General features: G+C 41.1%; 211 protein-coding genes, 15 tRNA genes, 3 rRNA genes, 1 other RNA gene, 2 pseudogenes and 1 other annotated feature (2 of these 233 cut by a window edge). Of the genes and pseudogenes, 128 read left to right on the top strand and 104 right to left on the bottom strand.

Going from position 1 to position 230,686, the window contains the following annotated elements; translation table 11 throughout:
• The 4 genes in view from A6B40_RS05900 to A6B40_RS05890 are tightly spaced (at most 32 nt apart) and all read right to left on the bottom strand, a layout consistent with a single transcriptional unit that may run on beyond the window.
• On the bottom strand, nt 1-539 hold the start of the coding sequence (locus A6B40_RS05900) for an L-cysteine desulfidase family protein (protein WP_025248346.1). It extends 763 nt beyond the left edge of the window; 539 of the gene's 1,302 nt are visible here — the first part of the coding sequence; it begins with the start codon at nt 537-539; its stop codon lies off the left edge, out of view.
• 12 nt (nt 540-551) lie between these two features.
• Nucleotides 552-1,499 (bottom strand): SLC5/6 family protein, encoded by a 948-nt coding sequence (locus A6B40_RS05895; RefSeq protein WP_236966859.1) that lies wholly within the window; start codon nt 1,497-1,499, stop codon nt 552-554.
• 32 nt (nt 1,500-1,531) lie between these two features.
• Entirely contained in the window at nt 1,532-1,828 is a 297-nt protein-coding gene (locus A6B40_RS10155) for an amino acid permease (RefSeq protein ID WP_236966858.1), read from the bottom strand.
• 28 nt (nt 1,829-1,856) lie between these two features.
• Nucleotides 1,857-2,519 (bottom strand): helix-turn-helix transcriptional regulator, encoded by a 663-nt coding sequence (locus tag A6B40_RS05890; RefSeq protein ID WP_138317245.1) that lies wholly within the window; start codon nt 2,517-2,519, stop codon nt 1,857-1,859.
• A 239-nt stretch (nt 2,520-2,758) separates the two neighbouring features.
• Here A6B40_RS05890 and A6B40_RS05885 point away from each other — a divergent pair, with 239 nt between their 5' ends.
• Both A6B40_RS05885 and xerC read left to right on the top strand, forming a co-directional pair.
• Nucleotides 2,759-3,049: a DUF5377 family protein gene (locus tag A6B40_RS05885; RefSeq protein WP_025248343.1), complete on the top strand. Its 291-nt coding sequence runs from the start codon at nt 2,759-2,761 to the stop codon at nt 3,047-3,049.
• A gap of 73 nt (nt 3,050-3,122) precedes the next feature.
• Nucleotides 3,123-4,034, top strand: a complete 912-nt coding sequence (gene xerC / locus A6B40_RS05880) for a tyrosine recombinase XerC (RefSeq protein ID WP_176671828.1) — start codon at nt 3,123-3,125, stop codon at nt 4,032-4,034.
• On the opposite strand, the gene A6B40_RS05875 is transcribed toward xerC, so the two are convergent.
• The 5 genes from A6B40_RS05875 to A6B40_RS05855 form a co-directional block, all read right to left on the bottom strand.
• The gene (locus A6B40_RS05875; RefSeq protein WP_025218202.1) at nt 4,031-4,402 is read right to left on the bottom strand and encodes a YbaN family protein; all 372 of its coding nucleotides are present in this window, start codon (nt 4,400-4,402) and stop codon (nt 4,031-4,033) included. The two genes, xerC and A6B40_RS05875, sit on opposite strands and share 4 nt — an antisense overlap.
• Before the next feature lie 161 nt (nt 4,403-4,563).
• Nucleotides 4,564-4,653 (bottom strand) — tRNA-Ser (locus A6B40_RS05870).
• A gap of 79 nt (nt 4,654-4,732) precedes the next feature.
• A tRNA-Ser gene (locus tag A6B40_RS05865) sits at nt 4,733-4,822 on the bottom strand.
• A gap of 92 nt (nt 4,823-4,914) precedes the next feature.
• Nucleotides 4,915-6,006: a tRNA (uridine(54)-C5)-methyltransferase TrmA gene (gene trmA, locus A6B40_RS05860; RefSeq protein ID WP_025342076.1), complete on the bottom strand. Its 1,092-nt coding sequence runs from the start codon at nt 6,004-6,006 to the stop codon at nt 4,915-4,917.
• A 67-nt stretch (nt 6,007-6,073) separates the two neighbouring features.
• On the bottom strand, nt 6,074-6,406 hold the full coding sequence (locus A6B40_RS05855) for a MaoP family protein (RefSeq protein WP_025218200.1): 333 nt from the start codon (nt 6,404-6,406) through the stop codon (nt 6,074-6,076).
• A 153-nt stretch (nt 6,407-6,559) separates the two neighbouring features.
• Here A6B40_RS05855 and A6B40_RS05850 point away from each other — a divergent pair, with 153 nt between their 5' ends.
• A complete protein-coding gene (locus tag A6B40_RS05850; RefSeq protein WP_112110228.1) occupies nt 6,560-7,183 on the top strand; it encodes a class I SAM-dependent methyltransferase in 624 nt (207 codons plus the stop codon).
• A 51-nt stretch (nt 7,184-7,234) separates the two neighbouring features.
• Here the strand turns inward: A6B40_RS05850 and A6B40_RS05845 are convergent, their stop codons facing one another.
• The 9 genes from A6B40_RS05845 to coaA form a co-directional block, all read right to left on the bottom strand.
• Nucleotides 7,235-7,483 carry an FAD assembly factor SdhE gene (locus A6B40_RS05845; protein ID WP_025248339.1) on the bottom strand — a complete coding sequence of 83 codons (249 nt, stop codon included), beginning with the start codon at nt 7,481-7,483 and terminating at the stop codon, nt 7,235-7,237.
• Nucleotides 7,483-8,427, bottom strand: a complete 945-nt coding sequence (gene ispH / locus A6B40_RS05840) for a 4-hydroxy-3-methylbut-2-enyl diphosphate reductase (protein ID WP_176671827.1) — start codon at nt 8,425-8,427, stop codon at nt 7,483-7,485. Before ispH ends, A6B40_RS05845 begins: the two co-directional genes overlap by 1 nt.
• Before the next feature lie 10 nt (nt 8,428-8,437).
• On the bottom strand, nt 8,438-8,917 hold the full coding sequence (lspA, locus tag A6B40_RS05835) for a signal peptidase II (RefSeq protein ID WP_176671826.1): 480 nt from the start codon (nt 8,915-8,917) through the stop codon (nt 8,438-8,440).
• A 99-nt stretch (nt 8,918-9,016) separates the two neighbouring features.
• The gene (gene glnB / locus A6B40_RS05830) at nt 9,017-9,355 is read right to left on the bottom strand and encodes a nitrogen regulatory protein P-II (RefSeq protein WP_025236863.1); all 339 of its coding nucleotides are present in this window, start codon (nt 9,353-9,355) and stop codon (nt 9,017-9,019) included.
• Nucleotides 9,356-9,364: 9 nt separating this feature from the next.
• Entirely contained in the window at nt 9,365-9,964 is a 600-nt protein-coding gene (gene mog, locus A6B40_RS05825; protein ID WP_176671825.1) for a molybdopterin adenylyltransferase, read from the bottom strand.
• Nucleotides 9,961-10,872, bottom strand: a complete 912-nt coding sequence (gene ccmI, locus A6B40_RS05820) for a c-type cytochrome biogenesis protein CcmI (RefSeq protein ID WP_176671824.1) — start codon at nt 10,870-10,872, stop codon at nt 9,961-9,963. The genes mog and ccmI overlap by 4 nt, the downstream gene beginning before the upstream one ends.
• Nucleotides 10,869-11,351: a cytochrome c-type biogenesis protein gene (locus tag A6B40_RS05815; RefSeq protein WP_176672328.1), complete on the bottom strand. Its 483-nt coding sequence runs from the start codon at nt 11,349-11,351 to the stop codon at nt 10,869-10,871. The genes ccmI and A6B40_RS05815 overlap by 4 nt, the downstream gene beginning before the upstream one ends.
• Nucleotides 11,352-11,359: 8 nt before the next feature.
• Entirely contained in the window at nt 11,360-11,902 is a 543-nt protein-coding gene (locus tag A6B40_RS05810) for a DsbE family thiol:disulfide interchange protein (protein ID WP_176671823.1), read from the bottom strand.
• 138 nt (nt 11,903-12,040) lie between these two features.
• On the bottom strand, nt 12,041-12,991 hold the full coding sequence (gene coaA, locus A6B40_RS05805) for a type I pantothenate kinase (RefSeq protein ID WP_176671822.1): 951 nt from the start codon (nt 12,989-12,991) through the stop codon (nt 12,041-12,043).
• Between the two features lie 246 nt (nt 12,992-13,237).
• On the opposite strand from coaA, the gene A6B40_RS05800 reads away from it, so the two are divergent.
• The 5 genes from A6B40_RS05800 to tuf (A6B40_RS05780) all read left to right on the top strand — a co-directional run bounded on the left by A6B40_RS05800 (nt 13,238) and on the right by tuf (A6B40_RS05780) (nt 14,929).
• Nucleotides 13,238-13,313 (top strand) — tRNA-Thr (locus tag A6B40_RS05800).
• Between the two features lie 36 nt (nt 13,314-13,349).
• Nucleotides 13,350-13,434, top strand: a tRNA-Tyr gene (locus tag A6B40_RS05795).
• Nucleotides 13,435-13,476: 42 nt separating this feature from the next.
• Nucleotides 13,477-13,551: transfer RNA gene (locus A6B40_RS05790), tRNA-Gly, on the top strand.
• Nucleotides 13,552-13,554: 3 nt separating this feature from the next.
• A tRNA-Thr gene (locus A6B40_RS05785) sits at nt 13,555-13,630 on the top strand.
• A 114-nt stretch (nt 13,631-13,744) separates the two neighbouring features.
• The gene (gene tuf / locus A6B40_RS05780) at nt 13,745-14,929 is read left to right on the top strand and encodes an elongation factor Tu (protein WP_025218017.1); all 1,185 of its coding nucleotides are present in this window, start codon (nt 13,745-13,747) and stop codon (nt 14,927-14,929) included.
• Between the two features lie 225 nt (nt 14,930-15,154).
• Here the strand turns inward: tuf (A6B40_RS05780) and pdxY are convergent, their stop codons facing one another.
• On the bottom strand, nt 15,155-16,015 hold the full coding sequence (pdxY, locus tag A6B40_RS05775) for a pyridoxal kinase PdxY (protein ID WP_025218188.1): 861 nt from the start codon (nt 16,013-16,015) through the stop codon (nt 15,155-15,157).
• A 114-nt stretch (nt 16,016-16,129) separates the two neighbouring features.
• Here pdxY and A6B40_RS05770 point away from each other — a divergent pair.
• Nucleotides 16,130-16,205: transfer RNA gene (locus A6B40_RS05770), tRNA-Thr, on the top strand.
• 98 nt (nt 16,206-16,303) lie between these two features.
• On the opposite strand, the gene accA is transcribed toward A6B40_RS05770, so the two are convergent.
• Genes accA through A6B40_RS05755 form a run of 3 tightly spaced genes read right to left on the bottom strand, consistent with a single transcriptional unit; the run spans nt 16,304 to nt 19,468 of the window.
• Nucleotides 16,304-17,257 (bottom strand): acetyl-CoA carboxylase carboxyl transferase subunit alpha, encoded by a 954-nt coding sequence (gene accA, locus A6B40_RS05765; protein ID WP_025218187.1) that lies wholly within the window; start codon nt 17,255-17,257, stop codon nt 16,304-16,306.
• Nucleotides 17,258-17,310: 53 nt separating this feature from the next.
• Nucleotides 17,311-18,735: a multicopper oxidase domain-containing protein gene (locus A6B40_RS05760; protein WP_176671821.1), complete on the bottom strand. Its 1,425-nt coding sequence runs from the start codon at nt 18,733-18,735 to the stop codon at nt 17,311-17,313.
• A 1-nt stretch (nt 18,736) separates the two neighbouring features.
• Entirely contained in the window at nt 18,737-19,468 is a 732-nt protein-coding gene (locus A6B40_RS05755) for a 1-acylglycerol-3-phosphate O-acyltransferase (protein WP_176671820.1), read from the bottom strand.
• A 146-nt stretch (nt 19,469-19,614) separates the two neighbouring features.
• Between A6B40_RS05755 and tpx the strand changes: the two genes are divergently transcribed.
• Complete coding sequence (gene tpx, locus A6B40_RS05750; RefSeq protein ID WP_176671819.1) at nt 19,615-20,112, top strand: thiol peroxidase; 498 nt, start codon at nt 19,615-19,617, stop codon at nt 20,110-20,112.
• Nucleotides 20,113-20,203: 91 nt separating this feature from the next.
• Here tpx and yidC read toward each other — a convergent pair whose 3' ends face one another.
• From yidC to ydiJ, 3 genes are all read right to left on the bottom strand, one after another.
• Nucleotides 20,204-21,832 (bottom strand): membrane protein insertase YidC, encoded by a 1,629-nt coding sequence (gene yidC / locus A6B40_RS05745; protein WP_176671818.1) that lies wholly within the window; start codon nt 21,830-21,832, stop codon nt 20,204-20,206.
• 152 nt (nt 21,833-21,984) lie between these two features.
• Nucleotides 21,985-22,410, bottom strand: coding sequence for a hotdog fold thioesterase (locus A6B40_RS05740; protein ID WP_176671817.1), 426 nt, complete (start codon nt 22,408-22,410; stop codon nt 21,985-21,987).
• A gap of 33 nt (nt 22,411-22,443) precedes the next feature.
• Nucleotides 22,444-25,536 (bottom strand): D-2-hydroxyglutarate dehydrogenase YdiJ, encoded by a 3,093-nt coding sequence (gene ydiJ, locus A6B40_RS05735; protein ID WP_176671816.1) that lies wholly within the window; start codon nt 25,534-25,536, stop codon nt 22,444-22,446.
• A 411-nt stretch (nt 25,537-25,947) separates the two neighbouring features.
• Between ydiJ and ompA (A6B40_RS05730) the strand changes: the two genes are divergently transcribed.
• Both ompA (A6B40_RS05730) and ompA (A6B40_RS05725) read left to right on the top strand, forming a co-directional pair.
• Nucleotides 25,948-27,063 carry a porin OmpA gene (gene ompA / locus A6B40_RS05730; RefSeq protein WP_176671815.1) on the top strand — a complete coding sequence of 372 codons (1,116 nt, stop codon included), beginning with the start codon at nt 25,948-25,950 and terminating at the stop codon, nt 27,061-27,063.
• Between the two features lie 228 nt (nt 27,064-27,291).
• Nucleotides 27,292-28,377: a porin OmpA gene (gene ompA, locus A6B40_RS05725; protein ID WP_112110219.1), complete on the top strand. Its 1,086-nt coding sequence runs from the start codon at nt 27,292-27,294 to the stop codon at nt 28,375-28,377.
• 71 nt (nt 28,378-28,448) lie between these two features.
• Here the strand turns inward: ompA (A6B40_RS05725) and matP are convergent, their stop codons facing one another.
• Entirely contained in the window at nt 28,449-28,895 is a 447-nt protein-coding gene (matP, locus tag A6B40_RS05720) for a macrodomain Ter protein MatP (RefSeq protein WP_025218169.1), read from the bottom strand.
• A 94-nt stretch (nt 28,896-28,989) separates the two neighbouring features.
• On the opposite strand from matP, the gene A6B40_RS05715 reads away from it, so the two are divergent.
• Nucleotides 28,990-30,630 carry an AAA family ATPase gene (locus tag A6B40_RS05715; protein WP_176671814.1) on the top strand — a complete coding sequence of 547 codons (1,641 nt, stop codon included), beginning with the start codon at nt 28,990-28,992 and terminating at the stop codon, nt 30,628-30,630.
• 112 nt (nt 30,631-30,742) lie between these two features.
• Nucleotides 30,743-31,273, top strand: coding sequence for a bifunctional 3-hydroxydecanoyl-ACP dehydratase/trans-2-decenoyl-ACP isomerase (fabA, locus tag A6B40_RS05710; RefSeq protein WP_025248322.1), 531 nt, complete (start codon nt 30,743-30,745; stop codon nt 31,271-31,273).
• Between the two features lie 51 nt (nt 31,274-31,324).
• Here the strand turns inward: fabA and rfaD are convergent, their stop codons facing one another.
• Both rfaD and def read right to left on the bottom strand, forming a co-directional pair.
• A complete protein-coding gene (rfaD, locus tag A6B40_RS05705; RefSeq protein ID WP_176671813.1) occupies nt 31,325-32,254 on the bottom strand; it encodes an ADP-glyceromanno-heptose 6-epimerase in 930 nt (309 codons plus the stop codon).
• A gap of 94 nt (nt 32,255-32,348) precedes the next feature.
• Nucleotides 32,349-32,861, bottom strand: a complete 513-nt coding sequence (def, locus tag A6B40_RS05700; protein WP_025218165.1) for a peptide deformylase — start codon at nt 32,859-32,861, stop codon at nt 32,349-32,351.
• Between the two features lie 87 nt (nt 32,862-32,948).
• Here def and dprA point away from each other — a divergent pair, with 87 nt between their 5' ends.
• The 8 genes from dprA to rplL all read left to right on the top strand — a co-directional run bounded on the left by dprA (nt 32,949) and on the right by rplL (nt 39,283).
• Nucleotides 32,949-34,085 (top strand): DNA-processing protein DprA, encoded by a 1,137-nt coding sequence (gene dprA / locus A6B40_RS05695; protein WP_176671812.1) that lies wholly within the window; start codon nt 32,949-32,951, stop codon nt 34,083-34,085.
• A 125-nt stretch (nt 34,086-34,210) separates the two neighbouring features.
• Entirely contained in the window at nt 34,211-34,624 is a 414-nt protein-coding gene (gene secE, locus A6B40_RS05690) for a preprotein translocase subunit SecE (RefSeq protein WP_176671811.1), read from the top strand.
• Nucleotide 34,625: 1 nt separating this feature from the next.
• On the top strand, nt 34,626-35,189 hold the full coding sequence (nusG, locus tag A6B40_RS05685; protein ID WP_025218162.1) for a transcription termination/antitermination protein NusG: 564 nt from the start codon (nt 34,626-34,628) through the stop codon (nt 35,187-35,189).
• Between the two features lie 128 nt (nt 35,190-35,317).
• Nucleotides 35,318-36,787, top strand: coding sequence for an alkaline phosphatase (locus A6B40_RS05680; protein ID WP_176671810.1), 1,470 nt, complete (start codon nt 35,318-35,320; stop codon nt 36,785-36,787).
• Between the two features lie 174 nt (nt 36,788-36,961).
• On the top strand, nt 36,962-37,390 hold the full coding sequence (gene rplK / locus A6B40_RS05675; protein WP_006248758.1) for a 50S ribosomal protein L11: 429 nt from the start codon (nt 36,962-36,964) through the stop codon (nt 37,388-37,390).
• A 4-nt stretch (nt 37,391-37,394) separates the two neighbouring features.
• Nucleotides 37,395-38,084 carry a 50S ribosomal protein L1 gene (gene rplA, locus A6B40_RS05670; protein ID WP_025218160.1) on the top strand — a complete coding sequence of 230 codons (690 nt, stop codon included), beginning with the start codon at nt 37,395-37,397 and terminating at the stop codon, nt 38,082-38,084.
• Nucleotides 38,085-38,364: 280 nt separating this feature from the next.
• Nucleotides 38,365-38,856, top strand: a complete 492-nt coding sequence (rplJ, locus tag A6B40_RS05665) for a 50S ribosomal protein L10 (protein ID WP_025218159.1) — start codon at nt 38,365-38,367, stop codon at nt 38,854-38,856.
• Between the two features lie 58 nt (nt 38,857-38,914).
• Nucleotides 38,915-39,283: a 50S ribosomal protein L7/L12 gene (rplL, locus tag A6B40_RS05660; protein WP_006248748.1), complete on the top strand. Its 369-nt coding sequence runs from the start codon at nt 38,915-38,917 to the stop codon at nt 39,281-39,283.
• Between the two features lie 124 nt (nt 39,284-39,407).
• Here rplL and A6B40_RS05655 read toward each other — a convergent pair whose 3' ends face one another.
• Nucleotides 39,408-40,241 carry an alpha/beta hydrolase gene (locus tag A6B40_RS05655; RefSeq protein WP_176671809.1) on the bottom strand — a complete coding sequence of 278 codons (834 nt, stop codon included), beginning with the start codon at nt 40,239-40,241 and terminating at the stop codon, nt 39,408-39,410.
• Nucleotides 40,242-40,467: 226 nt separating this feature from the next.
• Here A6B40_RS05655 and A6B40_RS05650 point away from each other — a divergent pair, with 226 nt between their 5' ends.
• The 3 genes from A6B40_RS05650 to A6B40_RS05640 are packed head-to-tail and all read left to right on the top strand — an operon-like array spanning nt 40,468 to nt 44,070.
• Nucleotides 40,468-42,012 (top strand): YjjI family glycine radical enzyme, encoded by a 1,545-nt coding sequence (locus A6B40_RS05650; protein ID WP_176671808.1) that lies wholly within the window; start codon nt 40,468-40,470, stop codon nt 42,010-42,012.
• A gap of 1 nt (nt 42,013) precedes the next feature.
• Nucleotides 42,014-42,802 (top strand): 4Fe-4S cluster-binding domain-containing protein, encoded by a 789-nt coding sequence (locus A6B40_RS05645; RefSeq protein WP_176671807.1) that lies wholly within the window; start codon nt 42,014-42,016, stop codon nt 42,800-42,802.
• A gap of 11 nt (nt 42,803-42,813) precedes the next feature.
• Nucleotides 42,814-44,070 (top strand): NupC/NupG family nucleoside CNT transporter, encoded by a 1,257-nt coding sequence (locus tag A6B40_RS05640; RefSeq protein WP_025248314.1) that lies wholly within the window; start codon nt 42,814-42,816, stop codon nt 44,068-44,070.
• An 81-nt stretch (nt 44,071-44,151) separates the two neighbouring features.
• Here A6B40_RS05640 and A6B40_RS05635 read toward each other — a convergent pair whose 3' ends face one another.
• The 4 genes from A6B40_RS05635 to A6B40_RS05620 form a co-directional block, all read right to left on the bottom strand.
• Entirely contained in the window at nt 44,152-46,017 is a 1,866-nt protein-coding gene (locus tag A6B40_RS05635; RefSeq protein WP_176671806.1) for a UDP-glucose:protein N-beta-glucosyltransferase, read from the bottom strand.
• Nucleotides 46,018-46,026: 9 nt separating this feature from the next.
• Nucleotides 46,027-47,364 carry a 30S ribosomal protein S12 methylthiotransferase RimO gene (gene rimO, locus A6B40_RS05630; protein WP_176671805.1) on the bottom strand — a complete coding sequence of 446 codons (1,338 nt, stop codon included), beginning with the start codon at nt 47,362-47,364 and terminating at the stop codon, nt 46,027-46,029.
• Between the two features lie 133 nt (nt 47,365-47,497).
• Nucleotides 47,498-48,190 (bottom strand): 5'-methylthioadenosine/S-adenosylhomocysteine nucleosidase, encoded by a 693-nt coding sequence (mtnN, locus tag A6B40_RS05625; protein WP_176671804.1) that lies wholly within the window; start codon nt 48,188-48,190, stop codon nt 47,498-47,500.
• A 43-nt stretch (nt 48,191-48,233) separates the two neighbouring features.
• Complete coding sequence (locus A6B40_RS05620; RefSeq protein WP_025218152.1) at nt 48,234-48,455, bottom strand: SlyX family protein; 222 nt, start codon at nt 48,453-48,455, stop codon at nt 48,234-48,236.
• 86 nt (nt 48,456-48,541) lie between these two features.
• On the opposite strand from A6B40_RS05620, the gene fkpA reads away from it, so the two are divergent.
• From fkpA to A6B40_RS05575, 9 genes are all read left to right on the top strand, one after another.
• Entirely contained in the window at nt 48,542-49,267 is a 726-nt protein-coding gene (gene fkpA / locus A6B40_RS05615) for an FKBP-type peptidyl-prolyl cis-trans isomerase (protein WP_025248310.1), read from the top strand.
• Nucleotides 49,268-49,362: 95 nt separating this feature from the next.
• Complete coding sequence (locus A6B40_RS05610) at nt 49,363-50,019, top strand: helix-turn-helix transcriptional regulator (protein WP_025218150.1); 657 nt, start codon at nt 49,363-49,365, stop codon at nt 50,017-50,019.
• Nucleotides 50,019-50,396, top strand: a complete 378-nt coding sequence (gene tusD / locus A6B40_RS05605) for a sulfurtransferase complex subunit TusD (protein ID WP_176671803.1) — start codon at nt 50,019-50,021, stop codon at nt 50,394-50,396. Before A6B40_RS05610 ends, tusD begins: the two co-directional genes overlap by 1 nt.
• Nucleotide 50,397: 1 nt before the next feature.
• Nucleotides 50,398-50,769 (top strand): sulfurtransferase complex subunit TusC, encoded by a 372-nt coding sequence (gene tusC, locus A6B40_RS05600; RefSeq protein ID WP_025218148.1) that lies wholly within the window; start codon nt 50,398-50,400, stop codon nt 50,767-50,769.
• 9 nt (nt 50,770-50,778) lie between these two features.
• Nucleotides 50,779-51,051, top strand: coding sequence for a sulfurtransferase complex subunit TusB (gene tusB / locus A6B40_RS05595; RefSeq protein WP_025218147.1), 273 nt, complete (start codon nt 50,779-50,781; stop codon nt 51,049-51,051).
• Nucleotides 51,052-51,118: 67 nt separating this feature from the next.
• The gene (locus tag A6B40_RS05590) at nt 51,119-52,063 is read left to right on the top strand and encodes a hypothetical protein (protein WP_051410683.1); all 945 of its coding nucleotides are present in this window, start codon (nt 51,119-51,121) and stop codon (nt 52,061-52,063) included.
• Nucleotides 52,064-52,432: 369 nt separating this feature from the next.
• Entirely contained in the window at nt 52,433-56,458 is a 4,026-nt protein-coding gene (rpoB, locus tag A6B40_RS05585; RefSeq protein WP_176671802.1) for a DNA-directed RNA polymerase subunit beta, read from the top strand.
• 147 nt (nt 56,459-56,605) lie between these two features.
• Nucleotides 56,606-60,889, top strand: a complete 4,284-nt coding sequence (rpoC, locus tag A6B40_RS05580; RefSeq protein ID WP_025218144.1) for a DNA-directed RNA polymerase subunit beta' — start codon at nt 56,606-56,608, stop codon at nt 60,887-60,889.
• Between the two features lie 255 nt (nt 60,890-61,144).
• On the top strand, nt 61,145-66,142 hold the full coding sequence (locus tag A6B40_RS05575; protein ID WP_176671801.1) for an Ig-like domain-containing protein: 4,998 nt from the start codon (nt 61,145-61,147) through the stop codon (nt 66,140-66,142).
• A gap of 107 nt (nt 66,143-66,249) precedes the next feature.
• Here the strand turns inward: A6B40_RS05575 and hemL are convergent, their stop codons facing one another.
• Entirely contained in the window at nt 66,250-67,530 is a 1,281-nt protein-coding gene (hemL, locus tag A6B40_RS05570) for a glutamate-1-semialdehyde 2,1-aminomutase (protein ID WP_176671800.1), read from the bottom strand.
• 141 nt (nt 67,531-67,671) lie between these two features.
• On the opposite strand from hemL, the gene wecA reads away from it, so the two are divergent.
• Genes wecA through rffA form a run of 5 tightly spaced genes read left to right on the top strand, consistent with a single transcriptional unit; the run spans nt 67,672 to nt 72,668 of the window.
• The gene (wecA, locus tag A6B40_RS05565; protein WP_025218141.1) at nt 67,672-68,733 is read left to right on the top strand and encodes a UDP-N-acetylglucosamine--undecaprenyl-phosphate N-acetylglucosaminephosphotransferase; all 1,062 of its coding nucleotides are present in this window, start codon (nt 67,672-67,674) and stop codon (nt 68,731-68,733) included.
• Nucleotides 68,734-68,739: 6 nt separating this feature from the next.
• The gene (locus A6B40_RS05560) at nt 68,740-69,552 is read left to right on the top strand and encodes a Wzz/FepE/Etk N-terminal domain-containing protein (protein ID WP_025342105.1); all 813 of its coding nucleotides are present in this window, start codon (nt 68,740-68,742) and stop codon (nt 69,550-69,552) included.
• A 55-nt stretch (nt 69,553-69,607) separates the two neighbouring features.
• Complete coding sequence (gene wecC, locus A6B40_RS05555) at nt 69,608-70,846, top strand: UDP-N-acetyl-D-mannosamine dehydrogenase (RefSeq protein WP_336217241.1); 1,239 nt, start codon at nt 69,608-69,610, stop codon at nt 70,844-70,846.
• Complete coding sequence (gene rffC, locus A6B40_RS05550) at nt 70,843-71,526, top strand: dTDP-4-amino-4,6-dideoxy-D-galactose acyltransferase (protein ID WP_236966857.1); 684 nt, start codon at nt 70,843-70,845, stop codon at nt 71,524-71,526. The genes wecC and rffC overlap by 4 nt, the downstream gene beginning before the upstream one ends.
• Complete coding sequence (gene rffA / locus A6B40_RS05545) at nt 71,523-72,668, top strand: dTDP-4-amino-4,6-dideoxygalactose transaminase (RefSeq protein ID WP_176671798.1); 1,146 nt, start codon at nt 71,523-71,525, stop codon at nt 72,666-72,668. Before rffC ends, rffA begins: the two co-directional genes overlap by 4 nt.
• A 53-nt stretch (nt 72,669-72,721) precedes the next feature.
• On the opposite strand, the gene glnA is transcribed toward rffA, so the two are convergent.
• Nucleotides 72,722-74,143, bottom strand: coding sequence for a type I glutamate--ammonia ligase (gene glnA / locus A6B40_RS05540; protein ID WP_176671797.1), 1,422 nt, complete (start codon nt 74,141-74,143; stop codon nt 72,722-72,724).
• A gap of 159 nt (nt 74,144-74,302) precedes the next feature.
• On the opposite strand from glnA, the gene A6B40_RS05535 reads away from it, so the two are divergent.
• The 11 genes from A6B40_RS05535 (at nt 74,303) to rrf (ending at nt 83,214) form a co-directional block, all read left to right on the top strand.
• On the top strand, nt 74,303-75,373 hold the full coding sequence (locus A6B40_RS05535) for a TDP-N-acetylfucosamine:lipid II N-acetylfucosaminyltransferase family protein (RefSeq protein ID WP_176671796.1): 1,071 nt from the start codon (nt 74,303-74,305) through the stop codon (nt 75,371-75,373).
• A complete protein-coding gene (locus A6B40_RS05530; RefSeq protein WP_176671795.1) occupies nt 75,366-76,631 on the top strand; it encodes a WzyE family oligosaccharide polymerase in 1,266 nt (421 codons plus the stop codon). The genes A6B40_RS05535 and A6B40_RS05530 overlap by 8 nt, the downstream gene beginning before the upstream one ends.
• The gene (gene wecG, locus A6B40_RS05525; protein WP_176671794.1) at nt 76,621-77,343 is read left to right on the top strand and encodes a lipopolysaccharide N-acetylmannosaminouronosyltransferase; all 723 of its coding nucleotides are present in this window, start codon (nt 76,621-76,623) and stop codon (nt 77,341-77,343) included. The genes A6B40_RS05530 and wecG overlap by 11 nt, the downstream gene beginning before the upstream one ends.
• 157 nt (nt 77,344-77,500) lie before the next feature.
• Nucleotides 77,501-77,577: transfer RNA gene (locus A6B40_RS05520), tRNA-Arg, on the top strand.
• Nucleotides 77,578-77,606: 29 nt separating this feature from the next.
• Nucleotides 77,607-77,682 (top strand) — tRNA-His (locus A6B40_RS05515).
• Between the two features lie 27 nt (nt 77,683-77,709).
• Nucleotides 77,710-77,786 (top strand) — tRNA-Pro (locus A6B40_RS05510).
• 190 nt (nt 77,787-77,976) lie between these two features.
• Nucleotides 77,977-79,516, top strand: a 16S ribosomal RNA gene (locus tag A6B40_RS05505).
• A gap of 88 nt (nt 79,517-79,604) precedes the next feature.
• Nucleotides 79,605-79,681: transfer RNA gene (locus A6B40_RS05500), tRNA-Ile, on the top strand.
• A 72-nt stretch (nt 79,682-79,753) separates the two neighbouring features.
• Nucleotides 79,754-79,829, top strand: a tRNA-Ala gene (locus A6B40_RS05495).
• Nucleotides 79,830-80,082: 253 nt separating this feature from the next.
• Nucleotides 80,083-82,983, top strand: a 23S ribosomal RNA gene (locus A6B40_RS05490).
• 115 nt (nt 82,984-83,098) lie between these two features.
• Nucleotides 83,099-83,214 (top strand): 5S ribosomal RNA (gene rrf / locus A6B40_RS05485).
• The 16S, 23S and 5S rRNA genes sit together here with 5 tRNA genes alongside, the layout of an rRNA operon.
• Before the next feature lie 194 nt (nt 83,215-83,408).
• Here the strand turns inward: rrf and A6B40_RS05480 are convergent.
• The 10 genes from A6B40_RS05480 to A6B40_RS05435 all read right to left on the bottom strand — a co-directional run bounded on the left by A6B40_RS05480 (nt 83,409) and on the right by A6B40_RS05435 (nt 89,322).
• Nucleotides 83,409-84,200: a glycosyltransferase family 2 protein gene (locus A6B40_RS05480; protein ID WP_176671793.1), complete on the bottom strand. Its 792-nt coding sequence runs from the start codon at nt 84,198-84,200 to the stop codon at nt 83,409-83,411.
• Nucleotides 84,197-84,898, bottom strand: a complete 702-nt coding sequence (lpxH, locus tag A6B40_RS05475) for a UDP-2,3-diacylglucosamine diphosphatase (protein WP_176671792.1) — start codon at nt 84,896-84,898, stop codon at nt 84,197-84,199. Before lpxH ends, A6B40_RS05480 begins: the two co-directional genes overlap by 4 nt.
• Before the next feature lie 73 nt (nt 84,899-84,971).
• Entirely contained in the window at nt 84,972-85,493 is a 522-nt protein-coding gene (locus A6B40_RS05470; protein ID WP_025248293.1) for a DUF1523 family protein, read from the bottom strand.
• Nucleotides 85,494-85,503: 10 nt separating this feature from the next.
• On the bottom strand, nt 85,504-86,292 hold the full coding sequence (locus A6B40_RS05465; protein ID WP_176671791.1) for a TatD family hydrolase: 789 nt from the start codon (nt 86,290-86,292) through the stop codon (nt 85,504-85,506).
• Nucleotides 86,293-86,302: 10 nt separating this feature from the next.
• Nucleotides 86,303-87,280: a DNA polymerase III subunit delta' gene (locus tag A6B40_RS05460; RefSeq protein WP_176671790.1), complete on the bottom strand. Its 978-nt coding sequence runs from the start codon at nt 87,278-87,280 to the stop codon at nt 86,303-86,305.
• On the bottom strand, nt 87,280-87,900 hold the full coding sequence (tmk, locus tag A6B40_RS05455; protein ID WP_176671789.1) for a dTMP kinase: 621 nt from the start codon (nt 87,898-87,900) through the stop codon (nt 87,280-87,282). Before tmk ends, A6B40_RS05460 begins: the two co-directional genes overlap by 1 nt.
• Nucleotides 87,901-87,910: 10 nt before the next feature.
• On the bottom strand, nt 87,911-88,957 hold the full coding sequence (gene mltG / locus A6B40_RS05450; protein WP_025342117.1) for an endolytic transglycosylase MltG: 1,047 nt from the start codon (nt 88,955-88,957) through the stop codon (nt 87,911-87,913).
• Nucleotides 88,958-89,050: 93 nt separating this feature from the next.
• A tRNA-Lys gene (locus A6B40_RS05445) sits at nt 89,051-89,126 on the bottom strand.
• Between the two features lie 21 nt (nt 89,127-89,147).
• Nucleotides 89,148-89,223 (bottom strand) — tRNA-Lys (locus A6B40_RS05440).
• Nucleotides 89,224-89,246: 23 nt separating this feature from the next.
• Nucleotides 89,247-89,322, bottom strand: a tRNA-Lys gene (locus tag A6B40_RS05435).
• A gap of 210 nt (nt 89,323-89,532) precedes the next feature.
• Here A6B40_RS05435 and ppa point away from each other — a divergent pair.
• On the top strand, nt 89,533-90,060 hold the full coding sequence (gene ppa, locus A6B40_RS05430) for an inorganic diphosphatase (protein ID WP_006248512.1): 528 nt from the start codon (nt 89,533-89,535) through the stop codon (nt 90,058-90,060).
• Nucleotides 90,061-90,118: 58 nt separating this feature from the next.
• Nucleotides 90,119-90,874: a M48 family metallopeptidase gene (locus tag A6B40_RS05425; protein ID WP_025218124.1), complete on the top strand. Its 756-nt coding sequence runs from the start codon at nt 90,119-90,121 to the stop codon at nt 90,872-90,874.
• A gap of 253 nt (nt 90,875-91,127) precedes the next feature.
• Here the strand turns inward: A6B40_RS05425 and mpl are convergent, their stop codons facing one another.
• Nucleotides 91,128-92,495, bottom strand: a complete 1,368-nt coding sequence (gene mpl / locus A6B40_RS05420) for a UDP-N-acetylmuramate:L-alanyl-gamma-D-glutamyl-meso-diaminopimelate ligase (protein WP_176671788.1) — start codon at nt 92,493-92,495, stop codon at nt 91,128-91,130.
• 80 nt (nt 92,496-92,575) lie between these two features.
• Nucleotides 92,576-93,331 carry an MlaA family lipoprotein gene (locus A6B40_RS05415; protein WP_025218122.1) on the bottom strand — a complete coding sequence of 252 codons (756 nt, stop codon included), beginning with the start codon at nt 93,329-93,331 and terminating at the stop codon, nt 92,576-92,578.
• A 155-nt stretch (nt 93,332-93,486) separates the two neighbouring features.
• On the opposite strand from A6B40_RS05415, the gene metJ reads away from it, so the two are divergent.
• From metJ to fabR, 10 genes and pseudogenes are all read left to right on the top strand, one after another.
• Nucleotides 93,487-93,804: a met regulon transcriptional regulator MetJ gene (gene metJ / locus A6B40_RS05410; protein WP_025218121.1), complete on the top strand. Its 318-nt coding sequence runs from the start codon at nt 93,487-93,489 to the stop codon at nt 93,802-93,804.
• A gap of 45 nt (nt 93,805-93,849) precedes the next feature.
• On the top strand, nt 93,850-94,080 hold the full coding sequence (locus A6B40_RS05405; protein WP_025218120.1) for a YhdT family protein: 231 nt from the start codon (nt 93,850-93,852) through the stop codon (nt 94,078-94,080).
• Nucleotides 94,073-95,506, top strand: a complete 1,434-nt coding sequence (gene panF, locus A6B40_RS05400; RefSeq protein WP_176671787.1) for a sodium/pantothenate symporter — start codon at nt 94,073-94,075, stop codon at nt 95,504-95,506. The genes A6B40_RS05405 and panF overlap by 8 nt, the downstream gene beginning before the upstream one ends.
• Before the next feature lie 168 nt (nt 95,507-95,674).
• A pseudogene (gene rppH / locus A6B40_RS05395) lies at nt 95,675-96,146 on the top strand (RNA pyrophosphohydrolase); the annotation flags it as partial.
• Between the two features lie 175 nt (nt 96,147-96,321).
• Nucleotides 96,322-97,110: a sulfite exporter TauE/SafE family protein gene (locus A6B40_RS05390; protein WP_081733973.1), complete on the top strand. Its 789-nt coding sequence runs from the start codon at nt 96,322-96,324 to the stop codon at nt 97,108-97,110.
• 7 nt (nt 97,111-97,117) lie between these two features.
• Nucleotides 97,118-97,915, top strand: a complete 798-nt coding sequence (lgt, locus tag A6B40_RS05385) for a prolipoprotein diacylglyceryl transferase (protein ID WP_176671786.1) — start codon at nt 97,118-97,120, stop codon at nt 97,913-97,915.
• 67 nt (nt 97,916-97,982) lie between these two features.
• Nucleotides 97,983-98,648: a phosphoglycolate phosphatase gene (locus tag A6B40_RS05380; RefSeq protein WP_025342122.1), complete on the top strand. Its 666-nt coding sequence runs from the start codon at nt 97,983-97,985 to the stop codon at nt 98,646-98,648.
• A 54-nt stretch (nt 98,649-98,702) separates the two neighbouring features.
• Nucleotides 98,703-99,734: a tryptophan--tRNA ligase gene (trpS, locus tag A6B40_RS05375; protein WP_176671785.1), complete on the top strand. Its 1,032-nt coding sequence runs from the start codon at nt 98,703-98,705 to the stop codon at nt 99,732-99,734.
• Between the two features lie 275 nt (nt 99,735-100,009).
• Nucleotides 100,010-100,903 (top strand): DNA-binding transcriptional regulator OxyR, encoded by an 894-nt coding sequence (gene oxyR / locus A6B40_RS05370; RefSeq protein ID WP_176671784.1) that lies wholly within the window; start codon nt 100,010-100,012, stop codon nt 100,901-100,903.
• Nucleotides 100,896-101,531: an HTH-type transcriptional repressor FabR gene (gene fabR / locus A6B40_RS05365; RefSeq protein ID WP_025218112.1), complete on the top strand. Its 636-nt coding sequence runs from the start codon at nt 100,896-100,898 to the stop codon at nt 101,529-101,531. Before oxyR ends, fabR begins: the two co-directional genes overlap by 8 nt.
• Nucleotides 101,532-101,647: 116 nt before the next feature.
• Here the strand turns inward: fabR and A6B40_RS05360 are convergent, their stop codons facing one another.
• Complete coding sequence (locus tag A6B40_RS05360; protein ID WP_176671783.1) at nt 101,648-102,802, bottom strand: cytochrome-c peroxidase; 1,155 nt, start codon at nt 102,800-102,802, stop codon at nt 101,648-101,650.
• A gap of 769 nt (nt 102,803-103,571) precedes the next feature.
• Here A6B40_RS05360 and A6B40_RS10150 point away from each other — a divergent pair.
• Nucleotides 103,572-114,347: a YadA-like family protein gene (locus tag A6B40_RS10150; protein WP_236966855.1), complete on the top strand. Its 10,776-nt coding sequence runs from the start codon at nt 103,572-103,574 to the stop codon at nt 114,345-114,347.
• Between the two features lie 180 nt (nt 114,348-114,527).
• On the opposite strand, the gene hflX is transcribed toward A6B40_RS10150, so the two are convergent.
• The 4 genes from hflX to mutL all read right to left on the bottom strand — a co-directional run bounded on the left by hflX (nt 114,528) and on the right by mutL (nt 119,137).
• Entirely contained in the window at nt 114,528-115,925 is a 1,398-nt protein-coding gene (gene hflX, locus A6B40_RS05345; protein ID WP_025248279.1) for a ribosome rescue GTPase HflX, read from the bottom strand.
• An 18-nt stretch (nt 115,926-115,943) separates the two neighbouring features.
• The gene (gene hfq / locus A6B40_RS05340) at nt 115,944-116,219 is read right to left on the bottom strand and encodes an RNA chaperone Hfq (RefSeq protein ID WP_025218108.1); all 276 of its coding nucleotides are present in this window, start codon (nt 116,217-116,219) and stop codon (nt 115,944-115,946) included.
• A 69-nt stretch (nt 116,220-116,288) separates the two neighbouring features.
• Nucleotides 116,289-117,248, bottom strand: a complete 960-nt coding sequence (miaA, locus tag A6B40_RS05335) for a tRNA (adenosine(37)-N6)-dimethylallyltransferase MiaA (RefSeq protein ID WP_081732165.1) — start codon at nt 117,246-117,248, stop codon at nt 116,289-116,291.
• Nucleotides 117,249-117,250: 2 nt separating this feature from the next.
• Nucleotides 117,251-119,137, bottom strand: a complete 1,887-nt coding sequence (gene mutL / locus A6B40_RS05330; protein ID WP_176671782.1) for a DNA mismatch repair endonuclease MutL — start codon at nt 119,135-119,137, stop codon at nt 117,251-117,253.
• A 120-nt stretch (nt 119,138-119,257) separates the two neighbouring features.
• Here mutL and proA point away from each other — a divergent pair, with 120 nt between their 5' ends.
• Genes proA through dtd form a run of 3 tightly spaced genes read left to right on the top strand, consistent with a single transcriptional unit; the run spans nt 119,258 to nt 121,749 of the window.
• The gene (gene proA / locus A6B40_RS05325; RefSeq protein WP_176671781.1) at nt 119,258-120,496 is read left to right on the top strand and encodes a glutamate-5-semialdehyde dehydrogenase; all 1,239 of its coding nucleotides are present in this window, start codon (nt 119,258-119,260) and stop codon (nt 120,494-120,496) included.
• Between the two features lies 1 nt (nt 120,497).
• Nucleotides 120,498-121,340, top strand: a complete 843-nt coding sequence (locus tag A6B40_RS05320) for a virulence factor BrkB family protein (RefSeq protein WP_025342131.1) — start codon at nt 120,498-120,500, stop codon at nt 121,338-121,340.
• Entirely contained in the window at nt 121,315-121,749 is a 435-nt protein-coding gene (dtd, locus tag A6B40_RS05315; RefSeq protein WP_025248275.1) for a D-aminoacyl-tRNA deacylase, read from the top strand. Before A6B40_RS05320 ends, dtd begins: the two co-directional genes overlap by 26 nt.
• A 34-nt stretch (nt 121,750-121,783) precedes the next feature.
• On the opposite strand, the gene mutM is transcribed toward dtd, so the two are convergent.
• The 7 genes from mutM to ispB form a co-directional block, all read right to left on the bottom strand.
• The gene (gene mutM, locus A6B40_RS05310) at nt 121,784-122,608 is read right to left on the bottom strand and encodes a bifunctional DNA-formamidopyrimidine glycosylase/DNA-(apurinic or apyrimidinic site) lyase (RefSeq protein ID WP_176671780.1); all 825 of its coding nucleotides are present in this window, start codon (nt 122,606-122,608) and stop codon (nt 121,784-121,786) included.
• A 51-nt stretch (nt 122,609-122,659) separates the two neighbouring features.
• Nucleotides 122,660-123,952 carry a branched-chain amino acid transport system II carrier protein gene (gene brnQ / locus A6B40_RS05305; protein ID WP_025218101.1) on the bottom strand — a complete coding sequence of 431 codons (1,293 nt, stop codon included), beginning with the start codon at nt 123,950-123,952 and terminating at the stop codon, nt 122,660-122,662.
• 170 nt (nt 123,953-124,122) lie between these two features.
• Nucleotides 124,123-124,845 (bottom strand): 3-oxoacyl-ACP reductase FabG, encoded by a 723-nt coding sequence (fabG, locus tag A6B40_RS05300; protein WP_025342135.1) that lies wholly within the window; start codon nt 124,843-124,845, stop codon nt 124,123-124,125.
• A gap of 21 nt (nt 124,846-124,866) precedes the next feature.
• Nucleotides 124,867-125,343, bottom strand: coding sequence for a hypothetical protein (locus A6B40_RS05295; RefSeq protein WP_025342136.1), 477 nt, complete (start codon nt 125,341-125,343; stop codon nt 124,867-124,869).
• Nucleotides 125,344-125,360: 17 nt separating this feature from the next.
• Nucleotides 125,361-126,296: an ACP S-malonyltransferase gene (fabD, locus tag A6B40_RS05290; protein ID WP_025248270.1), complete on the bottom strand. Its 936-nt coding sequence runs from the start codon at nt 126,294-126,296 to the stop codon at nt 125,361-125,363.
• 104 nt (nt 126,297-126,400) lie between these two features.
• Nucleotides 126,401-127,147, bottom strand: a complete 747-nt coding sequence (locus A6B40_RS05285; RefSeq protein WP_025342138.1) for an epoxyqueuosine reductase QueH — start codon at nt 127,145-127,147, stop codon at nt 126,401-126,403.
• 102 nt (nt 127,148-127,249) lie between these two features.
• Nucleotides 127,250-128,245: an octaprenyl diphosphate synthase gene (ispB, locus tag A6B40_RS05280; RefSeq protein WP_176672325.1), complete on the bottom strand. Its 996-nt coding sequence runs from the start codon at nt 128,243-128,245 to the stop codon at nt 127,250-127,252.
• A 272-nt stretch (nt 128,246-128,517) separates the two neighbouring features.
• On the opposite strand from ispB, the gene rplU reads away from it, so the two are divergent.
• Together rplU and rpmA are read left to right on the top strand one after the other, a co-directional pair.
• Nucleotides 128,518-128,829, top strand: coding sequence for a 50S ribosomal protein L21 (gene rplU / locus A6B40_RS05275; RefSeq protein WP_025218095.1), 312 nt, complete (start codon nt 128,518-128,520; stop codon nt 128,827-128,829).
• Nucleotides 128,830-128,849: 20 nt separating this feature from the next.
• A complete protein-coding gene (gene rpmA / locus A6B40_RS05270; RefSeq protein ID WP_006249511.1) occupies nt 128,850-129,107 on the top strand; it encodes a 50S ribosomal protein L27 in 258 nt (85 codons plus the stop codon).
• 159 nt (nt 129,108-129,266) lie between these two features.
• On the opposite strand, the gene A6B40_RS05265 is transcribed toward rpmA, so the two are convergent.
• On the bottom strand, nt 129,267-130,079 hold the full coding sequence (locus A6B40_RS05265; RefSeq protein ID WP_176671779.1) for a Cof-type HAD-IIB family hydrolase: 813 nt from the start codon (nt 130,077-130,079) through the stop codon (nt 129,267-129,269).
• 116 nt (nt 130,080-130,195) lie between these two features.
• On the opposite strand from A6B40_RS05265, the gene A6B40_RS05260 reads away from it, so the two are divergent.
• The gene (locus A6B40_RS05260; protein ID WP_176671778.1) at nt 130,196-130,873 is read left to right on the top strand and encodes a phosphoribosyltransferase family protein; all 678 of its coding nucleotides are present in this window, start codon (nt 130,196-130,198) and stop codon (nt 130,871-130,873) included.
• Nucleotides 130,874-130,988: 115 nt separating this feature from the next.
• Entirely contained in the window at nt 130,989-131,399 is a 411-nt protein-coding gene (locus tag A6B40_RS05255) for a DoxX family protein (RefSeq protein ID WP_025248264.1), read from the top strand.
• Nucleotides 131,400-131,458: 59 nt separating this feature from the next.
• Here A6B40_RS05255 and A6B40_RS05250 read toward each other — a convergent pair whose 3' ends face one another.
• The 3 genes from A6B40_RS05250 to A6B40_RS05240 form a co-directional block, all read right to left on the bottom strand.
• Complete coding sequence (locus tag A6B40_RS05250; RefSeq protein WP_025248263.1) at nt 131,459-131,689, bottom strand: zinc ribbon domain-containing protein; 231 nt, start codon at nt 131,687-131,689, stop codon at nt 131,459-131,461.
• A 23-nt stretch (nt 131,690-131,712) separates the two neighbouring features.
• Nucleotides 131,713-132,432 carry a hypothetical protein gene (locus tag A6B40_RS05245; RefSeq protein ID WP_176671777.1) on the bottom strand — a complete coding sequence of 240 codons (720 nt, stop codon included), beginning with the start codon at nt 132,430-132,432 and terminating at the stop codon, nt 131,713-131,715.
• A 145-nt stretch (nt 132,433-132,577) separates the two neighbouring features.
• On the bottom strand, nt 132,578-132,916 hold the full coding sequence (locus A6B40_RS05240; protein WP_025218090.1) for a P-II family nitrogen regulator: 339 nt from the start codon (nt 132,914-132,916) through the stop codon (nt 132,578-132,580).
• 214 nt (nt 132,917-133,130) lie between these two features.
• Here A6B40_RS05240 and dnaK point away from each other — a divergent pair, with 214 nt between their 5' ends.
• The 4 genes from dnaK to A6B40_RS05220 all read left to right on the top strand — a co-directional run bounded on the left by dnaK (nt 133,131) and on the right by A6B40_RS05220 (nt 138,443).
• Nucleotides 133,131-135,029 (top strand): molecular chaperone DnaK, encoded by a 1,899-nt coding sequence (dnaK, locus tag A6B40_RS05235; protein WP_176671776.1) that lies wholly within the window; start codon nt 133,131-133,133, stop codon nt 135,027-135,029.
• A 115-nt stretch (nt 135,030-135,144) separates the two neighbouring features.
• A complete protein-coding gene (locus A6B40_RS05230; protein ID WP_418887707.1) occupies nt 135,145-135,453 on the top strand; it encodes a hypothetical protein in 309 nt (102 codons plus the stop codon).
• A 97-nt stretch (nt 135,454-135,550) separates the two neighbouring features.
• Nucleotides 135,551-136,690 (top strand): molecular chaperone DnaJ, encoded by a 1,140-nt coding sequence (gene dnaJ, locus A6B40_RS05225; RefSeq protein ID WP_176671774.1) that lies wholly within the window; start codon nt 135,551-135,553, stop codon nt 136,688-136,690.
• A gap of 244 nt (nt 136,691-136,934) precedes the next feature.
• Nucleotides 136,935-138,443: a catalase gene (locus A6B40_RS05220; RefSeq protein WP_025248258.1), complete on the top strand. Its 1,509-nt coding sequence runs from the start codon at nt 136,935-136,937 to the stop codon at nt 138,441-138,443.
• 70 nt (nt 138,444-138,513) lie between these two features.
• On the opposite strand, the gene A6B40_RS05215 is transcribed toward A6B40_RS05220, so the two are convergent.
• From A6B40_RS05215 to rluC, 8 genes are all read right to left on the bottom strand, one after another.
• Entirely contained in the window at nt 138,514-138,735 is a 222-nt protein-coding gene (locus A6B40_RS05215) for a sulfurtransferase TusA family protein (RefSeq protein WP_025218085.1), read from the bottom strand.
• 20 nt (nt 138,736-138,755) lie between these two features.
• Nucleotides 138,756-139,784, bottom strand: coding sequence for a YeeE/YedE family protein (locus tag A6B40_RS05210; RefSeq protein ID WP_025248257.1), 1,029 nt, complete (start codon nt 139,782-139,784; stop codon nt 138,756-138,758).
• Between the two features lie 98 nt (nt 139,785-139,882).
• Nucleotides 139,883-141,217, bottom strand: a complete 1,335-nt coding sequence (locus A6B40_RS05205) for a cation:proton antiporter (protein ID WP_176671773.1) — start codon at nt 141,215-141,217, stop codon at nt 139,883-139,885.
• 157 nt (nt 141,218-141,374) lie between these two features.
• Complete coding sequence (gene dapE, locus A6B40_RS05200) at nt 141,375-142,520, bottom strand: succinyl-diaminopimelate desuccinylase (RefSeq protein WP_176671772.1); 1,146 nt, start codon at nt 142,518-142,520, stop codon at nt 141,375-141,377.
• A 115-nt stretch (nt 142,521-142,635) separates the two neighbouring features.
• Entirely contained in the window at nt 142,636-142,986 is a 351-nt protein-coding gene (locus A6B40_RS05195) for an ArsC family reductase (protein ID WP_176671771.1), read from the bottom strand.
• Between the two features lie 14 nt (nt 142,987-143,000).
• On the bottom strand, nt 143,001-143,849 hold the full coding sequence (folP, locus tag A6B40_RS05190; protein ID WP_176671770.1) for a dihydropteroate synthase: 849 nt from the start codon (nt 143,847-143,849) through the stop codon (nt 143,001-143,003).
• Nucleotides 143,850-143,861: 12 nt separating this feature from the next.
• The gene (locus tag A6B40_RS05185; protein ID WP_176671769.1) at nt 143,862-144,221 is read right to left on the bottom strand and encodes a hypothetical protein; all 360 of its coding nucleotides are present in this window, start codon (nt 144,219-144,221) and stop codon (nt 143,862-143,864) included.
• A gap of 140 nt (nt 144,222-144,361) precedes the next feature.
• Entirely contained in the window at nt 144,362-145,324 is a 963-nt protein-coding gene (rluC, locus tag A6B40_RS05180) for a 23S rRNA pseudouridine(955/2504/2580) synthase RluC (RefSeq protein ID WP_176671768.1), read from the bottom strand.
• Nucleotides 145,325-145,423: 99 nt separating this feature from the next.
• Here rluC and A6B40_RS05175 point away from each other — a divergent pair, with 99 nt between their 5' ends.
• Together A6B40_RS05175 and rraA are read left to right on the top strand one after the other, a co-directional pair.
• Nucleotides 145,424-146,335 carry a mechanosensitive ion channel family protein gene (locus A6B40_RS05175; RefSeq protein WP_176671767.1) on the top strand — a complete coding sequence of 304 codons (912 nt, stop codon included), beginning with the start codon at nt 145,424-145,426 and terminating at the stop codon, nt 146,333-146,335.
• 86 nt (nt 146,336-146,421) lie between these two features.
• A complete protein-coding gene (gene rraA, locus A6B40_RS05170; protein ID WP_025218077.1) occupies nt 146,422-146,919 on the top strand; it encodes a ribonuclease E activity regulator RraA in 498 nt (165 codons plus the stop codon).
• Between the two features lie 46 nt (nt 146,920-146,965).
• On the opposite strand, the gene A6B40_RS05165 is transcribed toward rraA, so the two are convergent.
• From A6B40_RS05165 to menB, 4 genes are all read right to left on the bottom strand, one after another.
• Nucleotides 146,966-147,673, bottom strand: a complete 708-nt coding sequence (locus A6B40_RS05165; protein WP_176671766.1) for a tRNA1(Val) (adenine(37)-N6)-methyltransferase — start codon at nt 147,671-147,673, stop codon at nt 146,966-146,968.
• A 52-nt stretch (nt 147,674-147,725) separates the two neighbouring features.
• Nucleotides 147,726-148,235 (bottom strand): Dps family protein, encoded by a 510-nt coding sequence (locus tag A6B40_RS05160; RefSeq protein WP_025218075.1) that lies wholly within the window; start codon nt 148,233-148,235, stop codon nt 147,726-147,728.
• Nucleotides 148,236-148,412: 177 nt separating this feature from the next.
• On the bottom strand, nt 148,413-150,812 hold the full coding sequence (mrcB, locus tag A6B40_RS05155; protein WP_176671765.1) for a penicillin-binding protein 1B: 2,400 nt from the start codon (nt 150,810-150,812) through the stop codon (nt 148,413-148,415).
• Between the two features lie 74 nt (nt 150,813-150,886).
• Nucleotides 150,887-151,744 carry a 1,4-dihydroxy-2-naphthoyl-CoA synthase gene (menB, locus tag A6B40_RS05150; RefSeq protein ID WP_025218073.1) on the bottom strand — a complete coding sequence of 286 codons (858 nt, stop codon included), beginning with the start codon at nt 151,742-151,744 and terminating at the stop codon, nt 150,887-150,889.
• A 185-nt stretch (nt 151,745-151,929) separates the two neighbouring features.
• Between menB and A6B40_RS05145 the strand changes: the two genes are divergently transcribed.
• A complete protein-coding gene (locus tag A6B40_RS05145; protein WP_176671764.1) occupies nt 151,930-154,938 on the top strand; it encodes a glycoside hydrolase family 2 TIM barrel-domain containing protein in 3,009 nt (1,002 codons plus the stop codon).
• A gap of 59 nt (nt 154,939-154,997) precedes the next feature.
• Here A6B40_RS05145 and A6B40_RS05140 read toward each other — a convergent pair whose 3' ends face one another.
• Entirely contained in the window at nt 154,998-156,353 is a 1,356-nt protein-coding gene (locus A6B40_RS05140; RefSeq protein WP_176671763.1) for a patatin-like phospholipase family protein, read from the bottom strand.
• Between the two features lie 186 nt (nt 156,354-156,539).
• Here A6B40_RS05140 and A6B40_RS05135 point away from each other — a divergent pair, with 186 nt between their 5' ends.
• Complete coding sequence (locus A6B40_RS05135) at nt 156,540-157,091, top strand: NADPH-dependent FMN reductase (RefSeq protein ID WP_025218070.1); 552 nt, start codon at nt 156,540-156,542, stop codon at nt 157,089-157,091.
• A gap of 72 nt (nt 157,092-157,163) precedes the next feature.
• Here A6B40_RS05135 and A6B40_RS05130 read toward each other — a convergent pair whose 3' ends face one another.
• A complete protein-coding gene (locus A6B40_RS05130) occupies nt 157,164-158,057 on the bottom strand; it encodes a LysR family transcriptional regulator (protein WP_025218069.1) in 894 nt (297 codons plus the stop codon).
• 111 nt (nt 158,058-158,168) lie between these two features.
• Between A6B40_RS05130 and A6B40_RS05125 the strand changes: the two genes are divergently transcribed.
• The 7 genes from A6B40_RS05125 (at nt 158,169) to A6B40_RS05095 (ending at nt 165,355) form a co-directional block, all read left to right on the top strand.
• Nucleotides 158,169-159,230, top strand: coding sequence for an NADH:flavin oxidoreductase/NADH oxidase (locus A6B40_RS05125; protein WP_176671762.1), 1,062 nt, complete (start codon nt 158,169-158,171; stop codon nt 159,228-159,230).
• Between the two features lie 73 nt (nt 159,231-159,303).
• Complete coding sequence (locus tag A6B40_RS05120; RefSeq protein ID WP_176671761.1) at nt 159,304-159,963, top strand: NAD(P)H-dependent oxidoreductase; 660 nt, start codon at nt 159,304-159,306, stop codon at nt 159,961-159,963.
• A gap of 70 nt (nt 159,964-160,033) precedes the next feature.
• The gene (locus tag A6B40_RS05115) at nt 160,034-160,954 is read left to right on the top strand and encodes a DMT family transporter (protein WP_176671760.1); all 921 of its coding nucleotides are present in this window, start codon (nt 160,034-160,036) and stop codon (nt 160,952-160,954) included.
• Nucleotides 160,955-161,085: 131 nt separating this feature from the next.
• Nucleotides 161,086-162,195: an S-(hydroxymethyl)glutathione dehydrogenase/class III alcohol dehydrogenase gene (locus A6B40_RS05110; RefSeq protein WP_176672324.1), complete on the top strand. Its 1,110-nt coding sequence runs from the start codon at nt 161,086-161,088 to the stop codon at nt 162,193-162,195.
• Nucleotides 162,196-162,266: 71 nt separating this feature from the next.
• Nucleotides 162,267-163,100, top strand: coding sequence for an S-formylglutathione hydrolase (fghA, locus tag A6B40_RS05105; RefSeq protein WP_176671759.1), 834 nt, complete (start codon nt 162,267-162,269; stop codon nt 163,098-163,100).
• Between the two features lie 19 nt (nt 163,101-163,119).
• Nucleotides 163,120-164,178, top strand: coding sequence for an NAD(P)-dependent alcohol dehydrogenase (locus A6B40_RS05100; RefSeq protein WP_025248242.1), 1,059 nt, complete (start codon nt 163,120-163,122; stop codon nt 164,176-164,178).
• A gap of 61 nt (nt 164,179-164,239) precedes the next feature.
• The gene (locus A6B40_RS05095) at nt 164,240-165,355 is read left to right on the top strand and encodes an MBL fold metallo-hydrolase (protein WP_236966854.1); all 1,116 of its coding nucleotides are present in this window, start codon (nt 164,240-164,242) and stop codon (nt 165,353-165,355) included.
• A 65-nt stretch (nt 165,356-165,420) separates the two neighbouring features.
• Here the strand turns inward: A6B40_RS05095 and A6B40_RS05090 are convergent, their stop codons facing one another.
• Nucleotides 165,421-166,311 (bottom strand): LysR family transcriptional regulator, encoded by an 891-nt coding sequence (locus tag A6B40_RS05090; RefSeq protein ID WP_176671758.1) that lies wholly within the window; start codon nt 166,309-166,311, stop codon nt 165,421-165,423.
• Nucleotides 166,312-166,428: 117 nt separating this feature from the next.
• Between A6B40_RS05090 and A6B40_RS05085 the strand changes: the two genes are divergently transcribed.
• Nucleotides 166,429-167,088: an NAD(P)-dependent oxidoreductase gene (locus A6B40_RS05085; RefSeq protein ID WP_025248239.1), complete on the top strand. Its 660-nt coding sequence runs from the start codon at nt 166,429-166,431 to the stop codon at nt 167,086-167,088.
• Nucleotides 167,089-167,446: 358 nt separating this feature from the next.
• Here A6B40_RS05085 and A6B40_RS05080 read toward each other — a convergent pair whose 3' ends face one another.
• Nucleotides 167,447-168,781, bottom strand: a complete 1,335-nt coding sequence (locus A6B40_RS05080; RefSeq protein WP_025248238.1) for an anaerobic C4-dicarboxylate transporter — start codon at nt 168,779-168,781, stop codon at nt 167,447-167,449.
• Between the two features lie 247 nt (nt 168,782-169,028).
• Here A6B40_RS05080 and A6B40_RS05075 point away from each other — a divergent pair, with 247 nt between their 5' ends.
• Together A6B40_RS05075 and A6B40_RS05070 are read left to right on the top strand one after the other, a co-directional pair.
• A complete protein-coding gene (locus A6B40_RS05075; RefSeq protein ID WP_176671757.1) occupies nt 169,029-169,868 on the top strand; it encodes a PhzF family phenazine biosynthesis protein in 840 nt (279 codons plus the stop codon).
• Nucleotides 169,869-169,946: 78 nt separating this feature from the next.
• Nucleotides 169,947-170,951, top strand: a complete 1,005-nt coding sequence (locus tag A6B40_RS05070) for an ornithine carbamoyltransferase (RefSeq protein WP_138317347.1) — start codon at nt 169,947-169,949, stop codon at nt 170,949-170,951.
• Between the two features lie 43 nt (nt 170,952-170,994).
• Here A6B40_RS05070 and A6B40_RS05065 read toward each other — a convergent pair whose 3' ends face one another.
• Nucleotides 170,995-172,605: a DUF4153 domain-containing protein gene (locus A6B40_RS05065; protein ID WP_236966853.1), complete on the bottom strand. Its 1,611-nt coding sequence runs from the start codon at nt 172,603-172,605 to the stop codon at nt 170,995-170,997.
• Nucleotides 172,606-172,868: 263 nt separating this feature from the next.
• Nucleotides 172,869-173,822 carry a magnesium/cobalt transporter CorA gene (corA, locus tag A6B40_RS05060; RefSeq protein WP_176671755.1) on the bottom strand — a complete coding sequence of 318 codons (954 nt, stop codon included), beginning with the start codon at nt 173,820-173,822 and terminating at the stop codon, nt 172,869-172,871.
• A 329-nt stretch (nt 173,823-174,151) separates the two neighbouring features.
• On the opposite strand from corA, the gene ubiE reads away from it, so the two are divergent.
• From ubiE to A6B40_RS05005, 11 genes are all read left to right on the top strand, one after another.
• Nucleotides 174,152-174,940, top strand: a complete 789-nt coding sequence (gene ubiE, locus A6B40_RS05055) for a bifunctional demethylmenaquinone methyltransferase/2-methoxy-6-polyprenyl-1,4-benzoquinol methylase UbiE (protein WP_176671754.1) — start codon at nt 174,152-174,154, stop codon at nt 174,938-174,940.
• A gap of 2 nt (nt 174,941-174,942) precedes the next feature.
• Nucleotides 174,943-175,572: a ubiquinone biosynthesis accessory factor UbiJ gene (locus tag A6B40_RS05050; protein WP_176671753.1), complete on the top strand. Its 630-nt coding sequence runs from the start codon at nt 174,943-174,945 to the stop codon at nt 175,570-175,572.
• Nucleotides 175,572-177,209, top strand: a complete 1,638-nt coding sequence (gene ubiB, locus A6B40_RS05045) for a ubiquinone biosynthesis regulatory protein kinase UbiB (RefSeq protein WP_176671752.1) — start codon at nt 175,572-175,574, stop codon at nt 177,207-177,209. Before A6B40_RS05050 ends, ubiB begins: the two co-directional genes overlap by 1 nt.
• 104 nt (nt 177,210-177,313) lie before the next feature.
• Nucleotides 177,314-177,562, top strand: coding sequence for a Sec-independent protein translocase subunit TatA (gene tatA / locus A6B40_RS05040; protein ID WP_025218049.1), 249 nt, complete (start codon nt 177,314-177,316; stop codon nt 177,560-177,562).
• Nucleotides 177,563-177,565: 3 nt separating this feature from the next.
• Nucleotides 177,566-178,204: a Sec-independent protein translocase protein TatB gene (gene tatB, locus A6B40_RS05035; protein WP_025248232.1), complete on the top strand. Its 639-nt coding sequence runs from the start codon at nt 177,566-177,568 to the stop codon at nt 178,202-178,204.
• Nucleotides 178,191-178,946 (top strand): twin-arginine translocase subunit TatC, encoded by a 756-nt coding sequence (gene tatC, locus A6B40_RS05030; protein WP_025248231.1) that lies wholly within the window; start codon nt 178,191-178,193, stop codon nt 178,944-178,946. Before tatB ends, tatC begins: the two co-directional genes overlap by 14 nt.
• A 62-nt stretch (nt 178,947-179,008) precedes the next feature.
• Nucleotides 179,009-180,028, top strand: a complete 1,020-nt coding sequence (hemB, locus tag A6B40_RS05025; protein WP_025342166.1) for a porphobilinogen synthase — start codon at nt 179,009-179,011, stop codon at nt 180,026-180,028.
• A gap of 145 nt (nt 180,029-180,173) precedes the next feature.
• The gene (locus tag A6B40_RS05020; RefSeq protein ID WP_176671751.1) at nt 180,174-181,124 is read left to right on the top strand and encodes a beta-ketoacyl-ACP synthase III; all 951 of its coding nucleotides are present in this window, start codon (nt 180,174-180,176) and stop codon (nt 181,122-181,124) included.
• 9 nt (nt 181,125-181,133) lie between these two features.
• Nucleotides 181,134-181,883, top strand: a complete 750-nt coding sequence (gene trmB / locus A6B40_RS05015; RefSeq protein ID WP_176672322.1) for a tRNA (guanosine(46)-N7)-methyltransferase TrmB — start codon at nt 181,134-181,136, stop codon at nt 181,881-181,883.
• Between the two features lie 31 nt (nt 181,884-181,914).
• Nucleotides 181,915-182,256, top strand: coding sequence for a YggL family protein (locus tag A6B40_RS05010; RefSeq protein WP_025235250.1), 342 nt, complete (start codon nt 181,915-181,917; stop codon nt 182,254-182,256).
• A gap of 107 nt (nt 182,257-182,363) precedes the next feature.
• Nucleotides 182,364-182,897 carry a YggT family protein gene (locus A6B40_RS05005; protein ID WP_025248227.1) on the top strand — a complete coding sequence of 178 codons (534 nt, stop codon included), beginning with the start codon at nt 182,364-182,366 and terminating at the stop codon, nt 182,895-182,897.
• A gap of 59 nt (nt 182,898-182,956) precedes the next feature.
• Here A6B40_RS05005 and ykgO read toward each other — a convergent pair whose 3' ends face one another.
• Both ykgO and A6B40_RS04995 read right to left on the bottom strand, forming a co-directional pair.
• Nucleotides 182,957-183,082 carry a type B 50S ribosomal protein L36 gene (gene ykgO / locus A6B40_RS05000; protein ID WP_025218041.1) on the bottom strand — a complete coding sequence of 42 codons (126 nt, stop codon included), beginning with the start codon at nt 183,080-183,082 and terminating at the stop codon, nt 182,957-182,959.
• An 11-nt stretch (nt 183,083-183,093) separates the two neighbouring features.
• Complete coding sequence (locus A6B40_RS04995) at nt 183,094-183,366, bottom strand: type B 50S ribosomal protein L31 (RefSeq protein WP_025218040.1); 273 nt, start codon at nt 183,364-183,366, stop codon at nt 183,094-183,096.
• A 196-nt stretch (nt 183,367-183,562) separates the two neighbouring features.
• Between A6B40_RS04995 and rpe the strand changes: the two genes are divergently transcribed.
• Both rpe and acpP read left to right on the top strand, forming a co-directional pair.
• Nucleotides 183,563-184,240: a ribulose-phosphate 3-epimerase gene (gene rpe, locus A6B40_RS04990; RefSeq protein ID WP_176671750.1), complete on the top strand. Its 678-nt coding sequence runs from the start codon at nt 183,563-183,565 to the stop codon at nt 184,238-184,240.
• 196 nt (nt 184,241-184,436) lie between these two features.
• Nucleotides 184,437-184,667, top strand: a complete 231-nt coding sequence (gene acpP / locus A6B40_RS04985) for an acyl carrier protein (RefSeq protein WP_006249478.1) — start codon at nt 184,437-184,439, stop codon at nt 184,665-184,667.
• A 45-nt stretch (nt 184,668-184,712) separates the two neighbouring features.
• Here the strand turns inward: acpP and A6B40_RS04980 are convergent, their stop codons facing one another.
• The 7 genes from A6B40_RS04980 to truD form a co-directional block, all read right to left on the bottom strand.
• Nucleotides 184,713-185,276 carry a DNA-3-methyladenine glycosylase I gene (locus A6B40_RS04980; protein ID WP_176671749.1) on the bottom strand — a complete coding sequence of 188 codons (564 nt, stop codon included), beginning with the start codon at nt 185,274-185,276 and terminating at the stop codon, nt 184,713-184,715.
• A 78-nt stretch (nt 185,277-185,354) separates the two neighbouring features.
• Nucleotides 185,355-186,632: a peptidoglycan DD-metalloendopeptidase family protein gene (locus A6B40_RS04975; protein WP_176671748.1), complete on the bottom strand. Its 1,278-nt coding sequence runs from the start codon at nt 186,630-186,632 to the stop codon at nt 185,355-185,357.
• 18 nt (nt 186,633-186,650) lie between these two features.
• Nucleotides 186,651-186,854: a hypothetical protein gene (locus tag A6B40_RS04970; protein ID WP_025248224.1), complete on the bottom strand. Its 204-nt coding sequence runs from the start codon at nt 186,852-186,854 to the stop codon at nt 186,651-186,653.
• A 12-nt stretch (nt 186,855-186,866) separates the two neighbouring features.
• The gene (locus A6B40_RS04965) at nt 186,867-187,364 is read right to left on the bottom strand and encodes a LysM peptidoglycan-binding domain-containing protein (protein ID WP_176671747.1); all 498 of its coding nucleotides are present in this window, start codon (nt 187,362-187,364) and stop codon (nt 186,867-186,869) included.
• Between the two features lie 19 nt (nt 187,365-187,383).
• Nucleotides 187,384-187,968 (bottom strand): YqaA family protein, encoded by a 585-nt coding sequence (locus A6B40_RS04960; protein ID WP_176671746.1) that lies wholly within the window; start codon nt 187,966-187,968, stop codon nt 187,384-187,386.
• The gene (gene surE / locus A6B40_RS04955) at nt 187,955-188,743 is read right to left on the bottom strand and encodes a 5'/3'-nucleotidase SurE (RefSeq protein WP_025218033.1); all 789 of its coding nucleotides are present in this window, start codon (nt 188,741-188,743) and stop codon (nt 187,955-187,957) included. Before surE ends, A6B40_RS04960 begins: the two co-directional genes overlap by 14 nt.
• Nucleotides 188,744-188,870: 127 nt before the next feature.
• Entirely contained in the window at nt 188,871-189,890 is a 1,020-nt protein-coding gene (gene truD / locus A6B40_RS04950) for a tRNA pseudouridine(13) synthase TruD (RefSeq protein ID WP_176671745.1), read from the bottom strand.
• Nucleotides 189,891-190,041: 151 nt separating this feature from the next.
• Between truD and tpiA the strand changes: the two genes are divergently transcribed.
• On the top strand, nt 190,042-190,833 hold the full coding sequence (gene tpiA / locus A6B40_RS04945; protein ID WP_176671744.1) for a triose-phosphate isomerase: 792 nt from the start codon (nt 190,042-190,044) through the stop codon (nt 190,831-190,833).
• 74 nt (nt 190,834-190,907) lie between these two features.
• Here tpiA and A6B40_RS04940 read toward each other — a convergent pair whose 3' ends face one another.
• From A6B40_RS04940 to A6B40_RS04910, 7 genes and pseudogenes are all read right to left on the bottom strand, one after another.
• Complete coding sequence (locus tag A6B40_RS04940) at nt 190,908-191,378, bottom strand: DUF986 family protein (protein WP_176671743.1); 471 nt, start codon at nt 191,376-191,378, stop codon at nt 190,908-190,910.
• A gap of 98 nt (nt 191,379-191,476) precedes the next feature.
• Nucleotides 191,477-192,313, bottom strand: a complete 837-nt coding sequence (locus tag A6B40_RS04935) for a PTS mannose transporter subunit IID (protein ID WP_025218029.1) — start codon at nt 192,311-192,313, stop codon at nt 191,477-191,479.
• 13 nt (nt 192,314-192,326) lie between these two features.
• On the bottom strand, nt 192,327-193,127 hold the full coding sequence (locus A6B40_RS04930; RefSeq protein ID WP_025218028.1) for a PTS mannose/fructose/sorbose transporter subunit IIC: 801 nt from the start codon (nt 193,125-193,127) through the stop codon (nt 192,327-192,329).
• Between the two features lie 11 nt (nt 193,128-193,138).
• Nucleotides 193,139-194,115 (bottom strand): annotated as a pseudogene (manX, locus tag A6B40_RS04925) (PTS mannose transporter subunit IIAB).
• A gap of 321 nt (nt 194,116-194,436) precedes the next feature.
• Nucleotides 194,437-196,713, bottom strand: a complete 2,277-nt coding sequence (gshAB, locus tag A6B40_RS04920; protein WP_176671742.1) for a bifunctional glutamate--cysteine ligase GshA/glutathione synthetase GshB — start codon at nt 196,711-196,713, stop codon at nt 194,437-194,439.
• Between the two features lie 163 nt (nt 196,714-196,876).
• Nucleotides 196,877-197,767, bottom strand: a complete 891-nt coding sequence (gene asd / locus A6B40_RS04915; RefSeq protein ID WP_176671741.1) for an archaetidylserine decarboxylase — start codon at nt 197,765-197,767, stop codon at nt 196,877-196,879.
• Nucleotides 197,768-197,928: 161 nt separating this feature from the next.
• A complete protein-coding gene (locus A6B40_RS04910; RefSeq protein ID WP_112110132.1) occupies nt 197,929-198,258 on the bottom strand; it encodes a ComEA family DNA-binding protein in 330 nt (109 codons plus the stop codon).
• 288 nt (nt 198,259-198,546) lie between these two features.
• Here A6B40_RS04910 and A6B40_RS04905 point away from each other — a divergent pair, with 288 nt between their 5' ends.
• The 13 genes from A6B40_RS04905 to cysE all read left to right on the top strand — a co-directional run bounded on the left by A6B40_RS04905 (nt 198,547) and on the right by cysE (nt 211,577).
• On the top strand, nt 198,547-199,899 hold the full coding sequence (locus tag A6B40_RS04905; RefSeq protein ID WP_176671740.1) for a LysM-like peptidoglycan-binding domain-containing protein: 1,353 nt from the start codon (nt 198,547-198,549) through the stop codon (nt 199,897-199,899).
• 58 nt (nt 199,900-199,957) lie between these two features.
• Nucleotides 199,958-200,377: an MliC family protein gene (locus A6B40_RS04900; protein WP_176671739.1), complete on the top strand. Its 420-nt coding sequence runs from the start codon at nt 199,958-199,960 to the stop codon at nt 200,375-200,377.
• A gap of 34 nt (nt 200,378-200,411) precedes the next feature.
• Nucleotides 200,412-201,449 carry a lipopolysaccharide heptosyltransferase II gene (gene waaF / locus A6B40_RS04895; protein ID WP_176671738.1) on the top strand — a complete coding sequence of 346 codons (1,038 nt, stop codon included), beginning with the start codon at nt 200,412-200,414 and terminating at the stop codon, nt 201,447-201,449.
• Nucleotides 201,450-201,519: 70 nt separating this feature from the next.
• Nucleotides 201,520-202,479, top strand: coding sequence for a lipopolysaccharide heptosyltransferase RfaC (rfaC, locus tag A6B40_RS04890; protein ID WP_176671737.1), 960 nt, complete (start codon nt 201,520-201,522; stop codon nt 202,477-202,479).
• A gap of 119 nt (nt 202,480-202,598) precedes the next feature.
• Complete coding sequence (gene rpsL / locus A6B40_RS04885) at nt 202,599-202,973, top strand: 30S ribosomal protein S12 (RefSeq protein WP_005708967.1); 375 nt, start codon at nt 202,599-202,601, stop codon at nt 202,971-202,973.
• A 130-nt stretch (nt 202,974-203,103) separates the two neighbouring features.
• On the top strand, nt 203,104-203,574 hold the full coding sequence (gene rpsG, locus A6B40_RS04880; RefSeq protein WP_025218019.1) for a 30S ribosomal protein S7: 471 nt from the start codon (nt 203,104-203,106) through the stop codon (nt 203,572-203,574).
• A gap of 93 nt (nt 203,575-203,667) precedes the next feature.
• The gene (gene fusA / locus A6B40_RS04875; protein WP_025218018.1) at nt 203,668-205,770 is read left to right on the top strand and encodes an elongation factor G; all 2,103 of its coding nucleotides are present in this window, start codon (nt 203,668-203,670) and stop codon (nt 205,768-205,770) included.
• A gap of 58 nt (nt 205,771-205,828) precedes the next feature.
• On the top strand, nt 205,829-207,013 hold the full coding sequence (tuf, locus tag A6B40_RS04870; RefSeq protein WP_025218017.1) for an elongation factor Tu: 1,185 nt from the start codon (nt 205,829-205,831) through the stop codon (nt 207,011-207,013).
• A gap of 274 nt (nt 207,014-207,287) precedes the next feature.
• Nucleotides 207,288-208,586, top strand: a complete 1,299-nt coding sequence (gene tig, locus A6B40_RS04865) for a trigger factor (RefSeq protein ID WP_176671736.1) — start codon at nt 207,288-207,290, stop codon at nt 208,584-208,586.
• Nucleotides 208,587-208,676: 90 nt separating this feature from the next.
• Complete coding sequence (locus A6B40_RS04860; RefSeq protein ID WP_025218015.1) at nt 208,677-209,129, top strand: rhodanese-like domain-containing protein; 453 nt, start codon at nt 208,677-208,679, stop codon at nt 209,127-209,129.
• Between the two features lie 21 nt (nt 209,130-209,150).
• Entirely contained in the window at nt 209,151-209,654 is a 504-nt protein-coding gene (gene secB / locus A6B40_RS04855; RefSeq protein WP_176671735.1) for a protein-export chaperone SecB, read from the top strand.
• Nucleotides 209,655-209,749: 95 nt separating this feature from the next.
• Nucleotides 209,750-210,760, top strand: coding sequence for an NAD(P)H-dependent glycerol-3-phosphate dehydrogenase (gene gpsA / locus A6B40_RS04850; RefSeq protein WP_176671734.1), 1,011 nt, complete (start codon nt 209,750-209,752; stop codon nt 210,758-210,760).
• Between the two features lies 1 nt (nt 210,761).
• Complete coding sequence (gene cysE, locus A6B40_RS04845) at nt 210,762-211,577, top strand: serine O-acetyltransferase (RefSeq protein WP_025248209.1); 816 nt, start codon at nt 210,762-210,764, stop codon at nt 211,575-211,577.
• 74 nt (nt 211,578-211,651) lie between these two features.
• Here the strand turns inward: cysE and ssrA are convergent.
• Nucleotides 211,652-212,018, bottom strand: a transfer-messenger RNA (tmRNA) gene (gene ssrA / locus A6B40_RS04840).
• Between the two features lie 192 nt (nt 212,019-212,210).
• Between ssrA and rpoH the strand changes: the two genes are divergently transcribed.
• Together rpoH and A6B40_RS04830 are read left to right on the top strand one after the other, a co-directional pair.
• A complete protein-coding gene (gene rpoH, locus A6B40_RS04835; RefSeq protein ID WP_176671733.1) occupies nt 212,211-213,173 on the top strand; it encodes an RNA polymerase sigma factor RpoH in 963 nt (320 codons plus the stop codon).
• Between the two features lie 81 nt (nt 213,174-213,254).
• Complete coding sequence (locus A6B40_RS04830; protein WP_038643460.1) at nt 213,255-213,563, top strand: DUF3144 domain-containing protein; 309 nt, start codon at nt 213,255-213,257, stop codon at nt 213,561-213,563.
• A 20-nt stretch (nt 213,564-213,583) separates the two neighbouring features.
• Here A6B40_RS04830 and A6B40_RS04825 read toward each other — a convergent pair whose 3' ends face one another.
• Nucleotides 213,584-214,123 (bottom strand): KdsC family phosphatase, encoded by a 540-nt coding sequence (locus A6B40_RS04825; protein WP_176671732.1) that lies wholly within the window; start codon nt 214,121-214,123, stop codon nt 213,584-213,586.
• Nucleotides 214,124-214,192: 69 nt separating this feature from the next.
• Here A6B40_RS04825 and A6B40_RS04820 point away from each other — a divergent pair, with 69 nt between their 5' ends.
• Both A6B40_RS04820 and typA read left to right on the top strand, forming a co-directional pair.
• On the top strand, nt 214,193-214,870 hold the full coding sequence (locus A6B40_RS04820; protein ID WP_176671731.1) for a YggS family pyridoxal phosphate-dependent enzyme: 678 nt from the start codon (nt 214,193-214,195) through the stop codon (nt 214,868-214,870).
• Between the two features lie 163 nt (nt 214,871-215,033).
• Nucleotides 215,034-216,881, top strand: coding sequence for a translational GTPase TypA (gene typA, locus A6B40_RS04815; RefSeq protein ID WP_025248206.1), 1,848 nt, complete (start codon nt 215,034-215,036; stop codon nt 216,879-216,881).
• A gap of 44 nt (nt 216,882-216,925) precedes the next feature.
• Here typA and rimI read toward each other — a convergent pair whose 3' ends face one another.
• Together rimI and A6B40_RS04805 are read right to left on the bottom strand one after the other, a co-directional pair.
• Nucleotides 216,926-217,363 (bottom strand): ribosomal protein S18-alanine N-acetyltransferase, encoded by a 438-nt coding sequence (gene rimI / locus A6B40_RS04810; RefSeq protein ID WP_176671730.1) that lies wholly within the window; start codon nt 217,361-217,363, stop codon nt 216,926-216,928.
• Complete coding sequence (locus tag A6B40_RS04805; RefSeq protein WP_176671729.1) at nt 217,356-217,778, bottom strand: DNA polymerase III subunit psi; 423 nt, start codon at nt 217,776-217,778, stop codon at nt 217,356-217,358. Before A6B40_RS04805 ends, rimI begins: the two co-directional genes overlap by 8 nt.
• A 140-nt stretch (nt 217,779-217,918) precedes the next feature.
• Here A6B40_RS04805 and rsmC point away from each other — a divergent pair, with 140 nt between their 5' ends.
• On the top strand, nt 217,919-218,908 hold the full coding sequence (rsmC, locus tag A6B40_RS04800) for a 16S rRNA (guanine(1207)-N(2))-methyltransferase RsmC (protein ID WP_176671728.1): 990 nt from the start codon (nt 217,919-217,921) through the stop codon (nt 218,906-218,908).
• A 116-nt stretch (nt 218,909-219,024) separates the two neighbouring features.
• Nucleotides 219,025-219,146, top strand: a sequence feature (His leader region).
• Nucleotides 219,147-219,464: 318 nt separating this feature from the next.
• Here rsmC and hslO read toward each other — a convergent pair.
• Together hslO and hslR are read right to left on the bottom strand one after the other, a co-directional pair.
• Nucleotides 219,465-220,358: an Hsp33 family molecular chaperone HslO gene (hslO, locus tag A6B40_RS04795; protein WP_025248202.1), complete on the bottom strand. Its 894-nt coding sequence runs from the start codon at nt 220,356-220,358 to the stop codon at nt 219,465-219,467.
• A gap of 231 nt (nt 220,359-220,589) precedes the next feature.
• Complete coding sequence (gene hslR / locus A6B40_RS04790; protein ID WP_176671727.1) at nt 220,590-221,006, bottom strand: ribosome-associated heat shock protein Hsp15; 417 nt, start codon at nt 221,004-221,006, stop codon at nt 220,590-220,592.
• Between the two features lie 86 nt (nt 221,007-221,092).
• Between hslR and nudE the strand changes: the two genes are divergently transcribed.
• The 8 genes from nudE to A6B40_RS04750 all read left to right on the top strand — a co-directional run bounded on the left by nudE (nt 221,093) and on the right by A6B40_RS04750 (nt 228,165).
• Complete coding sequence (nudE, locus tag A6B40_RS04785; RefSeq protein ID WP_025217985.1) at nt 221,093-221,644, top strand: ADP compounds hydrolase NudE; 552 nt, start codon at nt 221,093-221,095, stop codon at nt 221,642-221,644.
• Nucleotides 221,645-221,668: 24 nt separating this feature from the next.
• On the top strand, nt 221,669-222,487 hold the full coding sequence (gene cysQ / locus A6B40_RS04780) for a 3'(2'),5'-bisphosphate nucleotidase CysQ (protein ID WP_176671726.1): 819 nt from the start codon (nt 221,669-221,671) through the stop codon (nt 222,485-222,487).
• Between the two features lie 77 nt (nt 222,488-222,564).
• The gene (zwf, locus tag A6B40_RS04775; RefSeq protein ID WP_138317372.1) at nt 222,565-224,052 is read left to right on the top strand and encodes a glucose-6-phosphate dehydrogenase; all 1,488 of its coding nucleotides are present in this window, start codon (nt 222,565-222,567) and stop codon (nt 224,050-224,052) included.
• Nucleotides 224,053-224,138: 86 nt separating this feature from the next.
• A complete protein-coding gene (gene pgl, locus A6B40_RS04770; RefSeq protein ID WP_176671725.1) occupies nt 224,139-224,837 on the top strand; it encodes a 6-phosphogluconolactonase in 699 nt (232 codons plus the stop codon).
• Between the two features lie 14 nt (nt 224,838-224,851).
• Nucleotides 224,852-225,190, top strand: coding sequence for an avidin-fold protein (locus A6B40_RS04765; protein WP_176672321.1), 339 nt, complete (start codon nt 224,852-224,854; stop codon nt 225,188-225,190).
• 5 nt (nt 225,191-225,195) lie between these two features.
• Nucleotides 225,196-225,888 (top strand): aspartate/glutamate racemase family protein, encoded by a 693-nt coding sequence (locus A6B40_RS04760; RefSeq protein WP_176671724.1) that lies wholly within the window; start codon nt 225,196-225,198, stop codon nt 225,886-225,888.
• Between the two features lie 90 nt (nt 225,889-225,978).
• Nucleotides 225,979-227,433 carry a decarboxylating NADP(+)-dependent phosphogluconate dehydrogenase gene (gnd, locus tag A6B40_RS04755; protein ID WP_025217979.1) on the top strand — a complete coding sequence of 485 codons (1,455 nt, stop codon included), beginning with the start codon at nt 225,979-225,981 and terminating at the stop codon, nt 227,431-227,433.
• Between the two features lie 135 nt (nt 227,434-227,568).
• A complete protein-coding gene (locus A6B40_RS04750) occupies nt 227,569-228,165 on the top strand; it encodes an SGNH/GDSL hydrolase family protein (RefSeq protein ID WP_176671723.1) in 597 nt (198 codons plus the stop codon).
• Between the two features lie 58 nt (nt 228,166-228,223).
• On the opposite strand, the gene A6B40_RS04745 is transcribed toward A6B40_RS04750, so the two are convergent.
• Nucleotides 228,224-230,686 carry the 3' portion of a valine--tRNA ligase gene (locus A6B40_RS04745; RefSeq protein WP_176671722.1) on the bottom strand. Its footprint extends 402 nt past the window's final position, so the window shows 2,463 of its 2,865 coding nt (coding positions 403-2,865); the start codon falls outside the window, past its right edge — the gene reads right to left on this strand; the stop codon is at nt 228,224-228,226.

Here is a 230,686-nt window from a genome sequence, read left to right as displayed (position 1 = left end):
GTGAGGCTGGTGAATACTTCGGTAATGTTGTCGTTATTGACGGCACAAGGCTTGCTTAATAGCGTTTGCCCGTTTTTCTCAATGTAGATCACATTGGTGTGGTGCTCTGCAATTCGTACGCAAACTCGCTCAGCTTGGTAAAACAGGGTGGCTTCGGAGTATAAAATATACTCGGTTTCTAAAATCGACACCGACACTTTATCCGCTTTCAGCATTGCTTTGGCTTGTTCCACTTGCTCCGGTGTGATGTTTTTCAGCACCTCTAAATCGCCGTTCGGATCACCACCAATTGCCCCAATCGCTGCTGCCATCGGCAAGCCTACCGTTCCCGTACCGGGAACGGTTACACCCATTCCATTTTTCATTAAATTCGGCGAAACCCTCGCTTCAATTTGCTCCGGCAAATGTTCTAAATATTGGCGGGCAATCGCAGAGGCAAGGGCAAGCGAGATTGGCTCGGTACAGCCCAATGCTGGCACAACTTCATGGCTAACCGCACTCAGAATGGATTGCTCTAGTTTTTCACAGTGAATGTTCATAGGTAACCTTATTTATTCTAAGAATGTGAGGAATGGGGAGATGCAGAGCAAAATCCCTGTAATGATAATAATATTGAGGGCTAACCCTTTATATTTGAATAATGCCGGTACTTTATAGACTAAGTAGGCAGGAATAAGGCAGCCGACTAAGCCGAAAATCGGGCTACAGATAGAGGTAAAGCTCAAGACAGGAGCATTTAGTACGATGGCACTCCACGCCAGTAGTACGGAGAAAATCATAATCCCTTTTTGTACATAATTCGGATTGATTTTTTCAGCCGGGAATTTTCTTAGCAGTAAGTTCATTACAATGCCTTGGGTTGCTTCTCTGAAGCCTAAGTAAACTCCGAAGAATGCAGTCATTACAGCAAAAATATTTAACGCTACGCCCACATAAGTTGCCCAGCTACCTGGGAAGAATTGTGCGGCAATTGCTAAAGCGGAAACGTTTTGTTCGTAGGCTTTGAGGGCCTCTTCTCTACCCATTGCGAGAGTGAAGGAAACAGCATAAAAGAAGACGGTAACGAAAAGAATAGCAAAGGCGATATTCATTGCTCGTAATGCTTTATATCGAGCAACTTCACGAGATAATTCTTTTGCCCGATAAGAGATCACCATTGGGCTAAGGGTTTGTAAAAAGAGAATGGAGGTCAGCGTAAATGGTAAGGTAATAATGGCATCTTTAATTAATTTGCCTACAGGTGGCATTGCTCCGATATTATGCAGCTGCCACATTCCAACCATTGCCACGCCAAGTGCTGCAACTACAAAGAGTTTAGCCAATACCATAAATGTTGAAATTTTGAATAGCAATTTTTCACCACGAGAAGAGATGGCAACTAAAATACATATCAGCACCAAGCCATAAAAAGGGTTATCAGAAAGTAGAGTGTCTGTGACACCGAAGGTGAATAAGTAAGAAGCACTGTCATTTGTGATCGCTGTAGAATACACAAACATCCAAATAACCAGCATCACGAAATAAAGTACACCTAAAAATACCCCCAGTTTTTACCTAGGTAGCCACTAATCACGGTTGGGTAATCTCGGCATTCAGGTGATTCCGCAAGGGTATTAATGAAAAGACGTTGGAAGAGATACATTGCGGGGTAGCCGATAATGGAAGAAAGTAGGAAAACCCACATTCCCATTAATCCAACTTGAACAGGCAAGAAGACGATACCTGCACCGATAGCCATTCCAATACTCATAATGACCCAACCGAAGTCGGTAGAATCAAATTTTGTGGCTTGCTTAAATTCAGCAGGCGAGAGTTTTTGAGTATCCATAGATTCTCCTTAATAGTTATAGTAGAAGTTATTTTTTAAATTCTCTTAAATGCTTATAAATTGCGTGACTGGTGAGGGAGAGTTTTTCGGCAACAATAGGTACAGCTTCTTTTAGTTCAAAAATACCATTCTCAAACAAATAGAAAATAATTGATTTTTTATAGAGTTTTGATTGTTTAGCAGTATGTTGCTCAATTTCACAGGTAGCTTTATGAAATGCCTCTTCGATCAATTCTTTAGGATGTGTAATGAAATTCTCGCTTTTATGGTGGAGAGGAACGGGATCGGTTGCCATAAAAGAGCTGACCGTTTTATCTAATGGAGTAGATAAATTAAGATTGATACAAAATAGCCCAATAGGTTTGCCTTGATGTCCAATGATAATATGTGTAGTTGATTTAATTAAGTTACCATTATTTAACCGTGAAAAATACACCTGCTGAGTAGATGATTTGTCTTTTTGGTAAAGTTTCAGTAACTGTAATCCTTTGTCTGTGATCGGTGAGCCAACTTCTCTGCTAGTATGATGCCCATTAATAATTTTGATAATTGATTTTTCATAAGCATTTAACGAGTGAATAACAACCTCACAAAATTCGCCTAAAAGGCTTGCGATTGATTCACTTAATGAAAAATAAGACAACATAATTTCTTTATCTAAATCATCAAGATAATCTAATTGATCGGACATATTTCCTCCTCAGTTTTGGCGGATTATAAAAATCCTCTATATTTAAAGTCAATTAAATTTGACTTTCATTTAGGGCTTAAGTAATGATTTTTTGACTATGATCATATTTTTGTGAGGAGTGTAATAGGAAGTGGAATGTATCCTGTTCCAGAAACGATAAATAATATGATGTGGAAAGTAGAAAATTCGTATGATCTTGATTAAAATACCCCACAATTTATAAAAAGAGGGAAAACACAATGTCAGTAAAAACCGAAGTTTTATTTAGTAATCATTGGAATGTGCGTGTAAGCGACCCAGGCTTTGAGGGTTCTCCAAGTCACTATTTTGAAAAGGTTTTTTTAACTCTTGAAGCCCATATTGATGGTAAAAATGCGAGTTATGAGTTTACCCGTAAAGTGGAAGAAGAGGTGAAAATTCACCGCACTTTCACCGATGTAAATGAACTTTTCGAGTTTCTCGGTGAGTACCTAAGCCCTGTGGCACTGGGTAATGTCGGTGTGCGTATTGGGCAGTTAGGTTTAGCATAATTCAATCTCGTAAAGGGCAAATGGTATTTGCCCTTGTAAAATTTTCTGAAAATCCAACCGCTTGCACCATTCTATGAACACATCGAACCCTCTCTTCCAACAAACTCAACCCTATTGGGATTTTCTGCGAATTGAAAAGCAGGTCAGCCCACATACGCTGAGCAATTATCAACGCCAACTAGTGGCGGCGAGTGAGCTGTTCTCGCAAGCCGGCATCGAGCGTTGGGAAGAGGTGGAAAGCAGCACGGTTCGTTGGATGCTCAGCCAAAGCCATAAACAGGGGCTGAGTGCAAAAAGTATTGGCTTGAGACTAGTGGCGTTGCGGCAGTGGTTTATCTATTTAATCAAAGTGGGGCGAATGACCGTAAACCCGACTTTAGGGGTGAAATCGCCAAAAGTAGGAAAGCACTTACCGAAAAATATTGATGCTGAACAGGTGGGGCAACTGCTCGCGATTGATAGCGATGAGCCGAGCGATCTGCGTGATATCGCAATGATGGAGTTGATGTATAGTTCTGGCTTGCGTTTGTCTGAATTGCAAGGACTAGATTTAGGCGATATGGATTTGTCTGCCCAAGAAGTAAAAGTACAGGGTAAGGGCAGTAAAGAGCGAATTGTGCCGATTGGCTCCCAAGCGTTGAAGGCGTTAAAACGTTGGTTGGAGGTGCGCTTGCAGTTCAGTCCGAAAGATAATGCGGTGTTTTTGAATAAACGTGGCGGGCGACTTTCGCACCGTTCTATTCAGCTGGCAATGCAGAAATGGGGAGAGCGGCAAGGGCTGGAGAGCCATCTGCATCCACATAAATTACGTCACTCATTTGCTACTCATATGTTAGAGGCGAGCGGAGATTTACGGGCGGTGCAGGAATTATTGGGGCATAGCAGCCTTTCGACTACACAGATTTATACCCATTTGGATTTCCAACATTTAGCAAAAATTTATGATTCTGCCCACCCAAGGGCAAGGCGAAAGAGTGAAAGTTAGGCTTTTTGGGGCTCAAGAGTTTTTATTTTGAAAAAGAAATACCAATATTGAATAACAACTAATGCTGCAACAGCGATTTTTCCACCAATATGAGGTAAAGTTAAAAGGGCAAATAGTGTAAACGGAAAGGAAATTGCTAAAATTGTGATTTTTTGCTTCATCGTCATTGCCCGTTTCTCGTCATATTCCTGCAAATATTTTTTATAGAGCTTGGTTTGAATAAACCACAAGTGCATTTTCTCTGAGCCTTTGGTAAAGCAGAATAAGGCTAAAAGTAAAAAAGGTGTGGTAGGCAACCCCGGTAAAATTGCACCAATAGCCCCTAGCCCGATGCAGATAAACCCGCAGATAATATAAAGTAATTTCATCGCAATTAATTGTAATTTGGTTTTTGAGAATAAATCGCAATTATACTAAAGGAAGCGAAAAAGGATTTCAAACTATTTCTATGATAACAAGCGGTTTCTTTTTTCAGATTTTTTGCAAATAGAAATAAAAAAACCTGTTGAATAATCAACAGGTTAAATAGTGGCGGAGGAAGTGAGATTCGAACTCACGGAGGGCGTTAACCCTCGCCGGTTTTCAAGACCGGTGCATTCAACCGCTCTGCCATTCCTCCGGGTTGAAGCTAATTCTAGATTTTTTTGTTCTCTTTAAAGAGAAAATCTGCTGACCAAAATCAGCAGACTTAAATTTGATGGCGGAGGAAGTGAGATTCGAACTCACGGAGGGCGTTAACCCTCGCCGGTTTTCAAGACCGGTGCATTCAACCGCTCTGCCATTCCTCCGTTGAAAACGTGTGCAATAATAGAGATTATTGCACTTATCGTCAAGCGATAAATCTCAAAATCCGCTTATTCGTTCTTTTTTTCAGCACAAACTATTTTTTTATCAGCCAAACACCACTTTCAATATGATGGGTGTAAGGGAATTGATCGAACAGAGCCGCTTTTTCAATACGGTGGGTTTGGCTTAATTGCTGTAAATTGTCTGCCAGCGTTTCTGGATTGCAAGAAATATATAAAATCCTCTCATACTCTTGCACCATATTCAGTGTGTCTTGATCTAGCCCTGCTCGTGGTGGATCGACAAAAATCGTATTGCAATCGTAGTCTTTCAAATCAATACCTTTCAAGCGATAAAATTCACGGACGCCATTCATCGCTTGGGTAAATTCCTCTGCCGACATTCGGATAATCTGCAAATTTTCCACGCCGTTTTTCTCAATATTGTATTGAGCTGATTGCACCGAAGATTTAGAAATTTCCGTTGCCAGCACCTTACGGAAATTTTCCGCCAACGCAATGGAGAAATTGCCGTTGCCGCAATAAAGTTCGAGCAAATCGCCCTCACTGTTTCGGGTGCAATCTCTCGCCCATTCCAGCATTTTAATGTTCATTTCGGCATTCGGCTGAGTGAAGCTGTTTTCTACTTGACGGTAAACGTAATTTTTTCCGTGAATCGGTAGCACTTCTTCAACATAATCGCAATCTAAGGCGATTTTCTGCTTATTCGCCCGCCCGATGATTTGTACTTTAAAGCCTTGAGTTTCTAAGCGAGTTTTTAACGCTTTAGCTTGTTCAATCCACTCTTCACCTAGCGTTTTATGGTAGAGCATTGAAACCGTAATTTCACCGCTCAAGGTGCTTAAATAATCCAGTTGAAAGAGCTTGCGAGTGAGGATTTCGTTGCCTTTGATTTCGGGCAGCAAGGCTTGCATCATTTGGTTAATCAGTTCGCTTGCAATTGGGAAGCTATCTACACGATAACGTTCTTTGGTTTCCGGGTTGAACATAATGTGATAAAGCTCGCCCTCATCGTGCCAAACTCGAAATTCCGCCCGCATACGAAAATGGCTCGGCTTGGAGGCAAACACTTGTAGCGGTGGAGGGTTAAATGGAGCAAGTAAAGCGGTCAGATTTTCGGTTTTTTTTGCAAGTAGATCGGAATAGTGTTCGATTGGAAGCGTCATTTTTTACCACAAATAGAAAAGAAAAAACAAACCACGAATGGCTTCGTGGTTTTTAGATTAGGATTTATTATTCAGCGGCACTAAAATCATCGCCTGCATCGCTGCCGGCATTGCCTGAAAGTGTATAAATACGTTTAGTTTTGTTAGTAAGCGTACGGTATTTTAACCATGCTTTTTCGATATCGCTTTGTGCAATTTCTTCACCTTTCATTACAGCAATGAAGCGTTTTTCTTCTGCGGTTTTAGGTTTACGTTCGCCCGTTTCTAAAGCCAAGCATGCTTGACCGAACTGCTCTAAAGTTTGTGATTCACGAATGGTGTAATCACCGTGACGAGAAAAGCCACGAGGGTAATTTTTATCATCGAAAAAACGGCGTGTAACGCTAAAACTATCTGCCATAATATGCCTCATTGTTTGAAATTAGGGAAAAGAAAATCGGCATACATTAAACAAAAATAGAAAATAAATCAATGATTTCATATAAAAAGCAGTAAAATTTCTGATAAGATTCGTAATTTGTAAGATATTATTACGATTTAATTGGAGGTAAATGTGTCTAACCAATATATTTTTAGCTCTGACTGGTTTACTCATAATACTCCTTCTCTCGTCTCTATTTTTGAATATGTTAAGCCGTTACGTATTTTAGAGATTGGTTCTTTTGAAGGACGTTCAACCATATTTTTTATGGAAGAGGCTTTAAAATATCAACCTCAGGTTGAGATTCATTGTATAGATAGCTGGGAAGGTGGTGCTGAGCATCAGGGGGTTTGGAATATGGGGGAAGTAGAGCGGCGTTTTGTGGATAATATTAGCTTAGCCCAACAGTTATCCCTAAGTGCAGTATTTTATAAACATCGTGGTCATTCCCATCAGAAAATGATTGAGTTATTGGCAAATGGCTATGCAGGTTATTTTGATTATATCTATGTAGATGGCTCTCATGAAGCTCCTGATGTGTTATTTGATGCGTTACTTGCTCATCGTTTGGTTAGGAAAGGGGGAGTAATTAGCTTTGATGATTATCTTTGGTCGCCTGATGAAGCAGGAAAGCAACGTCACTATATGTTGGTCAAGCCTGCGGTTGATCATTATGTGAATACATACCAGCAAAAAGTGCAGGTGATACAAAACGTACCTTCTTATCAACAGCATATTATTAAACTAGAAGATTAAACGTAAAAGAGGAATAAAAGTTGAGTTTATCCCTCTGTTTATTAGACTAATTTAACGTTCGATCTTCGCACGCATTAACTCAATTAACTCTGAAATTTCAGGCGTTGGGGCTGGCACTTGTAGCATCACCCAACGAAAGAGTTCAGGATCTGTGTAGCCGAGCATTTCAATGAAGGCTTGTTGCTGCGTTTCGTTAAGTCCATCAAAATGATTTTTGTAAAATGGCATAATCATTTTATCTAGCTCACGCATACCACGACGGCATTCCCATTCTAGTTTAAAGCGGTTAATTTCTGTCATTATTTTACCTCTTTAATACGGAGTTCTTTCGGTACTTCAAACACCACATCTTCTTCATTGCCCTCAAGGGTTTCCACTTCCGTAACGCCCAATGTTTTTAAGTGTGAAATAACCGATTGTACCAACACTTCAGGGGCAGACGCACCTGCGGTAATGCCGATGGTTTTCACGCCCTCTAGCCAAGCAGGGTCAATATCTTGCGGGCCATCAATCAGTTTTGACATCACGCCCATTCGAGAAGCGAGTTCCGCTAAACGGTTTGAGTTAGATGAATTTTTCGAGCCCACTACAAGCACTAGCTGAGATTGTTCCGCTAATTCACGCACCGCGTGTTGGCGGTTGGTGGTGGCATAGCAAATATCGTTTTTGCGAGGACCTTGAATCGCAGGGTATTTCTCTTTTAACACATCAATCACGCCGATAGTATCATCAATGGAAAGCGTAGTTTGGGTCATAAAAGTGAGTTCATCGTTGTTCGATACAGGCAGATTGGCAATATCTTCCACCGATTCCACCAAATAAATGCCGCCCTCTTCGTTGCTATATTGCCCCATCGTGCCGATCACCTCTGGGTGGCCTTCGTGACCGATCAAGATCGCTTTTGTCCCCTTTTTGCTGGCACGAGCCACTTGCATATGCACTTTGGTTACTAGCGGACAAGTCGCATCAAATACTTTTAAACCACGATTTTTCGCTTCTTGACGAACCGCTTGAGACACTCCGTGAGCGGAGAAAATCACAATCGCATCGTCCGGTACTTCGTCCAATTCTTCCACGAAAATCGCCCCTTTCGCTTTTAAACCGTCCACCACAAATTTGTTGTGAACCACTTCGTGGCGAACGTAAATCGGGGCTCCGTGAATTTCTAATGCGAGTTCCACAATCGAAATTGCTCTATCTACGCCGGCACAGAAACCACGAGGGTTTGCTAATAAAACTTTCATTTAATCACTCTTACTTTGTCTTTTCTTTTTTCGTTATAAAGGCTTCTAAAATCAGTAAGCCTGCCCCCACACAGATAGCAATATCCGCCACATTAAAGACAGGATAATGGTAAATATCCCAATAAAAATGGAGAAAATCCACTACATAGCCGTTATAAGCACGGTCAATCGCATTACCAATTGCACCGCCGATAATTAAGGCATACGCAGAATTTTCTAATTTTTTGACCGCTTGATTTTTCCATAATGCCACAACTAAGGCGAGGGAAATCACAATTGCCAGCCCTAAGAAGAAATATTTTTGCCAGCCGGAATGATCAGCGAGAAAACTAAAAGCTGCACCATAATTGCGTGCATAAGTTAAGTTAAAAATAGGCAAGATATTAATACTTTCGCCAAATTCAAAATGTTGTACCACGATATATTTTGACCAAAGATCAATAATAATGGTTACTACACTAATCCAAAGGAATTTTAATCCTGTTTTCATTTCATTTTCCAAATTTAGGGGCGTACGTTGTACGCCCATTTGATTATTCAGACATATTATGTCTATACAAGCGGTCAATTTTACAAGATTTTTTGCAAATTAGATCGCTTCTTCGTTTTCTTCACCGGTACGAATGCGAATAACACGCCCAACGTCATAAACAAAAATTTTGCCATCGCCAATTTTGCCGGTTTGGGCAGTTTCCATAATCGCTTCAATACACTGTTCTTCTAGTTCATCAGGGATCACAATTTCCACTTTCACTTTTGGCAGAAAATCAATCGCATATTCCGCACCACGATAAAGCTCGGTATGCCCTTTTTGTCTGCCAAAACCTTTGATTTCAGTAATGCTCATACCGCTAATGCCTACATCTGTTAAGGCTTCACGTACGTCATCCAGTTTGAATGGTTTGATAATTGCTTCAATTTTTTTCATTGTTTATTCCTATTTTTCTCTGCGAGCTGCTTTCGGGCGGAAACTTTCGCACACTTGAGGGTTAGTTTCTATATAAATCTCGCTTAACAGTTGCAAGCAGTACGGCACGGCACTAAAAATGCCTTTTACCAACACTTTGCCGTTTTCATCTTTCACGCCTTCGAGGGTTTCTTTGATCGCTTTAGGCTGTCCCGGCAAGTTGAGAATTAAACTCTCGTGGCGGATGACACCCACTTGGCGAGAGAGAATGGCAGTCGGCACGAAATGTAGGCTCACTTGTCGCATTTGCTCGCCAAAACCTGGCATTTCACGGTGGGCGATGGCAAGGGTAGCGTCTGGCGTTACATCTCGTTTTGCCGGGCCGGTGCCGCCGGTGGTGAGCACCAAATGGCAGGCGTGAACGTCCACTAACTCAATCAGCGTTTGTTCAATCTCTACCTGTTCATCGGGAATTAAGCGAGTTTCTACTTCAAATTCGCCAATAATAGCAGCACGCAGCCATGCTTCTAATTCGGGAATGCCCTGATCTTGATACACGCCCTGCGAGGCACGGTCGGAAACCGACACCAAGCCGATTTTCAACTTTTCTTTACTTAAACAAGCGGTCATTTTTGGCCACCTTTTTGCAATTCTTGTTTTTCGGCTTCGCTCAAATTTGATAATGCCATATTAAAACTACGCTCAACCGTAACTTTACGAGGATCTTCATCTGGCAAGAGCTTTAACATCATTCCCCACGTCATCGCCGCCATTTTAAAATCTTCTTTTTCAAACGAGTGGAAAGCAAGTAGGCTTAAGGCATCAAAATTGGTGTGATCTTGACGGATAATCTCTTTTAATACTGTTTCGCCCTGTGTTTTATCTTCCGGTGCTTCGGAGAAAAGTAGAAGCTGAGCGTGGCTTAATTTGTAAGCTAAATTATCAGGTTTTAGCTGAGCGGCTTTGCTAAACGCATCGTGAGCTAATTGACCGTCATCTAACGCCATACCGATTTGCCCGAGCATATACCATTTCTGATCATCGTTTGGATTTTTCTGCAAATCAACGCGCAATGCCATCGCAAATTGGTTCATCTCTTCGGTTGAAAGCGGATTTTTATCTTCCGATTTCAAGCGTTCATAAAAATAGTCTAATTTTTGGTGAGTAGTGTCTAGCATTGAGTTTGAAAGCCACGAACCGACATTGCTATAAATTGCAAAGCTAATGCCACCTACAAACAAAATCAACGAAACAAACCACGCCTTGCCGAGCTTTAATTTTTCGCCCTGCACTGGCTGTGCGGTTTCAGGAATGTCGTCTAATAAATTTTGTTGTAGCTCTAATTTTGTTCGTTCAGGATCGTCAATAACGCCTTCATTTGCTTCGTTTTCCACTTCTTTTAAGCGATCAAAATAGAAAGCTTTATTTAAGCGATCTCGTTTGGCAGCATCAATTTGTTTATTCCGTTTAAGTAAAGGATAAAACGCCACAACACAGACGATTAGAGTAATAAAAATAATGGCTATCCAGAAACTCATTTGTTGTCCTTATTTAAAATTTGGTTAAGACGATCTTGCTCATCTTGGTTTAATTGTTGAGTCGGTTTTGCAAAATTTTGTGAAGAATTGACCGCTTGCGGCTTCGCTTTTTTGCGGCGTAACACAATGCCAAGCCCTAGCGCAATCAAAATTAACGGCAGAATCCAAAGCATAATAGTCGCAGGGGTTATTGGCGGATTGTAGGTAACGAAATTGCCGTAGCGTTCAATCATATACTCCACCACTTCGTCTTTACTTTTGCCTTCTTTGAGCAATTCCAATGTTTTCGCTCTCATATCGGTGGAAATAGTCGCATTTGAATCTGCAATATTGTTGTTTTGACATTGCGGGCAGCGTAGTTCTTGAATTAACGCACGGTAATCTGCTTCTTGTTTTGGACTATCAAATTTGTGAAGCTCAACAGGAGCAGAAATAGCCACAGAGCTTGCAAAAATAAAGAATAGGCTAAATTTTTTCATTGTTTTCATCACTCTTTTAATTTGTCATAAATCGGTTTTAGTACGTTATTCCATACTTGGTCGTTTACATCGCCTGCGTGGCGGTATTTGATGACGCCATTGCCATCAATAATAAAGGTTTCTGGTGCACCGTAAACGCCTAAATCTAAGCCGAGTGAGCCTTTAGGATCAAAAATCACTGCTTTATATGGATTGCCATAGTTAGCCAAGAATTTTAAGGCTTTTTCACGCTCATCTTTATAATCAATGCCAACAATTTCCACGCCTTGTTTCGCTAAAACGGTAAGGTATTCGTGTTCGGCATAACAAGTTGGACACCACGTTGCCCATACATTTAATAGGCGAGGCTTGCCTATTTTTACCACATTTTGATTAATCTGCTCTTTTTCATCGAGTAAAGATTCTAGACTGAAATTAGGAATGGTTTTACCGATGAGGGCAGATTCTAATTTTTTCGGATCATCGCCTTGCGAGTTACGGGCGAGTTGAACCAAAAATGCCACAGATAACGCTGAAAAGAGAATTAAAGGAAGTAGAAATTTTTTGTTCATTATTTATGCCTAATATCAATCACTTTCAAAGTTCTTAGCTTACCAAAAAATAGCCGAATAAGCATTGATTTAAATAAAAAATCCGCTGAGTTGTATTCAACGGATTTTAAGGTATAACAAGCGGTCGAAAAAGTTAAATTATTTGCGTAATTTTACCGTTTCAATGGCGTGGTCTTGCCCTTTTATCAAAATGAGGTTAGCACGTTCACGGCTCGGTAAAATATTTTGGCGTAAATTCAAACCATTAATTTCTTCCCAGATGGTTGAGGCAGTCTCAATCGCTTCTTGTTCCGATAATTTTGAATAGTGGTGGAAATAAGAGTTCGGATCAGCAAAGGCACTGCGGCGGAATTTTAAGAAACGGTTGATATACCATTTCTTTAGGAGTGCTTCTTCAGCATCAACATAAATGGAGAAATCCACAAAATCAGATACAAATACATTATGTGGGCTGGAAGGGTAGTTCATTCCGCTTTGTAGCACGTTTAATCCTTCTAAAATCACAATATCAGGTTGATCAACTACATTAAATTGATCAGGAATAATGTCATAAGTTAAATGCGAATAGATGGGGGCTTTCACATTACGCTCGCCCGATTTAATATCAGATACAAAGCGAATGAGGCTATGAATATCATAAGATTCCGGAAAGCCTTTTTTCTTTAGTAAGTTCTTTTCAGTAAGCGTTGCAAGCGGATATAAAAAACCATCGGTAGTAATTAAATCGACTTTTCTCTCTTTAGGATAATGTGAGAGCAGAGCTTGCAAAATACGGGCAGAGGTACTTTTACCAACCGAAACACTGCCGGCAATACTAATAATATAAGGCACTTTCGGCGTTTCAATGCCAAGAAAACGGTGCAAAACGGTCTGACGTTTTAAATTCTCTTCTATATAGTATTGAATTAAACGGGCAAGCGGGAGGTAAATAGTACGTACTTCTTCTAAAGAAAGATCTTCATTAAAGCCTAATAATGGTTTTAAATCTTGCTCGGTGAGCTTTAATGGCACAGATTTGCGCAAATCTGCCCATTGTTGACGATCAAAAGTGAGAAAAGGAGTAATTTTTGTGTTTTTTTCAAGGCTCATAGCCAAAATCTCAATTTTTTGATAATGAATTAATCAGTTTAATGCTTAAATTAAGGGCGTAACTATACAATATATAAGCTACTTTTTCCGTATATATTGACATAAAATCGCCTGTTTTTTACAAAAAATAGCCATTTTGTATATTTAAAAGTCGAAAGATTGATTTTTTCAAATTTTTTTTAAAAAATACTTGCACAGCGTTAAAATTTCCCTATAATGCACATCACTTGCTTACGACACAGCAATGCCGACTTAGCTCAGTAGGTAGAGCAACTGACTTGTAATCAGTAGGTCACCAGTTCGATTCCGGTAGTCGGCACCATTATTGCTTAAATGTAAATAAGTATTCAAATATCGTGGAGGGGTTCCCGAGCGGCCAAAGGGGGCAGACTGTAAATCTGTTGGCTCAGCCTTCGAAGGTTCGAATCCTTCTCCCTCCACCATTTCTGATTTTTGAATCGTGCAGGACAGACGAATTTAGAACAGCGGGCATCGTATAATGGCTATTACCTTAGCCTTCCAAGCTAATGATGCGGGTTCGATTCCCGCTGCCCGCTCCAAGCGCTGATATAGCTCAGTTGGTAGAGCGCACCCTTGGTAAGGGTGAGGTCGGCGGTTCAAATCCGCCTATCAGCACCACGTCTTCTAACTTCACTCTTTCCTATAAGTTTCAATTAGTATTAATTTCTACATTATGGTTAATGGGTTCTTTTGTTCCATTGTAACCGTTTTTGTTTAAGAGGCTTTTAGAAAATGTCTAAAGAAAAATTTGAACGTACAAAACCGCACGTGAACGTGGGTACAATCGGCCACGTTGACCATGGTAAAACAACTTTAACAGCAGCAATTACTACCGTTTTAGCAAAACACTACGGTGGTGCAGCTCGTGCATTCGACCAAATCGATAACGCGCCAGAAGAAAAAGCGCGTGGTATCACCATCAACACTTCACACGTTGAGTACGATACTGCAACTCGTCACTACGCACACGTTGACTGCCCGGGACACGCGGACTATGTTAAAAACATGATTACCGGTGCGGCACAAATGGATGGTGCTATCTTAGTAGTAGCAGCGACAGACGGTCCAATGCCACAAACTCGTGAGCACATCTTATTAGGTCGCCAAGTAGGTGTTCCATACATCATCGTATTCTTAAACAAATGCGATATGGTTGATGATGAAGAGTTATTAGAATTAGTTGAAATGGAAGTTCGTGAACTTCTTTCTCAATACGATTTCCCAGGCGATGATACTCCAATCGTACGTGGTTCAGCATTACAAGCATTAAACGGCGTTGCTGAATGGGAAGAGAAAATCCTTGAGTTAGCAAACCACTTAGACACATACATCCCAGAGCCGGAGCGTGCGATTGATAAGCCATTCTTATTACCAATCGAAGACGTATTCTCAATTTCTGGTCGTGGTACAGTAGTAACTGGTCGTGTTGAGCGTGGTATTATCCGTACTGGTGATGAAGTTGAAATCGTTGGTATCAAAGATACAACAAAAACAACTGTAACTGGTGTTGAGATGTTCCGTAAATTATTAGACGAAGGTCGTGCGGGTGAAAACGTTGGTGCATTATTACGTGGTACTAAACGTGAAGAAATCGAACGTGGTCAAGTATTAGCGAAACCAGGTTCAATCACTCCACACACAGACTTCGAGTCAGAAGTTTACGTATTATCAAAAGAAGAAGGTGGTCGTCACACTCCATTCTTCAAAGGCTACCGTCCACAGTTCTACTTCCGTACAACTGACGTAACTGGTACTATTGAATTACCAGAAGGCGTAGAAATGGTAATGCCAGGTGATAACATCAAAATGACTGTAAGCTTAATTCACCCAATCGCGATGGACGAAGGTTTACGCTTCGCTATCCGTGAAGGTGGCCGTACAGTAGGTGCTGGTGTTGTTGCGAAAATTATCAAATAATATTTGATAGCAATAAACGAGAAGAGAGGCATATCGAAAGATATGCCTCTTTTTGTTATATAGACATTCTAATCGCTCTAACTGTGGGGGTATTGCATACGTCCCATTATCGTATGAATATACGTAATACCATTAACAAATCGCAAAAAACGAAATAAAAAAGACCGCTTGTGATGAGAAATTCATTACAAGCGGTCGATTTCTATTAATATTTTACAATTTCAATTAAGCAATTTTTACAGCTTTATAATTACATTGTGGATTAACGATTAAATCCCGTGAGCGAATAATTTGGAGTTCGTACAAGCCTGATTTTGAGGTTTGTTCCATTACTTCATTTACGGCATTGGCAGTATGCTCAAAGGCTTCCAGATCTGATTTCCCATTTAATAAGTTCGCTACAAATAAGCCGGCAGTTAAGTCGCCTACGCCCACTGGTTCTTTGTCGAAGTGATAAAGTGGGCGGCTGATGTGCCAAATGCCGTCTTGGTTTGCCAGTAACATTTCAAATTTATTGCTATCTTTACCTACACGGCTTAAATGTTTTACTAGCACTTTTTTCGGACCTTTAGTTAAAATCACTTTTACGGCTTCTAAGGCTTGTTCGAAATTTTCTACGGTTAAGCCTGTGAGCTCTCGTAATTCCACTAAATTTGGTGTGATGATATCAGCTTGTGCCATTGCTAGATTGATTAAGCCTTCTTTTACTCCATCTGCCACGATGCAACCTTTATCAGGGTGTCCCATTACAGGGTCGCAAATGTAGATCGCATTAGGATTTTCCGCTTTTACTTTATGGAATGCATTGATGATTTCTTCAACTTGTTCTGCAGAGCCAATGTAGCCTGATAATACCGCATCGCAGCGATGAAGTTCATCGATATTGTGAATTCCCTCTACAATGCTGCCAATCTGTTCTTTTGGCATTACCATTCCGCCCCATTTCCCATATTGAGTATGGTTAGAAAATTGCACTGTGTTTAATGCCCAAACATCAACCCCTAAAAGCTGCATTGGAAAGGTTGCCGCTTTGTTGCCAGCGTAGCCATAGACAACGTGAGATTGAATAGAAAGTATGTTTTTCATTTGCTTGCTCCTTTAAAAGCTCAATGTGTGCTATTTTTAGTCATTTGAATGGCGTGAGGGTTGAAGTCGGAAAAGAAATCGCTATAATTCCCCCTCGTTAGAACCTGTCTATATGCCGACTTAGCTCAGTAGGTAGAGCAACTGACTTGTAATCAGTAGGTCACCAGTTCGATTCCGGTAGTCGGCACCATTTTTCAAATCACTTTTATCTTTTTGTTTCCTTAATGCAAAACGGTAAGATTTTGCAAATTTTTACAAAAATCTTACCGCTTTGCTCTTAAAAATCGATTAAACGTAGCCGTAGTTCATTAAGCGTTGATAACGACGTTCTAATAAATCATCTTTATTAAGCTGGTCTAACTCTGCTAAATCTTCCAAAATGCGTTGTTTAAGATTTTGTCCAATTTCCTCAACATTGCGATGAGCTCCACCCAATGGTTCTGGAACGATATTATCAATCAATTCTAACTCTTTTAAGCGAGGTGCAGTTAAACCCATTACTTCTGCAGCGGTTGAGGCTTTATCCGCACTTTTCCACAGAATAGAGGCACAGCCTTCAGGGGAAATAACTGAGTAGGTTGAATATTGCAACATATTGACTTTATCGCCCACACCGATAGCTAAAGCACCGCCTGAGCCACCTTCGCCAATGACAGTACAAATTACAGGCACAGAAAGTTGCGACATTTCACGCAAGTTGCGAGCGATCGCTTCTGATTGACCGCGCTCTTCTGCCCCAATACCCGGATAAGCTCCAGGCGTATCAATAAAGGTAATAATCGGCATATTAAAACGCTCTGCCATTTCCATTAAGCGTAAGGCTTTACGATAACCTTCCGGTGCAGGCATACCGAAGTTACGTTTTACCTTCTCTTTTACCGTACGACCTTTCTGATGACCGATAATCATCACCGGGCGGCCGTCTAAGCGAGCAATACCGCCGACAATCGCCTTGTCATCCGCAAATGCACGATCGCCAGCCAGCTCATCAAATTCGGTGAAAATTTGCTCGATATAATCTAGCGTGTATGGACGATTTGGGTGGCGTGCCATACGGGAAATCTGCCACGCATCAAGGTTGGCAAAGGTTTTCTTGGTTAATTCTTCGCTTTTCTTTTGTAAACGCTTGATTTCATCATCAAGATCAATTTTATCATCTTGTTCGCTTACTGCTCGTAAAGATTCAATTTTAGCCTCAAGTTCGGCAATCGGCATTTCAAAATCTAAAAATTCTTGGCTCATTATTTTTTCCTTTTTATGGGCAAAATTATGGGGCATTATCGCTTATCAAGGGGTTATTGTCTATTTTCAATTACGTTAAATTGACCCATCGTACCTCTATCACGTAACATAAAATCGCTCACGCCAAAAGTAAAAGGCAATTGCTCAGAAGCAGTATTATCAAAACGAACGAGCAGTGTAACTTCTTGCTCAGCTTCTAGCCACACAGTATCTCGCCAAGCAAGTTGCTTAATTGGGAATGGTTTACGGTTTTGGGTTTCCACAATAAATTTTGCACCTTGCAGAGTAAATCCGACCGCTTGTGTGCTGTGTAAATACCAGCGTTCAACGCTGCCTTTTTGTGCAGTAAAATCAATCCGTTTCGGATCAAACCGCTTTTGGTTAATTAAATAATCAGATGGGCGAATCGTAAATCGGCGCTCTTGACTGATTTTCAAATTAAATTCATCTAATGAAAAGGCAGGTAAACTTGGTTTTGTATTCAGTACCGCCGCCATTCCTTCAGGTCTGAGTTCTAAAATCACATTGTCGATTAATTCATCATCGCTTGAGAAAACTTGCCCGATTTTGTAAAAAATATCTCTTTTTTGACCGCTTATCAGTGAAACTGTTTTACCGTCGCTTAAATCAACCAGAACTTCCACTCGCTCGCTTGGGGCGAGGCGGATAATGTCCATCTCCACAGGTTCGGCTAACATTCCTACACCTGTTGCAATAAGTCTAAGTGGTTGGTCATTATCTAGTCTTAAGTCATAAGCACGGGAGAGGGAAGCGTTGAGGACACGTAATCTTACCCAGCCGCGAGGCACATTGAAATAAGGCGATTCTTGTCCGTTTACAAACAGGCGTTTTCCTAAAAATTGTGGTATGTTTTTATCTAGAACTTGCACACCTTCTTTGTTGAGAAGTTGGTCTTGCAAAATCAACGGAATATCATTTACGCCATATTTATTTGGTAATGTTGTATTTTTACTCTGTTCATCTTCAATCAGCCATAGGCCAACCAAGCCTCGATAAATTTGGAACGCTGAATTGAGCATAGTGTCGGCATGATACCAACAAGTGCAAGCTGGCTGATTGATAGACACAATTGGCGACCAACTGCTTTTGGGTTCAAGAGAACGATGCACCGAGCCGATAATATCACTTGAGGCTTGTAACCCTTGAATGTTCATCGAGATTTTTTGCGGTAAATTATTAAGATAAGCTAATTTCACAAAATTACCTGATTTTACTCGCACCGTTGGGGCGAGGTATTGTCCATTCACGCCCCAGACATCGACTAGCTTACCTTTATCAAATTGAGTTTGAGCAGGACGTAAATCAAGCCGAACAGGTCTACCTCGCCCAATATCCATAAGAGGGGGGATATTAAGGGCAGGACGTTCAGCCGCTAATGTAGAGCGAGGGAATGTTGCTAATGCACCTACTAGGGCAGAGCCTTGTAAAAATTGACGTCGAGTTATCGCTTTTTTCATATTAGGCGTTTTTCGTTTTTTCTAATTGTTCAACTTCTTGATTCAGCTCTTCAAATTTAGCGAGCATAATTTGGTGGCATTTTTCCATTAGTTCTTTCACGTTTTCACGGCTGTAACCTGATGTATCAATAGGTTCAAGCATTTCACAAATCACAACGCCGTTATCCCAACGGTTCAAATCAATTTTATTGTGTAAGTTAGAACAAACAACAGGCACAATCGGCACACCTGCGGAAATTGCCAAATGGAAAGCTCCGGTTTTAAACGGCAGTAAACCACGTCCACGACTACGAGTGCCTTCAGGGAACATCCACACAGATACCTGACGCTCTTTGACGATTTGCCCTGCTTTATTCATTGTTTCAATGGCACTTGAACGTTTTTCACGATGAATAAAAATGTTACCAGTTGCCCAATAAACTAAGCCGAAAAACGGAATCCAAATCAAGCTTTTTTTGCCGATACTCACGGTGTTTTCTGCTACCATTGAAGAAATCGTTGCCATATCATAGTTATTTTGATGGTTGCCTATGTAGATAACCGGGTAGTTGATTTCAGGTTTTTTACGAGTAATCAGTTTTACCCCCATCAATTTATGTAATAAACCGAACCAACGTGCCACAACGCCCACACTGCTCGGGTGGCGTAAACGCACTAACGCATAAAGTGTACCGACAATAGAAATTAAAATAGCCGCTATTGCAACTAAAAAAACACGAAAAATTTTTAACATAATAATGATAACCTTAAAAATGAGATGTCTATGAGTATAGCAAAATCAGGTTAGTTTCTAAAGATTATCATAATTAAATTGATAGTTTCCTATTTTGCAAAAAATCGGTATATTTAGACCGCTTGTTTATTCATAAGGAGAAAAGAATGAGTAAAGTAACTTTAGCAGGAAACCCGATTGAGGTTGCAGGTGCATTTCCACAACAAGGCGATGTGGTTGCAGATTTTACGCTGGTAAACAGTGATTTAGAGGACGTTTCACTGTCTGATTTTGATGGTAAACGCAAAGTGTTAAACATTTTCCCAAGTATTGATACAGGTATTTGTGCGAAGTCTGTGCGTGTGTTTAACGAAAAAGCAACAAGTTTAGATAACACCGTTGTATTATGTATTTCAGCTGATTTACCTTTTGCTCAAGCACGTTTCTGCGGAGCAGAAGGCATTGAAAATGCGAAAGTATTATCGACATTCCGTAACCGCGAATTACATAACAAACTTGGTGTAGATATTACTTCTGGTCCATTGGCTAGCTTGGCATCTCGTTCTGTAATTGTGTTAGATGAGAACAACAAGGTATTACACAGCCAATTAGTGCCAGAAATCAAGGAAGAGCCAGATTACGACGCAGCGTTAGCGGTATTATAATGTGTAAAATTTGCAAAAAATGACCGCTTGTTAAAGCATAAAAAAGCCCGTTGAGTTAAATCAACGGGCTTTTTGCTTTATAGGTTATGGATTATTTCTTACGGGAATGTAAGCCTTTTTTCTCTAAGTTACGGTAAATTAACCATTGTTGGGCAATAGTGATTAAGTTTGATGTTAACCAGTAAAGTACTAAGCCTGATGGGAACCATAAGAAGAATACAGTAAAGATCACCGGCATAAAGTTCATTACTTTCTGTTGCATAGGATCAGCCACCGGCGTTGGCGACATTTTTTGTAACAAGAACATCGAAGCACCCATTAATAGAGGTAGGATGTAGTAAGGGTCTTGCGCTGACAAGTCTTGAATCCAACCGAAGAATGGTGCGTGGCGTAATTCTACCGCTTCCATAAATGTCCAATATAATGCAATAAAAATTGGCATTTGGATTAAAATTGGTAAACAGCCACCCATTGGGTTTACTTTTTCTTCTTTGTAGAGCTTCATCATCTCTTGGCTCATTCGTTGGCGGTCGTCACCAAAACGCTCACGCATTTCTTGGATTTTCGGCTGTAACATGCGCATTTTTGCCATTGAGGTATATTGTGCTTTGGTTAGTGGATAAAGCAAAGTTTTCACAACAATGGTTACACCAATAATTGCTAAGCCCCAGTTGGTAACAATTTTTTGAATCGCGGTTAATAACCAGAACAACGGCTTAGCAATAAACCATGCCCAACCGTAATCTACAGTTAAGTCTAAGTGATTTGCCGCTTCTTCCATCTCTTTTTGATCTTTAGAGCCTGTCCAAAGTTTACTGCTTAAATTTGCTTCAGAGTTTGGGGCAATTGTTGTTAATGGACCACGGTAACCAATGGTTGCAACACCATTATTGGTGCGAGAGTAAAGGTTATTATCTGCATCTTGATTTGGCACCCAAGCAGAAACGAAGTAGTGTTGTAACACCGCAATCCAACCTGCTTTGGTATCAACGCTTAAATTCGCTTTTTCCATATCTTGGAAGCTGTATTTTTTGTAGTTAGTTTCTGAAGAAGAGAAAGCACCACCTGTATAAGTTGGCATTGTTAAACTACCAGAACTTTCAACCATAGAATGTTTTAACTGACCATAAGGTTGAACCTCAATAGCTTCTGCAGTGTTATTTTTAATATTGAAGTTTACGCCAACATCATAGCTACCACGTTTTAATGTGAAGGTTTTGGTATAAACTACACCATCTTTCTCAAATGTTAATGGAACAGAAAGTTCATTTTGGCCATCTGCTAATTTGAAACTATCCGCTGTTACTGCATATTGTGGACGCCCTGCATTAGTATCAATCCCATTTTTACCTACTAAGCCACTTTGAGCTACATAGGTTTTAGTACCATCTTGCTGTAATAATTTGAATGGTGTGCTTGAGTTTAATTCTGCATTGTGTTTCAATAAATCTGAACCAACTACATCACCACCTAAGGTATCAATAGTTAGGCGTAACACATCGCTTTCTACCGTAATGGTTTTGCCTTGCGTGATGCTGTCTGCAATTGGATTATTGGCATTAGAAGCTGCTGGTACATCACCCGCCTGTTGCTGGGTTTGAGCTGCCGCTTGAGCCTGTTTTTGAGCTTGAATTTCAGGGTTAAAATCTTGCTGCCACTGTGTAAAAATAAGCACAGACACAAGAAGCAAACCCATTAGCAGTAAGCCACGATTATTCATTTTGAAGTTCTCTTGTTAGTAATGGATAAAAAGAAAGGTATTTTATAATAGGTTGGCGTGTTTTCCAAACGCCTTTTATAAACAAGCGGTCGGATTTAATCAAAGTTTTGCAAAATTCTCTGAAAATCCGACCGCTTGTTGCGAATAAGAAATTAACGTTTATCTAAGGTTTTGGTGGAAAGACGAGCCACCGCACACAGGTTGCCTTGTTCGTCTTTAATATCAATATTCCACACCTGCACTTCACGCCCTAATTTCAGCGGCGTTGCCCGTGCAATCGCTTTTGTTCCGGCAGGGATTGATTTTAAATGGCTGATATTCAGCTCCATTCCCACCGCAATTTGATGTGCCTCACACACCATTAACGCCCCTGCATTCGCCGTTGTTTCGGCTAAAGCGGCTGAAACGCCCCCGTGCAAGACGCCAAACGGTTGTTGGGTACGCTCATCTACTATCAGCTCAGCTTCAATCCAATCTTCGCCGATGGCGGTAAATTCGATCCCTAAATGTGCTACCGCCGATTTATGGCTAAGTGTGTTTAATTGTTCGCAAGTTGCAGTTTGTTTCCAAATGGTCATTACTATTTCCCTATTAATAAAAAAGCTGTCTATTTAAATCACTTCAAGTAATGCCTGAACAGGGTGCTTAATCCGTTGTTGTTCAAAGCGTTTGACTTGTGAGCGGCAGGAGTAACCGGTAGCTAAACAGCGTTCGAGCGGTTTGCCGTTGAGTTTGTTCTGCCAAGATTGTTCGTAAATCGCTTTGGACATCGCCAAATGTTTGGTTTCATGCCCGAATGTGCCTGCCATTCCACAGCAACCAACATTTTCCGCCACTAATGTTTCGCCAAAATGGGCGAAAATAGTTTTCCACTCGTTCATTGAGTTGGGAAGTGAAGTGGATTCGGTACAGTGAGCAAATAAATACCATTGCAAGCGGTCGGAATCAGCGGTTTTTTTGCAATTTTCCAACTCACCTTTTTGCATCACCTCTTTCAGCCATTCGTGAGCTAATAACACCTTGAAATCGCCCCGTTGTTCTTTGAGAATATCGTTATATTCTTGGCGGTAAATAAGGGTTAAGGCTGGATCAACCGACACCATTGGTACGCCGAGTTTTGCCACACGGTTTAAGAAATCAGCTTGGTTTTTAGCAGTTTTGGCAAATTTAGCCAAAAAGCCTTTGACGTGCTGAGCTTTTCCGCTTGGTTTGAACGGCAGCACAATCGGCTTAAAGCCGAGTTTTTGCGTGAGGGCGACAAAATCCGCCACCACTTTAGCATCGTAATAAGAGGTAAACGGATCTTGCACGATAAATAGCATTTTGCGATTTTCTGCAGAAAATTGACCGCTTGCAGCCTGCTGTTCAAGGCTTTCCAAACTCTCGCCTTGATAGCCGATTTCCACCAACTGATGTTGTAGATTTGGCACAGACAGTGCTGGCAGATAAGTCATTCCTAACGTTTTATTTGCCGCGGTTTCCGCTAGTTTTGATGTGCTGAAAAAGTTAAAAAACTGCGGTTTTTTCGCCATTATTGGGGCAATAAATTCCAAATTCGACACCACATAATCTTTCAGCGGACGCAAATAGCGGCTGTGGTAAAGCTCGTTAAATTGCGATCTAAAAGTCGGCACATCAATTTTGATCGGACACTGGCTGGCACAGGCTTTGCAAGCAAGGCAGGTATCCATTGCTGCTTTCACTTCGTGGGAGAAATCGTACTCTTTCTTTTTGTTGAGCGAGTTTCGCACTTTGGCGACAAAATCGGTAAGCGAGGCGGTTTTGTTGTTAGCGTTGAAGATCAAATCATTCGGATCAACTTTTTTCTCCGCTAACAAACGCAGCCATTCTCGCACTAAGGTCGCTCGCCCTTTCGGCGAATAGAGGCGGTTGCCCGACACTTTCATCGACGGACACATTGTGCTGTGAACATCAAAGTTAAAGCACAAGCCGTTGCCATTGCAATTCATCGCACCTTTAAATTCCTCACGCACTTGAATTGGAATTTGGCGGTCAAAATCGGCTCGCATTTGTGAATCAATCGGGTAGAGTTCAGCCTCGTTTTCTAGCGGCGTACAGATTTTGCCCGGATTTAAGCGGTTGTGCGGATCGAACAAGGTTTTGATGTAACGAAGCTCTTTCCACAAGGTTTCACCGAAGAAACGCTCGCCATAATAGGAACGCATTCCTTTACCGTGTTCGCCCCAAATCAAGCCGCCGTACTTGGCGGTGAGTTCGACCACTTGGTTGGAAATTTGCTTGAAGGTTTCTACTTGGGCTTTGTCGCAGAGATCTAACGCCGGGCGAACGTGTAACACGCCTGCATCCACGTGTCCGAACATTCCGTATGATAAATTGTGGCTATCTAATAATGCACGGAACTCTGCGATATAATCAGCTAAGTTTTCCGGCGGCACTGCGGTATCTTCCACAAAGGCAATCGGCTTTGCCCAACCTTTGGCGTTGCCAAGCAAGCCCACCGCTTTTTTCCGCATTGCGTAGATTTTTTCAATCGATCCCACATCGCTTGTGAGCTGATAGCCGATAATTCCCGCCTCGTGACTTGCTATTTTTTTATCCAAACTGTCGCATAAGGCTTTCACTTGAGCTTCAATTTGAGCCTGGCCGTTCGAGGCATATTCCACAATATTAATGCCTAAGATTGGGTTGTTTGGATCTTCGGTGAGCAAATCCGCTACCGAATGCCACACAATATCTTGCTTGGCAAGGTTCAGCACTTTGGAGTCCACAGTTTCCACCGACAGAGCATTCGCCTCCAACATAAACGGGGCGGAGCGAAGGGCGGCATCGAACGAGTTGTATTTTATATTGATGAGCGTGCGGTGTTTTGGAATCGGCAGTAGATTGAGTTTCGCCTCACAAATAAACGCAAGCGAGCCTTCCGAGCCGGTTAAGATTCGGGTGAGGTTAAATTCGCTTTCGTCATCATTAAAGACATTTTTCAGATCGTAGCCGGTAATAAAGCGGTTTAGTTGTGGCAATTCGCTCAACACGGTCGGGCGGAGGGTTTTGCAACGGCTGAACACCTCTCGGTGCAAGGTTTTGCCGAGTTCAGACAGGTTAAGTTTCTCAATATTTGCAAAAAAATCGTCTGATTTGACCGCTTGCGTTTCTAAAATCTCACCATTTATTAGCACCGATTTGATCGCCAAAATATGGGCGGAGGTTTTGCCGTATTGTAGCGAGCCTTGCCCGGAAGCATCGGTATTGATCATTCCGCCCAGCGTGGCACGGTTACTGGTAGAAAGCTCAGGCGAAAAGAATAAGCCGTGTGGTTTTAAAAATTGGTTGAGCTGATCTTTCACCACGCCCGCTTGCACACGCACCCAACGCTCTTCCACATTGAGCTCCAAAATCTGGTTCATGTGGCGGGAGAGATCCACAATAATATTGTTATTCAGCGATTGCCCGTTTGTACCCGTGCCACCACCGCGAGGGGTGAAAGTAAGTTGTTGGTATTCAGGTTTTTGGGCGAGTTTGGTAAGGATCACCACATCAGAGACAGATTTTGGGAATAGGATCGCTTGCGGAATTTGCTGATAAACGCTGTTATCGGTTGCAAGTGAAAGCCTATCAGCATAGTGGGAGGCTATATCGCCACTAAAATGCTGATTTATTAGTTCGTCTAGATAAGAGAGTATAATTTTATCTAATTGGGGGATGCTAGATAGTCTTGGAATCATAGTCGTGTTTGCTATTATAATGTGTTAGATAAGATGAAATGTTAGTTATATTAGCAAGATTTAGAACAATTTGAAATGGAAGTGGTGAGTTTAAAATTTGTTCAAAAATAGCTTAATTGATTAAAAAATAATCTAAACTGTACGTTTCTATATATTTATTTAGGAAAAAATAATTGATTTTTAGAAAATGAAGACAGATAATGAAACTATTCTTGCTCATTTTAGGAACAAGAATGGTACTCAGGTGTGAAAATTGTACAAAAATATTCTACTTTTAGGTAATTTTTTGTATAATAGCCCTGACATTAGCTATCTTGCTTCTTAATTGTTGAAGCATAAAGTTAAAGTTTTAGTACTTAAAGTATTAAGAGTTTATTTTAATCGATGACAATATTTAAGAGGATCATCAAAATGAAAAAAACATTAGTTGCATTAGCAGTATTATCTGCAGCGGCAGTAGCTCAAGCAGCTCCACAAGCTAACACTTTCTATGCAGGTGCTAAAGCAGGTTGGGCATCATTCCATCACGGTACTAAACAATTTGATAGTGCTCGTGCGGGTGAACGTTATTCTAACGATACAACTAATTACGGTATCAACCGTAACTCTGTAACTTACGGTGTGTTCGGTGGTTACCAAATCTTAAACCAAAACAATTTTGGTTTAGCTACAGAATTAGGCTATGACTATTTTGGTCGCGTACGTGGTAATAACGGTGATGAGCGTGCAGTTAAACACACTGCTCACGGTGCACACTTAAGCTTAAAACCAAGCTACGAAATTGCTCCTAACTTAGATGCATTCGGTCGTGTTGGCGTTGCTTTAGTTCGTAATGATTATAAAGCATATGGTGTAGCAGAAGATGAGAATGGTAACCCTGCAACAGCTAAAGCACATAACTTAAAACCTTCTTTAGTTTTAGGTGGTGGTTTAGAATACGCAATTACTCCAGAATTAGCAGCACGTGTTGAATATCAATGGTTAAGCAAAGCTGGTAACTATGCTAAAGCAACTCGTAAAGCTGGTAATGAGCAATTTGTTAAATATAGCCCAGATATTCACTCAGTATCTGCAGGTTTATCATACCGCTTCGGTCAAGGTGTAGCACCAGTTGAAGCACCAGAAGTTGTAACTAAGAACTTTGCATTCAGCTCAGATGTTTTATTTGATTTCGGTAAATCAAGCTTAAAACCAGCTGCAGCAACAGCTTTAGATGCAGCACATACAGAAATCAGTAACTTAGGTTTAGCTAACCCAGCAGTACAAGTTAATGGTTACACAGACCGTATTGGTAAAGAAGCAGCAAACTTAAAACTTTCTCAACGTCGTGCAGAAACAGTAGCTAACTACATCGTTTCTAAAGGCACTAACCCAGCTAACGTAACAGCTGTAGGTTACGGTGAAGCAAATCCAGTAACTGGCAACACTTGTGATGCAGTTAAAGGTCGTAAAGCATTAATCGCTTGCTTAGCACCAGACCGTCGTGTTGAGATCCAAGTTCAAGGTTCAAAAGAAGTAACTATGTAATATAGTTAATCTATAAGAATAAAAATACCCACCTAGTGTGGGTATTTTTATTTAATTTACATTTTGAAAATTGAGAGTTTATTGTCTTACTATATACTATTTGATAGAATAAAAAATGTCAGTTCTCCACTCAACTTTTTAACTTTAAGTGTAGATAATGGCTTATTTATTTTAAGATGTATGTTATAGAATATAATTAAATCAATTGTTATATTAAAGGACTATTAAATGAAAAAAACATTAGTTGCATTAGCAGTATTATCAACTGCAGCAGTAGTACAAGCTGCTCCACAAGCTAACACTTTCTACGCTGGTGCTAAAGCTGGTTGGGCATCATTTCACGATGGTTTAACTCAATTTGATCACAAAGATGGCGGTAAATTTGGTATCAACCGTAATTCAGTAACCTACGGTGTTTTTGGTGGTTACCAAATTTTAAACCAAAATAATGTTGGTTTAGCGGTTGAACTAGGTTATGACTACTTTGGTCGTGTACGTGGTAATGTAGGCGAAGACAAAGCAGTTAAACATGTTGCTCATGGTACTCACCTAAGTTTAAAACCAAGTTATGAAGTTGCTCCTAACTTAGATGTTTATGGTAAAGTAGGTGCTGCGTTAGTTCGTAATGATTATAAAGGCTATAATAACGGTTCTACAGTTAACTACGAAGGTCAGCGCGCTCATAATTTAAAAACCTCGTTATTATTAGGTGCTGGTTTAGAGTATGCAATTACTCCTGAGTTAGCGGCTCGTGTTGAATATCAATACTTAAATCGTGTTGGTAATTTAGATAAAGCTCGTGATAAAGCAAACTTAAACTGGATTAACTCACAATATAGCCCAGATATCCACTCAGTATCTGCTGGTTTAACATACCGTTTCGGTCAAGGTGCAGCACCAGTTGAGCCAACAGTTGAAACTAAAAACTTCTCTTTCAGCTCAGACGTCTTATTTGATTTTGCTAAATCAAGCTTAAAACCAGCTGCAGCAGCTTCTTTAGATGCAGCTCATACTGAAATTCAAAATTTAGGTTTAGCTAACCCAGCTATCCAAGTTAATGGTTATACAGACCGTATCGGTAAAGATGCAGCAAATTTAAAACTTTCTCAACGTCGTGCAGAAACAGTAGCTAACTATATCGTTTCTAAAGGTACTAATCCAGCGAATGTAACAGCGGTAGGTTATGGTGAAGCAAACCCGGTAACTGGTAACACGTGTGATGCAGTTAAAGGTCGTAAAGCATTAATCGCTTGTTTAGCACCAGATCGTCGTGTTGAAATCCAAGTTCAAGGTTCAAAAGAAGTAACTATGTAATAATATAGTGCTTTAATTGCAAAATTGAATGAAAAAATGCCCGCTTATTAGCGGGCATTTTGCTTTTATAATTATTTTAATAAATCTCGTAAACTTGACTTCATTTTCGCGACTTGTTCTAAATAAAGTTGCTTATTTTCTAGTTCGTCAGTAAGCTGCATAATTGCTTTAGATAACGTAAGTCCTTGGCTTTTGGCATATTTTGATAGTCTTAACCAACTTGAGTACTCTAAATCAATTGATTTTTTCTTAGTCGTCTGTTTTTCCGCGTTAAAGAAGCGTTTTCGTTTAGCTCGTACAGATTGGCGCATTTTTTTTCGTTGCTCGGGTGTCATTTCTGACTTAATCCATTTTTCGACTTCTTCTGGGGAATCCTGTAATGTGGAGAGAAGCTGAACTTTAAGATCGATTAAGCTTTGCTCTCTATGTTTAGTAATGTTTTCACCTTCTCTATGCTTTTTGAGGAGATATTTCCATTTCCAAGTAGTTTCTTGTGTAGTGAGTTTTTGATATCGCATAATCGTAAATAGTGGTAGGAATAAATAAGCTATATTTAGCAAGTATAGCGGAATTCGGTATAATAAACCAAATTTTCAATAACGAGGTAAATTTGTGACCATTTCTTTACTTAGTCATCAGCAATTAATTATACAGAATGATTTTTCCAACTTAGGTAATATAAACTCTTTTCTTGATTTCCAACCACGAGCAAAGCAAGCATTAATGCAGTTTTCACAAGCCGAGTCTGGTTCCTTGCTTGTGCTAAAATCTGAGCTTTTTCCTGAATTTATTAATGAAGTGAGTACCTACCTAAAGCAAAGTGATCCAAGTGTCTCTGTTATCAGTAAAATGGATTTTAATAAGAATAGTTTATTTGGGTACCATCTTTTTTTGGAAAGAGAACACAAAACTGAATATGTGCGAGGCGCTCTCCAAGAGGCAAATAATGGCATTTTAATTATTAATATAAACGCATTATTGTTAGATATTACGCAATGGGATAAATTAAAGCAGGCGTTACTTCTCGGCGAATATGAGCCGCACTCTGTGAATTATTCGCCTCATTTATTAGCGAAGGAAAAATCAAGTTTCAAATTAATTTTGGTTGGCGAGAGAGAGGATATTTCAACCTTATCAGCCTATGATGATAGTTTATATCAGGTTGCACAATATACAGAAGTGAAATCTTATTTATCATTAAATAATAATATTGAACAATGGGCGAGCTATGTACAAACTTATGCTAAGCAACTGCTCAATAAAAAATTAAGCCAAGAAGCGTTAAATCAGTTTCTCCAAGCTTACATTAGAGAGAGTGAAAGCCGAGAGCTTATCTCTATTTCCCCGACATTGTTAAAAAAGCATTTATTAGGGATTCAGAATTTTTATGCTGATTCTAGTAGCGATATTGTGGATGTGAAAAGCTATTTCGATTATTTAGAGCAACAATCTTCAATTTTAAATGAATATACGGTAGACGATATTCTGGGTAATCAGCTCTATATAGAAACAGAAGGTGAAGAAATCGGACAGATAAATGGTTTATCTGTGATTGAGTTTGAAGGCATTCCACATAGTTTTGGGGAGCCTCTGCGTATAAGTTGTAATGTGCAATATGGTGAAGGTGAGATACAGGACATTGAACGCAAGGTTGAACTAGGGGGTAATATTCACTCGAAAGGGATTATTCTTGCACAATCCTGCTTAGTAAACTTGTTAGAACTACCAACACAATTACCATTTTCAGCCTCAATTGCTTTTGAGCAGTCTTATGGCGAAGTTGATGGAGATAGTTCCTCTCTTGCTATTTTTAATGTGCTAGTGAGTGCGTTAGCTAAGATTGCTTTACCACAATCTGTTGCGGTAACTGGAGCTATTGATCAATTTGGGAATGTGTTAAGTGTTGGTGGTGTAAATCAGAAAATTGAAGGATTTTTTAAGATTTGTAAAGCCCGCCAATTGACTGGAAAACAAGGTGTAATTATCCCTGCCTCGTGCCTTAGCCATTTAAGTTTAAAAGAGGACGTGTTGGATGCGGTAGAGCTAGGTCGCTTCCACATTTGGACTGTAGAGAATGTGTTTGATGCAATCGAAATTTTATTTGGTCGTGATTTCTATAAGGATGAGAGCTCAACTAAATCAAATCAAACGGCTTTATTTACCTTGATCCATCAACAGTTAGAAGATAAAGATAATACAGAGACAAGCGGTTCATTTTTGAGAAGAATTTGCAAAAAGTTATGTTTTAACTGATCCGACAAGTCAGCTTACACCTGTTCACTGAAATAAAAGTCTGTTACTATCCAACTAAGTTATCAAGTATTGATATAACAGGCTTTTTTCTATTTACGGGATTTTAAAAATAATGAACAGTTGTACACCAATTATTAAACCAAGCTATTCTTATGAAGAACTTTTACTGTCAGGTAAAGGCGAATTATTTGGCGAGAAGGGGCCGCAACTACCTGCTCCGCCAATGTTAATGATGGATCGCATCATTGAAATGAATCAAGAAAAAGGCAATTTTGAAAAAGGCTATATTGAAGCAGAATTCGATATCAAGCCAGACTTGTGGTTCTTTAATTGCCATTTTATTAATGATCCTGTTATGCCTGGTTGCTTAGGTTTAGATGCGATGTGGCAATTAGTTGGCTTCTATCTTGGTTGGATTGGTGGTGAAGGTAAAGGCCGAGCATTAGGTGTGGGTGAGGTAAAGTTTACAGGTCAAATTTTACCAACAGCGAAGAAAGTAACTTACCGCATTCATATGAAACGTGTAGTAAACCGTAAATTGGTAATGGGTGTAGCTGATGGTGAAGTAGAAGTTGATGGCAGAGTCATCTACACAGCAACGGATTTAAAAGTAGGCTTATTCCAAGATACTACATCATTCTAATTAATAAAAAACGAGTTGCTCAATAGGCAGCTCGTTTTTTATCTTACTATATTATTGGCGATTCAACCAAGCCATATATTCTGCCGTGCCTTCTGCCACGGTCTTGAATGAGTCAGTGTAGCCTGCTGTACGCAGATTGGTTAAATCCGCTTGGGTAAAGGTTTGGTAGCGGGATTTTAGGTGATCCGGGAATGGGATCGTTTCAATTTCGCCTCTGCCGTGGTATTTGATTACCGCATTCGCCACTTCCTCAAAAGATTCTGCTTTGCCCGTTCCGAGGTTGAAAATGCCTGACACGTCATTTTGCCATGCCCATAAATTCACTTTTGCCACGTCTTCCACATACACGAAATCACGCAAGAATTGTTCAGAACCAGCAAATAATTTTGGGTTTTCGCCTTTGAGCATTTGGTTGTTGAGGTGGAACGCCACGCTCGCCATTGAGCCTTTGTGCTGTTCACGAGGTCCGTAAACGTTGAAGTATTTGAATCCACAAACCGGCGAATCGGCTTCCGGTAAGATGCGGCGGACATATTCGTCAAATAGGAATTTTGAGTATCCGTAGGCATTTAACGGACTTTCAAATTCACGTTTTTCGATGAAATTATCAGAGCGTCCGCCGTAAGTTGCAGCACTTGAGGCATAGAAAAACGGAATTTGGCGGTCTAAACAGAAATGCAATAACTCTTTTGAATATTCGTAGTTATTTTGCATTAAGTATTTGCCATCCCACTCGGTGGTTGCTGAGCAAGCACCTTGGTGGAAGATGGCATCAATCTCACCGAAGTCATCGCCAGCGATGATTGAAGCGATGAAATCTTCTTTATCGCAGTAGTCGGCAATGTCTAAATCTACTAAATTGATAAATTTTTCGCCATTTTTCAGGTTATCTACCACTAAAATATCTTTACGACCGATTTCATTTAACGCTTTGATAATATTGCTGCCGATCATTCCGGCACCACCGGTTACGATAATCATTTTTCTATCCTTTTTAACTGTTCAACTTTATTTATTATGGTTTTATTGCATTGAATTTGCAAATGTTTACGCTTTTTTAACCGCTTGTAGATACTTATTTTGCTCTCGCAATCTGCTTTTTCAGCTTCTGCATTTTTTCTTTAATGCGTTGGCGTTTTAGAGCAGAAATATGATCCACGAATAGCACACCGTTTAGGTGGTCGATCTCATGTTGAATGCAGATTGCAAGCAAACCATCAGCATCAAAAACGATCTCTTCACCTTTGCGGTTCAAGGCTTTGACTTTTAGCTTCTCTTTGCGTGGTACTAACGCTCGGTGACCGGGAATAGAGAGGCAGCCTTCTTCAATACCGGTTTCGCCACAGCTTTCTAAAATTTCAGGGTTAATTAGTACGACTTGATTGTTTTTGTCGCCTTCAATATCAATTGTAATCACACGTTTTAATACGCCCACTTGCGGTGCTGCTAAGCCAATGCCTTCGTGTTCATACATTGTTTCAAACATATCATCAATAAAACGATTTAATTCTTCATCAACCTGTTCTACAGGTTCGCACATTGTTGCAAGCCCTTCATCAGGGTAGAGTACAACCTCTAATACAGCCATTTTTGTGATCTCTCTCGAAAAGTTTAAAAAATTCGTTTGGCTATTTTAAACCTTTTCTTATTATTAGGGAAATGTTGAGGAATAAAAATGGCACATCAATACGATTTATTACGATTATTACAAGTTCCGCAATTTGGTGCACAACGAATTGGGCGATTATTAAGTGAGGTTGATTTTGCTCAATTTTGTGAGTATGACAAATCGCAACTCAAGCAAATGGGTTGGAACGAAAAGCAGATTCATCGTTGGTTCAACCCCGATAAAAACTGGATTGAGCAAGCCCTTACTTGGGCGGAACAGCCGAACAATCAAATCATTACGCTATTTGATGATAGCTATCCGTTTCTGCTTCGGCAAATTTCCACAGCACCACCGCTGCTTTATGTGAAAGGCTGTGTGAAAAGTTTGTCTTTGCCGCAAATTGCGATTGTTGGAAGCCGTGATTATTCCCCCTATGGCGAATATTGGGCAGGGCAGTTTGCTGCTGATTTGGCTCGCAATGATATGGTGGTCACCAGCGGTTTGGCGATTGGGATTGATGGCTTTGCTCATCAGCGAGTAGTAGCAGAAAAAGGGGTAACGATTGCGGTATTAGGCAGTGGGCTAAGCCAAGTTTATCCCGCTCGCCATAAAAAATTAGCCGAGCAGATTGTGGAGCTAGGCGGAGCTTTGGTATCGGAATTTGCTCCCAATCAGCCGCCAGTGGGGGAGAATTTCCCACGCCGAAATCGGATTATCAGCGGTTTGTCGCTCGGCACATTGGTGATCGAAGCCACGCTGAATAGCGGCTCGTTGATTACTGCTCGCTATGCGTTGGAGCAAGGACGAGAAGTGTTTGCTCTACCGAATGGGGTACAAAATCCTTACGCTCAAGGTTGCCATAAATTGATCAAAGACGGAGCCTTGTTAGTGGAGAGTGTGGCGGATATTTTGGAGGCAGTGGCGTATCAACATCAGCCTCAACAAATCAGACTGTTTGATGAAAAACTGCCTGTAAGCCACTCCTTACAAGCGGTGAAAAAACAGGAAAAAGTTGCAAAAAACCCACCAAATCTGACCACTTGCCAGCAGGAGATTTACCAACATATTAGCCTAGAGCCGATTTCGATTGATGATCTTGCCAAAGCCGCGGAAATCAGCGTGGAAAATCTGTTGGTAGAACTGCTTGGGTTGGAATTATCAGGGGCAATCAAGCAGGTGAGTGGCGGTTATGTGATTGCTTGAATCTGTTCCAAACAAAATAAATTCGGAGAAATGTATAAAAGATCGTGGAAAGTCTTGCAGAAAATGATAGAATTTAACGCTTTAAAAATAAATTCTCGATTTTTTATTCATTTTTTAGGTTATATATGGCTACTGAGATTAAAACAAAAAGCCCTGAGCAAGCAGAACAAAATAGGGCAAAAAGTAAAGGTGCAAATACGGCATTATGGGTTGTCGCAGTTGTATTATTAGTGGTGGCTGCAGTAGGTAACGCCTATTTTGCATCGCACTTTTCACTAATCGTTAGAGTTCTTCTATTAGTGGTGTTATTGGTTGGTGCAGTGGCACTGGCAGCAATCACAAATCAAGGCCAAAAAGCGATTCAATTTGCGAAAGAATCTCGCACCGAGCTTCGCAAAATCATTTGGCCAACTCGCCCTGAAGCGACACAAACCACGTTAATTGTATTGGCGGTCTGTGTTGTGGTTGCATTAGTGTTATGGGGCATTGACTCTATTATCGTGGCATTAATTACATTCTTAACAAATTTAAGGTTCTAAAATGAGTGAAGTAGAAGTAAAAGAAACAACCTCTAAACGTTGGTATGTATTACAAGCATTTTCGGGTTTTGAAAACCGTGTAGCGGTGACATTACGTGAATACATCAAACTTCACAAAATGGAAGACCAATTTGGTGAAGTGTTAGTGCCAACCGAAGAAGTGGTTGAAAATGTGGGCGGAAAACGCCGCAAAACCGAGCGTAAATTCTTCCCAGGTTATGTATTGGTTGAAATGGAAATGAACGATGACACGTGGCACTTAGTAAAAAGCGTTCCTCGTGTGATGGGCTTTATTGGTGGTACAGCAGATCGTCCTGCTCCGATTACCAAACGTGAAGCTGATCGTATTTTAAACCGTGTTCAAGAAACGGCAGATAAGCCTCGTCATAGAAAAGAGTTCCAACCAGGTGAAAGCATTCTTGTGACAGAAGGCCCATTTGCAGATTTTACTGGTACAGTTGAAGAAGTGGATTACGAAAAAGGCCGCTTGAAAGTGTCTGTCTCTATCTTTGGTCGTGCAACGCCTGTTGAGCTTGAATTTGGTCAGGTTGAGAAACAGTCTTAATTTAGACAACTTTATTGATAACCCCGCAAATGCGGGGTTTTGTTTTTTATAATTTGTTGTCATTAAAGTGTCATAAATATTGATTAGAATTTGCGGCGGTAACACACCACAACCTATGAGAGGACTTTATGAAAAAACTAACTCAATTGACTTTTTCCGCTATTGCTGTGTTCTGCTTTATGGCATCTGCCAATGCACAACAAGCGGTCGAAAATACGCAAAATTCTGCAAAAGCGAAAAATGTAATTTTATTGATTAGTGATGGTGCAGGAATGCAAACTTGGAATGCTGCCAGTTATTATCGACACGGCACATTAGGTAAGGAAGTTTATGATAAATTTGAGGTGAAACTATTCGCCTCAACTCATTCACTAAATACCTCAAAACAAGCGACCAAAACTGCTGATGGTACAATAAAATTTGATTCTGCAAAATTATGGGGAAATCAAAAATCAAGTAATATATTTAAAGGTGGTCTTGGCAATTATGACGGTTATTTTGACGGTTATGAGTATGCCAGATCTGATGCAACCGACAGTGCTGCAGCAGCAACTGCATTAGCGAGTGGTTATAAAACGTATAACAATGCAATTAACTGGTCGAATGATGATGAGCGATTAAAACATATTGGCGAATATGTAGTAGAAAGCGGTCGCTCGCTAGGAGTTGTGAGTTCAGTACAATGGAGCCACGCAACACCTGCGGGTTTCTTAGCTCATAACCCAAGTCGTAATAATTACGCAGAAATTGGTAAGGAAATTGTTGATTCAGGCTTAGCGACAGTCGTAATGGGAGCAGGGCACCCTTATTTTGATGAAAATGGAAAATCTATTGAGCCTAAAGATGACAAAGCATTCCGCTTTGTTGGCGGTAAAGACACTTGGGAAAAATTAACTTCAGGGCAGACAGACTATCACTTTATTGAAAAGAAAGATGATTTCATTGCTCTTGCCGAAAAACGCCTTGATTTAGGCTCAAAATCCAAAGTATTAGGCACAACTCAAACGGCTTCCACTACGCAATTTAGCCGTAAAGGTCAAACAAGCGGAAACTTGCTTGATAACCAACCAGACTTACCCACAATGACGAAGGGTGCATTGAACTTAGTGAGTCAAAATCCAAATGGCTTTTTCTTAATGGTAGAAGGTGGAGCAGTAGACTGGGCAGCTCACGCCAATAATCTACCCCGTATTATTGAAGAACAGATTGACTTTAACCTTGCCGTTGAAGCAGCGGTTGATTGGGTTGAGAAAAACAGTTCTTGGGAAGAAACCCTTGTAATAGTAACTACCGATCACGGCAACGGCTTACTGGCAGGGCCCGATTCTGATGTTAATCCATACTCGCCAATTATCAATCAAGGAGCTGGAGCGTTACCATTAGTTCGCTGGCATACGGACAACCACACTCGTGAGCTTGTGCCAGTTTATGCCAACGGTGTGGGGGCTGATTTTTTCCACAGCGTTGCTCGCAAAGAGCCGAATTTAGGACGAGTGTATAAGGCTGAGGAAAATAGCCGTAAATATATCGACAATACGCAGATCTTTGATGCCGCTACAAATGCACTAGGCATTGAAACGAGTAAATCAAAGCAGTAACAAGCGGTTCATTTTTAGCAATTTTTTGCAAAACAGAAAATCTGCTTGAAAAACGATCGCTAACTCATTATAATGTCGCCCTCATACGAGCCGTTTGGCTCGTATTTTTATGTAAAACAAACCACAGGGGAGCTGATTTTCAGCGTTATCACCCACAACAAAGGAAACTTTAAAATGGCAAAAAAAGTCCAAGCCTACGTTAAACTGCAAGTTGCAGCGGGTATGGCTAACCCATCACCACCAGTTGGTCCTGCATTAGGTCAACAAGGTGTTAACATTATGGAATTCTGTAAAGCATTCAACGCTCGTACTGAGAGCTTAGAAAAAGGTTTACCAATCCCAGTTGTTATCACTGTATATGCAGATAAATCTTTCACATTCGTTACCAAAACCCCTCCAGCGGCAGTATTACTGAAAAAAGCGGTAGGTATCAAATCAGGTTCTGGTAAACCGAACAAAGATAAAGTGGGTACAGTAACTCAAGAGCAAATCCGTCAAATCGCTGAAACTAAAGCAGCCGATATGACTGGTGCAACTATTGAAACCAAAATGAAATCAATCGCTGGTACAGCTCGCTCAATGGGCTTAATCGTAGAGGAATAATACAATGGCTAAATTGACTAAAAAAATGAAAGCAATTAAAGCTGGCGTAGATTCTACTAAAGCTTATGACATCAACGAAGCAGTTGAAGTGTTAAAAAAATTCGCAACAGCGAAATTTGTTGAAAGCGTAGATGTTGCAGTAAACTTAGGTATCGACCCTCGTAAATCAGACCAAAACGTGCGTGGTGCAACTGTACTTCCACACGGTACTGGTCGTACAGCTCGTGTTGCTGTGTTTACACAAGGTGCAAACGCAGAAGCAGCGAAAGCAGCGGGTGCTGACTTAGTGGGTATGGAAGACTTAGCAGAGCAAATCAAAAAAGGCGAAATGAACTTTGATGTTGTTATCGCTTCTCCAGATGCAATGCGTGTTGTTGGTCAATTAGGTCAAGTATTAGGTCCACGCGGCTTAATGCCAAACCCAAAAGTAGGTACTGTAACACCAAACGTTGCTGAAGCAGTTAAAAATGCAAAATCAGGTCAGATCCGTTACCGTAACGATAAAAATGGTATTATCCATACTACTATCGGTAAAGCAGATTTTTCAGCTGAACAATTAAAAGATAACTTAAACGCATTATTAGCGGCATTAACTAAAGCTAAGCCGACTACAGCGAAAGGTATCTTCATCAAGAAAGTAAGCATCTCTACAACTATGGGTGCTGGTGTTGCTGTTGATCAAGCTTCACTTTAATTTCTAGTTAGAAGTTAAAACTTTACAGGGTTGCAGATTATCTGTATAATTTGCGACCTTAACTTGCGAGAGCAAGCTGATGGTGCTTAGCCTATCTAAGCCCCGTCTAAGACTGTAGGGGTGAAAACTTAATAATCCTACATAGATGGTGAACAGACAGAATTATCTGCTTCTGTACACCTTAGGCTCAGAAGATTGCAGCTTATTACAAGCGGTAATATTTTTGGGATTTTTTGTAAATTCTGCTTGAAAAGGCAGAGTGTATCAGGAGCTAAAACCAATGGCATTAAATCTTCAAGACAAACAAGCGATTGTTGCTGAAGTAAACGAAGCTGCCAAAGGTGCACTTTCAGCTGTTGTTGCGGATTCTCGTGGCGTTACAGTTGAAAAAATGACTGAGTTACGTAAAGCAGCTCGTGAAGCTGGCGTTACAATGCAAGTAGTGCGTAATACTTTATTACGCCGTGCAGTGGAAGGCACAGATTTCGAATGCTTAAAAGATACGTTTACAGGTCCAACTCTTATCGCATTCTCGAATGAACACCCAGGTGCAGCAGCACGTTTATTCACTGAATTTGCGAAAACAAATAAAGAGTTTGAAGTTAAAGGTGCAGCCTTTGAAGGTAAAACACAAGATGTTGCATTCTTAGCAACCTTACCAACTTACGAAGAAGCAATTGCACGTTTAATGGGCACAATGAAAGAAGCTGCGGCAGGCAAACTTGTTCGCACTCTTGCAGCATTACGCGATCAAATGGAAGCAGCAGCTTAATTTTAAGCACTCTTCTTTATTCGTTTAACAACTTATTTTACTTTAGGAATCGATTGTTATGTCATTAACTAACGAACAAATCATTGAAGCGATTGCTTCTAAATCAGTATCAGAAATCGTTGAATTAATCACTGCGATGGAAGAAAAATTCGGTGTTTCAGCAGCGGCAGCAGTAGCAGCAGCTCCAGCAGCAGGTGCAGCGGCAGCAGAAGAGAAAACTGAATTTGACGTAGTATTAGCAGAAGCTGGTGCTAACAAAGTTGCAGTAATCAAAGCAGTACGTGGTGCAACAGGTTTAGGCTTAAAAGAAGCTAAAGACTTAGTTGAATCTGCTCCAGCTGCATTAAAAGAAGGCATTTCTAAAGCAGAAGCTGAAGCACTTAAGAAAGAATTAGAAGAAGCTGGTGCAAAAGTAGAAATCAAATAATTTTTGATTTAACTTACCAGAACTTTAAGTTCAACAAAAAGCCCGATGGAAACATTGGGCTTTTTGTTTTTTATAGTAGTAAAATTTATTAAAAATAACACCGCTTGTAATGATGTACTAAAGGTTATCTATTCATTAATGAAAAATGTAAAAATTCAATAAAATGATCTGCCCAGTGCATTTCGTGGTGGATTTCATTTGCCATAATACGAAGGCGAATGTTGTTCAACGGTACGCCGGTACGAATTAGCGACTGATAGTAATTGAGCGAGCAGTCGATGTAAGTTTGATTCATATTTGAGATAAAGTGCGAGTCGATTTCATCGCCCTCGTTCGTGCCGACCTGAATAAACACTTTGGTGTTTGGGCTGATTGGATAGTGATGAACAAAATGTAAGAAATCAGGCTCGCTGAACCACGAGGCAAGAGAGAATACGCCTAAATGCCCGAAAATATGTGGGTAGCGGCTACCCATATAAGCGGTGATAATGCCGCCCATTGAGCTGCCGGCAAGCAATGTGTATTCACGTTCGAGCTTGGTGCGGTAGTGAATGTCGATAAAAGGTTTCACTGTTTCTACTACCCAAGTGGCATATTCCGCTCCCAAACCACCGGCATTTCTAGTCTCAGGGGTTGATCCAGTGGTGGTTTTCCACGGACCGTATTCGTTTAAACGATCTTTACCGGCGTTATCAATGCCGACAATGATCATTTTCGGAAATTCTTGGTGCGATTTAATGGTTGGAATAATTTTCCACGAATGACCGGAGTAAGACTCTTTACTGTAAAACACATTCTGCCCATCGTGCATATAGAGCACAGGATAGCGCTCCCAACTTTCTTGGCGGTAATCTTTCGGCAATAGTACCCGAATGCGGCGGTGGTGGTGTAAATATGGCACATATAAAAAATGTTCTTGCATTTCTAGATAGTGCTGATTGAAATGTTTATGTGCCATTTTATTTATTCCTTTTCGATATAAAATGTAATTGTAACCTTATTTTACACCTTAATTTTATGGCAAGATACAAGCGGTCATAAAAAGAGAATTTTTTGCAAATTTAAGCAATCGTTTGCCTTATTCTTTTCGGGTATATTAAGACAAACTGTGATCTAAATCACAGTAATTTTCTCTAAGTTTAGTTAAAATTTCCCTCCAATAATTTTAAATGCAGGAGAACGCTATGCAGGCTTCATTACAAGATATCCTTGATGTGGTAAAAGCAAAAAATTTAACCTACCACCAAAAATTAATGAGCTTGGGCAACATTGCCGAGCGGTTATTCAGCCCGGTTGAACTGTTGGGCTATACCGAAGAAGAGTGGTCTTACATTAATAATCAGATGATTTGCGATTTATGCGAGGGTTATGCGATTTACCGACCACGCTATATTTTGCCGGATTACAATGTTTATATCGAAAAAGGCTGCAAATTCTTAGACTTACCGCCGCCAACCAATTTAGATGAAGCGTTAGACGGCTTGCTGATTATTTACTCCCATGTTCCGTCTATCACCACTTACCCTGTGTATATCGGGCGTTTAGATGCCTTGCTTGACCCATTCATTACGGATGAAGAGCAAGATTACATTAAGATCAAACGTTTCTTGAACCACATTGATAAAACTATTGCAGATTCGTTCTGCCATGCCAATATTGGTCCTTACGACACCAAGGCTGGTCGTTTGATTTTAAAAGCGGTAATTGAGTTAGAAAACACCACGCCAAATATGACCATTCGTTATGATAAAAACAAAACTTCGCGTGAATTTGCCGAATTAGCCGCGAAAGCGTGTTTGCTGGTTTCCAAACCTTCTTTTGCCAACGATGCCTACTACCGCCAAGATTTAGGCGATGAATACGGCATTGCGAGCTGCTACAACGCCTTGCCGGAGTGCGGAGGTGCTTACACCTTAACCCGCTTGCGTTTAGGTACAATCGGACGAGCTTGCTCCAGCGTTGATGAAATGGTGAACGAGTTATTGCCAAAAGTGGCAAATCTCGCCCTTTCCACAATGGACAAACGCCATAAATTCTTGGTAGAAGAAAGTAACTTCTTTGAGAGCAGTTTCTTGGTTCACGAAGGTTTTATTAAACGTACGAACTTTACTGGAATGTTTGCGATTGTAGGGCTTGCAGATGCAGTCAATCATTTATTAGAGCAAGAAGGATTAAAAGAAACCTTTGGGCAAAGCAAACGTGGTGATGAAATTGCGACTTTAATTATGGATAAACTCCAAGAAGTGAATAATGATCATCAAGGTGTATATGCAGAGCGTACTAACGATCACTATTTACTACACGCTCAAGTTGGGGCAAGTAACCACGAAGAAGATAAACTCAATACGCCAGCCCACCGTATTCGTGTCGGGCAAGAACCAACACTATTGGCTCATTTAAAACAATCTGCCCCTTTCCATAAATATTTCCCATCTGGTACGGGCGATCTGTTTGCGTTTGACCAAACCTACACCGACCATTTAGATGCCGTTGTGGATATTATTGATGGCTCATTTGAACAAGGCTATCGCTACATTACCACTTACTTGAAAAATACCGATTTAATTCGAGTAACGGGCTATCTAGTGAAGAAAAGCGAAGTGGAACGCTATCGTAAAGGCGAAGCTGTATTGCGTGATACTACTTGGTATGGTGCGGGTACGGATGATTGTGCCAAAGTATTCGACCGTCAGTTGCGTGATGAAGAAAATGTAACTGCGGCACAATAAAATGGTTGCGCTTTCTGATATTTTTGTACCGTTGCACCGCATTATTCCCTTTTCTAATGTGGAAGGGCTGGGCAACCGCACAAGTATTTTTCTACAAGGCTGTAAGCTAAATTGCCTGTATTGCCATAATCCGGAAACGATTCCTCGTTATACGGAAGAAGCAAAACAGGTCAGCTTACAATACTTATATGATCAGGCGATGGATGCTGTGCCTTTTATTCGAGGTGTTACAATCTCGGGGGGCGAACCAACGATTCATCACAAAAAATTAGTTCCGCTGTTTGAAGCATTTCGCCAAAAAGGCTTAACCTGTTATTTAGATAGCAGTGGCTTTTTTGATTTTGAGGCAACTAAGCCGTTAATTGAGGTTACTGATAAATTTCTGTTTGATCTCAAAGGCGATGGAGCAGGTTTACAAACGCTCTGTTTTGATCGAAAAAATCGGGCGGGCAAAGCGCCAGAACAAGTAATTCCAAGCATTAATCATATTAAGCTTGAAAACTTGGCTCGCAATTTGCAAAATTTAGCTAAATTATTACCGCTTGATAAGGTAGAAGAAGTGCGTTTAGTTTACCTTAACGAGTTTTATGATGCCTATCATTTACTCGAAAAAGTAGCTCAATTACTCAGCCCTTATCCAGACGTATTACTCAAAATTATTCGAATGCATACTAAAGGAGCGAGGGACGAAGAAGGTTTAGCCCGCTTTGTACCAAGCATTGAGCAAGCAGATAAACTGGCGGCATTTGCTAAACAGTGTGGAATAAACAAAATTATTACTATCTACTAACGGAGTTCTCTATGGATATATTTATTAGTATTATCGGCGTTTTTGTCCTATTAGGTATTGGGGCTTTGCTGTCTAATAATCGACGTGCAATTAATTTGCGAACCGTATTTGGTGCATTAGCCATTCAAATTGCTTTTGCCGCACTCATTCTTTATGTGCCAGCAGGGCGGGATGCGTTACTTGCCACCGCAAATGGTGTGAGTAAAGTGATTAGTTATGGAAACGAAGGTATTTCCTTTCTATTTGGTAACTTAGCTGATCCAAGTAATAGTAGCATTGGCTTTGTGTTCGCCATTAAAGTATTACCAATTATTATCTTCTTCTCTGCACTGATTTCATTACTCTACTACATTGGCGTAATGCAATGGGTGATTAAAATTATTGGTGGTGGATTACAAAAATTACTTGGTACTTCACAGGCGGAATCTATGTCGGCGGCGGCGAATATTTTCGTTGGACAAACTGAAGCTCCATTAGTGGTAAAACCTTATATCAGCCGAATGAGTGATTCAGAACTCTTTGCCGTAATGGTAGGTGGAACAGCTTCCATCGCAGGTTCTGTAATGGCTGGTTATGCGGGAATGGGCGTTCCTTTAACTTACTTAATTGCGGCGTCATTTATGGCTGCACCTGCAGGGTTGCTATTTGCGAAATTAATGTATCCACAAAATGAACGCATTTCAGATACGATTGATGAAAACGTTGAAATTGAAAAACCGAATAATGTGGTGGAAGCCTTAGCTAACGGTGCAAGTTCTGGGGTGTCTTTAGCAATTAATGTTGGGGCGATGTTGATTGCCTTTATTGCGGTGATTGCATTACTTAACGGAATTATCGGCGGAATTGGTGGCTGGTTTGGGCATGAAGATTTAACGCTTCAAATTCTATTAGGCTATTTATTCCAGCCTCTTGCCTTTATTATTGGTGTGCCTTGGGAAGATGCTGATATTGCAGGACAGATGATCGGTATGAAGCTAGCGGTAAATGAGTTTGTAGGTTACCTAGAATTTGCCAAGTATTTGCAACCTGATTCAGTCGTGCAACTAAGCGATAAAACCAAAGCAATTATTACCTTCGCATTATGTGGTTTCGCTAATATTAGCTCCATTGCAGTATTAATTGGTGGTATTGGTAGTATGGCTCCAACTCGCCGTTCAGACATCGCTCGCTTAGGCTTAAAAGCGGTTATTGGTGGTACATTAGCGAACTTAATGAGCGCAACTATTGCAGGCTTCTTTATCGGCTTAAGTGGTGCTGCTTTGGGTTAATACAAGCGGTTAGATTCGATAAATTTTTTGCAAAAAGCCTAAGTAATTAATGATTACTTAGGCTTTAACTTTATCGGAAATTTAATGTTGTGTTTCTAGCCATTCATTTACTTTGGCTAGGAATATTTTCCCCATTGGGCTCGGATCGCCAGAGAATAAAGTTTGCAGTTTATTATTCTCAATAATATCACGTCGGAGAGCTAAACGTTCTTTGTGATTTTCCGCTAAACGAATTGCTTGAGCAACATATTCATCCGCGGTTTGAGTAATAAGCCACTCGGGCAATCCAAGACGTTTAAATAACCCCTCATCAATATGTTCGTGAACCTCAGGACCAGTCTTACAAATACCCACTAATCCAAGAGTCACCATATCAATAATGCCGTTTGTATTACCAAATGGGAATGGGTTAAGCATCATATCGCAGTTGTGCAGAATTTGTAGATATTCATCATATGGTGAATGAGGATGTGCAGTTGCATCATTTCCCAAATAGCTTTTAATAAATCGCTCTACATAAGGGTGTGTAATACCACTTGATTGCCCTAATGCAAAGTGGAAATGCACTTTTACTTTTGCTCTATCACGAATAACTTTTAAGGCTTCTAAAAAGTATGGGTTTAGTTTCATTGTAGTAGATGCAATACCAATCTGGACCACTTCTGGGTTTTCACGCAAACGATACTCTACACTAGTTGGAGCTAATGCTGATGGCACATACGGTAAGGCATCTTTAGGTAATCGAAGTAATGTTTCGCTAAAACATTCCTCTGAACCAACATAATCATCTTCTACAATAACATATTCAATGAAATCAGAATGTGTTGTTGCAGGATGTCCTAATGCTACAGCTTGAATTGGCGCTAAGCGAGTATTACTCGCAAAAATAGTGGTTAAATCCATGCCGATACTTGGCATATAGAATACAGCAGGATTGTTTTGTTCGCATATATCTTTTACGAAGCTAAGACGTTCAAATAAAGAGCCATCATGTGGTAAAACATGAAACTCGTCAAATACCTGCTGACCAGCTTCATCAACAGCATCACTACCTAATCCAATCAGGTGGAATTGTTTACGCGCAGCAATCATTGAAGTTGAATGTGTTCGGTAAATAGAATGTGATGAGTGAAAATGTTCTAGTAACACTATCATCACTGGTTTATTATTTTTTCTGCCTAGCTGCTCAATTTTTCTATCTTCCCAACCAACCGAAAGCAAATGGTGACGAATAACTTCATTAAGTGAACGTTTTACATCATGCTTATTTGCCTCTATATCATAACTACAATGCATATAAACATCGTGTGAAATTGCATTTGGTAATTTATGTAAGTTCTCTATTTGCGCTAGTTTTTCTGGAAACCATTGCAAAATAGCAGAACGTTTTGAAAAAGCAGATGAAGTGCCAATAAATCTTGGCGACTGTAGTGCGAAACACAAGGATGCAGTAAGATCGGAAGAAGCTTCCCATGCAGTATCTAGATTTAATACAATATTAGATTCTGGAAAATATAAAATGCAGAATTTAATGAATGCCTGTAGTGTAGCATCCAATTCCACCATATTGTAGTCGGTAGATTCCTTATTCTTATTATAAGTACGCAAAATATGATCTGCATTTACATATGGGGAGCTTGCAAAAATCAATGCAATCCAGCGTTGTAACGTGAGAAAACGCATAGCGCCCTGCTCTGAGATAGCTAAATTAGGATCCTCAAATAGGCGGGTAATGGCTACTGCCATTCGAGTACAGAAATAGATAGTTTTATCCTTTTCTAAATTCTCAAGCTGCTTTGGCGTATCAAATTCAATATTAAATAACCCACCAAAATTACTATCTAGCTTAGAAAGAATAGATAATAGTTCGATACAAGCTACATCATAATCTTTGGTAGCTATTGCTTGTTCAAAACGAATAACGCTAGGCATTTTCTCTTGTGACATAAGTTGTCCTTAATTTGTTAAGCTACCCCACAGATCGTACTCATCTGCATGTGTAATGGTTACTGAAATAATTTGTCCTACAGAAACGTCTTTATTTTCAAGGTTATCCACATAAACCACACCATCAATCTCAGGTGCATCAGCCATTGAACGCCCAATAATACCTTCTTCGTCAATTTCATCAATGATTACAGGTAAGGTTTTACCGATTTTAGCCTGTAAACGCTCGGCTGAAATTTGTTGCTGTAACTGCATAAAGCGGTGGAAGCGTTCTTCTTTTACCTCTTCCGGCACTTGATCCGGCATATCGGTTGCAACTGCACCTTCCACCGGGCTGAATTTAAAGCAGCCGACACGGTCGAGCTGGGCTTCTTGTAAGAAGTCGAGCAGCAGCTGGAAATCTTCCTCGGTTTCGCCCGGGAAGCCGACAATAAAGGTCGAGCGTAGGGTCAATTCCGGGCAGATTTCACGCCATTTTTTAATGCGCTCAAGGGTTCTTTCAATGGAGCCCGGGCGTTTCATCGCTTTTAAGATTTTCGGGCTGGCGTGCTGGAGCGGAATATCCAAATACGGCAGAATTTTGCCTGCTGCCATCAGTGGAATTAAATCGTCCACGTGCGGATACGGATACACATAATGCAAACGCACCCAAACGCCCATTGAGCCTAATTGTTCACAAAGTGTGATTAGGTTACTTTTAATTGGCATACCGTTCCAGAAAACGGTTTTAGTAGTTTCTTCTTTTTTGCGATCTAATGAGTAAGCAGAGGTGTCTTGAGAGACAATTAATAACTCTTTTACACCTGCATCTACCAAGCGTTTTGCTTCGTCTAGCACTTGCACAATCGGGCGGCTTGCCAAATCTCCACGCATTGATGGAATAATGCAGAATGTACAACGATGATCACAGCCTTCTGAAATTTTTAAGTAAGCGTAATGCTTTGGTGTGAGTTTTACGCCTTGTTTTGGTACAAGGCTAGTGTAAGGATTGAACTCAGGTTTCGGCACATATTTGTGAACGTGGTTCATCACCGCTTCATAACTATGCGGACCTGTAATTTCCAATACTTTCGGGTGAACTTCACGAATTTGGTTTTCTTTTGCTCCTAAACAGCCTGTAACGATCACTTTACCGTTTGCTTCCAACGCCTCGCCAATGCTTTCTAATGATTCTTGCACTGCGGAATCAATAAAACCGCAGGTGTTTACAATCACTAAGTCAGCGTCTTCATAACTTGGGATAATATTATAACCATCTGCTCGTAGTTCAGTTAAAATACGTTCGGAATCAACTAAATTTTTTGGGCAGCCTAAGCTGATAAAACCAATATTCGGGGTAGCACTCATATAACTCTCAACAATTAAAAAAGAAAATGCCTACAACTTTTGTCTTGTAGGCAAAAAACTAGCGAGATTTTACAAAAAATTGCCGTAAATTGCGATAATAAGCGGTCAATTTTTAGTAAAGTTTTGCAAATAGTTAATCAATATCGTTTAGCATTGCTAACACAATAGCTGATGACTTTTCTGCTGCCAAAGGTAAAAACTCTTCAAATGATAGGTGTGATTCTTTATCCGCTACATCAGACACAGCTCTTACAATAACGAATGGAATCTTAAATCCATGGCAAACTTGCGCAATAGCAGCAGCTTCCATTTCCACGGCTACTACATTTGGGAAGTTCTGGCGAATTTCATCAATTTTCTCTTTGCCATTAATGAAGGCATCTCCACTACAAATTAGGCCTGAGATTACATTAAATCCTGCTTTTTTTGCTTCTTTTTGTGCCAGCTCAACTAATTGTTCATTAGGTAAAAATGCAACAGGATTTGCAGGAAGTTGCCCGATTTCGTAGCCAAAAGCGGTTACATCGACATCGTGATGACGTACTTCGGTGGAGACTAAAATATCTCCCACATTTAAGTTTGGATCTAAACCACCTGCAGAGCCGGTATTAATAATTATATCTGGTTGAGTAAGTTGAATCAGTAACACTGTGCCAATAGCTGCAGACACCTTCCCAATACCTGATTGTAATAACGCAATACGTGTATTATTAATTTTCCCTTCAAAAATTTTACAGCCTGCTAATTCTGTTATTTTTGGCTCAACCATTAACTTACGTAAAATTTCAACTTCCTGTGCCATCGCACCAATAATACCAATCTTCATTTTTTGCTTTCCTATTTATATTAAATACTAAAAATACACCACATTAATAATGTGGCGGTGGTGTTTCTTCTAAACGTGAGGCAACTTGACTAATTTGTGCCCCTTTTAATTTTTCGGCAATGTGGCGAATTTGCATCTGTAGCTTATCTATTGCGAATTGTTGGTCAATTAATGATTGATTTAATTCCTCAATAATCATCTCTTGAAAGGCTACTTTTGTTTCTAATTCGGTAATTCTTACTGATAATGTATAATTATTATCCATTTTTAACAAAAAAAGGTTGTGTGAAACGAAATTACACTTTACCCTATCTAGAATTTTCTTAACAGTTATTTTTATAAGGAAAAATTATGTTAAAAATGAAATTATCATTAGCTGCTATTATTGCAGGTGCTTTTTTCGCAACAAATGCAATCGCACAAGAAAAAGCAGATCCGAAATTTGTGGATGATTCTTCTTATGCAGTCGGTGTGTTAATGGGTAAAAACATTGAAGGTGTGATTGAATCACAAAAAGACATTTTTACTTATAACCAAGATAAAATCTTAGCAGGTGTACAAGACACGTTAAAGAAAACGGGTAAGTTAACTGATGAAGATTTACAAAAACAGTTAAAATCATTAGATGCTTACTTATCAGAGAAAGAGGCTAAAATCAGCGAAGAAAAAAATAAAGCAACTGTTGCAGCAGGTGATAAATTCCGTGCAGACTATAAGAAACAGGTTGGTGTGAAAGAAACTGCTTCAGGTTTATTATATAAAATCGAAAAAGCTGGCGAAGGCGCTTCTCCAAAAGCAGAAGATACAGTGAAAGTTCACTATAAAGGTACATTAGTAGACGGTACGGTATTTGATAGCTCATACGATCGTGGTGAGCCGATTGAATTCCAATTAAACCAACTTATTCCAGCTTGGATTGAGGCAATCCCAATGTTGAAAAAAGGTGGGAAAATGGAAATTGTCCTTCCACCAAAATTAGGCTATGGTGAGCGTGCAGCAGGCAAAATTCCTGCAAACTCAACCTTAAAATTTGAAATTGAATTATTAGATTTTAAAGCAACAGCAGCTAAGAAATAATTAATATTCTCTTATCATTGAACTTACACAAGCGGGTAGATTTATTATAATATTTGCAAAAAATGTGATAAAACTAACCGCTTGTAATTTCTATTATGACTCAAAAATTCACCCCTTTTTCTGATGAGGATCACGCAATTCTTGCCTCATATTTTCCGATTGTAGATGGCATTGCTGCACTTATCGGAGAGCATTGTGAAATCGTATTGCACTCTTTGGAATTTCTTGAACATTCTGCTATTTATATCGCAAATGGGCATAATACCAACCGAACTATCGGCTCACCCATTACCGATCGAGCGTTAAAATCTCTTCACCATATGGCAACCGATAGTGTGTCTAAGCCTTATTTCACCAAGGCAAAAGGTGGCGTATTGATGAAATCCATCACGGTAGCTATTCGTAATGGCAAGCAGCACGTTATTGGGTTACTCTGTATTAATATCAATTTAGAAGTGCCAACCTCGCAATTTCTTAGCTCTTTCATTGCCCCACAAGATGAAGCGGCAGATGTTACCTTTGCCAGCTCTGTAGAAGATTTAGTTGCTCAAACTATCCAAACAACTATTGATGATGTGATGGCAGATCGTACGATATCAAATAATAATAAAAATCGCCAAATTGTGATTTCACTGTTTGAAAAGGGAATTTTTGATATTAAAGATGCTATTAACCAAGTAGCCGAAAAGCTAGATATTTCTCGCCACACGGTTTATCTCTATATTCGCCAAATCAAACAGGATAATGAGTAATGGATTATGTACTTGCAATAAAATCCCCCGTTTATGGCTCACAAGGAGCATTTTTAGCCTATCAAGTGGCAGAAGAATTATTGAAAGCCAATCATAGAATTTGCCAAGTGTTTTTTTTCCAAGAAGGCGTAAGTAATGCTAATGTGCTTGTAAATCCCGCAAGTGATGAAGCTAATTTAGTCGAAAAGTGGAGAAATTTAGCAAAATCACACAGTTTGCAACTTCATTTATGTATTGCCGCGGCACAACGTAGAGGTATTGTAGATGAGCAAGCAGCTGGTTCTCGAATAACTAATTTAGCAGAAGGTTTTACACTCGCAGGGCTAGGAGAATTTAGTCAAGCGGTATTAAAAGCGAATAGACTTCTCACATTTTAAAATGAAAAAATATAAAATTGCTTTTCTTTTTACTCAACCACCATTTGGTTCTGCAATCAGTCGTGAGGGGTTAGATGCCTTACTTGCCGCGAGTGCTTTTTGTGATGAGCAGGAAATTTTGATCTGCTTTATCAATGATGGTGTATTTAACCTACTTGCTAATCAACAACCTGAGCAGCTTTTGCAAAAAGATCATATTTCTACGTTTAAGCTATTAGATCTTTACGATCTAACAGAATGTTTTATCTGCCAAGAGTCGGCTAAGTTAAGAAAGTTGGATGATGCAGAATGGGTGCTACCGCAGCTACAGTTTAGAACAAAAGCGGAAATTATTACGTTGCTCCATCAGTCTGAAAAAATAATGACATTCTAAGGAAAAACAATGCTTTATACTTTATCAAAAGCACAATATGATGAAGATACTTTAACTATCTTAAGTCATTTAACTGAAAATGATGTGGTTGTTTTATGGCAAGATGGTGTATTACAAGCGGTCAAAAATCCTCAATTTTTTGCAAATTTGCCTCGTTGCTATTTGCTAGAGCAAGATATTACAGCGAGAGGTTTAGAACAAATCCTTTCTTCATTTCAGCTTATTTCATTGACCGAATTAATTAAACTCACTGAAATTGATTTTCCTCAAGTCGCGCTATAATTTTTCTTTGTCACGCTAGAATATTTGGATTATGATGTAAGAAATACTAATATAAAGGAGATATAGTATGGATATCAAACCTCTAGTTGCGTTATTTGTTCTTACCCCTGTATTGGCGGTAGCAAATGAAAATACTACCTGGGTAGATAAGCAGCACGAAACGGCAAGTACGACGTTAGATCGTTGGGCAAATAATATTAATGATTGGCTAGGGGACGCAGATCCAGATAAACCTGGGACGGCTTCTTTACGTGTAATGTTAGACAGCCGTTGGGATAAACACGATAAATTTACAGTTAAACCTCGTGTTCGAGGTAAGATTAAATTACCTGTACTCAAAAAACACCTTAATGTTGTATTTGGTGATGATGAATTGGATAATGAGCTAACGGATAAAAACCATGTAGGAAAGCTCTATAAAGATGTTAAACCAAATAAACGTTATAACTCTCGTGAAGCACGTGATTCTAACTCATCTATTGGTTTACGTTGGTCAGATGGCATTAAAGCGCTTGGTATTGAAACGGATTTAGATGCAGGTATTCGTTCAGGTAGCGATATTTTTGGGCGTTTACGAATCAGCAAAAACTGGCAAATTACTAACCAATTCAGTACTCGTCTAGAGCAAATTTACCGTTATGGCACAGAAAGTAAGCACTATTTACGCACTAATTTTGAAAATAAATATAGTGAAACTGATACCACCTTTATTATGAACCACTCTCACTTTGAGTATCGCCATGATGTTGATGAAGAGAGAAGTTGGGGCAATAGTTTATATCGTCAGCATAACTTTAAACCATTAACGCATATCAGCTATGGCATTGGTATGGGAGGCCGTTTAGATAAAGATTTCTCAAGATTTAACTATTGGGGGCCATTTGTTACTTACCGTCAACCAATTTGGCGTAATTGGCTTTTTATCCAACCTGAAATCAGTTTCTATAATGATAAAGACAAAGACTACAAACACTATATTCACACCTTTGTGCGTTTAGAAGCGATTTTCTAATAGAGTTAACCCTAAGCAAAATGCTTGGGATTTTGTTTTTTATAAAAACAACTCAAACAAGCGGTCAATTTCTTGTCAAAATTCGCAAAATCCGCTATAATTCCTAACCATTTTTAGCAAAATTTGGCTGACGGCTTGACCGGTCAGCCTTTTGTGCTTGAACGCAATGGCTGATTTTGTCATTTTAATCAGCAAAAATTGCAAATTTCCTGCCCAATTTGCCCGCTTGCAGTAGTGATTTTTGACTGCTTGATTGGCGATTGGAAAATGACACCTCGTACAGTTTTTTATAATGCCACTTCCAACCGAGTCTTTCGTGTCGGATTGTGTAATCTCAACCAAAATATATTTCAGAGGCTATCTTAAAAAATGGCATATTCATATTCCGAGAAAAAGCGTATCCGTAAGAGCTTTGGTAAACGTCCACAAGTTCTGAACGTACCTTATCTATTAACAATTCAGCTTGATTCTTTTGCAAAATTTATCGAAAAAGATCCTGAAGGGCAGCAAGGTTTAGAAGCGGCATTCCGTTCAGTTTTCCCGATTGTGAGCAATAACGGTGCAACTGAATTACAATACGTTTCTTACGAATTAGGCGAGCCGGTATTTGATGTGCGTGAATGTCAAATCCGTGGCACAACCTATGCCGCTCCATTACGTGTGAAATTGCGTTTAGTGTCTTACGACCGTGAAGCTGCGGCCGGTACAATCAAAGATGTTAAAGAGCAAAACGTGTATATGGGCGAAATCCCATTAATGACCGACAACGGTACTTTCGTGATCAACGGTACTGAGCGTGTTATCGTTTCACAATTACACCGTAGCCCGGGCGTGTTCTTCGACTCTGACAAAGGTAAAACCCACTCTTCAGGTAAAGTGCTTTATAACGCACGTATTATTCCTTATCGTGGTTCTTGGTTAGATTTTGAGTTTGACCCGAAAGATAACTTATTCGCTCGTATCGACCGTCGCCGTAAGTTACCGGCAACCATCATCTTGCGTGCATTAGGCTACACTACCGAAGAAATCTTAAACTTATTCTTCGAGAAAGTTAAATTTGAAATTGCAGATAATAAATTATTAATGACCTTAGTGCCTGAGCGTTTAAGAGGTGAAACAGCGTCATTTGATATTGCAGCAAACGGCAAAGTGTATGTTGAAGTGGGTCGCCGTATCACCGCTCGTCACATTCGTGCGTTAGAAAAAGATAACGTGACACAAATCGAAGTGCCGGTTGAGTACATCGTTGGTAAAGTAGCAGCACAAGATTATGTTGATTTATCGTCAGGTGAAGTGATCTGCCCTGCGAATATGGAAATCTCAATGGAAATGTTAGCGAACCTTTCGGCAGCAGGCTATAAAGAGATCGAAGTACTATTTACCAACGATTTAGATCACGGTCCATACATTTCTGAAACATTACGTGTTGATCCAACTTACGACCGTTTAAGTGCGTTAGTGGAAATTTACCGTATGATGCGTCCGGGCGAGCCACCAACAAAAGAAGCGGCAGAAGCGTTATTTGATAATATGTTCTTCTCTGCAGAGCGTTACGATTTATCTGCAGTAGGTCGTATGAAATTTAATCGCTCTTTAGAGATTCCTGAAGGCGAAGGCACAGGCATTTTAAGCAACGATGACATCATCGGTGTGATGAAAAAATTAATTGAGATCCGTAACGGTCGTGGTGAGGTGGACGATATCGACCACTTAGGTAACCGTCGTATCCGTTCTGTAGGCGAGATGGCAGAAAACCAATTCCGTATTGGTTTAGTGCGTGTTGAGCGTGCAGTACGTGAGCGTTTATCTTTAGGTGATTTAGATGGCGTAACCCCACAAGATTTAATCAATGCAAAACCGATTTCTGCGGCAGTGAAAGAGTTCTTCGGCTCTTCACAACTTTCGCAATTTATGGACCAAAATAACCCGCTTTCAGAGGTTACGCACAAACGCCGTATTTCTGCATTAGGTCCGGGTGGTTTAACCCGTGAGCGTGCGGGCTTTGAGGTTCGAGATGTTCACCCGACTCACTACGGTCGTTTGTGTCCAATTGAAACCCCAGAGGGTCCAAACATCGGTTTGATCAACTCACTTTCTGTGTATGCTCGTACCAATAACTACGGTTTCTTAGAAACGCCATTCCGTAAAGTGGTTGATGGTCAAGTAACAGAAGAGATCGAGTACTTATCAGCGATTGAAGAGAGCAATAATATCATTGCTCAGGCGAACTCAAACTTAGATGAAAACTTCCGCTTTACTGATACTTATGTAACTTGCCGTCAGCAAGGTGAGTCAGGTTTATTCAAACCGGAAGAAGTTCAGTATATGGACATCTCAACTCAACAAGTGGTTTCTGTGGCGGCAGCGTTAATTCCGTTCTTAGAGCACGACGATGCGAACCGTGCGTTAATGGGTGCGAACATGCAACGTCAGGCAGTTCCAACATTGCGTGCGGACAAACCGTTAGTCGGTACCGGTATGGAAAAACCAATCGCTCTCGATTCAGGGGTTGCGATTGTGGCAAAACGTGGTGGTACAGTTCAATATGTTGATGCATCTCGTATCGTAGTTAAAGTGAATGAGGATGAAACGATTCCGGGCGAGGCAGGTATCGACATCTATAACTTAATTAAATACACCCGTTCAAACCAAAACACTTGTATCAACCAAGTGCCTTGTGTGAACTTAGGCGAGCCGGTTGCTCGTGGTGAGATTTTAGCAGATGGTCCTTCAACAGACTTAGGTGAGCTAGCGTTAGGTCAAAATATCCGTGTGGCATTTATGCCTTGGAACGGTTATAACTTTGAAGACTCAATGTTAGTGTCTGAGCGTGTGGTTCAAGAAGATCGCTTCACTACAATCCACATCCAAGAGTTATCTTGTGTGGCTCGTGATACCAAATTAGGTTCAGAAGAGATCACGGCAGATATTCCAAACGTAGGTGAATCTGCATTAAGCAAATTAGACGAATCCGGTATCGTTTACATCGGTGCGGAAGTGAAAGGTGGCGACATCTTAGTGGGTAAAGTAACCCCTAAAGGTGAAACCCAATTAACACCGGAAGAAAAACTATTACGTGCAATCTTTGGTGAAAAAGCTTCTGATGTGAAAGATTCTTCACTTCGTGTACCAAACGGTACTTCAGGTACGGTTATTGATGTTCAAGTCTTCACCCGTGATGGCGTAGAAAAAGATAAACGTGCGAAAGAGATCGAAGAGCTGCAACTTCGTGAAGCGAAAAAAGATTTATCTGAAGAGTTAGAGATCTTAGAAGCCGGCTTATTCACTCGTGTTCGCAACTTATTAATTGAAGGCGGCGTGAAAGAGTCTGTACTAGATGGCGTTGCTCGTGAAAAATGGTTAGAACAAACTTTAGAAGACGAAGCAAAACAAAATCAATTAGAGCAGTTAGCAGAGCAGCACGAAGAGTTACGCAAAGAGTTTGAACGTAAACTTGAAATCAAACGTAACAAGATCATTCAAGGTGACGATTTAGCACCGGGCGTGTTAAAAGTGGTTAAAGTTTACCTTGCGGTGAAACGCCAAATCCAACCGGGTGATAAGATGGCGGGTCGTCACGGTAACAAAGGTGTTATCTCGAAAATCAACCCAGTTGAAGATATGCCATACGATGAAAACGGTCAGCCGGTAGAAATCGTATTGAACCCGCTGGGCGTACCATCTCGTATGAACATTGGTCAGATCTTAGAAACCCACTTAGGCTTAGCGGCTCGTGGTATCGGTGATCAGATCAACAAGATGATCAAAGAGCAACAAGAAGTAGCGAAACTGCGTGAATATATGCAAAAAGCGTATGACTTAGGACACGGTTCACAGGTTGTTGATTTAAGCACCTTCACAGATGAAGAAGTAATGCGTTTAGCACAAAACTTACGTAAAGGTTTACCGCTTGCAACACCTGTATTCGATGGTGCTCACGAAACGGAGATCAAAGGCTTATTAGAATTAGGTGGCTTACCGACTTCAGGTCAGATTACCCTTTACGATGGTCGTACCGGTGAGAAATTCGAGCGTCCTGTAACTGTTGGTTATATGTATATGCTCAAATTGAACCACTTAGTTGATGACAAAATGCACGCACGTTCAACTGGTTCTTATAGTCTTGTTACTCAACAACCGTTGGGTGGTAAAGCACAGTTCGGTGGTCAGCGTTTCGGTGAGATGGAGGTTTGGGCATTAGAAGCATATGGTGCTGCTTACACCTTACAAGAAATGCTCACAGTGAAATCGGATGACGTGAACGGTCGTACGAAGATGTACAAAAACATCGTAGACGGCACACATTATATGGAACCGGGAATCCCAGAGTCATTTAATGTAATCACCAAAGAGATTCGTGCATTGGCGATCGATATGGAGTTGGATGAGGCATAGTTCGTTTATGTAGGTGTATGCCTATAAACGAAATAACAAGCGGTTAATTTTGCAAAATTTTTTACAAATTCGACCGCTTGTAGACAAAATTTACTCGCCTGGTTTAGTAACGGGGCGAACTTAAAAACCTACCCTAGGGGCAAAAAAGTGAAAGACTTAGTGAAGTTTTTAAAAGCACAAACAAAATCAAGCGATGATTTTGATGTGATTAAAATTGGTTTAGCATCACCAGACAAGATCCGTTCTTGGTCTTTTGGTGAGGTGAAAAAGCCTGAAACCATTAACTACCGTACCTTCAAACCGGAGCGTGACGGTTTATTCTGTGCTCGTATCTTCGGGCCGGTAAAAGATTACGAATGTTTATGCGGTAAATACAAACGTTTAAAACACCGTGGTGTAATCTGTGAAAAATGTGGTGTTGAAGTAACGCAAACTAAAGTACGCCGTGAGCGTATGGGGCATATTGAATTAGCTTGCCCGGTTGCACACATTTGGTTCTTAAAATCACTTCCGTCCCGTATCGGCTTAATTTTAGATATGCCGTTGCGTGATATTGAGCGTGTACTTTACTTTGAAAGCTATGTAGTAACTGAACCGGGTATGACTGATTTAGAAAAAAATCAGTTATTAACTGAAGAACAGTTTATGGATGCTGAGGAGCGTTGGGGCGATGAGTTTGAAGCGAAAATGGGTGCAGAAGGTATCCAAGCATTACTTCGTGATTTAGACCTAGAACACCAATGCGAAACGTTACGTGAAGAATTACAAGAAACAAATTCAGAAACGAAACGTAAAAAAATCACTAAGCGTTTAAAAACCTTAGAAGCGTTCTTACAATCTGGCAACAAACCAGAATGGATGGTAATGACCGTTCTTCCTGTGTTACCACCAGATTTACGTCCATTAGTACCGCTTGATGGTGGTCGTTTTGCAACTTCTGACTTAAACGACTTATACCGCCGTGTAATTAACCGTAACAACCGTTTAAAACGCTTGTTAGACTTAGTTGCACCGGACATTATCGTGCGTAACGAAAAACGTATGTTACAAGAGTCTGTTGATGCGTTATTAGACAACGGTCGCCGTGGTCGTGCAATCACCGGCTCTAACAAACGTCCGTTAAAATCATTAGCGGATATGATTAAAGGTAAACAAGGTCGTTTCCGTCAAAACCTATTAGGTAAACGTGTGGATTACTCAGGTCGTTCTGTAATCACCGTAGGTCCATACTTACGTTTACACCAATGTGGTTTGCCGAAGAAAATGGCGTTGGAATTATTCCGTCCGTTTATCTACTCTAAATTAGAGAGCCGTGGCATTGCATCAACCATCAAAGCGGCGAAGAAAATGGTTGAGCGTGAAGAGCCGATTGTATGGGATATCCTTGCAGAAGTGATTCGTGAGCACCCAATCCTACTTAACCGTGCGCCAACGCTTCACCGTTTAGGTATCCAAGCGTTCGAGCCGTTATTGATTGAAGGTAAAGCAATCCAGTTACACCCACTCGTGTGTGCGGCGTTCAACGCGGACTTCGACGGTGACCAAATGGCGGTTCACGTTCCATTAACTCTTGAAGCTCAGTTAGAAGCTCGAGCGTTAATGATGTCAACCAACAACGTACTTTCACCGGCGAGTGGTGATCCGATCATCGTTCCATCTCAGGACGTTGTATTAGGCTTGTACTATATGACTCGTGAGAAAGTAAACGGTAAAGGTGAAGGAATGTACTTCCTTGATCCTCGTGAAGCGGAAAAAGCATACCGTACAGGTCAAGCAGAATTACACTCTCGTGTGAAAGTGCGTGTGACTGAATACGAGAAAAATGAAGCAGGCGAATTTGTTGCTAAAACGGAATTAGTAGATACTACAATTGGTCGTTCAATCTTATGGATGATCGCACCAAAAGGTATGCCATTTAGTTTGTTCAACCAAACCTTAGGTAAAAAAGCGATCTCGAAATTAATCAACGAGAGCTACCGTCGTTTAGGCTTGAAAGAGTCTGTGGTTTTAGCTGACCAAATTATGTACACTGGTTTCGCTTACGCTGCTCGTTCAGGTGCGTCTGTTGGTATCGATGATATGGTTATCCCAGAGCAAAAATACGCGATTATTGAAGCCGCTGAAGCTGAAGTGGCAGAGATTCAAGAACAATTCAATGGCGGTTTAGTAACAGCTGGTGAGCGTTATAACAAAGTAATCGATATTTGGGCTGCAGCAAACGAACGTGTTGCTAAAGCGATGATGGAGAACCTTTCAACGGAAGAAGTGATCAACCGTGAAGGTAACCCGGAAAAACAAGCGTCATTCAACAGTATCTTTATGATGGCGGACTCTGGTGCTCGTGGTTCTGCAGCTCAGATTCGTCAGTTAGCGGGTATGCGTGGCTTGATGGCACGTCCGGATGGTTCGATTATTGAAACCCCAATCACGGCAAACTTCCGTGAAGGCTTGAACGTTCTTCAGTACTTTATTTCAACCCACGGTGCTCGTAAAGGTTTGGCGGATACGGCATTAAAAACAGCAAACTCCGGTTACTTAACCCGTCGTTTAGTTGACGTGGCACAAGACTTAGTCATTATCGAAGATGACTGCGGTACACACGAAGGTATCGTGATGACTCCGTTAATTGAGGGTGGTGATGTAAAAGAAGCTCTGCGTGATCGTGTGTTAGGTCGTGTAGTAGCAGAAGACGTATTAAAACCGGGTACAGATGAAGTATTAATTCCACGTAACACCTTATTAGATGAAAAATGGTGTGATGTAGTTGATCGTGAATCAGTTGATGTAATCAAAGTACGCTCTGTTGTAACCTGTAATACAGACTACGGTGTGTGTGCGAAATGTTACGGTCGTGATTTAGCACGCGGACACTTAATCAACCAAGGTGAAGCGGTTGGTGTTATTGCGGCACAATCAATCGGTGAGCCGGGTACACAGTTAACGATGCGTACGTTCCATATCGGTGGTGCGGCATCTGCGGCAGCGAAAGAATCTAGCATTCAAGTGAAAAATGCAGGTACGATTAAGTTAACTAACGCGAAATTTGTAACGAACAAAGATGGTAAAATCGTATTAACGTCTCGTAATACTGAATTAACAGTTATTGATACATTCGGTCGTACCAAAGAGAACTACAAGGTGCCTTACGGTGCAGTGTTATCGAAACATGATGGTGCAGAAGTTAATGCAGGCGAAGTAGTAGCGAACTGGGATCCGCATACAATGCCAGTTATCTCGGAGGTATCAGGTCGTATCCAATTTAGCGATATCGTTGATGGCTTAACTGTAACTCGTCAAACGGACGAATTAACAGGTTTATCATCAATCGTGGTGCAAGATGTGGGTGAACGTGCAACTGCAGGTAAAGATTTACGTCCAGCTCTACGTTTAGTAGATAGCAACGGTAACGATATCTTAATTCCGGGTACAGATGTTCCGGCACAATACTTCTTACCAGGTAAAGCTATCGTAACCCTAGATGACGGTGCGGAAATTGCAGTGGGTGAAGCATTAGCACGTATTCCACAAGAATCTGTTGGTACGAAAGATATTACTGGTGGTCTTCCACGCGTTGCAGACTTATTTGAAGCTCGTAAACCGAAAGAGCCGGCAATCTTGGCGGAAATTTCAGGTATTGTTTCATTTGGTAAAGAAACCAAAGGTAAACGCCGCTTGGTAATTACTCCAGCTGAAGGAGAAGCGTTTGAAGAAATGATTCCAAAATGGCGTCAATTAAACGTATTCGAAGGCGAAATGGTACAGCGTGGAGATGTAATTTCAGACGGTGCAGAAACGCCACACGACATCTTACGCTTACGTGGTGTACATGCTGTAACAGACTACATCGTAAACGAAGTACAAGAAGTTTACCGCTTACAAGGGGTAAAAATTAACGATAAACACATCGAGGTTATCGTTCGCCAAATGTTACGTAAAGCAACCATTACCAATGCTTACGACTCTGAATTCCTAGACGGAGAACAAGTCGAAGTGGCTCGTGTGAAAATTGCTAACCGCAAACGTGAAGCAGAAGGCAAACCACTTGTTGAGTTTGAACGTGAGTTGCTTGGTATTACCAAAGCATCTCTTGCAACTGAGTCATTTATCTCAGCCGCATCGTTCCAAGAAACTACTCGAGTGCTTACCGAAGCAGCAGTGGCAGGTAAACAAGATGAGTTACGAGGCTTAAAAGAAAACGTAATCGTTGGTCGTTTAATCCCTGCAGGTACTGGTTTTGCTTACCACCAAGCTCGTGCAAAAAAACGTGCACAACTTGAAGCAGGCATCGTGCTAGCCCCTGGGTACGAAGCACCAGCTGCAAAAGAAAACTCATTTGTTACTGATGCAGACATCGAAGCTGAATTTGAATTTGTGGCAGACGATGCAACTCAAAGTCTAGCGGCAATGTTAAATGCAGGTGATGAAGAGTAGTTCTAGCCTTTAAAAAATTGAAAGCCCTCAGAATGGAAGTTCTGAGGGCTTTTAGTTTTTAAATAATAGAGAAAAATAATGAGAAGGAATTTTTGAATTTTAGATACATAACGCTAAAATTGAAAATTTCCTTACTTATCAAGCGCCTAACTGCTCCTACCTCTGAATTACCAATCAATTAAATTGCTCAAAACTTAGATAAATAGTTTCTCAATCTGCTAATATGCTCAAAATTTATTATATTAGGATTTAAAAATGTCGAAATATACTCTTAAAATTGTTACTAAGGGCTCGGAAAAGACTATGCAGCTTAGCCGTGGTAATACGAAATACATTCAAGCAGAAGAGAGTACCCAATACCAAATTTTCAATGAGCAGGGTGAGCTAGTACTTAACCCAAAAGTAGAAAAAGTAAATAAAGATGATTTAGCCATTTATGTTGAAGGTGAAACCCAGCCATCATTAATTTTAGAAGATTATTACGACACTTACCCGATTGAGGACAGGGCTTACTTAGCAGAGCATTCTGCCAGTTTGGCGACTTCAAGCCGTGAGGCCGTGCTTGCAACAGAAGTTACATCAGGTGTATCCTCTAAAGTTGTTTATGGTTTAGGTGCTGCTGCCTTGATTGGTGGTTTATTTGCTTTAGGTGGCGGTAGTGGTGGTGCTAAATCGTCAAAACCGAACGATCCTGAAAAACCAGTCGATCCAACTACACCTGAAGAACCGACAACGCCAGTTCAGCCGACAACGCCAGTTCAGCCGACAACGCCAACTGAGCCAAAGCCTGTAGATAAAGAGATTGCTCATCCAATTATCACTTTGAATGATGTTACAGCGGACAATATCATTAATATCTCAGAAAGTGGTGAAGTGATAAAAGTAAATGGAAAGGTGGCAAATGTTACCAATTCAGAAGCCAAAGTTGGCGATAAAGTGACCGTTCAAATTGGTAACGAGAAATTTGAAACTACGCTGAAAGCTGATTTAAGTTTTGAAGTCAATGCAAGCGGTCAATTATTAGCAACAAATAGCAAAGTGACAGTAACGGTAGAAACTTCTGATGCTGCAGGCAATACGCTTAGTACACTGGAGGAAAAAGTCTACACTGTTGATACTGTGTTAGAGAACCCAATCATCACATTGAAAGATGTGACAATCGACAATATCGTCAACATTGCAGAAAGCAACGAGGCAGCAATCAAGGTTGGCGGAATAGTCGAAAATGTAGCAAATTCAAATGCCAAAGTTGGCGATAAAGTGACCGTTCAAATTGGTAATGAGAAATTTGAAACTACGTTGAAAGCTGATTTAAGTTTTGAGGTCAATGCAAGCGGTCAGTTATTGGCAGCAAATAGCACAGTGACGATAACGGTAGAAACTTCTGATGCTGCAGGCAATACGCTTAGTACACTGGAGGAAAAAGCCTACACTGTTGATACTGTGTTAGAGAACCCAATCATCACATTGAAAGATGTGACAATCGACAATATCGTCAACATTGCCGAAAGCAACGAGGCGGCAATCAAGGTTGGCGGAACAGTCGAAAATGTAGCAAATTCAAATGCCAAAGTTGGCGATAAAGTGACCGTTCAAATTGGTAACGAGAAATTTGAAACTACGCTGAAAGCTGATTTAAGTTTTGAAGTCAATGCAAGCGGTCAATTATTAGCAGGAAATCGCAAAATCACTGCAACTCTTGAAACCACTGATGCTACAGGCAATCGTTTAAGTACGGTGAAAAACCACGATTACAAAGTAGATACCGATATTGCAGCGCCAACGCTTGTGATTGATAAGATCGCCACAGACGATATTATCAATGCGGTGGAAAAACGTGCAGAAACCATTACTATTACAGGTTCTGCAGTAAACGGCACTTTTGCTGAAGCGAAAGCAGGCGACAAAGTTGTGTTGCAAGTCGGCGGCGTGCGTGTTGAAGGGCAATTAACGCCAGAACTGACGTTTAGTATTCCTGTTAGTACCATTGCGTTGGTGAACCACAAATCGGTAAATGCTACCTTAGTAACTAGCGATGCGGCGAATAACAGTATTACTGCAACGGCAAATCGTGCAGTGAGCGTGGATACCGAGTTAGCCTTATCGGTTAAAATTGATAATATTGCGATTGATGATGTGGTAAATCGTGTGGAATCTCAGGGCGATATCACCTTGAAAGGCAGCTACACCGTTGACAGAGATGTGAAAGCTGGTTCAGTGAAAATTGCTATATTAATTGGTAGCGAATCACGTCAGGCTGTGGTGAATGAGGCGGATAAAACGTGGTCATTAGTGGTAAGAGGGCAAGAGCTAGCCACAGGCGAAGGCAGTCACCCACTTACGGCAACTATTCAGGCGGAGGATAACGCAGGAAACCAAAATTCGGCCACAACGGGCCATCAGTACACAGTAGATACTCAAATTGCGAAGCCAGTAGTGACTATTACTAGCATTGCAGACGATGATGTGATTAATTCCGTTGAGGCTAGAGGTTCGATCACTATTAAAGGGATTGTTGAAAACGTAGAGGGCGATGGCCCGGTGACGATTCTCTGCCCTTGCGAAAGCTGTACAGGCGGCTGGAAGGAAGTTGAAGCTCAGGTGATAGACGGCAAGTTTGAAGTAAATGTAACCGTTAGCGAAACTAGTTTGGCAAATGCTAAGCGTCAATCGTCCGAACGTATCGTGAAAGCAAAATATACCGCAGAAGATCAGGCAGGTAACACTGCTGAGGCAGACGAAGCGAGCCGTCCGTATGAATTGGATTTATACAAAGAGATCAACATTACCAAAATTGGTAACAACTTTGATTTCACTCCGTCTGAGACGACCCGTATTTATGGTAAGATAACGGAGTTCGGTACGTTAAACAATGCGGTTGCTTACGCTTATAATCAAGGCTTGAATGCTCGTTTTATTCGTATGCTGAAAGTGAAAATTGGTGAGAAAACTTACCAAGTTGGCTTTAATAGCGTGGAAAAAACCTTCTATGTGGATATTCCAAACAGCGATCTGCCACAAATTTCAGGCAAAGCGATTTCGTTAGATTTTGATGCTCCGTTAACCAATAACCGTTCGGGCACGGCAAACTACTACAACGGTGATACCGTGCTGAATGTGTTGATTACCAATGCAGATGGCTCTAAACGAGTGGATTCTGCTAGCCGCCTCGTGCCAACGGCGAAGCAGTTCACATTGGAAGGCGATATTTTGGTGAAAAACGGGGATAACAGCTACAGCGTGAAAGATTTCACTGCGGAGAAAGCAGAAATCAGCGGTACGGTGAAAGGCGATATTGCGGTGGGTGCGGAGATCGAGGTAAAAGTCGGCAACCAAACTTTCACTACGCAAGTAGAAGAAGGCAAAACTTTCAAAGTGGAAGTAGATCGTGCCTTGTTGCAAGACAATACGGAAAAAACCGTGACTGCTACCTTGAAATCGGATGCCACGGTGAGAGATGTTGAGGCGTATACGTCTGAAAATACGGCTTCTGAAGCCTTTAAATCGAGCCATAGTTTAGTAGATAGAGCGAAGCGTAATATCGATCATACCAGCGATAACTACAACTTCTTCTATCCGATTCACTTAATTGAAGGAGCTAATAGTGTAAGACAGGGCTTCCTAAGTAAATACGAACCGCCTGCAACGCAATCCCCAATGGTGGTGAAATATCACTTTGTAACGGCAGATGAAATCAGCCAGTTACCAAGCACTACGCAAGGTTTTGTAGGGTTAAATAACTCACAACGAGCAGCTCCACAAGGTTTAGATGCGGTATTTAAACTGGCGTTTAAAGAGATCAGTAGCAAGTCTAACGTGGTGTTTGAAGAGGTGGCAACCTGGCAAGAAGCGGCTAATGGTCAAGGTACCTTAATTTACGGTGGTAATACAGGGACAGCCTATGCCTTCTCCGGTGGTAATATCGTTTGGGGCGGAGGCGGTGGTGACAGCGACTACAGCTTCCAGTTAGCGATTCACGAAATCTTGCACGTTTTAAATATGGGGCACTCCCATCAATTATTCCCGGCTTACAGCCGTGATCTTCTTGGTGAAGCCACATTAGAGCACTCGAACTTATCGTACTACCGCCCTCGTTTATTTATGGGAATGCGTGATCTGCGTATGTACGATATGGCGTACCTGCACTATCGCTTCGGTGTGAACAGCGAACATCGTAAAGGCAATGATGTTTATACCTTTAAAACTTACGATGCTCTGAAATCTGACGGTGACATCTACATCTGGGACGGTAATGGGGTCGATACCTTCGATGCTTCCTCAGAGAAAGAGGGCGTGACCGTGAACTTGACACCAGGCTCGTGGAACTACCGTGGTGATAAGAAAAAATTCTTCGTCAGTGAAGGCTTCACTAATTACGATGTGAAATCCTACTTTGGTTTAGACGCAAGCGAAACCGTAAGTGGTAACTTGAATAACCGTGGCTCAACTTACTACGGTGGTGATACCAATCCACCAGCAAACCACGCTCAGTTTGGTAACTACAACTTTGATGGTCAATCGTTCATTGGCTATGGTACGCAGATTGAAAATCTCATCGGCTCGGCTTACAAAGATACGCTCACCGGCAACAACGCTGATAACAACATCTTTGGTGGGGCTGGCGATGATACGATTGCAGGTGGCTTGGGTAACGATTTCATCAACGGCGGTCAGGGCATTGATCTGATGTTTGGCGGCAATGGCGATGATACCTATGTGGTAGATAACTCAGGTGATGTAGCCACTGAAAATGTCGGCGAAGGTACGGATCACGTTTACAGTATCATTGACTTCAGCGAAGCGAATAAATTATTCGATAACGTGGAAGACCTTACTTTGGTTGGAATGACTGCGAAAGAGGCGACAGGTAATGATCTGAATAATATCTTACGCGGCAATGATATCGGCAATACCTTACGTGGTTTGGAAGGTAATGACACCCTTATTGGTGGCTTAGATGTAGATACCTTAATCGGTGGTGCAGGAGATGACATCTTCGTGTTTGAAAGTATGCTAAACGGCAAAGCGGACATCATTACCGACTTTAACACAGGCGATAAAATCAAGCTTTCGAAAGATATCTTTGGCTCATTGGCTAACGATTTATCGAACTTGAACGACCACCTGTTCTACGATCAAGCAAGCGGTCAGTTAAGCTATAACAGCGATACAACCGGCGTTGCAAATTCGGTGAATTTTGCAGTAGTATCAGGTTTACAAAGTCTTGAAGCAGAGAAGTTTATCTTAGCTTAAGCGAACATAGTTTAGTGCAAAAAAGAAAAACCCGATGGAAACATCGGGTTTTTTATTATTTATTGGTGTATTTGCAAAATTTCTGCGAAATTTAACCGCTTGTACGTCTAAAGTTGGGCAAATGCCTTATCTGCCGCCTCTAACGTACGAGCAATATCTTCATCGGTGTGAGCCAGCGACATAAATCCAGCTTCGAATGCGGATGGAGCTAAATATACACCTTGTTCCAACATTAAGTGGAAGAAGCGGTTGAATTTTGCTGCATCGCATTTCATCACCTCTTGGAAGTTGTTGATGGCTTGCTGTTCTGTGAAGAATAGACCGAACATTCCGCCTACATATTGCACTGTAAGTGGCACGTTGTGTTTGTCGGCAAGGGCTTTGAATCCTTCAGCTAATGTTTTGGTTTTCGCTGCGAGCAGTTCCTCATTGCCTGCTTTTGAGAGTTCGGTTAAGCATGCCAAACCGGCTGCCATTGCGATCGGGTTGCCCGAAAGTGTCCCAGCTTGGTAAACTGGGCCGGTTGGGGCGATGTGCTCCATAATCTCTTTTTTGCCACCGAAGGCTCCCACCGGCATACCGCCGCCGATAATTTTACCTAGCGTGGTTAAATCCGGTGTCACACCATAGTAAGATTGGGCTCCACCCAATGCGACACGGAAGCCAGTCATCACTTCATCAATAATAAACACCGAACCATATTGCGTGCAAAGCTCACGCAAGCCTTGCAAAAAACCTTCTTGTGGCGGAATACAGTTCATATTACCGGCAACGGGCTCAACAATTAAACAAGCGATCTCATTTGGATATTGTTCAAATGCTGCTTTTACCGAATCCAAATCATTGTAAGTACAAGTAAGTGTGTGCTTGGCAAAATCAGCTGGCACGCCCGGGCCGCTTGGCTGACCGAGAGTTAAAGCGCCTGAGCCTGCTTTTACTAATAGCGAATCAGAATGCCCGTGGTAGCAACCCTCGAATTTGATGATTTTATCTCGTTTGGTGTAACCACGAGCCAAACGAATAGCGGACATAGTTGCTTCTGTACCACTACTTACCATTCTCACCATCTCGATAGACGGCACTAATTTGCAGACTAATTCTGCAAGGGTGATTTCAGCTGCGGTTGGAGCCCCGAAACTTAAGCCATTCGGTACGGCCTTTAACACCGCATCAATAATTGCAGGGTGATTATGCCCCAGCACCATCGGGCCCCAAGAGCCGACGTAGTCTATATACTGTTTGCCATCGCTATCGGTGATATAAGCCCCCAGCGCCTTTTCAATAAAAACTGGTGTACCGCCCACACCCTTAAAGGCTCGAACAGGTGAATTTACCCCACCTGGGATCACTTTTTGAGCTTGTTCAAATAGTTGTTTTGAAACAGACATATTAATTCCTTATTTTAATTGCAAAAATTCCCTACTATTGTAATGAAAATGCTCCTCTTTCGCTAAAAAATTTTACGATTTTGTTGCCTTATGCTATCCTGCATACCTATTTTTGGACTCATTTTTTGAGGCAATCCCTGTATGTGGCTTACTTTTCTAACGGTTTTTATTGTTTCTTTTTTAGCCTTAATTGTGATGCGACCAGTAGCGGAATTTGTCGGTTTGGTTGATAAGCCAAATTTCCGCAAACGCCATCAAGGTTTGATTCCACTGATTGGGGGGATTGCTCTGTTTATCGGCAATATCACCTTTTATTTTATGCAGTGGCAAGATATGCGGTTACCGGAGCTTTACCTCACCGCGGTCACGATTTTGCTGATTATCGGGGTGCTGGACGACCGTTTTGATATTAGCCCGTTGTTACGAGCTGGCATTCAAGCCGGACTTGCAGGAGCGATGATTTACAGTGGTTTGTCGCTGAGTAGTTTAGGGCAAATTATCGCCCCTTTTAGTATTGAACTCGGCTGGCTCGGCGTGGTGTTTACTGTTTTCATCACGATTGGCGTAATTAATGCGTTTAATATGGTGGATGGCATTGATGGCTTGCTGGCAGGGCTTTCCAGCGTGAGCTTCGCCGGACTTGGCACGTTGATGTTTATTAACGGTGAGCCATCACTCGGTTACTGGTGCTTTGCAATTATTTTGGTGTTGCTCCCTTATGCTATGTTCAATCTCAGCTTGTTTGGGGCGAAATGGAAAGTCTTTATGGGTGACTCGGGCAGTATGCTAATCGGCTTTACCATTATTTGGATTTTGCTGTTAAGTACCCAAGGGCAAGGCTCACCGATTAGCCCGATTACCGGCTTATGGCTGATTGCTGTTCCGCTGATTGATATGGTGGCGGTGATTATTCGCCGTTTGAAAAAAGGTAAAAGCCCGTTCAAACCTGACCGCTTGCACCTACACCATTTAATGATGCGAGCAGGTTTGACTTCTCGCCAAGCTTTATTGGTGATAGTGCTTTGGGCAGGTTTTTGTGCCACCATAGGGGTGTTGGGTGAAGTCTATTACTGGAACCAATGGGTGATGATGCTGATGTTTATCGGCTTATTCTTACTTTATGCCTATTCAGTAACTCATGCTTGGCGTGTAACCCGCTTTGTTCGTCGTTTAAAACGCCGTGCGAAACGTAAACAGATCTAAGGAAATATGGTGAAAACATTATTTTATCGACTTTTAGTTATTCTTTTATTTACAGCAGTTGGGGCTGGAGCCGGGTTCGGTTTGAGTTACTCTCAACCTGAAAAATGGAAAGTAACGGCTCAATTTGAACAACCAAATGTGCCTGATTTAGGTAATTACTATTCGCTACTTTCTACCTATAATTTTTTAAGTAGTAATACGAAGGAGCTCAATAGCTCGGTTTCACAAAAAGAGGCTGTAGAGCAATCCTATGAGGAATTTAAACGCAATTTGAATTCGGCTGATTTACTCCAAGCCTATTTAGTGCAAACTGAAGAGGTAAAGTTAAAAGCGCAAGTTGAGAAGAAATCTCCTGAGCGGGTTGCGGCGGAATTGGCTGAGCAGTTTAGTTTCCAAAAAGATGGCGCTAGTAATACAGATAATGTGAGTTTAATTTCAGAAAATGCGGAAGAGGCACAGAAATTATTAACAGATTTTATTCCGTTAGTGAATACTCAGGCTCGTGAAAAATTAAATGCCGATTTAATTACGAAATGGAAGGTATTATTTCAGCAAATTAAAACTGCCTCTGAGTTAAATGTAGGCGAGAGAGGTATTCAAGATTGGTCAGCGAAATTGCAAATGATGCGTTCGGTTCAGCCATTAGATAACCAATTAAAAGCCTACCGTTTAGTGAAATCGCCAACTATTCCGTTAAAAGCAGAATCCCCAGATCGCCTATTTTGGTTAATGGCTGGAGCATTAGGAGGATTGCTTATCGGCTTTATGTTAAGTTTTGCAGTAAGAGTAAAAACTAATTTAACATTAGAAAAAGTATAATTAAAATGGTACACGTGTAGTGTGCCATTTCTCTTTTTAATGGATAAAGATGCAAATAACTAAATTTAATCGAATTTGTATTGTTGGTTTAGGCTACATTGGCTTACCCACCGCTGCCGCTTTTGCCAATGTGGGACGAAAAGTGATTGGGAGCGATATTAACCCCCACACTGTTTCCACCATCAACCAAGGCAAAATCCATATTGTGGAGCCGAAGTTGGAAGAAGCGGTTGCACAAGCGGTCAAAAATGGTTGTTTTTTTGCAACTGACAAGCCGCAGCCTGCGGACGCTTTTATTATCGCCGTGCCTACGCCGCTCAATGCTCGCCAGCCTGATCTTTCCTATATTCGAAATGCGGCTCTCGCCATTGCTCCCCATCTACGCCAAAGCAATTTGGTGGCGTTGGAATCCACCTCGCCTGTCGGCACAACCGAGCAATTAGCCCAATGGCTGAGTGAGGCTCGCCCCGATTTACAATTTCCGGCTGACGTACATATTGCCTACTGCCCCGAGCGAGTGCTGCCCGGCAAAATAATGACCGAAATCATTGAAAATGACCGCATTATCGGCGGCTTAAGCGAAAAATGTAGCCAACAAGCGGTGGATTTATACCAACTTTTTGCAAAAGGCGAATGCGTGAAAACCACTGCACGCACGGCGGAAATGTGCAAGCTGGTGGAAAACAGCTTCCGTGATGTAAACATTGCCTTTGCCAACGAGCTTTCAATGCTTTGCGATGAGTTGAACATCAACGTTTGGGAATTGATTGAGCTTGCTAACCGCCACCCGAGAGTAAACATTCTTGAACCGGGGGCTGGCGTGGGCGGACATTGCATTGCGGTCGATCCGTGGTTTATTGTGAAAAAATCCCCAGAATTAGCTCGCTTGATTCGCACCGCCCGAGAGGTGAATGACAGTAAACCGAATTGGGTATTTGAGAAAATCAAAGCAACGGTTGCCGAGTGTGCGGCAGAGAAAGATTGCAAGCCGAGCGAGCTGACGATTGCTTGTTTGGGCTTGGCGTTCAAGCCCGATATTGATGATTTACGTGAAAGCCCAGCGTTGCAGATTACCCAAAAAGTCGCCGCGTGGCACAAAGGCAAAGTGCTGGCGGCAGAGCCAAATATCCAACATATCGAGCTTGAAAATGCGGAATTGGTCAAGCTGGATTTCGCCTTGAAACAGGCAGATATTTTGGTGCTGTTGGTGGATCATTCCCTATTTAAGCAAATCCCAGCGGAGCAGATTTCACAACGCTTTATGGTGGATTGCCGAGGCGTATGGAGAAAATGATGACGGAGCAGATAGCAGATAAATGGCTTTCCGATTTTTTCGGCAGGGAAATCATTCAGGCGAAAGTACCGGCGGAGGATGTTGCCCAAATCGAGCAGCTCCAACAGCAAGGTTTTCAATTTGTGGAGGGCGAAATCGAATTTGCTCTCGAACTTGCAAACTTTTCGCCAAAAATGACCGCTTGCACGCCAGCGGAATTAGCAGCTCTAACAGAGCTTAAAAGTTTATTTGGTTCGGCTTTTCCAAACAGTCGTTTCCGCCCGCCCTATTTTTCGCTGCAGGAAAATCAGCGTTTTTACCAAAAGTGGATTGAAGCAGCGGTGAAAGGCGAATTTGATGATATTTGCTTGGTGCAGAAAAATGCACAAGGGCAAATTCAAGGCGGTGTGACGGTGCGGCTCGAACAACATCAACACGCCAAAATCGGTTTGTTAACAATTGCCCCAAATTTCCAAAAGCAGGGAATCGGCTCGGCATTATTGAATGCCGCCGCCAGTTGGGCGAAACAGCAAAATGTCAAACAGTTGAACATTGCTACCCAAACCAACAACCTAGCCGCCATTCGGTTATATCAACGTGCTGGGGCAAGCATACAAGCGGTGAATTATTGGTTTTATTTTGCAAATGACAACACACAACAGGACGTATGTAATACGCCCCTGCATAGGGGAGAACGATGACCCTCAATTTTATCCCTTTCAACCGTCCTCCGATTGTAGGCTCGGAGCTGCATTTCATGCAAAAAGCAATGGCGACAGGCAAACTTTCCGGTGGTGGTGAATTTACTCAAGGTTGTGAGCGGTGGCTGGAGCAGCACTTAACCCATTCCAAAGTGCTACTCACGCCTTCTTGCACGGCGGCTTTAGAGATGGCAGCGATTTTGCTTGATATTCAGGCCGGTGATGAAGTGATTATGCCGAGTTACACTTTCGTTTCCTCCGCCAACGCTTTTGTGCTGCGTGGGGCGAAAATCGTGTTTGTGGATATTCGCCCCGATACGATGAATCTTGATGAGAATCTTATTGAGCAAGCGATCACGCCGAAAACCAAAGCGATTGTGGCGGTGCATTATGCCGGTGTGGCGTGCGAGATGGAGAAAATAATGGCGGTTGCCCAAAAACACCTTTTGTTTGTGGTGGAAGATGCCGCCCAAGGGGTAAATGCGTTTTATCAAGGCGGGGCATTAGGTTCAATCGGGCATATTGGTTGCTATAGTTTTCACGAAACCAAAAATTACTCGGCGGGTGGCGAGGGTGGTGCGATTGTGCTGAATGATCCTGCTTTGATCGCCAGAGCGGAGATCTTGCGAGAGAAAGGGACAGATCGCAGCCGCTTTTTCCGTGGCGAGGTGGACAAATACCACTGGCAAGATATTGGCTCAAGCTTTTTGATGTCGGAAATTCAAGCGGCGTATCTTTATGCTCAACTTGAAGTTGCGGAGCAAATTAACCAAAAGCGGCTGGCACTTTGGCAGCATTATCAGCAGGCCTTTTCGCCGTTAGAACAGACTGGAAAAGTAGCGTTACCGAAAATTCCTGAACATTGCCAACACAACGGGCATCTGTTTTATCTGAAATTAGACGATTTGAGCGAGCGTTCAGCATTTATTTCGTTTATGAAAGCTCGGGGGATTTTAGCGGTGTTCCACTATGTACCGCTGCACTCCAGCCCTGCAGGGCAGAAATTCGGGCGATTTTCGGGGGAGGATCGTTTCACCACGAAAGAGAGCGAAAGGTTGGTACGATTGCCGCTGTTCTACAATTTAAGCGAGCAAGAGCAAGATCGGGTCATCAAAGCTGTGATTGAATTTATGCAGAAATAACAAAAAACGGCTGAAATTATTTCAGCCGTTTGTTTTTGCTCTAGACTTATTTATTAAGCGTAGTAAAGTTCAAACTCCACAGGGTGTGGGGTCATATTCACACGCTCAACTTCTTTACGGCGAATGCCGATGTAAGCTTCGATGAAATCTTTAGTGAATACGCCGCCTTGGGTTAAGAACTCGAAATCGTTGCTTAATGCATCTAATGCAACTTCTAAAGAAGATGCCACGGTTGGAATATCTTTCAGCTCTTCCGGCGGTAAGTCGTAAAGGTTTTTATCCATTGCATCGCCCGGGTGGATTTTGTTGATCACACCGTCTAAACCAGCCATTAATAATGCGGCAAAGCAGAGGTATGGGTTCGCCATTGGATCTGGGAAGCGAGCTTCTACACGAGTTGCTTTCGGGCTAGTTACTGCCGGAATACGGATTGAAGCAGAACGGTTACTTGCCGAATATGCTAACAATACTGGAGCTTCAAAGCCCGGCACTAAGCGTTTGTATGAGTTTGTGGTTGGGTTGGTGAACGCATTTAACGCTTTAGCGTGTTTGATGATACCACCGATGTAGTAAAGGGCAGTTTCAGATAAACCTGCGTATTTGTCACCCATAAACACGTTTTTGCCGTCTTTGCTTAACGACATATTACAGTGCATTCCCGAGCCGTTGTCGCCGGCAAACGGTTTTGGCATAAAGCACGCTGTTTTGCCGTGTTCCACTGCTACGTTTTGCACGATGTATTTGTAGATTTGGGTTTCGTCTGCTTTTAACGTTAAGCTGTTAAAGCGGGTTGCGATTTCATTTTGTCCTGCTGTTGCCACTTCGTGGTGGTGAGCTTCAATCACTAAGCCCATCTCTTCCATTAACAAGCACATTTCTGAACGAATATCGTGAGCGGTGTCGATTGGAGCCACCGCACAATAGCCACCTTTTTTCAGCGGGCGATAGCCATTGTTACCATCTTCAAATTTACGGTTGGTATTCCAAGCTGCTTCTACATCATCAATTTTATACGACACATTATTCGCTTCGGTGCTGAAACGAACATCATCAAACAAGAAAAATTCAGGTTCAGGACCAAACATCACGCTATCTGCAATACCTGTTGATTTTAGGTAATTTTCAGCACGAGTTGCGATAGAGCGAGGGTCGCGGTCATAAGACTGCATTGTGTTAGGGTCGTAGATTGAACAGCGGATAGTGAGGGTAGGGATGCGAGCGAAAGGGTCAACCACAGCGGTTTCAGCGATTGGCATTAAAAGCATATCGGCTTTATTGATTGCCTTCCAACCTTCAACGGACGAGCCGTCGAACATTTTGCCTTCCTCAAATAAGTCTTCAAGATCGTTGGCGACTAAGCTGACAGGCAGAGAAACTCCGTGTTCTTTACCTTTAATATCGGTAAATTTTAATAAGACAAATTTAATATCATTGTCTTGGATCAGTTTAGACACATTAGCGATAGCGTTTGACATAGTAAAATAAGTCCTCGTTGGAAAAATAGGAGAAAAATGATAAGAAAAACTTTGCTATCATAGCACTTTTTAGTGTGGTTTACATAAAAGAAGTTTCAGAAAAAGCATAAATTTTTGTTAAAATTTATTTGACTCGAATGACTTGGAGAAAATGATGTTATGACACCGATTTATCATATTTTAGGCTCGGATATTCCGCACCATAATCAGCGTGTTTTAACGTTTTTTCAACAAGAGCTTTTACCTACTTTGCCGGCTTCTTCTCATTATTTTTATGTAGTGGGTGGGAAGACGATAAAATCTGCTTTTCCTAATTTAGAGATAACATTCTTTTCCTCCCAAAAAATGATAGTTAAAGCGATAATTGCAAAAAATCAGCAAAATCCGACCGCTTGTTTTATCTTACACGGGCAGTTTAATGTATGGATTTGGCTTGCTATTGCGTTAGGTAAGCTACCTGCAGAAAATATCATCTGGCATATTTGGGGAGCGGATTTATATGAGGTCTCTGCTTCTTGGAAATTTAGGTTATTCTATCCAATTAGGCGGTTTGCTCAACGTAAGTTAAAGCAGGTTTGGGCGACAAGAGGGGACCTGGATTATTTCTGGCGAAATATAAGATCAAGATCGGAACAAGATCGGTTAATCTATTTTGCAACGAAATTGCCAGATCGACGTAGCGTGCAGACAGTTAAAAATGGTCAATTAACTATTTTATTAGGCAATTCAGGCGATCCTTCTAATAATCATATTCAAGCAATAAAGGAAATCCAGCAGCGTTTGGGCAACAACGTACGAATTATTGTGCCAATGGGCTATCCGGCAAATAATGAATGCTATATTCAGCAAGTGGAAGCAGAGGGCAAGCGGTTATTTTCTGCTGAAAATTTGCAAATTCTGCGAGAGAAATTAGAGTTTGATGAATATCTTTTATTGCTTTCACAATGCGATCTCGGCTATTTTAACTTTGAACGCCAGCAAGGCATCGGAACGATTTGTTTGTTGATCCAACAGAATATCCCCTGCGTGCTGCACCCGAATAATCCGTTTGGTTTGGACATGCAAGCCGAGCAAGTGCCTTATCTGTTGGCGGAGAATATGACATTTTCAAAAATTCAAGCTGCCAAACAACAATTAGGTGATATGAATAAAAACAACATTGCGTTTTTTCCTCAAACTTATCTGAAATTATGGCAAACACAATTAACTGAATTGATACATAATGAATAATTTACTGTTTCTTGGCGGATTTTACCTCGTTTCCGTAGGGCTATTTTTAACCGTACTTTATCGGCTTTATCAGAAATCGGGCTTTACTTTCCATTTACTGTTCAGTTTGATCTATTTTATTACCTTTTATTCGGGTTTTCCGTTTTCGCTCGCAATGGTATTAGGTTTTGGTTACCCACTCCCAAACATTGAACATCAATGGTTGGTGTTTATGACAAGTGGAGTGGGCTATTTCATTTATTTTGTCGTTTATTCTTACTGCTGCCGTTTTCCACTGCCGTTTGAGCCAAAATCTGTAAATTTTCAGGCAAAAATAACCGCTTGTATGTTGGCGTTAGTTGCCATTTCAACGTTATTTTACTTCCTTTATTTAAACGGTTTTCTCTTCTTTAAACTAGAAAAATATAGCCAGCTGTTCGCCAAAGATTGGGTCGTGCTTTCAGCATTAAAACGTTTTTTCTACTTTTTATTGCCGTCTCTGCTGATTTTCTTCTTCTTATATAAGAACAAAAAAGCGTGGTGGGCGGTGTTGATTATCGGCGGATTATTTGGTTTGTTAACTTATTTCGCCGTAGGTGGTACAAGGGCAAATTTAGCATTAGCGGTGGCATTTTTCTTGCTGATTGGCTTGCAGCAAAAGTATCTTTCACTATCCACTGTAGTTTGGCTAGGGTTAAGCGGTGTAATCGCAATGTTTTTCCTCGCTCTCGCTCGCTATAAATTGAATCTTTCTGCCAGTGAAACCATCTACACCTTCTTATATTTAAGTCGAGATACATTTTCGCCTTGGGAAAATCTCGCTCGCTTATTATCTTCCGATGTGGAATATCAAGGCTTAATGCCGATTGTGCGGGATTTCTATGTCTATATTCCTCAATCTGTTTGGCAAGAACGCCCCGATATTGCGTGGAATACGGCAAATTATTTCACTAAAGTGATTTTGAGTAACCATTCAGGCTTAGCTATTTCGCCCACGTTATTAGGCTCTTTCTATATTATGGGCGGATTTGGAGCGATTGTAGTTGGAATGGTGATTGTGGCAATTTTGATTAAACTGCTCGATAATTTTTTTGCTTACGGAAAAGCAACCAATTCTGCATTAATTCAGGCTTACTGTTTCGGCAATCTGTTTAACTTGATTGTATTAGTACGAGAGGGAATAGACGCCTTTGTCTCCCGCTTCCTCTTTTTTACGATTGTTTCTGCCCTTTGTTGGCTATTAGCGAAGTTAATAGGTGGAAAACGCGATGGCAGATAAAGTGATTATTCGAGGCATTGAGCTACAAGCGGTCAAAAATCTGGAAATTTTTGCAAATTTCTTAATGGATGAGCAGGGCATTCAACAAGGGAGGCTGATTGCCATTAATGCGGAAAAAGTGATTAATGCAGAAAAAAATCCGAAGTTACGCCAAGTGATTGATGAGGCTGAATTTAACTATGCAGATGGGATCAGCATTGTTCAGTCGATAAAAAAGAAATATTCCAATATGGAAATAGAAAGAATTGCAGGAGCAGATTTATGGGAAGAACTAATGCAAAAAGCAGGGGAGTTGAATGTGCCTGTTTTTTTAGTGGGTAGCACTTCTGAGAATTTAAAGTTAGTTGAAACTAAGTTAGCGAAATGGAATGTTAATATTGTTGGCACGCATCACGGCTATTTTAATGCCGAAGATGAACACTCTCTTATTACCCAAATTGAGCAAAGTGGAGCGAAATTTATCAGTGTTGCAATGGGAACGCCAAAACAAGAGCTATTTATTCAAAGAGTCTATAATGAATATCCGCAGGCTCTATATATGGGGGTAGGAGGGACTTACGATGTTTTTACCGGAAAGCAAAAAAGGGCCCCTAAAATCTGGCAAAACTTAGGACTGGAATGGTTGTATCGCTTATTACGTGAGCCTACACGTTGGCAAAGACAACTTAATTTGCTTAGATATGCTTATTATTATGTAACGAATCAGCTCTAAAAATCAGCATGCTTGCTATTTATTACACGTTTTGAATAAAATAAAAACAAACAAGATGTTTTTTTTAATTTTTTTGAAAAAGTGCTAGACAAGGGAAATAGAAATCTATAATATACGCCTCCGTTGCGACGCACTAAGTAAAGCGATGTAAATCGAAGCGTTCGTAGCTCAGTTGGATAGAGCGTTGGCCTCCGGAGCCAAAGGTCGCAAGTTCGAATCTTGTCGAGCGCGCCAGTTGCTAACGCAGCACTATCAACCCTATGGTGGCTATAGCTCAGTTGGTAGAGCCCTGGATTGTGATTCCAGTTGTCGTGGGTTCGAATCCCATTAGCCACCCCATTTAAATATACTCTTATGAGTAACTGACGGCGAGTAGCGCAGCTTGGTAGCGCAACTGGTTTGGGACCAGTGGGTCGTAGGTTCAAATCCTATCTCGCCGACCAATTTTATTATTTTCGTTCTTTAACAATTTATCAGACAATCTGTGTGGGCACTTGTTGATTGACTTGATTTTAAAAATATTTTTAAAACTTGAAGTCTTAATAGGTGCTAACTAGAAATTCATTTAACTTTTTTAAGTTTTCTTATTAAAGTGTGATTTTATGTCAGCAGTATTGAGCGATTAAACTTTTTGAATTGAAGAGTTTGATCATGGCTCAGATTGAACGCTGGCGGCAGGCTTAACACATGCAAGTCGAACGGTAACAGGGAGAAGCTTGCTTCTTTGCTGACGAGTGGCGGACGGGTGAGTAATGCTTGGGAATCTGGCTTATGGAGGGGGATAACTACTGGAAACGGTAGCTAATACCGCGTAATGTCTTTGGACTAAAGGGTGGGACTTTCGGGCCACCTGCCATAAGATGAGCCCAAGTGGGATTAGCTAGTTGGTGAGGTAAAGGCTCACCAAGGCGACGATCTCTAGCTGGTCTGAGAGGATGACCAGCCACACTGGAACTGAGACACGGTCCAGACTCCTACGGGAGGCAGCAGTGGGGAATATTGCACAATGGGGGGAACCCTGATGCAGCCATGCCGCGTGAATGAAGAAGGCCTTCGGGTTGTAAAGTTCTTTCGGTAGCGAGGAAGGCAGACTTGTTAATAGCAAGTTTGATTGACGTTAACTACAGAAGAAGCACCGGCTAACTCCGTGCCAGCAGCCGCGGTAATACGGGGGGTGCAAGCGTTAATCGGAATAACTGGGCGTAAAGGGCACGCAGGCGGACTTTTAAGTGAGATGTGAAAGCCCCGGGCTTAACCTGGGAATTGCATTTCAGACTGGGAGTCTAGAGTACTTTAGGGAGGGGTAGAATTCCACGTGTAGCGGTGAAATGCGTAGAGATGTGGAGGAATACCGAAGGCGAAGGCAGCCCCTTGGGAATGTACTGACGCTCATGTGCGAAAGCGTGGGGAGCAAACAGGATTAGATACCCTGGTAGTCCACGCCGTAAACGCTGTCGATTTGGGGATTGGGCTTTAAGCTTGGTGCCCGTAGCTAACGTGATAAATCGACCGCCTGGGGAGTACGGCCGCAAGGTTAAAACTCAAATGAATTGACGGGGGCCCGCACAAGCGGTGGAGCATGTGGTTTAATTCGATGCAACGCGAAGAACCTTACCTACTCTTGACATCCAGAGAATCTTGTAGAGATACGAGAGTGCCTTCGGGAACTCTGAGACAGGTGCTGCATGGCTGTCGTCAGCTCGTGTTGTGAAATGTTGGGTTAAGTCCCGCAACGAGCGCAACCCTTATCCTTTGTTGCCAGCGATTAGGTCGGGAACTCAAAGGAGACTGCCGGTGATAAACCGGAGGAAGGTGGGGATGACGTCAAGTCATCATGGCCCTTACGAGTAGGGCTACACACGTGCTACAATGGCGTATACAGAGGGCAGCGACCCAGCGATGGTGAGCGAATCTCACAAAGTACGTCTAAGTCCGGATTGGAGTCTGCAACTCGACTCCATGAAGTCGGAATCGCTAGTAATCGCAAATCAGAATGTTGCGGTGAATACGTTCCCGGGCCTTGTACACACCGCCCGTCACACCATGGGAGTGGGTTGTACCAGAAGTAGATAGCTTAACCTTCGGGGGGGCGTTTACCACGGTATGATTCATGACTGGGGTGAAGTCGTAACAAGGTAACCGTAGGGGAACCTGCGGTTGGATCACCTCCTTACCAAAAATCAAGAAGCGAGAGCTTGAAATGACAGCAAGTGTTCACACAGATTGTTTGATAGAAAGTAGAATAACGGAAACATCCTTTTGGGTCTGTAGCTCAGGTGGTTAGAGCGCACCCCTGATAAGGGTGAGGTCGGTGGTTCAAGTCCACTCAGACCCACCACTCGATTGAGCAAGTGAGCGAAAGTGAACGAGCGAATGCTGAGTGAAAACTGAAAGGAAGGTTATGATGTACGGGGATATAGCTCAGCTGGGAGAGCGCCTGCCTTGCACGCAGGAGGTCAGCGGTTCGATCCCGCTTATCTCCACCAATCATCATACCTAAGATGACAAGCGGTTAAAAACAGTAACTTTTTTGCCATTTTAGGTATGATGATAGTCGAAAGATATCGTCTTTGTTCTTTAAAAATTTAGAAACAAGCTGAAAAACTGAGAGATTTTCGAAAGAAAGTCTGAGTAGTTAAAAAATCTTAGCTGAACAAAGGCAGCTAAGTGTTTAGTTGAATAATATCGCTTCAAATCAATTCGTTTGACTTGTTTAAATGAAAATATTTGAGGTTGTATAGTTAAGTGACTAAGCGCACAAGGTGGATGCCTTGGCAATCAGAGGCGATGAAGGACGTGCTAATCTGCGAAAAGCTTGGATGAGTCGATAAGAGGCGTTTAATCCAAGATGTCCGAATGGGGAAACCCAGTAGGTGAAGAACCTACTATCATTTACTGAATCCATAGGTAAATGAGGCAAACCGGGAGAACTGAAACATCTAAGTACCCCGAGGAAAAGAAATCAACCGAGATTTCGTTAGTAGCGGCGAGCGAACGCGAAAGAGCCAGTTAGTGATAGCGGATTTATTAGAGGAATGAGCTGGGAAGCTCAATCGTAGAGGGTGATAATCCCGTACTCGAAAATATTTCCGTGGTACTAGGCTAACAACAAGTAGGGCGGGACACGTGATATCCTGTTTGAAGATGGGGGGACCATCCTCCAAGGCTAAATACTCCTGATTGACCGATAGTGAACCAGTACTGTGAAGGAAAGGCGAAAAGAACCCCGGCGAGGGGAGTGAAATAGAACCTGAAACCTTGTGCGTACAAGCAGTGGGAGCAGATTTATTCTGTGACTGCGTACCTTTTGTATAATGGGTCAGCGACTTATATTTTGTAGCAAGGTTAACCGAATAGGGGAGCCGTAGGGAAACCGAGTCTTAACTGGGCGTGTAGTTGCAAGGTATAGACCCGAAACCCGGTGATCTAGCCATGGGCAGGTTGAAGATTGGGTAACACTAATTGGAGGACCGAACCGACTAATGTTGAAAAATTAGCGGATGACTTGTGGCTGGGGGTGAAAGGCCAATCAAACCGGGAGATAGCTGGTTCTCCCCGAAATCTATTTAGGTAGAGCCTTATGTGAATACCTTCGGGGGTAGAGCACTGTTTCGGCTAGGGGTCCATCCCGGATTACCAACCCGATGCAAACTGCGAATACCGAAGAGTAATGCATAGGAGACACACGGTGGGTGCTAACGTCCATCGTGGAGAGGGAAACAACCCAGACCGCCAGCTAAGGTCCCAAAGTACTAGTTAAGTGGGAAACGAAGTGGGAAGGCTTAGACAGCTAGGATGTTGGCTTAGAAGCAGCCATCATTTAAAGAAAGCGTAATAGCTCACTAGTCGAGTCGGCCTGCGCGGAAGATGTAACGGGGCTAAAACTAGTCACCGAAGCTGCGGCATCAGTGGTAACACTGTTGGGTAGGGGAGCGTTCTGTAAGCGGATGAAGGTGAGTCGAGAGGCTTGCTGGACGTATCAGAAGTGCGAATGCTGACATAAGTAACGATAAAACGAGTGAAAAACTCGTTCGCCGGAAGACCAAGGGTTCCTGTCCAACGTTAATCGGGGCAGGGTGAGTCGGCCCCTAAGGCGAGGCTGAAAAGCGTAGTCGATGGGAAACGGGTTAATATTCCCGTACTTGGTGTAATTGCGATGTGGGGACGGAGAAGGTTAGGTTATCAGGGTGTTGGATATCCCTGTTTAAGTTGGTAGGTGGAGTGTTTAGGCAAATCCGGACACTTATTAACACCGAGAGATGATGACGAGGCTCTACGGAGCTGAAGTAACCGATACCACGCTTCCAGGAAAAGCCACTAAGCTTCAGATTACACTAAACCGTACTATAAACCGACACAGGTGGTCAGGTAGAGAATACTCAGGCGCTTGAGAGAACTCGGGTGAAGGAACTAGGCAAAATAGCACCGTAACTTCGGGAGAAGGTGCGCCGGCGTAGATTGTAGTGACTTGCTCACGAAGGTTGAACCGGTCGAAGATACCAGCTGGCTGCAACTGTTTATTAAAAACACAGCACTCTGCAAACACGAAAGTGGACGTATAGGGTGTGATGCCTGCCCGGTGCTGGAAGGTTAATTGATGGTGTTATCGCAAGAGAAGCTCCTGATCGAAGCCCCAGTAAACGGCGGCCGTAACTATAACGGTCCTAAGGTAGCGAAATTCCTTGTCGGGTAAGTTCCGACCTGCACGAATGGCATAATGATGGCCAGGCTGTCTCCACCCGAGACTCAGTGAAATTGAAATCGCCGTGAAGATGCGGTGTACCCGCGGCTAGACGGAAAGACCCCGTGAACCTTTACTATAGCTTGACACTGAACATTGAATTTTGATGTGTAGGATAGGTGGGAGCCTTTGAAGATGACACGCCAGTGTTGTTGGAGGCGTCCTTGAAATACCACCCTTTAACGTTTGATGTTCTAACGAAGTACTCGGAACGAGTACTCGGACAGTGTCTGGTGGGTAGTTTGACTGGGGCGGTCTCCTCCCAAAGAGTAACGGAGGAGCACGAAGGTTTGCTAATGACGGTCGGACATCGTCAGGTTAGTGCAATGGTAGAAGCAAGCTTAACTGCGAGACAGACAAGTCGAGCAGGTGCGAAAGCAGGTCATAGTGATCCGGTGGTTCTGAATGGAAGGGCCATCGCTCAACGGATAAAAGGTACTCCGGGGATAACAGGCTGATACCGCCCAAGAGTTCATATCGACGGCGGTGTTTGGCACCTCGATGTCGGCTCATCACATCCTGGGGCTGAAGTAGGTCCCAAGGGTATGGCTGTTCGCCATTTAAAGTGGTACGCGAGCTGGGTTTAGAACGTCGTGAGACAGTTCGGTCCCTATCTGCCGTGGGCGTTGGAGAATTGGTTGGGGCTGCTCCTAGTACGAGAGGACCGGAGTGGACGCACCGCTGGTGTTTCGGTTGTGTCGCCAGACGCATTGCCGAGTAGCTATGTGCGGAAGAGATAAGTGCTGAAAGCATCTAAGCACGAAACTTGCCAAGAGATGAGTTCTCCCAGTCTATAAGACTGTAAGGGTTGTTGGAGACTACGACGTAGATAGGCGTGGTGTGTAAGCGTTGCGAGACGTTGAGCTAACACGTACTAATTGCCCGAGAGGCTTAACTATACAACGCTCAAGTGTTTTTATGAGAAAGAAGAAAACACAAGTGGAGAAACTAAACGCATAAAGAAAAAAATACACTCAGAATAATCAGCTTGTTTTTGAATTTTGACCCAATTATCCCGATGACCATAGTGCTGTGGTTCTACCTGATTCCATACCGAACTCAGAAGTAAAACGCAGTAACGTCGATGGTAGTGTGGTGATTCGCCATGTGAGAGTAGAGCATCATCGGGTTTTACTGAATAGATAGAAGAAAATAGATAACGAAGAATAGATACAGAAAGCGCCCCTAAGTAGAGATACTTAGGGGTTTTTTGTATTTATCATTTATCGAAAGATAAGATGCAAAAAATTGAAGTAATATGACCGCTTGTTAGCAGGAGAAAGTTGCACAAGCGGTCGATTTTCGGGGAAAGTTACAGCTCGTTTTAGCTCCATTCAAGTGTATAGGGCTTAATGCCAATCTCTTTACTATTAAGACAGTCCTGTAAATCTCTAACATTATTAACAATATTTTCAGTAATTAGGTTGGCTTGTTTAATTTTTTCTTCGGTAATATTAGGATCTTTTTCATTAAATAAAATTGCATTTAACAACCTTTCTGCGTGCATACCTTCTCGGCAGTAATGTAAAACACCAACATCATTAAATGCAGTAGCTACTGAGGCGATTTGTGTAGTGGCTATGCCTAATGCACCATCTTCTCCGCCTAATTCTCTAAAGATCTGATGATGTGGAAATCCACCGCAAGTTAAGAAAAATGAACGGCGAAACACTACATTTCCTCCACAGGTCATTCGCATATGTTGCCAAGCTAAATTAAAATTTGGGTGAGAGCTATAGCGTTCATCTAAGTTAATTGGTTTTAATGCAAGGCGAACTAAAGCTGTTTCAGGTTTGAATTCAAAAATCTTTTCGGCTACTTGTAATGCTCCATTTTCGTAAGCGTCATCTGCATCTAAAAAGGCAATTAAAGCCGCTTCACTTTGCAAGGCCCCCCAGTTGCGTGCTTTCGCCACACCGCTATTTTGAGGCATTTGTTCCACCCTAATTTTATCGGGTACTCGAGCTTGTAAGTGTTTAGCTAAAGCAAGCGTATTATCCGTTGAGCCATCATCAATAAGCCATAGTAGATTTAACTCTGGTTGATTCAATGCACTTTGAACGGCTCGAACAAGTGTGGTTTCAGCGTTATAGCAAGGAATAATGACATCAATCATATAAATTCTGCTCCTTGTTGGGTTACTCTTAAAATAGAAGCGTAATTTTCTTTCCAGTCGCCCAATACAATGCGTGTAAATCCATTATGCTGATGAATTGCTTGGCGATGCGTATGTCCGTGTATAAGTTGAGTTGTGTTGAATTTTTCGACAATTTGAGCGGTAAATTTGGCATTTACGTCCATAATTTCAGCGGATTTATCACGTTTTTCTTGTTTACTTTTGGAGCGAATCTTCTCTGCAATACGAATTCGCCAAGACAGTGGAAACATCAAGAAGATAGCTTGTCGCCATTTTTGGTGGACTTTTTTACGGAATTGCTGGTATTTCACATCGTCAGTACAAAGCGTATCGCCGTGACAAAGTAATGTAGATGTGCCAAATAAATTAATGACGTGATAATCAGGTAAAATAACCATACCTGTTTGTTCGCTGAAACGCTTTCCAATTAAAAAATCACGATTTCCGCAAATAAAATAGCATTTTGTACCGCTTGCAGTGAGCGTTTTAATTGCATTTTTGACGGTTGAAATAAGCTCAGACTCTTCATCATCACCAATCCAGAAATCAAACAGATCGCCTAATATATAAACCGCTTCTGCAAGCGGTGCTTTTTCTTGCATAAATTGCAAAAAGAGATGGGTTATTTCGGGTTGCTCTTCGTTTAAGTGCAGATCAGCAATAAAATAGTAAGTCATTTGATATGTGTAATAAAAAGAAAACGGTTCAATTTTTTACAAAATCGAACCGTTTGTCAAAGGTTTAATTGGCTTAATCTTTAAAGATACCGCGAATAAATTGTACCGAGAGGAAGAACAAGAATGCTAATACAGCATACAATACATAGCTCATAATTGGTTTGCTCACGGTTTCTGCTTCAGCTAATGGCTTGATAGAAACAATATTTCTGAACTCATTTAACCAGTTAATTCGCCAGCCGTAATATTTGATTTGCACGCGTTGTTTTTCATTTGCATAAGCTTGTGCTTTTGCTTGAATATCAGCTGAACCAAATTTGAAATAAGGTGGTAAGCCCCAACCTGTATCTTCATTACGGTAAACCATCACTTTTTTGGTTTCAGGATCTTCAGTAAAGAGGAAGTAAACATCACGCACTTGGCCATCAGCAGGGTTCGCTTTACTGATAACGCCATCTTTATCCATTCGGCGAACTTCCATTCCTGTTACTAGCGTTTCTTCATAGCTTGGCATTGCGTAATTAACTGCTCCGCCTAACACAATAAAAAAGGCAAGTGAGACTAAAATTAGAAAATATTTGAGCATAGTTCTCATATTTTGTTCCTTATAATTGAATTTTAAATAAGTTTTGCACATTTTCGGTTGTAATGCGAGCAAATTCTTCTGTTGAAACTCCTTTTAATGTCGCAACATATTCACAAGTTTCTCTCACATAAGCGGGCTGATTTGGCTTTCCTCGATAAGGAATTGGGGCTAAGTAAGGCGAATCAGTTTCTACCAATAAACGATCTAATGGGACTTTTCGCACCACATCTCGTAATTCTTCCGCATTGCGAAACGTGATAATGCCCGAAATTGAAATATAAAAGCCAATATCTAAGGCTCGTTTTGCCATTGTCCAATCTTCGGTAAAGCAGTGCAAAACACCGCCACATTTTTCTGCGTTGTTTTGTTCTAGCATATCCATAGTATCTTGGCGTGCCGAGCGAGAATGAATAATGAGGGGCTTATTCAGTTTATTTGCAATATCAATTTGTTGAACGAAAAGGGATTGCTGTAATGCTTTAGTTTCTGGTGTGTAGTGATAATCCAATCCTGTTTCGCCAATGGCAACCACTTTTGGGTCTTGAGCAAATTCAAAGAGTTTATCGTAATCAAAGGGTTCATCTTCCACATTTAATGGATGAACACCGCAAGAAAGTGAGACATCATTGCGATGAGAAGTTAAATTTTTCATTGCCTCAAAACGCCCAATAGTAGTACAAACAGAAATGAAGTGATGAACACCACGAGCTTTCGCATTTTCAATCACTTCATCGATATTTTTATGCTTGGTTTCGTAGTCTAAAGAGTCTAAATGACAGTGGGAATCTATAATAAATAAGTCTTTCATTTTTTTCCTTTTATTCAAAAATCAAAACCAACTTCGTTAAACAATCCAATAACATCAACTCCTGATTTACCGCATTTATTTGCACTAAATCTTGCTGGGTTTGTTGGAGGATTTGGTGTCCTTGCAGCAAGCCGTGAGCCGTAAGTTGTTGGCTAAATGGGATAATACCGTTTTGCAGATCTGGGTTGATCCAGCCTTGAGTGATGTTCATTTTAGCTTTGAGGGCATCATTAAAGAAACTTTCGAGCCATTCGAGTTGTTGCAAAACATCATCTTTTTCTTTGTCAAAGGCTTGGAAGAGCAGCACAACATCTCTGCTTTTATAGAAACGCCAGAAGGTTTGTAGGAATGTTTTACGCTTTAACAAGCGGTCATTTTCGAGAAAATTTTTGCAAATGAGCGGGCGAGAGCGGCAAATGCGGAGAGCAGTTTCTAGCTCGTTCATTGAGGTTGTAGGGAATTGCGATTGTAACCACTGCATTACTTCATCCGTTGGTGGAACATAAAGTACCCACGTTTGGCTGCGGCTTTGAATGGTGGCTAACACGCTAGATTGTAATGGAGCCTCCAGCAAGAAATAGACATTCTCACGCGGTTCTTCAAGAGTTTTGAGTAGAGCATTGCTGCTGGCTTCGGTTAAGCGATCTACTCCTCGGATATAAACAATGGTATTTCCACCCTGCTGTGAGAAATTTTGTAGATTACTGATCAGCTCTCGTACTTGATCAACACCAATATCTTTCCCTTCAATAGGCTCTAAAATATGGAAATCAGGGTGGTTTATGCTTTGTGTAAGTTGGCAACTTTTACATTGAGAGCAAGGCTCATTGCCCGTTTTTTCGGTGCAAAGTAACCACTTAGCTACTTTTTCAATTAAAGTATCTGTGCCAAGCCCGACATCGGTTTTAAACAGCAGGGCGTGGTGTCCGTATCCATTCAAAAACGAAGCGATGATTTGTTGATAAGTACTTTCAAGCCAAATGTACATTATTTCAGCCAATTTCTGATTGCTTGTTGAATATCTGTGGTAACTTTTTCAATGGGTTGCTCCGCATTGATAATAACCGCTTTATCATTATTTTGCGTAAGTTCTAAATAACGCTCACGGGTGCGATAGAAAAAATCTAAACTTTGTTGCTCAATTCTGTCTAGTTCGCCTCTGCCTCTAGCTCGTTCTAAGCCGATCACAGGATCAAGGTCGAGATAAATTGTTAAATCAGGCTCAAATGTGCCAAGCACCGATTCTTTTAAGGTTTCGAGTAATTTTCGATCCAGCTTACGTCCCCCACCTTGATAGGCTTGGGAAGACATATCGTGTCTGTCACCCAGCACCCATTTACCTTCAGTAAGTGCCGGCTTAATTACATTTTCCACTAGCTGAACACGGGCAGCGTAAAGCATTAATAATTCTGCTTTATCGGTTACAGGCTCTGCGCTTTCGTGTTTAATTAAATGACGAAGTTTTTCTGCAAGGGGAGTGCCGCCGGGTTCACGGGTCATTACAATATCTTTAATGCCAGCTTGTTCAAGTTCTCTTAGAATTACTTGATGAGCGGTGGTTTTACCCGCACCTTCTAAACCTTCAATTACAATAAATTTTCCACGCATAGATTTCTCGCTATTTCTGTTCGTTATTTTGATTATTTCTGCGTTTGCGTTCAATTTGAATCCACTCTTGCACGGCTTTATTATGCTCACTTAACGTTCGACTGAATTTGTGTCCGCCTGTGCCATCTGCTACAAAGTATAAGTATGGTGTGTTGTCAGGATTTGCCACTGCCTTGATAGAAGCCTCGCTTGGCATTGCAATTGGCGTTGGTGGTAAACCATCGATTTGATAAGTGTTATATGGCGTTACTTCTTCTAAATTTTTACGACGAATATTGCCATCGTAGCGGTCGCCCATCCCATAAATTACGGTTGGATCAGTCTGCAGACGCATTTTAATGCGTAGGCGGTTTATAAACACCGAAGCAATTTGAGGGCGTTCGCTTGCAATGCCAGTCTCTTTTTCAACAATAGAGGCGAGAATTAACATCTCATACGGATTTGCAAGCGGTAGATTTTCTGCTCTATTTTGCCAAGCCTGCTCTAATGCTGTTTTTTGTTTTTGATAAGCACGTTTGAGTAGGGCTAAATCAGTCGAGTTTGGTGTGTAGCTGTAAGTGTCCGGGGCAATCCAACCTTCCATTTTTTCGTGTGGAATGCCGAGTAATTCTGCGATCTCTTTTTCTGATTTATCTTTTAACGTTTGTTGCAAGTACTCCGCTTGAGAGAGCTGTTTACGCCAAACTTTGAATGTTTTACCTTCAATAAACTGCACATTCAGTTGAACTTCTTTCCCTGAACTTAAATGAGTGAATAAATCTTTTACTGTAGTTAAACCATTTAAGGAATAAGCTCCTGCTTTGAATTTGCTTAATTCTGGGTATAGTCGCATCAAATAAGGGAGGAGATCTGCATCATCGTGAGTAATAATGCCTTGTTCTTCTAATATTGTAGCTAATCTTGTGCTTGAAACGCCTCGCTCCAATACAAAAAGTTGGTCTGGTTGAGCGGTAATTTTATGCTCTGCTAAATTGTTCAGCTTCTGGTAGCCGTAAAATAATCCGCTACAGGCGATAACACCGGCTAAACCTAATGCAATAAGGATTTTTTTTAACATTGAAATTGAATAAATAGTTAAGGAAAAACGAGTTAAATTCTACTATAAAGCGGTCGTTTTTTCAGAAAAATTTGCAAATGTGATTTGAATAAATGGTGGGTCATGAAGGATTCGAACCTTCGACCAACGGATTAAAAGTCCGCTGCTCTACCGACTGAGCTAATGACCCAAGAGGGATTTTGAAATTTAATGGTGGGTCATGAAGGATTCGAACCTTCGACCAACGGATTAAAAGTCCGCTGCTCTACCGACTGAGCTAATGACCCAAAGAGGTGTTTTGAAGATTAAATGGTGGGTCATGAAGGATTCGAACCTTCGACCAACGGATTAAAAGTCCGCTGCTCTACCGACTGAGCTAATGACCCATAATCTTGCGTAACGAGGGCATATCATACGGATTTTTGAAAGTTTGGCAAGTTTTTTTTCTCTAAAAAATATTGAGTGTGTGGTTTATAAACAATTTTTCGGAAAATTAAGCAGTTTGATACAAAATACAAACGGGCTTTTATCTTTTTATGAAAATAAGCTATAATCACGCCGTTTATTTAACCATCAATTTTTAGAAGGAAACCAAAATGGGCTTAGAATTAGTTCCAGCTGGTAAAGAGTTACCAGATGATATTTATGTTGTTATTGAAATCCCAGCAAATTCAGATCCGATCAAATATGAAGTAGATAAGGAAACAGGTGCATTATTTGTTGACCGCTTTATGGCAACAGCAATGTTCTATCCAGCAAATTATGGTTATGTGAATAATACATTATCGTCTGATGGTGATCCGGTTGATGTATTAGTACCAACACCATACCCGCTACAACCAGGTTCAGTAATTCGTTGTCGCCCGGTGGGAGTGTTAAAAATGACCGATGAAGCAGGTGGTGATGCAAAAGTTGTTGCGGTTCCGCACACGAAGTTAAGCAAAGAATACGATCACATTAAAGATGTGGGCGATTTACCTGCGTTACTAAAAGCACAAATTCAACACTTCTTTGAAAGCTATAAAGCATTAGAAGCAGGTAAGTGGGTGAAGGTTGAAGGCTGGGGTGATGTAAACGAGGCCCGTCAAGAAATCTTAGAATCTTTTGAGCGTGCGAAGAAATAATTTCTTTATATTAAGAATGCCAAGCAACCTTGTTTGGCATTTTTTATAGGATATGAAAATGAAACTCATTAAAAAATTAGGTTATTCTGCATTTTTAGCAACAATGATTGTTGCTTGTGCTACAACGGAAAGCATTAATCAAGAAGCAGCTCAAAGCTATGCAAAAGTGAAAACTCAAGCTCGCCAACAAAATGCGATCGATACGTCATCGACTACGGCAAAACGTGTGCACGCAATATTTCATAAAATGAAATCTTACGCTGAACAAGAAAATGAAACGGGTGTGCCTTTCCATTGGGAAATTACCGTTTTAAGATCTGATGAACTCAATGCGTGGGCAATGCCGGGTGGTAAAATGGCATTTTACACAGGTTTAGTTGAAAGACTTGATTTATCTAATGATGAAATTGCAGTAGTGATGGGGCACGAGATGGCTCATGCTTTAAAAGAACATGGTAAGTCAGACCGTACTTTTAGTACTATTAGTGGTATTGTAGGAGTTATTGCCGATGCTGCAGTAACCGCTTCTACTGGTGTAAATACAGAAGGCTTATTAAGCACGGGTGTTGACTTAATTGCTACCAAGCCATTTTCTCGCAGCCAGGAGAATGAGGCAGATGAAGTGGGATTAATGTTGATGGCAAAATCAGGCTATAACCCATCTGCAGCACCAAATGTGTGGATTAAAATGAGTAAAGCGAATGGTGATTCAGGTTTATCTATTTTCTCTACACACCCTTCAAATGCAGATCGTCAAGAGAACTTAGCTCGGCTTGTTCCAGAAGCAATGAAGATTTATAAGGCTCGTAAGTAATTCACATTTTTATAATAGATGCAAGATAGATTGATAGAGGGCGTACCACTGTGTTCGCTCGTTTTATCTATAGGAAAGGCGAAAATAAATAGAAATATTATTTTATAGACAGAAAGATAAATTATGCTCATAAAGCGGGCGGCGAAAAGTATAGGTATCTCTTATAAAAGGATTAAATATTTTTAAAAAAGAGTTGGCAGGAATAAAAGATCTTCATTACCAACTATTTTTGCTCTCTATATGTCAATAAATTCTAACTTACTGAATCTAATAGTTTTTCTAGTAATTTACGATGAACCCCACCAAATGCTCCGTTGCTCATTATAAGAATATGATCGCCTGCTTTTGCCTCTTTAATGATTAAATCTACTAAATTATCAATATTATCTGAATAATAAGCCGGTTGTGATAACGCTTTTGTAATGATACTTACATTCCAAGGAATGGTATCTGGTTGGAAAACAAATACTGCTTGAGCATCGCACAAACTTGGGGCAATCTCATCTTTATGCACACCCATTTTCATTGTATTTGAGCGTGGTTCTAACACGGCTAAAATACGTTGATTACCCACTTTACCACGTAAAGCATCAATGGTGGCTTCAATTGCTGTTGGATGGTGGGCGAAATCATCATAAACAGTAATGCCGTTTACCTCACCTTTTACTTCTAAACGGCGGTTTGCATTTACAAATGATCCTAATGCTTCGCATGCACCCACAACATCTACTCCCGCGTGGTGAGCAGCAGCAATAGCCATTAATGCGTTGTACATATTATGTTTACCGATTACCGACCAGCGCACTTCACCTTTTTTAGCTCCTAAATGGTAAACCTCAAACTGTGAACAATCTGTTGTTAATGGCTTAGCAAACCATTCATTTTCTTCACCGATAAATTGCAACTCACTATAACTGCCCATTTTGATAGTTTGTTGTACATTTTCATCATCAAGAGCAGATAAAATACAACCGCTTTTGGGCATTGTGCGGATAAGATGGTGGAATTGGCGTTGAATGGCTTTTAAATCGTCAAAAATATCGGCGTGATCAAATTCCATATTATTGATGATTAACGTTTTTGGTGTGTAATGTACAAATTTAGAACGTTTGTCAAAGAAAGCTGAATCGTATTCGTCTGCTTCAATTACAAAGAATTTGCTATTGCCTGCACGGGCAGAAATACCGAAATTGCCCGCCACTCCGCCGATTAAAAAGCCGGTATCAATGCCGTTTTGGTCTAAAATCCACGCCAACATTCCTGTTGTAGTGGTTTTGCCGTGCGTGCCGGAAACAGCAAGTACCCATTTATCTTTTAATAAATGATCGTGTAGCCATTGCGGGCCAGATGTGTAATTAAGCTGATTATCTAGCACATATTCAACACAAGGATTACCACGGCTCATGGCATTGCCGATTACCACTAAATCTGGTGCAGGTTGAAGTTGAGAAACATCATAGTTCGGAATAATTTCAATACCGTGCGATTCTAAAAAAGTGCTCATTGGAGGGTAAACATTAGTGTCTGAACCTGTTACTTTGTAGCCAAGTTCACGGGCAATCATTGCAACACCACCCATAAAGGTGCCGCAAATGCCTAAGATGTGGATATGTTTTTTCATTACTTTTATTTTTTCAAAAATAAGCGGTCATATTCACATAATTTTTTGCAAATCGTTGATGAAATTTAACCGCTTGTAGATTAATCAATACCTTTTAGTTCTTCTTCAGAAAGCTGTTCTTGCTGACCAGCCTCTACCTTGCCATCTTTCACTTTGAATTCTAAGTTTTGGAAGTAAGCCTCACGGAAAGTAACATAAGGATCTTGTGCTTGTTCTAATAATGCATCTTGCTCTAACAATTTAGAACGGGTATCAATGCCTTGTACAACGTATTTCGCTACAGACCAAGGCGTACCCACATAAGTTAATACAGAATAGCCTGTTTCTACTGCACTACCAATACCCTGACGTGGTGTTGTTGCACCATAGGCGGGCATCATAATATAAGAACCTGAAGGAACACCATTTGCCCCTAAGCTTTCGCCTAAACTACGTTGTCCGTTTTCTAATCGTAAGCCATTGTCTAAGCTCGCCCAGTCAATTAAGCCCCCTAAACCGAATACGGTATTGATCCAGAAGCGGTTAAAGTGAACCATTGCTTTTTTGCCTTCACCTTCTAACAAACGGTTAATAAAACTCACTGGCTCATCAAGATTATTTACTACATTCACTAGACCTGTTTTGATTGGACTTGGAACGTACTCTTTCCAACCTGTTGCCACAGGTTTTAACACATAAGGATCTAAAAACTCGTAATTGACTTTCCACATCGCACGGTTAAAACCTTCTAGTGGATCATCACGCACACCAGTTTCTGGATTAATTTTTGAAGAGCAGGCAGTTAGAACTGCTACGCTTAGTACCACAAAAATCTGTTTAAATATTCTTAGTTTCATAAAATAAGCCTTTTAGAGATAAATTTTGCACATTGTAGCGAAGTTCGTTAAAAACACCAACAAAAAGCCGTTTTTGACTCTAGAAATCTAGACGTCTAGATTGTTATATGGTTCAGTTTTGATTACAATACAAACAAATTTTAAGGAGCAATAAAATGGCAGATTGGAACGGCGAATATATCAGTCCCTATGCAGAACATGGCAAAAAAAGCGAGCAAGTGAAAAAAGTCACAGTTTCAATTCCAATTAAAGTATTGGAAATTTTAACGAATGAGCGAACTCGTCGCCAAATCAAGAATCTTCGCCATGCAACAAATAGTGAGCTGTTATGTGAGGCATTTTTGCACGCATTCACAGGACAGCCTTTACCTAACGATGAAGATTTAATGAAAGATAGGGCAGATGAAATTCCTGAAGAAGCAAAACAAAAAATGCGAGAATTAGGCATTAATCCTGATGAATGGCAATACTAGAAAACCTCGCAGTTGCGAGGTTATTTTTTATGTTAAGGAGACAGAATGTATAAACAATTAGAAAAAGAGGCTCGTTGGGCAATATTGCTAACCTTACTTTATTTGCTTGGTTGGGTAGGATTTGCTTACTTTTCCCCTCAAGGCAGAGGGATTTTAGGTTTTCCGATTTGGTTTGAGCTTTCGTGTATTTTATTACCCGTGATTTTTACTTTAGTCGCTATTGTTGTAGTGAAAAAAGTCTATAAAAATATTGATTTAGAGGTGAATCATGAATAACGATATGCTCATTCCGCTGTTCGCCTACCTTCTTTTTGTGTTTGGCGTAGCATTCTATGCTTACAAGCAGAGGCAGGGAAGTAGCTTTATTTCAGAATACTACATTGGCGGGCGTTCAATGCCTGGGTTTGTATTAGCGATGACGACTGCAGCCACTTATGTTGGTGCAAGCTCCTTTATTGGTGGACCTGGTGCTGCTTATAAATATGGCTTAGGTTGGGTATTACTGGCGATGATTCAAGTACCAGCAGTGCTACTTTCTTTAGGAGCTTTAGGTAAAAAATTTGCTTTGCAAGCACGTAAACATAATAGTGTTACTGTAAATGATATGCTGTTAGCTCGTTATCAAAACAAATTTGTAGTCTGGATTTCGGGTTTTGCCTTACTTCTTTCTTTCTTTGCGATGATGTCTGTCCAATTTATTGGGGCAGGGCGTTTGCTTGAAACAACTTTAGGGATTTCTTATCAAACAGCAGTTATTATTTTTGCAATTACGGTTGGGCTTTATACCTTTGTTGGTGGTTTTAGAGCGGTAGTGCTTACTGACACTATTCAAGGTTTAGTAATGATAGTGGGGACCACAATTCTGCTCGGTGGTATTCTCTATGCTACTGACGGAGTAGAAAATGCAATGAATACGCTTGAAGAAATTAATCCTCAGCTTACAACTCCTTATGGCATTGATGAGCGTCCGCTTGATTTTACCTTTATGGCTTCATTCTGGGTATTAGTTTGTTTTGGTTTGATTGGCTTACCTCATATTGCGGTAAGAAGTATGGCGTATAAAGATAGCAAAGCATTACACAGGGCAATGATTATTGGCACAGTGGTTATCTCAATTTTGATGCTAGGAATGCACTTATCAGGTGTTTTAGGCAGAGCCATTGTGCCTGATTTAAATATACCGGATCAAGTGATTCCAACATTAATGATTCAAGTACTCTCTCCCGTAGTTGCAGGCATTTTCTTAGCGGCACCTATGGCGGCAATTATGTCATCTATTGATTCAATGTTAATTCAATCTTCCTCAACATTAATTAAAGATCTTTATTTAGCCATTAAGCCAAATGCTATTAATAATGAGAAAAAAATTAAATGTTTCTCAACTATTACTACATTGAGTTTTACCATCTTGCTTGTATTTGCAGCATTAAATCCTCCCGATATGTTGATTTGGCTAAATTTACTCTCACTAGGTGGCTTAGAGGCGACATTCCTTTGGGTAATAGTGCTAGGGCTATACTGGAAAAAAGCAAATGCCGCAGGGGCAATTTGCTCAATGCTTGCTGGCTTAATAAGTTATGTAATCATAACTACTTTTAAAATATCTATTTGGGGTTTCCATGCAATTGTGCCCTCACTGGTTATTGGCCTGATAGCTTTTATTATTGGCAATCAGTTTGGTAAGAAAACTCAAATTAGCTAAAAAGAGTCCTAAAAGCGTTTTATGAGCTATTTCATTAAATCATCTTTCTAGTAAAATATACCAAAATTTTGTATATCTTCTGAATTTTACTTTGGCTAAGGTTGTTCAATCGGCCAAAGTATGAAACAATTCTGAATATTCTAGAATTTCATGAAATTAGGTGGTCGAGTGATCGATTTCGATGGCTACCGCCCAAATGTTGGAATCGTAATCTGTAATAAGCACGGACAAGTTCTGTGGGCAAAACGGTTTGGTCAAAACTCTTGGCAATTTCCGCAAGGTGGCATTAACGAGGGGGAAAACATTGAAACAGCAATGTACCGTGAGCTTTATGAAGAAGTTGGCTTGAGCAAAAAAGATGTGCGATTGCTTTGGGCGTCTAAATATTGGCTGAAATATAAACTGCCAAAACGCTTGGTACGCAATGAGGGATCTGGTCCTGTTTGTATTGGGCAGAAACAGCGTTGGTTTTTATTACAACTTATTAGTGATGAAAATCTAATTAATCTAAAAACCACAAAAAATCCGGAATTTGACGGCTGGCGATGGGTGAGTTTTTGGTATCCTGTTCGTCAGGTCGTTTCTTTTAAACGAGATGTTTATCGCAAAGCAATGAAAGAGTTTGCACAGGTTCTACAGAATAATATGCAAAAAAATTCTGAAGATAGACCGATTGACAACTCTCGTACCGAGCGTACTGAAAATGTTTCTCACACGTCTAAAAAATCCTTTCAGGACTCAGCCAAATCTTATAAGAAAGAAAATCGTAAACCTTATCGAGGTTGGTATCAACATAACCAAAAAGGAAAATAATAATGACTATTTTATTAAGCTGTCTTTTTTTAGGGGTATTTGTTGGCTTTTTAGCAGGATTATTCGGCATTGGGGGCGGTTTAATTATCGTCCCAAGCTTGGTCTTTTTACTACCAATGGCGGGCATACCGCCTGAATATATAATGTCCACCGCATTAGGCACATCATTCTCCACTATCATTATTACCGCATTTTCATCCGCCCAACGCCATCATAAGTTAGGAAATGTTGATGTACAAACCAGTAAATCATTTATTCCAGCATTAATGATCTCGGTATTTCTATCAGGCTTAGTAGTAAGTAAACTCGATCCGCAAATTATGTCTAAAATCTTTGCAGTAATGGTGTTATATTTGGCTGGAAAAATGCTTTTTACCTTGAAAAGAGCCCCGAAAAATAAACCTCTTACCTTACATACTACACTTGTGGGTGGTGGTGTGATTGGAACATTATCTAGTATGGCAGGCATCGCAGGAGGGGCATTTATTGTGCCGTTTTTAAGCGATCGTGGTTTAGATATTAAAAGGGCCATCGGTACATCTTCATTTTGTGGGGCATTTTTAGGCTTATCTGGCACAATCAGCTTTATTGTGAGCGGTTGGGGCTTAGAAGGAATGCCTGATTACTCGTTAGGCTATGTTTACTTACCTGCACTCATCGGTATTACCGCTACTTCATTTTTTACCTCAAAAATGGGAGCAAGTGCCGCGAACGCATTACCAGTTCCGATGCTAAAAAAAGCCTTTGCCCTGCTGCTTGTGGCTATCGCCATTAATATGTTTTTAAAATAAGGAAGCTATGAACGAACAATTTATTCAATTTCCACAAATCAGCCCTATCGTCTTTGAAATTGGTCCGATTGCCTTACGTTGGTATGGTTTAATGTATTTAGCCGGTTTCGCCTTTGCTTACTGGTTAGGAATGAGAAGAGCCAAAAATTCTAACGGCGTATGGGCAACCGAACAAGTCGATAACTTAATCTACACCGGCTTTTGGGGAGTTGTATTAGGCGGTCGAATCGGTGATGTATTTTTTTACAGCTTCGATCGTTTTCTTGCCGATCCACTCTACCTTTTCCGCATTTGGGAAGGGGGAATGTCGTTTCACGGTGGCTTAATTGGGGTGATTGTAGCGATGATCTGGGTTTCCTATCGCCAAAAACGTAGTTTCTGGCAAACGGCTGATTTTATCGCACCGCTTGTACCATTCGGGCTAGGCATGGGGCGTATCGGCAATTTCATTAATGATGAACTTTGGGGCCGTGTAACAGATGTGCCTTGGGCGGTACTCTTCCCAAGTGGTGGTTACTTACCCCGCCACCCATCACAGCTCTACGAAGCCTTTTTAGAAGGTGTGGTGTTGCTGTTGATCCTCAACTGGTTTATCAAAAAGCCCCGTCCAACAGGCTCTGTGGCAGGATTATTTTTAATTGGCTATGGTACATTCCGCTTTATTGTAGAATACTTCCGAGAAATCGACCCTAACGTAAACACGACTGCTGATTTAATCACGCGTGGGCAACTGCTCTCTTTACCGATGATTATCGGCGGAATTTTGATTATGGTGTGGGCGTATAAAGTAAACAAAATGAAATAATGACAAGCGGTCGAAAATGGCAAAAAATTTGCATAAAACGACCGCTTATGTTTTTTAAGGAGATACAATGAAAAAATACAAAGTAATTGGTTTCGACTTAGACGGAACGCTAATTAACACCCTTCCTGACTTAACTCTAGTGGCAAATGCAATGTTTTTAGAAGCTGGTTTGCCAACGGTTACACAAGAAAAAGTGCTAACTTGGATCGGCAAAGGGGCGGACATTTTCTTCCAAAATGCCATTGCTCACACAGGTAAAATTTTCCAAGCCGATGAATTGGTCAAAATGCGAGTGAGCTTTGATAAATACTACGCCACCTATGTTTGCGAAGAAAGTTCGCTCTTCCCCAATGTAAAAGAAACTTTAGAAGCACTCAAAGCTAAAGGCTATCCACTTGTTGTGATTACAAACAAACCCACCAAGTTGGTTGAGCCGGTGCTTTCTGCTTTTGGTATTCGCCACCTCTTTGATGAAACCTTAGGTGGGCAATCGCTTCCTAAAATTAAACCACACCCAGATCCAATGTTCTTTATTTGCGAAAAATTCGATATTACCCCACAAGAGTTGCTTTTCGTGGGTGACTCTGAAAATGATATTATCGCTTCCAAAGCAGCGGGTTGTGATGTAGTCGGTTTAACTTATGGTTACAACTACAATGTGCCGATTGAACAATCAGAACCGACTTTTGTAACATCAGAATTTAAAGACGTGTTGAAAATTGTAGGCGAATAGGGTGACAAGCGGTATAATTTCCACAATTTTTTGCAATTAAAACGAGAAGATAAAATGACCAAACCTATTGTATTTAGTGGCGTACAGCCGTCTGGGGAATTAACCATTGGGAACTACCTTGGAGCGTTACGCAACTGGGTAAAAATGCAAGATGATTATGATTGCGTGTATTGTATTGTCGATCAACACGCTATTACTGTGCGACAAGATCCGGAAGCGTTACGTAAATCAACCTTAGATGTGTTAGCGTTATATTTAGCTTGTGGCATTGATCCGAATAAAAGCACAATTTTTATTCAATCACACGTCCCTGAACACGCTCAGCTAGCGTGGGTGCTGAACTGCTACACCTACTTCGGCGAAATGAACCGTATGACCCAATTCAAAGATAAATCCGCTCGTTACGAAGAAAACGTGAACGTGGGATTATTTACCTACCCAGTGCTAATGGCGGCGGATATTCTGCTTTATCAAGCCAACCAAGTGCCGGTGGGCGATGACCAAAAACAGCATTTAGAAATTACCCGTGATATTGCCAACCGTTTCAATGCCTTATATGGCAAAAAAGATGCTGAGGGCAATGTGATTGAACCGGTGTTTGCCGTACCGGAAGTCTTTATTGCGAAGTCTGGGGCGAGAGTAATGTCGCTCCTTGAGCCGACTAAAAAAATGTCAAAATCAGACGATAACCGCAACAACGTGATCGGCCTGTTGGAGGAACCGAAGGCGGTGGCGAAGAAAATCAAACGTGCGATGACCGATGGCGATGAACCGCCAGTGGTGCGTTATGATGTACAAAACAAAGCCGGCGTGTCGAACTTACTCGATATTCTGTCCGCCATCACCGGAAAAACCATTGCGGAGTTGGAAGTCGAATTTGAAGGCAAAATGTACGGGCACCTCAAAACCGAAGTGGCGGATAAGGTTTCCGAACTTTTAACTAATCTACAAGAACGCTACCACCACTACCGCCAAGACGAAGCCTTACTTGAAAAAATCTACCGTGAAGGGGCTGATAAAGCTCGTGCGAGAGCGAGAGCGACTTTAGATAAGGTATATGAATTAGTCGGTTTTGTGCGTTATTAATTGATATGATGAAGCTAATGTCTTCTGTAATTTAAATAGAAGCAAGTATTAAAGCAGGCACAATGTGCCTACTTTTTTACTCTCTTAGATATCAATGTAAGTTATTGATTTTTCATAAGATTATTCTTTAGAGTTTGTTAGTGTTCTACTGAGTATTACTAGAATAAACCGATTGATATAAACATATTAATTACGATAAAAAGCAAGACATTTTTAAACTAAGTATGGCATAATTCAAGCTATTCATAAAAAGTGAAGTCAAGGGAGGCATCTTTGTGAATATCCGAGATTTAGAATACCTCATTGCATTGGCAGATCATAAACACTTTCGCAGAGCAGCAGAATCTTGTAATGTGAGCCAGCCTACATTAAGTGGTCAAATCCGTAAACTAGAAGATGACTTAGGCACCATTTTACTTGAGCGAACAAGTCGTAAAGTGTTATTTACGCAAGCAGGTTTAACGCTAGTTGAGCAGGCAAAAGTGGTACTGCGCGAAGTAAAAATATTAAAAGAAATGGCAAGTAATCAAGGTAAAGAAATGTCTGGACCACTTCATGTTGGTATTATTCCAACCTTAGGCCCTTATATTTCACCTATTATCATTCCCGCATTAAAAGAAAAATTCAAACACTTAGAACTCTATATCTACGAATTACAGACTAGTCAGCTTTTAGATCAACTTGAGTCGGGGCAATTAGACTGCGGCATTATTTCATTTGTAAAAGAGAGCGAATCGTTCATCGAAGTGCCTATTTTTGATGAAGAGATGCACTTAGCTATCTCAGAACAACATGAATGGGCGTGCTTAGACAAAATAGGTATTTCACTACTAAGTGGTCGTGAGTTACTATTCCTTGATGGTGGCCACTGTTTAAGGACAAATACCTTAGATTACTGTTTATCTGTAGGAGCAAAAGAAAACCCACATTTTAAAGCAAGTAACCTTGAAACATTACGTAATATGGTTGCAGCAAATGTAGGAATGGCGCTCATTCCACAATTAGCAGCTAAAGAGACAATAGGTATTAAATATCTTCATTTTGAAGAGCCGAAACCATTCCGCGCTATCGGTATGGTTTACCGTCCTGGTTCACCTCTACGTGTACGCTATGAGCGTTTAGCTCAAGAGGTGACTAAGATTATGAAATCTGAGGTGAAAAATGGCTAATGGCGTAAGTGTTCGTGCCATTCAAAAAGAAAAAACACGCCGAGCGTTAGTGGAAGCAGCATTTAACCAGCTCAGCCCCGAAAAAAGCTTTTCTAATTTAAGTTTAAGAGAGGTTGCCAGGGAGGCGGGTGTTGCACCAACCTCTTTTTACCGACATTTCAAAGATATGGATGAATTAGGCTTAGCAATGGTTGATGAATCTGGCCTGCTACTTCGTCAGCTTATGCGACAAGCGCGTAAACGTATTGCTAATGGCGGAAGTGTTGTTGTTGTTTCAGTTGAAACCTTCTTTGAACTGATTACAGATCGCCCTAACGTATTTCGGCTGCTACTACGTGAAAGCTCAGGTACGTCATTGGCGTTCAGAACAGCAGCCTCAAGAGAAATTCAGCATTTCGTTGCAGAGTTAACTGACTACATTATGAGTAATGATGAACCATGCAACCGCAAAATTGCTTATATCCAAGCGGAAGGTCTGGTCACTCTTGTTTTTACCGCGGGTTCACATGCATTAGATATGAACAATCAAGAACGAGAGTTGCTCAAACAAAGAGTTATTATGCAACTTAGAATGTTAATTAGAGGCTCTGCGTATTACATGAAGCAGTCTACATGTGAAAGCTTATAGAGCAGGGCAGAAAGCTTGCCCTGTTCATAGTAAGTGAAATTGCAAATTTCATCAGAAAAATAACCGCTTGCAAAATACCAATAAAACAAATTCCCTTGTTTTTCTACTTTTGATACCTATTGTTGATATCTATTGTCCGTTAATGTTTTTAAAAATGCCTCTAATGCTAAAATATCTTCATCACTTAATGGTTTAGCTTTTAATTTATTATGTGCAATGGTGGGAGCAAATTCCGGTTTTTGCCAAGGTTTACCTGTTTCAGGGTTAATTATACGTGCGGGATTATTATAACTATCTAAAAATAACAGAACTGTTTTCAACTCTTTAAATACACCATTATGCATATAAGGTGCAGTCATCTCCACATTACGCAAAGTAGGCGTTTTAAATTTTCCTTTTTGGTTTTCATCTCTGTTTACATTAGGGTTTTCATATAAGCCTAAATCTATAAAATCCTCAGTAAATCCATTTACTTCTATTAATTTTGGATTACTTGGTACACCCAAATTATAATAGCGATAATTACTAAAAGTTTCTTCTTTATGCATAGAATGGTTTTGAAGTTGATGACAACTGCTGCAATTTGTCTGGCTTTTATCGAAAAACAGTATTCTACCTTTTTCTTCTAATTCGTTTAATTGTACTTTTTTATTCAGAAATAAATCATATTTTGAATCAAAAGGTGCAAGCAGTTTTTTCTTTGTTTGGAAGGTGGCGATCGCATCTTCCATTGCGGCATACACACCTTCATAACTATCCCAAACCGCCTCGCCGTAAAATTGGGTAAAAAATTGCTGATACATCGGCAGGCTATACAATCGCTTTGCCACTTCTAATTTGCTTGGCATTGCCATTTCATTTGGGTCTAGTGGTGGCATTCCAGCTTGTTCGGTAAGGTTTTTTGCTCGCCCATCCCAAAATTGTCCACCAACATATTCTTGGTTTTTTTCATCAAAATGGAAATCAGGGGCATATTTAGCGTAAAGCATGGTTGGGGAATTTCGTTTGCCATATTTGTTAGGGGTGTCACCTTGAGAAACCACTCCATTGGCTGGAGTGATCCTGTCATCAATAAAGGCTTTATCTGGGTTATGGCAGCTAGCGCAATTTAAACCACCGCCGTGAGAAAGCATTTTATCGAAAAACAGAATTTGCCCAAGTAGAGCTTTATCCATACCTCGGGTCGGCATTGTACGAGGTTCTTTCTCAAGAGAAAAACTGGTTTGAGCTATCAACAGTAACCCGAAAACAAGAGCGAAGGGTTTTAGCATAAGATTGTTCCATCAATGTACATATTGGTATTTTAAAATGTGATAGAAAATAAATCTTCCCTCGAAGTTGGTAGAGGGTTGATTGAAATCAATCTTGATGAAATTTGCAAATAGCACTAGAAAAATAACCGCTTATTGAAATATTAGTAAGAAGATTCATATCCAGCTCATTTGTAATATATATGGTTATAAAAAATAGAATGCCCCAGAAAAGTTAGGTTAATTTAATTCAAGGACTAAGTTCTGTATTCCGCAGAGCTTAGTCCTTTTAATTTTATTTGAATACGAACGGGATTTTTCTACTTACATTCTCTTTTTAACCCCAACTTTTGAGGTGTAGATCAAATTGCAGACCTATATTTTATGAATTGAGTAAAAATTAAATTACCTATTACGTATAAGTTTGTTACTACCTGTTTGTTATTTATTTGTTAACTTCTTGTTATTTCAAATATTTTCTTTGTTAATAATGTCTATCAAATTACTATTTTTTAAAATACAAGAAATAGATTTCTTACTTATTGATATATAAAGAGTTTTTTGTTTTTTTCTTTCTTGCTAGAGGAGATTTGTAAAGTTATTAAAAGCTTCTTGAGATTATAAAGTAAAAAATTTAGCATAATTAGGAGGTCAGTCCTCTTATGAAATAAGCGGTTGTTAAAGCGTTTATTCGAAGTGTTGTGTGTGATTTCCGAATTATTTACAAAATTGGCTTATTTCTTAAGTTAACAGAAATAAGCTATTTTTTATGTCTTAAAGGTATTAAATTATGAATAAAATATTTAAGGTTATTTTTAACCGAACGACGCAAAAAATGGAAGTTGTGTCTGAACTTGCTAAATCGCAAGGTAAGGCGGCATCTTCAACTGATGAGCGTGGTAGCATTAGTCTTTTAGTAGGGGGACTAAAAGGTTCTATTTTAGTGGGTGGGACCGCATTATTAATGATTTCAGCAATGCCGGCAGAGGCTGTGGTATCTATTACAGGTAATAATTATTATAGTAATGGAGACCCTACAGGTACCTATATCGACAAAATAGGGAATACATACGCTTATAACTATTATAACCCAGGTAGCCTTTCTTATAATAGCTCTACATCTGTTGATACCTCTGGTACAGGAAACAGATATAGTGGAACGCTATATATGGAAGGTATTGCTATTGGTAATAATACGACTATTAGAAGTCGTCAAGCTACTTCTGATTACAATAATGGTATTGCTATCGGTGACCATTCGCAATCAATAGGTGGTTTGTCTATTGCAATTGGTGGTTTATCTAAAGCGACAGACATTGGTGCAGTAGCATTAGGTACATCTTCTTATGCATCTGGATTTAACTCGTTTGCAGCAATGCGTCAGTCTGCAGCAAAGGCTGATTATGCAGCAGCAATTGGTTCTTCTTCTTGGGCAAATGCTACAGCAAGTTTTGCAATTGGTGCTTCGGCAACTGCATTAGGGGAACGTTCTTTTGCGATTGGTTCAGGCATACCTCAGACTCTAGATCAAACTACTGGTGAAGCAAGACGAAGTATTTATGATGGTCAGAATAATACCTATTCTTACGGTAATGATGCTTTTTCTATCGGTACTAAAGCAAAAACTAATGGTAATAATGCTTTTGCAATTGGTACAAATGCTAATGCAGGGGGATTCAAAACTGAAACAAGAACGGATTTGCCAACAGATGTTAATACTTTTGTTGTAGCGGATACGGCTAAATCTGCAGAAAACGCATTTGCTTTAGGTACAGATACCAATGCAAACTCAAAAGATTCTGTTGCATTTAGTACTAATGCAAGTGCAACCGGTAATGGTTCTATTTCATTTGGTGTGAACTCTGTCGCAAATGGTACAGGGGCAATAGCATTTGGTAACGTATCTAAAACAGAGGGTGAAAATGCAATCAGTATCGGTTGGAACTCAAGCTCAACAGAAGCTAACGTAACTACTATTGGTGCAAATGCAGTTACCACTAAGAAAGGTGGTACAGCTATTGGTGAATCTGCTAAATCAAAAGGAGTGGGCTCATCAACAATCGGCTTTAATTCAAGCGTATATAGCGACAACGCAACTGCAATTGGTACGAACTCAACAGTTACAGCGACAGGTACTGGTGGTACTACTGTTGGTTTCAATACATCTGTTTCTGGTCAATACGGTACAGCAATCGCTTATAAAGCAACAGCAAGCGGTCAAAACGCATTAGCCGTAGGTACACAAACTACAGTAAGCGGTAACAATTCTGGTGCATTTGGTCAAAGCAATACAGTAAGTGGTCAAAATACTTTCGTATTAGGTTCAAATGTGCAGGCTACAACAGATGGTTCCGTGATTTTAGGTAACAGCTCTACTATTGCGACAGCTGCTAGAATTGATTCTGCAACTGTTGGTAGCTTAACATATAGCGGTTTTGCTGGTGATGAAGATGTTGCGGCAGGCGACTATGTGAGTGTAGGTTCTGCTGACAACGAGCGTCAAATCAAGTTTGTTGCACCGGGTAAAATTGCTTCTGATTCAACAGATGCTATCAATGGCTCACAGCTTTATGCTACTAACAATGTGATGAACAATATCGCAAGTTCAGTAAATTCAACCTTTGGTGGTAATTCGCAATTAAATCCTAATGGTACTATTACCTACACTAATATTGGTGGAACAGGTAAAAATACAATTGAAGAAGCGATTAAAGCTGCGAAAACGGAAGTTAAACCTGGTAGTAATATCCATGTAGCCTCATCAAAAGGCGATAATGGGCAAGATATTTATACAGTAAATGCATATAACACAACTGTAAGTGCAGCTACTACTTCAACTAGTAAAAATTATATAAAAGTAGATAGTAAATTTGATTCTAATACCAATACGACAAATTATGCAGTAGGTTTAACAGACGATGCGATTCGTGATTTCACTAAAGATAATGATACTGTTACTGGTGTAGTTGATGATGGTAAAGATTATGTAAAAGTTGAAAAAATTCCATCTCCAGAAGATGAAAATCGCACTTACAAAGTAAGCTTAAGTGATAAGGCAATTAATGAGTTCACAAAAGATACTTCTGCAACTGTGAAAGCTGGTTCTAATAGAATTAATGTAAACGGGGCAGCTAATACAACTAATCCAGATATTATGGATTATACGGTTGATTTATCTGAGATAACTAAAACTCAGATTGACAATGCATTATCTGATTTCACGGTAGGTGCGGATAAAAATGGTCAAGCAGCAGGTATTACAGTCAATAAAGACAATAAGCGTTTTGATATTATTGGTAATAATGCTATTGAAACAAGAGTTGATGGAAATAAAATCAATGTTGATTTAAGTCAAACAACTAAAGATCAAATTGCAAAAGAGGAAAGCGTAACTGTAGGTGACAACTTAGCAGTTCAACAAGATAAAAATAATAATACGGGTGGTAAGAACTATCATGTAACGTTGAATAACACTTTGAACCTGGGTAATGATGGTTCTGTAACAATTGGTGATACAGTTATTAATCAAAATGGTTTAACTATTAATAATGGTGGACCGAGTATTACAACAATAGGTATTAATGCTGGTAACAAAGTAATTACTAACGTAGCAGATGGCCAGAATGACACAGATGCAGTAAATCTCCGCCAGTTAAAAGCTGTGCAAACTAAAGTAGAAAAAGGTACAAATGTTGCATCTGTCACTGCAAATAAAGATACAACAGGTGTAACAACTTATACAATTAATGCTGATGGTACAACTGCAAGTGCAGATGAAGCTTCTAAAGATTTCTTAACTGTTACTACGGGTGAGAAAAACCAAGATAATGTAACAGATTACAAAGTTGGCTTAACTAAGAAAGCAACGGATGCTTTAGCGAAGGCTGAAACTGCGATTCAAGAGTTTACTACTTCAGTAAATGGTCAAACTGTTGAAACAATTAACAAAGACAACAAAGATGTTGGTTTTGTAAATGGTAAGGGCACAATTGCTCGTAATGATAATAGTAACATTACCTTCGATGTAAATGTTGATGACGACACAATTAAGATTGGTGATGACGGTAAGGTAACTGTTAATAAAGATGCAGTTGATACAAATACTCATGTAACAGGTGGTTCAGCAGTTTATGCAGATAATGGTGATGCAACAACAACGTTAACCAAAAATGATGGTTCATCTGTTACTGTAACAGGCATTAAAAATAACTTTGTTAATAAAGCAGAAACCTCTACAGATGGTAAAACTGCAACTTTAACTCGTAATGATGGTGGTACAGTTAATATTGACCTAACTAATACGGTAAACACAGCTGTAAATGAAACAACAGAGAAAGGCTTTAAGATTTCAGCTGATAATGGCGGTGATGATCATGTTAGGTTAGGTGAAACGGTTACCTATGCTGGTAATGCTGATATTGTTACTACTGTAAGTAATAACAAGATTGACTTTAAATTAAGTGATGAAGCTGTCACTAAATTTACTAAAGATCATTCTGCCAAAGTTGAAGCAGCTGATAATACAATCACTGTAAATGCTACAGAAACTAAAACTATTGATGGTGTAATTACAACTATTTATAAAGTAGCTGTAAATGCTTCTGCATTACCTACACAAATTGAATACTTCTCTGTAAATTCAACTGTTCAAGAAAACAGATTAAATGATGGTGCAAAAGGCATTAACTCTATTGCAATTGGCCCTAATGCAACTTCTGCAGATCAAGGGGCAATTGCACTTGGTACAAACTCAAATGCTAATGGTAATGCTGCGGCAGCATTAGGTGTAAACTCAAAAGCGGCAGGTACCCAAGCAACAGCGGTAGGTTCTCAAGCAAATGCAACTGCAAATGGTGCAACAGCGATTGGTCGTGAAACAACAGCAAGTGCTGGTGAGGCAACAGCTGTGGGTTCTAATGCAAATGCAACATCAGAGAAAGCAACTGCTTTAGGTGTAGGATCAAAAGCGACAGATAAAGCAGCATTAGCTGTAGGTACAAATGCAACTGCAAGCGCACAATCTGCAGTAGCTGTAGGTACTCAATCGGTAGCTGATAAACAGTTCGCTGTTGCAGTAGGTATGGGGGCTCAAGCAACCTTAGAAAACTCTGTAGCATTAGGTAGCGAATCAACTGTAACTGCAGCAACGCCAACAAGTAACGCAACTGTAGGTGGTATTACTTACACTGGTTTTGCGGGAGCTAATGAAAACACAAACTATGTGGTATCAGTAGGCTCCGCAGGTAAAGAACGCCAAATTCAAAATGTAGCAGCAGGTCGAATCACTTCTGATTCAACAGACGCGATCAACGGTTCACAACTTTATGCGGTAGCTGATAAGTTAGTTAAAACTGGCTTTAACATTACAGCCGATAACTCTGGTTTAGATGCTGGTGCGAAAGAAGATAATGTTAAGTTAGGTGAAACGGTTAAGTACACTTCAACCGATACTAATGTTGTTACAACCGTAACGAACAATACAATCGACTTTGGCTTAGCAGATAACATCTCTGTTGGCGGTAAACCAGGTAAAGATGGTACCCCAGGTAAAGATGGTTCAATCGGTGTTAAAGGTGCTGATGGTAAAGATGGTGTAACAATTAAACCAGAAGCAATCGTGTTCCACGGCGTTGATGGCGTAAATGGAAAAGACGGTGCAGATGGTAAAGATGGTGCGGCATCAATCAAAGTTGAGAAAGGTGCTAAAGGTCTTGACGGCAACGACGGTAAAGACGGCGAAAGCAAAACTCGTATCGTTTACGAAAAACCAAACGGTGAGAAAGAAGAAGTTGCAACCCTTAACGATGGCTTAAAATTCGGTGCTAACAATGGCACAGTTCACAATGCAAAATTAAATACGCAAGTGGATGTTAAAGGTGCAGAAGGAAATACCGATTGGACTAAGTTTGATGCCGGTCAAAATGTAATGACACAAATTGTAGACAATACAATTACTGTGGCATTAGCAAAAGACCTAACGGGCTTAAATAGTGCAACATTTGGTACAGAAGGTGATTCTACAGTTATCAATAAAGATGGCGTAACGATTGCTAAGAAAGATCCTAACAAATCTAACGTTACCTTAACAGAGGATGGCTTAAGCAACGGTGGTAACCAAATCACCAATGTTGATAGCGGCTTAAAAGGTAAAGATGGTCAACCTGTTAAACTTACTGAGGCAGCAGGTGATGTTCTTAACAATGCGGTTAACGTCGGTGACTTGAAAAATACTGTTACTGAGGTGACAACAGATGCGTTTGGTCTAAAAGATGAGAACAACCAGGAGTTTAAGCAAAACTTAGGTACGACAGCTAAGATCATTGGTGATGGCAATGTTAAAACAAACGTTGTTGAGAAAGATGGTGGCCATGCATTAGAAGTTAGCCTAGCGAATAATATTACTGTTGGTAAAGATGGTGAACCAGGTAAAGTTGGTATTGCTGGTAAAGACGGTAAAGATGCTATTGCTTTAGATGGTAAAGATGGAGCTATCACTGTAGGTCGCCCTGGCAAAGATGGTATAGATGGCGATGATGGTATTGATGGTACTATCGGTGTAAACGGTAAAGACGGTTCTGCAGTTGTTCTTAACGGTAAAGATGGTTCAATCGGCTTGAACGGTACAAATGGTAAAGATGGTTTAACCATTAAAGGTACTGAGGGCAAACCAGGGCTTGTTGGTAAAGATGGTTTACCAGGTAAAGATGGTGTAACTCGTATCCAATATCAGCCAACAGATGGCAATGGTGATCCTATAGGTGAACCAGAGCAAGTAGCTACTTTAAATGATGGTTTACACTTTAAAGGTGATGATGCAACACTAGTATCTAAGAAATTGAATGAAACCTTAGAAATCATTGGTGGAGCTGATAAAGATAAGCTAACTGCAAATAACATCGGCGTAAACAGCAAAGATGGTAAGTTATCTGTTCAATTAGCTAAAGATCTTAAAGACTTGAACTCAGCTACATTCAAACCACAAGATGGAGAGAATGGTCAAGAAGGTGAAGGTCCAACAACTGTAGTAAATAATAATGGCGTAACTATCACGCCAAAAGATGGCACAGATGGTAAAGCAGTTAAGCTTACTGAAGACGGTCTAGACAATGGCGGCAACCAAATTGTTAACGTGAAGAGCGGTATCGATGGTGTTAACGGTCAAGATGGTCAGCCAGTTAAATCTGTAAATGATTTAACAGAAGAGCAGCTTAAAGAAGTTGGCACAAATGCTGCGAATATCAATGATGTACGTAATGCTACTGATGATCTAGTGAAAACGGGCTTCAAGATCACTGCTGATAACTCTAAACTTGCAGATGATGCAAAAGAAGATACTGTAGAGCTTGGTCAAACAGTAGAGTATCGTAGTGAAAGCGGTAACATCGTTACAACGGTACACGATAACAAGATCGACTTCGACTTAGCGAATAACCTCAATGTAGGTGGAAAAGACGGTAAAGCTGGCTCTATCGGCGTTAAAGGTCAAGATGGTAAAGACGGTGTTTCAATCAAGGGTGATAACGGTCAAGACGGTACACCAGGTGAAGCAACAATTACTGTAGGTCGTAACGGTAAAGACGGTGAGAACGGTCAAAACGGCGATAACGGCATTGACGGTAAAGTTGGTGTGAACGGTAAAGATGGTTCAGCAGTTGTACTTAACGGTAAAGATGGTTCAATCGGCTTGAATGGTAAAGACGGTAAAGACGGCTTAACATTTAAATCAGCAGATGGTGCTCAAGGTGTTGATGGTATAAACGGTAAAGATGGCTTACCAGGTGAAAATGGTAAAACTCGTATCGTTTACCAACCGACAGATAAAGACGGTAACCCTATCAAAGATGATGAAGGTAACCCGATTACAGAAGAAGTTGCAACACTTAACGATGGCTTAATCTTTGCAGGTAACAATGACAAGTTAAATCGTCACAAGCTAAATAGCGTGGTGAACATTGTTGGTGAAGTAGCACAAGGTATTAATGACAAATTATCATCTGAGAACTTCAAATCAGCAGCAGGCAATATCAATGTTGTTGCTAATGAGAAAGATCAGCTTGAAATCCAACTTAACCGTGAGCTTAAAGATTTAACAAGTGCGAAATTTGTTGAGTACAAGCCAGGCGAAAATGGAGGTAAAGATGTTGTTGACAACACTAAACCATCAACCGAGATTACCAATAACGGTATCACTATTACACCTGCAGAACCAGCGGACGGAAATAGTGAACCGAAAGATCCAGTTAAGTTAACCCAAGACGGTCTAGACAACGGTAACAACCAAATCGTTAACGTGAAGAGCGGTATTGACGGTTTAGCAGGTAAAGACGGCATTAACGGTAAAGATGGTAAGCCAATCACTTCAGTGAACGACTTAACCGACGATCAATTAAAAGAAGTTGGTACTAACGCTGCGAATATTAATGATGTTGTAAATGCAAGCAACGATATTATCGAGAAAGGCTTTAGCATTGCAGCGGATAATGGTGAAACTGATCACGTTAAACTAGGTGAAACTGTTAAGTATACCTCTAAAGACAAAAACATCATCACAACAGTAAGTGATAATGTGATTGACTTTACGTTAAATAACGATTTAACCATTGGCGGTCCAGGTAAAGATGGGCAACCAGGTAAAGATGGTTCAATCGGTGTTAAAGGTGCAGATGGTACAGCTGGTGTTACTTTAAATGGTAAAGATGGTTCTATCGGATTAACCGGTCCTAAAGGTGCTGATGGTAAAGATGGTGCAAGTGCAACTATCTCTGTAAAAGACGGTGCTAAAGGTCTTGACGGCAACGACGGTAAAGATGGCGAAAGCAAAACCCGTATCGTTTATGAGAAACCAGACGGTACAACTGAGGAAGTGGCAACACTAAACGATGGTTTAAGATTCATAGGTGATGATGGTAAAGTTATCGATAAGAAACTAAATGAAACCTTACAAATTTCAGGCGGCGATACAGATTTAGATGATTTATCTGATGATAATATCGGCGTAGTGAATAAAGATGGTAAGTTAGTGGTTAAATTAGCGAAAAACATTGACTTAACAGATGAAGGTTCAATTACAATCGGTGATACGTTTATTGATACGAATGTAGTTGGTGTAGGCGATTCTGCATTAACTGGCGATAGCCTAACGGTTGGTGGTGATAATGCAATTACTGTTGACGGTAATAAAGGCACCATTGGTGGCTTAACTAATAAGACATTTGATCCAAACAACTTCACTAGCGGTCAGGCAGCAACAGAAGACCAATTAAAACAGGTTTATGATGTAGCTAACTCTGGTTGGGATATTGCAGCGAATGGTAAAAATAGCACAAATGTTGGTCCGAAAGGTAAAGTTTCATTTAATAATGAAGATGGCAACATAATCATTACCAAAGAGACTACTGATAACAATGTGACCTTCGCATTAAATAATGATTTAACTATCGGTGGTCCAGGTAAAAATGGTCAACCAGGTAAAGATGGTGCAATCGGCGTGAAAGGCGCAGACGGTAAAACGGGTGTAGCCTTAAACGGTAAAGATGGCACAATCGGTATCAACGGTAAAGATGGTTCAAACGGTACAATGACCTTTGAACAAGGTAAACCAGGTGTTGATGGTAAAGATGGCGAAACGAAAACTCGTATCGTTTATGAAACCAAAGATAAAGATGGCAACCCTGTTAAAGAAGAAGTTGCAACCTTGAACGATGGCTTAAAATTCGTTGGTGACGATGGTAAAGTAATTACTAAGAAACTAAACGAAACTTTAAGCATCACCGGTGGTGAGAAAGATGCTACTAAACTATCTGATGCTAATAATATCGGTGTAGTAAATAACAACGGTACTTTAACAGTTAAATTAGCGAAAGACATTGATTTAACGAAAGATGGTTCTGTAACTATAGGTGACACTACGGTAAATAATGATGGTTTAACCATCAAAGATGGTCCAAGTGTGACTAAAAACGGTATCAATGCAGGCGATAAGAAAATCACTAATGTTAAAGACGGTGAACTTTCTTCAACTAGCAAAGATGCGGTAAACGGTAGCCAGTTATATCAAGTGCAACAAGTTGCTAACGCAGGTTGGAACTTAACAGCAAATGGTAAAGACAAAGGCAATGTTAAACCGGGTGCAACCGTTGATCTGAACAACAAAGACGGTAACATTGTTATTACTAAAGAAGGTAATAACGTGACCTTCGGCTTGAACAACAACTTAACAATTGGTGGTAAAGACGGTAAAGATGGTCAAATCGGTGTTGCTGGTAAAGACGGTAAAGACGGTGTAACTATTAAAGGCGACGGTACTATCCTTGCAGGTCGTGATGGTAAAGACGGTGTTGATGGTTCTATCGGCGCAACCGGTAAAGACGGAGCTTCTGCTGTGTTAAACGGTAAAGATGGTTCAATCGGCTTAACAGGTCCGAAAGGTGCTGATGGTAAACCAGGCGCAAGTGCGAACATTAAAGTTCAAGATGGTGCTGAAGGTGTTGATGGTACGAACGGTAAAGATGGATTACCGGGAGAAAACGGTAAAACACGTATCGTTTATGAAACCAAAGACAAAGACGGTAAACCTGTAACAGAACAAGTTGCAACCTTAAATGATGGTTTAATTTTCTCTGGTAACAATGAAGATGTGAAAAACCGTCAGAAACTGAATACTGAAGTTAAAGTGAAAGGTGAGGGTGTGGATAAAGCCGCTTCTGAAAACTTTAAGTCAGCATCAGGCAACATCAATGTTAAAGCAAATGGTACTGATACATTAGAAGTACAATTGGCGAAAGCAATTGATTTAACAGAAGATGGTTCTGTAACAACCGGTAACACAACCGTAAACAACAACGGTTTAACCATTAAAGACGGCCCAAGTGTAACTAAGAGCGGCATTGATGCGAAAGGCACGAAGATCACTAATGTTAAAGATGGTGATGTAACGGCAACAAGTAAAGATGCTGTGAATGGTAGCCAGTTATACAATGCAGTTCAAAACTTAAACTTAGGTTGGGAACTGACAGTTAATGGTGAGGCAGAATCTCAACGTATTAACAACAATGGTAAAGTTAATGTTGAAGGTGGCAAAAACATTGTAGTTTCACGTGAAGGTTCAACAGTTAAAGTTGCGACTTCAGACAATCCTGAATTTAATTCAGTGAAGGTTGGTGGTACAACTATCAGTTCAACTGTAGCTAAAGATGGTGTTAATGAACTTAATGTTGCAGGTAGCAATAATGCTCCAACACGTATCACAAATGTGGCAGAAGGTGTGAAAGGTACTGATGCTGTAAATGTAAATCAATTAAGAAGTGTTGCTAACCATGTTAACAATGTTGATAAAGATTTACGTGCAGGTATTGCTGGTGCATTAGCAGCAGGTAACTTATACCACGTAACACAACCTGGTAAATCTATGGTTTCAGCGGGTGTGAGTACTTACCGTGGTCAAGGCGCTCTTGCAGTTGGTTACTCTCGTTTATCTGATAACGGTAAAGTGGGTATTAAATTCAGCCTGAACTCAGATACTCGTGGTCATGCAGGTGCTGCAGCAAGCGTCGGTTACCAATGGTAATAGCGTGTAGCTAACTGATAACAAAGCCCTTCTCGAAAGAGAAGGGCTTTATTTTTTCGTATAGATAAGAAAACAAGCGGTTATTTTTTACTGTTGTTTTGCAAATGGATTTTGCAATTTCCCAGTAAAAAATAACCGCTTGTCGTTGTTTAGGAAGTTTAGGAATGGCGTTAAGAAGCGTTAATCATCCCACTTTGCCAATTCGGCATATTCTGCCAACATTGGAAACTGTTTTAGCCATTTGTGCCACTGCACTTCGTTCACTTCAATTTGCACTATTCGCTCACCGAAATCATTGAAATGTTCCGCTTTAATGCAATTTTCCGCTTTGAATTGGGCGTAAATTGCCCCTGCGGTGACGGGTAGTAGCACGGTTTCTCGTACTAAATTGCTACGTAGTCGCTCTTGAATCGCTTGGAATAGTAACTCAATGCCAAGATTTTCTTGGGCGGAAAGGTAAACCGCAATCGGTGTACCGTCATCGTTTCGCTCAATGTGAGGCTCTATACCTTCCAGTTTATCGACTTTGTTAAACACGAGAAGTGTTGGGATTTCCAACGCCTCAATTTCATCAAGCACCTGATTGACCGCATCAATATTCTCATTTTTGCGATCATCAGCGGCATCAATAACGTGCAGAAGCAGCGTTGCTTCAGTGGTTTCTTGCAGGGTAGATTTGAATGCAGACACCAAATCGTGCGGCAAAAAGCGGATAAAGCCAACCGTATCCGCCAGAATTGCTGTGCCGACATCTTGCACTTGAATACGTCTAAGGGTTGGATCAAGGGTAGCAAACAGCTGATCTGCCGCATACACTCCAGCTTGGGTAATCGCATTGAATAGAGTAGATTTCCCCGCATTGGTGTAGCCCACGAGCGATACCGTTGGAATATCCGCTTTTTGTCGGGTTTTACGGTTTTGATTTCGCTGTTTGTTCACCTTTTCCAAACGGCTTAACAGCTGTTGGATTCGCACTTTAATCAAACGGCGGTCGGTTTCGAGCTGCGTTTCCCCCGGCCCACGTAAACCAACAGAGCCGCCTTTTTGCTGATCTTGGTTTGTCACTCGGCGAACTAAACGAGTGGAGAGATGGCGAAGTTGAGCCAGCTCAACCTGCAATTTCCCCTCGTGGGATCTCGCTCGCTGGGCGAAAATATCAAGGATCAGCCCTGTTCTATCTACCACTCGGCAATCGCATAGTGATTGTAAATTCCTAGTTTGGGCGGGGCTGAGTTGGTGATTGACTAACACCACCGTTGCTCCTAATTGCTCTACGGCTTCAGCAATTTCCTCCGCTTTGCCTTGCCCCACATAATATTTGATATGTGGACTTGGGCGGCTAGTGGTGAGCGTTGCCAGCACTTCCACCCCGGCAGATTCAGCGAGGGTTTTAAATTCGAGTAGGTTTTCTACATCTTTTTGCTGACCGAGGTAGAGATGCACAAGAATGGCTTTATCTCTGCCGTCTTCTGTCGTTTCGTTGGTAGCTTCATTGATTTCTGAAATTTGGCTTGCTTCAGATAAAGCAAAGCCAAACGCAGAATCTTCTTCTGAGTTTGGCAATGATTCGTTTAACATTTTGTGGTTAATAGTTAATTATTCCGCTTGTTCAGCAACTTCAGCCGCTGGTTGAGCTTGTTGGCTGTGGTTGTTATTGTTGTTATGCGACAACGCACGCGCCGGCACAACTGTTGAAATAGCGTGTTTATACACCATTTGGCTCACCGTATTTTTTAACAAGATCACGAATTGGTCGAATGATTCGATCTGACCTTGTAATTTAATGCCGTTTACTAAATAAATTGAAACCGGAATACGCTCACGGCGAAGTGCATTCAAATATGGATCTTGTAAAGATTGACCTTTTGCCATTTTTCTTTCCTTTTTATAGTTGTGTGATGAATACTAGGACAACAAATATTGCGATAAGTGCTGAGGCGTTTAGATATTATCACAATTCTTTAAATAATGATCGATCTTTTCCATCATTTTTGCTTTGGAGCTGGTCGGATCTAAACTATCCAACCAAGTCAGTTCACCCTGCCAGCTGCGAAGCCAAGTGATTTGTCGTTTCGCCAGTTGGCGGGTAGCACAAATTCCCTTGAAAATGGCTTCATCGAGTGAGATTTCCCCTTGCAGATATTCCCACATTTGGCGATAACCCACGCAACGAATCGAAGGCAGATTAATATGCAAATCTTCACGCAAAAATAACCGCTTGACCTCGTCCTCAAAGCCCAAATCGATCATTTTGTGAAAACGCTGCTCAATGCGTTGGTGCAACACCGCTCGATCTTGTGGAGCAATCGCAAATTGCAGAATATTGTACGGCAATGCTTCGCCTTGTTGGGCGGTGAGTTCCGTCATCGTTTTGCCGGTGATATAAAACACTTCTAACGCACGGTTAATCCGCTGGCTGTCGTTTGAATTAATTCTTGCCCCGGCAACAGGGTCGATATTCGTTAATTCCTGATGCAACGCTGCCCAACCGTATTGCTCGGCTCTCGCTTCAATATCGGTACGAATGGCAGGATCGGCAGACGGCAACGGCGAAAGCCCTTCCAGCAACGCTTTGTAATAGAGCATTGTGCCGCCCACCAAGAGCGGAATTTTGCCCTGAGCGGTAATCTCTGCCATTTCACGCAACGCATCGGCGTGGAAATTCATCGCCGAATAACTTTCCGCTGGGTCTAAAATATCAATTAAGCGATGCGGAGCCAACTCCAATTCAGCTTTACTTGGCTTCGCTGTGCCGATGTCCATTCCCTTGTAAATCAAGGCGGAGTCCACACTAATCACCTCAACCGGTAATTCTTGTCTGAGTGCAATGGCTAAATCTGTTTTGCCCGAGGCGGTAGGCCCCATTAAAAAAAGGGCGAGGGGTTTATTTGGTTTTATCATTTTTATAAATAGCTAGAAAAATCAATATATGTTCGAATTTTTTCAATTTCTTTCTTCCCATTCGCATAGAGTTCAATTTCTGATAACAAAGCAATCACTTCACTTAAAGAGCAAGCGGTTGGAATTTCGCATTTTTTTGCAAAAAATTCGGCTAAATTGACCGCTTGTGCTTGGCTGAATAATGCAAAGAGTAGTTGCTGCAGATTTTGCTCTCTCACTGCTTGAGGTACGGAAAGAAGCGTTAGCCTTGTTTGTTCCTGCCAATGTTTTTCGGTAATCGAAAAACCAAGTTCGCTCAAGCTCTCTTTGTATTGTTGCCAACATGTCGTTTGTTGTTTATCTAAGGTGAGATTCAGCGGAATTAATAATGCTTGAGCTTGCCCTTTACTGAGTTGATAAGTAAATTTTAGCTCAGCAAGTTTTGCCAATGGAATGAGATAAAAATCTTCCCCTTCTTTCATTAATACCGCTTGGTTTTTCACAATAGCTAAAGCTTGAGAATGGTTGGTTGCAAGCGGTGTAATTTGCTCCATTTTTTGCAAAACAGGTTTGGGTTTTGTTTCCACTTTTGGTTCAAATGTTGGCATTTGAATAGCGGTTCTTTCTACTTTTTCCGCTCGAATATCTGAACCACTCAGGAGTTCGTTATACCATTTTTGAGCTGATTGAGAGCTACTACTTCGCTCAAATTTCGGCGTAAAAGGCGAGTGAGTAGAGCGATTTGCATTTTGTTGTGAAAATTCGCCCGCTTGTATTGGCTCTTTGGGCTGTGTAAATACATTTTGCCCTGCTGCTTGGCGGTTGGTGTCTTTCGCATAAGCCGGCATTGGTTCATTGAGTTCGTTCCGTAGTTCAAGTGTGGGCTGTGCTTGTTGTAGACTGTTGCTGACACCTTGTAAAATAAAATCGTGTACCAGTCTTCCTTGATGGAAACGTACTTCGTGTTTAGCCGGGTGGACGTTTACATCCACCATTGTAGGATCCAAATCTAAGAAAATCACAAACGCAGGGTAGTTTCCTGTTGCAATGCTCTCGCCATAGGCTTGGCGGATTGCGTGATTGATGGTTTTGTCTCGCATCATTCGCCCGTTTACATAGCTATAGCAAAGATCGTTTTGTGGACGAGCAAGCATCGGTGAGCCAACCCAGCCGTGTAAGTGCAAATCGCCGTGTTGCCAGTCAATATAATTGGCGTTTTGAATAAATTCCTCGCCACAAATCGCTGCCACCCGTTTTTGTTTTTGCTCTACTGATTGATCGGCAACTTTGCGATATTGGCGGACGATTTTGCCATTATGACTTAAGGTAAAACTTACGTTCGGTTTAGCTAGGGCAATGCGTCGGATAACTTCGTCAATATGGGTGAACTCGGTTTTATCGGTGCGTAAAAATTTACGGCGTGCCGGTGTGTTGAAAAACAGATTAGCGACTTCAATCGTTGTGCCGATAGGGTGCGAAGCCGGTTGGATTTCCACTGCCATTTCTCGCCCTTGTGCGTAAGCCTGCCACGCTTCACTTTGCTCTGCGGTGCGAGAGGTGAGAGTTAAACGTGAAACCGAGCTGATACTCGCCAATGCCTCACCCCTAAAGCCTAGACTTAAAATGGCTTCCAAATCTTCCAAACTGCTGATTTTGCTCGTGGCGTGGCGAGCGAGTGCAAGTGGCAGATCTTGCTTGCTGATGCCGCAGCCGTTGTCTCGAATGCGGATCAGCTGTGAGCCTCCTTTTTCAATATCAATTTGGATATTATTTGCCCCGGCATCAAGGCTGTTTTCAAGCAGTTCTTTCACCACAGACGCAGGGCGTTCTACCACCTCACCTGCGGCAATTTGGTTTGCCAGTTGTGGGGGAAGAATGTGGATTAGCTGTTTTGGAGATTGATTTGTCATTTTTGTGCCTAATCATTTGGAATTAGCCCATTTTATCTAATTTTCTTTACTTTTGCATATTTCTTCATATAAAAGAACGTGTTAGATTATGGCAAATATTAACAAAATGAGAACAAATTTATGCAGATAATAGAACTTGCTCAACAAGCCAAGCAAGCCAGCGTTGAATTGGCACAATTTGGTAACCGTCAGAAAAATGAAGCTTTACTTACCATTGCCGATAGCCTTGAGCAGCGTGCAACCGAAATTTTATATGCGAATGCAAAAGACATTGAATTTGCTCAATCACAAGGCATTTCATTGGCGATAATCGACCGTTTGTTACTCAATGAAGAGAGATTAAAAGGGATCGCCAACGATGTGCGAAATGTGGCGAAATTGGCAGATCCTGTCGGGCAAGTAATTGATGGCGGTGTGCTAGACAGCGGTTTGAAAATTGAACGCCAACGTGTGCCGTTAGGCGTGATTTTAACCATTTATGAAGCTCGCCCGAATGTAACCATAGATGTGGCTTCTCTCTGTTTAAAAACCGGCAATGCGGTTATTTTACGTGGCGGTAAAGAGACCAAATTTACCAATGCAGTGCTAGTTGATGTGGTGCAAGATGCGTTAGAAAAAGCAGGCTTACCGAAATTAGCGGTGCAAGCGGTAACCGATCCTGATCGTGGCTTATTGTTAGAGCTTTTGAAGTTAGATCGCTACATTGATATGGTCATTCCACGAGGCGGTGCGGGGTTACATCAATTCTGCAAAGAAAATTCAACCATTCCAGTAATTGTTGGTGGCATTGGTGTTTGCCATCTATTTGTGGAGAAAACAGCAGATCAAGAAAAATCATTAGAGGTGATTGCGAATGCGAAAACTCAACGTCCAAGCACTTGCAATACATTGGAAACCTTGTTGGTGGAAAAATCTATCGCTGTCGAATTTTTACCAAAATTAGTGGCGAAAATGCAGCAGCTAGGCGTAACGATTCACAGTAATGATTTGCAAAAAATTGACGGAATTGAACCGCTTGATCAGGAAAAACTCAGCCAAGAGTGGTTATCGCTTGATCTGAACGTGGTTGTTGTAAACGACTTACAACAAGCGGTGGAGCATATTCGCCATTATGGTTCGCAACATTCGGAAAGTATTTTAACTTCTGATTATCAAGCTGCTCGTCAATTCGTACAACAAGTTGATGCAGCAGCCGTTTATATTAACGCCAGCACACGTTTTACTGATGGCGGCGAGTTCGGCTTAGGGGCGGAAGTGGCGGTAAGTACGCAAAAACTCCACGCACGAGGCCCAATGGGGCTTGAGGCATTAACCACGTATAAATGGGTGTGTGAAGGCGATTATTTAGTTAGAGGATAATATGTTAAAACGGATTTTAGAATTTCTTAAACTGCTTGCGAAGCGTTATACGGAAAATAACATTGCGATTTCGGCGGGTTATCTTACTTACAGCACAATGCTTGCCATTGTGCCATCAATTATTGTGTTGTTTTCGATTTTTACGTTCTTCCCTGTGTTTTATGAAGCCAGCGAAATGTTAAAAGCCTTTATTTACGACAACTTTGCCCCAAGTGCGAGCGAAATGGTTTCAGAATATATTGAGCTGTTTGTCAGTAATGCGAAAAAAATGGGGATTGTCAGTATTATCGGTTTATTTGTGGTTTCTCTGATGCTGATTAAAAGCATTGATGAAGCCCTTAATACTATTTGGCATAACAATAAAAGCCGACCGATGTGGTTCTCTTTTTTGCTCTATTTCTTAATTTTAATATTCGGTCCACTACTTGCTGGAGCAAGTATTGCCATTACAACCTACATTACATCACTTGCGATTTTTAATGGCTCTGGGGCGTTGTCGTTAGGGCAACATTTATTAGAATTAATGCCGTTTTTCTTGATTTGGTTACTGTTTACATTGGTGTATAAATTTATCCCTGTTACCAAGGTAAAATTCAAGCACGCAGCAATTGGAGCGTTACTGGCGGCGGTTTTCTTTACCTTAGGTAAACAAGCCTTTATTTGGTATATCACGGCGTTTCCATCTTACCAAGCAATTTATGGGGCATTAGCGGTATTGCCGATTATGCTGTTGTGGATTCAATTAAGTTGGCAAGTGGTGTTATTAGGCGGGCAGTTCGCCGCAATCTTAAAAGAGATGGAAGAAGATAGGGAAGTTTATGATCGGATTAATTCAGCGGGTTAAATGGGCAAAAGTTGAGGTTGAAGGGCAAACCGTTGGCGAAATTCAGCACGGTTTATTGGTTCTGCTTGGCGTTGAAAAAGATGACGATGAAGCTAAAGCCGATAAACTATTAGAAAAAGTACTGAATTACCGAGTGTTTTCTGATGAGCAAGACAAAATGAATTTGAATGTTCAGCAAGCTGGCGGTAGCCTACTCGTGGTTTCGCAGTTCACCCTTGCGGCAGATACGAACAAAGGTTTACGTCCAAGTTTTTCAAAGGGAGCTGCCCCAATTGATGCTGAACGTTTATACGACTATTTTCATCAACAAGCAGCAACTAAAATCCATACCCAGACAGGGCAGTTTGCCGCAGATATGCAAGTTAGCTTACAAAATGACGGACCTGTTACGTTTTGGTTGCAGGTTTAGGCAAGAAAAAAGAGAGCTTTTGCTCTCTTTTTGGTTATTTAGGCAATTTCTGACATTTCGGACAGAAGTAAGTGTTACGTTGCCCAATCACTTTGGTTTCAATGGGTTTTCCACAATCATTACAGGCTTCCCCTTTTCGTCCGTATACTTGTAGCACTTGAGCAAAATAGCCGGGTTTGCCGTCAGGTTGGACAAAATCTTTGAGCGTTGTGCCACCTTGAATAATGGCTTTAGTTAGTACTTCTTTGATGGTTTTCACTAAACGCTCGCATTGCTTTTTAGTCAGATTTTGTGCCGCAAGCTCAGGGTGAATGCCAGCCATAAATAAACTTTCGCACGCATAGATATTTCCAACGCCCACAACTACTTCATTCGTCATAATAAAGGTTTTACAAGCGGTCGTTTTTTTACGACTTTTTGCAAATAAATAATCGGGTGTGAAATCGTCTGAAAGCGGTTCAGGTCCAAGTTTACGTAGTAGTTCGTGATTTTCAGCCTTTTCTGACCATAGCCAGCAGCCGAATTTGCGAGGGTCGTTATAGCGTAAGATTGTGCCGTTTTGGGAAATAAGATCGACGTGGTCGTGCTTGCCAATTTCTTTTTGTTGGCTTTCTTGCAAAATACCGAGTGAGCCGGACATTCCTAAATGCACCAAAATATCACCTTTATCGGTTCGGATAATCAGATATTTCGCCCGTCTTTCTACTGCTTCGATTTTTGCATTTTCCATTTGAGAAAGTTCCGGGCTAACTACCCAGCGTAGCTTGGGTTGACGGATAATTATTTGCTTAATCGTTTGCCCTTTTAAATAAGGCTCAACGCCTCGCACGCTGGTTTCAACTTCGGGTAATTCAGGCATTTTTATTCCTTATAGTAAAAAGGTGCGTTTATAAACGCACCCTAGATATTGTTAATTAGGCTTTTTACCAACTAGATAGCCAATTACTGTACCTGCAATGGCAAACGGAATCCACTCCATTGAAATATCTTTCATTGGTAGAGAGTTCATCATTTCCACTCCGGCAACTGATAATATAGACACTATGGTTACTAATGCTAATGGTAAGCGCTGAGCCATTAATGGCAATCTAATAAAGATGTTGATAAACATTAGGAAGATAACTGTCATTGCAATTGGATATAGCACTAACAACACAGGCACAGATTTTGAAATCACAAAATCTAAGCCTTGATTAGCAATCGCAAAGCTGATTAGACTGAAAATTAATACATAAATTTTATAGGAAATTTTCGGGAATACTTCATTGAAATATTCACTTGTAGTTACGATTAACCCAATCGAGGTAGTTAAGCAGGCAAGCGTAACAATCACGCCAAGTAGCGTGCGACCAAACTCACCGAAGGTATCAGTTGCAACACTATTAAGAATAAATGTGCCGATGTTTTGACCTTTTGTATTCAATTCTGCGAGAGTTTCTGCACTAATCGGGTAGTGGTTACCAATCCAAGCAAGCGAAATGTAAATTGCTGCTAATGCAATAGCTGCAATTATGCCTGCCATTGAAGTCTGCTTGATTAAGTCTTTACCACCGATGCCTTTCGCCTTAATTGCACTAATCACAATCACAGAGAAAGTAATTGAAGCTAGAGCATCCATCGTTAAATAACCTTCAACAATGCCTGTAAAGAGAGGGGTTTCGGGATCCGCCTTGGTTGCTACTGCAGGCAATTCATTTCCGCCTAATAAGATAACGGCTTTAACTACTAATGCTAAAATTGCAACCAATAATACAGGAGTTAAGATTGCACCTATTCTATCTACTACCGTTGATGGGTTTAAGCTGAACCATACCGCAATTAAGTAATAAGCTAGTGTAAATATCAATAAAGAAAGCGTGCTACTTTCACCAATAAACGGCACAACTGCCATTTGGTAAGCTGTTGCCCCTGTGCGAGGAATGGCAAAGAATGGTCCGATAGTTAAATAAATTGCCATTAAAAATAGCAGCGAAAAATAAGGATGAACATTTTTGCTCAACGCTTCTTTATAACCACCTTGATAGTAACCGCTCACGGCAATTCCAAGCAGTGGCAAACCAACACCGGTAAGCACGAAGCCAATAATAGAAGGCAGGAAATCAATGCCACTATCTAAACCGAGTTTTGGCGGAAAAATTAAGTTACCCGCCCCAAAGAAAATCGCAAAGAGCATAAAGCCCACGATGAAGGTATTTTTAGTCATAATAATTGCTACTTAAAAATTAAAAGGAAAGACATTAAAAAATAAGGGGAGAATTGTGCCATATTTGCCAACTTCTTGCAAAAAAAGACCGCTTGATATTGTGGAAAAATACATTTTTAGAAAAGAAAAGTCGGCAAATTGCCGACTTTTAACAAAATAGAAAGGAAATATTAACCCATATATAACCCACCATTCACATGAATGGTTTCACCGTTGATATAACGTGCGTCATCTGAGGCTAAGAATGCTACTGCTTTTGCAATATCTTGTGGAGAGCCAAGTTCGCCAGCCGGAATTTGACTTAAGATTGCATTGCGTTGATCTTCGTTTAGTTCATCTGTCATATCGGTTGCAATAAAGCCCGGAGCAACCACGTTTACTGTAATGCCACGACTTGCGACTTCTTTTGCGAGGGATTTAGAAAAACCGACTAAACCTGCTTTTGCCGCACAGTAGTTTGTTTGACCCGGGTTACCCATTGAACCAACAACGGAACCAATACTGATAATACGACCACCTTTTTTCATCATTGGGCGTAATACCGCTTTAGACAAGCGATAAACAGATGTAAGGTTAGTTTGAATGATGTCGAACCAATCATTATCTTTCATACGCATTAATAAACCATCACGGGTAATTCCTGCGTTATTCACTAGCACATCCACATCACCAAAGGTTTCTTTGATCTGTTTTAATACGGAATCAATAGATTCTGCGTCTGCCACGTTTAGTACTAGACCTTTGCCATTTTCGCCTAAGTAAGCAGAAATAGATTCTGCCCCTTTTTCAGAGGTCGCCGTGCCAACTACTGTGTAGCCTTTTGCCACCAATTCTTCGGCAATCGCTTTGCCGATACCACGAGTTGCACCTGTAACTAATGCGATTTTGCTCATACATTCTCCTATAAAAGACGATTAAAGCGTGAAAATATAAAAAATAAAAAGAATAATAAAGTAGTTTATCACAGTGGTTGAACCACCGAATAATGCATATTTAACGGCTGAACCTTGCTGTGGATAAATCCAACGAGGGCGAGCAAACACCCATATTGTTGAGACGAGCAATAATCCTAAACTACTTAATAAATAAATTTGAAATAAAACCACCGCACCTTTTGGATCACCTTTGCTTAACAGCACGCCATAAATAGCCCACGCTTGAATAACCGCGGTAGTAAGTGCTGCCCCGCCGATAAATGCTCGACGAATTTTCGGATTAATAGCCAAAAAGTAAGCTAAAAATGAGCAGGCAGAAGCAACCGAAAGCATACCAAATTGTTTAAATACGGAACTACTTTCAAGCGGATCGACATTACTAAACATATAGCTGGCAGGGATGATGACTAAGGCAATCAATACACTGAACAGCATAAATAAAGTTTCTTTGCTCATTTTATCGCTGATTGAAATTAGGCTTGAACTGCCTCAAGGCTGGCAACATCGTTTACTGCTTGTGCTGATAACTCTTTCACAATACGGCTTGTTAAACCGGTTAATACTTTGTTTGGACCGATTTCATAAAGCGTTGTGATGCCATCTTGTGCCATTTTTTCGACGGTTTCTGTCCAACGCACAGGGCTATAAAGCTGACGAACAAGAGCGTTACGAATAGCCTCAGCATCACTCTCAACCGCAACATCAACGTTATTAATAACAGGTACAAGCGGTTGATTTAGCTCAATATTTTGCAATGCTGTTGCTAATTTTTCCGCTGCTGGTTTCATTAATGCACAGTGTGAAGGTACGCTTACGGCTAATGGTAACGCACGTTTTGCCCCTGCCGCTTTACATAATTCACCTGCTTTTTCAGCTGCCGCTTTTGTACCGGCAATCACGACTTGACCTGGCGAGTTAAAGTTTACTGCTGAAACAATTTCGCCGGTTTCATTTGCAGCTTGTTCGCACGCTGTAATAATTGCCTCATTATCCAAGCCGATAATCGCATACATCGCCCCGCTGCCTGCCGGGACGGCTTCTTGCATTGCGTTACCACGCAGTTCAACTAATTTGATGGCATCTTGGAAGTTTAACACGCCGGCACAAACTAGGGCAGAGTACTCGCCTAAACTATGACCTGCCATTACAGACGGTTTTAATTCAGGGTATTTTTCTTGCCATACACGGAAAATTGCCACCGATGCCGCTAATAAAGCCGGTTGAGTACGTTGAGTTTGCCCTAGCTCTTCTGCTGTGCCGTTTTGTACTAAATCCCATAAATCATAGCCAAGCACATCGCTTGCTTGTTTGAAGGTTTCTTCCACAATTGGGTATTGTGGAGCAAGATCAGAAAGCATTCCAATAGCTTGTGAGCCTTGCCCAGGGAAAACCATAGCGAATTTTGACATTTTTTATTCCTCTTTTAAATTGTAGCTTGTAGGGGCAAATTGCAATTTGCCCCTACGATGTAATCTTTGCAAATTTGCCGTAAAAACTGACCGCTTGTAGCAGATTAATCTGGCGAATAATACAGTTTACCGATCTCAATCCGTTCACGCCCAGTTTCCAATCGCCATTTGTTGCTATCACGCAGGGAATAAACGCAACCGCAATATTCCTGCTGATAGAAGCGTTCACGCTTACTGATTTCGATCATACGCTGAGAACCACCGCCTTTACGCCAGTTGTAATCCCAGTAAACAACATCATCAAATTTAGCGGCGGCACGGTGTCCGCAGTCGTTGATTTGGTTCATATCTTTCCAGCGAGAAATACCTAAGCAACTGGTAAAGACCGGGAAGCCGTTGTTGTGAGCGTATTCTGCCGCTTTTTCAAAACGCATATCAAAGCACATTGTGCAGCGAATGCCTCGTTCAGGTTCCCATTCCATCCCTTTGGCTTTTTTGAACCACTCTTTGCGGTCGTTTTCGTAGTCGTCATCTAAATCGATAAACGGAATACCCCACTTTTCAGCAAAGCGGATATTCTCTTCCTTACGAATGAGATACTCTTTGAGTGGGTGAATGTTCGGGTTATAGAAATAGATGGTAAATTCAATGCCGGAGGCGTGAATTGCTTCCATCACTTCGCCCGAACACGGAGCACAGCAAGAGTGCAGCAGCAACTTATTGTGTCCGTTCGGAAGAGTTAATTTCTCACGCACAAAAGGGGCGTTTGGATCTTTTTTTTGATTTTGAGCACGGCGTCTAGCACGCACACTTTCAATGTGTTCTTGGGGTTGTTGGTTTTGTTCTGTCATTGTTATGTAGGGGCAAACAACATTTGCCCAAAAGAATTATAGGTTATGGGGCAAATATCATTTGCCCCTACAAGCGGTTAAATTTATCTGATTTTTTGCAAATTAATAGGATCTATCCACCGACAAATACGCCAGTGAAATCAATGCCTGTTTGTATTCACTTTCAGGCAATACCGCTAACGCATCGACCGCTTTTTGGGCTTCTTCACGGGCTTTTTGCATTGCGTAGTCGAGAGATTTGTGTTCCGTCATAATGGCTAAAACGTCTGGAATTTGCTCCAATTCACCACCGTTTTCAATTGCATTGCGGATCAGCTCCACTTGAGCGGTTTTGCTTGCTTTTTCCGCTGTGTGCATTGCGTGTAAGAGCGGAAGCGTTGGTTTGCCTTCTACAAAGTCATCGCCTACATTTTTACCTAAACTTTCACTTTGGGCGGAGTAGTCTAAAATATCATCAACAAGTTGGAATGCCGTGCCTAAATAACAACCGTACTCTTTTAAGCCATTTTCGACCTCTTCACTTGCTTCAGCAGCAATCGCCACGCATTGCGTAGCGGCTTCAAACAAACGTGCAGTTTTGTTGTAAATCACACGCATATAGTTTGCTTCTGTGGTGTTTGGGTCGTTCACATTCATTAATTGCTGAACTTCACCTTCCGCCAACGCATTGGTTGCCGAAGACATTACTTTTAATACACGAAGCGAGTCTAAATCCGTCATCATTTGAAAAGAACGAGTGTAGATATAATCACCCACTAACACGCTTGCTGCATTGCCAAACACCGCATTTGCAGTATCTCGCCCACGACGTTTGTCGGATTCATCCACCACATCATCGTGCAATAATGTTGCCGTATGTACAAACTCAATAAAGGCTGCCGCTGTAATATGTTTTTTACCTTGATAACCTAACGCGCGGGCTGCAAGCACTGAAATTAACGGGCGAATGCGTTTGCCACCGCCTGCGATAATGTAATGCCCAAGCTGGTTAATCAATAAGACTTCCGAATTAAGTTGAGCCAAAATTTCTGCATTTACCGCTTGCATATCTTCATTTGCAAGGGCTTGAATTTGTTCTAAAGAAAGTTGCACCGTCAGTAAGTCCATCAGTTAAAGTGAAAATTGACTTGATTTTACCTTAATTTGAGTGTTGTTCAAAAAAGAATTGCGATTTTGTGATAAAATCGGAGCAGTAGATCATTTCTAAGTATCAAACAAGCGGTTATTTTTTTATTATTTTTTGCAAATTTGAAAAATATCTCAAAATCACGCTTGCTCTTTTTAATCTTTTTCCGTAGAATTGCAACCCTATTTTTATGAATTAATTAAGTGCCTAAACGCAAAAGCAGATGGCACATAGCGGAGTAAATATGTACGCAGTTTTCCAAAGTGGCGGCAAACAACACCGTGTAAGCGAAGGTCAAGTAGTTCGTTTAGAAAAACTTGAAATCGCAACTGGTGAGAAAGTTGAATTCGATTCAGTTTTAATGGTCGTTAATGGCGAAGATGTTAAAATCGGTGCACCGGTAGTTGCTGGTGCAAAAGTAGTGGCTGAAGTTGTAGCACAAGGTCGTGGCGAGAAAGTTAAAATCGTTAAGTTCCGTCGTCGTAAACACAGCCGTAAACAACAAGGTCATCGTCAGTGGTTCACAGAAGTGAAAATCACTGGGATTCAAGCATAATTTCAGAGGAGATCTAGAAGATGGCAACTAAAAAAGCTGGTGGTTCAACTCGCAACGGTCGTGATTCTGAAGCTAAACGCCTTGGTGTTAAACGTTTCGGTGGTGAATCTGTATTAGCAGGTAGCATCATTGTTCGTCAACGTGGTACTAAATTCCACGCGGGTTCAAATGTAGGTATGGGTAAAGACCACACTTTATTTGCAACTGCAGACGGTAAAGTTAAATTTGAAGTGAAAGGCGAGAAAAGCCGTAAATATGTAAGCATCATTGCTGACTAATCATTTCAAAATGAAAATAAGAAAACCTCGCTTTAAGCGAGGTTTTTTCATATCTTCAATTGTGTATTTAGAGCAAAACTGCTCTGATATTTATTTATTGATGTGATTGTTTGATTACAAGCGGTTGTAAATTGATAAAAATTTACAACCGCTTTTTGTTTAAATGACGTGTAGTGTTTCTAATGCGTATAAAATACCGTCTTCTTCAATCGGTTTTGTAATGAAATCTGCCACAGCCTTCAGCTCAGGTTCGCCATTGCCCATAGCCACACCGAAGCCGACAGTCGGTAACATTTCCATATCATTAAAGCCATCTCCAAATGCCATTGAGCTTTCAATATCAATCCCCAATTTTGCCAGCACATCTTGAATACCACGAGCTTTGGAGTTCTCTTTTCTTAGAATATCCACCGCATTGGGGTGCCAGCGAGCCTCTTTTAAATCATTTGCAAAAATTCCGCTATTTTCTACCGCTTGTGTTTGCTCTTTGGTATAAAACAGCAGCATTTGCACAATATGCTCTTTTTCGTGGTAGTGCGGATCAATCAAATAATTCGGCGTAATCGGTAAAACCGCTTCGTGAACGATAGGATTAGTTTCAGAAACTGCAATCGTCATCGGTGTTACAAAGGCATAAATAATGCCTAATTCATTAGCTTTGCGAATAATTCGCTCAATTTGCTCACGGCTAAGGGAATAATCGCTAATAAGCTGATCTTTATAGAAATTATATTGCCCATTAATCGTAACGAATAATTCAAAGCCTGTTTCGGGATTTAAATAGGGTTTCAAGGCTTCAGGGAAACAACCGTGATTTCTGCCTGTGGCGATAGCAGGAATAATCCCTTTTGCTTTTAGGCGAGGTAAAACTTGCTCGGTAACAGAAGTAGGAATGTAGGCTTTATGCTTTACATACAAGGTTTCATCAATATCGAAAAAAACAATTTTAATTGGTTTTTGAGGTGTGTTCATCTGCTTTTCCTTTATGTTGCCAATAGTAAGATTTTACTCTTTTTTCGAGAAAGATCACAAAAATAGTCCGAAAAAAGCGACTTAAGTTTGATAATCTGCAAAGAAAAGGAGGAAAGATGAATGTATTTGGCTTTCGTTGTTTTCACTGTGATAAATCATTGGCAGTTGGTATTCACGGATTTTGCAGCATTTGCCAAAAGCAAATGAAAAAGCCACCTTACTGCACTCATTGTGGAATGAGTTCTTTAGCGTACCGTGATTATTGCGGTTATTGTTTAAAAAATGAACCTAAGTGGCAAAAATTAGTGCGAGTGGGAGAGTATAAACAGCCGCTTTCTCATTGGATACATCGCTTTAAATTTCAGCAACAATATTGGCTCGATCAAGCCCTTGCTCGACAATTGCTTTTAGCTATAAAACAAGCTCAACGGGAGCAAGGTTTGAGATTGCCGGAAGTGATTATGCCTGTGCCGTTATTTTGGCAGCGATATTGGCAGAGAGGTTTTAATCAAAGCGAATTGTTAAGCCGTTGGTTAGCTAAATGGCTAAATATTCCGTTGGATAATCAAAGTTTAATAAGGCAGCGGAAGACCATCTCGCAACGAGATCTTAGTGCAGCACAACGCCGTAAAAATTTAAAAAGAGCTTTTAGCTATCAACCTATCAGAGAGTATAAGCGAGTAGCGATTGTTGATGATGTACTTACAACAGGTTCAACGCTGAATGCAATTTGTACCGAGTTATTGAAATGGAATGTTGAAGAAATTCAAGTTTGGGTGTTAGCAAGGGCTTAATATTATTTCTTTATTTGAAATAATATATTTTAAAATTGATGGATTATCAAATAAATGTTTTCCTTTAAAATACGCCCTCAACTGTTTAGTTACTTTTATTTTTTAAGGAAAGCTTATGAACTCAACTTTAAACAACTTACAACCGCTTGCTCTTTTAATTACCCGTATCGTAGCAGGTTATATGTTCTTACTTCACGGCACGGCAAAATTCTTTGAATTCCCAATGTCGATGACCAACGGTAACGGCGGTGTACCATTCTTCTCAATTTACGGTGCGGCAGGTATTTTAGAAATTGTAGGCGGTATCTTCTTTATTTTAGGTTTATTTACACGCCAGACTGCATTTTTGCTTTCAGGTATGATGGCGTACGCATTTTTCATTGTTCACGGAGCTCAAGGAAATGTTTTATTACCATTATTAAATGGCGGAGAATTAGCAGGGCTTTACTCAGTTTTATTCTTAACCTTTATTTTTATTGGTGCAGGAAAATATTCTCTCGATGCAAAATTATTCAGTAAAGCTTAGTTTAGTTATTTAAAGGAATACTTGGGTGAATAATTATTTAATTTCACCCATTTTCTTTTTTAATTAGCTACTATTGTTGCTATTCCAATTACAGCTGCAAATATTCCCAACCATATCAGTTGTAATTTTATACTTTTGCGGTTCACTTCTTGGTTGTGTAATCGGCGCTGCTCTAATTTTTGGCGATAGATTTCTAAATCCGCCTCTTTGAAAGAAAAACCACAATGCGGACAGCTTTCTACGCTGTCGCTGATACGTTTTCTGCACTCCGGGCAGCGGTGTAATGCCATAGTTTCCCCTTACAAGCGGTTATTTATTTCGAAAAATTTTCAATATAGATACGATAATAACTTTGATCATTTCGATTAAAGAAAATAAAATTATCATTATCTTTTTGTTTCTCCCCCATAATATAACCATTATCACTATTGGTTGAGAGAATATAATATTTTTGGTTCTCTATTTCTATATAATCATAGGTAGTACGTAAGCCAGCTCTTAAATAACCAATGTGTAGAGCTAATAGCGAAAAATAGAGGAAGATAAAGAGATTAAAGATATGGAGATCTCCTTTTAATATCATCTTTCTGACATCAAGATCAAGTTTCGTATCATTCCACTTTTTCTGGAAAAATAAAACACTTAGTGCGGTAACTAAAACATAGGTAATTGAAATGGAAATAGGCACAATACCCGTAAACACATAGAAAGTGAGAATAACCGGTATGGTAAAAACAGAAACCAATACAATAACTCTTAACCAGCCTAAATGTTGAAAATAATGTAGTTTAAAAACTTTATTTATTAAAGCGTAGCCTAAAGCATAGCAGAAAAAGAGTAACACCGAAACAATGAATACATAAGCAAGACTTCTTGCCATACTGGCATTACCAACCTCAACGTGCCACCAAGGGTAGCCGTGAAAAAGTGCTTGTCTCCAGCCATAGCAATAAGCTGTAGCAAAACTAATCAGTGTAAAAAATGCAAGAGAAAATGAAGAATTGATGATTTTATTGATATGTTTATTAACCATAATCAGATATACCTCCTAATTTAAGGCTAATCTCTATAAATCTAATGATAATATTGATTCTTTAAGAAGAAAATATTTTCCCTCTCCTTTTTGCTTAAATAATAATCAAATTAGATCAATTCAAATCAAAATCACTCATTTATATTTAAAGTGCTTCATCATCTGTTTCACCGGTGCGAGTACGGATAACCTGTTCAATATTAGCAACATAAATTTTACCATCGCCTACTTGTCCTGAGTAAGAGGCGTTTAAAATTGCATCAATTACTGCATCGGTTTGGTAATTAGAAACTAATACTTCTACTTTAATTTTAGGACGAAAATCAATTGTCTTGATTTGCGAGAGTTCTTCTTCGCTATGCCCATATTGTCTGCCAAAGCCTTTTACTTCTGTGACTGTCATTCCTTGAATTCCAATTTCTGACAGTGCATCTCGCACTTGGTTTAGTCTTGAGGGTTGAATAATGGTAGTGATGAGTTTCATATTTTATTCCTTGCATTATTTATTTTACATAGTCATCTGTAGGGGCGAACTGATCGTTTTTTTGTTACATAATAGCGAAAAATTTATCATTTTTTTAAATTTTTTTCGTTTTGCCCTTGAACCCTCCATTTTTGCCCTTATTTATGGTTGCGTCTGAACGAGAAAATCATCTCGTTTCTTTTTAAAACTGAATTTATAACTAGAGGAATCGAAAATGGGTAAAATCATTGGTATTGACTTAGGTACAACAAACTCTTGTGTGGCAGTAATGGACGGTGACAAACCTCGTGTAATTGAGAACGCAGAAGGTGCACGCACAACGCCATCCATCATCGCTTACACTGACAAAGAAACCTTAGTCGGTCAGCCAGCAAAACGTCAGGCGATCACTAATCCGAAAAATACATTATTCGCTATTAAGCGTTTAATCGGTCGTCGTTTTGAAGATAAAGAAGTACAGCGTGATATTGAAATTATGCCGTTTGAAATCAGCAAAGCAGACAACGGCGATGCGTGGGTAACCGTAAAAGGCGAAAAATTAGCACCGCCACAAATCTCTGCTGAAATCTTGAAAAAAATGAAGAAAACCGCAGAAGATTTCTTAGGCGAGCCGGTCACCGAAGCGGTAATCACTGTGCCGGCGTACTTTAACGATGCACAACGTCAAGCAACTAAAGATGCGGGTCGTATCGCTGGTTTAGATGTAAAACGTATCATCAACGAACCAACAGCGGCGGCATTGGCATACGGTTTAGACTCTAAGAAAGAGAACCAAACTATCGCTGTTTACGACTTAGGTGGTGGTACATTCGATATTTCAATTATCGAAATCGACAACTTTGACGGCGAGCAAACCTTTGAAGTGCGTGCAACCAACGGTGATACTCACTTAGGTGGTGAAGACTTCGACAACCGTGTGATCAACTACTTAGTGGAAGAGTTCCAAAAAGAGCAAGGTGTTGATTTACGCAACGACCCAATGGCGATGCAACGTGTGAAAGAGGCGGCAGAAAAAGCGAAAATCGAGCTTTCTTCAGCACAAGAAACTGAAGTAAATCTTCCGTATATCACCGCTGATGCAACCGGTCCGAAACACTTAAACATCAAAGTAACTCGTGCGAAATTAGAAGCATTAGTTGAAGATTTAGTAAACCGTTCATTAGAGCCGTTAAAAACGGCATTAGCAGACGCTGGCTTATCGGTTGGCGAAATCAACGATGTGATTTTAGTGGGCGGTCAAACCCGTATGCCATTAGTGCAGAAAAAAGTGGCAGACTTCTTCGGTAAAGAGCCTCGTAAAGATGTGAACCCGGACGAAGCAGTGGCAATCGGTGCGGCAGTGCAAGGTGGTGTATTAAGCGGTTCTGTAACAGACGTATTGTTATTAGACGTAACTCCGCTTTCATTGGGTATCGAAACAATGGGTGGCGTAATGACGACCTTAATTGAGAAAAACACCACGATTCCAACCAAAAAATCGCAAGTGTTCTCAACGGCGGAAGATAACCAATCTGCGGTAACGATCCACGTGTTACAAGGTGAACGTAAACGTGCAGCAGATAACAAATCGTTAGGTCAATTCAACCTTGAAGGTATTAACCCAGCTCCACGTGGTATGCCACAAATTGAAGTAACTTTCGATATTGATGCGAACGGTATCATCAACGTGTCTGCGAAAGATAAAAACACAGGTAAAGAGCAACAAATCAAAATCCAAGCATCTTCAGGCTTAAGTGATGAAGAAGTAGAACAAATGGTACGTGATGCGGAAGCGAACGCTGAAGCAGACAAAAAATTTGAAGAGTTAGTTCAAACCCGTAACCAAGCAGACGGTATTGCTCACGCAACCCGTAAGCAAATCACTGAAGCAGGCGATGCGTTAAATGCAGACGACAAAGCGAAAATCGAAGCAGCCATTGCAGAGTTAGAAACTGCGGCAAAAGGCGAAGATAAAGCTGACATCGAAGCGAAAATCGAAGCATTAATCAAAGCCTCAGAACCGCTAATGCAAGCCGCTCAAGCAAAAGCCCAAGGCGGCGAGCAACCACAACAAACTCAAAAAGATGATGGCGTGGTAGATGCGGAATTTGAAGAGGTGAAAGACAACAAGTAATCTTTCCCAATAGATGTAGGGGCGTATTGCATACGCCCCTTTTGCGTAGGTTATTAATAGACCAGCTAGACCAGCCCCTCTGAGGCTGTGTAAGCGGTCAAATTCTAAGAAAATTTTGCAAATGCTCAAACTCTACTCCATAACCGAAACGGTACAGCCGCCGTTTTATAAAATCTACGACCGTAAAACAAACCAAACCGTGATCGCAACCGAAACAGAAAACGGGAACGACCCTATTTTGATCGACGATTTTATCTGGTTTGAGAAAATTCCAACTACGGAAAATTTGCTAGCGGAAACGTGGGCGAGCATTGAAAACCGTTCTAAGCAAGGCTTGTTAAAACGTGCTTATACACAGGATTTTGAAAAGCATTTACCTGACGGCAAAGTCGAAATTTATATTGCGCTAAATCCGCATTGTTAATATAACTGGAGATCTGACCCATTCTTTAGAAAAGAGGGGTTAGCGGAGTTAAACATGCGCTCAAAATTCTCAAAATTTTTACAAATACGGAAAAACTATGGCAAAAAGAGATTATTACGAAGTCCTTGGCTTGTCGAAAGGGGCGGATGAAAAAGAGATCAAACGTGCCTATAAACGTTTGGCAGCTAAATATCACCCAGACAAAAACCAAGGCAGTAAAGAGTCAGAAGAGAAATTTAAAGAGATTACCGAAGCCTATGAAGTCTTAACCGACAGTGAAAAAAAGGCGATGTACGACCAATACGGTCACGCTGCTTTTGAACAAGGCGGTGGCGGTTCAGGTGGATTTGGTGGCTTTGGTGGCGGTGGTTTCGGCGGCTTTGAAGACATCTTCAGCGAAATGTTCGGCGGAGGCTTTGGTGGCGGTGGTCGCCGCCAACGTGTGGTGCGTGGCGATGATTTACGTTACGACATCGAAATCACCCTTGAAGAAGCGGTGAGAGGCTGCAAAAAAGATATTCGCATTCAAACTTTAGCAGAATGTGATACCTGCCATGGCTCAGGTGCGGAAGCGGGCAGCAAAGTGGAAACTTGTTCCCACTGCCACGGCTCAGGGCGTGTTCGCCGTCAGCAAGGCTTCTTTGTAACCGAAGCGGTCTGCCCAAGCTGCCACGGCACCGGCAAACGTATTGAAAAACCGTGCCGCTCTTGCCACGGCGATGGACGTGTTCAAAAAGCGAAAAACTTATCTGTTACCATTCCAGCAGGTGTGGACACCGGCAACCAACTCCGCTTATCCGGCGAGGGGGCAGCTGGCGAAAATGGGGCACCGGCAGGCGATTTATATGTAGTGATTTACGTGCGTGATCACGATATTTTCGAGCGTGACGGTTCAAATCTCTACTGCGAAGTGCCAATCAGCTTCACCCTTGCGGCATTAGGTGGTGAAATTGAAGTGCCAACCTTAGACGGCAAGCTGAAACTCAAAATCCCGGCAGAAACCCAAACCGGCAAACTGTTCCGTGTGCGAGGCAAAGGGGTAGCAAACCCACGAGGCGGCTACGCAGGGGATTTAATCTGCAAAGTGGTTATCGAAACCCCAGTGAATTTAAGCGAAGAGCAAAAAGAGCTGTTACGTCAATTTGAAGTTAGCCTTGAGGGCAAAGGGCAGCACCGCCCGAAACACGAGGGGTTCTTTGACGGGGTGAAGAAATTCTTTGATAATTTAGGAAAATAATTCTCTCTTTTCATTCAAAAGTACATATCCTAGATATGTACTTTTCTTTTCCTATATGTAAAAAATTAGACAAAAAAGACCGCTTGTGGCTTACCAGTTTAATTCCTGACAATTATAATCAACTATTAAACAACATTTCTTCAATAGCTCTAAATTATCAAATTAATAGATTGCGAAAAAAACTACAGTCTTTATAATTTCCTTCGAATTGATTACCTATCTTATTTTTTATGAGGATTCTATTATGTCTAAATGTCCTGTTGTACATTTAACAAGAAACAACGGTGCTCCTGTTGTTGATAACCAAAATAGCTTAACTGCAGGTCCACGTGGTCCATTATTAGCTCAAGATTTATGGTTAAACGAAAAATTAGCTAACTTCGTACGTGAAGTGATTCCTGAGCGCCGTATGCACGCTAAAGGGTCTGGGGCGTTTGGTACTTTTACTGTCACTAACGACATCACTAAATACACTCGTGCGGCAATCTTCAGCCAAGTGGGTAAAAAAACCGAAATGTTTGCTCGTTTTACAACTGTTGCTGGTGAACGTGGTGCTGCTGATGCTGAGCGTGATATTCGTGGTTTCGCATTAAAATTCTACACAGAAGAAGGTAACTGGGATATGGTAGGTAACAATACACCAGTATTCTTCTTACGCGACCCACGTAAATTCCCGGATTTAAACAAAGCAGTTAAACGTGATCCACGCACCAATATGCGTTCTGCTACAAACAACTGGGATTTCTGGACATTATTACCAGAAGCATTCCACCAAGTGACTATCGTAATGAGTGAGCGTGGTATTCCAGCTTCTTACCGCCATATGCATGGTTTTGGTTCGCATACTTACAGCTTCATCAATGCTGAAAATGAGCGTTTTTGGGTGAAATTCCACTTCCGTACACAACAAGGTATCAAAAACTTAACAGACGCAGAAGCGGCAGCAATCATTGCAAATGATCGTGAAAGCCATCAACGTGACTTATATGATGCGATTGAACGTGGAGATTTCCCGAAATGGAAAATGTATGTACAAATTATGCCTGAGACTGATGCAGATAAAGTACCATACCATCCATTTGACTTAACAAAAGTATGGCCAAAAGCGGACTATCCATTAATTGAAGTGGGTGAGTTTGAATTAAACCGTAACCCTGAAAACTTCTTTGCTGATGTTGAGCAATCTGCGTTCGCACCAAGCAACTTAGTCCCAGGTATCAGCGTGTCTCCGGACCGTATGTTACAGGCTCGTTTATTCAACTATGCGGACGCTCAACGTTACCGTTTAGGTGTAAACCACCATCAAATCCCGGTAAACGCACCACGTTGTCCTGTACACAGCAATGCGCGTGATGGTCAAGGTCGTGTAGATGGTAACTACGGTAGCACAATCCATTACGAGCCAAATAGCTTCGGTAAATGGCAAGAGCAAGCTCAATATGCTGAACCACCACTAAAAATTAGTGGCGATGCAGCACACTGGGATTACCGTGAAGACGATTCAGACTATTTCAGCCAACCACGTGTATTGTTCAACAATATGAATGATGAACAAAAACAAGCATTATTCAATAATACCGCAGCAGGTATGGGCGATGCGTTAGACTTTATCAAATACCGTCATATCCGTAACTGTTATGCTTGCGATCCAGCATACGGTGAAGGTGTTGCTAAAGCATTAGGTATGACTGTTGAAGATGCAATCGCAGCTCGTGCAACAGACCCAGCATTAGGTCAGCCGGGTTTACTATAATCTTTAGGTAAAACGCAAAATAAAAGCTCTACGAAAGTAGAGCTTTTTTATTACTTAGTATTTGTAAAATTTATTTCACTACCGTAATTTCCCATAACGCATCACCAATTTGTTGGTAATCTGTCACATCATAGCCCTCTTCTTCTGCCCAGTTTGGGATTGCTTCGGTTGCTTGAGTGCAATCAAATTCAATAGTTAGGCTATCGCCTTTGTTTAATTTTGCCATTGCTGCTTTTGCTTCTACTAATGGAAATGGGCAAACAAGCCCTGATGCTGGTAAACGTACGTTCATAATCATAACTCCTTAAAAAATTAACCTTTTAAACGTTGTGGGCGAATAATCGTGAAATATGCCCCCACCGATGTACCGACTATCATTATCGGTAATGAAATCCAACCTTGCCAAGAGAAAAATGCGGTTTCCACTAAGCCGTTGCCGATAGAGCAACCGCCAGCAAGACTTGCCCCAATACCCATTAAAGCCCCACCGCCTGCGCTACGAAGCATTGTTGTTGCATCTGGCACTCTGAAACGAAACTCGTTAGAGAATTTTGCAGCCACGAACGAGCCAATCAAAATCCCAAACACCAAGAATACACCCCAGTTGATGAATTTATCATCGCCAAATACAAAATATTGGAACACATTAGCTGTTGGTGAGGTAATGCCTAAACCAAAGTTTCTGCCTGCTGCTGCACTTAACGGCCATGCTAATAACGCAATCAAACCCACCAATACAGCAGTTACAAACGGGTGCCAGCGTTTTTCAAATAAAATGTGAGCCAAACCGGTTTTGCGAGGTTTTAATGCAATGGTTTTGCCTCTTGGTTTTCTTAACTGACGAATAGTCAGTGTGAGCGTTACTGCCGTTAAAATAAACACTAAAATCCAAGGGGAAATACCCAAGGTTTCGTGAATGGTGCGTTCTTCAATCACATTTGCTTTTAGCCCTTGATTGAGCGGAGCTAACACCCCAGTTCGCATTGAAGCGGAGAACAAGCCATACACGATCAGCGCTACCCAACTACCGATTAACCCTTCACCTGCACGATACCAAGTGCCTGTCGCACAACCGCCGGCGTAAACAATCCCAACACCGAATAAGAATGCCCCGAGAATTACCGCAATCAACGGTAAATCTTCCGCTGGTGAAGTAAATGAGCCTGCTTCATAAAGCAACCAAATGCCGATGGATTGCACGGTAATCGCAATCAATAACGCTACAAACATTTTGCTACTTTTTGTTACATAAAGATCACGAAATGCTCCAGTAATACAGAAACGTCCACGCTGCATTACAAAACCGAGTAGAAAACCACATAACAACCCTGTTAATAACATAAAAAAATACCTCACTAAAATAAATAAGGAGGTATTAGAATATAAAGTTGTTTAGATGACTAATAATCTTTAGTAAAATGATATTTCATTTTGTTATATTAAATATGAGGAATTACATCATCAGGTCCACCTAATTTATTCAATGCGACTCTTCTTGGATCAACTAATTTTGCTTTTTTAATCATTGGCTCAACAGTTGAGCCTTGTACTAGAATGGAAAAGGTAACAACTGCATAAGTCATCAACAAAATCAAATCTCGCACATCAAGATTTCCTTCTGAACTTGAAATCATCGCAGCGCCAGCTGGTACGGAAAGTGCCATTGCAAGGGCTAATCCGCCACGCAAACCGCCCCATGTCATAATTTTAAGCGTATAAGGATTATAAGAGCGGAAGTGTTTTAACACTTGGAAAGGAATCCATAAGCTAACATAGCGAGCGAACAAGCAAATCGGGATTGCCGCTAGCATTAACACACCGCCGATAAAGGTAAATTCAACCAACAGTGTGCTTAGTCCGATTAATAAGAACAAAAGATAGTTTAGCGAGTGATCGATCATCTCCCAAAAATGGTCGAGATATTTTTGGCTCTGCTCAGAAAAGCCTGAGCGGCGTGTCCAGTTGCCGATCATAATCCCTGCTACTACCATGGTTAATGCCCCTGAAACGTGCAAGTAATTAGCCATAACAAAGCCAACGGTTGGAATAGTGAGCGTGATTAAAATCTCAAGGCTTCCGTCATCAGTAGCAGAAATAAACTTATGTGCAATAAAGCCTGTTAATAAGCCAAATAAAATACCACCAACGGCTTCTTGCAAGAACAGCCCTACCACGCCACCTAATGTTAGTTCTTGCCCCCCAAATGCTACGGCAAAAATAGTGGTAAAAATCACTAATCCGATACCATCATTGAATAAAGACTCTCCTTCAACGTGCATCGAAAGGCGTTTTGGGGCTTTTAGACTTTTGATAATTGCAAGTACAGCAATAGGGTCGGTTGGCGAAATGAGCGAGCCAAATAATAAACAGTAAACAAAGCCAATCTCTAAACTACATAATCTAGCAACAACATAAATTAAGCCACCGATTAAGAAAGTAGAAATTAAGGTAGAAATTAACGCATAGACCGCGATTTCACGGCGTTGTTCTTTCATTAACGGCAATTTGATCCCCAATGAGCCTGCAAAAAGCAAGAAACCGAGCATTCCGTTTAATAAGAAACTTTTGAAGTCGAGTTGTTCGAAAATGGAGATAGCGAGTTTGTCAATATTGAACCAGCCGAGAGAGCCGAAGGTAAGAATAAGAAGGGAGCCGACAAGGGCAGAAGCAGTAATTGCAATGGTGGTTTGGATATTTTCATTCAGTTTTCGCGTGAAAAATGAAATAAACATCGCCAGCCCAAATAATAGGCAGATGTAAGCATAAAGTTGCATAGGAGTTACCTGTAAAAAAATTGTAAAAAAATAAAACTGCGGCTAGTGTAAACCTTATTTTGCTTAATAGCCATACAACAAGCGGCCGTTTTTTCAATTATTTTTGCAACTGGGCGAGCGACTTTCCTCGCCCTTACAAGCGCTTACCCCATTATGATTAGGCGTTCAACAATTTCACCAAAATTTGGTAATACACTTCACCACACTTGGCTAAATCGTCCACGCTGACACATTCATTGACTTTATGGATTGTGGCATTGAGTGGCCCGAATTCCACCACCTCTGTTCCCATTAAGGCGATAAATCTACCGTCCGAAGTGCCGCCGCTGGTGTCTAAGCGAGGCGTGATTTTTGTGACATTTTCGACCGCTTGTACTGCCGCTTCCACCAATTTTCCGTTGCCGGCAAGGAAAGGCTTGCCTGACAAATTCCAGCTAATACGGTGTTTTAAACCGTGTTTTTGTAGCATTTCTGCCACTTTTTCTTTGATGATGTCGTTCGTCACTTCGGTGCAGTAACGCAAATTAAACTGCACATAAAGTTCGCCCGGAATCACATTATTGCTGCCCGTACCCGCCTTGATATTCGCCACTTGCAAGCTGGTTGGCGGGAAAAACTCATTGCCGTTGTCCCATTGGTAAGTGGTTAATTCGGTGAGAAAACCGAGGGCGGTATGCACCGGATTTTCCGCCAAATGCGGATAAGCAACGTGCCCTTGAATGCCTTCGATGTACAAATCAGCGGTAATAGAGCCACGACGACCATTTTTAATCACATCGCCTAACACTTTTCCGCAAGACGGCTCGCCCACCACACAATAGTGTACTGCTTCATTACGAGCCATTAAGGTTTCCACCACTTTTACCGTGCCGTCTTTCGCTGCAGCCTCTTCATCAGAGGTAATCAACAATGCCACTTTGCCTTTGTGGTTTGGATTCTTTTTCACAAACGTTTCCGCCGCCACCACCAAGGCAGAAAGCGAGCCTTTCATATCCGCCGCTCCACGCCCATAAAGCACGCCGTCCACAATCTCGGCGGAAAACGGCGGATAAGTCCATTGGCTTTCTTCGCCAACCGGCACCACATCGGTGTGTCCGGCAAAAGCGACACAAGGCTCATCTTTGCCATTTTCCGTGCCGTGCGTTGCCCACATATTCAACGTATCGCCGAACGGCAGCCATTCGATTTGGAAGCCCACTTTCTCCAAACGGTCAGCGATTTCCTGCTGACAGCCTTTGTCTTGAGGGCTGATGGAATCACGGCAGATAAGGTTTTGGGCAAGGGAGATAATTTCGTTTTTCATTTTTATCGGGTACAAGCGGTTGTTTTTTGTGAATTTATTGCAAATATGTAGGGGCGTATGTCATACGCCCAGTTAGATATTTATTTGGGCGTGCGACGCACGCCCCTACAGATGACTATCGTTCAAACGCAGCCTGATACTCTTTTTCATTAAACCCAATTAATGCAATCCCATTTTGGATCACAATCGGGCGTTTAATTAGCGTTGGCTGTTCGGTTAGCACTTTCAATGCAGTTTCACGATTGAGATTATTCTTAATCGTGTCATCTAAATTTCGCCAAGTGGTGCTGCGTTTATTTACCAAATTTTCCCAACCGAATTTAGTTTCCATTTCGACCAACCAATCGGCATTTAAACCATCTACACGGTAGTCGTGTAGTTGAGGTTGTTGATTGTTTTCTTCCAGCCACTTCAAGGCTTTTTTCACGGTATCGCAATTTTTAATGCCATAAACTAAGGTTGTCATTTTTACTCCTAAAATTAATTATCTGAGTCAATCGTTGCGTGCCAAATTTTCAGCATATCTGCGGTTTCTGCCACATCGTGAACTCGCAGAATTTTCGCCCCATTTTGAGCAGCAATCAAAGCAGCGGTAACAGACCCGACGACACGTTGCTCTACAGGCTTATCTAACACCGCACCAATCATTGATTTACGGGAAAGCCCGGCAAGCACAGGAAAACCGGAATCTACAAAGGCTTTAAAATGTTTCAATAATTGATAATTGTGCTTAACCGTTTTACCAAAACCAAAGCCCGGATCTAAAATAATATGCTCTCTCGGAATGCCTGCTGTCATACAGGCAAAAATGCGTTGATTTAAGAAATCCGCTACTTCTTCCAATACATCATCATATTCCGGCTTTTGCTGCATTGTTTGCGGATTACCCTGCATATGCATTAAACAGACCGGCAAGCCAAGCTCAGCTGCTGTTTCTAATGCATTTGGCTCCGTTAAAGCTCGGATATCATTAATTATATCCATACCCACTTTTGCCGCTTGCTTGAATACTTCCGCTTTAGAACTATCTACCGAAATCAAGCAATCAAAACGGTTATGAATGGCTTCTACCACAGGCACAACACGCTCAAGCTCTTCTTCCAGAGTTATAATCGCCGCATTCGGGCGAGTAGATTCTCCGCCCACATCAATGATGCTTGCTCCTTCATTGAGCATTTTCTCAACTTGGAATAAAGCTTTATCAAGGGAGAAAAACTTCCCTGAATCCGAGAAGGAATCAGGTGTGAAGTTTAAAATCCCCATAATTTGTGGCTTAGTTAAATCTAACAAGCGGTCATTTTTTTGAAAATTTTTGAAATGGATTTGCATCTTATTTTTCTACTACTCATTTTTTAATATTTGGATATCTCTATATTCAATAGAATATCCAACTAACGATGTTTTCTGGTTGATTAGTAATTTTGATCCAACCTCTACCTTTAGATAAAGTGGTGCGTAATCTAAGGTTTTCTTATCATTTTTAGCAGATACATCAATATAAGAGTGTATTTTGTCTTTCTTGTATTCTTTCCTTTTATCATAAACTTCAACTATATATGATGTTTCCTCTCCAAATAATCGAATATATAGATGATTAAAGTAGTTAATTAAAGGATAACTAAGCCAAATAGCAATAAAAACTTTTAAGAATAAAGGAATAGGTCTCCCTCTCAGATCATTAATCTTAATTTTACTAACCATAAATATGATTGGTAACATTAATATAAATGTGTAGTTATAGAAATCACTATAACGTATATAGTAGTTTTCTCTTGATACAAGCAATGAACCGAAAGCAAACAACCATATTGGTATCCACAATAACAAAATCATAGGAAGTATTACTGCATTTGTCTCAACTTTGCCAGCACCCCTTTAAGCGTTTTATCCAGCGGTGCGGTAATCACCATCTCTTCCCCACTTTTCGGATGTTCAAAACGGATGGAATAAGCGTGTAGAAATAAACGGTGTAAACCGGCTTCTTTCATTTTGCTGTCGAAATCATTGTCGCCGTATTTGTCGTCCAACGCAATTGGGTGTCCGGCGTATTGGGTATGCACACGGATTTGGTGGGTTCTGCCTGTCACCGGTGAAGCCTTCACCAAAGTTGCATTCGCATAGCGTTCTTCAATGCTAAAACGAGTTTCTGACGGTTTGCCTTCTTCGCTCACACGCACAATTCGCTCACCACTTGCCAGCTCGTTTTTCAACAATGGGGCTTTAATCACTTTGGTGTGAGCCTGCCATTGCCCACGTACTAATGCCAAGTAATCTTTTTGCACCACTTTTTCACGCAGTTGTTCGTGCAGCGAACGCAAGGCAGAACGTTTTTTCGCCACTAGCAAAATGCCCGAGGTATCACGGTCGATACGGTGCACCAGCTCTAAAAAACGGGCTTGCGGACGTAACGCTCGCAGCGCTTCAATCACGCCGAAACTCAAGCCGCTGCCGCCATGCACCGCAATGCCTGACGGTTTGTTGATGACCAACATTACGTCATCTTCATACAGAATTTGCTTTTCCAATTCTGCGACTTTGTTGAGCTTGGTGGAAATCGGGGCTTCATTTTTCTCCGCTACACGCACCGGCGGCACACGCACCACGTCATCGGGCTGAAGTTTATACTCGGGCTTAATCCGCCCTTTGTTCACTCGCACCTCGCCCTTACGCACAATGCGGTAAATCAGGCTTTTCGGCACGCCTTTCAGTTTCGCTAATAAAAAATTATCTAAACGCTGCCCGGCTTCATCTTCACTGATGGTAAAAAATTGCACTGCGGCACTAATTACTTTTTCTGTTGTCATTATCTTGTCTTTTCGGAAAATTATTGCCCCGAAGTGTAACACAAAACCGCCAATCTTTTCGAGATTGGCACATTTTTCATTTTAATTTAAGGAACTCAAATGACCGACAAAACTCCTCCAGCTGAAAACATTGATGTCGTCGCAGAAACCAGCAAAGTGATCGACAAAGTCAGCAATATGAACTTTGACACTATGCTTAACGAATGGATTATCCCTTATGGCACTAAGATTTTGCTGGCAATCGCCATTTTTGTTATCGGTAAATTCTTAGCTCGAGTCATCAGTAATTTACTTGGCAAAGCTGCTCTCAAATCCACTAAAGACGAAATGTTGCAAAGCTTCATTTCCTCCATTAGCTATTTCTTATTCTTATTGATTGTGGTGATTGCCTCCCTTTCGCAATTAGGCATTAACACAAGCTCGTTAGTCGCCTTAATCGGTGCGGCAGGCTTGGCGATTGGTTTATCACTCCAAAATTCCCTACAAAATTTCGCTGCCGGCGTAATGTTGCTGATCTTCAAACCATTCCGTAAAGGTGATTTAATTGAAAGTAGTGGAATGATAGGTGTGGTTGAGCAAATGGGCTTATTAGTATTAGAGCTTCGCACAGGCGATAACAAAACCGTGTTATTACCAAACGGCAAAGTGTTCTCAGACAGCATTGTGAACTACTCAAACAACCCAACCCGCCGAATCGATTTTACCTTTGATATTTCTTACGATTCTAATATTAAAGAAGCCAAAGAGATTATTGAGCGTATTTTAGAAACGAATGAATATGTTTTAAAAGAGCCGAAACCTGTTGTTGCTGTAGGTGCTTTAGCGGCAAATAGTGTACAGCTGGTTGTTCGTCCTTGGGTTCAAACACCAAACTATTGGGCTGCTTATTGGGAAATTACCGAGCAAATCAAATTAGCATTTGATAATGCAGGTGTGGAAATTCCTTATAATCAAATGGAATTACATATTAAAAACAACTTGTTAGATAATAAAGAACATGAGAAGTATTAAACAAGCGGTCTTTTTTCAATAAAATTTTGCAAATTGAAAGCGAAGGTTTATACTTTAGTTAAATGACTTAAGAACAGGAGCATATTATGCGTATCGATACCTCTGAGCTTTGCGATCTTTATTCCGATCAAGTTGATGTGGTTGAACCGATTTTTTCAAGCTTCGGTGGAGCATCATCATTTTTCGGTAAAATTACCACCGTTAAATGTTTTGAAAGCAACGGTTTAATTGCCGAAGTGCTGGAAGAAGAGGGTGAAGGGCGTGTGTTATTAGTTGATGGTGGCGGTGCAGTTCGCCGTGCCTTAATTGATGCGGAGCTGGCTCAACTGGCAGTGGATAACGGCTGGGAAGGGATTATCGTTTATGGTGCTGTTCGTCAGTTAGATGTTTTAGAACGTTTAGATATTGGTATTCACGCACTCGCTCCAATTCCTGTGGGGGCAGATAATACCGATATTGGCGAAGTGGATACGCCGGTTAATTTTGGTGGTGTAACTTTCTTCCCTGAAGATTATGTTTATGCTGATTTAACAGGTATTATTCTTTCGCAAGAATTGTTGGATTTAAACGAGATTAGCGAATAATTTGCAAAAAATTCACAAAAACCGACCGCTTGGTCGGTTTTTTCATTTAGAAATTCAAATAAAAATCTTGAGTGAGCAGCTTAAATTCAGATGTATATTGATTGTTCAGATCGTAAATCACTAGCTCGTTTTGTTCGCACATGTTATCTTGTAAGCTGAAACTCACAATGCTTCGCTTCGGCTCTTTACCTACTTTAGTAAAAACCAACCATTGCTCAATACAATACAAACCGATATTGGGGCTTTGTGAAATGAGTTTTTCTGCCGCTTCTGTGGGTAAAATCATTGTCATTCTGCCATTTTCCGCCAACCACTTTTTGGCTTGTTTTAGCCAATCAAAATGGGTTTGTGCGGTGAAATTTCGGGCGAGATCTCGCTCTTCATTTCGGCAGGCTAAGGAATCGAAAAAATAAGGCGGATTGCTGACAATCAAATCAAATTTATGCTCAAAACGGTGCTGCATTACATCACCTTGAACTACTTCAATTCGCTCTGCCCACGCAGAATTTTCGGCATTTTTGACCGCTTGTTGGTAAGCATTTGGCTCAAGGTCTAGGGCGGTAATTTGGCAGTTACTACTTGTGCGTTGTGCAAGCATTACTGCAACCAAGCCCGAACCTGTGCCTAAGTCTAAGATTTGCTGAACATTTTTGATGTGAGCAATTGCCCCAAGCAAAATGCCGTCCGTATTGACCTTCATCGCACATTGGTCGTGCTGAATAAAAAACTGTTTAAATTGAAAACCGCTCGACATAGTAGAAAAATAAAACCCCGATAAATATCGGGGTTGAAACTAACGTATATTGTTATGAGTTGCAAGAGCAACCTTGTGCGTAATCTGAACATTCTGCGCAAGCAGCAGTAAACATCCACACTAATTTCTCTTGCTCTTTAATGTAGTCGCTCATTTGAGAAGCTGTACCTTCATCATCAGCATCATTTGCAAGGGCTAAAATTTCACGCTGCTGGGCTAGAAGCGTTTTGAAGCCATCTAATGTACCTCTTAAGCACTCTTGAGCAGCTGAAACACCAATATGCTCTTTAATTTGAGAGCGTGTTAAGTATTGGCTAAATGCGTTGTTTGGTGTATGACCTAAGGTCAAAATACGCTCTGCGATTTCATCTACTTTAGAGACTAAATCATCATAAATTTCTTCAAATTTTGCGTGTAATTCAAAGAAGTTTACACCACGCACATTCCAGTGGTAACCACGCACATTGGTATAAAATACTTGATAAGTTGCTAATAAACCGTTTAATTCATCTGCTAATTTTTTCGCGACTTCTTTATCTAAACCGATATTTGACATTGCCATAATATGCTCCTTTTTTATTGGTAATTATCTTTCAAATTAAATTGCATACTGCTTATTTAATTTATGGTTATCTTACTCCTCAAATAGCAAAGAGGCAAATGGTTATAATATATACTTAATATAGGTGAAATCTATCACAAGATGACATTTGAATGATAATGGCTATCAAATATATTCTTATTCTTTTGGTGCAACTTCTTCGATTGGAATAGATTGTTTGCCTTCAGCCTCTTCTGCTTTCGGATTTGAATTATTTTCTTTCTTCAGGGAAAGAGCGTCCCACACACTTGGTTTATCCGTAACGACTGTGCCAGTGCTGGTGCAATAACGTTGCCCTTTATCGCGCCAAACAGGAATTTGTCTGCCGCTGTCGCAATTCCAACTACCGTAGCTATTAATCCCTACCCATTGTATAGTATCGAGTTTTGGTAATTTGTACGCCTGCGGTAAAGCCCGTTCAAGATATTGTTTATACACATATAACGCACCACTTGAACCTGTCAGATTTGTATCGCCGTTATTATCTTTACCTAACCATACGGTGGTAACGTGTTCTCCATCAACTCCCACAAACCAGGTATCTCTTGCGTTATTGGTTGTACCTGTTTTACCTGCTAATTTTAACTTCGCAAAATCATTTTGTAGACTACGAGCTGTGCCTCGTTCTACTACCTGTTGCATTGCGTACATTGTTTGCACTGCAGCTTCCGGTGGAAGTACCTGCTCACTCGCTTTGTTGTTATCTCGTTGATAGAACATTTCACCATTATGCGAAATAATTGCCTCGATGGTTGTTAATGGTGTTTTTAACCCTTCATTTGCAATTACTTGGTAAGAACGTGTTACATCATAAGGTGAAATCGAGTAAGAACCTAACAATGTTGATGGATATGGTGGAATTTCTGCATTATCCCATCCCATCTCTTTTTGCTTGGCAATCACTTTTTTCAAGCCTACCTTCATACCAATATTTACTGTTGGAATATTAAGTGAGCGAACTAAAGCGTCCATAAACATTACTGAGCCACTAAAGCTACGGTCGTAGTTTCGTGGTGTCCAATAAGTTGAGCCGACTTTAATGGAAATCTGTTTATTTTGAATTGGCGTATTCAAGCGGAATAAATCAGGTTGAGCCAACGCAATCGCATAAATGGATGGCTTAACCAAAGAACCGATTTGGCGTTTCGACTGAATGGCACGATTAAAACCTGCAAATTGCGTTAAACGGTCGCCCACTATCGCCCGTACCTTACCTGTGCGATATTCTGCTACTACAATGGCAGATTGCAGATCGGTAACCTTTTTATCTTTGTTCTCTAAATCTTCTAAGCCAATAATAATTGCTTGTTCTGCTGAACGCTGCTGTTTACGGTCTAGGGTTGTAAAAATTTTCGTACCGGAAAGTTGGGCTGATTTCACCTCACCCAATTCATTTTTCAAATCAAGCGTTAATGCCTGCATAAAGGCAGGCTGTTCACGGTAAATTGTGCCTTTTTCACGCACATTTAATGGGCGGGTACTTAATAAGTCATAAAGTTCTTGGTTTATAACTTGGTGATCAAGCAATAAACGCAACACCACATTACGGCGTTCCGTCGCCCCTTTAGGATTTTTCCACGGATTATACAGCGACGGACCTTTCACCATTCCTACTAACAAGGCGATTTGATCGAGACTAATTTCTTGAATCGGTCTGCCAAAATAGAATTGGCTCGCCAAGGCAAAGCCGTGGATTTGATAACTACCGTTCTGTCCTAAATAAATTTCGTTGAGGTAGGTTTCTAAAATGCGGTTTTTGTCATAACGAAAATCCAAAATCACCGACATCAAGGCTTCATTGATTTTCCGCACTAAAGAGCGTTCATTGGTTAAAAATAGGTTTTTCACCAACTGCTGCGTTAAAGTACTGCCGCCCTGTACCGTACGTCCTGCTTGATAGTTAGTGATTAACGCACGAGCAATCCCAATTGGGCTGATCCCATCGTGCTGATAAAAGCGGCGATCTTCGGTTAAAATTAGGGATTCAATTAATAAACGAGGATATTCTTGTAGCTTTAATGCTTGGCGTTCTTCATCGCTGTCGGAATGCAGCATTGCCAGCAATTTCGGGTCTAGGCGGAACTCTTCAATTAATTTCGCCTGCACTAAATCTTCAATATAAGTTAATTTGTCATCTTTGAAGGTTAAACGCAGCACACGTTGAGCTTCAGGCGTTTCAGGGAATGGGAACGCACGGCGGAGCAACACTAAACGATTTTCTTCAATTTTGAAATCGCCTGGAGTTGCTACTTGCGAAACCTGGCGATAGCCGTTATCTAACAACGCTTGCTTGGTTTGCTCCAGCGTTAAGTTATCTTCAATTTTGATACTCTCAATGCGAGCATAAACCTCAGCAGGTAATTCCCAAACTTGCCCGTCCATTTTGCTACGGATTTTGCCGTCCAAATAAATACCGTAAAAGGCAACGCTACAAGCCCCAATCAAACCAAGTTTAAATAGAGTAGTAAGAATATAGCTTCTCTTTTTTGGCTTCTGCTCAGGCTCTTGGCTCTGCTCGTTTAACTCAACGTCTGACATAAATTAACTTCAATATAGAAAGGTAAGCGGTCAAATTTTGCAAAAAATTTACAAAAATCAACCGCTTGTATTAACTACGGATTGCGGCGGAATTTGCTGAAGTCCGGCTCACGTTTTTCATTAAACGCATTGCGTCCTTCTTGCCCTTCTTCCGTCATATAGAACAACATTGTGGCGTTGCCCGCTAATTCTTGAAGACCGGCCTGACCATCGCAGTCCGCATTCAACGCCGCCTTTAAGCAACGTAAGGCAATCGGGCTGTTTTGTAACATTTCACGACACCAACGCACGGTCTCTTTTTCTAAATCGGCGTAAGGCACAACAGTGTTCACCAAGCCCATATCTAACGCTTCTTGAGCGTTGTATTGACGGCATAAGAACCAAATTTCACGGGCTTTTTTCTGACCAACTAAACGAGCCATATAGCTTGCACCCCAGCCGCCATCAAATGAACCCACTTTCGGGCCGGTTTGACCGAATTTAGCGTTATCCGCAGCGATGGTTAAATCACACAACATATGCAGAACGTGACCGCCACCAATCGCATAGCCTGCCACCATTGCCACCACTGGTTTAGGACAAGTGCGGATATCACGTTGGAAATCCAACACGTTTAAGTGGTGAACGCCGCTCTCATCTTTATAGCCGCCGTAGTCGCCACGTACTTTTTGGTCGCCACCGGCACAAAACGCATATTCGCCTTCACCAGTTAAAACGATAACCCCGATTTTTTCATCAAAGCGAGCATCAGAAAAGGCTTCGATCATTTCTTTCACCGTGTGCGGACGGAACGCATTACGCACTTCAGGGCGGTTAATGGTGATTTTCGCAATACCATCAGTCGATTTGTGGTAACGAATGTCGGTGTAGCCTTCGCTATGATCAACCCATTCCACCGGTGCATATAAAAACTCTTCGCTTGGATATAACATTACTTAATTCCTTAAAAAATAGTCAAAAAATTGTTGTGATTATAACGGAATCAATAGAAAAAGAAAATTTGTCTAAGATCCTTATTTTTTGTGATCCCCCTCACACTTTCAAACATTAGCGATTGCCCTATTTTAGAACTGCTTTAATGTATGACGGTTAGCATATTTTTGATGATGGGGCTGTTATGTCATTACCAAATTATTACCAAGATCCGAGCGTGCTACACGTTAATCGAGTGCCGCACCACGCTTATTTCGTGCCTTTTCAAAAAGGGCAAACGCCGAGCCAGTTGGAGCGTGAGCAGTCAGCAAATTTCACCTTGCTTAATGGCGATTGGGCGTTTGATCTTTATCCAAGCCCTTACGATTTACCGCCCGATTTCCTCACTCGGGCTGGTTCGCACACTATTCCGGTTCCCTCAAACTGGCAAACGCAGGGCTTTGACGCTCACCAATACACCAACATCAATTACCCGATTCCGTTCGATCCGCCTTATGTGCCACACCAAAATCCGTGTGGAGTTTATCAGCATGAAATCGAATTTGAACCCAAGCCAAACAAACGTTACTTCCTCAATTTTGAGGGCGTGGATTCCTGTCTGTTTGTCTATCTGAACGGTGAATTTGTCGGCTATGGGCAGATCAGCCATAGCACCAACGAATTTGAGATTACCCAACAGCTCCAGCACGGCAAAAACTGCCTTGTGGTGGTGGTGTTGAAATGGTGTGACGGCAGTTATTTGGAAGATCAGGACAAATTCAGAATGTCGGGCATTTTCCGTGATGTGTACATTTTGGAGCGTGAGCAAAATTACCTGCAAGATTGCTTTATCCGCTATAAATTAAGCGAAGATCTTTCCCAAGCGGCACTTTCAGTGGAAACGCAATTTTCCGATCAGCCTGAAGAAGTGCATTTCCAACTGCTTGATCCGCAAGGCAACCTTGTTTGTGAGCAAGCAAGCGGTGATTTTTCGGCAAACATTTGCAATGTGGCGTTGTGGAATGCGGAAGATCCGAAACTCTACACATTACAATTAAGCTATCAAAACGAAATCATCGAGCAAAAAATCGGCTTCCGCCAAATTCGGGTGGAAAACGGCGTGCTATTATTTAACAACAAACCGATTAAATTCAAAGGCGTGAACCGCCACGATTCCGACCCCGTCACTGGTTACGCCATCGGCCGTGAGCAAGCCCTTATTGATTTGCGGTTGATGAAAGAGCACAACTTCAACGCCATTCGCACCGCTCACTATCCGAACTCACCGTGGTTCACCGAAATGTGCGATCAGCTCGGCTTTTATGTGATCGCCGAGAGCGATATTGAATCCCACGGTTCCAGTGCGGTGTACATTGAAAGCCCCGAAAACAGCATTCTGTTCAATGTGCAAAACCCGAATAAACAGGAGGAAATCCGCCAACAAGCGGTCGATAATTTCTGTTATTTTGCAAGAGATCCGAATTTCAAAGCAGCGATTTTAGACCGCACCCACGCCAATGTGGAGCGAGACAAAAACCGCACGTCAGTCATCATTTGGTCGCTCGGCAACGAAGCCGGTTTTGGCGAGAATTTTGAAGCCGCTGCTCGCTGGGTGAAGGAACGAGATCCGAGCCGCTTAACCCATTACGAAGGCTCAATTTATCAGCATTCCGCACATCAAAACGATCTCTCCAACTTAGATTTATACAGCGAAATGTACCCAAGCACCGAGCGGCTTGATGAATATTTTGCCGATCCACAAAGCCGCAAACCGTTTATTTTGTGCGAATATGCCCACGCAATGGGGAACTCTTGCGGCGATGCGGAAGATTATTGGCAGACGTTCCAGCAATACGCCGGCTCGTGCGGCGGCTTTGTGTGGGAATGGTGCGACCACGCTCCACTTACCCCACATTCTGAAAAATACGGCTACGGCGGTGATTTCGGCGAAACCTTGCACGATGGCAATTTCTGTATGGACGGTTTGGTTTCGCAACACCGTATTCCGCACACCAATTTGCTTGAATTTAAAAACGTCAATCGCCCGGCTCGAGCCGAGTTGAGAGAGGGCAAAATTTGGCTGAAAAATCAGTTGGATTTCACCAATCTTGCCGATTACCTCACCGTGCATTATGCCTTTAGCGAAAATGGCGAAACCGTGCAGCAAGGGCAACTTTTGGTAAATTGCGAGCCAAATCAGACCGCTTGTTTGCCACTGGAATTGCCTGCTCCGAGCGAAAAATTGCAGCTTTTAACTCTCGACTATTATTTAAAGGAAAGCACGCCGCTACTATCCAAAGATCATCATTTGGGCTTTGACCAGCTTGTTCTCACCGAAAAAATGGTGAAGCCGGAGCTTCCACCACGCTCACAAGCGGTGATTTTTGTGGAAAATATTACAAATGGCTGGCAGATCACCAATGGCGAATATCGCTACCGTTTCGACAAACTCAAAGGCATTTTCACCGCCATTGAGAAAAACGGCGTGCCGATGATTGAGCAGCCGCTCGATTTCAACATTTGGCGAGCCCCAACCGATAACGACCGCTTAATTCAAGAGTTTTGGCAAAAAGCCGGCTACGACAAATGCTACACCCGAGCTTACTCCACCACACTTTTGCAAGAGGAAAACGGCGTGAAAATTGTGGCGGAATGCGGCATTGTGGCAACCGCCCAAAGCCGAATATTAACGCTGACAGTGGTTTACCATATTTTGCCGAGCGGCGAAATTGAGCTAAATGTAGTACAGGCAAAACGCCCAACCCATTTGCCGTTTTTACCACGCTTCGGACTGCGTTTTTTCCTTAACAAAACCAATTATCAAGCAGAATATTTCGGCTATGGCGAGCGAGAAAGTTATGTAGATAAGCACCATTTAGCGAAGCTCGGGCGTTACCAAACCACGGCGGCAGAAAACCACACGGATTACCTCAAACCGCAAGAAAACGGCAGCTATTTCGGCACGCATTATGTGAAGTTAGATAATTTAATGATTACTGCAGACACGCCGTTTAGCTTTAATCTCTCGCCTTATACGCAAGAAGAATTAACTGCCAAAACCCACAGCTACGAGTTGGTAGAAAGTGAACATACTATTTTGTGCGTAGATTACAAAATGAGCGGTATCGGCTCAAATTCGTGTGGGCCTAGTTTGAAAGAGCAATATCGGTTAAATGAAGAGCATTTTAAATGGAATGTAAAAATTATACTTTAACTGTAGGGGCAAATTGTAATTTGCCCCTTCGCGCCTTACTTTGTGAATAACAAAGTACGTTATTGTAAAGCCTGTAACGCTTTTTTATAAATCTCTGATTGCTCTAATAAAATGCGAGCTGATTCACGCAATTTATCAATATCTTCTTTTGGTAAATAAAAAGATGTTGGAATATTCAATACCTCTTTTTTCAATTGACCATCAGGCAATTCTTTCAAGCCTAAATTAACAAAATACATCTCCACTTTTGCTTGCTGCTTATTGGAGTATTCATTCCAACTATCGCTAAATTGGCTATAACGCTGAAGATTAATTTGTGTAGTGCTATCAATCGGTACATTGATGATTGTATTGACCACATCTTTCACACCAGGAACGTCAGCGGTTTTATCAATTTCACTCGAGACTTCATTTTGTGCGTTCACATTAATTACAACAATGTTTTTTACTCTTAGCTCGCTAACCTGTTTATACATTTCCTCAACACCTAGCAAATCAGACATATCTAGTACTGAGGCTAAGCCTAAATTATCGGTTAAGCCGCCATCAACTAAATGGATAAACGGGCGCTCTTTACTGTCTTGATAAAAGCTAAGCGGATGTTCTGTTTCTTCAATATTTACTAAACCATTCGCTGTTTTTTCTTGTTCAGCAAAGGCTTCTGGTAAACTGAAATTACAATTTCCGCCGTTATTATTGAGTGTGAGTGGAGCAAAAATCAGTGGTACAGCACTTGATGCTGCAACGGCTCGAGCAATTTCTAAATCGTTTAAGTTAAGACAAAGCCCATCAAAGGTTTCTTGAGTGAATGTGAGTTGCTGCCCGATGTTCATATCCGTTGCGCTAATAACAGCAAATGGTCCTTTGCGATTTTTCACTAAATCGCCAAATTTTTTGCCTTTATAAAGAGCTAAGTTAAAGCGTTCTTGTAGCAAATCCCCTCGTCCAAATTGCGGCGAGCTTAAACGAGGTAAATTAGAGAGCGAAAACACTTCTGTAAGAATATCTTTCTGAAAATTTGATTTTAAAAAGTTATTCGCAAATTTAGGGATAATCGCTTTTCCCTCCAACGCAAAATAAGTGGCTAATACCGAACCGCCTGACACCCCAAAAACCATATCAATATTATCCAATAACGTATTGCCTTTCTGAGTACCTTTCACTTTCGCTTTTTGTAATTCTTCCAACACTCCATAACCAAGTGCCGCGGCTCGTGTACCACCGCCTGAAAACATTACAACAACAATGTTGCCGTCTTTAGCATTTTCTTTTATCACGCTTTTTTGGCGATAACCACTTTCAGGATTAACCTGTTTGATTGTATCAACAGGTTTATACATAACCAAGCTACAAGCGGATAGCGTTGTTACTACAGCTAAAGTTGAAATAGATTTTATTTTCTTTAAAACAGACATAAGAACCTCTACATTAATGAGGACAGATTATAATGATTTTCCCGTACAAGCGGTTAAAAATAGCATAAAATTTGCAAGATTATTTATTATGAGTAAATAGTAACTTTCACTATATGTGCTTTATTCTATAAACAGAAAGGGCTAAAATAGGCACAAGTTTAGTTATTCTTTTAAGGAATTTATAAAATGGCAAAACAAATAGCAGTATTAATCGGCAGCAACAGCAAAACTTCATTTAGTCAATTAACGGTTCGCCACTTACAAAAAATGGCACCGGCAAGCATTCAATTAAACATTGTTGAAATTGCAGACTTACCTCTTTATGACCGTGATTTAGATGAAAATAGCCCTGCACAATACACCCGTGTGCGTGAAGCAGTGGCAAAAGCAGACGGCGTTTTATTCGTTACCCCTGAACACAACGCAGGCATTTCAGCAATGTTAAAAAATGCGATTGACGTAGTTTCTCGCCCAATGGGTGAAAGCAAATGGCTTGGCAAACCTGTGGGTATTGTTACTGTAGGAGCAAGTGCAGGCGGTGGTGTGCGTGTAGCAGATCAACTCCGCGCTATCACCTCTGGTGCATTCGTGAATATGCCTACCCTACCATTTGCTTTAAGCGTCGGTAACTTATTCGGCGGTGTATTTGCAGAAGATGGTGAAATTGCAAATGATGCATTAAAAGGCTCAATGCAAAACTTCATCAATGCTTATGCGGAATTTGTAGAAAAATTTTAATCTTTTAACATAATAAAAGCCGTTTATCTCAAAAAAGATAAACGGCTTTTTAGTGTGTAGAATCCAAAATACCTATTTCACCACATCTTTCAAAATATCTCTTAACCAACGATGAGCAATATCTTGCTCGGTTCGTTCGTGCCACGCCATCATCATCGTAAAACCTTCCACCTCAATAGGCGGAGATTGCAAATGCACGTTCGGTAAGGTTTTGGCTAAATGTTCAGGTAACACAGCCACTAAATCTGAGCCTTGTAACAGTTGTGGCAAAAGTGAAATATGGTTTACCGAAACCATTACCTTGCGTTGTTTGCCTAATTTTTGCAATGCGATGTCTGTCGCTCCACTAAATTCGCCACCATTGTAAGAGAGCATTGCGAACGGTAATTCACAAAACTGTTCCAATGTGAGTTTTTTATTCGCTAGAGAATGCGTATGGCTCATCGCACAAACATAACGCTCTTCATACAACACTGTTCTTGGTATATCCGCACTTAAATGCTCCTGACTAACTAACGCTAAATCAATTTTATTCTGTTCAAATAATGTTTTTATATTCTGTCCTTGCACAGGCAATAGTGCCACCCTTACATTCGGAGCAAGGCGGCGAAGACGCAAAATTAGCGGTAGAGCAATAATTTGCTGAACATAATCCATTGCAGCAATACGCAGGGTCATTGTCAGTTTTTCAGGCTCTAACACAGGTGGCTGTAACATAGTGTTGATTTCTTGTAAGATGCTACGAGCCGTCTGGCCTAATTGCAATGCCCTCTCTGTAGGCTGCATACCGTGCTGCACTCGCACGAATAATTGGTCATTAAAACTCTCTCTTAACCGATTTAAAATTCCGCTCATTGCAGGTTGCGTAACCGAAAGCCGCTTCGCCGCTCGGCTCACATTACATTCATCTAGCAATACGACAAAGGCTTTTAGTAGGTTTAAGTCAAGGGTTCTGATATCGCTCATTGTTATATCTCTATATCAAAATAATCAATTTGAAATAATAATAGCATTTCTTTATTATTTCGCCCAATTTAATGTATATTTGAATTTATCGTAATTTTGGGAGAAAACCAAATGGCAAAATTTAGAAAATTATTCACTCCATTTACTATCAAAAATCTTGAACTCAAAAACCGTGTGGTGATGCCACCGATGTGCCAATATTCCGCCACAGACGGTGTGCCGAATGATTGGCATTTTGTGCATTATACCAGTCGTGCGATTGGTGGTGTTGGGCTGATTATTGTTGAGATGACCAATGTCGCTCCAAATGGACGCATTAGCCCAAATTGTTTAGGTTTGTGGAATGATGAGCAAGAAGCCCAATTTAAACGTATTGTGGATAGCGTTCACACTCACGGCTCAAAAATCGGTATTCAAATCGCCCACGCTGGGCGTAAAGCTCAAGACGAACCAAATGCGGTTGCCCCTTCAGCAATTCATTATGGCGAATTAGATTATGCAGGGCAAAATCTGATTACCCCTCGTGAATTAACCACAGAAGAAGTCAAAGAGTTGGTTGTTGCTTTCCAAAATTCAGTAAAACGAGCCGTCGCTGCAGGTTTTGATACGATTGAACTGCACGCCGCTCACGGCTATTTAATCCATCAATTCTATTCGCCAAAATCAAATAAACGTACAGACGAATACGGCAAAGACCCAATGCTATTCGGCGAGCAAGTTATTAAAGCCGCAAAAGAAGTAATGCCTGCGGATATGCCTTTAATCGTACGAATTTCTGCCCAAGAGTACGGCAAAGATGGCTTTGATAGCGACTATGGTGTTGAAGTGGCTAAACGTTTTGCAGAAGCTGGTGCGGATATGTTAGATATCAGCGGTGGTGGCGATGGCGTATTATATGCAGACAACCACCCTGAGTTTTATGCTGGCTACCAAGTTTCTCTTGCAGAAAAAGTGAAAAAAGCAACAGGCTTACCTGTAATTGCAGTCGGCATGCTTGATGAGCCAGCCGTTGCCGACCATGTTTTAGGTTTAGAAAATGCAGATTTAGTAGCCGTTGGACGAGCATTATTGCGTGATCCGTATTGGGTACTGAATGCTCAATATAACCGAAACGCTGCCAACAGCTCAGAGATGCAATTTGTGCCATTCCAATATCAACGTGGGTTTATGTAGTCATAATCCTGATAATTCGCAGGGGTAAATTGCAATTTACCCCTACTAGTATTCACAGTTTTCGGAGAAACCAATGAGCTTTTTTAACAAAGAAGATATTATCAACGCATTTAATTACCGTGCTTCAACCCGTTCTTATGACGGCAATAGAAAAATCTCAGACGAAGATTTTAACTATATTTTAGAGCTAGGTCGCCTAAGCCCAAGTTCAGTAGGGTCTGAGCCGTGGCAGTTTATTGTGTTGCAAAACTCTGAACTTCGCCAAGCAATCAAGCCATATTGCTGGGGCATTCCAACAATGGAAACCGCAAGCCATATCGTGGTTATTTTAGCGAAGAAAAATGCTCGTTTTGATAGTCAATACTTTGCTGAAATTATGGATAGACGTGGCTTACAAGGCGAAGCTCGTGAAAAAGCAATGGCGGTATATAAAAAATTCCAAGAGCAAGATATTGGCATTTTAGACAACGAACGCAGCCTATTTGACTGGGCGAGTAAGCAAACCTACATCGCACTAGGTAATATGATGACAGGTGCAGCGATGATAGGCGTGGATTCCTGCCCAATCGAAGGTTTTGCATATAAAGAAGTAAACCAAATTTTAGCAGATGCAGGATTATTCGACCCGAACGAATGGGGTGTTTCAGTGATGTGCACCTTCGGCTATCGTGATAAAGAAATCCGCAAAAAAGCCCGTAAAACCTTTGAACAAGTTGTGAAATTTGTAGAATAATTAAAAAAATCAGACCGCTTGTAGCAAACAAGCGGTCTATTTTATTTCATATTTTGCAATTAAGATTGATATGACATTTATTATTGGTTTACTCGCAGGGGCCTTTATTGCGATTCAATCGGCAGTGAATGCTCGCTTACGCCAACATTTAGGTTTTGCCTTTCTAACCTCATTTGTTTCATTTTTAGTTGGGCTTATCTTTTTACTCATTTTATCCTTGATACTTGGCAGCCCATTGATTTTTAATAGCGAAACCTTATTCGCCGTTCCTCTTTGGGCTTGGACTGGTGGTCTGCTCGGTATGTTTGGCTTAACCGCAAATGTGCTAATTTTCCCCAAATTGGGGGGAGTACAAACAGCTATAATGCCAATTTTAGGACAAGTTTTGATGGGGGTTCTCATTGATACCTTTGGATTATTAAAATCCCCTCAAATTGCTATTTCTACTATCCGCCTGATAGGGATTGGATTGGTTCTGCTTGGTGTCTTTGTTGCGATTGTTTTACCTCAGCTAAAAGCACTAAAACAGAAAACCAACAATGAAAATTTATGGCTGTGGCGAGGTTTAGGCATAGTGGGTGGGATGGCTCTTGCTACTCAAGCTGCAGTGAACGGCGAATTAGGCAGACAACTTGGTTCATCATTAAGTGCAGCAACTACGTCATTTTTAGTTGGCGTAATTGGCTTATTTTTAACGGTTCTATTTTATGAAAAAAGCCTGCCAAACTTATTTAAACCCACTAAAGCCCAGCCCATTTGGATCTGGAGCGGCGGTATTTTAGGTAGCCTATTCATTCTCTCAGGTGTTTGGCTTGTGCCACAAATCGGCACAGGTTCAGTCGTTATGTTAGTGTTATCAGGCTTAATTTGCGGCAGTTTGTTAGTAGATAAATTCGGGCTATTCGGCGTAGCGAAAAAGCCTGTTTTATCATCACATTTAATCGGTGTTGCTTTATTGATACTAGGAGTAGCCTGTATTAGGCTGATTTAGTATAGGTATTAAAAATTTGCAAATATCATCTATATTTATATCTAAATATAGAAATTATCAATTACAAACAATAAATCTATTCTTCTATAATTTGCTTAATTTTTTATCCTTATTTAAGAGTTATGAATACAATAAAATCCCGTGCAGCGGTGGCATTTGCCCCGAATGAGCCACTTAAAATCGTAGAAATTGATGTAGAACGCCCGAAAAAAGGCGAAGTGTTGGTTAAAATCACTCATACAGGTGTATGCCATACTGATGCCTTTACGCTATCAGGAGCTGATCCTGAGGGCGTATTCCCAGCTGTGTTAGGGCACGAAGGTGCTGGTATCGTAGTAGAAGTAGGTGAGGGTGTAACGAGTGTTGCTGTTGGCGACCACGTTATTCCTCTTTATACCGCAGAATGCCGTGAGTGCGATTTCTGTAAATCAAGTAAAACAAATCTATGTGTAGCCGTGCGTGAAACGCAAGGTAAAGGTTTAATGCCAGATGGTACAACTCGTTTTTCTTATGAAGGTAAACCAGTTTATCACTATATGGGGTGTTCAACTTTTAGTGAATACACCGTGGTGGCAGAAGTATCATTAGCAAAAATTAACCCTGAAGCAAATCACGAAGAAGTTTGCTTGTTAGGTTGTGGCGTAACCACAGGTATTGGTGCAGTACATAATACTGCCAAAGTACAAGAGGGCGATAGCGTTGCGGTATTTGGTTTAGGCGGTATCGGTTTAGCCGTTATTCAAGGAGCTAAACAAGCAAAAGCGGGTCGTATTATTGCCATTGACACTAACCCTGAAAAATTTGGCTTGGCAAAAGAGTTCGGGGCAACGGATTGCCTAAATCCAAACGATTTTGATAAGCCTATCCAACAAGTTATCATCGAGATGACAAAATGGGGCGTAGATCATACCTTTGAATGTATTGGAAATGTAAATGTGATGCGTGCAGCGTTGGAATCCGCCCATCGTGGTTGGGGACAGTCTGTTATTATCGGTGTGGCAGGGGCTGGGCAAGAAATTTCAACTCGCCCGCTCCAATTGGTTACAGGTAGAACGTGGAAAGGCACGGCATTTGGCGGGGTAAAAGGTCGCACCCAGTTGCCACAAATGGTTGAAGATGCAATGAAAGGCATTATTCGTTTACGTCCGTTTGTTACCCACACAATGGGCTTAGAGCAGATTAACGAAGCCTTTGATCTAATGCACGAAGGTAAATCTATTCGTTCAGTCATTCATTATTAGTTATAAGGCGGAAAATTCCGCCTTTTATATTTGCAAAAAAATTGCGGATTTTGACCGCTTGTAAGGACATTATGCAACAAATTGAAAACTATCGAATCTTTGAAGGACAACAGCAGGTTTGGAAACATTCATCTTCTACGCTAAATTGCGAAATGAAATTTGCGATTTACTTACCAAAGTCTGCTGACACACAGAAATTACCTGTGCTTTATTGGCTTTCTGGCTTAACTTGTACCGAGCAGAATTTCATCACTAAATCAGGCTTTCAACGTTATGCAAATGAACATAATGTGATTGTTGTTGTACCAGATACCAGCCCACGAGGTGAGAATGTTGCTAACGATGAAGCCTATGATTTAGGGCAGGGAGCAGGTTTTTATCTGAATGCAACACAAAGCGATTGGGCAACACATTATCAGATGTATGATTATATTGTTAGCGAATTGCCACAGTTAATTAATGAACATTTTCCAACCAATGGGAAAGCGTCTATTTTCGGTCATTCAATGGGCGGATACGGCGCTTTAACAATTGCTTTTAAAAATGCAGAACAATATCAAAGTGTATCCGCATTTTCTCCAATTGTTGCCCCTAGCCAAGTACCGTGGGGGCAAAAAGCCTTTCTTGCATATTTAGGTGAAAATCAGACGGCTTGGCAAGATTACGACTGCGTAGCATTACTTGAAAAGCACCGTCCGAGCCTACCCATCTTGATTGAACAGGGCGATAAAGATCAGTTCTTAAATGAACAATTAAAACCCGAACTTTTCTGCCAGATGGCAGATAAATTAGGCATAGCATATCAATTTAATCTACGAGAGGGCTACGACCATAGCTATTACTTTATTGCCAGTTTTATTGGTAAACATATTGAATTTCACGCAAAAAATTTATACTCACTTTAATGTTTAATGGAGAAAAGCGATGACTTACCCTGTAAAATCCTACGCTGCATTTAGTGCAACAACCGACCTTGAGCCGCATTCTTTTGAACGCCGTGAGCTGCGTGAAGATGATGTGTTAATTGATATTTTATATTGCGGCGTATGCCATTCAGATTTACACACCGCTCGCAATGACTGGGGCTGGACACATACCTATCCTATTGTTCCCGGTCACGAAATTATTGGTCGAGTAACCAAAGTCGGCAGCAAAGCAAACAAATTCCAAATTGGCGATTTAGTTGGAGTGGGTTGTATGGTGGATTCTTGCCGTACTTGTTCGCCTTGCCAACAAGGGTTAGAACAATACTGCGAAAATGGCAATACTGGCACTTATGGTAGCCACGACAGATTTGATGGCACATTAACACAAGGCGGTTACAGTACAGGCGTAGTCGTTAGTGAAGACTTCGTCTTAAAAGTCTCTGAAAAACTAGATACCAAAGCAGTAGCTCCGCTTCTTTGTGCAGGCATTACCACTTACTCGCCACTCCGCCATTGGAATGTGCAAAAAGGCTCAAAAGTCGGTGTAATTGGCTTGGGTGGTCTTGGGCATATGGCAGTAAAATTAGCTGCTGCGATGGGAGCGGAAGTTACTTTATTTACTCGTTCGGCAGGCAAATCTGATGATGCCTTCCGCTTAGGAGCAAGCCGTGTGGTGCTTTCAACCGATGAAGCTCAAATGCAAGAAGTGGCTAATACGTTTGACTTAATCATCGATACCGTGCCATATACTCATGACTTAAAACCTTACATTCCAACGCTTGCGTTAGATGGCACATTAGTTTTAGTCGGCCTACTCGGCGAATTAGAGCAAACTATCAACACCGTACCAATGATTCTAGGCAGACGCTCAATTGCGGCATCTGTCATCGGTGGTATTAAAGAGACCCAAGAAATGCTTGATTTCTGTGCAGAACACAACATTGTGCCAGATGTGGAAATGATTGATGTGCAAGATATCAACAACGCTTATCAACGTATGCTGAAATCTGATGTAAAATATCGCTTTGTGATTGATATGGCAAGTTTGAAGGCTTAAATTGAGCTGATACTAACAACCGATTGAGTGTTAAGCTCAATCGGTTTTCTTTTGGAAAAATATGACGATTTTAAGAAAAACGATTAAATTTATGTTATGGCTATTAGCTGGCTTAGTGCTAATCGCTGCTGTGCTTGGCATTATGCTCTATCGTAACTTAGGCGATTTACCTGATGAGAGCCGTTTTAAAGATCTGCCTTATTACAAAAACGGGCAGTTTATCAATCTTTATACTGAAGATCTGCCCTATTATCCAGAGCAAGCCACAGGCAAAGGCGGTTTTATCCGTTACGATGGCTATACGCCGAACGGGCGTTTGCCGATGGTGGATTTAAATAAACACACATTCGGTACGCCTGAACATTTTGCTTATTATTGGCTTGGGCACGGTTCGGCTATGTTGGAATTAGACGGGCAACGCTTTTTGATTGACCCTGTGTTTGATAATGCCAATCCGCTCAACTTCCCATTGGTTGCCCCACGCTTTCAAGAAGCACCGATTGAACGTAAGAATTTGCCAGACATTGATGTGGTGCTGATTACCCACGATCATTACGATCACTTAGAAGCAAGCACAATGCGATATTTAGCGGATAAAGCCAAGCGTTTTGTCGCCCCTCTCGGCGTGAGTGCAAGATTGCAATCTTGGGGCGTGCCAGCAGAAAAAATCACCGAGCTGGGCTGGGGCGATTTCACAATGGCAGGCACAGTGAAATTAACCGCCGAACCAACACAGCACTATAGTTCTCGCTGGACGAACGATCGCAACAAAACCCTTTGGGCTTCTTTTGTGTTAGAAGGCTCACAACGTCTCTATTGGAGTGGCGATACAGGCTATGCTCAACATTTTGCTGATATTGGCAAAAAATATGGCAGTTTTGATTTAGCCTTTATCGAGATTGATGCTGCCAATGCAGGCTGGCCGAAAACTCATATGTTTACCAAGCAATCGGTGCAAGCTGCATTAGATTTGAATGCAAAAAAGATGATCCCAATTCACTGGGGCGTATTTAGTTTAGGCAGAAATTCTTGGTATCAATCGATTGATACCGCCATTACAGAGGCAAGTTCTCACAATCTTGCGATTGATGTACCAAAAATGGGCGAGAAATATCAAGCAGGCTTTACCAATGATGATTGGTGGAAAGCCCCTGAATTAAGACGGATTGAAGAATAACCAATATACAAGCGGTGCAATTTTGTGAAAATTTTGCACCGCTTGTTTTTTCATTAAGGAATGCTTTACCAACGCTGATCCGCAAAATACTCTGCCAAAAAATCTACCAATGCACGCACCGTGAGCGGCAAATGATGGCGAGTTGGATACAGAGCATAAAGCGGATAAATCGGTAATTGCCAATCGGTCAGCACGGGTTGCAAACGGCCTTGTGTTAAATGCTCTGTCAGCATATAGCTTGGTAGCATTGCAATGCCACCATCTGCCATTACCGCATTCAGTAACGCAGTAGTGTCGTTCACACAGAAAGGGCTTACCAGCTCTAGCACCGTTTCTTGTCCATCTCGATAAAATTTCCAACTTTTACGGTTTACGTTTGCGTGTGCAAGGTAACGATGATGAACCAAATCTTCAGGTGTATTTGGCACGCCATATTGAGAGAGATAAGCAGGTGTCGCAACCAGTTGTGAATGAATAGTGGCTAATTTTCGAGCCACTAAGCCAGTATCCGGGCGATCCGTAAAGCGTAAAGCAAGATCAATTCGCTCGTCAAAAAGATCGACCTTCTGATCGGAAAGCTGTAACTGCACCGACACTTTCGGGTGCTTTTGCATAAAGGCTTGCAAAGCTGTTACTAAATGTGTTCCACCAAATGAAATTGCCGCAGAAATCCGCAATGCTCCGCTTAATTCTCCCGAACGGGCAAGAAAATCTTGCTCTATGTTTTCTGTTAAATTTGCAATTTTTTGGCAATATTCGACCGCTTGTTGCCCTGCTTCAGTAAGTGAAACCTTGCGTGTGGTGCGTTGCAACAAACGAGCATTAAACCATTCCTCTAGCATTGCTACCGCACGGCTTACCATTGGTTTTGAGAGATCTAATTTGTCTGCCGTCGCAGTAAAACTGCCCGTTTCTGCAATGGTGAGAAAAATGCGAATCGCCTCAATTCTATCCATAATTTCCTCTTATTTTTTCATAAATTGAAACAATTTTATTCAAAAGTCAGTATTTATCCAAATTATTATTTCATTAAAATACAACTTATCAAATTTACTCCACAGAAGGAAAACAAAATGAAAAAAATCGCAGTCATTGGTGCAACGGGTTATGTAGGAACAGCTGTTGTGAAAGAGTTAGCGGGGCGTGGTCATCAAGTGGTAGCATTTGCTCGAAACGTAGAAAAAGTTGAGCAAACTAAGAATGTGCAAGCAGTTGCTTTTGATGTAGAAAATGCAAATTTTGCTGAGCAGTTAAAGGGTGTGGATGCGGTAATCAGTGCCTTCAACCCGGGATGGACAAATCCAAATATTGGGGCAGATTTCACTCGTGGGGCGAATGCAATTATTGAAGCGGCAAAAATCGCAGAAGTGCCGTATTTATTAGTGGTTGGAGGTGCCGGTAGCCTCTATGTTGCTCCAAATCTTCAAGTTATTGATACACCAGATTTCCCGAAAGAGATCTATGACGGTGCAAATGCTGCTCGCCATTTATTGAACGACTTGCGTGAGCGTCGTGATGTAAACTGGGCGTTTGTTTCTCCGCCTGCAATGCTTGGTGTAACAGGTGGTTATAGCGAAGAACGTACGGGAGTATACCGTCTAGGTAGTGAAGAATTGCTAATGAACGGCGATGTTCCTGCAGGCATTTCAGTGGCTGACTTTGCGATTGCTGTGGTTGATGATATAGAGCAAAAAGCCCATTTATTCCAACGCTTTACAGTATCTGAAAAATAAAATGAATGGTTCAATTAAGGCTGTGTTTACAGCCTTATTTTCATTTTCTATTATGTTAGAGTTTTTATGGAGAATTGAAATAAACACTCCAAATACAGTGTTTCATTATTAATATTCAAGATAACCTTGTGCTAGTGATGAGTGAAAATTTACTTTTGTAAACGATTGGATGAAGTTATTACTTGGATTAGATTAGCTTGAAATTCCACTTATTTATCGGTGAGTAATATAGAGTCGGGTTTGTTTATTTTGTTAAAGAATGCAAAACACCTGGCTTTTAAAGCAATTTCAACATTAATTTTATAAAGAAGGATAAGATAGGGCGAGTAAATTAGCCTCGCCCAATATGATAGTTTTATTAAATTAGTACATTAGCTACTGCAATACCCACAACACAAGCAGTAATTACACCAACTAAACCTGGCGCCATAAAGCTGTGGTTGAAGTAGTATTTACCGATTTTGGTTGTGCCTGTTACGTCAAAGTTCACGGTTGCGATATCTGACGGATAGTTTGGAATAAAGAAGTAGGCATAGGTAGCCGGCATTAAACCCACTAATAACGGAGCTGGTAAGCCCATTGCAATTCCCACTGGTAATAACATTTTGGCTGTTACCGCCTGGCTGTTTACCACCACAGATACTGCAAAAAGTGCGAAAGCAAATGTCCAAGGTTGGGCTTGAACCATTTCCATTACACCTGCTTTAAATGCTGGCATTGCGTATGTAAAGTAGGTATCACTCATCCACGCAATCCCGAAAATGGCGATTGCTGCGACCATTCCTGATTTAAACACGATACCGTTCGGCACTTTTTTCGGATCAGTTTTGGTTAGCACTAAAATTAAACCACCGAAAGTCAGCATTACGATTTGAATGATTTGGTCCATTCCCGCCACTTTACCTGTTGCAGCTACGGTTGGTTTAATGCTTGGGAGCATTGCAATCACCACAATAGTTGCAATCGCTGCTAAGAATAAGTAAACCGAGTTTTTTGCACTTGCTGGTAATTGTTCATCTAACGAAGTTGCACTGGTTTCTTCAATTTGTTTGCGTAATTCCGGGTCTTGCATACGACGTTGGAATTCAGGATCGTCTTCAAGCTCTTTACCACGACGTAAACTATATAAAGACATCGCAATGACACCGCAGAACGTTGCGGTAATAGTTACCCCGACTACATTTAAAAGCGTAACGCCTTCAAAGCCCGGTAACTTAGTAATTTCAGTTAAATAGTAAGCAACCGCCGCAGATAACGGGCTACCTGTAATCCCTAATTGAGAGGCAACAGATGCCGCAGCCATAGGTCGTTCCGGTCTGATTTTATTTTTTAAGGCAATATCACCGATAATCGGCATAATTGAGTAAACAGAATGCCCTGTACCTAACATTAATGTCATCACGTAGGTAACAAGTGGACCCAAGAATGTAATACGTTTAGGGTTGTTGCGTAAAATACGTTCTGCAATCTGTAACATAAATTTTAAACCGCCAGCCGCTTCTAAAATAGAAGCACAGGTTACAACGGCTAAAATAACTAACATAACACTAATTGGAGGAGCGGAAAGTGGCATTCCTAAGAAGAACACTTCCACGAATAAGCCAATACCTGACACAACTCCTAAACCGATACCACCGTAGCGGCTGCCTGCGTATAAAAATGCTAATAAAAGCAAAAATTCTGCATAAAGCATAAGAACCTCAAAAGTAAAATAATCACTAGAAATAAGTATACTCGAATTATTTTTTTAAACTTTGAAATAAATCAAAAATTACTAACTCTAAAGATGTAGTTTGATGAAAATCTAATCTATTTTTTAGAAACATAGATTACTGAGCCATTAATAGATATCTCACCTTGAAGGCAAACGATTGCTCTGATAGAATTTGCAGAACAAAAAATCAACTGTAATGAATAATTATTCATTTTAAAAGGGTGTTATGAAAAGCTGCTTTTACTTGTTAATTAATGTTTTTGCACAAAGCCATTTTGGTGGCAATCCACTTGCCGTATTTTATGAGGCAGATGAATTAGATTGCAGCCAAATGCAGCTGATTGCTCGCCAGTTTAATCTTTCTGAAGTCGTTTTTATTCAATCTCCTACTCATTCACAAGCGGTCAAAAAACTCAAAATTTTTACACCTGATTATGAAATGCCTTTTGCTGGACATCCAACGGTTGGTGCAGCCTTCGTTTTACGTTCACAGCTTAATTTGCCTGATGAATATATTATTGAAACCAATGCAGGTTTAGTGGAAATTCAGCATAAAAATGATGTAGTTACCTTTGCCTTAAAAAATGGAATAAAAATAGAAAATGCACTGCTAAGCCGTTCCGAATGTGCCGATATTTTAGGGCTTGAGATTAGCAATATTGCTTGTGAACCTTGCTATGTAAATACAGGAGTAGAGCAGTTACTCATTGGGTTATCATCCAAACAAGCGGTCGAAAATTGCAAAATAAATGCAAATTTATTCATTGATAATCCGTTGATAAAAGATAGCTTATACATTTGGCATAGAACAGAAAATAATGTAAAAGCCCGCTTATTTTTTACTTCTCAAGGTACTGTTGTTGAAGATCCGGGAACAGGATCAGCTGCAGCAAATTTGGGTGGTTGGCATATTGTAAAAGGGCTAACACCGTTGAATGTCATTATTTCTCAAGGTGATGAAATAGATAGACCGAATCGTTTGTCTTTAAGTGTTGATGAGAAACACATTATCTTTGTTGGCGGTAAAGCAATTTTAGTCGGCAAAGGGGAGTTTTATTTACCGTAAAATTTTAGTTGTTATTGATTGAATTTTTATGCAATAATATTGCATAATTTAATTTTAATGTTTACAGGGAGAAACAAAATGGCATTTAATCTAAAAAACAGACATTTACTGAGTTTAGTAAACCACACCGAGCGTGAAATTCGCTTTTTGTTAGACTTAGCTCGTGATTTAAAACGTGCGAAATATGCAGGCACAGAACAGCAGAAGTTAAAAGGTAAAAATATTGCCTTAATCTTTGAGAAAACCTCAACCCGTACCCGCTGTGCTTTCGAAGTGGCGGCTTATGACCAAGGGGCTCACGTCACTTATATCGATCCAACTTCTTCACAAATCGGACACAAAGAGTCGATGAAAGATACAGCTCGAGTGCTAGGCAGAATGTATGATGCGATTCAATATCGTGGCTACAAACAATCCGTAGTGCAAGAATTAGCCGATTATGCCGGCGTGCCAGTATTCAACGGCTTAACCGATGAATTCCACCCAACCCAAATGTTGGCGGATGTTTTAACTATGATTGAAAACTGCGAAAAACCACTCAGCCAAATTAGCTATGTATATATTGGCGATGCCCGTAACAACATGGGGAACTCGTTATTATTAATCGGTGCAAAATTAGGTATGGACGTGCGTATTTGTGCCCCGAAAGCCTTATTGCCTGAAGATGCGTTAGTTGAAATGTGTCACAAATTTGCTGAAGAATCAGGGGCGAGAATTACTGTAACGGAAGATATTGAAAAAGCGGTTAAAGGTGTAGATTTCGTGCATACTGATGTTTGGGTTTCAATGGGCGAGCCATTAGACAGCTGGGGTGAGCGTATTGATTTATTAATGCCTTACCGAGTAACAGCAGAGTTAATGAAATTGGCAGGCAACCCTAAAGTAAAATTTATGCACTGTTTGCCGGCATTCCATAACTGTGAAACGAAGGTTGGCAAAGATATTGCTGAAAAATACCCTGCTCTTTCAAATGGCATTGAAGTAACTGAAGAGGTGTTTGAATCTCCCGCTAATGTGGCATTTGAGCAAGCAGAAAACCGAATGCACACCATTAAAGCGGTGATGGTGGCAAGTTTGGCTTAGTTGAAATTAAAAGCGGATTATTAAAAAATAATCCGCTTTTTTGCTATTTCAGCATCAAATATTTTGTTGTGAAATTATCTACCACATAGCCAACGTCATCTTCAAAGAGAAGTCGAATATCACTCAGTGATAGCTCTGCATTACCCAAATCAATGTTGAGTAGATCGGATTTTATGCTTTCCAATACGTCATCTTGATGCGTTCGCGTAATGTCTAAATTATGCTTAGCGAAAATTTTCCACACTTCATCGTCGATATTAAACTGAATTTCAGGCTCAATACCGTTAAAGGTGATGATAAATTCCTTCGGAGCTTTTATTTCATCACAGGCTTGGGCGGTTTCGGTATAATTATCAGCATTAAATTCATTAGTGGTAAAGTCATAACCTTGATAGATTAACGTTTGGCACTGATTTCTATCCTCTTCGGTTCTTCGAGTATAGATATGGTTTGGGCGATAAAACCTTCTCTCAAGAACAATAAGCTCTTTCACATTTTCCATATCGGCTTTGGTTAAACGAATAGGATTGCGATTAGCCGTTTCAAAAATGCGTGGATTATTATAATCTCTCTCGCTAATCAGTTCATAAGATGACTCAATACCATATTTTTCTTTAAATTTTTCAGAGCGAAATTCTCTTGCAACATAACTTACCATTGAATTAAAGCGTTCAATTTCAGCACGGTTATCGCCTAGTGATTGTTTATGCTTAAAGACGGCTTCTTTGTTGATTTTATTATTTTCATCAAACAAATTATGTTCGCTCAAATAGTTATCTAAACGCTGGGTTTGATCTTCAATCGCTATTTTTTGAGGGTCTAAAACAAAGACCGAAATTAAAATAACCGCAATCGAAACGGCAGAGAATAAGCGGTATTGAGCGAAACGTTGCACTAGTAATAATCCATAACAGATAGTTAGGGTTATTGCCCCAATCACTAAATAAATACGGGCTTCGGTTAAGCCGTAATTGCTTATGCGAATATAGATGGCATACCACACTAAAGCGAGAGGCAATAAGGCTAAATAAACATAGTAACGGTAGAACCATTGCCATTTTGCATTTTGTAACAATAATTGAACCGCTTGTATTACTAAGCCAATGGTTAAATAAGGGAAGGCAACGTTGGCAACTATGCCGTTTGGCATTTCCCCTCTGGCAATAATATAGACCACATAGGCATAAATAATCGCGGTATAGATAATTAACGCTGGCGATAAAATCCAGTTAAGCAACATCTCGCCGATGTTATTTAAATATCTGTCTGTAGTTGCACTTTGCTGCTCAAGCGTTAAAAACAGCACGGGGAATGCCCAAGATCCGGCAAAAATACCAAATCGTTCAAAGATAGGGCTGCTATACATTTCAAAATTAAATAAGAAGATAATCGCAAGCGTAATACAGCTCAATACTCCCCAAATAATCATTGCTAACGCTCCTGCAAATGCCATATTGATAAGTTTGTTCGACATTTCATCAATAAATTTGCGGTTATCCTTATGCCAATATTGGCTGATTAAGCAAAGAAACGTGCAGAGAGTGACCGCCCAATAACGGGAGTCTTCCAGTAAGTTTAGATTGATTTTATGGTGGAAGAAGCTAATAGCAATCGGAATAGGAGTAAGCAACCAATATACTTTGCTGTTACGCATAAGGTATAACAGCACAAAGCAGAGCGGGGAAAGAGCAATGAGATTTTCCAATAGCCTAAAATCATTAAAATAGCTTATATTCTTAATTAAGAAAAAGGAAACATAAGTAACAAATAGAATTTCTAACGGGTGTTGAATAACTGTTTGCCTAACCATTGATGTGAAATGTTGCAGCCTGCCTAGCATAATGTATCCTCAACAATAAATTTTTAACAGTATAATTGAAAAGAAAAGCCCACAGCAGAAAACTGTGGGCTTTGTTCTTACAACCAACCTTTACGCTTAAAGTAAATATAAGGGGTAGCGGCGGCTACAATCATTAAACCAATCGCCATTGGATAGCCATATTTAAATTGCAATTCAGGCATAAATTCAAAGTTCATACCATAAGTAGAAGCAACCAGTGTAGCAGGTAGGAACATTACTGACACCACTGAGAAGAATTTCATAATACGGTTCTGCTCAATGTTGATATAACCCATCGCCGCTTGCATTAAGAAGTTCACTTTTTGGAATAACGATTCATTATGTGGTTGTAGAGATTCAATATCTCGCATAATATCCCGAGCCTGCTCAAGCTGATTATTCGGCAAGCGGGTTTTTCGTAGTAAGAAACTTAATGCACGCTGAGTATCCATCAGGCACAAGCGTACTTTTGAACTGGCATCTTCAAATTCAGTTAAGCGAGAAAGTGCATCGTTAAAGTTATCTTTTTCTTGTTTACCGTCTAAAATCACACGGCTTAATTTTTCCAAATTCGCATAGACCTCCTCAATTACGTCTGCCAGCTGTTCGATTTTGGTTTCAAATAAGTCGAGCAACAATTCATAAGCGTTACTGTCAATTAATTTTTCACGGCGTGAACGCATACGATACAGGCGAAATGCCGGTAAATCTCGATCACGAAACGTGAATAAACGCCCATCACGAATAGTAAAGGCAACGGTAGCAATATCCGCATAGCCACCATCATCTAAACAATAAAAGAATGAGTGCAAGTGTAAGCCGTCTTCATCTTCAAAAAAGCGTGCAGAAGCTTCTAAGTCTTCTAATTCGTGTTCTTCAGCAAGGGTTTGGTCTAAACGGTTTTCTAACACGCTTCTTTCAGCTTCAGAAGGGTCGATGAGGTCGATCCAAATTGCATCATTGAGCAGGGTTGGGTTAGTTTCATCAACGCTGACTAAGCGTGCGTTATCCAGTCCAAAAGCACGGATCATATTAAGCTCCGAATGGTTAGGAGGCTAGGACAAAAAGGAACAAAGATACTAGGCGAGTATTACCGATCTTGTCGGTAATTTGAGGTTAGACAAGATAGGTTAAAGAGTTAAGTATCGACTATGACTGTCCAAAATGTGTAATCCTCAAGAAAAAATAATGTGCGAATGTTACAGAATTTAGGTTTTTTAGTCAAGTAAGCGGAGGTTTGCTTGGAAAATTGACAATGCTACAAGCGGTGATTTTTTTGATGAAATTTGCAAATTATTAAGGAAAAATGACCGCTTTTTTGCTATGGTTACACCTAAATTTTAATGAAAGAGAATGAGCTATGAATAACGTTCAGCAATCAGAACAAATTGAAAAATTAGACCAAGCTACAGAAACCACTCACTTCGGTTTTAAAACCGTTGCTAAAGAAGAAAAACAGCAGCTCGTGGCGAATGTGTTTCACTCGGTGGCAGGTAAATATGACTTAATGAATGATTTGCTCTCATTTGGTATCCATCGTGTGTGGAAGCGTTTTACCATTGATTGCAGTGGTGTTCGAAAAGGGCAGAAAGTGCTTGATTTAGCAGGCGGTACGGGCGATTTTACCGCAAAATTTTCTCGTATTGTGGGTGAAACAGGCGAAGTGATTTTAGCGGATATCAACAGCTCAATGCTTGAAGTCGGGCGGGAAAAACTACGCAATTTAGGCGTAGTGGGCAATGTGAGCTATGTGCAGGCAAATGCTGAGTGCTTGCCTTTTGCCGATAATACTTTTGATTGTATCGTCATCAGCTTTGGTCTGCGTAATGTTACTGATAAAGATAAAGCTCTACGTTCAATGTTCCGAGTACTAAAACCGGGTGGTCGCTTACTTGTTTTAGAGTTTTCAAAACCGATTATTGACCCAATCAGCCAGCTTTATAATTTCTATTCGTTCAATATTTTACCGAAAGTTGGCGAAGTGGTGGTCAATGATGCGGAAAGCTACCGCTATTTGGCGGAATCTATTCGTATGCACCCAAAGCAAGACGAACTAAAATCGATGCTTGAACAAGCAGGCTTTGAAAGCGTAAATTACTATAATTTAAGTGCGGGCATTGTGGCATTACACAGAGGTTATAAATTTTAACGATGTTAAATGAACTTAAACAACAATTGATGTTTCCTCAATTTGCTTTTGGGTTGATTGAAACGGCATTTAATGCGTTACTTAAACGCTCACCACATATTGAGCCTAACCTACGTAAATTAACAGGAAAAGTGCTTAAAATTGAATTAACTTCGCCCAAAATGGATTTTTTTATCCTGTTTGGTGAGAATCGAACAGATTGGCTAGGTAGCTATGAAGGCGAGCCGGATTGTTCTGTACAATTGGCGTTTGAAACACTCCCTAAACTGGCAGATAAACAAAAACTCACCGACTTAATCAATAATAAATCGCTCGTGCTAAATGGCGATATTCAGGTGTTGCAACATTTCACCACGTTACTTGAGCAGTTAGAAAAAGACCCTGCGGAGTTGCTTTCCCCTTTTATTGGTGATGTATTAGCACAAACTTCAACCGATTTTGCGAAAAAGATGGCAGGTAAAATTAAATCTCAGTTCGAGCTAAATAACCAACATTTGGTTGATAATTTAATGCAAGAACGCCCTGTGCTCGTTCATCGCCTGCAAGCGGTGAATTTTTACGATCAGGTCGAAGAATTGGCACAACAAGCGGTCAAATTAGAGCAAAAATTCGCAAAATTAGGAATTCATTAATGCAATTTAAAAATATTCGGCGTTTTTATCAAATTATCCACACTTTTCTCCGCTATGGCATTGATGAAGCCATTCCTAATCTGCCGATTACCCGCAAAATGAAATTAGGGCGTAGAGCGTTGTTTTGGGTTAAAAATCAGCATAGTGAAAAACCTTATGGCGTTCGTTTACGTTTGGCGTTGCAAGAGCTTGGACCGGTTTGGATTAAATTAGGGCAGATGCTTGCCACTCGCCGTGATCTTTTTGCCCCAGAGCTGGCTGACCAACTTGCCTTGTTGCAAGATAATGTAGAGCCGTTTGAGGGTAAAGTTGCTCGTCAAATTATGGAGCAAGCATTAGGTGGTTCTCTCGAAACGTGGTTTGAAGATTTTGATGAAACCGCATTAGCATCGGCTTCTATTGCTCAAGTGCATACGGCAAAATTTAACCAAAATCAACCGCTTGCAGGCAAAGATGTAGTGCTAAAAGTGATTAGACCGGGCATTGAACCTGTTATCAAAGCGGATTTGGAGTTAATGTATAAAATTGCTCAACTGATCCCAAAATTATCAAATGATGGCAAGCGTTTGCGTGCGGTCGAAGTGGTTAGAGAGTACGAAAAAACGATTTTAGACGAGCTGGATTTACGCAAAGAAATGCATAATGCTGTTCGGCTGAGAGCTAATTTTGAAAACAGTGAAATGCTCTATGTGCCGGAAATGTACCAAGATTTCTGCCATAAAAATCTGATTGTGATGGAGCGGATTTACGGTATTCCTGTATCCAATATTGCCGAGCTTGAAGCAAATGGAACAGATATGAAATTACTTGCCGAACGTGGTGTGCAAGTGTTTTTCACCCAAGTGTTTCGTGATAGCTTTTTCCACGCAGATATGCACGCCGGTAATATTTTTGTTAGTCGTGAGAATCCGCATAATCCTCAATATATCGGCATTGATTGCGGTATTGTCGGTACGCTGAACCATAACGATAAACGCTATTTGGCGGAAAGTTTTGTGGCGTTTTTTAACCGTGATTACCGCCGAGTCGCCTTAATGCACGTGGAATCGGGCTGGACACCGCCGGATACCGATATTGATAAATTTGAACAAGCTTTCCGTGAAGTCTGCGAGCCGATTTTTGCCAAGCCGTTGTCTGAAATTTCATTTGGACACGTTTTGCTGAATCTGTTTAATGTGGCTCGAGAATTTAATATGGAAGTGCAGCCGCAGTTAGTGTTGTTACAAAAAACCTTACTTTATATTGAAGGCTTGGGTAGACAGGTTTATCCTCAGCTTGATTTATGGCAAACCGCTAAGCCATTTTTACAAAATTGGCTGAATGAACAGGTGGGGATGAAAGCGATGGTTCGGGATATTAAACAGCGTTTACCACAATATCGTGAGCATTTTGCCGAATTTCCTGAAGCTTTATTTAAAGCGTTACAACAGCAAAAGCAAATTAATTTCCGCTTAGCAGAAATTAATGAAAGTTTGAAATCTCAGCAGAGTAATGGAAATAGTCGTTTTATCACACTTTCTGTTTCTGCAATGGTGATTTTGGGGACGCTTTGGAAATTTGAAACATTACCAATTTGGTTAAGTGTGCCATTGCTTACACTCTTTCCATTATTGTTAATTTTGACTCAGCGTAAATAAGCGGTTGTTTTTTGCGATTTTTTTGCAAAATTCCTTTTTTATATGTCAAACTGGCATATAATAAACAAGATTTTATTCACCCAACTTAAATGAAAGGAGTTTTTATGGGCGGTATTAGTATTTGGCAACTTCTGATTGTAGTTGCAATTATTGTGTTACTTTTCGGTACAAAGAAATTACGCACGTTAGGTTCTGATTTAGGCGAATCAGTAAAAGGCTTCAAAAAAGCAATGTCTGATGAGAAAAAAGACGCAGGATTTGATAACGTTGAAAAAGTTGAAGTGGTTGAAGTAAAAGAAAGAGTTTCAACAGAGCAACAACAAACCGTTGTAAAAGATAAAGAGCAGGTTTAATTCGTGTTTGATGTAGGTTTTTCTGAATTAGTACTGATTATGATTGTGGGCTTAGTGGTGCTTGGCCCTAAACGTATGCCGATTGCAATTCGAACCGTAATGGGCTGGGTGAGTACAATTCGAGGTTTAGCCGCAAACGTGCAAAATGAGCTGGCTCAAGAGCTGAAACTGCAGGAATTAAAAGAGAGCATTAAAAAGGCGGAAGAGCTTAATTTGAGTTCTCTTTCGCCTGAGTTGAGTAAAACTGTAGAGGATTTGAAAAACTCGGCAACTCAGTTGCAAGACTCGATTAATTCCGCAAAAAGTGAGTTTGACAACAATGCTGCTAAATCGGCAACAGTACCAAAGCTGACCGATGAGCAAGTGGCAGAAATCCAACAAAAAATTGAGCAGGAAAGCCAAGAGCTAGAAGCTCAAGAATTGCAAAAAACAGTAGAAAATCAACCGCTTGCAGTTGATGATTTATCTGAGCAATTGCCCACTTCTAAAGTAGAAGGTGAATTGTCACCAGATAAAATTGCAGAATTAGCTGAAATGGAGGAATCGCTGGTGGATATGTCAGCTTATTATCCACCTGATGATGATTTAGCTGCACCGGTTGAGTCTAACCAAAAATCGGAGGGAAAGAATGTCGCAAGTTGATGAATCTCAACCGCTGATTTCCCATTTAATCGAGTTAAGGAATCGCTTACTTCGCAGTTTTATTTGCATTTTAGTCGTTTTTTGTTGCTTAGTTTATTGGGCAAACGATATTTACACCCTATTGGCAACCCCTTTAACGGAAAACTTGCCTGAAGGGGCGACAATGATTGCAACCAACGTTGCAACACCGTTTTTTACCCCAATTAAATTAACCATTGTTGTATCAGTGTTTTTGTCTGTACCTTTTATTCTGTATCAAGTTTGGGCTTTCGTTGCCCCTGCATTGTATAAACAGGAAAAACGCTTAGTGTATCCGCTATTGGTTTCAAGCACTTTGTTGTTCTACTGCGGTGTGGCTTTTGCTTATTATGTGGTCTTCCCACTAGTTTTCGGTTTTTTAACCTCAACTGCCCCAGAAGGGGTAACAATGGCAACCGATATCAGCAGCTATTTAGATTTCGTTTTAACCATCTTTATGGCGTTTGGTATCTGTTTTGAAGTACCTGTAGCGATCATCTTGTTATGCTGGGCAGGAGTAACTACCCCTGAAGATTTAAGAGAAAAACGCCCGTACATTATCGTGGCGGCTTTTGTCATCGGTATGTTCTTAACACCACCTGATATCTTCTCACAAACTTTATTAGCCATTCCGATGTGTTTATTGTTTGAAGTAGGTGTGTTGTGTGCCAGATTTTATCGCCCGAAAGATGATGATGAACCATCAGAACAGGTTGCACAGTAATCATTTTGTTAAAAAAGGCATAGCACCTGCGGCTGTGCCTTTATTCTTTTAGGAAATTTAAAATGCAAGTAATTCAATCTCAATTCCCTCTACGCCGTATGCGTCGTTTACGCAGACACGATTTTAGCCGCCGTTTAGTGGCAGAAAACCAATTAACCGCAAATGATTTAATCTATCCTGTGTTTGTGATTGAAGGCGAAAATCAGCGAGTGCAAGTTCCTTCAATGCCGGGTGTGGAGCGTTTAACTATCGACCAACTTTTAGTTGAAGCAGCAGAACTTGTGAAATATGGCGTGCCGGCAGTGGCACTTTTCCCTGTGGTGGGTGATGCGAAAAAATCTTTAATGGCGGAAGAGGCGTATAACCCTGAGGGTTTGGCTCAACGTGCGGTGCGTGCGTTAAAAGAGGCATTTCCTGAACTTGGCGTGATTACCGATGTGGCGTTAGATCCGTTCACCACGCACGGACAAGACGGCATTATTGACGAAACAGGCTATGTACTGAATGACATCACCACCGAAGTGTTAGTGAAACAAGCGTTATCCCACGCCGAAGCAGGGGCGGATATTGTTGCCCCAAGCGATATGATGGATGGAAGAATTGGCGAAATTCGTGAAGCCTTGGAAGCCAACGGTTTCGTGAACACGCAAATTATGGCGTATTCAGCAAAATATGCGTCTAACTATTATGGACCTTTCCGTGATGCGGTAGGATCTGCCGGCAATTTAAAAGGCGGCAATAAATACACCTACCAAGTCGATCCTGCTAACGGTAACGAGGGCTTGCACGAAGTAGCAATGGATATTCAAGAAGGGGCTGATATGGTTATGGTCAAGCCGGGAATGCCGTATTTGGATATGGTGTGGCGTGTGAAAGAAAACTTTGGTATACCGACCTTTGCTTACCAAGTATCCGGCGAATACGCAATGCATATGGCGGCTATTCAAAACGGCTGGCTAAAAGAGCGTGAATGTATTATGGAGGGCTTGCTCTGTTTTAAACGAGCTGGAGCAGACGGCATTTTAACCTATTTCGCAAAACGTGTAGCAAAGTGGTTGTATGAAGATGCCCAAACGAAATAATAAATAAAATTGCAAGCGGTTAAATTTATGCGTTTTTTTGCAAATTATTTATAAAAAACAACCGCTTGTAATGTCTGTAAATTTCTACATTTTCAAGCTATAATAACAGATTACTATTTTTAATCGATTGAGAATAATCAAAAATATGAACAGCAAAATTTTAGCAACGGGAAGTTATTTACCGAGCCAGGTGCGGACCAATGCTGATTTAGAAAAAATGGTGGACACCTCTGATGAGTGGATTGTTACTCGCTCGGGCATTCGTGAACGCCGTATTGCAGGAGCTGATGAAACCGTGGCTACAATGGGAGCAAAAGCGGCTCAACAAGCCTTAGAAATGGCAAAAATTGACGCTAATGAAATTGGTTTAATCGTAGTTGGTACAACTACCAATTCCCACGCTTATCCAAGTGCGGCTTGCCAAATTCAAGGCTTGCTCAATATTCAAGATGCTATTGCATTTGATGTGGCAGCTGCTTGCACGGGCTTTGTGTATGCGTTAAGTGTTGCCGATCAATTTGTGCGTAATGGGCAAGTGAAAAAAGCGTTAGTGATTGGTTCAGACATCAACTCCAGAATGTTAGACGAAACTGACCGCAGCACCGTTGTGTTATTTGGCGATGGAGCAGGTGCAGTTATTTTAGAAGCCAGCGAGGAGCAAGGGATTATTTCAACGCACTTACACGCTTCGCCAGATTTGGACAATAATCTTACCTTAAAAGGTCAAAAGCGTGGTGAAGAGCGTTCCGGCTTTATTGAAATGCAGGGCAACGCAACTTTCAAAATTGCAGTGAACCAACTTTCAAGCGTGGTAGAAGAAACGTTAGAAGCAAATAATTTACAAAAATCAGATCTTGATTGGCTCATTCCACATCAAGCAAATTTACGTATTATCACTGCAACGGCGAAAAAATTAGAGATGGAAATGGACCAAGTGGTAGTAACCCTTGATAAATATGCCAACACCAGTGCGGCGACGGTGCCGGTAGCTCTTGATGAAGCGGTGCGTGATGGGCGTGTAAAACGTGGGCAATTATTACTTCTCGAGGCTTTCGGCGGCGGCTGGACTTGGGGTTCTGCATTAGTGAAGTTTTAAGGCGGAATGATGTCAGAAAAGCAAACTTTTGCAGATAAAAAACGCAAAACCGTAGAGCAAGCTGAATTTACCGAAGATGGTCGCTATTTAAGAAAAGTGCGTAGTTTCGTATTGCGTACCGGTCGCTTAAGCGATTATCAGCGTGATATGATGAACAATAACTGGGCGAATCTCGGCTTAGATTATCAGGCAACGCCATTTAATTTTGAGCAGATTTTCGGCAACAACAATCCGGTTGTGTTGGAAATCGGTTTCGGGATGGGCAGATCGCTGGTGGAAATGGCGGAGCAAAACCCGGATCGCAACTATATCGGCATTGAAGTTCACACCCCTGGCGTAGGGGCTTGTATCGCTTATGCGTTAGAAAAAGGCGTGAAAAATCTGAGAGTGATTTGCCACGATGCCACCGAAATTTTGCGAGATAGCATTGCAGACGGCACGCTCGGCGGCTTGCAGCTCTATTTCCCAGACCCGTGGCAAAAAGTAAAACACCACAAACGCCGTATTGTTCAGCCTGAATTTATCACACGAGTGATTGAAAAATTAAGCCCAAATGGCTTTATTCATTTTGCAACCGATTGGGAAAATTACTCAGAGCATATGCTTGAAGTGTTACGCCAATTTGAGGATAAATTGCAAAATACATCAGCAACCAACGATTTTATTCCACGCCCCGATTTCCGCCCTTTGACCAAATTTGAAGAGCGAGGGCACAAGCTAGGGCATGGTGTGTGGGATCTATATTTTGTTAAAAAATAAGTAATAGTTTACTTAATAGAGGAGAGAAAAAATGGCAGTTCAACGTAATGCTCGTCAGCGTAAAAAAATGCACTTAGGTGAATACCAAGAGTTAGGTTTTTTAATCAAATTTAGTTTTGCTGAAAATACAGGTATCGACCAAATTGATGAAACAGTTGATCGTTTCATTGATGAAGTGATCAAACCAAACGGTTTAGCGTTAGAAGCAAACGGCTACTTAAATTGGGAAGGTTTAGTTTGCTTAGAAAAATTAGGCAAATGTGATGAATCTCACCGTCAATTAGTGAAAACTTGGTTAGAAAACAATGGTTTACAAAATGTACAAGTAAGCGAGTTGTTCGATATTTGGTGGGATTACCCGGCACAAGTTTAATTGATTTACACTGATACAAGCGGTCATATTTTTCTGAAAATTTGCAAATTTTTTCGTAAAAACGACCGCTTATTTTTTATAATTTCAAATATAAAAGAGAGAAATAAATGGAATTTTTAGCCCCTGTTATTTCGTTAGTTGTTGGCTTTTTCAATTTTGTGTTGGTACTCAGAACGTGGCTACAATTTTGTCGAGTTGATCCACGTTTGCCTATTTCGCAAACCTTGCTCAAAATCACGGAGCCTTTGGTTGCCCCAGTTGGCAAGTTAATTCCAACGGTTAAAAATATCTGCTTTCCTGCACTTTTGATTGCTGCGGCATTAGTTACTTTGCAATTTATCTTCTTCGGACTGGATTTGCCTCGTGCCGTATTAATCGGTTTATTAAGTTTAGTAAAAACCTTCGGACAAATTCTCTTTTTCACCACCTTAATTCGTGCATTGATGAGTTGGGTTACACAGGGTAACCACCCACTTGATTATACTGTTGCTCAAATTACTGAACCGGTGTTAGGTTTTATCCGCAAACTACTTCCAAGAACAGGAATGCTAGATTTTTCAGTAATGGTATTAGGTTTCGGATTATTGTTGCTAAATAGTGTGTTCTACCAGATTTTTGGTGGGATATGGGCTGCAGCTTAAGCCTAAGCTATTTTAACTAATAAAAAACTCCGTAAGGTTAAAAACTTACGGAGTTTTTGTTAACGCTGACGAGCTTTAAATCTTGGATTAGTTTTGCAAATTACATACAGTTTGCCTTTGCGTCTTACAATTTGGCAATCAGGATGGCGTGTTTTTGCTGATTTTAATGAGTTTAAGATTTTCATTTTATGTCCTTTTATTTTTTAGCTGAAAGTGTTGTAGCAAAGCCTTTAAATCTATCTTTGAATTGGCTTGCTCGACCTTCATTATTCACTTCACGGCGTTTACCTGTGTAAACAGGGTGTGATGCTGATGAGGTATCTAAGGTATAAAGTGGATACTCTTTACCATCTTCCCACACCATTGTTTTGTTTGTTGAGGCACAAGAGCGAATAATCCAACCTTGTTGTACAGAGGCATCATAAAACAGTACTTCACGATAATTTTCAGGATGAATCCCTTTTTTCATATTTTCTCCAGAATTTTGATAATAGGCTTGTTAACCATAATTAAATTATGGGATATATGTTATACGAAATTTTATTCTTATTCCATAACTTTTTTATGGAATTTAAAGAAAAAGTGAATTTTTAGATCTAGATCTGATTTTCATTTTTAAAATTATGGTAATCTAATGATAATCTATTTATAAATTGTGAGGAAATATGAGTAATAATCCTTATTTGATTGCCCCTTCGATTTTATCGGCAGACTTGGCTAGATTGGGCGATGATGTGGCAAAGGTTTTAAAATCTGGAGCAGATTTAATTCATTTTGATGTAATGGATAATCACTATGTACCAAATTTAACATTTGGGCCTGTGATTTGCAAAGCATTACGAGATTATGGGATTCAATGTCCGATTGATGTACATTTAATGGTGAAACCTGTTGAGCGTTTAATTCCTGATTTTGCCAACGCAGGGGCGGATTACATTACCTTCCACCCAGAGGCAACTGAGCATATTGATCGTAATTTACAGCTTATTCGTGATTTAGGTTGTAAGTCTGGCTTGGTGTTTAATCCAGCAACGCCTTTGCATTATTTAGATTATGTGATGGATAAAGTTGATGTGATTTTGTTGATGTCGGTAAATCCGGGCTTTGGTGGGCAATCTTTTATTCCATCAACCTTAGATAAATTGCGTGAAGTACGTCGTCGTATTGATGAGAGTGGTTATAACATTCGCTTAGAAGTTGATGGTGGGGTAAAAGTCAATAATATTGCGGAAATTGCAGCTGCTGGTGCGGATATGTTTGTGGCAGGTTCTGCGATTTTTGACCAGCCTGATTATCAAGCTGTGATTGAACAAATGAGAACTGAATTAGCGAAAGTTCGCTAATCAGATCTGGAAATTTGAACTATCTCTATGGATTAAAGACAAACATAATGATAGAATGGTAGAACAAATACAGTTTTATTCTTGTGTATTGGAATAGTCTGGTTTGACCTTTCTATAAAAAGGTTGTATCTAAAATTATTTCGATTACACTAATCAACTCTCGCACTTATGCGATATTCACTATAGGAAAAACAAAATGAGCATTGAAGAACGCGTAAAAAAAATCATTGTTGATCAACTTGGCGCGAAAGCAGAAGACGTTAAACCAGAAGCTTCTTTCATTGAAGATTTAGGTGCTGACTCTTTAGATACAGTTGAATTAGTAATGGCTTTAGAAGAAGAATTTGATATCGAAATTCCAGATGAAGAAGCTGAAAAAATTACTACAGTTCAATCAGCGATTGATTACGTTCAAAACAATCAATAATATGAATTGATATTAGGCGACCAGTGGTCGCCTAATTTTTTATATCTATTTCGTTTTACAGATGCAATTATTCAAGTGGTCATCAACCAGTCCCATTGATTGCATAAAAGCGTAACAAGTCGTTTCACCCACAAAAACAAATCCTCTCTTTTTTAACGCCTTAGACATAGCCTTTGAAGTATCTGTTTTAGCCGGAACAGTTTGAAGCGAGAGTACATCATTAATTTGTGGTTGATGGTTCACAAATCCCCAAATAAATTCACTAAAATCTTCGTCTTTTTCCTGCATTGCAAGATAAGCTTTTGCATTTTTTATAATGGCTTCTAATTTTGCTCTGTGGCGGATTAAACCGGCATTTTGCATTAGTTGATCGAGATCTTTTTCTGTCATTTGAGCAATTTTTACAGGATCAAACTGGTGAAATGCTTGACGATAAGCTTCTCGCTTTTTCAGTACAGTAATCCACGAAAGCCCCGCTTGTTGTCCTTCAAGACAAATTTTCTCAAATAGCTTGATGCTATTGAATTCAGGTTTTCCCCACTCTTCATCGTGATATTTCACGTAAAGTTCGCTCTCACCGCACCAATCGCAGCGTGTAGTTTGGCTCATTTGTAAAATTCCTATAAAAAATAACCGCTTGTAATTATCTAAGAATACAAGCGGTCAAATTAAGCTAAAAATTTACCATTATTTTCTTGGTAAATAACGAACAGGATCGACAGATTTCCCTTTGTAACGAATTTCAAAGTGAAGCTTGTTGGTGTTTGTGCCGGTACTACCTAAAGTACCGATCTTCTGACCGGCTTTAACTGTATCTTGTTCATCAACATCAATAGTATTGTTATGTGCATAAGCACTTAAAAAATCATCGGTATGTTTGATAATAATTAAGTTACCATAACCTTGTAGGGCATTACCTGCATATACAACTTTACCGGCTGCTGCTGCACGCACGTCTTGTCCTTTTGAACCTGCAATATCTAAGCCTTTATTGCCACCTTCTGCTGATGAGAAACCTGAAATGACTCGCCCATTTGTTGGCCATTGCCATTTAATTGATGAAGCAGGGGCTACAGTTGTATTTGAAGCCGACGATGGACTTTCAGAAGCGGTTGTTGCTCGAATAGTTGAAGTTGTGCGATTTTCTATTTGACTAGCTGTTCCTGCTGAAGCGGTTACTGCTGATACTGTTCCTGCTGTTGCTCGAATGCCATTATTAGAAACGGGTACTTCTGTATTACCCGTTCCCGCTTTCACAGGACCTGTAATGTTACCATCAGAAGCGTAAGTCGTACCATTTGCACCTTGTTGATAAGTAATTTGTGGCTCAACAGGTACAGTTACTTTTTCCTCAACAGTAATAGTTTCTGTAGCTGATTTACCTGTTTTAATTTTTTGACCTACATTTAATTGATAAGGCTCACTCATATTGTTAAGAGCAGCGATTTCCTTTACATCTTTACCCACAATATAAGCAATTAAGAACATTGTATCGCCTTTGCGAACTGTGTAAGTTGAGCCATCATAGAAGCCTTTCTGAATTTGGTTATACATCGGAGCATTGTTAGCATCACGTGGAATCTCAAAATTCTGATCGACTTTTTTCTCTACCGTTTTTGTTTTCTTCACAATTTTAGTCGTAGTCGTTGGCTGTGGTGGTTGCTCTGTAATCACAGGGTTAGTGATAACTGGCTGTGGCACAGTTGCAATCGGCTGCGGTGTAGAAACAGGCTGCGGAATAGTTTGTACCGGCGTGTTCATTGAGCTTGGCATTGGAGCTGATTGAATATCAGACTGCCAACCACCGCTTGAATTTATTGCTTCCATATTAGTATCTACAGGCTGCATTACTCCCGGGCTAAGTTCATTATTGCCCGAAGCATTCACTACCGGTGCGGGGTTGTTTGAGGAACAAGCAGATAAAATAGCGGAGACTAAAGGTAAAAGTATAAATTGCTTTTTCATTAAATGATTATCCTAAAATTATTTCATAGAGTCAGGCATAGAGGTCGATTTAATATCGGACGGTAAACTGTAACTACCTTGACTTGCTCCAGAACCTGCAACAGGCTCTAACGTACCTGAAGGCAACAAGTTTGGATCATCAACGTTATCCTGCTTATCACTTGTTCCACAAGCGGTCAAAAATGCACAAGAAATTGCAAATATCAAAAATGATTTTTTCATTCAATCCGCCTATTAACGCACACGGAGTACTTGACCAACTTTTAATGCAGAGTTTGCACTTAAGCCGTTTAAGTTAGCAATATGGCTCGCACTTGTGCCTGTTAAGTAGCCAATTAAATAAAGAGTATCACTTTTACCCACTGTGTAAGAGCTATCGGTATAGCAACCTTTGGTAATTTGTGCGTAAATTGGGGCATTATTGCCATCACGCACAACTTGGCAGTTACCTACACTTTCCACTTGAGAGCCATAGCTACCGCTTGAAACAGGCATTGGTGCGGGTGCGGCAGTAATAGGTTGTGGGGCTGAATATACAGGCTGTGCCGGCGGTACAGCAATTGGTTGATTCATAGAATCCGGCATTGGTGCAGTTTGAATGCTATCCGCAGATTGCCAAGTTGCGTTGGCATCTGTGGTTTCCACGCTTGATGTACTAGACTCGCTTGAGTTACTTGAACAGCCAGCTAAAGCGAATGAGACAAGTGATAAAACAAAAAGTGATTTTTTCATTTTCTATTACCCTTAAAATTTAGTTCAATAATTTGTAAAGAAGATAAGCAACTACCGCAAGCACGATAGTTCCCCAACCAATTAATTCAATAGAGTGGCGAATTCTGACTTCATATTTTTTTCCGCCCCATGCAGAAAGCTTCGCGACTAGAATAAAGCGGGCAAAGCGAGAAATTGCAGCTGTTATCACAAATGGGAAAAACGCCATTTGTAATACACCGGCACATACAGTAAATACTTTGAACGGAATGGGAGAAAAACCTGCTAAAAACACAACTGCCACGCCCCAAGTTTCAAACCATGCCTTTGCTCTATCAAAGTTTGCTTGCATTCCCCAGCTGGCAATAACACCTTGCACCCAATCGGTCGCATACAAACCGATAAAATAGCCGATAATACCGCCTAGCACGGAGGCAACAGTGGTATAAAAGGCATATTTAAACGCATTTTCCGGTTTTGCCATCGACATCGGAATAAGCATTACATCAGGCGGAATTGGGAAGAAAATCGCCTCAATAAAACTGACTAAACTAAGCCAAAATGCCGCTAAACGGTGTTTTGACCATTCCATAGTTTTGTCATAAATTTTTTCAAACAGTTTCATTAAAAATGCCTTTTAATGTTGCGATAGTTTTATGTGCGGTCATATCTACCTGAATTGGGGTAATAGAGACACAATCTCGATTTAACGCATAAAAATCCGTGCCGTAGCTTTCGTCTAACGGTTCACCGGTGACACCAATCCAGTAAACATCTGCATTGCGAGGATCTTTCTGCTTTACGATCTCAGCTGCTGTTGAACGCTCACCTAAACGGGTAATCATTGTGCCTTTTAGCTCAGAGTAAGGCAAATTTGGCACATTCACATTTAAAACGTGGTTTGGTGGAAATATTTGATTTTCCATTTTTACCAGCAAATCTAGCACAACTTGTGCTGCTGTATTAAAATAGTTTTCGCCATCTAAAAACGAAGAATGTTTACGTCCAACAAGTGAAACAGCAATGCTTGGTAGTGGTAAATGACGACCTTCCAATGCTGCTGCCACCGTGCCTGAATAAACCACATCATCGCCTAAGTTTGCTCCATGATTAATGCCCGAAATAACTAAGTCAAATCTTTCAGCAAACTTGCTATCAAATAATCCATTTAAGGCTAAATGGACACAATCTGCAGGTGTGCCAGCGATTACTGCATAATTATATTCATCAAAACGATGCACACGTAATGGATCAACTAAAGTTAAACAACTTGATGCTGCACTGCGGTTACGATCCGGAGCAATAATGGTGACGATATGCCCTGCATCTCGTAGTGCTTTGGCTAAGGTTTGAATGCCGACAGCGTGAAAACCATCGTCATTACTGATTAAAATTCTCATAATTTCCTTTAGATCTTACTGCTAAATAGATGCTAAGTATAAAAGTAATCAATTCTAACAATTTTTCGACAACTTTTTTAGTCAAAAGTGTAAAAAGCGGTAAGATTTTAAGAAAGTTTTGCAAATTTTAAACTTCATTCTCTTCCGATAAACGTATTAACTCTCGCACTAATCCTGTTGCATAGCTACCTGAATCTAAAAAGAATTTTAATCTTAATCCATCTGTCTCAAATTGCCATTTGAGACCTTTAGGTTTGCAGATCATTGCCCGGCGGGCAGTGCTCATTCGCTCTTTTTTCATTAGCTCGACTAGCTCTTTGTGCTGTTCGATAATCGTTTTTTCGGCGGAATTGGCGGTGGTTTCGAGGGATTTTTCGCCGATCAGCGGAGCGGTTAATAATAGATCGGCTCGATCTAGGCGATCTTGGCTTTCAGCGATTTCATTTTCGGTCACGCAGAAAAAGCTGTTTGAGCCAGCCAGTTGAACATAATCATTCTCTAATACTTGATTCATCAAGCCATCACTAATACGTTGGGAAACCACTAAATTAAACACTTCGGAGCGAGCGGCGGAGAGATAAAAACTGCGTTTTTTGCGATCTTTAACCACAATTTCGCCTTTTGCCCAGCGTTGAGCTTGGGTGAGGTTGTGCCCGTCTCGCCCGAAACGTTGTTCGGTAAAATAATTGGGAAATCCGACCGCTTGTATTTGCTGTAAGCGATGAATTAAATCGGCACTTTCTGCCACATCACGCAGTAATAATTCAAAATGATTGCCAGCTAACGAGCCAACACGGATTTTGCGGTTGTGGCGAGTAACTTCTAATACTTCAACGCCTTCACATTCAAAGGTGGAGAAATCAGGTGTTTCTTTGCCGGCTAAATGTAAGCAGAACCATTGCTCGGTAACGGCGTGGCGGTCTTTTAAGCCTGCGTAGCTCATATCTCTCTCAGAAATTCCGGCAAATTTTGCTAATTTTTCGCCGACAAAGAGGGTGTTTGCATTGGTTTTACGGATTTTAACTGCCACAAACTCTCCCTCGCCAGTCAGTTCGTACCCCAATTCTTCACGCACGATAAAGTCGGCAAATTCAGCTTTTAAACGCCCTTGGGTTTGAGGGGCAGAGTATAAATAGTTTAGTTGCATTGTTTTTTGCTCATTAGAAATAGATTTGCTAATTATACGTTAAACCTTTCGATCTAGATCAGAAAAAGCGAATAAAAACCACAAAACGCTTTCAAAATTTGATATAGTTCACAACGATTTATATTTAAATTCAATTTATAGGAGAAACAAAATGGCACGTCGTCCACTGGTAATGGGTAACTGGAAATTAAACGGTGATAAAGTGTTTACCAAAACCTTAATTGCAGATTTAAAAGCAGAATTACACGGCGTTGAAGGCTGTGATGTAGCAATTGCTCCACCGGTAATGTATTTGGCTCACGCTGAAGCATCACTTGCAGGTTGTGGCTGTGGTTGTAGCGATAAAGGCTTAATTGCGTTAGGTTCACAAAACGTTGATGTGAACGTGAAAGGGGCTTTCACCGGCGATATTTCCCCTGAAATGTTAAAAGAGTTTGGTGCGAAATACATCATCATCGGTCACTCAGAACGCCGCACTTACCACAAAGAGAGCGATGAATTTATCGCACAAAAATTCAAAGTGTTAAAAGACGCAGGCTTAGTGCCAGTGTTATGTATCGGTGAATCTGAAGCGGAAAACGAAGCGGGTAAAACCGAAGAAGTGTGTGCACGTCAAATCGATGCTGTCATCAATGCTCACGGTGTGGAAGCGTTTAACGGTGCAGTAATCGCTTACGAACCAATCTGGGCAATCGGCACGGGCAAATCTGCGACTCCGGCACAAGCTCAAGCAGTACATAAATTCATCCGTGATCACATCGCAGCAAAATCACAAGCGGTAGCAGACCAAGTGATTATTCAATACGGCGGTTCAGTAAACGATGCAAATGCGGCAGAATTATTTACCCAGCCGGATATTGACGGTGCATTAGTCGGCGGTGCTTCACTGAAAGCTCCGGCATTCGCAGTAATCGTGAAAGCAGCGGCAGCAGCAAAAGCATAATTGCATTTTTAATATTACAAGCGGTTGTTTTTCTCATATTTTTTGCAAAATGTTTGAGAAAAACAACCGCTTTGCTATTTTTTATATCCCCCAAAAAAATTTACCACAGATTGAAGATCATTTTCGTTTTCGGGGCAGGCAAGTAACCTTCTTCCTCCGTGTAAATCAATGACGAGGACTTTTTCACGAGAACTTATTTCAGCTATATTTATTTGGTAAATTCTAGTGTAATGAAAGTAAACGTTGGCAAAGAAAAATCCATTTTGTTTTAATAAAAGACGTGGTGCACGAAAAAACGCTAAATAGACGGCTAAAATAACGCAAGTGCTAAGTAGATAGAGGGTAAATGCCGAAATTTGATTTTGAATGCCATAGCTAATAGATAGTATGATTAAACCAATTAATAACCAACTATCAATAGCTTTTTGTTTTTTGAGTACGACAGTGAGTTTTGTTTCGCCTTTAAGTTTACCCATTAGGATTTGATCGTAAATAGCAAAACTAAAGCTAAGTAAAATAAAGAAAAAAAGAATCACATTTGTCATAATGTCTGAATAGTGGGGAAAATGTAGATAGAAATTATAAAAAACCGCTTGAAGATCAAGCGGTCATTTTTGAGAGAAATTTTACATATCGGTATTATTTAAGCTAATGCACCTGTTGCAGCACCTAAAATACCAATGACAAAGAATCCTAGGATAATCCAAATTGCATTAACACGGTTGCGAAGTAGCCACATACAAGCAAAGGTTAAAAGCAACGGTAGTAAACCCGGCATTAAGCTGTCTAAGATGCTTTGAACGGTGGTAATTTCGGTTGTACCATCTTGTTTTTGAATTGTAGAAAGTACAAGCGGAACATTGATGCTGGTCCATTTTTGGACTAAGGCCCCCATAATAAACAGACCTAAAATTGATGCACCTTCGGTTAATTTTTGTAATAAACCGCCGCTCATATCTTGTACAACATCTAATCCTTTTTTATAGCCATAAACCACGCCATAATAGCGGCTTGCTAAGCGGACAAGATTAAATAAAACAAAGAATAAAATTGGACCTAAGAGTTCGCCTTTTAACGCTAAACCTGCCCCTAATGCCGCAAAGACAGGGCGAACGGTTCCCCAGAAGATTGGATCACCTACACCTGCGAGTGGTCCCATCAGACCAACTTTAATTCCGTTAATTGCGGCATTGTCGATCTCTTTACCATTTGCTCGTTCTTCTTCCATCGCAATAGTTACACCTAAAATAGGGGCACCAACAAATGGTTGAGTGTTAAAGAATTCAGAGTGACGTTTAATAGCTTCTTTACGACCAGGATCATTTGGATCAGGATATAAACGTTTGATGACAGGAACCATTGCATAAGCAAAGCCTAAAGCCTGCATACGTTCGAAGTTCCACGAACCTTGGAATAAGTTTGAACGACGTACAACGGCATTCAAATCGCTTTTTGTTACTTTTTTGATTTCGGTTGTCATATTGAATGCCCTCTTAGTCTAAACGGTTGTCTAAATCATTTTTCGGTGCAGCAGTTACTACTACTTGTTGGCCTTTGTTGTATTTTGGATGCATATGGATATACAACATTGCAATTACAGTACCTAGTACACCAAGTGCGACAAGGTTGAAATCAGTAAAGCCTGCAATCACGAAACCGGCAAAGAAGAACGGCATTAAATGGCCAGCACGCATCATATTAATTACCATCGCATAACCAACCACGGCAATAAAGCCCCCTGCAATTTTAAGCCCTGTTGTTACAACTTCAGGAATCGCATTTAACATTGTTTGTACTGCATCAGTACCAGCTGTTAGAGCAACAATCAATGCTGGAATAGCAATACGCATTGCTTGTAGGAGTAATGCACCACGATGTAGCCAATCTAGGCGGTTTAAGTTACCATCTTCTATTGACTTATCCGCTGCGTGTTGGAAACCAACAGTGATAGCTCGTACAATATAAGTTAGCACTTGACCTGCTGCTGCAAGTGGGATTGCAATAGCAATACCTGTTGAAATATCTTGTTTGCCAACAATAACAAGAATAGTTGAAACAATAGAAGCAAGAGCAGCATCAGGAGCAACTGCTGCACCAATATTCATCCATCCTAATGCTAGTAGTTCTAATGAACCACCTACAATAACACCTGTTGTAATATCGCCTAACACTAATCCTATCATCGTACAAGCAATTAGTGGGCGGTGAGTTTGCCATTCATCAAGAATTGAACCCATACCGGAGATACAGGCAACGAGGAATAAAAGCACAATTTGTAATGCTGAGAGTTCCATATTGATTTCCTTTAGATTAAATTATGTTTTTTTAATAAATCCATCATATATTGACGGCTATCACTTGAGACTTTACGTACTTCCAATTCAACACCTTTAGTGTCAATTGCTTTGAATGCCTCAATATCTTTCTGATCAACTGCAACAGCGTGACTGACCATTTTTTTCCTTCTTTGTGAGAAATTCCTCCAACATTAATGGAGGTAAGCGGAACACCACCTTCGATAAGTTCCAGCACATCGCTAGGATTAGTGAATAGAAGCATCACTCTGTCATCTGCATATTCAGGATTGTTATAGACACGGATCATTTTAGGTACATCAACAACGTGTGCCGTAACACCAAGAGGAGCTACACTTTTTAACATTGTTGTGCGAACGCTATCTTTTGCAACACCCTCATTTACGACAATAATACGATTTACCTTGCTTTCTTTTGTCCAAACAGTTGCTACTTGTCCGTGAATTAGACGATCATCAATACGGGCGAGAGCAATTGTCATTCGGCGACCATCATCGACAATTTCAGATTGTTGGGTAACAGATGTTTCTTGTTCTGGAGCTGGTGTAGTTGCTTGAGCAACCTCAGGTTGGTGGTTTAATGAACGAATACCTGTTGAACCAGCTTCTAATGCTACTTCAACAAGCTCTTCTAGTGATTCAACATCATCACGAGCCATACAGGTATTGACTAACATTGGGATATTAACTCCGGCAACAACATCCATTCCTGTTTTACCATCTTGGAAGCGATTTGCGGCGTTAAAAGGGCTTCCCCCCCACATATCTACAAGAAATAGTACTTGCTCACAATGTGATAATGGACCATCAATTAATGTTTGGTATTTACCCATAATAGTTTCTGCATTTTCACCAGGAACAAAGTCAATGTAAGCCACATCTTCTTGTTCTCCAATTAGCATCTCCGTCGTTTTGAGGAGTTGTTCTGCAGCAACACCATGGGTTGCTATAATAATAGCAATGCTCATGTATTACTCCTTAGAAGTAGTTAAATTATTCTTGGAGCGCGATTTTAATATGATAATTATTTCACACAATGTATTAATTACAGAAATGTGATCTATATCACATACAATATGATTTTTTGACTATTACTTGCTCCATTTAAGTGTTTTTTATAACATTATATTCACAAATATTTTTATGTTAATAATTTTTGGTTATGCTGTTTTTCTCTATTTGGAGTGAGTATTTTAATTACGTGCATGAGTGGGGTGTGTATAAATAAATTAAGAGTAACTGTTTAACAATTACTCTTAATTAAATAAGAGGGTTTGGTGTTGAAAAATTTAGTTGTCTAATTCAGGAAACAGCATTTTAATCACCGCTTTAGTTAAACGACGAGATTTTCCTTGATATGGGAAAATATGCATCATCATCATTGGGTTGAAATTCGCCTCGATCACGCCCCAAGAGTTGAGGTGTGGTTCGGCAGGCTTAGTGAGATCAGGAATGATCAAATCCACGCCACACACTTTCGCTCCCATAGCGTGAGCGATGCCCACCGCAATTTGTTTGTAGCTTTCGTGCATTTGGTCGGTCATATCAATAGAATCGCCGCCGGTGCTGATGTTGGAATTGGCTCGCAGTTGCACGGTTTGACCTTTCTCCGGCACAGAATCCACCGTTAAACCTTGCTCTTTCAGTTGTAACTGTTCGATTTCGCCTAAGGCAATTTTTTTCAACGGGCTACGAGAGCCATCGCCTCTAAGCGGATCGTCATTTTTCATTTCAACCAATTCTTTGATGGTGTGAATGCTATCACCCACTACGTTTGCCGGCACACGCAGAAGCACGGCGAGGGTTTCATCGCCCAGCACAAAGAAACGGTATTCCGTGCCAACTAAATAATCTTCCACCATCACTTCTTTGTCTTCACGGAACGCAATTTCCACCGCTTTTGCAAAATCTTCCCGATTTTTGACCGCTTGTTGGAAAATGGTAATGCCCAAACCGTAGTTAGTGGATTTCGGCTTGATCACCACTGCCTTGCCCTCAAACAGCGGATGGTGAGCCACCGCCTCTTCGAGCGTGGTAAATTCCACACTTTTCGGCACATTGAAACCAGCTTTCGCCAGCACTTTTTTCGTCACCACTTTGTTTTCCATAATCAATGGCGAAATATATTGATCGTGGCTGGTCATATTGCCGTTTTTCACATATTCCAGATGATCGCCAAATTTCAGGGCGAGGAACTGATCGTTTTCGTCCAATAATTCCGTGCTTATGCCTTGCTGGATCAAATCAAAGAACAGGGCTTGGGTTGAAAGCTCCATATTGTCAAATGCCGATAAGGCATAAAAACGCTCAAAGGCTTGAGCTTTGTAAGTTTGAGCGAATTTCGCTCCAACAGCTTTGTCGCTACCGAACTGTTCGATGGCTTGGATCAAACGTCCACCGATGGTTTGGCTCGGATCGGCAAATTGTGCTAATTTTTCCCGCACCAGCTCTCGGCTCTCTTCGCTTGAACCTAAGGTTTCGAGCATTACGAGGATCTGATTTAGTACTGCCTCACCCTCTGCACGGAAAGCGGTTTCGCTTCTTGGATCTTCCATTGCGACTTGGTAAAGCATCTGTTTGCCAATTTCCACCTCTTTTTGACCGCTTGTTTCCTCCAGCCACAACATTCCTAACAAGAACGAGTGGATAAACTTCGCATCACCCAACTCAATGCCGTATGGGGCGAATGGGTTGAGGTCGAACAGACGGAACTCGGCATATTTCACGCCGTTTTCGAGCAAGTCACGGGCTTTTTTGCCGCCACGCAGCCGCACGTTGGAGTAGAACTCTTTTTCCGCAATCAGCAAGCCGTTTGCTACTTGGGCTTCAAGACTCTCCACATAGCTTTGCAGGCTGTCGTGGTTCACCACCACATCGGATGAATTGACGTAACCATAACGGCTGGAACGCAAGCCGCGGACAAATTGCCTGGTTGCAAGCGGTGATTTTCCGTAAAAATATTGCGATTCCACCGTTGGTGAAGCAGCGAGCAGGTAGAGCAAAATCCACTGATAACGCAGGAAATTGTTGGCGAGTTTCATATACAACGCATTTTGGAACTCTTTGTGCGTGGCATATTCTGTTTGGGCGGCGAAGGCTTTTTCCACAAATTCAGGCGAGAGCTGGAAATTGTAGTGAATACCGCTCACCATTTGCTTATATTTGCCATAGGTTTTGGAGAGGTATTCCCGATATTTCACATCATCAGGGTTATCAAATTGAGCCTCTTGAATTTGCTCTTCCGGCGGCAAACCGGCAGGCATACTCAAGGGGTAGATGTATTCATCGTCAGGCAATGAACGCAGCACCACTTCGTGAATGGCAGAAAGCCAGCGGAAACTGTCTTCCAATTTTGCATTCGGCGGGGTAATCAGTTCGAGTTGGCTCTCAGCAAAATCGCTCTGAATGTAAGGGTGATAGCTGCGATTCCCAAACACGGCAGGGTGAGGCGTGGTGACAATATTACCATTCATATCAACACGCTGGCTCTCTTTCTCCAAGCCAAAATTCCCTTGTTGGAACAGCAAGCCTAAATGATTTTCTCGGATAATTTGTTGTAGCTTCATTATCTATCCTTTAATAGGCAAATAAATTGGGGGGTACAATAGCATAAATAAAAGGCTTAGTGAAATGGTCGGTTTTATTTTATTAGAATAAGCTAGATAATTTGGTTATGAAAAAGCCCTTTAAAGTTAAATAAAATATTTAACTTTAAAGGGCTGATGAATATTAAATCACTCTACCTAATTCTTCACCCATTCGGGTTTTCGTACCTGTAATAAGAGCTGGGTTAAGGTGTACTTTGCTTGTCGGGAAAAGGTTAATTACAGTTGATCCTAAACGGAAAGCACCCATTTCTTCACCCTTTTGTAATTTAATCGCTTTTTCACCTTCAGTTTCGTAATTCCAAACAACCACTTCATCTGCTCGTGGAGGATTGATAACGCCAGCCCAAACAGTACTCATACTTGCTGTAATGGTTGCGCCGACTAAAATTTGTACCATTGGTCCGAATGCAGTGTCAAACTCACAAATCACACGTTCATTACGAGCAAATAAATTTGGCACGTGTTCGGCGAGGAAAGGATTCACTGAAAACAGCTCGCCCGGCACATAAATCATTTTGCGTAGCGTGCCGTCACATGGCATATGTACACGGTGGTAGTCGGTTGGCGATAAATAGGTAGTGATGAAAGTACCATCTTTGAATTTATTCGCCATTTCCTGATCGTTTGCCAGCAAGGTTTCGAGCGTGAAAAAATGTCCTTTTGCTTGTAATAAACGGTTGTCCGCAATATCACCGGATTCGCTCACTTTGCCATCTGCCGGTAGGCAAACTACATTACTTTCGGTATTAATCGGGCGTGCATTTTCTTTTAGCTCACGAATAAAAAATTCGTTAAATGTAGCATAATCTGAAGGTTCGTTTTTTACGGCTTCAGATAAATTGACTTTGTATTGCTTGGCAAATAATTTAATAATGAAATGCGTAACAGCTCCCCATTTTTGTTCCGCTAACCAACCTGCTGCTCTAGTAATTGCTAACTGTGGCAACAAATAATGCAGAGCGATTTTCACACGCTGTAAATAAGTTGGAGTAGGGTATGATTTTAATTGCATTGCGTTTTCCTTTATTGATTAAAACTGAAGTCCGTTTTTAAATGGGGGCAAATATAGCAAATGCAATACAAAAAATGAAAAAAATTAAAAAAGATGTTGAAGTGGCTACAAAAGAAAAGACAAATAGAGCGATTGTAGTTTACCCACTTCAACAATTTTGATTACTCTAAAACGATATTTGCTCGATTTTTTTCTACCGTTGCTTGTCCAATACCGGATACTTCGGCAAGCTGCTCAATGCTTTTAAAATTACCATTTTTGGTACGGTAATCGACAATCGCTTGAGCTTTTTTCTCGCCAATTCCTACCAGCTTATCTTGCAATTCAGCAGCACTTGCGGTGTTGATGTTTACGGTGTTGGTATTTATTTGTGTTACTTGTTGCTCAGTTTGAGGCATACTATTCTGCTCAATTTGAGGTGGAGTTTGAGCAAAAGCGAATGTATTTAAGCTCATTAATAGGCCTAACGCGAGAGTTTTCATTTGTTTCATAATGTTTCCTTATGGTTGAGTAAATTTGTGATGAGCTTAAAAGTGAGTGGTATTTATCTCAAGCGGCAAAAGTAAATTTTTCGACACAGATCGAAAAAATAGAAAAAGATAAACTTATTGCTTTGCATTTGGTCTGAAATTAAGCGAGATTACAATAATTTGCAAAAAATTTATGAAAAATGACCGCTATTTGTGTAAATTTATTCAAATGAATTCAAATAAACCGTGAATTGATTTAGAATACAGATATTTTTATATAAATTAACTCCTATTATTTTTGGAAAAAATATGACGCAAAATAATTTTCGTAAAGAGCCTGTTTTTGGTGAGCCTTTAACCCCTAATCAAGAAAATAAAAGCCCAGAGAATGAAAAGGTAGAGCCAGTACAAGTGGACTCTTCACATAGCAACAGACCTTATGTTTCTCTACATTCAACAAAAGCACCAGGCCATACATTTACCCCAATAATGAAAAGATCTGATGCACCAGTAGAAGATAAGACCGCTGATGCATTTTCGGCTAAACCGACAAAAGAATTTCAATTTACACCAAGTACAGAGAATGTGGAGGCAGTTGTGAAAAATGTGAAAGAAAATCCATCAGCAGAAGGCGATTCAGCAACAACTACAACGCCGTTTGAGGTGAAGGAAAAGGCTGATCCAGAAGTTGTAGTCGTGAAGCCTACTCAAGAAAGTTTTACCACCGAGCGTATTATTCCAAATGCGGCAACAACAGCTGCAGGAGCAACAATGGCTGCAACTGCTGCGGTAGCTGCAACTAAAACAAAAGACATTAAGGAAAATATGCCACCTAAAACACGTCGTTTATTATTAGTATCATTGTTAGGTTTAGCATTATTAGTGCTATTTTTCCTATTAAAACCAAGTACACCTGAAACGGTGGAAGAGCTGCAATCGCAACAAGGTGGTAGCTTACCAATTGAGTTCCGCCCGGTAGATGAAGCAGAAGCAAAACGAGCAGAAGAACAAGCTCGTGCGGAGCAAGAAGCAGCTAAAGCACAGGAGCAGGCTCAAGCCCAAGAAGCTCAGCAGAAAGCACAATCAGAGGCAACAACCGCAGTAGCACCAGTTCAAACTGAACAAGTAGCTTCTAATCAAGTACAAAATAATCAGCCTCAGACAACACAAGCCCCAGTTGTTGAGCAATCTGTAGCAGTTAAGCCAGTTCAGAATAAACCTGTAGTGCCACAATCTGCAATTAAGCCAAAAACAGAAGGTAGTGTGGTATTCCAACCTGAAACTACTCCAAAACATCAACCTAAGGTAGAGCGCATTGCTACACAACCACAAAAAGAATCTACAAAAGTAGTAGCTAAGCCAGCAGAAAAAGCTTCTACTAAATCTGAAGCAGCTAAAACAAATACCACTTCAGCAGTGGCAGTATCGACTAAAACAATGACGGTACCAAAAGGTGTATCATTAATGCAGGTATTCCGTGATAATAATTTAAATATCTCCGACGTAAATGTAATGAGCAAAGTAAATAACGTTGTGAGTAATTTAAAAGTAGGCGAGCGAGTAACTGTTCGTTTAGATAAAAATAACCGTGTTGTTGAAATGAGTATTGGCTCAGGTGGTAAATTTACACGTCAAGCAAACGGTAGCTATACTTTTAAATAATGAGGAAAATAAGAGCAACGCTACAAACGTTGCTCTTTGCTTTTTAAAGGAGAAGTATATGAGCTTATTTTCCAAACCTAATAAGTTTATTTTTTTAGCAACAGTAGCAATAGCACTGAGTGCTTGTACAGCAGAAGTCGTTCCACCTGTTGAACAGCTCGAAAAAGTGCAAAAAATAACAGAACCAGCTAAAACAGTTATTAAACAAGTGGAACAAGCTACAGAATTAAATTTATATCTGTGTAAAAATAACAAAAAAGTAGAAGTTGAACGCCAAAAAATTGCTCAAAAAGAGGCAAAAAAAGACAATATTACGGTTAATTTTCAAGGATTATCGTATCAGCTTTCCCCATCGGTAACTAGAAATGGTAAAAAATACACCAATATCCGCTGGACATGGCATGAAATGCGTAATGGAAAAGCCTTTTTATATGATAATACGAAAAGAAATCTTGCTGAAAATTGTGTAAAGCAATAATAACAAGCGGTTACTTTTTAAGAGAATTTTGCAAATGAATATTTTAGTTACTGGTCCATCTTGGGTTGGTGATATGATGATGTCGCACTCGCTGTATCAGCAACTTAAAGTGCAATACCCAAATTGTCAGATTGACGTAATGGCTCCGGATTGGTGCCGCCCTCTGTTAGCCCGGATGCCCGAGGTTCGCAATGCAATTTCAATGCCGATTGGGCACGGTTCATTTCGCTTGTGCGAACGTTATCAACTCGGCAAAGGGCTTCGCAATCAATATGATATGGCAATCGTCTTGCCAAACTCGCTCAAATCTGCGTTCATCCCGTTGTTTGCGAAAATTGCCAAACGTCGTGGCTGGAAAGGGGAAAGTAGATATTTCTTCTTAAATGATCTTCGCTCGAATAAAAATGATTACCCGATGATGGTACAGCGTTATGTGGCATTGGCGTTTGAGCAAGGCTCAATTCCGAATGCTGAACAGTTGCCAATTCTCTACCCTTATTTAAAAACCGAGTTGGAGCAAATTGCCGCAACCAAAGTGAAGTTTGAAAAACAACTAGCCTATGCAGAAAACCGCCCAGCCATCGGGTTTTGCCCGGGTGCGGAATTCGGACCGGCAAAACGTTGGCCGCATTACCATTACGCAACGCTGGCTAAAATGTTGATTGAGCAAGGTTACTCCGTGCGTTTATTCGGCTCGAAAAAAGATGAAGAAGCTGGTGAGCGAATCCGTTTAGCCTTGCCTGCAGAACTACAACGTTATTGCTTAAATTTAGCAGGCCAGACTGATCTAAACCAAGCGGTTGATTTAATTGCTGATTGTGCAGCAGTGGTGAGCAATGACTCAGGCTTGATGCATATCGCAGCTGCCCTGAATAAACCTTTGGTTGCGTTGTATGGGCCAACAAGCCCACAATACACGCCACCACTAGCGAAAAATGCGGTGATTATTCGCTTGATTGAAGGTGGATTAATTAAAATTCGCAAAGGCGATGGGGCAGAAGGCTATCACCAAAGCTTGATTGATATTGAGCCTGAAATGGTAATGGAAAAACTCCAAACATTATTAGCATAAACTCACTACAAGCGGTCATTTTTGTCAATTTTTTTGCACAAAACAACCGCTTGCTATTTTTTGTAGAAATATGAAAGTTCTCATCGTAAAAACTTCCTCAATGGGTGATGTTTTACACACCTTGCCTGCCTTAACCGATATGCGAAATGCAATTCCTAATTTGAGCGTAGATTGGGTGGTGGAAGAAAATTTTGCTGAAATTCCACGCTGGCATTCAGCAGTGAATAAGATTATCCCTGTTGCTATTCGCCGTTGGCGGAAAAATTTATACAAGCGTTCTACTTGGATAGAGTGGCAACATTTTTTGCAAGAATTAAAAAGTGAGCAATATGATGCTGTGATTGATGCTCAAGGGCTTATCAAAAGTGCGGTGCTAGTGACCCGCCAAGCGAAAGGCAAAAAATTTGGTTACGATAAAAAGTCTGCCCGAGAGGGATTAAGCAGCCTTTTTTATGATCAAACCTTTGACATTCCCTACCAACAGCACGCCGTTGAGCGAATTAGGAAATTGTGTGCAAAATCATTAGGTTATGCTTTATCTGGGACTCAAGGTAACTACAACATTGCTCAACATTTTGCAAAAAAAAGTGAAAAAATGACCGCTTACGTTATGCTTATTCACGCAACAACTCGAGCAGATAAGCATTGGAAAGAGGAATATTGGGCAGACATTATAAAAGAGCTTGCTAAGCAAAATATTGAAGTGAGATTGGCTTGGGGAAATCAAACTGAAAAAGAACGAGCAGATCGTTTAGCGATGGTAGAGAGCAACGTAGTGGTTCTCCCTAAAATGGGCTTAACAGAATTAGCAGCACAGATTGCAGGAGCTAAAGCAGTAGTGTCGGTAGATACCGGTTTAAGTCATTTAGCGGCTGCATTAGATAAACCTAATGTGATTTTATACGGAGCAACTAATCCTAAATTAATCGGGGCTTATGGTCAAAATCAGTATTATCTAAAAGCGGATAATATGGAGAATATTACACCTTCACAAGTGCTAGAAAAATTAATGCCATTGATTAACAAGTAATCATTGTTGCTCTTTTAGTGTGCTTGACTTTTATCCGTAATCAATTTAGAATTTGCTGTCCTTTCGTGTGAAAGGATATTTTAATTTTATTTTTAATAATTTTAACTGGAGCTTTTTTAATGGCAACTATCAACCAGCTAGTACGCAAACCGCGTGTGAAAAAGGTTGTAAAAAGTAACGTTCCTGCATTAGAGGCTTGCCCGCAGAAACGTGGCGTGTGTACTCGTGTATACACTACTACACCTAAAAAACCGAACTCAGCATTACGTAAAGTATGTCGTATTCGTTTAACAAATGGCTTTGAAGTAACTTCATACATCGGTGGTGAAGGCCACAACCTTCAAGAACACAGTGTTGTATTAATCCGTGGCGGTCGTGTTAAAGACTTACCAGGTGTGCGTTACCATACTGTACGCGGTGCACTTGACTGTGCAGGCGTTAAAGATCGTAAACAAGGTCGTTCTAAATACGGCGTTAAACGTCCTAAGTCTTAATGGTTCTCCGTTAAGTAAGGCCAAACGTCTAAATTTTAATATTTAAACCATAAACTCCAGTCAAAGATGCCTTAGGCAGATTAGATGAGTTTTGGATATCCTGAAGATTTAATATACGGAGAAATTTCCAATGCCACGTCGTCGTAGTATTGAACCACGCAAAATTCTTCCAGATCCGAAGTTCGGTTCAGAATTACTTGCAAAATTTATTAACGTGTTAATGGTAGATGGTAAAAAATCTACTGCAGAAAAAATTGTTTACGGTGCATTAGAAGCTTTAGCACAACGTTCTGGTAAAGAAGCGTTAGAAGCATTCGAAATCGCATTAGAAAACGTACGTCCAACTGTTGAGGTTAAATCTCGCCGTGTTGGTGGTTCTACTTACCAAGTACCAGTAGAAGTTCGCCCAACTCGCCGTAATGCTTTAGCAATGCGTTGGATCGTAGAAGCAGCTCGTAAACGTGGTGACAAATCAATGGCATTACGTTTAGCTAACGAATTATCTGATGCAGCAGACAACAAAGGCACAGCAGTGAAGAAACGTGAAGACGTTCACCGTATGGCTGAAGCTAATAAAGCGTTTGCTCATTTCCGTTGGTAATCGTTTAAGTAAGCTTTTTCAAGGCTTCATCTTGTGTGGTGAAGCCTTACCCTTATTAAGAATTTCAATTTAAACCCAAAAGGTAAGAAATAAATGGCTCGTCAAACCCCTATTGAAAGATACCGTAATATCGGTATCAGTGCACACATCGACGCGGGTAAAACAACGACTTCTGAACGTATCCTTTTCTATACAGGTGTAAGCCATAAGATCGGTGAAGTTCACGATGGTGCAGCAACAATGGACTGGATGGAACAAGAGCAAGAGCGTGGTATTACTATCACCTCTGCGGCAACTACTGCGTTCTGGTCTGGTATGTCACAACAATACCCACAACACCGTATTAACGTTATCGATACTCCGGGACACGTTGACTTTACTATCGAAGTAGAGCGTTCAATGCGTGTTCTTGATGGTGCGGTAATGGTTTACTGTGCGGTAGGTGGCGTTCAACCACAGTCTGAAACAGTATGGCGTCAAGCTAACAAATATAAAGTACCACGTATTGCGTTCGTAAACAAAATGGACCGTACCGGTGCAAACTTCCTACGTGTTGTTGAACAAATCAAAACTCGTTTAGGCGGTAACTCGGTTCCTCTTCAATTACCAATTGGTGCAGAAGATAACTTCAAAGGTGTTGTTGATTTAATTAAAATGAAAGCAATCAACTGGAATGAAGCTGACCAAGGTATGACATTTACTTATGAAGATGTTCCTGCAGATATGTTAGAAGCATGTGAAGAATGGCGTAACAACTTAGTTGAAGCTGCAGCTGAAGCATCTGAAGAGTTAATGGAAAAATTCTTCTCGGGTGAAGAGTTAACGGAAGAAGAGATCAAATCTGCTTTACGTCAACGTGTATTAGCAGGTGAAGTAATTCCAGTTTGCTGTGGTTCGGCATTCAAAAATAAAGGTGTTCAAGCTATGCTTGATGCTGTAATTGATTACTTACCAGCACCAACCGATATTCCGGCAATCAAAGGTATCAATGAAGATGAAACTGAAGGTGAGCGTCATGCAAGCGATGAAGAGCCATTCTCTTCATTAGCATTCAAAATTGCAACTGACCCATTCGTAGGTAACTTAACGTTCTTCCGTGTGTACTCAGGCGTAATCAATTCTGGTGATACTGTTTACAACTCTGTAAAACAAAAACGTGAACGTTTCGGTCGTATCGTACAGATGCACGCTAACAAACGTGAAGAGATCAAAGAAGTTCGTGCGGGTGACATCGCTGCAGCAATCGGCTTAAAAGATGTTGGTACTGGTGACACATTATGTGCAATCGACGCACCAATTATCCTTGAGCGTATGGAATTCCCAGAGCCGGTAATCTCTGTTGCGGTAGAACCAAAAACGAAAGCAGACCAAGAGAAAATGGGTTTAGCGTTAGGTCGTTTAGCACAAGAAGACCCTTCATTCCGTGTTCATACTGATGAAGAATCTGGCGAAACTATCATCTCTGGTATGGGTGAGTTACACTTAGACATCATCGTTGACCGTATGAAACGTGAGTTCAAAGTGGAAGCAAACATCGGTAAACCACAGGTTTCTTACCGTGAAACTATCCGCACTCGTGTTAATGATGTGGAAGGTAAACACGCAAAACAATCTGGTGGTCGTGGTCAATACGGTCACGTTGTAATCGACTTATACCCATTAGATGCGGAAGGTCCAGGTTACGAATTCGTGAATGAAATTAAAGGTGGTGTAATCCCTGGTGAATACATTCCTGCGGTTGATAAAGGTATCCAAGAGCAACTTAAATCTGGTCCATTAGCGGGCTACCCAGTAGTTGACTTAGGTGTGCGTTTACACTTCGGTTCATACCACGATGTTGACTCATCTGAACTTGCATTTAAACTTGCTGCATCATTAGCGTTTAAATCAGCGTTCGGTAAAGCAAACCCTGTATTACTTGAGCCAATTATGAAAGTTGAAGTGGAAACTCCACCAGACTACGTTGGTGACGTAATCGGTGACTTAAGCCGTCGTCGTGCTATGGTTAACGGTCAAGAAGCGAACGAGTTCGTTGTTAAGATCAATGCTGAAGTTCCACTTTCAGAGATGTTTGGTTATGCAACAGACTTACGTTCACAAACTCAAGGTCGTGCATCATACTCAATGGAGCCTTTAAAATATGCTGAAGCACCGAAAAACGTTGCTGATGCTATTATTGAAGCTCGTAGAAAATAATTTGTTTAACCTGAGCCAGAGCAATAGGGCTATGGCTCATTTTTAGGAAGATATTAAAGTGTCTAAAGAAAAATTTGAACGTACAAAACCGCACGTGAACGTCGGTACAATCGGCCACGTTGACCATGGTAAAACAACTTTAACAGCAGCAATTACTACCGTTTTAGCAAAACACTACGGTGGTGCAGCTCGTGCATTCGACCAAATCGATAACGCGCCAGAAGAAAAAGCGCGTGGTATCACCATCAACACTTCACACGTTGAGTACGATACTGCAACTCGTCACTACGCACACGTTGACTGCCCGGGACACGCGGACTATGTTAAAAACATGATTACCGGTGCGGCACAAATGGATGGTGCTATCTTAGTAGTAGCAGCGACAGACGGTCCAATGCCACAAACTCGTGAGCACATCTTATTAGGTCGCCAAGTAGGTGTTCCATACATCATCGTATTCTTAAACAAATGCGATATGGTTGATGATGAAGAGTTATTAGAATTAGTTGAAATGGAAGTTCGTGAACTTCTTTCTCAATACGATTTCCCAGGCGATGATACTCCAATCGTACGTGGTTCAGCATTACAAGCATTAAACGGCGTTGCTGAATGGGAAGAGAAAATCCTTGAGTTAGCAAACCACTTAGACACATACATCCCAGAGCCGGAGCGTGCGATTGATAAGCCATTCTTATTACCAATCGAAGACGTATTCTCAATTTCTGGTCGTGGTACAGTAGTAACTGGTCGTGTTGAGCGTGGTATTATCCGTACTGGTGATGAAGTTGAAATCGTTGGTATCAAAGATACAACAAAAACAACTGTAACTGGTGTTGAGATGTTCCGTAAATTATTAGACGAAGGTCGTGCGGGTGAAAACGTTGGTGCATTATTACGTGGTACTAAACGTGAAGAAATCGAACGTGGTCAAGTATTAGCGAAACCAGGTTCAATCACTCCACACACAGACTTCGAATCAGAAGTTTACGTGTTATCAAAAGAAGAAGGTGGTCGTCACACTCCATTCTTCAAAGGCTACCGTCCACAGTTCTACTTCCGTACAACTGACGTAACTGGTACTATTGAATTACCAGAAGGCGTAGAAATGGTAATGCCAGGTGATAACATCAAAATGACTGTAAGCTTAATTCACCCAATCGCGATGGACGAAGGTTTACGCTTCGCTATCCGTGAAGGTGGCCGTACAGTAGGTGCTGGTGTTGTTGCGAAAATCATCAAATAATTAAATTGATTATTTGAGCATACAAATGCAGAAAAGGCAGGCTGAAAAGTCTGCCTTTTTGCTTTATGTTATGTTGTGCGATTTGCAAAATGTAGAGGAAAAAAGACCGCTTGTAGAAAGTAACATTTACAAGCGGTTAAATTTTCTGATTTTTTTGCAAAAACAATTCTATTTCTCTACCTCTCAATGACTTTCTTCTCGACAGCTTCTCGATAGATCGCTACAATAGCCGTCTATTTGTATATCTTTTATATCCCTAAACCGAGGTTTAATAATGTCATTTTCAATTGAAACATTAGAAGGCTTACAACGCCGTGTAACTATTAACGTACCAGCTGACAAAATCGAAGCAGCATATAAAGAACAATTAAAAGGCTATGCGAAAAACGCACGCGTAGATGGTTTCCGTAAAGGTAAAGTACCTCATTCAATCATCGAACAACGTTTCGGTATCGCAGCTCGTCAAGATGTATTATCTGATGAAATGCAACGTGCATTTTTTGAAGCAGTAATTGCAGAAAAAATCAATCTTGCTGGTCGTCCAACATTTACACCAAACAACTACCAACCTGGTCAAGATTTTAGCTTCACTGCTGAATTTGAAGTATTCCCAGAAGTAGAATTAAAAGGTTTCGAAAACATTGAAGTAGAAAAACCGGTTGTTGAAATCAAAGATGCTGATTTAGACAAAATGGTGGATGTGTTACGCAAACAGCAAGCAACTTGGACAGAAAGCCAAGAAGCAGCAAAAGCTGAATCACGTGTAACTATTGATTTCGTTGGTTCTGTAGATGGCGAAGAGTTTGAAGGTGGTAAAGCATCAGACTTCGTATTATTTATGGGTCAAGGTCGTATGATCCCTGGCTTTGAAGACGGTATCGTTGGTCGCAAAGCAGGCGAGCAATTCGACATCGATGTAACATTCCCGGAAGAGTACCACGCTGAAAACTTAAAAGGTAAAGCAGCAAAATTCGCAATTACCTTGAAAAAAGTAGAAGAAATGGTATTGCCTGAATTAACGGAAGAGTTCGTGAAAAAATTCGGTAACGCAAAATCAGTTGAAGAGTTACGTGCAGAAATCAAGAAAAATATGCAACGTGAATTGAAAAATGCAGTAACTTCACGTGTTAAAGGTCAAGTAATCAACGGCTTAATCGCACAAAACGATGTTGAAGTGCCTGCTGCAGCAGTTGAAGAAGAAGTGAATGTATTACGCCAGCAAGCAGTTCAACGTTTCGGTGGTAAACCGGAAATGGCAGCACAATTACCGGCTGAGTTGTTTGAAGCAGAAGCGAAACGTCGTGTTCAAGTAGGTTTATTACTTTCTTCAGTAATTGCATCTAACGAATTAAAAGTAGATGAAAAACGTGTTGAAGATATGATTGCAGATATCGCATCAGCTTACGAACAACCGGCAGAAGTAGTTGCTCACTATGCGAAAAATCGTCAATTAACTGAAAATATCCGTAATGTGGTATTAGAAGAGCAAGCGGTTGATGCAGTATTAGCGAAAGCGAAAGTAACTGAAAAAGCAATGTCATTTGACGAAGTAATGTCGCAACAAGCTCAATAATTTCCTTAGGGTGGGCTTATGTCCACCTTTTATTGCTTTTACAAGCGGTCAAAAAAGCCGTTTATTTTTCAATTTTAAGGAAATTAAATTATGGAACAACTTACTTTTGCTCAGCAGTTACAGCAATTTTTCGCAAACCATACTATTATGGTATTTGCGTGGATAGCTTTATTTGTTGCAGTAATTTTCAGTTTTTATAAAAACGCAACCCGTAAATATACTATTGTGGATAACGCACAAGCTACCCAGCTTATTAATAAAGAAGAAGCAGTGGTAATTGATTTACGTTCGGACGAAGAGTTCCGTGCTAGCCATATTATTGATAGTATCCACGTTTTACCTTCAGAATTAAAAGCAGGAAAAACGCATCAAATTGATAAATATAAAGATCGCCCAATGATTTTAGTCGATATTAACGGTTTTACTTCAGGCGGTGTTGCTGATGCTATTGCTAAACAAGGTTTTAGCAAGCTTTATGTATTAAAAGAAGGTATTGCAGGCTGGCGTGCAGCAAGCCTACCGACAGTTAAGAAACATAAATAATCTATTTATTAAGGAAATTTTATGTCAGAAGAAAATCAAGTGGCTTCAACCGAAGAAAATACACAAACTCCTTTTGAGCTTCAAATTCAACGTATTTATATAAAAGATGTTTCTTTTGAGGCTCCTAATTTACCTGCTATTTTCCAGCAAGAATGGAAACCTCAATTAGGTTTTGAACTTGATACTGAAACCAAAGAAATTGGTGAAGATTTATACGAAGTAACATTACATATTACGGTACAAACAACTTTAGAAGACAGCAATGATGTTGCTTTCATTTGTGAAGTGAAACAATCTGGTGTGTTTACGATTAAAGGTTTAGAAGGTATTCAGCTTGCTCACTGCTTAGCATCACAATGCCCGAATGTACTTTACCCTTATGCACGCGAGTTAATTTCAAGCCTCGTAAATCGTGGAACATTCCCTGCGTTAAATCTTTCTCCTGTGAATTTTGACGCATTATTTATGGATTACCTCCAGCGTCAAGAACAAGAAGAAAGTGCAGGGCAGCCATTAGCTAACTAAGCATTTCAGAGAAATAGGTATGCACTGCATACCTATTTTTTTATCTACAAGCGGTTGTTTTTAATGATTTTTTTGCAAATGATTTGAGAAGATATATGAGAGAAGTTTATTCCGCACCAATCGCCGTATTAGGAGCAGGCTCTTACGGTACGGCACTATCAATAGCCCTTTCTCGCAATGGTCATAAAACCTATTTATGGGGGCATAATCCGGCAAAAATGGCAGAGCTTGCTCAATCACGAATGAACCAGGACTTTTTGCCAGATATTGTTTTTCCTGAAGCGTTGGAATTGGTTTCAGATTTATCAACAACATTGCAAAATGCGAAAGACTTACTCATTGTTGTACCCAGCCACGTCTTCTCCGATGTCTTAATGCAAATTAAACCACTTTTATCTAAAGAGCATCGCATTATGTGGGCAACTAAAGGCCTTGAACGGGATACAGGCCGGTTATTGCAAACAGTAACGCAAGAAATTTTAGGCGACTTTTACCCCCTTGCGGTGCTTTCTGGTCCAACTTTTGCAAAAGAACTTGCGGCAGGTTTACCAACCGCTATTTCACTTGCCTCTACCGATCCTGTATTTGCTGATGAAATGCAACAACGTATTCACTGTTCAAAGGCTTTTCGTGTTTACCTCAATAGTGATATTGTTGGAGTGCAACTAGGTGGAGCAATTAAAAATGTGATTGCAATTGGTGCCGGTATTTCAGATGGCATGGGCTTTGGAGCAAATGCTCGAACTGCCTTAATTACTCGGGGGCTTGCCGAGATTAGCCGCTTAGGTGTCTCTTTAGGGGCAGATCCGAAAACCTTTACAGGAATGGCAGGTTTAGGCGATTTAGTGCTAACTTGTACCGATAACCAATCACGTAATCGTCGTTTTGGTTTAGCCTTGGGGCAAGGAAAATCAGCAGAAGTTGCTATTCAAGAAATCGGGCAAGTCGTAGAAGGTTTTTACAATACCAAAGAAGCGTACTTGCTCGCTCAAAAACAAGGTGTTGAAATGCCGATAGTAGAGCAGATCTACCAAATGTTATTTGAGGGAAAAAATGCTCTAGATGTAGTTAAAACATTATTAGGACGTGAGCGAAAGGGAGAATAATATGCAGCAAAACGAAATTGATCAGATTTGGCAATCTATTAGAGAAGAAGCAAAAGAGCTTGCCAACAGTGAACCAATGCTGGCGAGTTTTTTCCACGCAACCATCTTAAAGCATCATAATTTAGGCGATGCGTTAAGCTATATTCTAGCCAATAAGCTAGAAAATCCGATTATGCCAGCTATTGCACTAAAAGAGATTATAGAAGAAGCTTACCGTGCAGAGCCTCAAATTATTGCAAGTGCTGCCTGCGATATTAATGCGGTTCGCACACGAGACCCTGCGGTAGATAAATGGAGTACTCCACTGCTTTATCTAAAAGGTTTTCACGCACTACAAAGCTACCGAGTAACTCATTATCTATGGAATCAAGGCAGAAAGGCTCTTGCTGTTTATTTACAAAACGAAATTTCAGTTGCTTTTGATGTAGATATTCACCCAGCCGCCAAAGTAGGCTGTGGCATTATGTTTGACCACGCAACAGGCATTGTGGTGGGCGAAACTTCAGTGATTGAAAATGATGTCTCTATTCTACAAGGCGTAACACTAGGTGGAACAGGCAAAGAAAACGGCGACCGCCACCCGAAAATCCGAGAAGGGGTGATGATTGGTGCAGGGGCGAAAATTCTCGGCAATATTGAAATCGGACGCTATTCCAAAATCGGGGCAAATTCAGTGGTGCTACAGCCTGTTCCAGAACACGCCACTGCAGCGGGTGTACCTGCTCGCATTATCGGCAAGTCTTCAGAGCAAAAACCAGCCTTTGATATGAACCAATATTTTGAAGATGAACAAGGACTATTTGGCGATGGAATTTAGCTTACAAGCGATATAATTTTGCCTAATATTTACGAATAAAAAAGCCTTAACTGTAAAGTTAAGGCTTATGTTTTTGGTGGAGCTGGGGGGATTTGAACCCCCGTCCGAAATTTCTCTACCTTCAGTACTACATGTTTAGTCTAGTCTTTAATTTCGCTTATACACAGCGGACAGACACGCAATGTATAAACTAGCTTTATTCAATTTAGTGTTTCGATCCTAAAGCGGCGGCGTCCACACGATCTCGTTTTGGGTGACTTATCTTTATCCTCGTCTTACGAGCGGAAGCTGAGGAGATAAGGCTTTAAAGCAGGTTATTAAGCTGCTAAAGCGTATTGTTCGTCGTTTGCGACTATTTTTTTGCGGTTTGTTTACGAGGCCTACCGCACCTCGACATGCACCTTGGGCTTCGCCAATCCCGTCGAATCCAAAATCAGCCCCAAAAGTCGTTCTATTCTAAAGGAAAGAGGTTAAATTTGCAAAAAGTTTTGCAGATTCTCAGTTATAAGAAAATTGAAAATAACAAAAAGTTGAGTTTCTTGCGGAACTCAACTTTTTTATTTCTCTCTAATAAAAGATTTAGCATAACATTGTTATAATGCTTACATTGGCATAGGGATTGAGAGAAATAGAATGAAAAAATTTGACGAAAACGAGATTGAAGATGCGGAGATTGTCGAAGCAGAGCCGATTGCGCCGGAAGAAATTGCCGAGCACGAAAGCGAAATGGTGGAGCCGATGCACCCTGCTTTGGTTTCGGCTTCAATGCCGGTGCCGCAAGGTAATTTGGACAGCTATATCCGAATGGCGAACCAGTATCCGATTCTCACCGCCGAGCAAGAAAAAGAGCTGGCGGAGCGTTATTATTACGATGAAGATGTTGAGGCGGCAAAGCAGCTGATTCTGTCGCATATGCGGTTTGTGATCCATATCGCCCGAGGCTACTTAGGCTACGGCTTACCGCTGGCGGATCTGATCCAAGAGGGCAATATCGGCTTGATGAAAGCAGTAAAACGCTTTGATCCGAACGTTGGCGTGCGTCTGGTTTCTTTTGCCGTGCATTGGGTGAAAGCGGAAATCCACGAATATGTGCTGAAAAACTGGCGAATTGTGAAAGTGGCGACCACTAAGGCACAACGCAAACTGTTTTTCAATTTACGCAAAAATAAAAACCGCTTGGCGTGGTTCAACGAGGAAGAGATTAAAAAAGTGGCGGATGATTTGGGCGTAACGGTTGAAGAAGTGCGTGAAATGGAGTCTCGAATGACCGGGCAAGATCTCGGTTTTGACTTGCCGGTAGGCGAAGATGATGATGAAGCCTACGTTCCTTCAATGTATATTGAAGATAACAGCTCCAATTTTGCGGACGATTTGGAAGATGAACAGCACAACGGGCAAGCAACCGCTCAGCTGGCTTATGCCTTAGCAACTCTCGATGAACGTAGCCAAGACATTATTAAAACTCGCTGGCTGGACGACAACAAAGCAACCTTGCAAGATTTGGCGGATAAATACAACATCTCCGCCGAACGTGTCCGCCAACTGGAAAATGCTGCATTAAAGAAAATCAAAGAAGCGATTACGCTAGAAGAGTAGTTGCGACAAGCGGTAAGATTTTTGCAAAATTTTGCAGAAAAGCGACCGCTTGTTCAAAAGGAAATGAAGGATAGAAGATTTATGATTAATATCAGTGACAAACAAATTGACCCTACATTCTACCAACGAGCAGATGGCTTTATTAACATCGCCAACGCCCATTTGCAGAATATCGCCCCAAACCAAGTGAGCAACGCAATGCTATTTGCTTGTGCTCGCTTTAACGCATACGTTGCTTCCAGCAAGGCGGAATATAAGCAGCAATTAGTGGATTCCAGAGAAGAGGTCATTCAATATTTTGTCGAACAATACAAAGAGATGCTAGCCGCGAATTTGGACGAATATATCCAAAATTTCGAGCGTTATATTGAAGGGAAAAAGGCGGATTAACCGCCTTTGGTTTTTTAGGGCTACTGAGCCATTTTCTCCGCAATGGTTAAAAATCCGTCTGCGGTTTTAAAGATATCGCCGAAACCTTGGGCATCTAAGATTTTATCAGACACCTCACGAAATGCTCCCTCGCCGCCGGCTTTTTCTAGCACCCAATCCGCTTGAGCTTTGATGTAATCGTGAGCGTTGCGAGTAGCAATGGCTAAACCGCACACCTCAAAAGCGGGTAAATCTAACGTATCATCGCCGATATAGGCGGTTTGCTCGGGCGTTACGCCGGCTTCTTGCATTAATTCAAAACAGGCGGAGCGTTTTTCCATTTTGCCGAGCTTAGCTAAATCAATTTTCAACACCTCAAGACGTTTGCGAAGCAAGGGGCTGTCTCCGCCGGAAAGCACCGCCACTTTGATGCCACAGGTTTGGAGCATTTTCACCCCTAAGCCATCGTGAACATGAAAGCGTTTCATTACCTCGCCTTGCTCGGTGTAATACATTCCGCCATCGGTTAATACGCCGTCCACATCGGTAATCACTAATTTAATCTTGGTTAGGTCTAACATTTTTCTGCCTCAAATATGGTATGATTCCGCCATTATAACGTGTTTACCTCTTTTACCAAAGGAACCGAAATGTCGATTTCAGCGAATTTATCGCACATTCACCAACAAATTCAGCAAATTTCTAAGCAATATCAACGAGATAACGTGCGATTGTTAGCCGTCTCCAAAACCAAACCGGTTGAGGCAATTCAAGCAGCGATTGAGGCAGGGCAGTGTGCCTTTGGCGAAAATTATGTGCAGGAAGCGGTCGAAAAAATCGAATTTTTTGCAAATCGCCCTGAATTGGAATGGCATTTTATCGGCCCGTTGCAATCGAATAAAACCAAGTTGGTAGCAACGCATTTTGATTGGATTCAAACAGTGGATAGGCTCAAAATCGCCGAGCGGTTAAATGAGCAACGCCCAGTAGATAAAGCTCCGCTCAATGTGCTGATTCAAATTAACATCAGCGACGAAGAATCGAAATCGGGCATTGAACCAGACGAAATGCTGCCGCTTGCCCAAGCCATTTCGCAGCTTCCAAACTTAAAATTGCGTGGCTTAATGGCGATTCCAAAGCCTGAAAGTGAACCGGAACAACAAAAAATCGCTCTTCGCAAAATGCAGCAACTTTTCAACCGCTTGCAGGCAGAATTTGACGGCATCGACACCCTTTCAATGGGAATGTCGGACGATATGGCGGCGGCAATTGAGTGTGGTTCGACAATGGTACGAATCGGCACGGCGATTTTTGGGGCGAGGGCATAGTTTGGTTCAAGCGGTCAAATTCGCAAAAAACTTTGCAAATTCCACCGCTTGTTTTGTAGCCAATGGCGGAAAAAATCTGTATAATCACGCCTCCTAATTTCTTGACTCTCGCCAGTTTTGATGGGCGAGAGTTTTTATTTTGACCTAACTTAAAGATATTACAATGCAAAATGTAGATATTTCAAAATTGCGTAACATCGCAATTATTGCTCACGTTGACCACGGTAAAACGACCTTGGTTGATAAACTTTTACAACAATCAGGCACTTTTGGCGAAACTCGTGGTGACGTGGATGAGCGTGTAATGGACTCTAACGATCTTGAAAAAGAGCGTGGTATTACCATTCTTGCGAAAAACACTGCGATTAACTGGAACGGTTATCACATCAATATCGTAGATACCCCGGGGCACGCCGACTTCGGTGGCGAAGTAGAGCGTGTGCTTTCAATGGTGGATTCTGTACTTTTAGTGGTTGATGCCTTTGATGGCCCGATGCCGCAAACCCGTTTCGTAACCCAAAAAGCATTCGCTCACGGTTTAAAACCAATCGTGGTTATCAACAAAGTTGACCGCCCGGGTGCTCGCCCTGATTGGGTAGTAGATCAAGTGTTCGACTTGTTCGTAAACCTAGGTGCAACGGATGAGCAGTTAGACTTCCCAATTATCTACGCTTCAGCGTTAAATGGCGTGGCAGGTCTAGAGCACGAAGAGTTGGCGGAAGATATGACTCCGCTTTATGAAGCGATTGTGAAACACGTTCAGCCACCGCAAGTAGAATTGGATGCTCCGTTCCAAATGCAGATTTCGCAATTAGACTATAACAACTATGTGGGCGTAATCGGTATTGGTCGAATCAAACGTGGTTCGGTGAAACCTAACCAAGCGGTGACGATTGTTGATAGCGAAGGCAAAACTCGCCAAGGTCGTATCGGTCAGGTGTTAGGTCACTTAGGTTTACAACGTTTTGAAGCAACAGAAGCGTTCGCCGGCGACATTATTGCGATCACCGGTTTAGGCGAATTAAATATTTCAGATACGATTTGTGATATTAACGCTGTTGAAGCCTTACCGGCATTAAGCGTTGATGAGCCAACGGTTACAATGTTCTTCTGCGTAAACACCTCGCCATTCTGCGGTCAAGAAGGTAAATTTGTGACCTCTCGCCAAATTCTTGAGCGTTTAAACAAAGAATTAGTGCACAACGTGGCGTTGCGTGTGGAAGAAACCCCGAACCCGGACGAATTCCGTGTCTCTGGTCGTGGTGAGTTGCATTTATCGGTATTGATCGAAAATATGCGTCGTGAGGGTTACGAATTAGCGGTGTCTCGCCCGAAAGTAATTTACCGTGAAGAAGACGGCAAAAAACAAGAGCCGTTTGAGCAAGTGACGATTGACATTGAAGAACAGCACCAAGGTTCGGTGATGGAAGCACTTGGTATCCGTAAAGGTGAAGTGCGTGATATGATTCCAGACGGCAAAGGTCGTACCCGCTTAGAGTATGTGATCCCAAGCCGTGGTTTAATCGGCTTCCGTAACGAATTTATGACGATGACTTCAGGTACAGGCTTACTTTACTCGACATTCAGCCACTACGATGACGTCAAACCAGGCGAAATCGGTCAGCGTAAAAACGGCGTGCTAATTTCAAACGCAACCGGTAAAGCGTTAGCATACGCATTATTCGGCTTACAAGAGCGTGGTAAATTAATGATCGATCACGGTGTGGATGTTTACGAAGGTCAAATCATCGGTATTCATAGCCGTTCAAACGACTTAACCGTAAACTGCTTACAAGGTAAAAAATTAACCAATATGCGTGCATCAGGCAAAGACGATGCGATTGTGCTAACCACGCCGGTCCGTTTCTCACTAGAACAAGCGTTAGAGTTCATTGATGATGACGAATTAGTTGAAGTAACACCACAATCGGTGCGTATCCGTAAACGTTTATTAACGGAAAATGACCGCAAACGTGCAAGCCGTACTACAACGAGCACTAGCACACATTAATGCAAAAAGAGCGACCTAGGTCGCTCTTTTGTTTTGGAATTTTGCTATAAATACAACGCCATCACTACTGCATTTTCTTTGCCGCCGTTTGGGGTAGGGTAGTAATTTTTGCGGATTGTGACCTCATTAAACCCGAGTGAACTATACAGCTTCTGAGCGGCGAGGTTAGACTCCCGCACTTCTAGCCAAAGGGTGGCGACATTTCTCTGTTGCAGTTGCAAAATTAAATCGGAAAGTAACCGCTTGCCAACGCCTTTTCCTTGAAATTCGGGGGCGACAGCAATGTTGAACAGCGTGGCTTCGTCTAACACAATTTGGCTAATAGCGAAGGCGACAATTTGATTCTTCTCCATTAATTTTAAGTTGAGATATTTCTCGCCTTGATTATTTAACAGCGTGCCTTTGCTCCACGGCACTAAGTGAGCCTGCAGCTCGATTTCAAACAGGCGATCGAAATCTTGTGCTTGAACAGGTTCAATCATCGGTTTTCTCCAGTTGTGCAGAAAATGCTTCCATTTGTTGCCAAAGTTTACGTTTTTGCTGAGATTGTGCTAAATCTTGCCAAGAATTGTTTTCCCAAGCGGTCTGATTTGCAATATTTTTTGCAATTTTAACCGCTTGTTCTTCGCCTAGAATTTTCCAAACGAGCGGAGAATGTTCAAATACCAAACGTTGCGATTGTTCGCTATCTACCCAACTATAGTCGGATTTTTGCAGCCCTAACGCTCGCAGCACGTCTGCAAAAAAGCGGCTGTTTTGATGATCTTCTTCACAGATCACCACTAATTTAATTTTTTTATCCAAACGAATTTGGGCATTGCCTTTTAGCACCTGCGGCTTCGCCAGCACCCATTGCGAAATGCCCATTTCATTTAACAGTAAATCACGCCGATTCATCTCAAACCTCACAAATTTCAGGCATAGTATCAAAACTGTGCCTAATCGGGAAATTTTTTCAAAAAATCTGCCGATTTAGCAAGATTTCTCCGCCTAAATTCGGTATATTCACGCTAAATTTTTTATATAAGGCGAAAAAAATGCTCTCTTTAGAAAGCGAAGTACTTGAACGCCATTTGGCGTTATTTGAACAAAAATCGGTGTTACTTTTTGGCGATGTGCGAGATGATTTCGCTCGTCAATTAAGCTCAACAGCGAAAAATGTAGCGGTGTTTAGCAGCTATTTTGATTACGCACGCAGCCGAGCAAACGTGGAGTTTGGCTTAGAATGTGGCTTATCGGCGGAATTAGCGGTGTTTTATTGGACAAAAAACAAGCAAGAGTGTCAATTTCAACTGCTGCAATGGCTTTCCCAATGCCAAGTGGGGCAAGAAATGTTGATTATCGGTGAAAACCGAGCCGGTGTGCGTTCGGCAGAGAAAATTCTGGAACCGTTCGGCAATATTGCGAAAATTGATTCCGCCCGCCGCTGTGGCTTGTACCATTTTGAGCTACAAAACGTGCCGAACTTCGATTGCAAAAAATTCTGGAAATCTTACCGCTTGCAAGCGTTAGAAGTGTTTGCTTTACCTGCAGTGTTTAGTTCGGCAGAGCTAGACAACGGTACGAAATTGCTACTTTCCACCTTTGACAAAGCCGACCGCCTGAAAGGCAAAGTGCTTGATTTAGGCTGTGGGGCAGGCGTAATCGGTGCAACGCTGAAACAGCAATTCCCGAAAATCAAACTCACAATGAGCGATATTCATGCAATGGCATTGGAATCCAGCCGCCGAACCCTTGCCGAAAATGCTCTTGATGGTGAAGTCCTGGCGAGCGATGTGTTCTCCCACATTGACGAACGTTTTGATTTGATTGTATCGAATCCGCCGTTCCATGAGGGGGTAGATACTGCTTACCGTGCGGTGGAGGAACTGATTTTCCAAGCCAAAAATCACTTAACCAAAGGTGGCGAGCTGCGAATTGTCGCAAATGCTTTCTTGCCTTACCCTGATTTGCTGGATAAAGCCTTCGGCAAGCACGAGGTATTGGCGAAATCCACCAAGTTTAAGGTTTATTCAGCAAGGACATAAAACACTAAAAACCTGATGGCTATAAAAATGCAAAATTTGTCTAAAAAACAATTGCTATTTGATATGTCTTGTTGACGTAAATTCGCTACATTACACTTGGAGAAACACAATGATTCACATCATCACCACTTAACTTGATATCTTTCGGGTATTTGGTGTATGCGGAGGATAGATCTTCCGAACAAGTGCAGTATCTATAAATAATCTCTCGGAAAGCAACTTTCGAGAGGTTTTTTATAGCTAAAATTTAGAGTAATAAAGAAAGAATCGATTGAAATTTATCAGATGAAAGATGGAGCGACAAAGCGAGACAACAGAATTATTTGGTAATTCTCGTAATGATGGACTGACTTCAGCGGTTGCAACAATTGAGAACGGCTTTGGAGATGAATTGTTCTATCTAAATATTGCTAGCCGAGCGCTCAATTTGCTCTATTTTGTGACTGCTTAATGAATTGGTGATTAAGTTAATTGAGCATTTTATTTTACTACTAAATGAGGGCTAGAAATTGCATTACAAAAAGGCAGAATATATTATTCTGCCTTTACTTTAAGATTAATTTAACCCTAATTTACTTAATTTTTCTGCTTCTTCTTTAAAACCTTCAATCGCTGCTTTGTCGAAGAAATATTGGGTGCCGCAGCATTCGCATTGCATATCGATCACGCCTTGTTTTTCCGCTAACATCTCTTCAATTTCGTCCGCTGGAACAAGCAATAACGCCGAGCCTGAACGCTCTCTTGAGCAGCCGCATTTGAACTCGGTATCTTGTGGCGGATAAACCTCCACTTGCTCTTCGTGGTAGAGGCGGTAAAGCAACTCTTCCGCCTCCAAGCCGAATAACTCTTCGTCTTTCACGGTTTCAGTAAGCGTGGCTAAATGCTCGAAATCATCACGGCTGCCGGTACCGTCCGGCATAATTTGCAGCAACATTCCGCCAGCCACCGCTTTGCCGTCATATTCGCCGTTGCGAATAATCAGGTGGGTTTTGAGCTGTTCTGAACGCTCAAAATAATCTTCCAAACATTCACGAATCGTTGGTTTGTCTAGGGCAATCACGCCTTGGTAACGCTCGCCTTCGGTCGGGATAATCGAAATTACCAACACGCCGTTGCCGATCATTTCCGCCAGTGTAGCATTGTCTGCAATTTCCGCCTGAACACGGGCTAAGGCACGCAGTTGTTGGTTGTCGTTGCCGTTTACCACCGCTAATTTTAGCGGCCCATCGCCCTGAATTTGCACGGTGATCGTGCCGTTAAATTTCATTGTGGCGGTTAAAAGACTGGTGGCGACTAACATTTCGCCCAGTAAATTTTGCACCGCTTTTGGGTATTCGTGAGTGTTGAGCGTTTCAGTAAATGTGCTGTTTAAACGCACCCATTCGCCACGTACCGCACGATCTTTGAATAAATAACGGTAAAGTTTGTCGTTGTCTTTGGTGTAATTCATTGTGATTCCTCGTTGCAAGCGGTGGATTATTACTCACAAAATTGTTTCCAATTTTGTTCTCTATTACGGAGCCGTTGGCAAAGCCAACGTTCAAAACGCAATGCGTTTTGTGGCTAAAAATTTGCAAATTTTTGTGGAAATTTAACCGCTTGTAAAAATAAAAGGTGAGCCAAACGCTCACTGTCGTAATACGGCTCTCAATATAAGGATTATTTTTTCAATTACAAGAGTTTAACTAAATTCTTGCTCTTTGAATTTAATTAAATCCCGACGTTCTTTTTTGTTCGGGCGGCGATCCGGATGCGGCATTGAAAGGGCGTTTGCCTTGCGAGCGAATGCCATTGCCTCACGGAGCTTCACGCTTTTTTCGGTTTCTTGGTAGAGCAGTTGAGCCTCCGGAGCCCCACGGCGTTGGTCGCTTAAGGCAAGCACTTCCACCTCTTTTTCTTCATTGCCTTGGCGAAGTTTAATGGTTGCCCCAATTTCCACTGCCTTGCTCACTTTTGCCCGCTGCCCGTTGTAGTGCACTTTTCCGCCCTCAATCATCGCTTTGGCGATGGTGCGAGTTTTGTAGAAACGGGCTGCCCAGAGCCATTTGTCGAGCCGAACTTCGTTGCTGTTTGCTTCTTTTTCGTGTTTATTTTTCATTTTCTACCTTAAAATCAAAACAATGTGAGAAATATTAGAGCGAAAGTTATATTTTTCAACTAAAATAACTCAAAAAGGTGAGAAAAATGACCAAACAACTTCCTGAAATTTTAAAGATCGAAACCATTGCAAAAACTCGTATTTTTGAGGTACAAACGGTGGATTTGCGTTTTTCAAACGGTGAGGAAAGGATCTATGAGCGTTTAACGCCACAACGCCGTTCTTCGGTGTTGGTGATCCCGATTCAGAATAATGAGCTGATTTTTATCAAAGAGTATGCAGTCGGCCCTGAGCGTTATGAATTGAGTTTCCCGAAAGGTATTGTCGATGCAGGCGAAGAGCCGGTAGAAAGTGCCAACCGTGAATTGCAGGAAGAGATAGGCTTTGGGGCGAAAAAATTGGATTTTTTACGTTCACTCTATAGTGGCCCAAGCCATATGTACGGTTTAATGCACGTTTTTGTGGCGGAAGATCTTTATCCTTCCAAATTGAGGGGAGACGAACCTGAACCGCTAGAAATTATTCGTTATCCGTTAAATAAAATTGACGAATTATTGGCAGATCCTAGTTTTGCGGAATCACGTAATTTGTCTGCTCTTTTTATGTTAAGAGACTATTTGAAAGAGAAAAATAAGTAAAAAATAGATCTTGAGGAAAGCAAAATGCAAACTTTAAATCAACAATTACTTGATAATGTAGTCGATATTGCAAGAGAGGCTGGTGAACATTTAAAACAATTTTATGCCCGTTCAATTGCTGTTAAAATTAAGGCAGATGATACGCCCGTTACAGAGGCAGATTTGTTCATTAGCCAATTTTTAACTACTCGTTTACAGCAACTTACGCCTGATGTGCCTGTTTTATCGGAAGAGAACTGTGATATTGCCTTTTCTGAGCGTAATCAATGGCAGGAATATTGGATTATCGACCCACTAGATGGCACTCAGCAATTTATTAACCGTACAGATCAGTTTTCTATTGTGATTGGTTTGGTGCAGAAAAGAGGCAAGAAAAATCAGCCTGTTTTAGGTGTGATTTATGCACCAATCGTAGATAAACTCTATTTTGCGATGGAGGCAAGCGGTGCATTTTTGCAAGAAAATGGTGAAATTCGACCGCTTGTAAAGGTAGAAAAACAGACAGAAAAACCATTAGTGATTGCGATTGGTAGCCAAATACATGCTGATAAAGCGTTGCAAGCAATGGGCGATTATGAAGTTCAGTTTTTACAATATGGCTCAAGCAGTTTAAAAGCAGGGTTAGTGGCGGAAGGTAAGGCGGATTGTTATATCCGTTTCGGCGATACAGGCGAGTGGGATACTGCTGTGGCAGAAGTGTTGCTCAACGAAGTGGGCGGATCTGTTTTCGATTTTAATTTTGCTCCATTAACCTATAATCAGCGAGAAACTTTTATTAACCCTTACTTTGTGATGGTAAAAAATAGCTCTCTAAATTGGGATAAAATATTTTTATTCAAATAGGGTATTCCTATTAACAATTTTTATGATAATCTTGCTTCCAACAATATTTTAACAATTAAAATGAATAGGATTATTAAATGAATGCTGAAAATAGTTGCGTGGTCATTTTTGGTGCGTCAGGTGATTTAACCTTTCGTAAATTAATACCCGCCCTTTACAATTTATATAAAATCGGCAAACTTGGCGAACATTTTTCGGTATTAGGTGTTGCCCGTTCTGAGTTAAGTGATGAATCTTTCCGCCAAAAAATGCGTGATGCATTAGTCAAATTTGAAAAAGCAAGCGGTCCAAAATTAGATGAATTTTGCGAACATCTTTATTATCAAGCTATCAACACCTCAAGCGTGGTGGATTATGCTAAATTACTACCTCGCCTTGATGAATTGCACGACAGATATCAAACCGGTGGCAACACGCTCTATTACCTCTCAACTCCACCGAGTCTATACGGCACAATCCCTGAATGTTTAGCCGCTCATGGCTTAACCACCGAAGAGTTCGGTTGGAAACGCATCATCGTCGAAAAACCGTTCGGCTATGATATTGAAACGGCAAAAAAATTAGACGTTCAAATCCATAAATGTTTTGAAGAGCATCAAATCTACCGTATCGACCACTATTTAGGCAAAGAAACCGTCCAAAATTTATTGGTTTTACGTTTCTCAAATGGCTTATTTGAACCGCTTTGGAACCGTAATTTTATTGATTATGTGGAAATCACCGGGGCGGAATCTATCGGTGTGGAAGACCGTGGTGGTTATTATGATGATTCTGGGGCAATGCGTGATATGTTCCAAAATCATTTATTGCAAGTTTTAGCAATGGTAGCAATGGAACCACCGGCAATTATCAACGCTAATTCAATGCGTGATGAAGTGGCGAAAGTGCTGCACTGCTTGCACCCATTATCCGAAGAAGATGTGAAAAACGATGTGATTTTAGGGCAATACGCTAGAGGCCTAGTGGATGGCGAAGAAGTGGTTGGCTACTTAGAAGAAAAAGGCGTACCGGCAGATTCCAACACCGAAACCTTTATGGCGGTGAAATGTGAAATTGACAACTGGCGTTGGGCAGGTGTGCCGTTTTATGTGCGTACAGGTAAGCGTTTGCCAACCCGTGTGACCGAAATTGTCATTCACTTTAAAACCACTCCACACCCGGTGTTTAGCCAAAATGCCCCGGAAAATAAATTGATTATCCGAGTGCAACCGGACGAAGGCATTTCAATGCGTTTCGGCTTGAAAAAACCAGGGGCAGGCTTTGAAGCGAAAGAGGTTTCAATGGATTTCCGTTATTCGGATTTAAGTTCAACATCAAGCCTACTGACCGCTTATGAACGTTTATTATTAGATGCGTTAAAAGGCGATGCGACCTTATTTGCCCGTACCGATGCGGTGCACGCCTGCTGGCGATTTGTGCAACCAATTTTGGATTACAAAGCAAATCGTGGACGTGTTTATGAATATGAATCTGGCACTTGGGGCCCGACTGAAGCGGACAAACTTATTGCCAAACACGGCAGAGTATGGCGTAAACCGTCTGGCACGTTGAAGAAAAAAGTCTAACGAATGTAGGGGCGAAATATTTTTCGCCCTATCAATAAACCATACGAAAAGGGCGAATAATGATTCGCCACTACGAGAAAATAACGATGCAAACGAAAATTTTCCCAACCGCCCAAGATGCAGTTGAACAAATCGCCCAAGAATTTATTGAATACAGCCGCCAAAACTGTGTGGTGCATATTTCCCTTTCCGGAGGTTCAACCCCGAAATTGCTGTTTAAAACCTTAGCTGCAGAGCCGTTTAAAAGAGAAGTGCAGTGGCAAAATCTGCATTTCTGGTGGGGTGATGATCGTATGGTTCACCCAACCGATCCAGAAAGCAATTATGGAGAAGTGCAAAAGTTACTGTTCGACCACATCAACATTCCTGCAGAAAATATCCACCGCATTCGTGGTGAAGAGCCGGTGGAGCAAGAACTTGCAAGATTTTCGCAAGAATTGACCGCTTGCGTGCCGGATTTAGCTTTCGATTGGATTATTTTAGGAATGGGAACAGACGGTCACACCGCCTCACTTTTCCCACGTCAAACCGATTTCAACGATCAAAATGTTGCCGTGATTGCCAAACACCCGGAAACAGGGCAGATCCGCATTTCCAAAACAGCGTCATTAATTGAAAAAGCAAAACGCATTACTTATTTGGTAACAGGCTGCTCAAAAGCAGAAATCTTAAAAGAAATCCAAACCACACCAGCGGAAAATTTACCTTACCCAGCCGCTAAAATTAAAGCGAAAAATGGGGTAACGGAATGGGTTTTGGATAGTGATGCAGCGAAAAATCTTTAGCGGAAATTTCAATGATGTTCAACCTTAACAATAAAATCTTTACTGTCGTGCAAAATAGTGAAAATGGTGAAGTGAGTAGTCAAACACGTTTCCACTATTTTCAACAAGAGAAAATGATATGGGCGGACTATCAAGGTGGCGAGATTTTAAAAGGATTTTTAATTGGTAAATGGATTTCAGATTGTCAAATTGAGTTTACTTACCAGCATTTAAATCAACAGTTAGAAAATCGTCTCGGGCGATGTGTCACCACATTTGCTTTAGAAAATGAAAAATTAATTGGTCGTGAAAGTTGGCAGTGGCTTGATACTTTAGAAGTCGGGCAATCACAAATTATTGAGGTAACAGAGTAGCATTTATGAAAACCCTCGGCATTTTAGGTGGAATGAGTCCGGAAAGTACGGTTTCTTATTATTTGAATATCAACCGTGCGGTAAATCAGGTTTTGGGTGGAAATTCCAGTGCAAGGCTGCTGATTTTCAGCGTGAATTTTGAGGAAATTGCCCAATGCCAAAAGCAAGGCGATTGGCAGCGTTCAGGTGAGATTCTAGCCGAACAAGCTTGTTTATTAGAGCAGGCCGGGGCTGATGGTATTTTGTTGGCAACGAACACAATGCACAAGGTGGCGAAGCAGATTTCGGATAATATTTCCGTGCCGTTTTTACATATTTTAGATTGTACTGCTGAAGCTATTAAAGCAAAGGGAATCAACAAGGTCGCTTTGCTTGGAACGCAATTTACAATGAGTGATAATTTTTATCGTGATGGCTTAATCGAACGTGGTATCACGCCGATTGTACCAGACGAAACCACACAAAAAGAGATTCATCGTATTATTTTTGATGAGCTTTGTTTGGGCAAAATTGGGGCAAGTTCCAAAACATTTTATCTTGAAACGATCAAGCGGCTAAGCGAGCAAGGGGCAGAGGGCGTGATTTTGGGCTGTACCGAAATCGGTTTGTTAATTACCCAAGCGGATAGCTCGCTACCCTTTTTTGATACCGCAGCATTGCATAGCCAAATGGCGGTAGATTTTGTTTTAGGACGATAAATTTAGTAACAAGCGGTGATTTTTTTACAAAATTTTGCAAATTTTTCAGCAAATCCAACCGCTTACCAATTCAACACACAGGAGCAAACAATGTCAGTGAAAGGCGATATCGGCGTGATTGGACTCGCCGTAATGGGTCAAAACCTTATTTTAAATATGAACGACAACGGCTTTAAGGTCGTGGCGTATAACCGTACGACCTCGAAAGTCGATGAGTTTTTAGCAGGTCCTGCGAAAGACACCAATATCATCGGGGCGTATTCGTTAGAAGATTTAGCAGCGAAATTGGAAAAACCACGCCGTGTAATGTTAATGGTGCGTGCAGGCGATGTGGTGGATCAATTTATTGATGCCTTAGTGCCGCATTTGGAAGAGGGCGACATCATCATTGATGGCGGTAACTCAAACTATCCGGACACCAATCGCCGTGTGCAAGCCTTAGCAGAAAAAGGCATTCGTTTCATCGGTTCAGGCGTTTCCGGCGGTGAAGAAGGTGCACGTCACGGACCATCAATTATGCCAGGCGGTGATGAGTCTGCGTGGCCGTATGTGAAACCGATTTTCCAAGCGATTTCAGCGAAAACCGACAAAGGCGAGCCTTGCTGCGACTGGGTTGGTCGTGATGGTTCAGGCCATTTCGTGAAAATGGTTCACAACGGTATCGAATACGGCGATATGCAGTTAATCTGCGAAGCCTACCAGTTCTTAAAAGACGGTTTAGGCTTAAGCTATGACGAAATGCACGAAATCTTCAAAGAGTGGAAAAACACCGAATTAGACAGTTATTTAGTGGACATCACCACCGATATTCTTGCGTATAAAGATGCAGACGGCGAGCCATTGGTTGAGAAAATTCTCGACACCGCAGGTCAAAAAGGCACAGGAAAGTGGACAGGAATCAACGCCCTTGATTTCGGTATTCCATTAACCTTAATCACCGAATCGGTATTTGCTCGCTGCGTATCAGCATTTAAAGATCAACGTGTTGCGGCTTCAAGATTGTTCAACAAAACCATCGGCAAAGTGGAAGGCGATAAAAAAGAGTGGGTGGAAGCGGTTCGCCGTGCGTTGCTTGCCTCAAAAATCATCTCTTACGCTCAAGGCTTTATGCTGATTCGTGAAGCCTCTGAAAACTTCGGTTGGAACATTAACTACGGTGCAACTGCCCTATTATGGCGTGAGGGTTGTATTATCCGCAGCCGTTTCTTAGGCAACATTCGTGACGCATACGAAGCTAGCCCGGACTTAGTCTTCTTAGGCTCAGATCCATACTTCAAAGGCATTTTAGAAAACTGCTTGGCAGACTGGCGTAAAGTCGTGGCGAAATCTATCGAGATTGGCTTACCGGTGCCTTGTATGGCGTCTGCAATCACGTTCTTAGATGGCTACACTTCAGAGCGTGTGCCGGCAAACTTGCTACAAGCTCAACGTGACTACTTCGGGGCTCACACCTATGAACGCACCGATAAAGCTCGTGGTGAGTTCTTCCACACTAACTGGACGGGGCGAGGCGGTAATACTGCTTCAACCACTTACGATGTGTAATTAATTTTCTAAGCCACTTGATGTAAATATTAAGTGGCTTTTTTATAGCAAATTTTCACCAATGGTTCTTGGAGTAAATGTTTATAAAGGTGTATAATAATGGAGTGATATTTCATCACTATATAAGGAGCATCTATGCTAACAGATCAAGATATTTTTAACCGTTATCAAACCAAAGAAGCGGAGTTTAAAAAACAGGCGGATATCAGCCTTATCGGTCATTCACTGTTCGATATGTGGGGTGATATGGAACAAGGTACGCCAAGTTTGGCAGGGCAGAGCGTAGCGAATTTAGGTTTATCCGGCACTAGCACCCGCCAATATTTAGATGTGATTATCAAACCACAACGCATTAAACAACTCGGCAAAAACGTGTTTATTTTTCTCGGTGTGAACGACATTGTGAAAGAGCCGGACTATTCCCCAAAACAAGTGTTAGATTGGATCGAAGAGATCGTGGTAAACCTAAAAACGATTTCGCCAAACGCTCGCTACTTCTTGCTTGAAGCGACCCCAGTCAATAATATCACCAGCACCGATAATACTCAGATTTTAGCCCTTAACCGCTATTTGGAAGCTCACTGCCCGACGGAATGGACTTATGTAAAAACTTGGGATCATTTTGCCAATGATGAAGGAAAATTGGATCTGAATTTATGCCACGATGGCTTGCATTTCACCCAAGCAGGGTATGATCGTTTGGAACGGATTTTAACGGATTGTCTATTATAAACGCAAGCGGTCGGAAATTTGCAGATTTTTGCAACTTCCCGACCGTTTGTTTTATCAATTACAGCGCTTCAATTTCTTGATACTGCACCTGCAATTTCTCTAAACCGCTGAGATACTCTTGCATTTTTTCACGCTCTTTGGCGATGACTTGCTCAGGGGCTTTTGCCACGAAGGCTTCGTTGGAAAGTTTGCCTTCTATGCGAGCGACCTCATTTTTGAGTTTGTCCATCTCTTTGGTTAAGCGGGATAATTCGGCTTCTTTGTTGATAAAGCCTGCCATTGGGATCAAGATCTCGCCATTTGCCACCAATTTCGCGACCGATAGCGGTGCATTTTCGCCGGTTTCCAGCACTTTCACGCTATCAAGTTTCGCCATTGATTTGAGCAATACTTCGTTAGCGTTGAGGATTGCGACTTCGTCCGCTGAGAAGTTACGGGCGATCAGGTCTAAGCCTTTGCTTGGGACGATGTTGCTTTCCGCACGGATATTACGCACTGCCACAATCACTTCTTTAATGAAGTTGATTTGGTTTTCCGCCTGTTCATCTACGGCAGCTGAGTCAAATTGCGGGAATTTTTGCAACATAATGGTATCTGCGGAAATATCCAAGAAGCCTTTCACTTTCTGCCAGATCTCTTCGGTGATGAATGGCATTACCGGGTGGATTAAACGCAGTAATTTTTCCAACACATTCACCAGTGTGCGACTTGCTCCACGGCGTTGTGCATCTGTGCCTTTGAAGAAGATCGGTTTGGTCAGCTCCAAGTACCAGTCGCAGAACTGATCCCAAGTGAATTCGTAGATCGCATTCGCCACTAAGTCGAAACGGTATTGGCTTAATGCTGTGCGGAAGGTTTCCACCGTGCGGTTGAATTGGCTTTCAATCCAACGATCCGCTAGGCTAAATTCTACATCACCTTCACTTAAATCCAGTTTGTCGTTAGTTAGCACATAACGGCTTGCATTCCACAGTTTGTTGCAGAAGTTGCGATAGCCTTCTAGGCGTTTCATATCCCAGTTGATGTCTCGACCGTTGCTCGCAAGGGCGGTTAAAGTGAAACGCAGGGCGTCCGTACCGTGTGCCACAATACCTTCGCTGAACTCTTTGCGGGTCGCTTTGGCGATTTTTTCCGCCAGTTGTGGCTGCATCATATTGCCGGTGCGTTTTTCCAGCAGATCGTCAAGGCTGATACCGTCAATCATATCAATCGGGTCAAGCACGTTACCTTTCGATTTGGACATTTTCTGCCCTTGCTCGTCACGGATTAAGCCGGTCACATACACGGTTTTGAACGGCACTTGCGGTTTGCCGTTTTTATCTTTGATGAAGTGCATCGTGAACATAATCATACGAGCCACCCAGAAGAAGATGATGTCAAAACCGGTGATTAACACATCGGTCGGGTGGAACATTTTCAGTTCTTTGGTCTGCTCCGGCCAGCCTAAGGTTGAGAATGTCCATAAGCCTGATGAGAACCAAGTATCCAACACGTCTTCGTCTTGTTTCAACGCTACGTCTGAATTTAAGCTGTATTTTGACCGCACTTCCGCTTCATCTCGAGCCACATAGACATTGCCTTGCTCGTCATACCACGCAGGAATACGATGTCCCCACCAAAGTTGGCGAGAGATACACCAGTCTTGAATATCACGCATCCAAGAGAAGTAGAGGTTTTCATACTGTTTCGGCACAAATTGAATTTCGCCGTCTTCCACTGCTTTGGTCGCCACTTCTGCCAAAGGCTTAACAGAAACGTACCATTGGTCTGTTAGCATCGGCTCAATCGGCACGCCGCCACGGTCGCCATAAGGCACTTTTAAATCGTGCGGTTTGATTTGATCGAGCAAGCCCAACGCTTCAAAATCCGCCACGATTTTCTTACGAGCCACAAAACGCTCTAAGCCTTGATAGTCGGCTGGAATTGGGGCATCGTAGCCGGCAAGCGGTTTGCCGTCCGTGCCGATAATTTCTGCTTCCGCACGAATATCGGCGTTCAAGGTCAGGATATTGACCATCGGTAAGCCGTGGCGTTTACCCACTTCGTAGTCGTTGAAATCGTGGGCTGGGGTAATTTTTACCACGCCGGTACCGAACTCACGATCCACATACTCATCGGCAATAATTGGAATTTCACGGTTCGCCAGCGGCAGAATAACGGTTTTGCCAATCAGCGATTGATAACGCTCATCTTCCGGATGCACTGCCACCGCCGTATCGCCCAACATCGTTTCAGGACGAGTGGTCGCCACCACCAAATAATCCACGCCGTCAGCGGTTTTCGCACCATTGGCAAGCGGATAGCGGAAGTGCCAGAGCGAGCCTTTGCTCTCTTTGTTTTCCACTTCAAGGTCGGAAATCGCAGTGTGCAGTTTCGGATCCCAGTTTACCAAACGTTTGCCACGGTAAATCAAGCCCTCTTCGTGCAAGCGAACGAACACCTCTTTCACCGCATTTGATAAACCTTCGTCCATCGTAAAACGCTCACGATCCCAGTCAATCGAGTTGCCCAAGCGACGCAT

Origin of the sequence: Mannheimia varigena, from assembly GCF_013377235.1 — a bacterium.
GTDB classification, from domain to species: domain Bacteria; phylum Pseudomonadota; class Gammaproteobacteria; order Enterobacterales; family Pasteurellaceae; genus Mannheimia; species Mannheimia varigena.
The sequence above is the reverse complement of the archived record's forward strand: the minus strand, read 5'-3'. Positions and strand labels throughout refer to the sequence as shown.

What these genes read in the sequence shown, in the direction of transcription:
- A6B40_RS05895 (WP_236966859.1), bottom strand. Translation starts at nt 1,499, where the DNA reads ATGTTTGTGTATTCTACAGCGATCACAAATGACAGTGCTTCTTACTTA.
- A6B40_RS10155 (WP_236966858.1), bottom strand. Translation starts at nt 1,828, where the DNA reads ATGGATACTCAAAAACTCTCGCCTGCTGAATTTAAGCAAGCCACAAAA.
- A6B40_RS05890 (WP_138317245.1), bottom strand. Translation starts at nt 2,519, where the DNA reads ATGTCCGATCAATTAGATTATCTTGATGATTTAGATAAAGAAATTATG.
- A6B40_RS05885 (WP_025248343.1), top strand. Translation starts at nt 2,759, where the DNA reads ATGTCAGTAAAAACCGAAGTTTTATTTAGTAATCATTGGAATGTGCGT.
- xerC (WP_176671828.1), top strand. Translation starts at nt 3,123, where the DNA reads ATGAACACATCGAACCCTCTCTTCCAACAAACTCAACCCTATTGGGAT.
- A6B40_RS05875 (WP_025218202.1), bottom strand. Translation starts at nt 4,402, where the DNA reads ATGAAATTACTTTATATTATCTGCGGGTTTATCTGCATCGGGCTAGGG.
- trmA (WP_025342076.1), bottom strand. Translation starts at nt 6,006, where the DNA reads ATGACGCTTCCAATCGAACACTATTCCGATCTACTTGCAAAAAAAACC.
- A6B40_RS05855 (WP_025218200.1), bottom strand. Translation starts at nt 6,406, where the DNA reads ATGGCAGATAGTTTTAGCGTTACACGCCGTTTTTTCGATGATAAAAAT.
- A6B40_RS05845 (WP_025248339.1), bottom strand. Translation starts at nt 7,483, where the DNA reads ATGACAGAAATTAACCGCTTTAAACTAGAATGGGAATGCCGTCGTGGT.
- ispH (WP_176671827.1), bottom strand. Translation starts at nt 8,427, where the DNA reads ATGAAAGTTTTATTAGCAAACCCTCGTGGTTTCTGTGCCGGCGTAGAT.
- lspA (WP_176671826.1), bottom strand. Translation starts at nt 8,917, where the DNA reads ATGAAAACAGGATTAAAATTCCTTTGGATTAGTGTAGTAACCATTATT.
- glnB (WP_025236863.1), bottom strand. Translation starts at nt 9,355, where the DNA reads ATGAAAAAAATTGAAGCAATTATCAAACCATTCAAACTGGATGACGTA.
- mog (WP_176671825.1), bottom strand. Translation starts at nt 9,964, where the DNA reads ATGACCGCTTGTTTAAGTAAAGAAAAGTTGAAAATCGGCTTGGTGTCG.
- ccmI (WP_176671824.1), bottom strand. Translation starts at nt 10,872, where the DNA reads ATGAGTTTCTGGATAGCCATTATTTTTATTACTCTAATCGTCTGTGTT.
- A6B40_RS05815 (WP_176672328.1), bottom strand. Translation starts at nt 11,351, where the DNA reads ATGAAAAAATTTAGCCTATTCTTTATTTTTGCAAGCTCTGTGGCTATT.
- A6B40_RS05810 (WP_176671823.1), bottom strand. Translation starts at nt 11,902, where the DNA reads ATGAACAAAAAATTTCTACTTCCTTTAATTCTCTTTTCAGCGTTATCT.
- coaA (WP_176671822.1), bottom strand. Translation starts at nt 12,991, where the DNA reads ATGAGCCTTGAAAAAAACACAAAAATTACTCCTTTTCTCACTTTTGAT.
- tuf (WP_025218017.1), top strand. Translation starts at nt 13,745, where the DNA reads ATGTCTAAAGAAAAATTTGAACGTACAAAACCGCACGTGAACGTGGGT.
- pdxY (WP_025218188.1), bottom strand. Translation starts at nt 16,015, where the DNA reads ATGAAAAACATACTTTCTATTCAATCTCACGTTGTCTATGGCTACGCT.
- accA (WP_025218187.1), bottom strand. Translation starts at nt 17,257, where the DNA reads ATGAGCCAAGAATTTTTAGATTTTGAAATGCCGATTGCCGAACTTGAG.
- A6B40_RS05760 (WP_176671821.1), bottom strand. Translation starts at nt 18,735, where the DNA reads ATGAAAAAAGCGATAACTCGACGTCAATTTTTACAAGGCTCTGCCCTA.
- A6B40_RS05755 (WP_176671820.1), bottom strand. Translation starts at nt 19,468, where the DNA reads ATGTTAAAAATTTTTCGTGTTTTTTTAGTTGCAATAGCGGCTATTTTA.
- tpx (WP_176671819.1), top strand. Translation starts at nt 19,615, where the DNA reads ATGAGTAAAGTAACTTTAGCAGGAAACCCGATTGAGGTTGCAGGTGCA.
- yidC (WP_176671818.1), bottom strand. Translation starts at nt 21,832, where the DNA reads ATGAATAATCGTGGCTTACTGCTAATGGGTTTGCTTCTTGTGTCTGTG.
- A6B40_RS05740 (WP_176671817.1), bottom strand. Translation starts at nt 22,410, where the DNA reads ATGACCATTTGGAAACAAACTGCAACTTGCGAACAATTAAACACACTT.
- ydiJ (WP_176671816.1), bottom strand. Translation starts at nt 25,536, where the DNA reads ATGATTCCAAGACTATCTAGCATCCCCCAATTAGATAAAATTATACTC.
- ompA (WP_176671815.1), top strand. Translation starts at nt 25,948, where the DNA reads ATGAAAAAAACATTAGTTGCATTAGCAGTATTATCTGCAGCGGCAGTA.
- ompA (WP_112110219.1), top strand. Translation starts at nt 27,292, where the DNA reads ATGAAAAAAACATTAGTTGCATTAGCAGTATTATCAACTGCAGCAGTA.
- matP (WP_025218169.1), bottom strand. Translation starts at nt 28,895, where the DNA reads ATGCGATATCAAAAACTCACTACACAAGAAACTACTTGGAAATGGAAA.
- fabA (WP_025248322.1), top strand. Translation starts at nt 30,743, where the DNA reads ATGAACAGTTGTACACCAATTATTAAACCAAGCTATTCTTATGAAGAA.
- rfaD (WP_176671813.1), bottom strand. Translation starts at nt 32,254, where the DNA reads ATGATTATCGTAACCGGTGGTGCCGGAATGATCGGCAGCAATATTATC.
- def (WP_025218165.1), bottom strand. Translation starts at nt 32,861, where the DNA reads ATGGCTGTATTAGAGGTTGTACTCTACCCTGATGAAGGGCTTGCAACA.
- dprA (WP_176671812.1), top strand. Translation starts at nt 32,949, where the DNA reads ATGGCACATCAATACGATTTATTACGATTATTACAAGTTCCGCAATTT.
- secE (WP_176671811.1), top strand. Translation starts at nt 34,211, where the DNA reads ATGGCTACTGAGATTAAAACAAAAAGCCCTGAGCAAGCAGAACAAAAT.
- nusG (WP_025218162.1), top strand. Translation starts at nt 34,626, where the DNA reads ATGAGTGAAGTAGAAGTAAAAGAAACAACCTCTAAACGTTGGTATGTA.
- A6B40_RS05680 (WP_176671810.1), top strand. Translation starts at nt 35,318, where the DNA reads ATGAAAAAACTAACTCAATTGACTTTTTCCGCTATTGCTGTGTTCTGC.
- rplK (WP_006248758.1), top strand. Translation starts at nt 36,962, where the DNA reads ATGGCAAAAAAAGTCCAAGCCTACGTTAAACTGCAAGTTGCAGCGGGT.
- rplA (WP_025218160.1), top strand. Translation starts at nt 37,395, where the DNA reads ATGGCTAAATTGACTAAAAAAATGAAAGCAATTAAAGCTGGCGTAGAT.
- rplJ (WP_025218159.1), top strand. Translation starts at nt 38,365, where the DNA reads ATGGCATTAAATCTTCAAGACAAACAAGCGATTGTTGCTGAAGTAAAC.
- rplL (WP_006248748.1), top strand. Translation starts at nt 38,915, where the DNA reads ATGTCATTAACTAACGAACAAATCATTGAAGCGATTGCTTCTAAATCA.
- A6B40_RS05655 (WP_176671809.1), bottom strand. Translation starts at nt 40,241, where the DNA reads ATGGCACATAAACATTTCAATCAGCACTATCTAGAAATGCAAGAACAT.
- A6B40_RS05650 (WP_176671808.1), top strand. Translation starts at nt 40,468, where the DNA reads ATGCAGGCTTCATTACAAGATATCCTTGATGTGGTAAAAGCAAAAAAT.
- A6B40_RS05645 (WP_176671807.1), top strand. Translation starts at nt 42,014, where the DNA reads ATGGTTGCGCTTTCTGATATTTTTGTACCGTTGCACCGCATTATTCCC.
- A6B40_RS05640 (WP_025248314.1), top strand. Translation starts at nt 42,814, where the DNA reads ATGGATATATTTATTAGTATTATCGGCGTTTTTGTCCTATTAGGTATT.
- A6B40_RS05635 (WP_176671806.1), bottom strand. Translation starts at nt 46,017, where the DNA reads ATGTCACAAGAGAAAATGCCTAGCGTTATTCGTTTTGAACAAGCAATA.
- rimO (WP_176671805.1), bottom strand. Translation starts at nt 47,364, where the DNA reads ATGAGTGCTACCCCGAATATTGGTTTTATCAGCTTAGGCTGCCCAAAA.
- mtnN (WP_176671804.1), bottom strand. Translation starts at nt 48,190, where the DNA reads ATGAAGATTGGTATTATTGGTGCGATGGCACAGGAAGTTGAAATTTTA.
- A6B40_RS05620 (WP_025218152.1), bottom strand. Translation starts at nt 48,455, where the DNA reads ATGGATAATAATTATACATTATCAGTAAGAATTACCGAATTAGAAACA.
- fkpA (WP_025248310.1), top strand. Translation starts at nt 48,542, where the DNA reads ATGTTAAAAATGAAATTATCATTAGCTGCTATTATTGCAGGTGCTTTT.
- A6B40_RS05610 (WP_025218150.1), top strand. Translation starts at nt 49,363, where the DNA reads ATGACTCAAAAATTCACCCCTTTTTCTGATGAGGATCACGCAATTCTT.
- tusD (WP_176671803.1), top strand. Translation starts at nt 50,019, where the DNA reads ATGGATTATGTACTTGCAATAAAATCCCCCGTTTATGGCTCACAAGGA.
- tusC (WP_025218148.1), top strand. Translation starts at nt 50,398, where the DNA reads ATGAAAAAATATAAAATTGCTTTTCTTTTTACTCAACCACCATTTGGT.
- tusB (WP_025218147.1), top strand. Translation starts at nt 50,779, where the DNA reads ATGCTTTATACTTTATCAAAAGCACAATATGATGAAGATACTTTAACT.
- A6B40_RS05590 (WP_051410683.1), top strand. Translation starts at nt 51,119, where the DNA reads ATGGATATCAAACCTCTAGTTGCGTTATTTGTTCTTACCCCTGTATTG.
- rpoB (WP_176671802.1), top strand. Translation starts at nt 52,433, where the DNA reads ATGGCATATTCATATTCCGAGAAAAAGCGTATCCGTAAGAGCTTTGGT.
- A6B40_RS05575 (WP_176671801.1), top strand. Translation starts at nt 61,145, where the DNA reads ATGTCGAAATATACTCTTAAAATTGTTACTAAGGGCTCGGAAAAGACT.
- hemL (WP_176671800.1), bottom strand. Translation starts at nt 67,530, where the DNA reads ATGTCTGTTTCAAAACAACTATTTGAACAAGCTCAAAAAGTGATCCCA.
- wecA (WP_025218141.1), top strand. Translation starts at nt 67,672, where the DNA reads ATGTGGCTTACTTTTCTAACGGTTTTTATTGTTTCTTTTTTAGCCTTA.
- A6B40_RS05560 (WP_025342105.1), top strand. Translation starts at nt 68,740, where the DNA reads ATGGTGAAAACATTATTTTATCGACTTTTAGTTATTCTTTTATTTACA.
- rffC (WP_236966857.1), top strand. Translation starts at nt 70,843, where the DNA reads ATGATGACGGAGCAGATAGCAGATAAATGGCTTTCCGATTTTTTCGGC.
- rffA (WP_176671798.1), top strand. Translation starts at nt 71,523, where the DNA reads ATGACCCTCAATTTTATCCCTTTCAACCGTCCTCCGATTGTAGGCTCG.
- glnA (WP_176671797.1), bottom strand. Translation starts at nt 74,143, where the DNA reads ATGTCAAACGCTATCGCTAATGTGTCTAAACTGATCCAAGACAATGAT.
- A6B40_RS05535 (WP_176671796.1), top strand. Translation starts at nt 74,303, where the DNA reads ATGACACCGATTTATCATATTTTAGGCTCGGATATTCCGCACCATAAT.
- A6B40_RS05530 (WP_176671795.1), top strand. Translation starts at nt 75,366, where the DNA reads ATGAATAATTTACTGTTTCTTGGCGGATTTTACCTCGTTTCCGTAGGG.
- wecG (WP_176671794.1), top strand. Translation starts at nt 76,621, where the DNA reads ATGGCAGATAAAGTGATTATTCGAGGCATTGAGCTACAAGCGGTCAAA.
- A6B40_RS05480 (WP_176671793.1), bottom strand. Translation starts at nt 84,200, where the DNA reads ATGATTGATGTCATTATTCCTTGCTATAACGCTGAAACCACACTTGTT.
- lpxH (WP_176671792.1), bottom strand. Translation starts at nt 84,898, where the DNA reads ATGACTTACTATTTTATTGCTGATCTGCACTTAAACGAAGAGCAACCC.
- A6B40_RS05470 (WP_025248293.1), bottom strand. Translation starts at nt 85,493, where the DNA reads ATGAGAACTATGCTCAAATATTTTCTAATTTTAGTCTCACTTGCCTTT.
- A6B40_RS05465 (WP_176671791.1), bottom strand. Translation starts at nt 86,292, where the DNA reads ATGAAAGACTTATTTATTATAGATTCCCACTGTCATTTAGACTCTTTA.
- A6B40_RS05460 (WP_176671790.1), bottom strand. Translation starts at nt 87,280, where the DNA reads ATGTACATTTGGCTTGAAAGTACTTATCAACAAATCATCGCTTCGTTT.
- tmk (WP_176671789.1), bottom strand. Translation starts at nt 87,900, where the DNA reads ATGCGTGGAAAATTTATTGTAATTGAAGGTTTAGAAGGTGCGGGTAAA.
- mltG (WP_025342117.1), bottom strand. Translation starts at nt 88,957, where the DNA reads ATGTTAAAAAAAATCCTTATTGCATTAGGTTTAGCCGGTGTTATCGCC.
- ppa (WP_006248512.1), top strand. Translation starts at nt 89,533, where the DNA reads ATGGGCTTAGAATTAGTTCCAGCTGGTAAAGAGTTACCAGATGATATT.
- A6B40_RS05425 (WP_025218124.1), top strand. Translation starts at nt 90,119, where the DNA reads ATGAAACTCATTAAAAAATTAGGTTATTCTGCATTTTTAGCAACAATG.
- mpl (WP_176671788.1), bottom strand. Translation starts at nt 92,495, where the DNA reads ATGAAAAAACATATCCACATCTTAGGCATTTGCGGCACCTTTATGGGT.
- A6B40_RS05415 (WP_025218122.1), bottom strand. Translation starts at nt 93,331, where the DNA reads ATGAAACTAAGAATATTTAAACAGATTTTTGTGGTACTAAGCGTAGCA.
- metJ (WP_025218121.1), top strand. Translation starts at nt 93,487, where the DNA reads ATGGCAGATTGGAACGGCGAATATATCAGTCCCTATGCAGAACATGGC.
- A6B40_RS05405 (WP_025218120.1), top strand. Translation starts at nt 93,850, where the DNA reads ATGTATAAACAATTAGAAAAAGAGGCTCGTTGGGCAATATTGCTAACC.
- panF (WP_176671787.1), top strand. Translation starts at nt 94,073, where the DNA reads ATGAATAACGATATGCTCATTCCGCTGTTCGCCTACCTTCTTTTTGTG.
- A6B40_RS05390 (WP_081733973.1), top strand. Translation starts at nt 96,322, where the DNA reads ATGACTATTTTATTAAGCTGTCTTTTTTTAGGGGTATTTGTTGGCTTT.
- lgt (WP_176671786.1), top strand. Translation starts at nt 97,118, where the DNA reads ATGAACGAACAATTTATTCAATTTCCACAAATCAGCCCTATCGTCTTT.
- A6B40_RS05380 (WP_025342122.1), top strand. Translation starts at nt 97,983, where the DNA reads ATGAAAAAATACAAAGTAATTGGTTTCGACTTAGACGGAACGCTAATT.
- trpS (WP_176671785.1), top strand. Translation starts at nt 98,703, where the DNA reads ATGACCAAACCTATTGTATTTAGTGGCGTACAGCCGTCTGGGGAATTA.
- fabR (WP_025218112.1), top strand. Translation starts at nt 100,896, where the DNA reads ATGGCTAATGGCGTAAGTGTTCGTGCCATTCAAAAAGAAAAAACACGC.
- A6B40_RS05360 (WP_176671783.1), bottom strand. Translation starts at nt 102,802, where the DNA reads ATGCTAAAACCCTTCGCTCTTGTTTTCGGGTTACTGTTGATAGCTCAA.
- A6B40_RS10150 (WP_236966855.1), top strand. Translation starts at nt 103,572, where the DNA reads ATGAATAAAATATTTAAGGTTATTTTTAACCGAACGACGCAAAAAATG.
- hflX (WP_025248279.1), bottom strand. Translation starts at nt 115,925, where the DNA reads ATGTTAAACGAATCATTGCCAAACTCAGAAGAAGATTCTGCGTTTGGC.
- hfq (WP_025218108.1), bottom strand. Translation starts at nt 116,219, where the DNA reads ATGGCAAAAGGTCAATCTTTACAAGATCCATATTTGAATGCACTTCGC.
- miaA (WP_081732165.1), bottom strand. Translation starts at nt 117,248, where the DNA reads ATGATAAAACCAAATAAACCCCTCGCCCTTTTTTTAATGGGGCCTACC.
- mutL (WP_176671782.1), bottom strand. Translation starts at nt 119,137, where the DNA reads ATGACAAATCAATCTCCAAAACAGCTAATCCACATTCTTCCCCCACAA.
- proA (WP_176671781.1), top strand. Translation starts at nt 119,258, where the DNA reads ATGCAGATAATAGAACTTGCTCAACAAGCCAAGCAAGCCAGCGTTGAA.
- A6B40_RS05320 (WP_025342131.1), top strand. Translation starts at nt 120,498, where the DNA reads ATGTTAAAACGGATTTTAGAATTTCTTAAACTGCTTGCGAAGCGTTAT.
- dtd (WP_025248275.1), top strand. Translation starts at nt 121,315, where the DNA reads ATGATCGGATTAATTCAGCGGGTTAAATGGGCAAAAGTTGAGGTTGAA.
- mutM (WP_176671780.1), bottom strand. Translation starts at nt 122,608, where the DNA reads ATGCCTGAATTACCCGAAGTTGAAACCAGCGTGCGAGGCGTTGAGCCT.
- brnQ (WP_025218101.1), bottom strand. Translation starts at nt 123,952, where the DNA reads ATGACTAAAAATACCTTCATCGTGGGCTTTATGCTCTTTGCGATTTTC.
- fabG (WP_025342135.1), bottom strand. Translation starts at nt 124,845, where the DNA reads ATGAGCAAAATCGCATTAGTTACAGGTGCAACTCGTGGTATCGGCAAA.
- A6B40_RS05295 (WP_025342136.1), bottom strand. Translation starts at nt 125,343, where the DNA reads ATGAGCAAAGAAACTTTATTTATGCTGTTCAGTGTATTGATTGCCTTA.
- fabD (WP_025248270.1), bottom strand. Translation starts at nt 126,296, where the DNA reads ATGTCAAAATTCGCTATGGTTTTCCCTGGGCAAGGCTCACAAGCTATT.
- A6B40_RS05285 (WP_025342138.1), bottom strand. Translation starts at nt 127,147, where the DNA reads ATGACAGAACAAAACCAACAACCCCAAGAACACATTGAAAGTGTGCGT.
- rplU (WP_025218095.1), top strand. Translation starts at nt 128,518, where the DNA reads ATGTACGCAGTTTTCCAAAGTGGCGGCAAACAACACCGTGTAAGCGAA.
- rpmA (WP_006249511.1), top strand. Translation starts at nt 128,850, where the DNA reads ATGGCAACTAAAAAAGCTGGTGGTTCAACTCGCAACGGTCGTGATTCT.
- A6B40_RS05265 (WP_176671779.1), bottom strand. Translation starts at nt 130,079, where the DNA reads ATGAACACACCTCAAAAACCAATTAAAATTGTTTTTTTCGATATTGAT.
- A6B40_RS05260 (WP_176671778.1), top strand. Translation starts at nt 130,196, where the DNA reads ATGAATGTATTTGGCTTTCGTTGTTTTCACTGTGATAAATCATTGGCA.
- A6B40_RS05255 (WP_025248264.1), top strand. Translation starts at nt 130,989, where the DNA reads ATGAACTCAACTTTAAACAACTTACAACCGCTTGCTCTTTTAATTACC.
- A6B40_RS05250 (WP_025248263.1), bottom strand. Translation starts at nt 131,689, where the DNA reads ATGGCATTACACCGCTGCCCGGAGTGCAGAAAACGTATCAGCGACAGC.
- A6B40_RS05245 (WP_176671777.1), bottom strand. Translation starts at nt 132,432, where the DNA reads ATGGTTAATAAACATATCAATAAAATCATCAATTCTTCATTTTCTCTT.
- A6B40_RS05240 (WP_025218090.1), bottom strand. Translation starts at nt 132,916, where the DNA reads ATGAAACTCATCACTACCATTATTCAACCCTCAAGACTAAACCAAGTG.
- dnaK (WP_176671776.1), top strand. Translation starts at nt 133,131, where the DNA reads ATGGGTAAAATCATTGGTATTGACTTAGGTACAACAAACTCTTGTGTG.
- dnaJ (WP_176671774.1), top strand. Translation starts at nt 135,551, where the DNA reads ATGGCAAAAAGAGATTATTACGAAGTCCTTGGCTTGTCGAAAGGGGCG.
- A6B40_RS05220 (WP_025248258.1), top strand. Translation starts at nt 136,935, where the DNA reads ATGTCTAAATGTCCTGTTGTACATTTAACAAGAAACAACGGTGCTCCT.
- A6B40_RS05215 (WP_025218085.1), bottom strand. Translation starts at nt 138,735, where the DNA reads ATGAACGTACGTTTACCAGCATCAGGGCTTGTTTGCCCATTTCCATTA.
- A6B40_RS05210 (WP_025248257.1), bottom strand. Translation starts at nt 139,784, where the DNA reads ATGTTATTAACAGGGTTGTTATGTGGTTTTCTACTCGGTTTTGTAATG.
- A6B40_RS05205 (WP_176671773.1), bottom strand. Translation starts at nt 141,217, where the DNA reads ATGCAACTTTATGCTTACATCTGCCTATTATTTGGGCTGGCGATGTTT.
- dapE (WP_176671772.1), bottom strand. Translation starts at nt 142,520, where the DNA reads ATGAAAAACGAAATTATCTCCCTTGCCCAAAACCTTATCTGCCGTGAT.
- A6B40_RS05195 (WP_176671771.1), bottom strand. Translation starts at nt 142,986, where the DNA reads ATGACAACCTTAGTTTATGGCATTAAAAATTGCGATACCGTGAAAAAA.
- folP (WP_176671770.1), bottom strand. Translation starts at nt 143,849, where the DNA reads ATGCAAATCCATTTCAAAAATTTTCAAAAAAATGACCGCTTGTTAGAT.
- A6B40_RS05185 (WP_176671769.1), bottom strand. Translation starts at nt 144,221, where the DNA reads ATGGTTAGTAAAATTAAGATTAATGATCTGAGAGGGAGACCTATTCCT.
- rluC (WP_176671768.1), bottom strand. Translation starts at nt 145,324, where the DNA reads ATGACAACAGAAAAAGTAATTAGTGCCGCAGTGCAATTTTTTACCATC.
- A6B40_RS05175 (WP_176671767.1), top strand. Translation starts at nt 145,424, where the DNA reads ATGACCGACAAAACTCCTCCAGCTGAAAACATTGATGTCGTCGCAGAA.
- rraA (WP_025218077.1), top strand. Translation starts at nt 146,422, where the DNA reads ATGCGTATCGATACCTCTGAGCTTTGCGATCTTTATTCCGATCAAGTT.
- A6B40_RS05165 (WP_176671766.1), bottom strand. Translation starts at nt 147,673, where the DNA reads ATGTCGAGCGGTTTTCAATTTAAACAGTTTTTTATTCAGCACGACCAA.
- A6B40_RS05160 (WP_025218075.1), bottom strand. Translation starts at nt 148,235, where the DNA reads ATGGCAATGTCAAATATCGGTTTAGATAAAGAAGTCGCGAAAAAATTA.
- mrcB (WP_176671765.1), bottom strand. Translation starts at nt 150,812, where the DNA reads ATGTCAGACGTTGAGTTAAACGAGCAGAGCCAAGAGCCTGAGCAGAAG.
- menB (WP_025218073.1), bottom strand. Translation starts at nt 151,744, where the DNA reads ATGTTATATCCAAGCGAAGAGTTTTTATATGCACCGGTGGAATGGGTT.
- A6B40_RS05145 (WP_176671764.1), top strand. Translation starts at nt 151,930, where the DNA reads ATGTCATTACCAAATTATTACCAAGATCCGAGCGTGCTACACGTTAAT.
- A6B40_RS05140 (WP_176671763.1), bottom strand. Translation starts at nt 156,353, where the DNA reads ATGTCTGTTTTAAAGAAAATAAAATCTATTTCAACTTTAGCTGTAGTA.
- A6B40_RS05135 (WP_025218070.1), top strand. Translation starts at nt 156,540, where the DNA reads ATGGCAAAACAAATAGCAGTATTAATCGGCAGCAACAGCAAAACTTCA.
- A6B40_RS05130 (WP_025218069.1), bottom strand. Translation starts at nt 158,057, where the DNA reads ATGAGCGATATCAGAACCCTTGACTTAAACCTACTAAAAGCCTTTGTC.
- A6B40_RS05125 (WP_176671762.1), top strand. Translation starts at nt 158,169, where the DNA reads ATGGCAAAATTTAGAAAATTATTCACTCCATTTACTATCAAAAATCTT.
- A6B40_RS05120 (WP_176671761.1), top strand. Translation starts at nt 159,304, where the DNA reads ATGAGCTTTTTTAACAAAGAAGATATTATCAACGCATTTAATTACCGT.
- A6B40_RS05115 (WP_176671760.1), top strand. Translation starts at nt 160,034, where the DNA reads ATGACATTTATTATTGGTTTACTCGCAGGGGCCTTTATTGCGATTCAA.
- fghA (WP_176671759.1), top strand. Translation starts at nt 162,267, where the DNA reads ATGCAACAAATTGAAAACTATCGAATCTTTGAAGGACAACAGCAGGTT.
- A6B40_RS05100 (WP_025248242.1), top strand. Translation starts at nt 163,120, where the DNA reads ATGACTTACCCTGTAAAATCCTACGCTGCATTTAGTGCAACAACCGAC.
- A6B40_RS05095 (WP_236966854.1), top strand. Translation starts at nt 164,240, where the DNA reads ATGACGATTTTAAGAAAAACGATTAAATTTATGTTATGGCTATTAGCT.
- A6B40_RS05090 (WP_176671758.1), bottom strand. Translation starts at nt 166,311, where the DNA reads ATGGATAGAATTGAGGCGATTCGCATTTTTCTCACCATTGCAGAAACG.
- A6B40_RS05085 (WP_025248239.1), top strand. Translation starts at nt 166,429, where the DNA reads ATGAAAAAAATCGCAGTCATTGGTGCAACGGGTTATGTAGGAACAGCT.
- A6B40_RS05080 (WP_025248238.1), bottom strand. Translation starts at nt 168,781, where the DNA reads ATGCTTTATGCAGAATTTTTGCTTTTATTAGCATTTTTATACGCAGGC.
- A6B40_RS05075 (WP_176671757.1), top strand. Translation starts at nt 169,029, where the DNA reads ATGAAAAGCTGCTTTTACTTGTTAATTAATGTTTTTGCACAAAGCCAT.
- A6B40_RS05070 (WP_138317347.1), top strand. Translation starts at nt 169,947, where the DNA reads ATGGCATTTAATCTAAAAAACAGACATTTACTGAGTTTAGTAAACCAC.
- A6B40_RS05065 (WP_236966853.1), bottom strand. Translation starts at nt 172,605, where the DNA reads ATGCGTAACAGCAAAGTATATTGGTTGCTTACTCCTATTCCGATTGCT.
- corA (WP_176671755.1), bottom strand. Translation starts at nt 173,822, where the DNA reads ATGATCCGTGCTTTTGGACTGGATAACGCACGCTTAGTCAGCGTTGAT.
- ubiE (WP_176671754.1), top strand. Translation starts at nt 174,152, where the DNA reads ATGAATAACGTTCAGCAATCAGAACAAATTGAAAAATTAGACCAAGCT.
- A6B40_RS05050 (WP_176671753.1), top strand. Translation starts at nt 174,943, where the DNA reads ATGTTAAATGAACTTAAACAACAATTGATGTTTCCTCAATTTGCTTTT.
- ubiB (WP_176671752.1), top strand. Translation starts at nt 175,572, where the DNA reads ATGCAATTTAAAAATATTCGGCGTTTTTATCAAATTATCCACACTTTT.
- tatA (WP_025218049.1), top strand. Translation starts at nt 177,314, where the DNA reads ATGGGCGGTATTAGTATTTGGCAACTTCTGATTGTAGTTGCAATTATT.
- tatC (WP_025248231.1), top strand. Translation starts at nt 178,191, where the DNA reads ATGTCGCAAGTTGATGAATCTCAACCGCTGATTTCCCATTTAATCGAG.
- hemB (WP_025342166.1), top strand. Translation starts at nt 179,009, where the DNA reads ATGCAAGTAATTCAATCTCAATTCCCTCTACGCCGTATGCGTCGTTTA.
- A6B40_RS05020 (WP_176671751.1), top strand. Translation starts at nt 180,174, where the DNA reads ATGAACAGCAAAATTTTAGCAACGGGAAGTTATTTACCGAGCCAGGTG.
- trmB (WP_176672322.1), top strand. Translation starts at nt 181,134, where the DNA reads ATGTCAGAAAAGCAAACTTTTGCAGATAAAAAACGCAAAACCGTAGAG.
- A6B40_RS05010 (WP_025235250.1), top strand. Translation starts at nt 181,915, where the DNA reads ATGGCAGTTCAACGTAATGCTCGTCAGCGTAAAAAAATGCACTTAGGT.
- A6B40_RS05005 (WP_025248227.1), top strand. Translation starts at nt 182,364, where the DNA reads ATGGAATTTTTAGCCCCTGTTATTTCGTTAGTTGTTGGCTTTTTCAAT.
- ykgO (WP_025218041.1), bottom strand. Translation starts at nt 183,082, where the DNA reads ATGAAAATCTTAAACTCATTAAAATCAGCAAAAACACGCCATCCTGAT.
- A6B40_RS04995 (WP_025218040.1), bottom strand. Translation starts at nt 183,366, where the DNA reads ATGAAAAAAGGGATTCATCCTGAAAATTATCGTGAAGTACTGTTTTAT.
- rpe (WP_176671750.1), top strand. Translation starts at nt 183,563, where the DNA reads ATGAGTAATAATCCTTATTTGATTGCCCCTTCGATTTTATCGGCAGAC.
- acpP (WP_006249478.1), top strand. Translation starts at nt 184,437, where the DNA reads ATGAGCATTGAAGAACGCGTAAAAAAAATCATTGTTGATCAACTTGGC.
- A6B40_RS04980 (WP_176671749.1), bottom strand. Translation starts at nt 185,276, where the DNA reads ATGAGCCAAACTACACGCTGCGATTGGTGCGGTGAGAGCGAACTTTAC.
- A6B40_RS04975 (WP_176671748.1), bottom strand. Translation starts at nt 186,632, where the DNA reads ATGAAAAAGCAATTTATACTTTTACCTTTAGTCTCCGCTATTTTATCT.
- A6B40_RS04970 (WP_025248224.1), bottom strand. Translation starts at nt 186,854, where the DNA reads ATGAAAAAATCATTTTTGATATTTGCAATTTCTTGTGCATTTTTGACC.
- A6B40_RS04965 (WP_176671747.1), bottom strand. Translation starts at nt 187,364, where the DNA reads ATGAAAAAATCACTTTTTGTTTTATCACTTGTCTCATTCGCTTTAGCT.
- A6B40_RS04960 (WP_176671746.1), bottom strand. Translation starts at nt 187,968, where the DNA reads ATGAAACTGTTTGAAAAAATTTATGACAAAACTATGGAATGGTCAAAA.
- surE (WP_025218033.1), bottom strand. Translation starts at nt 188,743, where the DNA reads ATGAGAATTTTAATCAGTAATGACGATGGTTTTCACGCTGTCGGCATT.
- truD (WP_176671745.1), bottom strand. Translation starts at nt 189,890, where the DNA reads ATGCAACTAAACTATTTATACTCTGCCCCTCAAACCCAAGGGCGTTTA.
- tpiA (WP_176671744.1), top strand. Translation starts at nt 190,042, where the DNA reads ATGGCACGTCGTCCACTGGTAATGGGTAACTGGAAATTAAACGGTGAT.
- A6B40_RS04940 (WP_176671743.1), bottom strand. Translation starts at nt 191,378, where the DNA reads ATGACAAATGTGATTCTTTTTTTCTTTATTTTACTTAGCTTTAGTTTT.
- A6B40_RS04935 (WP_025218029.1), bottom strand. Translation starts at nt 192,313, where the DNA reads ATGACAACCGAAATCAAAAAAGTAACAAAAAGCGATTTGAATGCCGTT.
- A6B40_RS04930 (WP_025218028.1), bottom strand. Translation starts at nt 193,127, where the DNA reads ATGGAACTCTCAGCATTACAAATTGTGCTTTTATTCCTCGTTGCCTGT.
- gshAB (WP_176671742.1), bottom strand. Translation starts at nt 196,713, where the DNA reads ATGAAGCTACAACAAATTATCCGAGAAAATCATTTAGGCTTGCTGTTC.
- asd (WP_176671741.1), bottom strand. Translation starts at nt 197,767, where the DNA reads ATGCAATTAAAATCATACCCTACTCCAACTTATTTACAGCGTGTGAAA.
- A6B40_RS04910 (WP_112110132.1), bottom strand. Translation starts at nt 198,258, where the DNA reads ATGAAACAAATGAAAACTCTCGCGTTAGGCCTATTAATGAGCTTAAAT.
- A6B40_RS04905 (WP_176671740.1), top strand. Translation starts at nt 198,547, where the DNA reads ATGACGCAAAATAATTTTCGTAAAGAGCCTGTTTTTGGTGAGCCTTTA.
- A6B40_RS04900 (WP_176671739.1), top strand. Translation starts at nt 199,958, where the DNA reads ATGAGCTTATTTTCCAAACCTAATAAGTTTATTTTTTTAGCAACAGTA.
- waaF (WP_176671738.1), top strand. Translation starts at nt 200,412, where the DNA reads ATGAATATTTTAGTTACTGGTCCATCTTGGGTTGGTGATATGATGATG.
- rfaC (WP_176671737.1), top strand. Translation starts at nt 201,520, where the DNA reads ATGAAAGTTCTCATCGTAAAAACTTCCTCAATGGGTGATGTTTTACAC.
- rpsL (WP_005708967.1), top strand. Translation starts at nt 202,599, where the DNA reads ATGGCAACTATCAACCAGCTAGTACGCAAACCGCGTGTGAAAAAGGTT.
- rpsG (WP_025218019.1), top strand. Translation starts at nt 203,104, where the DNA reads ATGCCACGTCGTCGTAGTATTGAACCACGCAAAATTCTTCCAGATCCG.
- fusA (WP_025218018.1), top strand. Translation starts at nt 203,668, where the DNA reads ATGGCTCGTCAAACCCCTATTGAAAGATACCGTAATATCGGTATCAGT.
- tig (WP_176671736.1), top strand. Translation starts at nt 207,288, where the DNA reads ATGTCATTTTCAATTGAAACATTAGAAGGCTTACAACGCCGTGTAACT.
- A6B40_RS04860 (WP_025218015.1), top strand. Translation starts at nt 208,677, where the DNA reads ATGGAACAACTTACTTTTGCTCAGCAGTTACAGCAATTTTTCGCAAAC.
- secB (WP_176671735.1), top strand. Translation starts at nt 209,151, where the DNA reads ATGTCAGAAGAAAATCAAGTGGCTTCAACCGAAGAAAATACACAAACT.
- gpsA (WP_176671734.1), top strand. Translation starts at nt 209,750, where the DNA reads ATGAGAGAAGTTTATTCCGCACCAATCGCCGTATTAGGAGCAGGCTCT.
- cysE (WP_025248209.1), top strand. Translation starts at nt 210,762, where the DNA reads ATGCAGCAAAACGAAATTGATCAGATTTGGCAATCTATTAGAGAAGAA.
- rpoH (WP_176671733.1), top strand. Translation starts at nt 212,211, where the DNA reads ATGAAAAAATTTGACGAAAACGAGATTGAAGATGCGGAGATTGTCGAA.
- A6B40_RS04830 (WP_038643460.1), top strand. Translation starts at nt 213,255, where the DNA reads ATGATTAATATCAGTGACAAACAAATTGACCCTACATTCTACCAACGA.
- A6B40_RS04825 (WP_176671732.1), bottom strand. Translation starts at nt 214,123, where the DNA reads ATGTTAGACCTAACCAAGATTAAATTAGTGATTACCGATGTGGACGGC.
- A6B40_RS04820 (WP_176671731.1), top strand. Translation starts at nt 214,193, where the DNA reads ATGTCGATTTCAGCGAATTTATCGCACATTCACCAACAAATTCAGCAA.
- typA (WP_025248206.1), top strand. Translation starts at nt 215,034, where the DNA reads ATGCAAAATGTAGATATTTCAAAATTGCGTAACATCGCAATTATTGCT.
- rimI (WP_176671730.1), bottom strand. Translation starts at nt 217,363, where the DNA reads ATGATTGAACCTGTTCAAGCACAAGATTTCGATCGCCTGTTTGAAATC.
- A6B40_RS04805 (WP_176671729.1), bottom strand. Translation starts at nt 217,778, where the DNA reads ATGAATCGGCGTGATTTACTGTTAAATGAAATGGGCATTTCGCAATGG.
- rsmC (WP_176671728.1), top strand. Translation starts at nt 217,919, where the DNA reads ATGCTCTCTTTAGAAAGCGAAGTACTTGAACGCCATTTGGCGTTATTT.
- hslO (WP_025248202.1), bottom strand. Translation starts at nt 220,358, where the DNA reads ATGAATTACACCAAAGACAACGACAAACTTTACCGTTATTTATTCAAA.
- hslR (WP_176671727.1), bottom strand. Translation starts at nt 221,006, where the DNA reads ATGAAAAATAAACACGAAAAAGAAGCAAACAGCAACGAAGTTCGGCTC.
- nudE (WP_025217985.1), top strand. Translation starts at nt 221,093, where the DNA reads ATGACCAAACAACTTCCTGAAATTTTAAAGATCGAAACCATTGCAAAA.
- cysQ (WP_176671726.1), top strand. Translation starts at nt 221,669, where the DNA reads ATGCAAACTTTAAATCAACAATTACTTGATAATGTAGTCGATATTGCA.
- zwf (WP_138317372.1), top strand. Translation starts at nt 222,565, where the DNA reads ATGAATGCTGAAAATAGTTGCGTGGTCATTTTTGGTGCGTCAGGTGAT.
- pgl (WP_176671725.1), top strand. Translation starts at nt 224,139, where the DNA reads ATGCAAACGAAAATTTTCCCAACCGCCCAAGATGCAGTTGAACAAATC.
- A6B40_RS04765 (WP_176672321.1), top strand. Translation starts at nt 224,852, where the DNA reads ATGTTCAACCTTAACAATAAAATCTTTACTGTCGTGCAAAATAGTGAA.
- A6B40_RS04760 (WP_176671724.1), top strand. Translation starts at nt 225,196, where the DNA reads ATGAAAACCCTCGGCATTTTAGGTGGAATGAGTCCGGAAAGTACGGTT.
- gnd (WP_025217979.1), top strand. Translation starts at nt 225,979, where the DNA reads ATGTCAGTGAAAGGCGATATCGGCGTGATTGGACTCGCCGTAATGGGT.
- A6B40_RS04750 (WP_176671723.1), top strand. Translation starts at nt 227,569, where the DNA reads ATGCTAACAGATCAAGATATTTTTAACCGTTATCAAACCAAAGAAGCG.